174 protein-coding genes, 2 tRNA genes and 1 pseudogene (1 of these 177 only partly in view) are annotated in these 174,487 nt (G+C 66.9%); 70 read left to right on the top strand and 107 right to left on the bottom strand.

Annotated elements, in window-relative coordinates:
• The 15 genes from ACFQE9_RS01140 to ACFQE9_RS01070 form a co-directional block, all read right to left on the bottom strand.
• Window positions 1–333 (bottom strand): Glu/Leu/Phe/Val dehydrogenase dimerization domain-containing protein (locus ACFQE9_RS01140; RefSeq protein WP_379739216.1); only part of this gene is annotated, 333 nt, incomplete at its 3' end.
• Between the two features lie 2 nt (window positions 334–335).
• The gene (locus tag ACFQE9_RS01135; protein ID WP_379739213.1) at window positions 336–479 is read right to left on the bottom strand and encodes a rubrerythrin-like domain-containing protein; all 144 of its coding nucleotides are present in this window, start codon (window positions 477–479) and stop codon (window positions 336–338) included.
• Window positions 480–1,660: 1,181 nt separating this feature from the next.
• Window positions 1,661–1,733 (bottom strand) — tRNA-Arg (locus ACFQE9_RS01130).
• Window positions 1,734–1,830: 97 nt separating this feature from the next.
• Window positions 1,831–2,415 carry a 2Fe-2S iron-sulfur cluster-binding protein gene (locus ACFQE9_RS01125; protein WP_379739211.1) on the bottom strand — a complete coding sequence of 195 codons (585 nt, stop codon included), beginning with the start codon at window positions 2,413–2,415 and terminating at the stop codon, window positions 1,831–1,833.
• A 259-nt stretch (window positions 2,416–2,674) separates the two neighbouring features.
• On the bottom strand, window positions 2,675–4,339 hold the full coding sequence (thsA, locus tag ACFQE9_RS01120; protein ID WP_379739229.1) for a thermosome subunit alpha: 1,665 nt from the start codon (window positions 4,337–4,339) through the stop codon (window positions 2,675–2,677).
• 214 nt (window positions 4,340–4,553) lie between these two features.
• The gene (locus tag ACFQE9_RS01115; protein WP_379739208.1) at window positions 4,554–5,096 is read right to left on the bottom strand and encodes a KH domain-containing protein; all 543 of its coding nucleotides are present in this window, start codon (window positions 5,094–5,096) and stop codon (window positions 4,554–4,556) included.
• A gap of 171 nt (window positions 5,097–5,267) precedes the next feature.
• Window positions 5,268–7,004, bottom strand: a complete 1,737-nt coding sequence (gene flaJ / locus ACFQE9_RS01110) for an archaellar assembly protein FlaJ (RefSeq protein ID WP_379739205.1) — start codon at window positions 7,002–7,004, stop codon at window positions 5,268–5,270.
• A gap of 112 nt (window positions 7,005–7,116) precedes the next feature.
• The gene (locus ACFQE9_RS01105; protein WP_379739202.1) at window positions 7,117–8,781 is read right to left on the bottom strand and encodes a type II/IV secretion system ATPase subunit; all 1,665 of its coding nucleotides are present in this window, start codon (window positions 8,779–8,781) and stop codon (window positions 7,117–7,119) included.
• Between the two features lie 42 nt (window positions 8,782–8,823).
• A complete protein-coding gene (gene arlH, locus ACFQE9_RS01100; RefSeq protein WP_379739198.1) occupies window positions 8,824–9,573 on the bottom strand; it encodes an archaellum protein ArlH in 750 nt (249 codons plus the stop codon).
• A gap of 3 nt (window positions 9,574–9,576) precedes the next feature.
• On the bottom strand, window positions 9,577–10,047 hold the full coding sequence (gene arlG, locus ACFQE9_RS01095) for an archaellum stator protein ArlG (protein ID WP_379739195.1): 471 nt from the start codon (window positions 10,045–10,047) through the stop codon (window positions 9,577–9,579).
• Window positions 10,048–10,509, bottom strand: a complete 462-nt coding sequence (gene arlF, locus ACFQE9_RS01090) for an archaellum stator protein ArlF (protein ID WP_379739192.1) — start codon at window positions 10,507–10,509, stop codon at window positions 10,048–10,050.
• Window positions 10,499–12,307, bottom strand: coding sequence for a FlaD/FlaE family flagellar protein (locus ACFQE9_RS01085; RefSeq protein ID WP_379739189.1), 1,809 nt, complete (start codon window positions 12,305–12,307; stop codon window positions 10,499–10,501). The genes arlF and ACFQE9_RS01085 overlap by 11 nt, the downstream gene beginning before the upstream one ends.
• Window positions 12,308–12,443: 136 nt before the next feature.
• On the bottom strand, window positions 12,444–13,457 hold the full coding sequence (locus tag ACFQE9_RS01080) for a DUF7500 family protein (protein ID WP_379739186.1): 1,014 nt from the start codon (window positions 13,455–13,457) through the stop codon (window positions 12,444–12,446).
• A 72-nt stretch (window positions 13,458–13,529) separates the two neighbouring features.
• Window positions 13,530–14,120, bottom strand: a complete 591-nt coding sequence (locus tag ACFQE9_RS01075; RefSeq protein WP_379739182.1) for an archaellin/type IV pilin N-terminal domain-containing protein — start codon at window positions 14,118–14,120, stop codon at window positions 13,530–13,532.
• Between the two features lie 363 nt (window positions 14,121–14,483).
• Window positions 14,484–14,765, bottom strand: a complete 282-nt coding sequence (locus ACFQE9_RS01070; protein ID WP_379739179.1) for a DUF7521 family protein — start codon at window positions 14,763–14,765, stop codon at window positions 14,484–14,486.
• A 194-nt stretch (window positions 14,766–14,959) separates the two neighbouring features.
• Between ACFQE9_RS01070 and ACFQE9_RS01065 the strand changes: the two genes are divergently transcribed.
• A complete protein-coding gene (locus ACFQE9_RS01065; protein ID WP_379739176.1) occupies window positions 14,960–15,295 on the top strand; it encodes a winged helix-turn-helix domain-containing protein in 336 nt (111 codons plus the stop codon).
• A 57-nt stretch (window positions 15,296–15,352) separates the two neighbouring features.
• Here the strand turns inward: ACFQE9_RS01065 and ACFQE9_RS01060 are convergent, their stop codons facing one another.
• Window positions 15,353–16,078 (bottom strand): RAD55 family ATPase, encoded by a 726-nt coding sequence (locus ACFQE9_RS01060; RefSeq protein ID WP_379739173.1) that lies wholly within the window; start codon window positions 16,076–16,078, stop codon window positions 15,353–15,355.
• A gap of 129 nt (window positions 16,079–16,207) precedes the next feature.
• Between ACFQE9_RS01060 and rio1 the strand changes: the two genes are divergently transcribed.
• Both rio1 and ACFQE9_RS01050 read left to right on the top strand, forming a co-directional pair.
• Entirely contained in the window at window positions 16,208–17,083 is an 876-nt protein-coding gene (gene rio1 / locus ACFQE9_RS01055; RefSeq protein WP_379739170.1) for a serine/threonine-protein kinase Rio1, read from the top strand.
• Between the two features lie 79 nt (window positions 17,084–17,162).
• Window positions 17,163–17,477, top strand: coding sequence for a hypothetical protein (locus ACFQE9_RS01050; protein ID WP_379739166.1), 315 nt, complete (start codon window positions 17,163–17,165; stop codon window positions 17,475–17,477).
• 40 nt (window positions 17,478–17,517) lie between these two features.
• On the opposite strand, the gene larE is transcribed toward ACFQE9_RS01050, so the two are convergent.
• Window positions 17,518–18,501: an ATP-dependent sacrificial sulfur transferase LarE gene (larE, locus tag ACFQE9_RS01045; RefSeq protein WP_379739163.1), complete on the bottom strand. Its 984-nt coding sequence runs from the start codon at window positions 18,499–18,501 to the stop codon at window positions 17,518–17,520.
• Window positions 18,502–18,648: 147 nt separating this feature from the next.
• On the opposite strand from larE, the gene ACFQE9_RS01040 reads away from it, so the two are divergent.
• Together ACFQE9_RS01040 and ACFQE9_RS01035 are read left to right on the top strand one after the other, a co-directional pair.
• Window positions 18,649–20,625, top strand: coding sequence for a MutS-related protein (locus tag ACFQE9_RS01040; RefSeq protein WP_379739160.1), 1,977 nt, complete (start codon window positions 18,649–18,651; stop codon window positions 20,623–20,625).
• Window positions 20,626–21,318, top strand: coding sequence for a peptidase (locus tag ACFQE9_RS01035; RefSeq protein ID WP_379739156.1), 693 nt, complete (start codon window positions 20,626–20,628; stop codon window positions 21,316–21,318).
• A gap of 28 nt (window positions 21,319–21,346) precedes the next feature.
• Here ACFQE9_RS01035 and ACFQE9_RS01030 read toward each other — a convergent pair whose 3' ends face one another.
• From ACFQE9_RS01030 to ACFQE9_RS01020, 3 genes are all read right to left on the bottom strand, one after another.
• Complete coding sequence (locus ACFQE9_RS01030) at window positions 21,347–22,303, bottom strand: electron transfer flavoprotein subunit alpha/FixB family protein (protein WP_379739153.1); 957 nt, start codon at window positions 22,301–22,303, stop codon at window positions 21,347–21,349.
• Window positions 22,303–23,091 carry an electron transfer flavoprotein subunit beta/FixA family protein gene (locus ACFQE9_RS01025; RefSeq protein WP_379739150.1) on the bottom strand — a complete coding sequence of 263 codons (789 nt, stop codon included), beginning with the start codon at window positions 23,089–23,091 and terminating at the stop codon, window positions 22,303–22,305. Before ACFQE9_RS01025 ends, ACFQE9_RS01030 begins: the two co-directional genes overlap by 1 nt.
• Before the next feature lie 69 nt (window positions 23,092–23,160).
• The gene (locus ACFQE9_RS01020) at window positions 23,161–24,720 is read right to left on the bottom strand and encodes a DUF7345 domain-containing protein (protein ID WP_379739147.1); all 1,560 of its coding nucleotides are present in this window, start codon (window positions 24,718–24,720) and stop codon (window positions 23,161–23,163) included.
• 114 nt (window positions 24,721–24,834) lie between these two features.
• Between ACFQE9_RS01020 and ACFQE9_RS01015 the strand changes: the two genes are divergently transcribed.
• Both ACFQE9_RS01015 and ACFQE9_RS01010 read left to right on the top strand, forming a co-directional pair.
• Window positions 24,835–26,253 (top strand): DUF7094 domain-containing protein, encoded by a 1,419-nt coding sequence (locus ACFQE9_RS01015; RefSeq protein WP_379739144.1) that lies wholly within the window; start codon window positions 24,835–24,837, stop codon window positions 26,251–26,253.
• A gap of 135 nt (window positions 26,254–26,388) precedes the next feature.
• A complete protein-coding gene (locus tag ACFQE9_RS01010) occupies window positions 26,389–26,904 on the top strand; it encodes a type IV pilin N-terminal domain-containing protein (protein ID WP_379739141.1) in 516 nt (171 codons plus the stop codon).
• A gap of 70 nt (window positions 26,905–26,974) precedes the next feature.
• Here the strand turns inward: ACFQE9_RS01010 and ACFQE9_RS01005 are convergent, their stop codons facing one another.
• Window positions 26,975–27,595: a methyltransferase domain-containing protein gene (locus ACFQE9_RS01005; protein WP_379739136.1), complete on the bottom strand. Its 621-nt coding sequence runs from the start codon at window positions 27,593–27,595 to the stop codon at window positions 26,975–26,977.
• Window positions 27,596–27,694: 99 nt separating this feature from the next.
• On the opposite strand from ACFQE9_RS01005, the gene ACFQE9_RS01000 reads away from it, so the two are divergent.
• A complete protein-coding gene (locus ACFQE9_RS01000; protein WP_379739132.1) occupies window positions 27,695–28,414 on the top strand; it encodes a DUF6663 family protein in 720 nt (239 codons plus the stop codon).
• A 67-nt stretch (window positions 28,415–28,481) separates the two neighbouring features.
• Here the strand turns inward: ACFQE9_RS01000 and ACFQE9_RS00995 are convergent, their stop codons facing one another.
• Window positions 28,482–29,642 (bottom strand): PfkB family carbohydrate kinase, encoded by a 1,161-nt coding sequence (locus ACFQE9_RS00995; RefSeq protein WP_379739129.1) that lies wholly within the window; start codon window positions 29,640–29,642, stop codon window positions 28,482–28,484.
• Between the two features lie 80 nt (window positions 29,643–29,722).
• Here ACFQE9_RS00995 and ACFQE9_RS00990 point away from each other — a divergent pair, with 80 nt between their 5' ends.
• Window positions 29,723–30,052 (top strand): DUF7536 family protein, encoded by a 330-nt coding sequence (locus ACFQE9_RS00990; protein WP_379739126.1) that lies wholly within the window; start codon window positions 29,723–29,725, stop codon window positions 30,050–30,052.
• Window positions 30,053–30,081: 29 nt separating this feature from the next.
• Here ACFQE9_RS00990 and ACFQE9_RS00985 read toward each other — a convergent pair whose 3' ends face one another.
• A complete protein-coding gene (locus tag ACFQE9_RS00985) occupies window positions 30,082–30,378 on the bottom strand; it encodes a winged helix-turn-helix transcriptional regulator (protein ID WP_379739123.1) in 297 nt (98 codons plus the stop codon).
• A gap of 343 nt (window positions 30,379–30,721) precedes the next feature.
• On the opposite strand from ACFQE9_RS00985, the gene ACFQE9_RS00980 reads away from it, so the two are divergent.
• From ACFQE9_RS00980 to ACFQE9_RS00970, 3 genes are all read left to right on the top strand, one after another.
• Entirely contained in the window at window positions 30,722–31,030 is a 309-nt protein-coding gene (locus ACFQE9_RS00980) for an EMC6-like membrane protein (RefSeq protein ID WP_379739120.1), read from the top strand.
• Between the two features lie 2 nt (window positions 31,031–31,032).
• Entirely contained in the window at window positions 31,033–32,856 is a 1,824-nt protein-coding gene (locus tag ACFQE9_RS00975) for a ribosome biogenesis/translation initiation ATPase RLI (protein WP_379739117.1), read from the top strand.
• Between the two features lie 138 nt (window positions 32,857–32,994).
• Window positions 32,995–34,251: a hemolysin family protein gene (locus ACFQE9_RS00970; RefSeq protein WP_379739115.1), complete on the top strand. Its 1,257-nt coding sequence runs from the start codon at window positions 32,995–32,997 to the stop codon at window positions 34,249–34,251.
• A 21-nt stretch (window positions 34,252–34,272) separates the two neighbouring features.
• On the opposite strand, the gene ACFQE9_RS00965 is transcribed toward ACFQE9_RS00970, so the two are convergent.
• The 7 genes from ACFQE9_RS00965 to mutL form a co-directional block, all read right to left on the bottom strand.
• The gene (locus ACFQE9_RS00965; RefSeq protein ID WP_379739112.1) at window positions 34,273–35,703 is read right to left on the bottom strand and encodes a dihydrolipoyl dehydrogenase family protein; all 1,431 of its coding nucleotides are present in this window, start codon (window positions 35,701–35,703) and stop codon (window positions 34,273–34,275) included.
• Between the two features lie 86 nt (window positions 35,704–35,789).
• Complete coding sequence (kdgK1, locus tag ACFQE9_RS00960) at window positions 35,790–36,755, bottom strand: bifunctional 2-dehydro-3-deoxygluconokinase/2-dehydro-3-deoxygalactonokinase (protein ID WP_379739109.1); 966 nt, start codon at window positions 36,753–36,755, stop codon at window positions 35,790–35,792.
• Between the two features lie 109 nt (window positions 36,756–36,864).
• The gene (locus ACFQE9_RS00955; protein WP_379739106.1) at window positions 36,865–37,965 is read right to left on the bottom strand and encodes an ABC transporter ATP-binding protein; all 1,101 of its coding nucleotides are present in this window, start codon (window positions 37,963–37,965) and stop codon (window positions 36,865–36,867) included.
• A gap of 3 nt (window positions 37,966–37,968) precedes the next feature.
• Window positions 37,969–38,799 carry a carbohydrate ABC transporter permease gene (locus ACFQE9_RS00950; protein ID WP_379739103.1) on the bottom strand — a complete coding sequence of 277 codons (831 nt, stop codon included), beginning with the start codon at window positions 38,797–38,799 and terminating at the stop codon, window positions 37,969–37,971.
• Window positions 38,799–39,716: a carbohydrate ABC transporter permease gene (locus ACFQE9_RS00945; RefSeq protein ID WP_379739100.1), complete on the bottom strand. Its 918-nt coding sequence runs from the start codon at window positions 39,714–39,716 to the stop codon at window positions 38,799–38,801. The genes ACFQE9_RS00950 and ACFQE9_RS00945 overlap by 1 nt, the downstream gene beginning before the upstream one ends.
• A 3-nt stretch (window positions 39,717–39,719) precedes the next feature.
• Window positions 39,720–41,111, bottom strand: a complete 1,392-nt coding sequence (locus tag ACFQE9_RS00940; RefSeq protein WP_379739097.1) for an extracellular solute-binding protein — start codon at window positions 41,109–41,111, stop codon at window positions 39,720–39,722.
• A 142-nt stretch (window positions 41,112–41,253) separates the two neighbouring features.
• Window positions 41,254–43,707: a DNA mismatch repair endonuclease MutL gene (gene mutL / locus ACFQE9_RS00935; RefSeq protein ID WP_379739094.1), complete on the bottom strand. Its 2,454-nt coding sequence runs from the start codon at window positions 43,705–43,707 to the stop codon at window positions 41,254–41,256.
• A gap of 116 nt (window positions 43,708–43,823) precedes the next feature.
• Between mutL and ACFQE9_RS00930 the strand changes: the two genes are divergently transcribed.
• From ACFQE9_RS00930 to ACFQE9_RS00920, 3 genes are all read left to right on the top strand, one after another.
• A complete protein-coding gene (locus ACFQE9_RS00930) occupies window positions 43,824–44,204 on the top strand; it encodes a DUF7475 family protein (protein WP_379739091.1) in 381 nt (126 codons plus the stop codon).
• A 203-nt stretch (window positions 44,205–44,407) separates the two neighbouring features.
• On the top strand, window positions 44,408–46,054 hold the full coding sequence (locus ACFQE9_RS00925; protein ID WP_379739088.1) for a COG1361 S-layer family protein: 1,647 nt from the start codon (window positions 44,408–44,410) through the stop codon (window positions 46,052–46,054).
• 74 nt (window positions 46,055–46,128) lie between these two features.
• A complete protein-coding gene (locus tag ACFQE9_RS00920) occupies window positions 46,129–48,615 on the top strand; it encodes an efflux RND transporter permease subunit (RefSeq protein WP_379739085.1) in 2,487 nt (828 codons plus the stop codon).
• Window positions 48,616–48,685: 70 nt separating this feature from the next.
• Here ACFQE9_RS00920 and ACFQE9_RS00915 read toward each other — a convergent pair whose 3' ends face one another.
• A complete protein-coding gene (locus ACFQE9_RS00915) occupies window positions 48,686–49,117 on the bottom strand; it encodes an HVO_A0114 family putative DNA-binding protein (RefSeq protein ID WP_379739082.1) in 432 nt (143 codons plus the stop codon).
• 25 nt (window positions 49,118–49,142) lie between these two features.
• Window positions 49,143–49,424, bottom strand: coding sequence for a toxin-antitoxin system TumE family protein (locus tag ACFQE9_RS00910; protein WP_379739079.1), 282 nt, complete (start codon window positions 49,422–49,424; stop codon window positions 49,143–49,145).
• Between the two features lie 296 nt (window positions 49,425–49,720).
• On the opposite strand from ACFQE9_RS00910, the gene ACFQE9_RS00905 reads away from it, so the two are divergent.
• From ACFQE9_RS00905 to ACFQE9_RS00895, 3 genes are all read left to right on the top strand, one after another.
• Window positions 49,721–51,907, top strand: a complete 2,187-nt coding sequence (locus tag ACFQE9_RS00905; RefSeq protein ID WP_379739076.1) for a BGTF surface domain-containing protein — start codon at window positions 49,721–49,723, stop codon at window positions 51,905–51,907.
• A gap of 128 nt (window positions 51,908–52,035) precedes the next feature.
• On the top strand, window positions 52,036–52,284 hold the full coding sequence (locus ACFQE9_RS00900) for an antitoxin VapB family protein (RefSeq protein WP_379739073.1): 249 nt from the start codon (window positions 52,036–52,038) through the stop codon (window positions 52,282–52,284).
• A complete protein-coding gene (locus ACFQE9_RS00895; RefSeq protein WP_379739070.1) occupies window positions 52,274–52,666 on the top strand; it encodes a type II toxin-antitoxin system VapC family toxin in 393 nt (130 codons plus the stop codon). Before ACFQE9_RS00900 ends, ACFQE9_RS00895 begins: the two co-directional genes overlap by 11 nt.
• A gap of 183 nt (window positions 52,667–52,849) precedes the next feature.
• Here the strand turns inward: ACFQE9_RS00895 and ACFQE9_RS00890 are convergent.
• The 5 genes and pseudogenes from ACFQE9_RS00890 to ACFQE9_RS00870 form a co-directional block, all read right to left on the bottom strand.
• A pseudogene (locus ACFQE9_RS00890) lies at window positions 52,850–53,098 on the bottom strand (AbrB/MazE/SpoVT family DNA-binding domain-containing protein).
• 63 nt (window positions 53,099–53,161) lie between these two features.
• Window positions 53,162–53,518: a type II toxin-antitoxin system PemK/MazF family toxin gene (locus ACFQE9_RS00885; protein WP_379739067.1), complete on the bottom strand. Its 357-nt coding sequence runs from the start codon at window positions 53,516–53,518 to the stop codon at window positions 53,162–53,164.
• Complete coding sequence (locus ACFQE9_RS00880) at window positions 53,511–53,885, bottom strand: MarR family transcriptional regulator (RefSeq protein ID WP_379739064.1); 375 nt, start codon at window positions 53,883–53,885, stop codon at window positions 53,511–53,513. Before ACFQE9_RS00880 ends, ACFQE9_RS00885 begins: the two co-directional genes overlap by 8 nt.
• A gap of 181 nt (window positions 53,886–54,066) precedes the next feature.
• Complete coding sequence (locus tag ACFQE9_RS00875; protein ID WP_379739062.1) at window positions 54,067–54,363, bottom strand: hypothetical protein; 297 nt, start codon at window positions 54,361–54,363, stop codon at window positions 54,067–54,069.
• A 261-nt stretch (window positions 54,364–54,624) separates the two neighbouring features.
• Window positions 54,625–54,978, bottom strand: coding sequence for a hypothetical protein (locus tag ACFQE9_RS00870; protein WP_379739059.1), 354 nt, complete (start codon window positions 54,976–54,978; stop codon window positions 54,625–54,627).
• A 316-nt stretch (window positions 54,979–55,294) separates the two neighbouring features.
• On the opposite strand from ACFQE9_RS00870, the gene ACFQE9_RS00865 reads away from it, so the two are divergent.
• The 4 genes from ACFQE9_RS00865 to csg all read left to right on the top strand — a co-directional run bounded on the left by ACFQE9_RS00865 (window position 55,295) and on the right by csg (window position 60,105).
• The gene (locus ACFQE9_RS00865; RefSeq protein WP_379739056.1) at window positions 55,295–55,678 is read left to right on the top strand and encodes an HVO_A0114 family putative DNA-binding protein; all 384 of its coding nucleotides are present in this window, start codon (window positions 55,295–55,297) and stop codon (window positions 55,676–55,678) included.
• A 769-nt stretch (window positions 55,679–56,447) separates the two neighbouring features.
• On the top strand, window positions 56,448–56,729 hold the full coding sequence (locus ACFQE9_RS00860) for a winged helix-turn-helix domain-containing protein (RefSeq protein WP_379739054.1): 282 nt from the start codon (window positions 56,448–56,450) through the stop codon (window positions 56,727–56,729).
• A gap of 18 nt (window positions 56,730–56,747) precedes the next feature.
• Entirely contained in the window at window positions 56,748–56,981 is a 234-nt protein-coding gene (locus ACFQE9_RS00855; protein WP_379739051.1) for a hypothetical protein, read from the top strand.
• A 616-nt stretch (window positions 56,982–57,597) separates the two neighbouring features.
• Window positions 57,598–60,105 (top strand): HVO_2072 family ArtA-dependent S-layer glycoprotein, encoded by a 2,508-nt coding sequence (gene csg / locus ACFQE9_RS00850; protein ID WP_379739048.1) that lies wholly within the window; start codon window positions 57,598–57,600, stop codon window positions 60,103–60,105.
• A 539-nt stretch (window positions 60,106–60,644) separates the two neighbouring features.
• Here the strand turns inward: csg and ACFQE9_RS00845 are convergent.
• The 4 genes from ACFQE9_RS00845 to ACFQE9_RS00830 all read right to left on the bottom strand — a co-directional run bounded on the left by ACFQE9_RS00845 (window position 60,645) and on the right by ACFQE9_RS00830 (window position 63,088).
• Entirely contained in the window at window positions 60,645–61,451 is an 807-nt protein-coding gene (locus tag ACFQE9_RS00845; RefSeq protein WP_379739045.1) for a helix-turn-helix transcriptional regulator, read from the bottom strand.
• 141 nt (window positions 61,452–61,592) lie between these two features.
• The gene (locus tag ACFQE9_RS00840; RefSeq protein WP_379739042.1) at window positions 61,593–61,883 is read right to left on the bottom strand and encodes a type II toxin-antitoxin system RelE family toxin; all 291 of its coding nucleotides are present in this window, start codon (window positions 61,881–61,883) and stop codon (window positions 61,593–61,595) included.
• The gene (locus ACFQE9_RS00835; protein ID WP_379739039.1) at window positions 61,870–62,166 is read right to left on the bottom strand and encodes a ribbon-helix-helix domain-containing protein; all 297 of its coding nucleotides are present in this window, start codon (window positions 62,164–62,166) and stop codon (window positions 61,870–61,872) included. Before ACFQE9_RS00835 ends, ACFQE9_RS00840 begins: the two co-directional genes overlap by 14 nt.
• 85 nt (window positions 62,167–62,251) lie before the next feature.
• Window positions 62,252–63,088: a type IV toxin-antitoxin system AbiEi family antitoxin domain-containing protein gene (locus tag ACFQE9_RS00830; protein WP_379739036.1), complete on the bottom strand. Its 837-nt coding sequence runs from the start codon at window positions 63,086–63,088 to the stop codon at window positions 62,252–62,254.
• A gap of 219 nt (window positions 63,089–63,307) precedes the next feature.
• On the opposite strand from ACFQE9_RS00830, the gene ACFQE9_RS00825 reads away from it, so the two are divergent.
• Complete coding sequence (locus ACFQE9_RS00825) at window positions 63,308–63,451, top strand: hypothetical protein (RefSeq protein WP_379739034.1); 144 nt, start codon at window positions 63,308–63,310, stop codon at window positions 63,449–63,451.
• Between the two features lie 5 nt (window positions 63,452–63,456).
• Window positions 63,457–63,906 (top strand): HVO_A0114 family putative DNA-binding protein, encoded by a 450-nt coding sequence (locus ACFQE9_RS00820; RefSeq protein ID WP_379739031.1) that lies wholly within the window; start codon window positions 63,457–63,459, stop codon window positions 63,904–63,906.
• Between the two features lie 103 nt (window positions 63,907–64,009).
• Here the strand turns inward: ACFQE9_RS00820 and ACFQE9_RS00815 are convergent, their stop codons facing one another.
• The 9 genes from ACFQE9_RS00815 to ACFQE9_RS00775 form a co-directional block, all read right to left on the bottom strand.
• Complete coding sequence (locus ACFQE9_RS00815) at window positions 64,010–64,582, bottom strand: DUF7261 family protein (protein WP_379739029.1); 573 nt, start codon at window positions 64,580–64,582, stop codon at window positions 64,010–64,012.
• On the bottom strand, window positions 64,570–65,010 hold the full coding sequence (locus ACFQE9_RS00810; RefSeq protein WP_379739026.1) for a DUF7262 family protein: 441 nt from the start codon (window positions 65,008–65,010) through the stop codon (window positions 64,570–64,572). Before ACFQE9_RS00810 ends, ACFQE9_RS00815 begins: the two co-directional genes overlap by 13 nt.
• A 1-nt stretch (window position 65,011) precedes the next feature.
• The gene (locus tag ACFQE9_RS00805) at window positions 65,012–65,845 is read right to left on the bottom strand and encodes a DUF7263 family protein (protein ID WP_379739023.1); all 834 of its coding nucleotides are present in this window, start codon (window positions 65,843–65,845) and stop codon (window positions 65,012–65,014) included.
• Window positions 65,842–66,345: a DUF7266 family protein gene (locus ACFQE9_RS00800; RefSeq protein ID WP_379739020.1), complete on the bottom strand. Its 504-nt coding sequence runs from the start codon at window positions 66,343–66,345 to the stop codon at window positions 65,842–65,844. The genes ACFQE9_RS00805 and ACFQE9_RS00800 overlap by 4 nt, the downstream gene beginning before the upstream one ends.
• On the bottom strand, window positions 66,338–67,222 hold the full coding sequence (locus ACFQE9_RS00795; RefSeq protein ID WP_379739018.1) for a DUF7289 family protein: 885 nt from the start codon (window positions 67,220–67,222) through the stop codon (window positions 66,338–66,340). Before ACFQE9_RS00795 ends, ACFQE9_RS00800 begins: the two co-directional genes overlap by 8 nt.
• Window positions 67,219–69,282: a type II secretion system F family protein gene (locus ACFQE9_RS00790; protein WP_379739015.1), complete on the bottom strand. Its 2,064-nt coding sequence runs from the start codon at window positions 69,280–69,282 to the stop codon at window positions 67,219–67,221. Before ACFQE9_RS00790 ends, ACFQE9_RS00795 begins: the two co-directional genes overlap by 4 nt.
• Entirely contained in the window at window positions 69,279–71,588 is a 2,310-nt protein-coding gene (locus ACFQE9_RS00785) for a type II/IV secretion system ATPase subunit (protein WP_379739012.1), read from the bottom strand. Before ACFQE9_RS00785 ends, ACFQE9_RS00790 begins: the two co-directional genes overlap by 4 nt.
• A 121-nt stretch (window positions 71,589–71,709) precedes the next feature.
• Window positions 71,710–72,669, bottom strand: a complete 960-nt coding sequence (locus tag ACFQE9_RS00780) for a DUF7260 family protein (RefSeq protein ID WP_379739009.1) — start codon at window positions 72,667–72,669, stop codon at window positions 71,710–71,712.
• A gap of 106 nt (window positions 72,670–72,775) precedes the next feature.
• Window positions 72,776–73,405, bottom strand: coding sequence for a DUF4013 domain-containing protein (locus ACFQE9_RS00775; RefSeq protein WP_379739006.1), 630 nt, complete (start codon window positions 73,403–73,405; stop codon window positions 72,776–72,778).
• A gap of 141 nt (window positions 73,406–73,546) precedes the next feature.
• Between ACFQE9_RS00775 and ACFQE9_RS00770 the strand changes: the two genes are divergently transcribed.
• The 3 genes from ACFQE9_RS00770 to ACFQE9_RS00760 are packed head-to-tail and all read left to right on the top strand — an operon-like array spanning window position 73,547 to window position 76,174.
• On the top strand, window positions 73,547–73,972 hold the full coding sequence (locus ACFQE9_RS00770; protein WP_379739003.1) for a cobalamin B12-binding domain-containing protein: 426 nt from the start codon (window positions 73,547–73,549) through the stop codon (window positions 73,970–73,972).
• Entirely contained in the window at window positions 73,969–75,165 is a 1,197-nt protein-coding gene (gene meaB, locus ACFQE9_RS00765; RefSeq protein ID WP_379739000.1) for a methylmalonyl Co-A mutase-associated GTPase MeaB, read from the top strand. Before ACFQE9_RS00770 ends, meaB begins: the two co-directional genes overlap by 4 nt.
• A 55-nt stretch (window positions 75,166–75,220) precedes the next feature.
• On the top strand, window positions 75,221–76,174 hold the full coding sequence (locus ACFQE9_RS00760; RefSeq protein ID WP_379738997.1) for an alpha/beta fold hydrolase: 954 nt from the start codon (window positions 75,221–75,223) through the stop codon (window positions 76,172–76,174).
• 55 nt (window positions 76,175–76,229) lie between these two features.
• Here the strand turns inward: ACFQE9_RS00760 and ACFQE9_RS00755 are convergent, their stop codons facing one another.
• The 10 genes from ACFQE9_RS00755 to ACFQE9_RS00710 all read right to left on the bottom strand — a co-directional run bounded on the left by ACFQE9_RS00755 (window position 76,230) and on the right by ACFQE9_RS00710 (window position 84,816).
• The gene (locus tag ACFQE9_RS00755) at window positions 76,230–76,628 is read right to left on the bottom strand and encodes a Zn-ribbon domain-containing OB-fold protein (protein ID WP_379739225.1); all 399 of its coding nucleotides are present in this window, start codon (window positions 76,626–76,628) and stop codon (window positions 76,230–76,232) included.
• A 77-nt stretch (window positions 76,629–76,705) separates the two neighbouring features.
• Complete coding sequence (locus ACFQE9_RS00750) at window positions 76,706–77,872, bottom strand: thiolase C-terminal domain-containing protein (RefSeq protein ID WP_379738994.1); 1,167 nt, start codon at window positions 77,870–77,872, stop codon at window positions 76,706–76,708.
• A gap of 186 nt (window positions 77,873–78,058) precedes the next feature.
• Window positions 78,059–78,811, bottom strand: a complete 753-nt coding sequence (locus tag ACFQE9_RS00745) for a proteasome assembly chaperone family protein (RefSeq protein ID WP_379738991.1) — start codon at window positions 78,809–78,811, stop codon at window positions 78,059–78,061.
• A 122-nt stretch (window positions 78,812–78,933) separates the two neighbouring features.
• Entirely contained in the window at window positions 78,934–79,131 is a 198-nt protein-coding gene (locus ACFQE9_RS00740; protein ID WP_379738988.1) for an RNA-protein complex protein Nop10, read from the bottom strand.
• Window positions 79,132–79,146: 15 nt separating this feature from the next.
• Entirely contained in the window at window positions 79,147–79,947 is an 801-nt protein-coding gene (locus ACFQE9_RS00735; protein WP_379738985.1) for a translation initiation factor IF-2 subunit alpha, read from the bottom strand.
• Window positions 79,948–79,964: 17 nt separating this feature from the next.
• Window positions 79,965–80,138: a 30S ribosomal protein S27e gene (locus tag ACFQE9_RS00730; RefSeq protein ID WP_379738983.1), complete on the bottom strand. Its 174-nt coding sequence runs from the start codon at window positions 80,136–80,138 to the stop codon at window positions 79,965–79,967.
• A gap of 1 nt (window position 80,139) precedes the next feature.
• Window positions 80,140–80,421: a 50S ribosomal protein L44e gene (locus ACFQE9_RS00725; protein ID WP_039400251.1), complete on the bottom strand. Its 282-nt coding sequence runs from the start codon at window positions 80,419–80,421 to the stop codon at window positions 80,140–80,142.
• A gap of 276 nt (window positions 80,422–80,697) precedes the next feature.
• Entirely contained in the window at window positions 80,698–81,768 is a 1,071-nt protein-coding gene (mfnA, locus tag ACFQE9_RS00720; RefSeq protein ID WP_379738980.1) for a tyrosine decarboxylase MfnA, read from the bottom strand.
• A gap of 45 nt (window positions 81,769–81,813) precedes the next feature.
• Complete coding sequence (ppsA, locus tag ACFQE9_RS00715; RefSeq protein WP_379738977.1) at window positions 81,814–84,129, bottom strand: phosphoenolpyruvate synthase; 2,316 nt, start codon at window positions 84,127–84,129, stop codon at window positions 81,814–81,816.
• Window positions 84,130–84,282: 153 nt separating this feature from the next.
• Window positions 84,283–84,816, bottom strand: a complete 534-nt coding sequence (locus tag ACFQE9_RS00710; RefSeq protein ID WP_379738974.1) for an inorganic diphosphatase — start codon at window positions 84,814–84,816, stop codon at window positions 84,283–84,285.
• Window positions 84,817–85,002: 186 nt separating this feature from the next.
• Here ACFQE9_RS00710 and ACFQE9_RS00705 point away from each other — a divergent pair, with 186 nt between their 5' ends.
• Window positions 85,003–85,362: a PadR family transcriptional regulator gene (locus tag ACFQE9_RS00705; protein WP_379738971.1), complete on the top strand. Its 360-nt coding sequence runs from the start codon at window positions 85,003–85,005 to the stop codon at window positions 85,360–85,362.
• 51 nt (window positions 85,363–85,413) lie between these two features.
• Here ACFQE9_RS00705 and ACFQE9_RS00700 read toward each other — a convergent pair whose 3' ends face one another.
• The gene (locus tag ACFQE9_RS00700; protein WP_379738968.1) at window positions 85,414–86,049 is read right to left on the bottom strand and encodes a DUF7108 domain-containing protein; all 636 of its coding nucleotides are present in this window, start codon (window positions 86,047–86,049) and stop codon (window positions 85,414–85,416) included.
• A gap of 82 nt (window positions 86,050–86,131) precedes the next feature.
• Complete coding sequence (gene rnhA / locus ACFQE9_RS00695; protein WP_379738965.1) at window positions 86,132–86,722, bottom strand: ribonuclease HI; 591 nt, start codon at window positions 86,720–86,722, stop codon at window positions 86,132–86,134.
• Window positions 86,723–86,851: 129 nt separating this feature from the next.
• Between rnhA and ACFQE9_RS00690 the strand changes: the two genes are divergently transcribed.
• Window positions 86,852–87,844, top strand: coding sequence for a transcription initiation factor IIB (locus tag ACFQE9_RS00690; RefSeq protein WP_379738962.1), 993 nt, complete (start codon window positions 86,852–86,854; stop codon window positions 87,842–87,844).
• A gap of 175 nt (window positions 87,845–88,019) precedes the next feature.
• On the top strand, window positions 88,020–89,288 hold the full coding sequence (gene nreA / locus ACFQE9_RS00685; RefSeq protein WP_379738959.1) for a DNA repair protein NreA: 1,269 nt from the start codon (window positions 88,020–88,022) through the stop codon (window positions 89,286–89,288).
• 66 nt (window positions 89,289–89,354) lie between these two features.
• Here the strand turns inward: nreA and ACFQE9_RS00680 are convergent, their stop codons facing one another.
• Together ACFQE9_RS00680 and ACFQE9_RS00675 are read right to left on the bottom strand one after the other, a co-directional pair.
• Entirely contained in the window at window positions 89,355–89,828 is a 474-nt protein-coding gene (locus ACFQE9_RS00680; RefSeq protein ID WP_379738956.1) for a DUF302 domain-containing protein, read from the bottom strand.
• A gap of 43 nt (window positions 89,829–89,871) precedes the next feature.
• On the bottom strand, window positions 89,872–90,165 hold the full coding sequence (locus ACFQE9_RS00675; RefSeq protein ID WP_379738953.1) for a DUF5789 family protein: 294 nt from the start codon (window positions 90,163–90,165) through the stop codon (window positions 89,872–89,874).
• 272 nt (window positions 90,166–90,437) lie between these two features.
• Between ACFQE9_RS00675 and ACFQE9_RS00670 the strand changes: the two genes are divergently transcribed.
• Window positions 90,438–91,523: a cell division protein CdpA domain-containing protein gene (locus tag ACFQE9_RS00670; protein WP_379738951.1), complete on the top strand. Its 1,086-nt coding sequence runs from the start codon at window positions 90,438–90,440 to the stop codon at window positions 91,521–91,523.
• A gap of 12 nt (window positions 91,524–91,535) precedes the next feature.
• Here the strand turns inward: ACFQE9_RS00670 and ACFQE9_RS00665 are convergent, their stop codons facing one another.
• Together ACFQE9_RS00665 and polX are read right to left on the bottom strand one after the other, a co-directional pair.
• The gene (locus tag ACFQE9_RS00665) at window positions 91,536–92,147 is read right to left on the bottom strand and encodes a Mut7-C RNAse domain-containing protein (RefSeq protein WP_379738948.1); all 612 of its coding nucleotides are present in this window, start codon (window positions 92,145–92,147) and stop codon (window positions 91,536–91,538) included.
• A complete protein-coding gene (gene polX / locus ACFQE9_RS00660) occupies window positions 92,144–93,892 on the bottom strand; it encodes a DNA polymerase/3'-5' exonuclease PolX (protein WP_379738945.1) in 1,749 nt (582 codons plus the stop codon). Before polX ends, ACFQE9_RS00665 begins: the two co-directional genes overlap by 4 nt.
• 110 nt (window positions 93,893–94,002) lie before the next feature.
• On the opposite strand from polX, the gene pth2 reads away from it, so the two are divergent.
• The 3 genes from pth2 to ACFQE9_RS00645 all read left to right on the top strand — a co-directional run bounded on the left by pth2 (window position 94,003) and on the right by ACFQE9_RS00645 (window position 96,438).
• Window positions 94,003–94,341: a peptidyl-tRNA hydrolase Pth2 gene (gene pth2, locus ACFQE9_RS00655; protein ID WP_379738942.1), complete on the top strand. Its 339-nt coding sequence runs from the start codon at window positions 94,003–94,005 to the stop codon at window positions 94,339–94,341.
• 3 nt (window positions 94,342–94,344) lie between these two features.
• Window positions 94,345–95,877 (top strand): tRNA pseudouridine(13) synthase TruD, encoded by a 1,533-nt coding sequence (truD, locus tag ACFQE9_RS00650; protein WP_379738939.1) that lies wholly within the window; start codon window positions 94,345–94,347, stop codon window positions 95,875–95,877.
• Between the two features lie 102 nt (window positions 95,878–95,979).
• Window positions 95,980–96,438 (top strand): transporter, encoded by a 459-nt coding sequence (locus tag ACFQE9_RS00645; RefSeq protein WP_379738936.1) that lies wholly within the window; start codon window positions 95,980–95,982, stop codon window positions 96,436–96,438.
• Window positions 96,439–96,460: 22 nt separating this feature from the next.
• On the opposite strand, the gene ACFQE9_RS00640 is transcribed toward ACFQE9_RS00645, so the two are convergent.
• Window positions 96,461–97,387 (bottom strand): sulfide-dependent adenosine diphosphate thiazole synthase, encoded by a 927-nt coding sequence (locus ACFQE9_RS00640; RefSeq protein ID WP_379738933.1) that lies wholly within the window; start codon window positions 97,385–97,387, stop codon window positions 96,461–96,463.
• Between the two features lie 147 nt (window positions 97,388–97,534).
• Entirely contained in the window at window positions 97,535–97,825 is a 291-nt protein-coding gene (locus tag ACFQE9_RS00635) for a DUF7565 family protein (protein ID WP_379738930.1), read from the bottom strand.
• Window positions 97,826–98,035: 210 nt separating this feature from the next.
• Here ACFQE9_RS00635 and ACFQE9_RS00630 point away from each other — a divergent pair, with 210 nt between their 5' ends.
• Window positions 98,036–98,797: a PHP domain-containing protein gene (locus tag ACFQE9_RS00630; RefSeq protein ID WP_379738927.1), complete on the top strand. Its 762-nt coding sequence runs from the start codon at window positions 98,036–98,038 to the stop codon at window positions 98,795–98,797.
• A gap of 28 nt (window positions 98,798–98,825) precedes the next feature.
• Here ACFQE9_RS00630 and ACFQE9_RS00625 read toward each other — a convergent pair whose 3' ends face one another.
• On the bottom strand, window positions 98,826–99,317 hold the full coding sequence (locus ACFQE9_RS00625; RefSeq protein WP_379738924.1) for a metal-dependent hydrolase: 492 nt from the start codon (window positions 99,315–99,317) through the stop codon (window positions 98,826–98,828).
• Between the two features lie 112 nt (window positions 99,318–99,429).
• Here ACFQE9_RS00625 and ACFQE9_RS00620 point away from each other — a divergent pair, with 112 nt between their 5' ends.
• A complete protein-coding gene (locus tag ACFQE9_RS00620) occupies window positions 99,430–100,161 on the top strand; it encodes a DUF2103 domain-containing protein (RefSeq protein ID WP_379738921.1) in 732 nt (243 codons plus the stop codon).
• Between the two features lie 35 nt (window positions 100,162–100,196).
• Here the strand turns inward: ACFQE9_RS00620 and ACFQE9_RS00615 are convergent, their stop codons facing one another.
• The 4 genes from ACFQE9_RS00615 to ACFQE9_RS00600 form a co-directional block, all read right to left on the bottom strand.
• The gene (locus ACFQE9_RS00615) at window positions 100,197–101,297 is read right to left on the bottom strand and encodes a pyridoxal phosphate-dependent aminotransferase (RefSeq protein ID WP_379738918.1); all 1,101 of its coding nucleotides are present in this window, start codon (window positions 101,295–101,297) and stop codon (window positions 100,197–100,199) included.
• A 7-nt stretch (window positions 101,298–101,304) separates the two neighbouring features.
• On the bottom strand, window positions 101,305–102,792 hold the full coding sequence (gene gatB, locus ACFQE9_RS00610; protein WP_379738915.1) for an Asp-tRNA(Asn)/Glu-tRNA(Gln) amidotransferase subunit GatB: 1,488 nt from the start codon (window positions 102,790–102,792) through the stop codon (window positions 101,305–101,307).
• Window positions 102,793–102,884: 92 nt separating this feature from the next.
• Entirely contained in the window at window positions 102,885–104,006 is a 1,122-nt protein-coding gene (locus ACFQE9_RS00605; RefSeq protein WP_379738912.1) for a Brp/Blh family beta-carotene 15,15'-dioxygenase, read from the bottom strand.
• Window positions 104,003–104,806: a lycopene cyclase domain-containing protein gene (locus tag ACFQE9_RS00600; RefSeq protein WP_379738909.1), complete on the bottom strand. Its 804-nt coding sequence runs from the start codon at window positions 104,804–104,806 to the stop codon at window positions 104,003–104,005. The genes ACFQE9_RS00605 and ACFQE9_RS00600 overlap by 4 nt, the downstream gene beginning before the upstream one ends.
• A gap of 317 nt (window positions 104,807–105,123) precedes the next feature.
• On the opposite strand from ACFQE9_RS00600, the gene ACFQE9_RS00595 reads away from it, so the two are divergent.
• Together ACFQE9_RS00595 and ACFQE9_RS00590 are read left to right on the top strand one after the other, a co-directional pair.
• On the top strand, window positions 105,124–105,258 hold the full coding sequence (locus tag ACFQE9_RS00595; RefSeq protein ID WP_379738906.1) for a hypothetical protein: 135 nt from the start codon (window positions 105,124–105,126) through the stop codon (window positions 105,256–105,258).
• Window positions 105,259–105,403: 145 nt separating this feature from the next.
• Window positions 105,404–106,000, top strand: coding sequence for a DUF7097 family protein (locus ACFQE9_RS00590; RefSeq protein WP_379738903.1), 597 nt, complete (start codon window positions 105,404–105,406; stop codon window positions 105,998–106,000).
• 21 nt (window positions 106,001–106,021) lie between these two features.
• Here ACFQE9_RS00590 and ACFQE9_RS00585 read toward each other — a convergent pair whose 3' ends face one another.
• The 4 genes from ACFQE9_RS00585 to ACFQE9_RS00570 form a co-directional block, all read right to left on the bottom strand.
• Window positions 106,022–106,759, bottom strand: a complete 738-nt coding sequence (locus tag ACFQE9_RS00585; RefSeq protein ID WP_379738900.1) for a hypothetical protein — start codon at window positions 106,757–106,759, stop codon at window positions 106,022–106,024.
• Window positions 106,760–106,867: 108 nt separating this feature from the next.
• The gene (locus tag ACFQE9_RS00580; RefSeq protein WP_379738897.1) at window positions 106,868–108,124 is read right to left on the bottom strand and encodes a digeranylgeranylglycerophospholipid reductase; all 1,257 of its coding nucleotides are present in this window, start codon (window positions 108,122–108,124) and stop codon (window positions 106,868–106,870) included.
• Between the two features lie 132 nt (window positions 108,125–108,256).
• Window positions 108,257–109,120: a 2-oxoacid:ferredoxin oxidoreductase subunit beta gene (locus ACFQE9_RS00575; RefSeq protein WP_379738894.1), complete on the bottom strand. Its 864-nt coding sequence runs from the start codon at window positions 109,118–109,120 to the stop codon at window positions 108,257–108,259.
• Window positions 109,121–109,123: 3 nt separating this feature from the next.
• Window positions 109,124–110,869: a 2-oxoacid:acceptor oxidoreductase subunit alpha gene (locus tag ACFQE9_RS00570; protein WP_379738891.1), complete on the bottom strand. Its 1,746-nt coding sequence runs from the start codon at window positions 110,867–110,869 to the stop codon at window positions 109,124–109,126.
• Window positions 110,870–111,260: 391 nt separating this feature from the next.
• Between ACFQE9_RS00570 and ACFQE9_RS00565 the strand changes: the two genes are divergently transcribed.
• The gene (locus ACFQE9_RS00565; protein ID WP_379738888.1) at window positions 111,261–111,908 is read left to right on the top strand and encodes an FAD-dependent oxidoreductase; all 648 of its coding nucleotides are present in this window, start codon (window positions 111,261–111,263) and stop codon (window positions 111,906–111,908) included.
• 100 nt (window positions 111,909–112,008) lie between these two features.
• Window positions 112,009–114,009, top strand: coding sequence for an acetate--CoA ligase (gene acs, locus ACFQE9_RS00560; RefSeq protein ID WP_379738885.1), 2,001 nt, complete (start codon window positions 112,009–112,011; stop codon window positions 114,007–114,009).
• Window positions 114,010–114,178: 169 nt separating this feature from the next.
• On the opposite strand, the gene ACFQE9_RS00555 is transcribed toward acs, so the two are convergent.
• From ACFQE9_RS00555 to ACFQE9_RS00520, 8 genes are all read right to left on the bottom strand, one after another.
• Complete coding sequence (locus ACFQE9_RS00555; protein ID WP_379738882.1) at window positions 114,179–114,598, bottom strand: VOC family protein; 420 nt, start codon at window positions 114,596–114,598, stop codon at window positions 114,179–114,181.
• Between the two features lie 134 nt (window positions 114,599–114,732).
• A tRNA-Gln gene (locus tag ACFQE9_RS00550) sits at window positions 114,733–114,806 on the bottom strand.
• A gap of 100 nt (window positions 114,807–114,906) precedes the next feature.
• Entirely contained in the window at window positions 114,907–115,338 is a 432-nt protein-coding gene (locus tag ACFQE9_RS00545; protein WP_379738879.1) for a metal-dependent transcriptional regulator, read from the bottom strand.
• 46 nt (window positions 115,339–115,384) lie between these two features.
• Window positions 115,385–115,870 (bottom strand): ferritin-like domain-containing protein, encoded by a 486-nt coding sequence (locus ACFQE9_RS00540; protein WP_379738877.1) that lies wholly within the window; start codon window positions 115,868–115,870, stop codon window positions 115,385–115,387.
• Between the two features lie 166 nt (window positions 115,871–116,036).
• Window positions 116,037–117,245 (bottom strand): Fe-S cluster assembly protein SufD, encoded by a 1,209-nt coding sequence (gene sufD, locus ACFQE9_RS00535; protein WP_379738874.1) that lies wholly within the window; start codon window positions 117,243–117,245, stop codon window positions 116,037–116,039.
• Window positions 117,245–118,669, bottom strand: coding sequence for a Fe-S cluster assembly protein SufB (gene sufB / locus ACFQE9_RS00530; protein WP_379738871.1), 1,425 nt, complete (start codon window positions 118,667–118,669; stop codon window positions 117,245–117,247). The genes sufD and sufB overlap by 1 nt, the downstream gene beginning before the upstream one ends.
• 52 nt (window positions 118,670–118,721) lie before the next feature.
• Complete coding sequence (locus ACFQE9_RS00525; RefSeq protein ID WP_379738868.1) at window positions 118,722–119,642, bottom strand: ABC transporter ATP-binding protein; 921 nt, start codon at window positions 119,640–119,642, stop codon at window positions 118,722–118,724.
• A 147-nt stretch (window positions 119,643–119,789) separates the two neighbouring features.
• Entirely contained in the window at window positions 119,790–123,818 is a 4,029-nt protein-coding gene (locus tag ACFQE9_RS00520; protein ID WP_379738865.1) for a DNA polymerase domain-containing protein, read from the bottom strand.
• Between the two features lie 130 nt (window positions 123,819–123,948).
• Here ACFQE9_RS00520 and ACFQE9_RS00515 point away from each other — a divergent pair, with 130 nt between their 5' ends.
• The 3 genes from ACFQE9_RS00515 (at window position 123,949) to ACFQE9_RS00505 (ending at window position 125,073) form a co-directional block, all read left to right on the top strand.
• The gene (locus ACFQE9_RS00515; RefSeq protein WP_379738862.1) at window positions 123,949–124,125 is read left to right on the top strand and encodes a DUF7331 family protein; all 177 of its coding nucleotides are present in this window, start codon (window positions 123,949–123,951) and stop codon (window positions 124,123–124,125) included.
• Between the two features lie 124 nt (window positions 124,126–124,249).
• Entirely contained in the window at window positions 124,250–124,642 is a 393-nt protein-coding gene (locus ACFQE9_RS00510) for a DUF7322 domain-containing protein (protein ID WP_379738859.1), read from the top strand.
• Window positions 124,639–125,073 (top strand): DUF7346 family protein, encoded by a 435-nt coding sequence (locus tag ACFQE9_RS00505; RefSeq protein WP_379738856.1) that lies wholly within the window; start codon window positions 124,639–124,641, stop codon window positions 125,071–125,073. Before ACFQE9_RS00510 ends, ACFQE9_RS00505 begins: the two co-directional genes overlap by 4 nt.
• A 93-nt stretch (window positions 125,074–125,166) precedes the next feature.
• Here the strand turns inward: ACFQE9_RS00505 and rad50 are convergent, their stop codons facing one another.
• The 4 genes from rad50 to ACFQE9_RS00485 all read right to left on the bottom strand — a co-directional run bounded on the left by rad50 (window position 125,167) and on the right by ACFQE9_RS00485 (window position 130,086).
• The gene (rad50, locus tag ACFQE9_RS00500; protein ID WP_379738853.1) at window positions 125,167–127,872 is read right to left on the bottom strand and encodes a DNA double-strand break repair ATPase Rad50; all 2,706 of its coding nucleotides are present in this window, start codon (window positions 127,870–127,872) and stop codon (window positions 125,167–125,169) included.
• Window positions 127,869–129,185: a DNA double-strand break repair protein Mre11 gene (gene mre11 / locus ACFQE9_RS00495; RefSeq protein ID WP_379738849.1), complete on the bottom strand. Its 1,317-nt coding sequence runs from the start codon at window positions 129,183–129,185 to the stop codon at window positions 127,869–127,871. The genes rad50 and mre11 overlap by 4 nt, the downstream gene beginning before the upstream one ends.
• The gene (locus ACFQE9_RS00490; RefSeq protein ID WP_379738846.1) at window positions 129,185–129,592 is read right to left on the bottom strand and encodes a hypothetical protein; all 408 of its coding nucleotides are present in this window, start codon (window positions 129,590–129,592) and stop codon (window positions 129,185–129,187) included. The genes mre11 and ACFQE9_RS00490 overlap by 1 nt, the downstream gene beginning before the upstream one ends.
• Before the next feature lie 194 nt (window positions 129,593–129,786).
• Entirely contained in the window at window positions 129,787–130,086 is a 300-nt protein-coding gene (locus ACFQE9_RS00485) for a MarR family transcriptional regulator (RefSeq protein WP_379738843.1), read from the bottom strand.
• 233 nt (window positions 130,087–130,319) lie between these two features.
• Here ACFQE9_RS00485 and pan1 point away from each other — a divergent pair, with 233 nt between their 5' ends.
• Window positions 130,320–131,537: a proteasome-activating nucleotidase Pan1 gene (pan1, locus tag ACFQE9_RS00480; RefSeq protein WP_379738840.1), complete on the top strand. Its 1,218-nt coding sequence runs from the start codon at window positions 130,320–130,322 to the stop codon at window positions 131,535–131,537.
• A 105-nt stretch (window positions 131,538–131,642) separates the two neighbouring features.
• Here pan1 and ACFQE9_RS00475 read toward each other — a convergent pair whose 3' ends face one another.
• Entirely contained in the window at window positions 131,643–131,789 is a 147-nt protein-coding gene (locus ACFQE9_RS00475; RefSeq protein ID WP_379738837.1) for a hypothetical protein, read from the bottom strand.
• Entirely contained in the window at window positions 131,786–133,132 is a 1,347-nt protein-coding gene (locus tag ACFQE9_RS00470) for an alkaline phosphatase family protein (RefSeq protein WP_379738834.1), read from the bottom strand. Before ACFQE9_RS00470 ends, ACFQE9_RS00475 begins: the two co-directional genes overlap by 4 nt.
• Before the next feature lie 130 nt (window positions 133,133–133,262).
• Here ACFQE9_RS00470 and ACFQE9_RS00465 point away from each other — a divergent pair, with 130 nt between their 5' ends.
• Entirely contained in the window at window positions 133,263–134,192 is a 930-nt protein-coding gene (locus ACFQE9_RS00465; RefSeq protein ID WP_379738831.1) for a PhzF family phenazine biosynthesis protein, read from the top strand.
• A 107-nt stretch (window positions 134,193–134,299) separates the two neighbouring features.
• On the opposite strand, the gene ACFQE9_RS00460 is transcribed toward ACFQE9_RS00465, so the two are convergent.
• Window positions 134,300–135,436 carry a DUF373 family protein gene (locus ACFQE9_RS00460; RefSeq protein ID WP_379738828.1) on the bottom strand — a complete coding sequence of 379 codons (1,137 nt, stop codon included), beginning with the start codon at window positions 135,434–135,436 and terminating at the stop codon, window positions 134,300–134,302.
• A gap of 123 nt (window positions 135,437–135,559) precedes the next feature.
• Between ACFQE9_RS00460 and rtcA the strand changes: the two genes are divergently transcribed.
• Window positions 135,560–136,681: an RNA 3'-terminal phosphate cyclase gene (rtcA, locus tag ACFQE9_RS00455; RefSeq protein ID WP_379738825.1), complete on the top strand. Its 1,122-nt coding sequence runs from the start codon at window positions 135,560–135,562 to the stop codon at window positions 136,679–136,681.
• Window positions 136,682–136,736: 55 nt separating this feature from the next.
• Here the strand turns inward: rtcA and sppA are convergent, their stop codons facing one another.
• Both sppA and ACFQE9_RS00445 read right to left on the bottom strand, forming a co-directional pair.
• On the bottom strand, window positions 136,737–137,753 hold the full coding sequence (sppA, locus tag ACFQE9_RS00450) for a signal peptide peptidase SppA (RefSeq protein WP_379738822.1): 1,017 nt from the start codon (window positions 137,751–137,753) through the stop codon (window positions 136,737–136,739).
• Window positions 137,754–137,987: 234 nt separating this feature from the next.
• A complete protein-coding gene (locus ACFQE9_RS00445) occupies window positions 137,988–138,911 on the bottom strand; it encodes a coiled-coil protein (RefSeq protein ID WP_379738819.1) in 924 nt (307 codons plus the stop codon).
• Window positions 138,912–139,257: 346 nt separating this feature from the next.
• Between ACFQE9_RS00445 and ACFQE9_RS00440 the strand changes: the two genes are divergently transcribed.
• The 3 genes from ACFQE9_RS00440 (at window position 139,258) to ACFQE9_RS00430 (ending at window position 141,659) form a co-directional block, all read left to right on the top strand.
• The gene (locus tag ACFQE9_RS00440) at window positions 139,258–139,695 is read left to right on the top strand and encodes a DUF371 domain-containing protein (RefSeq protein WP_379738816.1); all 438 of its coding nucleotides are present in this window, start codon (window positions 139,258–139,260) and stop codon (window positions 139,693–139,695) included.
• A 139-nt stretch (window positions 139,696–139,834) separates the two neighbouring features.
• Window positions 139,835–140,200 carry a zinc-ribbon domain-containing protein gene (locus tag ACFQE9_RS00435; RefSeq protein ID WP_379738813.1) on the top strand — a complete coding sequence of 122 codons (366 nt, stop codon included), beginning with the start codon at window positions 139,835–139,837 and terminating at the stop codon, window positions 140,198–140,200.
• 661 nt (window positions 140,201–140,861) lie between these two features.
• Entirely contained in the window at window positions 140,862–141,659 is a 798-nt protein-coding gene (locus tag ACFQE9_RS00430) for an endonuclease III domain-containing protein (RefSeq protein ID WP_379738810.1), read from the top strand.
• Between the two features lie 91 nt (window positions 141,660–141,750).
• On the opposite strand, the gene ACFQE9_RS00425 is transcribed toward ACFQE9_RS00430, so the two are convergent.
• Genes ACFQE9_RS00425 through ACFQE9_RS00415 form a run of 3 tightly spaced genes read right to left on the bottom strand, consistent with a single transcriptional unit; the run spans window position 141,751 to window position 144,105 of the window.
• Complete coding sequence (locus tag ACFQE9_RS00425; protein ID WP_379738808.1) at window positions 141,751–142,350, bottom strand: NUDIX hydrolase; 600 nt, start codon at window positions 142,348–142,350, stop codon at window positions 141,751–141,753.
• A gap of 31 nt (window positions 142,351–142,381) precedes the next feature.
• Complete coding sequence (locus ACFQE9_RS00420; RefSeq protein WP_379738805.1) at window positions 142,382–143,014, bottom strand: DUF7109 family protein; 633 nt, start codon at window positions 143,012–143,014, stop codon at window positions 142,382–142,384.
• Window positions 143,011–144,105 carry a glycosyltransferase family protein gene (locus ACFQE9_RS00415; protein WP_379738802.1) on the bottom strand — a complete coding sequence of 365 codons (1,095 nt, stop codon included), beginning with the start codon at window positions 144,103–144,105 and terminating at the stop codon, window positions 143,011–143,013. Before ACFQE9_RS00415 ends, ACFQE9_RS00420 begins: the two co-directional genes overlap by 4 nt.
• Window positions 144,106–144,340: 235 nt before the next feature.
• On the opposite strand from ACFQE9_RS00415, the gene ACFQE9_RS00410 reads away from it, so the two are divergent.
• Window positions 144,341–144,511: an HVO_0758 family zinc finger protein gene (locus ACFQE9_RS00410; RefSeq protein WP_379738799.1), complete on the top strand. Its 171-nt coding sequence runs from the start codon at window positions 144,341–144,343 to the stop codon at window positions 144,509–144,511.
• Between the two features lie 24 nt (window positions 144,512–144,535).
• On the opposite strand, the gene ACFQE9_RS00405 is transcribed toward ACFQE9_RS00410, so the two are convergent.
• On the bottom strand, window positions 144,536–145,681 hold the full coding sequence (locus tag ACFQE9_RS00405; protein WP_379738797.1) for an aldo/keto reductase: 1,146 nt from the start codon (window positions 145,679–145,681) through the stop codon (window positions 144,536–144,538).
• 75 nt (window positions 145,682–145,756) lie between these two features.
• Here ACFQE9_RS00405 and ACFQE9_RS00400 point away from each other — a divergent pair, with 75 nt between their 5' ends.
• The 3 genes from ACFQE9_RS00400 to ACFQE9_RS00390 all read left to right on the top strand — a co-directional run bounded on the left by ACFQE9_RS00400 (window position 145,757) and on the right by ACFQE9_RS00390 (window position 148,169).
• Entirely contained in the window at window positions 145,757–146,533 is a 777-nt protein-coding gene (locus tag ACFQE9_RS00400; protein WP_379738794.1) for a Yip1 family protein, read from the top strand.
• Window positions 146,534–146,651: 118 nt separating this feature from the next.
• A complete protein-coding gene (dcd, locus tag ACFQE9_RS00395) occupies window positions 146,652–147,266 on the top strand; it encodes a dCTP deaminase (protein WP_379738791.1) in 615 nt (204 codons plus the stop codon).
• Window positions 147,267–147,269: 3 nt separating this feature from the next.
• Complete coding sequence (locus ACFQE9_RS00390) at window positions 147,270–148,169, top strand: thiamine-phosphate synthase family protein (protein WP_379738788.1); 900 nt, start codon at window positions 147,270–147,272, stop codon at window positions 148,167–148,169.
• A 57-nt stretch (window positions 148,170–148,226) separates the two neighbouring features.
• Here ACFQE9_RS00390 and ACFQE9_RS00385 read toward each other — a convergent pair whose 3' ends face one another.
• Together ACFQE9_RS00385 and ACFQE9_RS00380 are read right to left on the bottom strand one after the other, a co-directional pair.
• A complete protein-coding gene (locus ACFQE9_RS00385; RefSeq protein ID WP_379738785.1) occupies window positions 148,227–149,090 on the bottom strand; it encodes a shikimate dehydrogenase family protein in 864 nt (287 codons plus the stop codon).
• A gap of 67 nt (window positions 149,091–149,157) precedes the next feature.
• On the bottom strand, window positions 149,158–150,051 hold the full coding sequence (locus tag ACFQE9_RS00380; RefSeq protein WP_379738782.1) for a universal stress protein: 894 nt from the start codon (window positions 150,049–150,051) through the stop codon (window positions 149,158–149,160).
• A 171-nt stretch (window positions 150,052–150,222) separates the two neighbouring features.
• Between ACFQE9_RS00380 and ACFQE9_RS00375 the strand changes: the two genes are divergently transcribed.
• The 12 genes from ACFQE9_RS00375 to ACFQE9_RS00320 all read left to right on the top strand — a co-directional run bounded on the left by ACFQE9_RS00375 (window position 150,223) and on the right by ACFQE9_RS00320 (window position 161,098).
• Complete coding sequence (locus tag ACFQE9_RS00375) at window positions 150,223–150,417, top strand: HVO_2922 family protein (RefSeq protein WP_379738779.1); 195 nt, start codon at window positions 150,223–150,225, stop codon at window positions 150,415–150,417.
• 330 nt (window positions 150,418–150,747) lie between these two features.
• On the top strand, window positions 150,748–152,115 hold the full coding sequence (locus ACFQE9_RS00370; protein WP_379738777.1) for a sodium:calcium antiporter: 1,368 nt from the start codon (window positions 150,748–150,750) through the stop codon (window positions 152,113–152,115).
• 60 nt (window positions 152,116–152,175) lie between these two features.
• A complete protein-coding gene (locus ACFQE9_RS00365; protein WP_379739222.1) occupies window positions 152,176–153,636 on the top strand; it encodes a D-aminoacyl-tRNA deacylase in 1,461 nt (486 codons plus the stop codon).
• A 174-nt stretch (window positions 153,637–153,810) separates the two neighbouring features.
• A complete protein-coding gene (gene ftsZ, locus ACFQE9_RS00360) occupies window positions 153,811–155,001 on the top strand; it encodes a cell division protein FtsZ (protein WP_379738774.1) in 1,191 nt (396 codons plus the stop codon).
• Window positions 155,002–155,193: 192 nt separating this feature from the next.
• A complete protein-coding gene (locus ACFQE9_RS00355) occupies window positions 155,194–155,370 on the top strand; it encodes a protein translocase SEC61 complex subunit gamma (RefSeq protein ID WP_379738771.1) in 177 nt (58 codons plus the stop codon).
• Window positions 155,370–155,825, top strand: a complete 456-nt coding sequence (locus ACFQE9_RS00350; protein ID WP_379738768.1) for a transcription elongation factor Spt5 — start codon at window positions 155,370–155,372, stop codon at window positions 155,823–155,825. The genes ACFQE9_RS00355 and ACFQE9_RS00350 overlap by 1 nt, the downstream gene beginning before the upstream one ends.
• 84 nt (window positions 155,826–155,909) lie before the next feature.
• Window positions 155,910–156,527, top strand: a complete 618-nt coding sequence (locus tag ACFQE9_RS00345) for a helix-hairpin-helix domain-containing protein (protein WP_379738765.1) — start codon at window positions 155,910–155,912, stop codon at window positions 156,525–156,527.
• A gap of 103 nt (window positions 156,528–156,630) precedes the next feature.
• Window positions 156,631–157,107, top strand: a complete 477-nt coding sequence (locus ACFQE9_RS00340) for a Rieske (2Fe-2S) protein (protein WP_379738762.1) — start codon at window positions 156,631–156,633, stop codon at window positions 157,105–157,107.
• 84 nt (window positions 157,108–157,191) lie between these two features.
• A complete protein-coding gene (locus tag ACFQE9_RS00335) occupies window positions 157,192–157,485 on the top strand; it encodes a DUF7385 family protein (RefSeq protein ID WP_379738759.1) in 294 nt (97 codons plus the stop codon).
• A 4-nt stretch (window positions 157,486–157,489) separates the two neighbouring features.
• Window positions 157,490–158,227, top strand: a complete 738-nt coding sequence (locus tag ACFQE9_RS00330) for a cob(I)yrinic acid a,c-diamide adenosyltransferase (RefSeq protein ID WP_379738757.1) — start codon at window positions 157,490–157,492, stop codon at window positions 158,225–158,227.
• A 6-nt stretch (window positions 158,228–158,233) separates the two neighbouring features.
• Window positions 158,234–159,958: a cobyric acid synthase gene (locus ACFQE9_RS00325; protein WP_379738754.1), complete on the top strand. Its 1,725-nt coding sequence runs from the start codon at window positions 158,234–158,236 to the stop codon at window positions 159,956–159,958.
• Between the two features lie 81 nt (window positions 159,959–160,039).
• A complete protein-coding gene (locus ACFQE9_RS00320) occupies window positions 160,040–161,098 on the top strand; it encodes a glycosyltransferase family 4 protein (RefSeq protein ID WP_379738751.1) in 1,059 nt (352 codons plus the stop codon).
• 151 nt (window positions 161,099–161,249) lie between these two features.
• On the opposite strand, the gene ACFQE9_RS00315 is transcribed toward ACFQE9_RS00320, so the two are convergent.
• A complete protein-coding gene (locus ACFQE9_RS00315) occupies window positions 161,250–161,870 on the bottom strand; it encodes a halocyanin domain-containing protein (protein WP_379738748.1) in 621 nt (206 codons plus the stop codon).
• 245 nt (window positions 161,871–162,115) lie between these two features.
• Between ACFQE9_RS00315 and ACFQE9_RS00310 the strand changes: the two genes are divergently transcribed.
• The 3 genes from ACFQE9_RS00310 to ACFQE9_RS00300 all read left to right on the top strand — a co-directional run bounded on the left by ACFQE9_RS00310 (window position 162,116) and on the right by ACFQE9_RS00300 (window position 164,402).
• Window positions 162,116–162,373, top strand: coding sequence for an MTH865 family protein (locus ACFQE9_RS00310; protein ID WP_379738745.1), 258 nt, complete (start codon window positions 162,116–162,118; stop codon window positions 162,371–162,373).
• A gap of 95 nt (window positions 162,374–162,468) precedes the next feature.
• The gene (locus ACFQE9_RS00305) at window positions 162,469–163,107 is read left to right on the top strand and encodes a J domain-containing protein (protein ID WP_379738742.1); all 639 of its coding nucleotides are present in this window, start codon (window positions 162,469–162,471) and stop codon (window positions 163,105–163,107) included.
• A gap of 194 nt (window positions 163,108–163,301) precedes the next feature.
• On the top strand, window positions 163,302–164,402 hold the full coding sequence (locus ACFQE9_RS00300; protein WP_379738739.1) for a thiamine pyrophosphate-dependent dehydrogenase E1 component subunit alpha: 1,101 nt from the start codon (window positions 163,302–163,304) through the stop codon (window positions 164,400–164,402).
• 41 nt (window positions 164,403–164,443) lie between these two features.
• Here the strand turns inward: ACFQE9_RS00300 and ACFQE9_RS00295 are convergent, their stop codons facing one another.
• The 3 genes from ACFQE9_RS00295 to ACFQE9_RS00285 form a co-directional block, all read right to left on the bottom strand.
• A complete protein-coding gene (locus tag ACFQE9_RS00295; RefSeq protein WP_379738735.1) occupies window positions 164,444–165,736 on the bottom strand; it encodes an NAD(P)/FAD-dependent oxidoreductase in 1,293 nt (430 codons plus the stop codon).
• 104 nt (window positions 165,737–165,840) lie between these two features.
• Window positions 165,841–166,830: an archaeosortase A gene (artA, locus tag ACFQE9_RS00290; RefSeq protein ID WP_379738732.1), complete on the bottom strand. Its 990-nt coding sequence runs from the start codon at window positions 166,828–166,830 to the stop codon at window positions 165,841–165,843.
• Between the two features lie 60 nt (window positions 166,831–166,890).
• On the bottom strand, window positions 166,891–169,470 hold the full coding sequence (locus tag ACFQE9_RS00285; protein ID WP_379738729.1) for a BGTF surface domain-containing protein: 2,580 nt from the start codon (window positions 169,468–169,470) through the stop codon (window positions 166,891–166,893).
• 1,406 nt (window positions 169,471–170,876) lie between these two features.
• On the opposite strand from ACFQE9_RS00285, the gene ACFQE9_RS00280 reads away from it, so the two are divergent.
• Window positions 170,877–172,319, top strand: a complete 1,443-nt coding sequence (locus ACFQE9_RS00280) for an MATE family efflux transporter (RefSeq protein WP_379738726.1) — start codon at window positions 170,877–170,879, stop codon at window positions 172,317–172,319.
• 29 nt (window positions 172,320–172,348) lie between these two features.
• On the opposite strand, the gene ACFQE9_RS00275 is transcribed toward ACFQE9_RS00280, so the two are convergent.
• Window positions 172,349–172,828 carry a TIGR04206 family protein gene (locus ACFQE9_RS00275; RefSeq protein WP_379738723.1) on the bottom strand — a complete coding sequence of 160 codons (480 nt, stop codon included), beginning with the start codon at window positions 172,826–172,828 and terminating at the stop codon, window positions 172,349–172,351.
• Window positions 172,829–172,835: 7 nt separating this feature from the next.
• Window positions 172,836–173,945: an OBG GTPase family GTP-binding protein gene (locus ACFQE9_RS00270; RefSeq protein ID WP_379738720.1), complete on the bottom strand. Its 1,110-nt coding sequence runs from the start codon at window positions 173,943–173,945 to the stop codon at window positions 172,836–172,838.
• Between the two features lie 152 nt (window positions 173,946–174,097).
• Between ACFQE9_RS00270 and ACFQE9_RS00265 the strand changes: the two genes are divergently transcribed.
• Window positions 174,098–174,298 (top strand): VNG_1110C family protein, encoded by a 201-nt coding sequence (locus tag ACFQE9_RS00265; protein WP_379738717.1) that lies wholly within the window; start codon window positions 174,098–174,100, stop codon window positions 174,296–174,298.
• Between the two features lie 129 nt (window positions 174,299–174,427).
• Here ACFQE9_RS00265 and ACFQE9_RS00260 read toward each other — a convergent pair whose 3' ends face one another.
• Window positions 174,428–174,487 carry the 3' portion of a hypothetical protein gene (locus tag ACFQE9_RS00260; RefSeq protein WP_379738714.1) on the bottom strand. It continues 360 nt past the right edge of the window, so only the last 60 of its 420 coding nucleotides appear in the window; its start codon lies off the right edge, out of view — the gene reads right to left on this strand; its stop codon occupies window positions 174,428–174,430.

Here is a 174,487-nt window from a genome sequence, read left to right as displayed (position 1 = left end):
AGTCATCCACATCCCGAGGCCCACACATTCGTCTCTGGTAACCTCGGGATGATACCGCAGCCCGCCCTTGTACGGACCGCGGACACTATCGTGTTGAGCCCGATAGCCGGTGAAAACCTCTACTGTTCCGTCATCACGTTCGATCGGGACCGTAACTTCGTGAACCTTCTTTGGATGTTTGAGGCGGTCAACCACATTCGAATCGATATCGAGGTGATCAGCAGCATGTTGCAATTGGCGACGAGCGGTCTCCAAGGCTGATTCAATCTCCGTCTCAGTGGATTTTGCTACTGCTCCCTCTTCGCTTTGTGAGTAGTTGGATTGTGACACCATCGTTATTCAACAGAAACCTGTCGATTTCGCATTTTACCAGCACAGTCAGGACATTGACTGGGGCGATTTTCAGCGAACACGATTTTGCCACACGAAAAGCACTCGTATTCCGATTTTTCGTTTGAGTCAATTTCGATGTCTTTCATGGTGCATCTATGAGTGCCGAAATCAGAGTGGACACTCCGCTATGTAATAATAGGTGTATAAGGATATATTTATGCATGTGATATCACACGTGTGAGCCGATCTCGGGTGTGGTATCAAACATACAACCACCGCGAGTACGAGTCTATTCGAACTTCTACAACCTCGTCGGCAGCACTCGGGGGTCACCGAAACGATCGGATATCGATCCAGCGGTAAAAGCAGGATATCAATCGATGTGACGAATTCCTAACAGAACGCCAACCCGGGGGGAAGAACACGCTCGCCAAAATTGTAAACGAACACGCAACGGATTGCCATCGGGCGCACAGAACCATCCGGTTCTATTGGAATTCTCGTCTAATGATAGATTCTGATCCGGTGGTGATCAGTACATCTGATGTACTGAACGAGTGAGCGTAGAACACTCTCAACTACTGAGGATTGCAACAGAGCCAACTGACCGAGACTATCATCAGAACTAACCGGACATCCGGGTTGGCATGATCCGTGGAGACCAGTAGCGGCCTTCGGCATAATCAGTCCGTAACGGGCCCGTTGGAAGTGACGATCCGCGACGTCGGTAACACTCTGTAACGTCTTTCGATAGCCCGCCTCCGGTGCCGGAAATCCCTGACGGGCGCCGAGCACCTCATCGTTTACCGCCGCGATCTCGTAGAGACGTCCATTGCGGCGGAGCTCCATGTCTCGTTCAATTACTGGCTGATAGAACGGTACCGGGTATATATTCGGGGATCACTAATCCCGGGCGGATTCGAATTGCTTCCATCAGCAGTCCGGGGATTGCCGATTCCCGGATAGCCGGATCCCCCTTTGGCTGCGATCGCCGGATGGCCAATATGCTCCCTCTCGTGGTCGATTTTCGCCCCGATTCCACGCCACTGTCGATACTGATCAGCGGTTCGGTTATTACGGCGTTCTCGAGATCGTCCGCGAAACGCTCACTACGGATTTTCCTTTCTGCTCGTCAAGACCGGACCGACATGGAAAAGCTACCAACCACCCACAGAACTTCACCTCGACTCCGTTTCGTGTATCCCACGAACCACACGAAGGCGACGATCCCCGTTACGCTACGTAACGAACTCAAAATCGCGTCTGGGGATTCACCTTATATACACCCGCCCGCAGTCGTGCCAATCTGCCCCGTCAGGAAACGTGACGGGCGCGACGGGATTTGAACCCGCGGCATCTTGGTCCGGAACCAAGTGCTCTGTCCGCTGAGCTACGCGCCCTCACCTTCGAGTATCCCGCTCGATCGCTTAAACGGTTCGAAAAATGGACCCGGAACCGATCGTGGAGTGAACGTCCGACGCGGCGGATCGCGTCGGCCTACGGCGACTCGCCGGTCTCGATGCTGAAGGAGTCGCGCGGGTAGGCGACGCAGGTGAGCGTGTAGCCGTCGTCGATCTCGGCCTCGCCGAGCATCTGTTGGTCGTCGTGGACGACGTAGTCCTCGGAGGGGCCGTCGGTGATGTGGGCCGAACACGAGACGCACTGGCCCTGCCGGCACGCGTAGGGCATGTCCCAACCCTGCTCTTCGCCCTGGTCGAGGATCGGTTCGTTGTTGGCGAGTTCGACCGTCTCGCCCTCCTTTATGAACTCGACCTCGTAGTACTCGATCTCGTCGTCGGGAATGTCGCCGGGGCCGGCGGACTCCTCGGCGCCGCCCTCCTCGAGCTCGCCGCCCTCGCCGCCTTCACCGCCGCCGCCGACGGCGACGGCGCCGCCACCGCCGCCGATGGAACGGTTCATCGGCTCGGGGAAGTCGGTCTCGGGTACGGTGGACGCACGCCGTTCGAGCACCTCCTCGGAGATGTCCTCGGCCGGGCTCCAGCCGGTCCCCTTCAACGAGGAAAAGAACACGACGACCAACACGATGGACGCCGCCACTCCGATCGCCAGTGGATCAGCCATGTTCGCGAGTACGAAGAGGTCCCATAAGGGGGTTTTGATCGGTTCGAGCGGATCTCGGATCGATCCGAAACGTCCCGTGGCCGGTCGGCGTCGACGCTCCGATCCAAGTGCTGTCGCTCTTTAGGGTGCTGTTGCTCTCCCGGATGCTGTCGCTCGTCAGAGCGTGGACGCCTCGAAAGAAATCGGAACTCGGTTCGCGATCGACGCGGTCGGTGCGGCGAAACGGTCAGGTGGGTGTGGCTGGGCTATCGGCCGACGCTCACATTGCGCCGCCCATGCCGCCCATGCCGCCGCCCATGCCGCCGCCCATGCCGCCCATGCCGCCGGCACCGCCGGGCGCGCCGCCGTCGTCGCCGCCGTCGTCGGAGCCGCCGCCCTTGAGGTCGCCGGCCGCGATGACGTCGTCGATACGGAGGATCATGACGGCCGCCTCGGTGGCGGACTCGATGGCCTGCGTCTTCACGCCGAGGGGCTCGACGACGCCCTCGGCCTCCATGTCGATTACGTCGCCGGTGTAGGCGTCGAGGCCGGCGCCGAGCTCGCCGCCGTCGTGGCGGGCACGGAGGTCCACGAGCGAGTCGATGGGATCGAGACCGGCGTTCTCCGCGAGGGTGCGCGGAATGACCTCGAGCGCGTCCGCGAAGGCCTCGACGGCCAGCTGCTCGCGGCCGCCGACGGAGTCGGCGAAGTCACGAAGCTGGAGCGCCAGCTCGGTCTCGGGCGCGCCGCCGCCGGGCAGCACGGCACCCTCGAGCAGCGTCGTCCGCACGACGCCGAGCGAGTCGTCGACCGCGCGCTCGACCTCGTCGACGACGTGCTCGGTGCCGCCGCGGAGGATGAGCGTGACGGAGCGGGCCTGTTCGACGTCCTCGACGAAGATGCGCTCGTCGCCACCGATGTCCTTCTGGGAGACGGAGCCGGCGAAGCCGAGGTCGTCCTCCTCGATGTCGTCGAGGTTGGCCACGATGTTGCCGCCCGTCGCGCGGGCGAGCCGGTTGAGGTCGTCCGACTTCGCGCGTCGGACCGCGAGGATGCCCTCCTGGGCCAGGTAGTGTTGGGCCATGTCGTCGATTCCGTCGCCCACGAAGACGACGTCGGCGCCGACGTCGACGAGCTCGTCGACGAGCTCGCGAAGCTGGGCCTCCTCCTGGTCGAGGAACTGCTGGAGCTGGTCGGGGTCGGTGACGTTGACCTCGGCGTCGATCTCCGTCTCCTTGACCTCGATGGCGCCGTCGAAGAGCGCCACGTTGGCGTCCTCGACCGCGTAGGGCATGTTCTCGTTGACGCGCTCCTTGTCGACGATGACGCCCTCGACGAGTTCGGACTCGTCGATGGAGCCGCCGACGACCTTCTCGACCGAGACGTTCTCGGTGTCGATGCCGTCGTCGTCGGCCACCGCGAGGACCGCGTCGACGACGAGGTCCGCGAGCTGGTCCTTTGCGGACTCCGCGCCCTTGCCGGTCATCGCCGTGGCGGCGATCTCGGTGAGGGTCTCACGGTCGTCCTCGCTGACCTCGATGGACTCCTCCTCGAGGATCTCCTTGGCCTTCGAGGCGGCCTGGCGGAAGCCCTGTGCGAGCGTCGTCGCGTGGATGTCCTGGTCGAGGAGCTCCTCGGCCTGGTCGAGGAGTTCACCGGCAACGACGACGGCCGTCGTCGTCCCGTCGCCGACCTCGTCCTCCTGGGTCTCGGAGACCTCGACGATCATGTTGGCCGCCGGGTGGTCGATGTCCATCTCCTTGAGGATGGTCACGCCGTCGTTCGTGACGACGACGCCGCCCGTCGAGTCGACGAGCATCTTGTCCATCCCCTTCGGTCCGAGCGTGGTTCGAACCGACTCCGCGACGGCCTTGCCGGCCGTGATGTTCATCGTCTGTGCGTCCTTTCCGGAGGTCCGCTGCGATTCCTCGGAAAGTACGATCATCGGCTGGTTGCCCATTCGCTGTCGCTGACTCATAGTACAGCGTGTGATTGTCTGTAGTTCTATAAAAGGATTACGCTACCGGTCGACGAAAGCGCCTCACGTGACGGCGCAACTGGATGTGTCACTCGATGTCATAGGGTGTGTTTATAAACTAATTCGACGTCGTATCTCCGGGTTCGGCGCCGCATATTCGGATTTCGCGTCCCCGGGCGAGTCACTTCGGGGCGGAGAACCCGACGTCGTCGCCAAGCTCGTTCGACTTCCGCTCCAGGAAGGAGTAGACCGCGCCGTGGGGTGCGCCGTCGAGCAACATTCCGACCGCCCGTCGAACGGCCGAGACCTCCTCGGGACCGCCGATCACGCCGACGGTCGTTCCGTAGACGACGACTTCGGCGCCCGTCAGTTCCTCCATCAGCTCGCGCGTTCGGCCGTTTTCGCCGATGATCCGTCCCTTCTGTCGCTGCAGGTCGTTGTCGTTTCGGGTGTGGTCGGCCAGATCGACTAACTCGAAGCGTCGGAGGTCGTGATCGAGAAGCGAGAGGGCGACGTCGGGGGTGAATCCCCGACCGATCGCGCGGACGATGTCCGGCGCGATCATCGCGGAGACCGGATCGCCCGTCGAGTCGATCGCCACGGAGCCCGTCTCCGAGTCGACGTCGAGTCGGACGTCCGCCCGGTCTTCCACCTCGCGCAACGTCTCGCCGCCCTCGCCGATGAGGACGCCGATCCGGTCCTGCGGAATCGTTACGTGTCGCATACGTCCCGTTGTCCGTGGATCCGTTTAAGGGTGTTCTCGTGTAGTCGCCGTGTGCGTCCCTCTCGTGGGCGATTCCGAACCTGACGGCCGGCGGATCGGTTTGCCGTTTCGAGCGCTCCGTTCGTGAGGAGCACTCCGTTCGTGGAGGAGCACTCCGTTCGTGAGGAACACTCAGATCGCGAGGATGTCGTTTACGAGCGTGCGCGTGATGATGGCGGTCAGACAGCCGACCCACGTCAACGTCACGAAGTGGATGTACCCGTTCGCGGGGTTGCCGCCGTCGATCGTCCGGATCATGAGCGAGGAGACGACCGCGTTGAACAGGACGATCGTCAAAAGCAGGAACTCGATGACCGGGATGTCGTAGACGCCCGCGTAGATGATCTGTCCGAAGTCCATCTCGTCGACGTCGAGATCGGCGGAGAGGTCCGCGAGGATCGAAACGACCTCCAGGCCGATGAAGAAGGCGAACGTGGAGGCCGCCGTGATCCCGTAGACGAGACCGATGAGGGTCACGGCCGACTGGCGGCGCTGCTCGCGAAGCTGGATCACGGCGTTCATGTTCGCGGAGATCAACTCGCCGAGCTGTTTGGGATCGCCGCCCATCCGGCGGCCGATCAGGTACATCTCCGAGAACTTCTGGATCAGATACGACCGCGTGTCGATCGCGAACCGCCTCCAGGCGCCCTCCGGCTCGATGCGAACGCTGAGGCGCCGATAGAGGCGCTCGATGGCCGGCGAAAGCGCCCCGAAGTCCTTCTCGCGCAGCGACTCCAACACCTTCGTCGTCGTCGACTGCTTCGCGCTCTCGGTCGCGCCGAGCGCCCTGATGAACGAGGGGAACTCCTCGTCTCGAGCGCTTATCGCGGTCTCCTCGCGACGCAAGATCACGCCGGTGAACAAAAGCGGCGTGAGCGGAACACAGACGTACAACGGCAGCGGAACTGGGTTCAAAAACCACAGCAGTCCCGGAAGCCCCGGCCCGACGCCGACGATTCCGCCGCCGGTCACGGCGATGAGCAAAAGCGATCCGACCCCGCCGAGCGCCAGGGCGCCGTAGAGCCGTACGTCTCCGGGCGCGCCGTTCTCCGGATGGTACCAGATCGGATCGTAGGGCGTCATCGACCGGATGACCACGTAGAACCCGGACTGTACGAGCACGAACAGGACGATCACGGCCACCACGGTCATCGTCGGATCCGTTCCCGTCAGGATCGGGAGGACGACGGCGAAGACGAGCGCGAACGTCATCGAGAGGATCATCGACATGTACAGATCCTTCATCACCTCCAGGTTCGCAAGCGCGGACTCGTACAGGGTCTCGTAGTTCGTCAACATCACGTCCTGTTCGGACAGCAGGAACTCCTCGAGCGGCTGTCCGGCGCCGATCGTGTAGCCCAGTCGCTCGAAGAAGTCGGCGAGCATCTTCGAGGGCACGCGCTTGGCGCGGCGGCGACACGCGTCGTCGAGGCTCTGGTTCCACGTGTCGACGAGGTGGACCACGCGGCCGATCTCCTCGGCGGCGACGCCGTACTCCTCCTCGCGCGCGAGCGTCCGGAACACCTCCATCCGGTCGATGTTCGTGGTCGAAAGCACCGTCATGTGGGTCATGACCAGATGGAGCTGGTTGTCGATGTGTGACCTGCGGCTGTTGAGGTACAGCTTCGGGTATCCCACCGCCGACGCGAACACGAGCAGACCGATCCCGACGATCGGAAGCTTGACCGAAAGCGGAAGAGAGACGACGAGCGCGACGCCGACGGTGACCGCCAGGAACGTCGACGCCGGAAGCAGGACGTAGCCCACGTACTGCCGTTTGCTGATGTCCAGCCTGTCGAACGACTCCAGCAGCTCGGAGACGAGCGAGATGAGCCCCGCGATCCCGGTTTCGGTTCCCTTGATCGACATGGTGTGTCTCCTTCGTGTTTCGCGTTCGTTCGCGTCCGGTCGTCCCCGTTCCCGCCTCCGTCGTCCTCATCTCCTCCTTCGTCGACCTCGTCTACGGCGAGTCGACGGACCGCTATCGACTCATCTCGAAGGGAAGCCCCTCGATCCCGTCGCGTTGGAACGCCGTGATCGTCTCGTTGACCTCGTGGTATCCCACGATCCCCTCATCGATCATCCGCTCCGTCAGGTTCGCACGAAACTGCAGGTCGTCGTAGATACGACGGGTGTCGGCGTAGCCGAGAAGCGTCGCGATTTGCTCTTCGAGGACGTAGGAGTTGTTCATTCCCTGGAAGACGATCCGGTCCTCGACGGGGTCCCAGTTGAACACCTCCCGGGTGATGACCCCGTCCATCTCCTTGGAGTAGCCCTCGATCTCCTGGACGCTCGTCACGCGGCGTAACACCTCGTCGCCCTGTTTCACCCGGTTCTGGAAGAGCGCGACGTCGGCGTTGTCCATGAACGTCTCCGGGACGTTGATCGGATCGGAGGTGAACCGCTGGATCATCGAGACGATGTCGCTCGCGTGGAAGGTCAACATCACGGGGTGGCCCGTCTGGGCCGCCTGGAACGCCATCCGTCCCTCCGCGCCCCGAACCTCGCCGACGATGATGTAGTCCGGTCGCGACCGAAGCGCCGCCGCGACCAGATCGAACATGTCGACGTCGACGGAGCCCTCCCCGCCGCCTTCCCGCGTCAACAGCTGTTGCCAGGTGTTGTGCGGCGGGATCACCTCCGCCGTGTCCTCGGCGGTGTATATCTTCGAGTCGCGAGGGATGTACGAGAGGACGGCGTTGAGCGTCGTCGTCTTTCCGGAGGCCGTCTCGCCGACGACGAAGACGGTCTGTTCGTTCTCGAGACACAGCCACAGGTAGGCGGCCAGCTCCGGCGAGAGCGTCCCCCAGTCGGTGATCTGATTCACCGAAAGCGGCGTCTCCTGGCCCTGACGGATCGTCAACGAGGACCCCTTGATCGAGACGTCGTCGGAGTAGATGATGTTGATCCGCGAGCCGTCCGGCAGCGTCGAGTCGACGATCGGGTCGGCATCGGAGACCGGATCGCCGATCCGCTCGCCCATGTTTCGAAGCCAGTTGTCGAACTCCGCCCTGGTGCCGAAGTCGACCGTCGTCTCCAGCATCCCGAAGACGCCGTGGTCGACGTGACACTCGTGGGGGCCGATGACGTGGATGTCCTCGTTCGCCGGATCGCGCATCACGGGTTCGAGCGGCCCGTAGCCGACGATGTCGCGGGTGAGCCGGTACCGGATGCTCTCGTAGGTCTCGGGCGTGACGGACAGCTTTCCCCAGTTCAACGCGCGCCGGACGGACCCGAGGCGGCCCCCGTTCCCGTCGTCGATCGTCGTCACGTCGTCCAACAGCGTGTCGATGAGCTTCGTGTACTCCTCGGTCGTCTCCGGCGTTCGGTACTCCCCGGAGGCGGTGAGCAGCTCGTCCCTGACGGACTGCAGCGTCTCCGCCTCCGCGCCGGACAGCTCCGGCTCGATCGCGTAGTACTTCGTCTCCTGGCCGAGGTCGCCGTAGATGTGACAGAAGATCGGCCCGCCGACCGGGTAGAGGACGTTCGGCCGCTCCGACTCGTACTCGTCTTTCGCCTCCTCGATCAGCTGTGGAAACTCGCCGGTGATCTGTCTGAACTGCCGGAGGTGTCGGTGGAGGTGCGGTCGTCGATTTGCCACCTCCACGAGTTCCGACGACGGGCGAGCGGTTCCCTGTTCGGTCACGTCGATCCCACTCTCCCGCCCGACTCGTTTTCGTTCATGTGTTCATGCGACGCTCCGGCTCTCGACCACCACGCCGATCCCCGACCGAACGGAGTAGCCGATCGTGTCGCCGACCTGTTCGCCCATCCCCGCAAAGCGCTTTACGCTTATCTGTCTGCGGACCTCGCTTCCGACCTCGATCATCTCGAGTTGCAGGTAGACGTCCGCGATCGCCCGAAACGGTCCGATCGCGTCCTCGTCGATCGCCGAGGGATCGATCGTCAACACGATCACCTTTCCTCGCGAGATGACGTCGCGGAAAAACGAGATGATCTCCAGGGCCGCCTGTCGCTCCTCGTTCTTCCGAATGAGCGACTCGAAGGTCGGGTCGTTGCGGAGGATCGAATCGAACGTGTCGATGAATATCACGTCCGTGTTCCACATCACCTCCGCGTTCATCAGCCGGCTCAGAAGCTGCATCCGCTCGCCGGAGCCCTCCGAGAACGCGCCGCCGGAGTTGAAGTCCGCGTGCAAGAACAGCAGCTCCTCGTTCAAAAGCGGGCGGACGACGTCGTAGGACAGCGAGTGCATCTGGTCGATGAACCCGCGGATGGTCAGTTCCGTCGAGAGCATCGTCACGCTCGCACCCTCCGAGAGCAGCCCGTGGCAGAACCGCTGGGAGAGCGCCGACTTCCCGGCGCCGTAATCGCCTTCCATCAACACGATGCTTCCCCGCGGGATCCCCCCGCCGAGCTCCATGTTCACCCGGTCGTGATCGTCGAGCCCGAGCGAGAGCAGGTTGTCGCGCGACATCGTTCAGCTCCCCCCGTCGTACCGGAACTCGAAGACTTCCTCGTCACCGTTCACGGTCATCGCGATCCGGTGATCCCCTGCATCGAGATCGACGTCGATCGCGAAGGCCATCACGTCGCCGCGGGCCCAGGTCGTTCCCGATCCCGAGTACAACGTCGTCTCGATCGAATCGTGCGTGATGAACCGTCCGTCGACGACGATCACCACGCCCGACCCGTCGGGAGCGAGCCGGTGTGTCCCCGTGTTCTTCACGAGCAGCGAGAGGGTTCCCTCGCTCGAGTCGTAGACGGCGTCGCTGCCCGCGTCGGAGACGATCGTCACGTCGGTCCGCATGTCCGTCGCGACGTCGGCGCTGCCGTCCTCGATCGCGGCGTTGACCTGGTCGACGCCGGAGGTCACCGTCCCGACGACTCCCGCGGCGATCACCAAACTCGCGATGAAGATGATCATGTGGGAAATGGAGACGCTCGCCATCTATGCGGCCACCACCGTTCCACGGACCTGCAGCCCCTCCTCGGTGGCGACGAGCGCGGTCTCGGGGTCGTCGGCCGGGACCGAAAACCGCAGTCGCTCCTCGGGTAGCCACAGCTCGGTCGACGTCGATCCGTTCGCCGGATCGGTGGTCTCGGGATCGTAGACGATGGTCTCCTCGTCGCTCGTGGTGACGTACTCGTTGTCGACGACGAGCGACGTCCTCGGCACCGAGACGGTTCGTGCCCCCCCGTTCTCGACGGTGACGTTCAGCGTCGACCCGTCGTATGTCGCGTTCACGAACTCAACGTCGGTGTTCTCCCGCTCGAGGGCGCGTTCGTTGACCTCCGATCCAGCGTCGCTCACGCGGTCGAAACCGTTCGAGGCGACCGGATACAGCGTCCCGAACGCCACGAAGAGCCCGGCGACGATGATCGCCGTGGACGCCGAGACGCTAACGCCCATCCGGGAACCTCCCCGAGAACGGCCGTCCGGTCTCCCGGTCGGCCACGCCGTCGGTTCGCTCCTCGTTCCGTGTTCCCCTCACGTCTTCTCCCGCGTTCGTTCCCCGTCCCCCCGAACGCGGAGACAGCGAACGCGTGTCCGATCGGCCCGTCCGACCGTCGTGTCGGTTCTCGCGGCCTCGAGCGTTCCGGTCGCCGCTTCGATCCGGATTTCGACGCTCGGGCCGGCCTCGAGATCCATCGCCGGATCGCCCGCGACGGTCGCCGTTTTGTCCTCCCTCAGACGATCCCCCCCGGGAGCGCGGCCGTGATTGCGCGTTTCGCCCCCCCTCGCGTCCGGGTTCAGGTCCCGTTTCCGATCGGGTCCCCGTCCCGTTCTCCCCCTCCTCGGCGGTCGGGATACGCGAATTCCCCAGGTCGAGCAGCTGTCGCTCCGTCAGATCCTCCCACCGGTCCAACAGCACGTCCCGGGAGTCCGTGTCGGCGAGTCGGAGGACGTACTGCAGGCTCCGCGTGTGGTGGCTCCTCTCGAGGACCGCCGTACCGGGTCGGATCACCTCGTTTCTGTCGACCTGGCCGAATCCCGAGAGGAACGCGCGAAGCTGTTCCGCGACGGACTCCGAGATCCAGTCGATCCGCTCGTAATAACGGATCGCGCGCGCCGCGTCCGTCACGTCCGCGGTCTCGACGAGGTACTCCAACCACTCCATCACCAGGAGGTCACACACGTGCTCGGCGGGCAGCGACCGGAGATACGGCTCGCGACGTCCGGGCTGGAGCTCGTCGGCGTCGACGTACTCGAACCCGTCGTCGAACCCTTCCGTCCCCCTTCGATCGGGACCGTACCCCGCGGCACGCTCCGCGTTCTCACCTCGACCGGTCGGGCTCTCGTCGGCCGGCTCGTGGGAACCCTCGTGCTCCCTCTCGGGAACGTCCCCCGGTTCCGACGCGGAGACCGACCCGGTACTCATATGCACCGACTCGCCGCTCGAGGCCGGGGTGTGGTCGTCCTCGGCGTCGAACTCCTCTTTCAGGTCGCTGAAGTCACGTCCCCCCTTCGGCGGATCGTTGGACTCGGATGCGCCCTCTCGACGTTCGTCGGCCTCGTCGATCGTGCTTTCGAGGATCGGATCGACCGGCTCCTCGTCGGCGTCGGGCTCGGTGTTCAGCATTGAATCCGCATCCGGATCGTCGAAGGCCCCTTCGGAATCGCCGGAATCCTCCCCTGTGTCCCGATCGAACAGGCCGAGTGCCGCGTCGCTCCCGCCGCCGTCGAAGCCGCCTCCGCCGCCGAAGGCGTCAGTCTCGTCGACGAACGGGTTCACGCCCTGGGTGACCATCTCGTAGATCCCCAGCAGGTTGCGGATGTCCTCCTCGATCTCCCCCACCGTCTCGTCGATCTCGTCGTTCTCCGATCGAACGGTCGAGACGGTCGAGGAGAGCGACTCGAGATCCTCCTCGATCTCCTCGACGCGACGTTCGAGTTCCCTGGCACCGCCGCCGCTTCCCTCGAGTGATCCCCCCATTCCCCCCTCGGCGGCGTCCCCCTCCAAGCCGCCGAGCGCGTCCGATTCTCCCCCCATCCCCCCGGCCCCATCGCCACCGCCGAACCCCCCGCTACCGCCGAGTTCGTCTTCGAGGCCACCGCCGGCGAACCCGCCGTCGTCGGCCAGCGGATCGCTACTGTCGTCGTCGCTGGGCTCGTCGTCGCGGAACCTGTCCAGAAGCCCCGCCCCGATCAGCCCCACGACGGTGCCTCCGACCGTCGAGAGGGTCCAGATCGATGTTTCGAGCGCCATTATCCTGGCGAACTACCGAGTCGCACTTTAATGTATCCACTTCAGTATCATCGCTGATAACTATCGTGATGGCTGAATGATCAATCCCCGGCGGCAGCCGGATCGACGTGTCACTGAAACAGATATTTACCGAACGTCATCCATCCGGATCCTCGCCGATCCAGTTCCACGCTCCGGCGTCTCCGCCCTCGTCGTCCCTCGAGCTTTTTGGTGACGTCCCTCGCGAGTCCGTCCCTCGCGAGTCCGTCCCTCGCGGCGCGCGATCCCGATCGGATCGACGGTTCCTCTCGTTTCCTCGGCCCTCTCGCGTGGGTTGCCCGCTTTCGTCCGTCCGCCTTCTCGGGTTCCCGGTTCGGGCGTCCGCCCCGTCGTCACTTTCATCGGATTCTCCGTCGCTCGACGTCTCGATCCGGAGGCCGCCGTGGGCCTCCGCGACCGCCAGGAGGTCGCCGATCGAGTCCTCGCGCGTCAGCCCGTGGCGTTCCACGTATCGATCAAGGGTCCCGCGCGGGAACTGGACGGGGGTCTCCGAGGCCGCGATGAGGATGCCGAGCGCCTCGTCGATCGGCGCCTCGCCGGCCGCGTTTCGGGTGAACCAGGTCAAAAGCGTCTCGAAGGTCGCGGAGACGTCCCCGGAGACCATCCGGTGGCGTACCACCTCGTCGCCGACCGAAAGCGTCGCGTCGAAGCCGAACTCGAAGCCGTCGTCCTCGAAGGAGGCCGCCAGCCAGCGGCTCACGTCCCGAGAGGAGATCGGTCTCCGCTCGCTCCGTGATCTGGACCGTTTGGGAGTCCCGCTCTCCGGCTCCTGTGGGCTCGAGGTTCCGGCGTCGGATGATCGGGTGCCGATTCGCGACGTCGGCCCGCGCCCTCGTCCCGTATCCGTTCGCGAATCCGCCGATCCCCCCGTATCCGTGTCGGTTTCCGTCGTTCGATCGGCCTGTTCGGATTCGGTTTCCGCCGTTCGCTCGGCCTGTTCGGATTCGGTCGATTCCCCCAGCAGCTCCGCCAGCCGCTCCGCATCGCTCGGCACTCGCGGGGGGCCACTTCCCGCGGAGACCACGTACCGTCCGTCGTCGATCTCCTCGACCCGCTCGTCGTCGGTGAAGTCGAGGTCGTCGGGATCGAAGGCGGGGCCGTCGTCGCTCATGTGTTGTGTACGCTCATGCTCATCATCGGCGAGTTAGTATAAAAAACGAGCGACGAAGGATTTGGACGGACGCTACAGCGAGACGGCGCTCTTGCCCGATAACGAGTCGGGCGCGCGTATCTCGACGGTGGTCGTCGCGCCGGAGGCGGTCGTTATCCGGAGTTCGAGGGTGCCACCCTCCGCGAGGCCGGTGGAGCCGTCACCACCGACCTCCGAGATCGCTTGCAGATCGAGGGTGACCTTGTGGAGGTCGTTTTCGTCGGTGACGATGTTTCCGCTCCCGTCCACGGCTTGTGTGGTGAACTCCGTGCTGCTCGTACTGTCGCTGTGAGTCAGAGTGATCGACCCGCTGTCGGCGATGAGGTCGATCGTGACCTCCGTGAGGTCGATGTCGTTCGAGCCGGGGCTCTTCGTCGAGCTCATGTCGATCGTGGTGATCTCGTCGTTTCCGATCGCGCCGATCGTGCTCACGACCTGCAGGCGATCGGTGACTTGACTGGTACTCTCCTCGCCCGTGTTTTCGGACTGCGTCTGGAGGAAGCCGGCGGTGTTGATGAGCACGCCCGCGGCGATCGCCGCCACGAGCACCATCGCGATGAACACGATGAGGGTGCCGATCCCCACCTGACCCCTTTCGTCGTCCTCTGTGATTCGTTCGAACATGGTTTCGTGTGGTGCGCCCGTGGGGTCGCCACGGACATACTCCGGCAGACGAAAACACCGTACATAAAAACTCGTCTCAAAATATTTGTTCTGATAATGGACTTGCGTCCTGCGTTTTTGACCCCGATCGCTCGGCATATGGTGTCATCAAAACAACTATTTCCTCGGGCGGAGTTATCGACTCTGATATCTGCCTCTCACTCTTCGAACTCCATCGAGGATACCCGCCTTCGACGCCCCCTCGATCGGCTCGCGAGCGTACGCTCTACAGCAACGCCCTAATGCGCGGCATGAGGCCTCGAGAACTCGGAGATCTCAAACGCAGCGGGTTCCGGCGGGACGCGGTCGAATCCGATCGACGAGTCACCGGTAGGTGATGAGGCTGTAGACCACGAAGCTGAACCCGACGCCGGTGAGTCCGCTGTTGACCGTCAAAAGCGACCTCGTGCCGGTGAAGTCGGTCACGAACGCGCTCACGGAGGTGGCGATCGCCGCCGCGACGATGAGCGCGAACCCGATCGACAGGTGGATCATCGCACGCCGCTCGGTCTCCTGGTAGGCCCGAAGCGCGAGGGCCACCATCGTCAGCCCCGCGACGACGAGCCCCGCGGTGGCCAACAGGTATAGACCCTCCATCGGTTGCATACGGGACGTGACTCGATCGGACACATAAAACTACGGATCAAAATATCACCGATAATAACGTCGCTTTCCGACGAATCACCCGTTCTCGTCGCCGATCGACCCGTCGTGGCGTGGATCGGCTCGCCCCCGACGTGACCGCCTACGTTTCGAAGTGCGTACCTTTACAAGGGCGGAATCAATATTGAGACCGTTGAATGTCGGGGGACGACCTGATCGAGGTGCTCGGGAACAAGTACAACACGGATATCCTCGCTGCGGCCGACGATCCCAAGTCTGCCCAGGAGCTGAGCGACGAGCTCGACGTCCCGATCGCGACGTGCTACCGGCGGATCGACGAGCTGCAGGAGGCCGACCTCCTCGAGTTACACGACCGGCCGCTCTCGGAGGATCGTCGCCGAATAAACGTCTACCGGCGCCGCGTCGAGCGCGTTTCCGTCGAGTTCGCCGACGGAGTCGACGTCGACCTCGAGGAGCGGTCGGCGGTCACGAACCGCCTCGACGAGGTGTGGCGCAACCTCTCGAACGCGTGACCTCGGTAGTTTCGTCCCCTCCCTGCGCGTTCGACCCTTCAACGCGTTCGCTCCCGCTCAAAACGGCGTCTCCGAGTTATCCATCATCGTGAACCCGCCGGCCTGGTCGTGGACGACGAGTCCTCCCTCGTCGATCTCCAGGGGATAGATGTCCGTGTCGATGTCCTGTTTGCGCATCTTCGCCACCCAGAGGTACCTGTTGACGCCCGAATCCGTCGGCGTCTGGATGAGGTAGACGTTGCCGTCGGTGAGGAAGTTCTCCAAGCCGATCTCGGTGTCCGGAAAGACGGCGCCCTGCTCGTTTATCAGAAGCGACGTGAGGCCGTTCTCCTTGAGGATGTCCGAGAACTTCAACAGGTAGGTCCGCTCCTCGCGTTCGTTCTCGAAGAAGAGTTTGAACATCGACAGGGAGTCGAGCACCAGTCGGTCGAATCCGCCGTCGCCGACCGTCTCCAGGATCCGATCGATCGTCTCCGAGAGGTCGCCGTCGCCGAGCAGCTGCCGCTTGTCGAGGACGACGATCCGGCCGTCGTCGACGTACTCGTCGAACGACTCGAAGCCGATCGACTCCGCCGCGGCGCGGATGTCCTCCGCGTCCTCCTCGAAGGAGATGTAGACGCCCCGCTCGTCGAACTCCCGGACGCCGGTGTAGAGATACTGGATCCCGAGGAGGCTCTTTCCGGTTCCCGGGTTCCCGGAGACGAGAACTGTCGACTGTGGGGTGATTCCACCGCCGAGGATCGCGTCCAAACCGTCGACGCCCGTGGAGACGAGTCGGGACATGTTGGCGACACCTCCGACGGCGAGCGATAAAGTCCTCCCGGTCGACCAGGCCGACGCCCTCGAGAACGCGAGGATCGCCGGACGGACCAACAGCCGGGCTTTTACGCCTCGGTCTCGAAGTTCCGAGGAATGACAGAGGAGTTCGACCTGCTCGAGCCCGCCGACGATCCGGGCGACGAGTGGGAGGAGCTCGACGTCTCCGATACCGAGGCGGACCGGATCGCCCGCCGCCAGGATCGGGAGTTCAGCGAGTTCCGCAAGCGGCTCAAGGACGCCGACCAGTTCAAACTCGACGGGTCGGTCTTCGACGACGCCACGCTCGCCGCGATCTACAAGCTCGTCCAGGACGGCTACATAACCGCCTTCGGCGGACCCGTCTCGACGGGCAAGGAGGCCAACGTCTTCGAGGCGTTCGGCGAGGACGAAAGCCAGGAGGTCGCGGTGAAGATCTACCGGATCAACTCCTCGAACTTCACCCAGATGCGCGAGTATCTCGAGGGCGATCCGCGGTTCGAGGGGATCGCCTCCGACAAGAAGGCGACCGTGCTCGCCTGGACCCGAAAGGAGTTCGCCAACCTCCGGCGCGCGTACGACGCCGGCGTCCGCGTCCCCGAACCGATCGCCGTCCAGCGAAACGCGCTCGTGATGGAGCTCGTCGGCCACGCCGACGACCGCGCGCGCCGGCTCTCGGAGGTGACCGTCGAGAACCCCGAGACCGCCTTCGAGGTCGTCCGCGAGTACATGCGTCGGCTCTATCGGGTCGGGCTGATCCACGGCGACCTCTCCGAGTACAACCTGATCGTTCACGACGGCGAGCTGGTGGTCATCGACCTCGGACAGGCCGTGACGGTTCACCACCCGAACGCCCGGACGTTCCTCGAGCGCGACTGCCGGAACGTGGCCGCCTTCTTCTCCCGGCAGGGACTGGAGGTCTCCGCTGACGATCTGGCGGCCGCCGTCACCGAGCCGGAGCCGGAGCCCGGCGGCAACTCCGACGAGGAGTAGCCCTGATCGGCCGATCGTCTCCTTCGGCGTCGCCCGGTCGTCACGGAACGCTTTTCGCCCGCCGGATCGACCCTCCGATATGGCTCTCGCTCCGATCGTCGCCGGTTCCGGAGTCCTCCTCGCCGCGGCGGCCGCGATCGCGGTCTACTGGGACGCCGACCGCCTCGGGATCGCGCGGGCACCGCTTTGGGCCGGATTCGTCTTCGTCACCGTGGCCGTGGGGCTCACGCTCCCGGTCTTCGTCCCGACCATCCCGATCCCGGGCACCCTGATCATCCTCGTGATGGGGCCGGCGCTGTACGCCTTCGAGCGCGACGACTCCCGCTACGGCTCCGACGCCGATCCCGGGTCGCTCCCGAACGAGGCACGCGACGACGGCGAAAAAGAGGAATAGCGACCGGACGTCGCCAAATAGCGACCGGGTCGCCACTTCGTCAGCTTCCCCGCGGGTACTCCTTGCCGAGATCGAGCCCGCCTGCGACGTCACGATCCGCGTCCCCGTCGTCGTCTGAGTTCCCGCCTTCGGGCTCCTCCTCGTCGCCGGGACTCACGCTGCCGGTCCGGTAGCCGGCGAGATCGAGGGTAACGTGGTCGAAACCGACGTCCTCGAGGTGTTCGGTGGCGGCGCGGGCGAACTCCGGATCGAGGGCGTCCTCGAGCTCCTCAGTCGCGATCTCGATGCGCGCGAGCCCGTCGTGATCGCGGACGCGGAACTGCGAGAAGCCCCACTCCCGCAGCAGGCGCTCGGCCTTCTCGACGCGCGAGAGACGCTCCTCCGTGACCTCCAGTCCGGTGGGGATCCGCGAGGAGAGACAGGCCATCGACGGCTTGTCCGCCACGGAGAGGCCGTAGGCCTCGGCTATCTGCCGCACCTCGGATTTATCGACGTCGTGTGTCAGGAGGGGAGACCGGACCGAAAGCTCCTCGACCGCGCGCAGGCCGGGGCGATGCCCCTCGCCCGGATCCGAGGCGTTCGTCCCGTCACAGACCGTGTCGATCCCCATCTCGGTCGCCTTCTCGTACATCCGGCCCAGCCGCATCGTTCGGCAGTGGTAACACCGATCGCCGTCGTTGGCCACGAACTCCGGATCGTCCAGTTCGGAGAACTCGACGATCTCGTGGCGGATCCCGATCTCGGTAGCCACCTCGACGGAGTCCTCCAGCTCCGCGGCCGGAAGCGTCTCGCTTTTGGCGGTGCAGGCGACGGCGTCCTCCCCGAGGGCGTCACGCGCGAGCGCCGCGACCACGGACGAGTCGACGCCGCCGGAGAAGGCGATCAACACTTCACCGCACTCCGAGAGGGACTCCCGGAGGAGGTCGACCTTCCGTTCCAGCGACGCCGAAAGCGCCTCGCGGTCGAGTTCGACCGACGCGTCCGGCGTTCCCGCCGACCGCCCGGCGTCCGTAACCGTGTCCATGACCGTCCGTTACACCCGAGGGAGAAAAAGGGCGTCGTCGTGTTCGTCGATCGGAGGTGGTCGCGTTCTCTACTCATGGTCGACTTCGGGTTGGCCCCCGCCCCGCGACCCGCACCCTTTTGACCGTTCCCGAAAGAACCCGGGGTGATGGAACTGGAGGCGATCCCCGGCGTCGGCGCCAAGACGGCCGACGCCCTCCACGAGCTGGACGATCCGGAGGCCGCGCTTCGCCGCGGCGACGTCGCCGCGATCGCGAGCGCGTCCGGGATCACCCACGGCCGGGCCGTCCAGATCGCCCGCGGGGCGGTTCGCGACCGCCACGGCGACGACGGGCGCGTGCTCGCGACCGATCGCGCACGCGAACTCTATCGCGACGTGATCGGCCTGCTCAAGGACCGGGCGGTCACCGACTACGCCGAGACGCGCCTCGAGACGTTCTACCCCTCCGCGTCCCGGTCGCGGATCGAGGAGGTCCGCTCGTTCGTCGCGGACGCGATGGAGCGCGAACCGGACCCGGCGGTCCTCGAGGCGCTCTCCGGCGTCGAGCCGATGGAGTCGCCGGGAACGGTCCGCGTCCGCGAGCGATGTCTGGCGACCGCCGACGCCGAACGCTACGCCGAGGCCGAGGCGGCGATGCCCGAACTCTCCGTCGAAACCGCCGAGGACGTCCGCGACCTCTCCGAGCTCGCGCGGTCGTACGCCACCGTGATCGTCCTCGACGAGTCCTTCGCGGGCCTCGACGTCCACGGCGACGTCCGGGTCCGTCCGGACGCCCTCGAGACGCCCGCCGAGACCGTTCCCGAGCGCCTCCTCGCCCGATTCGCGACGAACCGGGACCGGCTCCTCGCGGCCGCGGCGGTCCACGAGGCCGCCGACGTCGACCCGCCGTGTGACCTCGAGGCGCTCCGGGACGCGCTCTCGCGGGTCGACGACGACGGAACCGTGATCGGCGACGACGAGTTCGACCGGCTCGCGACCGCGGTCGACGACCTCGATGCGGCCGTGGGCACCGCCGAGTCGGTCGCGAACGACCACCTCCGTCAGGCGATCCGCGAGCGGGACGTCACCATCGAGGGACAGGACTTCCTCTCGCTCGTCGAACAGGGCGCCCGCGTCGACTCGCTGCTCTCGCGCGAACTCGCCGACGAGTACGACGCCGCCCTCGAGCGGGCACGCGATCACGTCGTCTCCGCGTTGCGGCTCGACCCCGGCGAGGCGGAGATCGCAAAGCGCGTCTTCCCCGAGGGGGATCCCACGTTTCCGGTCGAACACGACGAGGAGACGGTCTCCCGCCTTCGAAACGAACTCTCGACGGCTCGCGACCAGCGTGCGGCGACGCTCAAAGCCGATCTGGCCGAGGACCTCTCGGAGCTTTCCGATCCGGCCGACGATCTCGTCCGCGACGCGCTCGAACTCGACGTCGAACTCGCAGTCTCCCGATTCGCCCGCGATTTCGACTGCACGCTTCCGACGTTCGATCGCGATCGCGGCTTTCGGATCGTCGAGGGGCGATCGCCGCTCCTCGACGTCTCCTACGCGGATGCGGAGCCGGTCGATTACGCGGTGAGTGGCGCGACGCTGCTTTCGGGGGTCAACTCCGGCGGCAAGACGTCGACGCTCGATCTCGTCGCGCTCGTTGCGATCCTCGCCCAGATGGGTATGCCCGTTCCGGCCGCCGAGGCCCGCCTCGAGCGCTTCGAGGAGATCCACTACTACGCGAAGTCCCAGGGGACCCTCGACGCCGGCGCCTTCGAGGCGACGCTTCGGGAGTTCGGCGACCTCGTCGAGGGCGCGGACGGCCGGCTCGTGCTGGTCGACGAGCTGGAGTCGATCACGGAACCCGGCGCCTCCGCGAAGATCATCGCCGGCATCCTCGAGGCGCTCGAGGACCAGGCGGCGACCGCGGTCTTCGTCTCCCACCTCGCCCGGGAGATCCGCGAGGCGGCCGACTTCCCGGTCGCCGTCGACGGTATCGAGGCCACCGGACTCGAGGACGGCGAACTGCGGGTGAATCGGTCGCCACAGAAGGACCACCTCGCCCGGTCCACCCCGGAGCTCATCGTCGAGAAGCTCTCCGGCGAGCGCGGCGGCGCGTTCTACGAGGACCTCCTGGAGAAGTTCTGAATGCTCCGGATCGCGCTCGTCCCCCTCGTCGCCGTCCTCGCGATGCTCGCGGCAACCGTCGGCCCGCTCATCGCGGCCGATCGCTTCCTCGCGACCCGCGAGCCGACGCCCGCGGAGCGCGATCGCCTCGCGGAGCTTCGCGAGGCGGTCGGACTCGACGTGTCGGCCGTCGCCGTCATCGAGGAGACGACCCGAAGCCCGGAGATCACGGTCCGCGGCCCGCCCGGACGACGCGTGTTGTTCGTGACGCCGGACGTGCTCGGCGTCGACGGAGAAAGCGATCGAGACGCGACTGACATCGATGGACACACCCTCGATGAAATCACCGTCGAGGCGTTGTTCGCGGCCGAGGTCGCCCGCCTCGATACGTATTACGGCGAATTTCGGGCCGTCTCGGTGGCCGGAGTGGTGTCGATCCTCGCCGCGATCGTCCTCACGCTCGTCCCCTTCGACGACGGGTTCACCGCGCTCCTCGCGGTCGGGCTCGTCTCGCTTTGGGCCGGACGGCGGATCCAGTACGCCGCCGACGCCCGCGCGGCCGATCGCGTCGGCGCCGACCGGCTGGCAGACGCCTTCGAGCGCGCGGCCGACCGCCGCGGCGTGGAGCCGGAACGCGGCGGGTGGCGGACGGCCTTCGAGGTGCAGCCGCCGCTCGGGGATCGGATCGATCGGCTGCGCGAACGCGGCGGGTAGGAACCGTTCCCACCCCGGGCGATCGGGCCTACTCGAACCCCTCGATCAGCGCCGGAACCACCTCGAAGAGGTCGCCGACGATCCCGTAGTCCGCGACGTCGAAGATCGGCGCGTTCGGGTCGGTGTTGATCGCGACGATCGTCTCCGCGCCCTTCATGCCGGCGACGTGCTGGACGGCCCCGGAGATGCCGATCGCGACGTACACATCGGGCGTGACGACCGCCCCGGACTGGCCGACCTGGCGGTTCTTCGGGAGCCAGCCGTTGTCGACGATCGGCCGCGAGGCCGAGACCGTGGCGCCGAGCGCGTCCGCCAGATCCCGTATCAACTCCAGGTTCTCCTCCTCGCCGATCCCCCGGCCCACGGAGACGAGCACGTCGGCCTCCGTGATGTCGACGTCGCCGGCGGCGATCTCCTCGTAGCCCCGGACGCGAACGCCGGAGTCGCCCGCCTCGGCGTCGACGGTGGTCGTCTCGACCCTCGCGTCGCCGGTCCCTCCCGCGGCCGGCCACTCGCCGCCGCGGACGGTGACGGCGAACCGATCGCCTGTCACCTCGACGGTCGTCTCGACCTTCGAGCCGTACATCTCGCGGGTGACGGTGAGTCCGTCGTCGTAGGCGAAGTCGATCGCGTCGGTCACGAGCGGGAGGTCGAGACGCTCGGCGACCGCGGGCGCGTAATCGAGCCCGTTGACGGAGTTGGGAACGAGAAGCGCCGTCGGGTCGAGTTCCCCGTGGAGGGTCTCGACCGCCCGCGCGTAGACGCCGTGGTCGAACTCCTCGCCGTTCTCCACGGCGTGGATCGCGTCGACGCCCTCGCGATCGAGCGCCTCGGCGAACTCCTCCGTCGCCCCCGAGATGACCGCGACGTGGAGCTCGCCGCCGATCGCGTCGGCCAGTTCGCGTCCTGCAGTCACGAGCTCGTAGGAGACGTCGCGAAGATCGCCGCGGCGATGTTCCGCGATGGCGAGGACGGCGGCGGTCATCAGGCGTCCACCCCCCGATCACGGAGGACCTCGGCAAGCCGAGTCGCGGCCTCGCCGGAGTCGCCCTCGATGAGTTCCGCCTCGGAGTCGCTTTCCGGCTCGTACATGCTCGAGAGCGTCAACGCCCCCTCGACGTCGGCCTCGGAGAGGCCCAGATCGTCGAGCGTTCGGACGTCGATCTCCTTGCGTTGCGCCTGTCGAATCCCGCGCAGGCTGGCGTATCTCGGCTCGTTCAGCCCCGTCTGCACGGTCAGGACGGCCGGAAGATCGACCGTCGCGACCTCCTCGATCCCGCCCTCGAGTTCCCGTCGAACGTTCGCCGTTCCGGCGTCAGCGTCCACCTCGAGGTCGTTCACGACCGCCGCGTGCCGATAGCCGATCCGCTCTGCGAGCGCGACGCCGGTCGCCCCGAAGGCCGTATCGCTCGCTTGAACGCCGGAGAGGATCAGGTCCGGCTCCTCGCTCTCGACGACCGCCTCGAGGAGATCGACGCGGGTCTCGACGTCGAGGAAGGCGTCGCGGAGCGCGTCGTCGAAGACGCGAACCGCGCGGTCGGCGCCCTTCGCCAGCGCGGTGCGGATCGTCTCCTCGGCGCGTTCCGGCCCGATCGTGGCCGTGACGACCTCCTCCGCGACGTCCTCCTCGGCCAGTCGCGCGCCGGCCTCGAGCGCGTACTCGTCCCACTCGTTGATCCCGTACTCGAGGTCGCCCTCGGCGATCCGGGTCCCCTCGATCGCGAAGTCGTCGCCGACCTCGCCGACCTCCTTTACGGTCACGAGAACCTTCATCGTGGATCGCTACCACCGACCGCGAGTAAGGGTTTTCGAAAGCCGTCCGCGTCCTTTGGCGATGCCCCGTCAGTCTCCATCCTCTCCGCTCGGACTACCCTCTTCGTTCGGATCGTTCTCTCCGTTCGGATCATCCTCCCCCTTCGGACCACCCTCTCCGCCTTCATCGGGCGTGTGATCCGGAAGCGAGATGAGGTTCTCGCGCCCGAGCCGGAGCTTCTCGACGCGTTCCGCCTCGGCCATCGCCGAGAGGAGCTGGGAGACCTTCGCGTCGGACCAGCCGGTCTCCTCGACGATGGCCGCCTGTCGCATCCGTCCGCCGCTGTCCTCGAGCAGCCGCTCGACCCGTTCCTCATCCGACAGCAGCGAGGGGTCCGGCTCGGCGGTCCCCTCGGAGTCGTCCGGTTCGTCCCCTGCCGTTTCCTCGCCGTCCCCGACGTCCGATTCACCGTCAACTCCCGAATCGCCGGTTGTCCTCTCCCGTTCGGCCGAGGCGCCAACCCCTTCGGGTGCGCTCTCCGTTCCCGTGCCGTCCGTTCCGGGACTCGGCTCCGACGTCCCCGTCCGCTCCGTCGACGCAGCGTCCTCCGTCCCGGAGCCGTTTCCGGACCCTGTTTCGCTCCCGGCTTGGGTCCCCGATCCGCCCCGAGTCTCCGAGGCGTCGTTTCCGTCGGTCGAGGCGTTCGATCCCGAGTTCCCGATCGGGACGTCGATCGACGGCCCCGACTCGTCGGTTCGCCGATAGGCCCACAGCCCGCCCGCGATGGCGATCGATCCGACGATCACCGCCGCCGCGAGGGCGAACCACGGCGGCCCCGTGACGGGCTGTGTCGTCGGCGTGTAGACGACCACGATGTCGTCGTCCGGCTCGAACGTTCGCGGCCCCTCGATCACCACGGCCCGGTCGTCGAGCGAGAGGCCGATGCCCGGAAACGAGTCGACCTGATAGCCCTCGGGCGGCTGGATCACCATCCGCTGGTTCGTTCCGAGCGACTGGAGCCACGTCTCGCCGTCGGCGGTTCGGAAGGCATCGTCGAGGACGAGCTGGTCGCCCTCCTCGCGGAGGAACTCGGTCCAGGTGAACGAGAGGCGGAGCTCGCCGACCGCGCCCTCCTCGCCGGCGATCTCGATCCCGCGATCGATGGCGGCCTCGCGTTCGACGTCCATGATCTCCATCTCGCGTCCCGACGCCTCGGCGGCGCCCGCGGCGAGGTTGACGTACAGATCCGCGGACGGTCCGACCTCCCCGGACTCGAAGCGCGCCGCCACGCGTTCGAACGCCGTCGTCTCGTTGTCGTTCGTCAGCTCGTACCGAACGACGACGGTCCAGTCCGCCTCGCGCGTCGACTGGAGGTCGATCCGGAACTCCGTCTCGGGGGTCACGTTCGTCGTCGACAGCTGGCTCGGGTCCGCACCCGGATCCACGGCGCTCGCGCCCGAACCAATCGCGTTCGCGCCTGAACCGACGGTGTTTACGCTCGGATCGACGGGTTCGGACGCGAGTGCACCCGCGCTCGCGACGGACCCCGGCCGCGCGTCGACCGGCGCGGCTCCGGCGAGGACGCCCCCGGCGACGCCGGTTACCAGGAGCAGAGTGGCGAGAACGACACGGAGGGCGGGTCGCCGCATACAGCCGTTCCCTCTCGTGCGCTCGGCAAAATCCTTTTCATCGCCCGATTCTCCGCCACCGATCGCCCGATCGATGGGTGTATTTTTTAACCGATGCCGCCGGATCTCCCCCCGATGAGGGTCCTCCCCGTTCTGCTGGCGGTCGCCCTCCTGATCGCGCCGGCGACGGCCGGGTTCGCCGTTGCGGGGGCCTCACCCGCGACCGGGGCCGACGATCGACCGGCGATCCTGACGGAGCGATCGCCGGACGCCGTCGACCCGCTCCGCGAAGAGGGGCCAAATCGCGGAGCGGATGCCGTCCTCGTGGATGCCTCGACCGTCCGACAGACCGGGACCGAGGACGGAACGGATGGCAACGGGACGACGGAGAACGGATCGGACGCCCCCGCGACCGACACGTGGATCAACGTGCTTTCCGCGCCGTCCGACTCCGCGACGTCGGTCTCCATCGGTCACCATCGCGCCGACCTCGGTCCCGCGAGCCGGATCGAAACGGCCCGTACGACCGCCTCGATGCGCACGGAGGCCGCGATCGCCCACGTCCGGGCCGCGAACTCCTCCGGCGAGCGTCAGCGGCGGCTCGTGGCCGCCGAGGCCGAGGTCAGGGACGCCGAGGCCCGCCTCTACGAGCGCCAGCGGGCCGCGATCGACGCCCACGCGCGCGGCGAGCTGTCCGACCGGGAGCTGTTCATCGAGCTCGCGGAGATCTCCGCCACGGCGGACGCGCTTCGCACGCGACTCGACGTGCTCGCCGCGCTCGCCGCCGAGACCTCCGGAACCTCGCTCGAGACCGATTCGCTCGCCTTCCGGTTGAGCGTCTACGACGGGCCGGTTCGATCCTACGCGCTTGAGACGCTTCGCGCGGGCGAATCGCCCGATCGGATATACGTGGAGACCCGGGAGGACGTCGCCGTGTTGGCCGCCATCGACGCCGACGACGGCGAGTACCTCAGAGAGGTCTATCGCGGCGACCGGTGGGACCGGGACGCCGCCGGCGACGCGGACGAGAGCGAGCGCGCGCTCGAGCGAACGCTCGCCGCGTACCCCCGCGTCGACGACCGGAGCCTCTCCGCGGACACGCTCGGGACCGACGGGCTCACCCGCGTCAACGTCCCCTTTGAGGGAGGGCGTCTTCGGACGTTCGTAAGCGGCGGCGACGGCGACGTCTTCATCGAACACCAGCGCCGCGATCTGGCGTCCTTCTCGGACTCCCACCGCCGATCGACGACCCAGGACGGCATCGAGGTGACCGTCGATGCGACCTACCCGGGCGGCCCGGTCCGCGTGACGGCCATGGACGTCGAAAGCGGCGAACCCGTCTCGAACGCCACGATAACCGTCGCCGCCGGCGACGACGACAGCGTCGAGGTCGGGTCCACGAACGCCGAGGGCCGCCTGTGGATCCTCTCACCCGATCGACCCTACCGAACCACCGTCGTCGACGATCCCCGCGTCGCGTGGGTTTCGGAGGTTACCCCCGTCACGCCGCCGCGGATACCCCCTCCCGAATCGGGGAACGAAGACGAAAGCTGAAGGGCTCCCGACCGCGCGTTCGATCCCCGTACCGGGCGTCTCCGGATGACTTTCGGTACGGGGCGTCTCCGGACTCCTCCTCCCGTGTTCCGTCCCGGGACGAGGGTTTTAGAGGGATACCGACGCAGACGGCGTGTGTTTCCGCCCGTCCCCCGCCCACGTTCGCCCCGAAGGATCGATCGGCCCCGCTTCGACCGGGCGTTCGCTCCCATCGCGGCCGTCTGTCTGCTCCTTCTCGTCGTGGTCCTCGGCGGCGGATTCGCCGCGATCGTCACGAGCGCCGCCGACCCGATCGACCCTGCGCCGACCGCCAGCCTCTCCGTGACCGTAGAGGAATCGACGGTGACCCTCTCACACGAGGGGGGCGATCCGATCGACGTCTCCGACGTCCGTATCAGCGTTCGCGTCGACGGCGAGGCGCTCTCCGAGCAGCCGCCGGTGCCGTTCTTCTCCGCGAGCGGGTTCGAGCCCGGCCCGACCGGCGCGTTCAACAGCGCGGGGACGACGACGCTTTCGGCCGGCGACCGGGCGTCGTTTTCGATCGCGGGAACGAACGACCCGGTACCGACGCCGGGAGCGACCGTCGAGGTGCGGATCGACGCCGGGTCGACGCCGGTCGCGCGACTCTCGACCACGGCAACGGAAGCGTGAGAGATGAGGAGAAACGGGGAGGGACGCGAGACCGGTCAACGACGGACGAGGGATCGCGGCGGCGCGCCGCCTACTCCGGGACGGTCGCGACGGTCGTGATGGCGCGTGGACTTCCGGGGCTGGCCTGCTGGATGTGGTGTTCGAACTCCTCGTACCCGGCCTGCCGGAACATCCGGTCGGCCTCGTCGGCGTCGTAGAACAGCATGATCGCGTCGGCGATCCGTCGTGCGATCCGCGAGTTCGGGTGGTCGGGACCGACGACGAGGACGGTGGCTCCCGGCTTTGCGACCCGACGCATCTCCTGGAGCCCGGCGACCGGGTGGGGCCAGTACTCGATCGACCCCGACGACCAGACGGCGTCGAACGTGTCGTCGGCGAACGGGAGCCGCTCGGCGTCCCCGCGGTAGAAGTTCACCCGGTCGTGTTTCCCGAACTTCTCGAAGGCCCGCTCCATCTGGTGGACGCTCTGGTCGAGGCCGTGGACGTCGTCCGTGTACTGGAGGATCCCCTCCGTTCCGAACCCGGTTCCACAGCCGACGTCGAGAACGCGGTCGCCCGCCTCGAGATCCATCCACGAGAGCGCCTCGTCGCGCATCCGCTCGTTCCAGATGAACGGGTTGATCCGGTCGTAGATCTTCGAGAGGTACCTGTAGAACGTCCGTGCCCTGGCCTTGTCCTCGAGAAGTCCCATTCGTGGGGCGATCTACGGCTCGGCTCCCCATAACGGTGCGGATCCGTCGACGCAATGCGGATCACCTCGCTTATTGGCGCTCGCCCGTTTCGATGTTCCATGCAGCCGACGACCGTCGGCCGGTTTCGGGTCCAGCGCCGCGAGGGCGACGCGTTCACGCTGGTCGAGGTTCCGGACGAACCCGTTCATCCCGACGACCCCGACGCCGACGAGGCGTACGCTCCGCTCCGGGCGGACGGCGATCACTCGGCGGACGTCGAGCCGCTGGAGCCCGGATGGGTCGTCGACGCCACGCTCGCCTGGTCGGACGCGACCGCCCGCATCGAGGAGTACACGGTCGTCCGCGAGACCCGGATCCACGTCGCCGACGAGGTCACGGGTATGTTCGAGGCGGCCAGGGAGGCCTGGCGGAACGCGCGCGCCGCCGGCGACGCGATGGTCTCGACGACGACCCGCGGACGCGACGGAACGCCGAACGGCGCGTTGTACCTGTTCGCGGATCCGCCCGGCCGCGACACGCTCTCCGCGCTCGCCGACGGATCGCTTCCGCTGGAACCCCTCGTCGCTCGAGTGAACGAGCGGCTCGACGACGGGGAGCCCCGTTCGGTCTTCCTGTTGCGTCCCGATTCGGACGACTACGTCGCCGTTCTGGTCGCCTTCCGACGTGACGGGATCCTCGCGCGGACGGTCCGGGACACCTACGACCTCGGGTCGGCGCTCGCCGACCGACTCGATGACCTCGAGGACGACGCCGGCATCTACGGGGAACTCGAGGAGAACGCGACGTCCTCGGACGGCGCTGATCCGTCGGCCCATTGATCGGCCGAGCCGTCGACCGTCGACCGACCGTCGACGGGCCGACGCTCGGCTGCCGTGACCCGCCGGTTCACTCGCCACCGTCGTCGTTCGACGGTGAGCGCTCCCGAACGAAGGCGCGGAGGTCCTCGGCGTCGCCGGTCCGGTCGTGGGTCAGGTAGTACGCCGCCGCGGCGTTTCCACACGCGAGGGCGGTCTCGACGGGCCACCCGGCGGCGAGCCCGACGGCGAATCCCGATCCGAACCGATCTCCGCCTCCGATCCGTCGGTCGGGATCCTCGAGCCGGAAGTTCTGAACGGAGACGACGTGATCGTCCCCGACCGCCATCCCGGCTCGCGGCTCGGCGTGCATGACGACCCCGGCGATTCCCGCGTGATCGCGGATCGCACGAAGCCGTTCGTCATCGTCACGGAGACGCTCGTCCTCGCGCTCGTGTGCTTGAGGATCGCTCGTGGACGGATCCGCGTCGATCGCCGCCGCGATCTCGCGGATCTCCGCGCGGTTCGCGTTCACGATCACCGCCTCCGGATCCTGTAGTTCTCCGAGCGCGTCCAGCAGCTCCGAGATCGCGTCCGGGTCGCTGCCGACGAGATCGCCCGGATCCACGAGGTGGATCTGCGGCGACCCGTTTCGAATCGTGTCGTCCTCATGGGTGGACGCGATCCGGATCGCCTCCGTCGTCCGGGGGAACGAGACCCAGTTGCACCAACAGACCACGTCGGCGTCGAGCGGGTCGACGGGCGACTCGAGGGCCGCCTCGAGGTCCGCGGCCCCCCACGACCGGACGTCACCGGATTCCTCGGCCAACATCACGGCGTCGTCCTCGAGGTCGAGTACCCTGACGGTCGCGGGCTCTCCGAACGAATAGGTCTCGAAGGGAAACGCGGGCATCTCGGGCGCGTCGAGGTGGCCACAAAGTGCGACCTTCGCTCCCAGTTCGTGGGCACCGATCGCCAGGTTCACCGCCTGTCCGCCGGGTTCCGTGCGCTCGGGAACGAGTTGCAGGGACTTCCGGCCGTCCTCGATCGCGGTCGCGAGCGCTGCTCGCGTGGTGAGTCCCCCTCCGACCCCGGTTTGGATCCGATAGCGCCGATCGATCGATCCGTCCGGGAGGGCCGAAACCCGCAGATCGCTGGGGATCTCCGCGAGGCGGTTTTGTAGGTCCACGTAGGGCGATTCGACGGGGGAACGCCCCTCCCCCGTGGCCGATGTCCCCGGTTCGGATCGCACGGCCGTGGTTCGGACCGGGTTCACTTGAGTGGTTCGCGTGCTCGAGTCCGATCGATCGACCGCGCCGCTCCGATGCGTCTATGTCGCGGCGGATCGAACGTCCCCACGTGAGTGAAAAGCGACCGGACCGGCCGCCGCTCGTGTCGTTTCTCGCCGCGCTCGACGTCCGGCGACACGCCGTCGTCGGAGGGATCGCTGGGGCCTGCGTGGCGCTTTCTGCCTACCTGTTTCGGGTCCTCGAGCTGTGGGGTCCCTTCCAGGGAACTCGCGAGTATCCCGTGATGGGTCCCGAGGGGTGGTTTCTCCTGCTCGCGTTCGTCCTGGCGGTCGCCTCCGGGACGCTCGTGGCGATCGCGCTCACGGTCCGTTCGGCCGTCCGCCGAAGCCGTGAGATCGCCGCCGAGGAGTAGTTCGAACGGTGGGCGGTCGTCGTTGCGCCTCAGTCCGCACAGCAGGCTTCCTTGTCGTCGGTCGAGGGATCCCGTGCCGGCTCCGTGAGCTCGTAGAGGTTCTGTCTCGCGTCCGCGAAGTAGACGTCCTCGTCGACGACGCCGATCCGCTCGAGCCGCTCGAGCGCGTATCGAACCGTCCGTGCGGAGAGCATCGACTCCTCGACGATCCCCTTCTGTGTCAACGCCCCGTTGTACTCCAATACCTTGAACACGAGCTTCGCGCTCGGAGGGAGGTCCTCGAGCGTCTCGGTCCCGTCGGTGCTCCCCTGTTCGGTTCCAGCCATCGTTACGACTCGAAATAGCACACCGTGATAAAGGTTCATGCAGATCCTCCCGATCCGGGCCGTTTGGGCGCGCTCCGACGTGCGTCCTCCGCGAATTGCGGAAGTATTTGCCTCTATAAACCGACGGATCACCGTCCTGGCTGACCGATCGGTCAGGCAACCGGCTCGCGCGCGCTCTCACGGCGCGACCAATGTGGCTGGTCGGCTCGTCGACGTGTTCTCGACGTTCCCGCGTGTTCCATCCGGGGTTCGTTTCGTGCTCGTTGTCGCCCGCCTCGCCCGGGTCGACCCGGGTCGGCTTCGGAACGAACGCCTTTTCACCGGCGCCAGCGGACCCGTTGGTATGAGCGACGACTCGGGACTCACCGGCCACGCCCGCGGCGTGGTCGTCACGACCATCGCCTGTCTGGCCGGCATCGGCGCAGCGCTCGCGTCCGCCTGGTACGTCGGCACCTCTCCCGCCAACGGCGGATCCACGATGGCCGTCGTGGTGATGGGCGCGTTCGTCGTCGTCCAGTTTCCCATTCTGAAGCTGGCCGGCGTCGACGTTGCGGACTTCGGCGTGAAGGACAACCTCTACGTGGTGTTCATGACCTTCACGCTGTGGTTCATCACCTACACGGTCCTTTTGACCTCGGGTGTTCGGCTGTAGCCATGGCCGACGACAGCATCGCGGTCGTCGACCTCGACCGGTGTCAGCCCGACCGGTGCAACTACGAGTGCATGAACTACTGTCCGCCCAACCGGACGGGCAAGGAGTGCATCACGATGCGCGGCGAGGACGCCGAGGACGGCGACCCCGACCAGATCCGCATCTCCGAGGAGATCTGTCTGGGCGAGACCTGCGGCATCTGCGTCGAGAAGTGCCCCTTCGACGCCATCGAGATCATCAACCTTCCCTCCGAGCTCGAGGAGGACCCCGTCCACCGCTACGGCGAGAACGCCTTCTCGCTGTACGGCCTGCCCGTCCCCGAGCCCGGCTCCGTGACCGGCATCCTCGGACCGAACGGCATCGGGAAGTCGACCGCGGTCCACGCGCTCGCGGGCGAGCTCGTCCCGAACCTCGGCGACCACGAGGGAGCCGACGAGGGGGCCGACTGGGAGCCGGTCGTCGACCGCTTCCGCGGTACCGAGCTGCAGACCTACCTCGATCGACTTCGGGAGGGATCGATATCGATCGCCAGAAAGCCTCAGTACGTCGACCAGATCCCCAAGCAGTTCGATGGGAACACGCGCGACCTGCTCGAACACACCGACGAGCGCGGCGCGCTCTCCGAGCTCATCGACCGGCTGAACATCGCTCCGGTGATGGACCAGGACATCGACTCCATCTCCGGCGGCGAGCTCCAGCGCGTGGCGATCGCCGCGTGTCTGGCCCGCGACGCCGACTTCTACTTCCTCGATGAGATCACCCCGTATCTCGACATCGGCCAGCGGATGACCGCCGCCCGGCTCATTCGCGAGCTGGCGGCCGACTCCGACCGGTCGATGCTCGTCGTCGAACACGACCTGGCCATCCTCGACCTCCTCGCGGACACCCTCCACGTCGCCTACGGCGAACCCGGCGCCTACGGCGTCATCACCGACCCGAAGTCCGTCAGAAACGGGATCAACGAGTACCTGAAGGGCTACCTCGACAACGAGAACATGCGGATCCGTCCGGACTCGATCACCTTCGAGGAGCACGCCCCACGCGTCTCCTCGAAGGAGAACGAGCTCGTCGAGTACCCGGACCTCCGGAAGTCCTACGGCGAAGGGGAGTTCGACCTCGACGTCGAGGGCGGCACCATCTACGAGTCCGAGGTGCTCGGCATCGTGGGTCCCAACGGGATCGGCAAATCCACCCTCGCGAAGCTGTTCGCCGGCTCCCTCGAGCCCGACGATGGCGAGTTGGACTTCGCGCTCGACATCGCCTACAAGCCGCAGTACATCGAGATCGACCGCCACATGCGCGTCGACGCCTTCCTCTCGTCCATCACGGACCGCGTCGGAAGCTCCTACTGGAACACGGAGATCGCGGACCCGCTCCAGCTCGATCGAATCATGGAGCAGAACCTCACGGACCTCTCGGGCGGCGAGCGCCAGCGCGTGGCGATCGCGGCGTGCCTCTCCGAGGACGCCGACCTCTACCTGCTCGACGAGCCGTCGGCCCACCTCGACGTCGAACAGCGCGTGCGCGCCACGACCGCGATCCGCCGGTACGCGGAGAACCACGACGCGACCGTGCTCGTCATCGACCACGACATCTACATGATCGACCTGCTCGCCGACCGGCTCATGGTCTTCGACGGCGAGCCGGCCCACCACGGCCACGCCAAGCCGCCCCAGGAGATGCGCGCGGGGATGAACGACTTCCTCTCGGACCTCGACATCACCTTCCGGCGCGACGAGCGCACCGGCCGCCCGCGGATCAACAAACCCGACTCCCAGAAGGACCGCGAGCAGAAGCGGACCGGCGAGTACTACTACTCCGTCTAGTCGCCACGTCCACCCCGTCTCGTCGCGTTCGTCGCCGCTCCGCCGTGGCTCGCGGACGCGGTTCGAAGCCGGTTCCGTCGGACCATACACCGACCCGCTGCCGAACCGTATAACCGACCCGCCGCCGAACAGTGGGCCATGATCACGGACTCGATCGGCGTCGCGGCGGGCATCATCGCGATCCTGTTGTGTGTGAGCGCATTCTTCTCCGCCAGCGAGATCGCGATCTTCTCGCTGGAGCGCCACCGGGTCGCGGCGCTCTCCGCCGGCACGGATCCGGACGGTCCGGTTCTCGCGCGACTGCGGGACGACCCCCACCGGCTGCTCGTGACGATCCTCGTCGGCAACAACGTGGTCAACATCACGATGGCCAGCCTCGCGACGGCCACGCTCGCGGCCGCCTACGGTCCGGGTGCGGGGGTCACGATCGCCACCGCGGTGATGTCCGTGTTGATCCTCGTCGTCGGCGAGATCGCCCCGAAGTCCTACGGCGTGGCCAACGCCGAGCGGATCGCGCTCGCCGTCGCCCGCCCGATCGCATTCGTCGAACGCGTCCTCTCGCCGGTCGTCACGGTCTTCGAGGGCGTCGTTTCGGTCGTCGAACGGGTGACCGGCTCGCCCACGGCGACTCCGCCCGGGCTTACCCGGGCCGAACTCGAGCGGCTCGTCGCCACCGGCGAGCGCGTCGGGGCCATAGACGAACGCGAGCGGCGCATGGTCGAGGGCGTCTTCGACCTCGACGAGACGAGCGTCCGGGAGATCCTCGTCCCTCGCCCGAACGTCGTCGCGGTCGACCGCGAAACCCCTCTCGAGGAGATCGTCGGACTCTGCGCGAGCGAACGGCTCACGCGCGTCCCCGTCTACGAGGGGTCCCTCGATCACGTCGTCGGGTTCGTCGACGTCCGCGACGCCGAACGCGCGATCCGCGAGGGGCTCGATCTGGACGACGTGCTCCGGGAGGTCGTGGTCGTCCCCGACTCCCAGCGCGTGGACGTGCTCCTCGCCGAACTGCAGACGCGGCGGATCCCCCTCGCGGTCGTCGTCGACGAGTACGGCGAGACCGAGGGGATCGCCACGATCGAGGACGTCCTAGAGGAGATCGTCGGGGACATCGCGGAGGTCGGCGAGAAGCGCTCGCTTCGCCACACCGACGACGGCCTGCTCGTGAACGGCGAGGTCACGGTCGGGGAGGTGACGGACGTCCTCGAACTCGACGTCGCGCTGCCGCGTGACGGGGAGTACGAGACCGTCGCGGGGCTGGTCAACGCCCGTCTCGGGCGCGTCGGCGAGCCCGGCGACCGCGTCGAGTTTCCCGATTCCGGCGTCTCGATCGCCGTGGAGACGACCGACGGAAACCGGGTTCGAACGGTTCGCGTCCGTCGAACGGACCCGTGACGACCGGCCGGCGTGGAGTGATCACTCCGCGTCCGTGTCGACTTGCGCCGCACACTCACGAAGCAGCCCGTCGAGGATCTCCGGCGTCGTCGGATGGTAGGCCCGATCGGGGATCTCGCGCACGTCGAGTTCCATCTCGACGGCCATCTGGAGCGTCTTGGCCATCACGTCGGCGTGGTAGTGGAGTCCCTGCCAGCCGAGGACGGTCCCGTCCTCGGCGTCGACGACCAGCCGCGCCAGGCCGTGGGGGACGTCCTTCGATTTGAACACGCCGTCGTCGCTCGCCCGCCTGGTCGCGGTCGCGATCGCGTGGCCGGCCTCGACCGCCGATCGGGGCGTGTGGCCGACGCGCGCGAAGGGGTAGATCGCCGCGCCCGAGAAGATCACGTGGTGGTGGACGTTCGAGTACGGCTCGACCGGCTCGCCCTTGGCGTGTGCGAGCACGTTCTCGGCCGTCTTGTACCCCTGTTCCTTCGCGACGTGGAGGATCGGCTCGCGGCCGTTCGCGTCGCCGACGACGAAGGTCCGCTCCGCGTTCGGCGGTCGCATCGTCGCGTCGATCCAATCGTCGGCGGGAGAGAGCGTGGTGTTCTCGAGTCCCAGCCCGTTCAGGTTCGGCTCCCGGCCGGTGAAACAGAAGATCGATTCGGCCTCGACCGGCTCCGGATCGGCTGCGGCTTCGGCGCCGTCCTCGCGTCGGAGGTGGAGGCGAACCCCCTCCGCCGTGGTTTCGACCCGGTCCTCGCGGACCTCGGTTCGGATCTCGACGTCGAACTGCTCGCGGTAGATCTCGAGGAGCGCGTCGCCGAACTCGGGGTCCGCCTCGTCGATCGGCCGCTCGTCGTGTTCGATCACGGTGAGATCGACGCCCGCCTCCGCGAGGTAGGGGACCATCTCCAGGCCGACGTATCCGAAGCCGAGAACGACCGCTGAATCCGGGAGTTCCGTCGCGTGTAACGTGTCCTTGCTGGTGTAGTAGCCGGCCTCCTCGAGCCCCGGCACGTCCGGGACGTTCGGGACCGACCCGGTCGCGATCACGACGTAGTCCGCCTCGATCGTGTCCCCGTCCACCTCGATCGTGTGGTCGTCGAGAAACCGCGCCCGCTCGTGGAGGAACTCGACGTCCTCGTCCTCGGCCATCTCGTGGATCGATTCGCGGCGGTGGCCGGCCCACCCGCGCGTTCGGTCGTTCTTCTCCGCGACGACCCGCTCGAGGTCGAGTTCGTGCGGCTCGCCCGTCAGCCGGTCGTCGACGCGACCCTGGTGACGGTGTGTCGCCGCCGAGATGAGCTCCTTGGAGGGCATACACCCCTCGAGGATGCAGAGTCCTCCCCCCGGCTCCCCGTCGTCGACGAGCGTCAGCCGGTCGATCCGGCCGCCGACGTGCGGGTACAGTCCCTCCGCGACCGCGGCACCGGCGCTTCCGTACGCGCCGATAACGGCTACGTGCATGGTTCACCTCGCGCTCGCGCGATAGTAAGCGTTGTCCACCGCGGACGGCGTGATCGTCGCCCGCCGCGGACGGCGTGGTTCGCCGGCTATCGATCGATCCCCGACTCCCCCTCGAGGACGGACTCGACCTCCTCGCGGGAGATCACGGCGATGTCCCCGCCGATCGTGCGCTTGAGCGCGGCCGTGGCCGCGCCCCACTGCAACGCGTCGGGAACGGCGCCGCCGTCGATGCGCCGCGTGAGGAACCCGGCGACGAAGGCGTCCCCAGTTCCGATCGCGTCGTGGGTGTCGGCCTCGAAGGTCCCCTGCTCGTGGACCGAGCCGTCGGAGACCGCGAGCGCGCCCTTCTCGCCGCGGGTGAGCACGACCGTCTCGAGGTCGTGGTCGGTCAACAGACCGTGAGCGATGTCGACCGCGTCGCCCTCGCACTCGAGGATCTCGATCGCGTCCCGACGCGGCACGAAGAGGGTGTCGACGTGTTCGAAGAGCGATTCGTAGGTCTTCCTCGCCTCCGCCGGCGACCAGAGCTTCCCGCGGTAGTTCAGATCGAACGTTCGCGTCACCCCGGCCTCGCCCGCAGCCTCGAGGAGGTCGACCGTCGTCCGCTCGGCCGCCTCGGAGAGCGCGGGGGTGATCCCCGTCGTGTGAAACGTCGTCGTGTTCTCGAAGATCCCCTCGGGAAGTTCCGACGCCTCGATCGTGGTGAACGCCGAGTCCGAACGGTCGTAGACGACGTTCGTGCCGCGCGGATCCCCGCCGTGTTCGATGTAGTAGGTCCCGGTACGCGAGCCCGCGGGGTCCGCCCAGGCGATCCCGGTTCGCACGCCGTGGCTTCGAAGCTCCGAGACGATCCGTCGCCCGAGCGGCGAGTCCGGCAGCTTCGAGAGCCACACCGCGTTCACGTCGAGCCGTGCCGCGCCCGCGGCGACGTTGCTTTCGGCCCCGCCCGTCTGCACCTCGAGGTTCCGGGTCGTCTCGAGCCGCTCGCCGCGCGGCGGCGACAGCCGCAACATCGTTTCGCCGAAGGTCACGAGGTCGGTCACGCGTCCCACTCCATGTCCGCAACTTACGGTCCCGGTATATAGAACGCGTGGTCCGCTCGCGGCCGAGGGTCGAACGGCGGGGACTCGAGGAGATCGGGTTTCGAGGGGCAACCCTTCGCTACTCGGCGTTCGCGGAGACGGGCTCGTCCTCGACGTCGGTGTGGCGGACCAGCTCCCCGTCGCCGTCGAAAAGCGAGACGTCGTCGAACTCGAAGCGCAACGCCACCTCGTCGCCCTCCTCGAAGCGCTCGTCCTCCGGCTGGAGGACCGTGAGTTCCTCGCCGTCGTGGTCGACGATGAGGTACGTCGTCGAGCCGCGCATCTCCACGAGCTCGACCGTCGCGTGGAGACCTCCGCCGTTGTCGGGCGCCACCGGGATGACGTCCTCCGGGCGGGCGGCCATTCGACGAACCTCGGAGAGGTCCCCGTCGCCGCCGGGGAACTCGTAGGTCACGCCGTCGATCACGGCCTCCCCGCCCTCGATGGACGCCGAAAAGAAGTTCATCGTCGGGTTGCCGATGAAGTCCGCGACGAACTCGTTGGTGGGGAAGCGATACAGCGTCTCCGGGGTGTCGACCTGCTGGAGCTTCCCCTCGTCCATCACCGCGATGCGGTCGGCGAGCACCATCGCCTCCTCCTGATCGTGGGTGACGAAGACGGTGGGGACGCCGGTCTGTTCCTGGAGCCGCTTGAGCTCCTTTTGGAGCTGGATCCGGAGCTTCTGGTCGAGCTTCGAGAACGGCTCGTCGAGCAGGAACGCTCGCGGCTCGCGCACTAGCGCCCGCCCGATGGCGACGCGCTGTTGTTGGCCGCCGGAGAGCTCGCCGGGTTTCCGATCGAGCAGCTCCGAGATGTTCAACATCCCGGCGGTGTGTTCGACGCGCTCCTCGATCGTCCCGGCGTCGACGCCGCTCGCTCTGAGCGGCGAGGAGATGTTGTCCCGCACGCTCATGTGCGGGTAGAGCGCGACCTGCTGGAACACCATCGCGAAGTCCCGCCTGTTCGGTCCCATGTCGGTCACGTCCTCCCCGTCGACGGTGATCGTCCCGCTCGTCGGCTCCTCCAGCCCGGCGATCATCCGCAGCGTGGTGCTTTTCCCGCAGCCGGACGGCCCGAGCAGGACGATGAACTCGCCGTCGTGAAGCGTCAACGACACGTCATCGGCCGCCACGACGTCTCCGTACTCCTTTCGCAGTTCGTTGAGTGTGGTTTCTACCATGTGTTATTCGAGGGTGAATCCGGCGACCAGTCGTTCCTGTGCGATGAAGGCGAGGATGACGATGGGGGTTATCGCGATCATCGTCGCCGCGCCCATCCGGCCCCACAGGATGCCACGCGTCGTGACGAACCCGGCGAGGTAGATGGGGATCGTCTGTGCGTCCTGGGTGGTCGTGAGGACCAGCGCCAGCACGTACTCGTTCCACATCAGGATGGCCGTCAAGATCGCGGCACTCGAGATGCCCGGCGCCGCAAGCGGCAGGACGACCCGGCGCCACGTCTGGATCCGGGACCATCCGTCGACGCGGCTCGCCTCCTCCAGCTCCTTCGGGATCCGCTGGAAGAAGATGAGCATGATCCACGTCGAGATCGGGATCCCGATCGGGAGGTAGGCGATCATCAACACACGCCAGGTGTTGATCCACCCGATCCCGACGAACATCATGTAGATGGGGATGGCGATCGCGATGGGCGGCAGAAAGCGCATGCTGAGGATGAAGAAGCTCACCTGTCCGTCGCCGGGGTCATAGCGGGTCAACGCGTACGCCGCGAGCGCGCCGACGGCGACGGAGACGGTCGTGGAGACCGCCGTCACGATGACGCTGTTGCGGATGTAGATGGGCATCCCCTCGTCGACGATCACGTTGCGGTAGTGTTCGAAGGTGAACTCGTCGGGAAGGAGACTCGGCGGGGCCGTCTGCGGCTCCACCGACAGCCCGACGAACAGGTCCCACACGAGGGGACCCCAGATCCAGACCATCCAGAGGGCCAACAGGACCGCCACCGCCCCGCGGGTCGCGAGCCGGGAGTAGTTGAAGGTCTTCTTCAGGTCCATCAGTGGTCACCCTCCGGCGAGATGAGGTCCTCGGCCACCGACTTGAAGATGAGGTAGGCCGCGCCGAACATCAACAGCCAGTAGAGGACGCCGGCGGCGTTGGCCCGTCCCAGATCGAAAAACCGGAAGCCGTAGTTGTACGTCACCATCGCGATCGACTCCGTGTAGGAGCCCGGACCGCCCAGGGTGAGCACCTGTATCTTCGGGAACACCTTGAACGCCCGGACCACCCGAAGCAGGAGGACGATGACGATGGCCGTGCGCATCTGCGGCAGCGTGATCCACTTGAACTGCTGCCACTTGCTCATCCCGTCGATCCGGGCCGCCTCGTAGTAGACGTCCGGGATGGACTGGATCGTCGCCGTGAACACCAGGACGAAAAGCGGGGTCCACATCCACACGTCCGAGACCACGATCGCCACCGCCGACCACGGTCTGGAGGCGAGCCAGGCGATCTCGATGCCGAGGAGGTGGTTGACCATCCCGTATTCGGGCGTGAGAAGCATCCGCCAGGTCAACCCCGTGACGACGGGGCTGAGCATCATCGGCGGCAGGGTGAGGACGACCCACAGCTGTCGATGCTTCACGTACTTGCTGTAGATGACGAGCGACATGCCGAGCCCGAGCAGGAACTCCGCGGTGACGACGATGACGACGAACGCGACGGTGAAGAGCGCCCCGCTCGTGAACCGGCCGTCCGTGAGCACCTGCGCGTAGTTCGCCAGGCCGACGAAGGCCTCCATCTGCCCGGCCTGATTGAAATCGAAGAGGCTGTTGTAGATCATGAGCAGGAACGGGTAGATGGCGACCAGCATCAACATGGCGACGGCGGGCGCGACGAACAGCCACGCTATCGTCCGCTCGTCGTCGAGACGCTCGCGGAGCGCCGCTTCGGTTGAGGAGTCGAGAGCCCTCATCTATCAGTCGTCGCTCATGATGTCCTGCCACTCCTCGTGGATGTTCTGCATCGTCTCCTCGGCGCTCGAGTTGCCCGAGAGCGCCTCGCTTATCTGGACCTGCATCGTGTCGCCCAGCTCCTGGTACTGCGGGTTCCGGGGCCGCAGTGAGAGCTGTTCGATCCCGGGGTTCTCCTCGGGGTCCTGATAGCGCGCCTGCGGGTTCTGTTCCTTTATTTCGTCGGTGAAAGACGATCGACGCGTCGGCGTGACGCCGTGTTCGGTGAAGGCGTATTTGTCCATCTCCTTCGAGGTGGTCCACTGGGCGAACAGGAAGGCGGCGTCCTTGGTCTCCTGGTCCGAGTAGGTGTTCAAGAGGACGCCCCAGCCGCCGAGGTTGGGGAACCCGCCGGGGGTGAGGGAGACGCGAACGCCCTCCTCCCAGCCCCACTCGTCGATGAACTTGGCGGTCGCGGTCCCCCACTGCTCGACGGCCCACGTGTTGCCGTCGAGGAACTGGTCGCGGCTCTGGGTGTAGCCGGTCGAAAGCGGGTTGCGCGCCCACTCGACCTGGTCCATGTAGTGTTGGAGCGCCGTCGTCGCGCCCTCCATGTCGAGCCGGGAGTTCCCCTCGTCGTCCAACATCGAGGATTCGCCGGTCTCGGCGGCGAAGCGGTTCGGGTAGCTGTAGACGATGTTCCACCCGCGCTGGCCCTCCAGGCCCATGTCCCATCCCTCGTCGTGCATGAACTGGGCGACGCGGTTGAACTTCTCGTAGCTCTCGTAGCCGCCGAACATCTCGGGCATGATGGACTCGCCGTGTTCCTCCTCGTAGGCGTCGGCGTGGTCCTCGAGGACGTCCTTGCGAACTGAGAGCTTCATCACGTCGCCGTACCACGGAAGCCCGTAGCGGGTACCGTCCCACTGGCCGTAGTTCTCGGCGAAGACGTTCAGGTGATCGTCGTAGTCGTAGTCGTCGTTCGCCAGCGGGGAGTCGAAGTACGGACCCAGGTCCTCAGCGAATCCCGGCTGCATGAACGATCCCGTCCAGATGACGTCGCTGATGAACGCGTCGAAGGAGGCCTCCTGTGCCCGGAACTGGTTGAGAAGCTGGGTGAGCATCTCGCTTTGGGCGTAGGAGGTGACCGTCACCTCGATCCCCGTCTCCTCGGAGAACCCCGCGGCGAGGTCGTCCCACGCGTCGATGTAGTTCGAACTCGTCGCGAAGTTCAGCTCCACGCCCTCGTAGGAGGCGGCCGGATCGCTTTCGTCCTCGACTTGCGATCCGGGCCCGCCGCCACCGCCCCCGCCGCCGATGTTCCCGCCACAGCCCGCCAGCCCCACCATGGCACCGGTCCCCGCGATTCGCAGGTACGACCGTCGATCGACGCGGCTCGTGTTGGTTTCACGTACCATGATACATGTTTAGGATGATCTATATATAATGGTTTGTGATGGGCATTGCGTCCCCGATTCCGTCCGTTTCGGGCGACGATCGCCCTTCCGGGGCTACCGCTCGTGACGACGATCCGGATCGACGTGACGAATTGCCGAACGGTCAGTGGCCCGGATAGTCCCGCTCGAACCGGTCGTCGATCTCCGCCGCGTCGATGCGGATCACCACCGGTCGCCCGTGGGGACACGACCAGGGGTTCTCACAGTCGTCGAGCGCGTCGAGGAGCCCGACGACCGATCCCTCCGTGAGGGACGTGTTTCCGGTGATCGACGGGTAGCAGGCCAGGTCGGAAAGCAGCTCGTCGACGACGTCCTCGACCGGCTCGGCGTCGTCCGATCCCTCCTCTACGAGCGACCCGAGCACGTCCCGGAGCAGCTCCGGATCGAGGGTCGCATCGAAGACCGCCGGAACCGCGGAGACGATGACCTCCCGGTCGCCGGACCGCTCCGTTCGGAACCCGATCTCGCGGAGCGACTCCTCGAACTCCCCGAGGAGCGCGGCCTCCCGCGCCGTCAGCTCGACGGTCACCGGCTCGGCGAGCGCCTGGGCGTCCATCCCGTCGGCGAACGCCGTCTGCAGCCGCTCGTAGTTGACGCGCTCGTCGGCGGCGTGCTGGTCGATGAGGGCGAGCCCCTCGTCCGTCTCCGCGACCACGTACGTCCCGTGGAGCTGTCCGAGGACCCGAAGCCGCGGCAGCGAGTCGAACGCCCGTTCGGTCCCCGCGGTCGTCTCGCCGTCGAGCGTCTCCTGCTCGTTCGGACTGGGGAACGACCGGATCCGTTCCCAATCGCTTCCCGTAGCCGAGTCCGAACCCGGATCGTGGGATCGATCCGTCGACGCTCGGCTCGGGGCCGTCTCCGCACGTGGCGACACGTCGCTCCCGTCCGGATCCTCGCGTTGCCACGTTCGCGGGGAGGGCGACGCGTTCACGTCCGTCGCCTCCTCCCGGTTCGCGCGTGCGTGGTGAGTGGTCGTCTCGTCCCCTTCGGGCTCTCCGGCTCCCGTCTCACCGATCTCGGTCTCTCCGTCCTCGTCAACCACGTCCTCCTCGCCCACCTCTTCCTCCTCGCCCTCGCTGCTTCGTTCGGCGTCCGTTCCATCAGTCGTCCCCGTCCCGACGTCGATCGACGTCTCCGGCTCTGAGAGCCCCTCGACGAGCCAGGCGTCCTCGTCGTCCGGATCGAGTTCGATCGTCGCGTCGTCGCGAGTCGCTCCCTCGGCCGCCGTGTCAGCCCCGTCGTCCGCTCCCAGATCATCACCCGCTCCGGCGCCGCCCCGAACCTCGGTTCCGGGACGTTCCGGTTCGATCGGGGTTTCCGCGGGGGCCGACCGGCCGCGCGGGGCGCCCGAGCGGACCAGTCCGTGATCGAGCAGCGCGCGCTCGACGGCCGTCTCGACCGCGTCGCGGACGGCCGCCTCCGCGTCGAAACGGATCTCCGTCTTGCGGGGGTGGACGTTCACGTCCACGGTCTCCGCCGGCACCTCGACGAAGAGGACCGCGAAGGGATAGCGATCGGCCGACAGCTGGCCGCCGTAGGCGTCCACCACGGCGTTTCGGAGCGTGCTCGACCGGACGTACCGGCCGTTGACGAACGTGGAGAGGTACTCCCGGCTCGCGCGCGTGGTCTCGGGGTGGGAGACGAGTCCGTGGACGCGCCGAACCGGGTCCCCGTCGTCGGCTCCCGGCGCGTTCGTCTCCTCATCGATCGCACCGGACTCCGATCCCGCCTTCGTTTCGTTCTCCGTCGGTCGCCACTCCACTTGACGCATGGACGTCGCGACGTCGCGCCCGTAGACGGCGAGCACGGCGCTCTCGAGGTCGCCGTTTCCCTCGGTCGCGAACGTCTCGCGACCGTCGTGTTCGAGCGAGACCGCCACGTCGGGGTTCGCGAGCGCGTACTGGGTGAGGACCCGATTCACGTGGTCGAACTCCGTGGCGTCCGTCTTCAGGAACTTCTCGCGGGCGGGCGTGTTGTAGAAGACGTCCTCGACTTCGACCGTGGTGCCGACCGGACAGCCCGCGGGGCGGACCTCCTCGACTTCGCCGCCCTCGACCGTGATCTCGGCTCCCGAGTCGGCGTCGACGCCCACGCTCGGATCCCCGTCGCTCGGGTCCTCCTTCGAATCCCCGTACGCCTCCGGGCGCGGACGCGACCGGATCGTGAGCCTGGAGACCGCGCCGATCGTGTAGAGCGCCTCCCCGCGGAACCCGAGCGTTCCGACCCCCGACTCCAGGTCGTCGATGTCGCCGATCTTCGAGGTGGCGTGTTCGGCCACCGCCTCGGGCAGCTGGTTCGGGGGGATCCCCACCCCGTCGTCGCGGACGCGGATGCGCTCGGTTCCGCCGCCGGTCACCGCGACCGCGATCCGCGATGCGTCGGCGTCGAGGGCGTTCTCGACCAGTTCCTTGACGATCGAGGCCGGACGCTCGACGACCTCTCCTGCCGCGATCTGCTGGATCGTGCGCTCGTCCAGCCGCCGGATGGCCGCGCCCGAGCCGGACGGGGGATCTCCTCCCCCGGTCGGCGTTCCGTCGCGCCCGTCGTCCTCGTTCATATGCCACCTCTCGGCCATCGCCGCACTTCAACTGTTGGGGCGGCATACCCGGAGACGAGGTTCGGGACCGTCCCGTTCGGAGATATTTCTTTATGGCTGGCCGACATGGTTTCGCCATGGCGACGCGAACTGCGACCGACGGCGGCGCTCGTTCGACGTTTCGAAGACCCTCCTCGCCCGTCGCGTACATCGCGGTCCTCGCGGCCCTGGTCTCCGCGGGGATCCACCTGTTTCTCGCGCCGCAGGTGATCGGGTTCAGCCGCACGACCGGGATCCTGTTCTATCTGAACGGGGCGGGCTATCTCGGCGGGATCGCCCTGTTCTTCACGCGGTACTGGCGCCGGGAGCTGTACCTCGTGGCGGGCGCGTACGCGCTCGCGACGTTCGTCGCGTTCTTCGCGTTCGGCGGGCAGGTGAACCCCCTCTCGATCGCCTCCAAGGTCGCCGAGGTGATCCTGGCCGCCGCGGCGATCGGGCTCTACCGGACCGAATCGTGATCCCGTCCGCCGTTCGAACCGAAAACCAACGGATTGATATGCGACCCCTCGAGAATGTGACTAAGTAGTTAGTCAGTCGATGATCGCCGCACAGTCCTCCGACCGTTCGCCCCGGATCGCCGACGCATCGCCGTCGCCGGTCCCGACTCACGTCCCCCCCGTCACCAACGAATGAGAGACACTCCATCCTCCGGTGTTCGCCCATGAGACAGAATCGCCCGCCAACGCTCGTCGTCGCCCTCGTCGTCGTTCTCGTCGGGTCCGTCGTCGTCGGTCCCGCCCTCGCCGGCGTTCCCGGCGGCGTCGCCGCACAGACACAGCAGTCCGGGGAGGTGATCGGCCAGCCCGACATCACCTTCGCGACGGCCTCCGGCGAGGTTCCCGCCGGCTCCCTCGGTGAACTCTCCATCGCGATCACGAACCGCGGGAGGATCGACAAGGGCGGTCCCGCCCAGTACGAGGAGCGCGTCACCACCGCCCGCGGGATGACCATGGAACTCGACGACTCGAACGTCCCGATCGACGTCCGAACCGGCCAGATCGCGGTCGGGAATCTGCCGACCGGCTCCTCGGAAATGACCGTCCCGATCACGATCGCGGAAGGGGCCGAACCGGGCACCTACCGGATCCCGATCGAGTACGAGTACCAGTTCACCCGCCTCGTCGATTACGACGCCTACGGCACGGACTACGGGGAGTTCACGCGCTCGCGGACCGGATCGATCACGGTCGAAGTCACCGAGGACGCCCGCTTCGAGGTCGTCGACACGAACGCGACGGCGCAGATCGGCGACGAGAGCGACGTCTCCATGACCCTTCGCAACGTCGGCTCGGAGCCGGCCGGCGACGCGAGCGTCGTCGCCGAGTCGAGAAGCGGCGCGTTGACCTTCGAGTCCGGCGACACGAGCTCGACCGCGTTCGTCGGCGAGTGGGAGCCGGGCGAGACGCGCACGATCAACTACAGCGTGGCGCTCGCCTCCGACGCCGCCCGCCGAGGATACACGGTCGACCTCTCCGTGAACTACGAGGACACCGACGGGATCAACACGACCTCCAGACCGATGACGGCCGGGATCGCGACCGCCCCCGAGCAGTCGTTCGACCTCCAGGACGTCTCCTCGTCGCTTCGGGCCGGCGAAGATGGCGAGATCGAGGGAACCGTCACGAACGTCGGCCCCCAGAGGGCGGACAGCGTCGTCGTTCGATACGCCGACGACTCCTCGAGCGTCGTCCCCATAGAGGAGTCGGCCGCCGTGGGGTCGCTCGATCCGGGCGAGTCCGCGTCCTTCACGCTCCCGCTCGAGGTGAGCAGCGAGGCGGAGGCGGGCGCGAAGTCGCTCGAGTTCGCCGTCCGCTACCGCAACCAGGACGGGGACCGGCGCGCCTACGAGAAGCTCGACGTGCTCGCGGAGGTCGCACCCGAGCGCGACCAGTTCGACGTCGCGATCGCGAACTCGACGATCGAGTCGGGCGGCTCGCGGACCCTCTCGGTCGAGGTGACGAACAACCTCGACGAGACGGCGAGCGACGTCGAGGCGCGGCTGTTCGCCGACGACCCGCTCGATACGGGCCAGACGGACACCGGGTACGTCCAGTCGATCGAGCCGGGCGAGACGGTCACCGTGACCTTCGAGCTGACCGCGGCCGCCTCCGCGACGCCCGAGAAGACCTACCCGATCTCCTTCGACTTCCGCTACGACGACGCGGACGGAAACAGCCAGCTGTCGAACACGGTTCGGATGCCGATCGACGTGGTCGAGGGTGAGGACGGCGGACTGCCGCTCCCGCTCATCCTGGCGGCGGTCGTCCTGGTGGCGGTGGCGGGAGCGGTCTGGTACCGGAGGCAGTAGCCGATGATCGGCGGCCACTGGCCGACGAGTAACGGCTCTCGAGCGCCCGGAGACGGAGTCGGAGGTCCACGTTCATGACTCTCGGCGATCGGATCGAGGCGGCGACGAGACGGCTCAACGACACGATCGTCGACAGCCCGCGGACCGTGGTGATCGCCTTCCTCGTCCTCACCGTCGTGTTCATGGGCGGGTTCGGGCTCATCAGCACCGAGACGGACTCCACCGAGGGGTTCACCGAGGACCTCCCCGAACAGCAGGCGCTCGACGCGGTCAACGAGGAGTTCGAGGACCCATTCACCCCCGAGAGCGAGTCGACACAGCTGATCCACACGGGCGACAACGTCCTCACGAAGCGGGCGCTCGTGCGCAACCTCCGGGTCATAGAGCGCGTCGAAAAGCGCGAGGACCTCCGGATGGAGTCCGCGAGCGGCCCCGCGCCGATCGTCGCACAGGCCATCGATCCCTCCGCGACGACGGCGGCCGAACAGCGGCGCGTCGTCGAGGGGTCCACGCCGACGGAGATCCGTCGGACGGTGCGGCGACTGGCGGCGGAGAACCCCGCGTTTTCGAGAACCCTCTCGGAGGACTTCAATCCGAGCGATCCCTCCGCCTCGGCGTCGATCACCGTCGTCTCCCACGACGTTCCGAGCGGGTTCTCCTCCGGGGACCTAACCGACGTTCAGACGGACGTCCAGTCGATCGCGAGCGACGAGCCGGGCGACATCCGGGCGTTCGGTTCGGGGATCACGAACGCGGAGATGGGCAACGTCATCGGCGACTCGCTCACCATCGTGATGCCCGTCGTCGTCGTCCTGCTGTTGGGCTTCCTGACGGTCGCCTACCGCGATCCGATCGACCTCGCGCTCGGGCTGTTGGCGCTTTTGATGACGGTCGTCTGGACGTTCGGCTTCCTCGGCTACTCCGGCATCCCGTTCAACCAGCAGATGATCTCCGTGCCGGTGTTGCTGCTCGCGGTCGGGGTGGACTTCGGGATCCACATCATCAACCGCTACCGCGAGGAGACGGTCCAGGGGTTCGAGGCGACCGAGGCGATGCGCGAGGCGAACAACCAGCTCATGATCGCCTTCGTCATCGTCACGGTGACGACCGTCTTCGGGTTCGGGGCCAACGTGATCTCGGATCTCACCCCGATCCGGAACATGGGGATCGCCTCGGCGATCGGGATCGTCTTCACGTTCCTCATCTTCGGGCTCTTCCTCCCCGCCGCGAAGCTGGAGGTCGACCGGCTGCGCGCCGACTTCGGCGTTCCCGAGTTCAACTCCAAGCCGATCGCCTCCGAGGAGTCCGCGCTCGGCCGGGCGCTCGCGTTCCCCGCCGTCGTGAGCCGGTACGCGCCGGTCGTGTTCGTGATCGCGCTGCTCCTCTCCGGCGGCGTCGCGGCCGCCTACGGCAGCGGCGTCGACACCTCCTTCGAGACGGAGGACTTCCTGCCGCCGGAGGAACAGCCCGGCTACGTGACCGTCCTCCCGGAGCCGTTCGCGCCCGGCGAGTACACCGTCACGGAGACGATCAACCTCCTCGAGGACCGGTTCGCGACCAACCAGGACCAGTCGGTGAAGCTGTACGTCGAGGGCAACTTCGAGGAGGGCCACGCCCTCGAGGCGCTTTCGGCCCCGAACGAGGACCCGCCCGACTCGCTCGCGGTCGGTTCCGGCGGCGGCGCACGGCCGCAGAGCATCGTCACGGTGATCGATTCCCACGCCGAACGGGACCCGGAGTTCGCGGCGCTCGTCGCCCGAAACGACCGTGATGGGGACGGAATTCCCGACCAGAACCTCGAGCGGATCTACGACGAGCTGTTCGCATCCCCGGCGGGCGACCGGGCCGAGCGGTACCTGACGGAGGACCGCCGCAGCGCGCAGGTCGACTACGCCATCGAGTCGGACGCCTCCCAGGACGAGGCCGCCGCCGACACCCGGGAGTTCGCCGAGGAGTTCCGGTATTCGGCCACGGCGACCGGCTCCATCGTCGTCTTCGACGCCGTCACCGACCTCATCTTCACCTCCGCGATCGAGGGGATGATCCTGGCCGTCGGGCTCACGGGCGTCTTCCTCGTGATCGCCTACGGGGTTCTGGAGGGCAAGCCGATGCTCGGGATCGTCAACGTCTTCCCCATCCTGATCGCGATCGCCTACCTGATCGGGACGATGCGATATCTCGGCATGTCGCTGAACGCGCTCACGGCGACGATCCTCTCCATCTCCATCGGACTGGGGATCGCCTACTCCGTCCACACCACCCACCGGTTCATCGACGAGTACAACGCCGGCGCCGGCGCCCACGAGGCGATGGTGATCACGCTCTCGGGAACCGGCGGCGCGCTCCTGGGCAGCATGCTCACCACCTCGCTCGGGACCGGGGCGCTCGCGCTCGCCATCACGCCCGTTCTCGGCGACTTCGGGCTCCTGATGGCGCTGAGCGTGACCTACTCGTTCGTCATGTCCGTCGTCGCCCTCCCCCCCGCGGTGTTGCTGTGGGCCCGCTACGACGAGGCGGGGTCCCTTGCGGGGCTCGCCGGCACGGCGAGCGGGAGTTCATGAGGGGCCACGATCGGACGATCCCCCGTGGTCGCGTCAGGATCGCGGCACCCGGAAGAGGTGGTATGCCCAACTACGCACCGGCTCGTTCGCTCGCCGGTTCGCCGTTCACGAGCGAGTAGTGGACTTGAATGTCGTCGTACTGCGCGACGGGACGCTTCGATCGTCCCTCCGACACCAATTCGATGACGCCGAGTTCGGAGAGTTCCGTGAGGTTTTGATGGACCTGCTTGAAGTCCCGATCCACCAGATCTGCGGCCGCCCGCATGCTCTCCGGCCGGTGCTGGCGGATCGCCCGCAGGAGTTCCAAGTTCGCGGGACTCAGGAGTCGGGCGAGTTCGGCCTCGGATTCGAAGTTGAGGACGTGGACGTGTCCGATCTCCTCTCGGTCGTCGTCGGATTCGGCTGCCCGGATCATCTCTTTGGTTCGTTTTCGGAGTCGATTCTCCGCTCCCACGTAGACGTGGAGCGTTCGATCGTCGGGGGTTTGCTCGAGTTCCGTCATGGTTTGGGTGGCGTCGGTTGGTGGGTTACGACCGGCGTTCGGCGATCTCCTCCTCGAAGCGTTCCACGAGTTCGAGCATTCCGGGAAACTCGATTTCCATCACGTCCTCGGACGTGTGGCGCTCGTGTCCTTTCGTGTCCTCGTGGGAGTTGTCGTATCGGAGTATCGTCTCCCCGTCGAGCGTTCCGAAGTGGAGCGAGTACTTGTAGCCCGACGGGTACGCCGGATCGTCCGTCTCGATGATCGTCTGTCGTTCGACATGGCCCTCGAAGGTGTTCGTGAAGTCCCGGATGGTCCGAGCGTCCATCGACGTATGATGGATCGTTCCACATCACAATAACTCTATGGGGTGAACACCATCATATCGGGTCGATTCACTGCCGGTGGCACGAAGCCGGTTCCGTGGAAACCGCTCTCGGTCCATCGCCCAAAGTATTTACCCCCTCCATCGTTCTTTCCGGGTGAACGCCCCCGTACCCGAGACGGCGGTCCGTCCCGGCCCGGTGTCCGTCCCCTCGAACGTCGCGGATCTCGAGGCGTCGACGACGCCCGGATCGCCGGCCATCGCCCCGTTCCGGTCCAGGCCCTCCCACCTACCGAACGATGACACGCGATACACCCATTCGAACGACGGCGCGGGCGGCCCTCCTCGCGGCGCTTTGCGTTGCGGCCCTCTGCTCGCTCGCGACCGTCCCGGTCGCCGCGACCGGCGGGACCGCGGCGGGTGACGGTGGGATCGCGATCGGAGGTGACGCCGCGTCCGCTGGAGACGTCGCGTCCGCCGAAACCGTGGAGGTCAACGCGACCGGCGCGACCGCCGAGACCGGCCGGACCGTCGATCCGGGTTCGGGGACGGATACGGAATCGACGGAGAACGCGACGATCCGGATAGACGGCGAGGAGCGAACCGGCGGCTGGAGCGAGGCGACCTACGAGGACCCCGCCGGCGACGTCGTCACGCTGACGCTGGACCTCTCGGAGCGAGTCGACGAGGACGGGCCGGGCGACGACTCCCATTCGGACGATGGTGCCGACGCGGACGACGCCGGCGCCGGCGACGACGTTCCCGACCACGCGTACGTCCAGATCGGGAGCGCGGAGGCCGGCTTCATCGACGTGCTCTACCTCGTGGACGCCGACGACGACGGCGAGGTGACCGTCTCCGTGAACACCAGAACCCTCGGGACGAGCGACAGCGTGAGCGCCACGAACGCGGATCTGGTCTACCACTCCCCGGGCGACGAGGTCCGGAGCGCGGTCCACGGGCGGCTTCCCTCCGGCGAGAACGGGCCGACGTTCGTCGGCGCCGACGGCGAGCCACTCCCGGGTTTCGACGCCTACCTCGCGGAGCTGGGGCTGATCGTCTCCGCGGACACCGACCGCGGGATCGACCAGCTCGCCCGCCCGATCCAGCCCGGCACGTACCCGATCGCCGCCGGCACGTCCGGCGAGTTTCGCGTCCTCGAGGCGGGTTCCACCTCGCCGGGCGAGGCCGAGCCGGGAACCTCCGCGATGGCGGCGACGGAGGGCGACGCGGGCGGGACGGACGAGGCGGCCGAGGCGATCACGGAGGCCGCACCGCTCGGCCGTGCGACGATCGACCTCTCCCGGCCGGGGATCGAGGACGTCTCGATCCGGGCCGCGCCGGCCGGCCCCGCCGACGCGGCCGAAAACCGGACGGCGCTCCAGGAGTCGATGGGTCCGCGCGAGTCCGTGGCCGCCGGCGACCGACTGGTGATCGAGGCGGAGGCGACCGGGATCTACGGACACCTGGTCGCGATCGAGGGCGACTTCGCGTCGCTTGAGGAGGGCTTCTCCCCGAACACCCTCGCGGAACTCGAGACGCGCACGGGCGAGGGCGTACGCTTCGCGGTCGAGGCCGAGAGCGGGCCGGTGTTGCAGGGTCCGGGCCCGAGCGGGAGCGTGGACTCGCCCTTCGAGGTGCTCGACCTCTCCGAGGTCGACCCCGAGACGGTCGCGGTCTACGCCGACGAGGAGGCGGGCGAGCTGTACGTGGTCGTGGACACGCGCGAGGTCGACGCCTTCGATCCGGGGACGGGCGACGGCGGACGCGACTTCTCGGCGTCGATGGACTACGAGAGCGACCCGGAGGAACCGTTCCTGTTCGACCGCGAGGACCGCCACATCCAGACGTTCTACCGCGGACTGCTGGGCGGCGCCGGCGGCGATCCGGGCCAGCCCGCCTTCCCGTACCTCGATCCCGGCGAGAACGCCACCGGCGAGACGAACTTCTCCGTTGCACCCCCCCACGCGAGCTTCGAGGCGATAGGGGACGAAGCGGGCGGCGGTGACGGTACGGGAGGTGGAGACGCCGGCGAGGACGGCCAGGGGACCCTTCGGCTGCGGAGCGACCGGCCGGTCCGGGTCGCCGGGGAGACGAACCTGGCGCCGGGAACGGAGGCGACCCTGCGGGTGGCCTCCGGCGAGACCGCCTCGCTGTCGTACGTCCAACTCGCGACCGTCGAGGTGGGGACGGACGGGAGCTTCGCCGGGACGTTCAACCTCACGGAGGCGTCCCCCGGCGACACCGCCGAGGTGAGCTTCGAGACCGAGGCCGAGGGAGCCATCGCGACGGCGAACGCGACGATCGTCGGTCCCGGAGCCCCGACGACCGCCGGGACGCCCCGGAGCGACCTCCCCACGTTCACCGAGGATCCCCCATCGGACCTCGTCGAGGAGACGCCCGGGTTCGGCGTCGGCGCCGCGATCGTGGGGCTCGTGGTCTCGATCGCTGTCGCGGTCGGGATTCGACGCCACGGCGGGGCGTGAGGTCGGTTCGGGCGTTCACGCGTTCGCGCGTTCGAGCGAGTGTGGGATCGCGACTCAGCGCGTGTTCGACGAGGTCCCGATTCCCCACCCGCGTAACCTTCAAGCCGGATAGTATACGACGTATACGCATGGGTACTCGAAACGTCCGGCTCGACGAGGACGTCTACGAGCGCATCAGGAGCGAGAAGCGACCGGACGAGACGTTTTCCGAGGCGATCGACCGCCTCATCGGGGGCGCATCGCTGCTCGATCTGGTCGGGATCCTCTCGGATGAGGAGGCGGACGAGTTCCGTCGGGCCATCGAGGAGTCCGACGACGCCGGCACGCGGGAGGTCGACGAGCTGGTCGAGCGGTTCGGCGGTGACGATGATCCTTGACACCTCGTTTCTCATCGATCTGATGGACGGCGACGAGGCGGCGATCGAGGCCGCCCGTGAGATCGAGGACGCCAACGTCCCCCAGAAGATCCCCGCACAGGTCGTCTACGAGCTGTACGTCGGGGTCGGCTACGTCGAGGACACGTTTCGCGAGATCGAAGCGATCCGCTCCGTGTTGGATTCGCGGCCGATCGTCGCCGTCACCGAGGACGTCGCGAAACACGCCGGCCGGATCGACGGACGGCTTCGCCGTGACGGCAACCGTATCGGCCAGGGTGACGTCAGGATCGCCGCGACGGCGATCCGTCACGACGAACCGGTCGTCACCGGGAATCCGACGGACTTCGCTCCGATCCCGGACGTCGAGATCCGCGAGTACTGAGACGTCGAGCGTCGCGTAGAGGTCCTGCAGTCACTTCGAGGTCAGGTATTCGTCATCCTCGCTGTAACGGGCGTCGTCGGCCTCGGTCTCGTCGACCGGATCGCAAGCATCTCACCCGACTTCGAATGGTGACGGTCTCGTCCTTGACACGTCCATGCTCCTGTTCAACGATGGTTCCGGCCCTCAGGAGTCTCCGGCAATGTGGTCGTGATCCGCCGCGGCGTCGGTTGGTTCACCGACGTCGACCGGGTCCAACCGTGAAAACGCGCCGTAGCGTTGTTCGACGAGTTCGACCGAGATCGCCCCCTCCTCGTCGACGTGCCAGCGGAGTTTGTCGCCCGGTTCGACGCCCGCCTTTCAACGTATTGCTGCCGGGATCGTGACCGAGTAGCTCTCGGTCACCGTCGTTTCGTCCTCGATCTCGTGAGCCACTCTTGAACGTACGTGGAACGCACCAAAACAATTTGCCCGCAAATCCCCTACACGAACACGCGTTCACCGTCGCAATTCGTCGATGAGCACGGAGGCGGCTTCGTCGACGATTCCGTGTTCGATCCGTCCCTGCCAGCGTTCGATGTCCTCGGGGACGATGGACTGGACGCCCCAGGGAACGATACGACTTCGTCGAGGCGTACCTCCGCGGATCCAACCCGTCTCGGGGATCTCGACCACTCCCTCCATCCACGACTTCGTCGTGAGCGTACATGCGAGGTATTGGTCGCCGTGAAACGGATGGTCCTCGTGGTTCGACACGATCAGCCACGGTCTGGACGTCTCGCCGGGCTTGAACGGATCGGTTCCGTACACGACGTCTCCCCGCTCAAAGATCGGTTGCGCGTCGTCGTCACTCACTGCTCGTCTCCCGGCTCGGATGCGGATCCTCCGGCGCGTGCTCGCGCCACTCGTCCTCGTCCTCCTCGCCGAGCGTCTCGTTGAACAGCGCGGTCGCACGCTCGTAGCCACCGTACGCGTCGAGACGCGTCTCGTCGTCGGTGATGGCCCAGTAGGTCGCCTTGTGTTCGACGAGGTCCCGGTCCTTCAACCGCGTGAGGGCGGTGCTGACGGCACCCTCGTCGAGACCGGTGCGGGAGGCGATCTCCCGGGCCTTGAACGCCCGATCGTCGTGGCTCGCGAGGAACCCGAGCACTCGATCCGGGGCGGACAGCTCCGCGAGTTCGGCCTCGTCCGCGTTCCGAAACGTCTCCCTGTCGATCGACATTCTCGATCGACCATTGTGCAGCCATCGATATAGACGTTCGTACTGAAAGCTTCGTACCATCTGAAAGATCGGTCCGTTGTTCGGTTCGACTGTGACTGTGCTCCTCGACTCCTCGTTCCGCATCGATCTGATGGACGGCAGCGAGGAGGCGATCGATGTCGCCCGAGCGATCGAGGATTCGTCACTCTCGCTCGTAGAGGGTATCGTCGATCTCGGTCTCGTCGACCGGATCCTCGGGCGAGAGGAGCGGATCGCCGGTGAAGAGCGGGTCGTCTTCCGGCAGTTCAGACGCGTCCTCACCGCCGTCGGTCACGGGCTCGCCGGCACGGGCGTTCAGGTGCGCTTCGGCATCGTAGTCGCTCGGATCGCCGCCGAGATCCTCCGCGAGCGCCCCCCGGATTTCCTCACGCTGTTGGTCCATCCCCTCGCGGAGCGCGTCGATCTCGTCCTCGCTCACCGGTTTTTGATCTCGTGTCATCGTTCGACCTCCTTCCGTCGGAATTGGGGACGTGGCGATCGCCTTGGTTCTCGAGGCGGCTGAATTGCGGGATTACTCCTGGAGGTGGGCGACGGGCCGAGTTCCCGGGCGTGTTCGCTCTCGTCGATGTCGTACCGCTCTTCTATCGAGCGAAGTCGTTCCTGGAACGTCTTCATTGGGGTCTTCGATTGCTTTGGCGGATGACAACTACGGACTTTCCGAGTATAGTCCGTTCCTCGTGTCGATCCTTTGAGGGCGGGCTCAATCGTTGTAGTAACTATAGAGATCGGCGTACTGTTTCCATGTGGAGAGGAGATACTGTTTCATCCGCGAGTACGGCCACTCGTCCGTCAGCACCTCCTTTTTGTCCGGTATAGAGTTCTCCGGGAGATATTCCTTGTCGATATGGGGATCTTGACCGTGCGCCGTGTCAAGACGAACGATCTCTTGATTGCTGTGATCGATCCGCTTGCGCGCCACTGAGACTCCCCATGCACTGGCGTCAGCGTCCGGATCGTAGTTCTCACCATCGACTGGTTCCGGAACGACGAACCCACAGAGGTAGTACTCGTCACCTCGATACTCGCCGAGATCGATGAACTCCAACCTATACACCTTCGATCACCGTCGCCGCCGACCCAATCGTTCCCTTGTTCATGGTTGTGGTGTCTGCTGTCCGACCTCGCACACACGCGCACGAACTGGTGTCTGAGAATACCTCCGGGGTATCTCTCACCAATACCGTCCCGTGAGCCACGACGGGAGAGAGGCGTATACAGACTGCAGACCGATTCCATTCCCTGTTTGTCCCATGCATTACAAACGGGTTCCGATATTTGGTATCGATGGATAGCGATCTCACACCATTGGAGACTTCGTGACCGATGGAGCTTTATCGTTGCAGACTTAACAACGATTAGGTGACGATCGAATGAGCGACCATCAACAGCGGCCGCCCGAGCCGTCACCGGAACGCTTCGATCCGGACGAGGCGGAGGTCGATCCCGAGGTGGAGTTCCGGGCGGCGTTCAGCGAGGCGGTCACCCAACACGGGTTCCCCGACACGCTCGTCCTGGCTCGCGAGCACGCGGGTGCAGTGTTCACCGATCGGCGGCTGCGGATCGTCGATCATCTCGCGGAGCACGATCCCGCCTCGGTTCGTGGGTTGGCGCGCGAGTTGAACGAGGACAAGGGGGTCATCAGTCGCGATCTCGAGGCCCTCGCACGGCTCGACGTCGTCGAATACGTTGCCGACGGGCGGGCGAAAGCCCCGCGTCTCAAACACGCCCACGTCGTCGTTGAGCCCGTGGTGTGAGCACCGGAGGGCGGCCATTCACCGGTGCGTGGTGATCGCCAGGCAAACACGCGGATCACTATTCGCATTTTCGGCCCCAAGTCCACCCTCCCAATGGCTCCCTGACTGCGACGTCACTCGGCAAGCAGGTCGAGGATCTCTCGTTCCTCCTCGATGATCCGATCGACGCGTTCGAGGAACTCCTCGTCGAGTTCGTCGTCGGTGTTGCGGTTCCGGCCCATTGTGGTGTCGTCGACGTCGATCGAGTTGAATCTTTCTCAGACCTCTTGACCGCCTTAGTCTTCGATTAGATCACGGAACCCCCACGGGATCTCGCCTCCATTCCTATCGAGGTATGTCACAGCTTGCTTGACATCGGCTAGCTGGACGTTTTCACGGGCTCCTCCCTTTATTTGAATGATCGAGGCCTCGCTTTTCGGAATCATTTCGTCTTTAAGTAGACTTCTCGCTTTCCCCTGATCACTGTCACGTACTGAATGGTTGACAAGCTGATCAATAGATATGTTGTTAGAGCCGGTTACTCGCTTGTTCACCAACGTTTCAACGAGCTGATTTTTAACGTCTTATTCACCCATTATATCACATATCCTATGTTGAGATAGCTTAAGACTTACCATTTATTCTGACATATCTGTGTTGCTGGAGATTCACTTGTATATCTAATTCGGAATGTTAATGTGGATCGGCTCTGTACCCTATCGTAGCCATGGAGTCAATCGCAACCGATCCCGGTGACCGATCACTCGCTCACGAGGGTGGCTTGGCGAGGGTGTTCGACTCGCCCGCCCGGAGTCGAATCCTCGACGCCTTCGTCGAGAACTCGGATCGGCAACTCAACGTGAGTGACGTCGCGCGGTTGAGCGACACCTCCCGGAGCACGGTCTACGATCACCTCGAGGTGCTCACGGAGCTACGGATCGTCCAACCGATCGACGAGGGGACGACCCGATACACGCTCAACGAGGATGACGAGATCGCCGTCCTCCTCGACAAGCTGCAGGGCATGATGGTCAGGCGCCTCCTCGACGTCGAACAGGACGTCGAGTGGTGATCGCTCCATAGTACACACATGCCGCCGTTTCGATCCGGATCGAACGACCCGGAGACCCACACGCTGTTCGACCGAATGCGCGAATTCGTCTTCGACCATTTGTCGTCGACCGATCTCGAGGAGCTGCGCGAACGAGCCGCGACGGGAACACCGATCTCGGATCTCGTCGCGGACGACCGAGCGAACGCCCGTAGCGCGCTCGCTCGATCCTTCGGCCCTCTCGTCGATGCGGCCCTCTCGTCCGCTCAGTAATCTCGGCCTACCGACGTTCGCCGGTCCGATCCTCCCTCCATCGAGTCCGATTCGACCCGCTACCACTCCTCACCACGCACGCGCGCCCGAGCGCCGACCCACGGCGCCCGACCATCTACACCCACTCCGCCCAGTACCGACCTGCCCACCAACCTGTCCACACACCCATCCACCACGCTCGTCCGTCCACCCGAACCACCGATCGGATCGCCCGCCTGCTCGCCCGTCACCGACCATCATCCACCTGCTCGCCGGCGTCGATCGACGCTCACGCACACATCCATCACGCACACGCCCGGAGTCTGACGGTAGTCTGACACGCGTTGCGTTCGACGTTCGTCGGACGCCGTCGATCGACGTCCGTGGGCGGTCGAAACGCTCTCGATCCGAAACACGTCAAACCGCCCCGATTCGCCCGAGAAACCGGCGATTCGACGCGACGTCGATCCGGATTATGCGGCGGTTATCACCCCCTCAAACCGGCACCCGGCGTATGTGAACGTCTACCTAACAGATACACAAAGTACTTAATGGCGGTCGGTATAATTGGGCGTGTTGACCGTCCGGAAGACGAGCGGCGTCTCTCCGGAGGTCCATGCGAAGCAGAAACCTAACTATGACAAACGAAACAAACTATCGCTCAAAGGGGCGCGCGGTGTTCCTGGCGGTGATCATGGTTGTATCCATGATTGCGTCGGGTGCAGCGATCGCTGCCGCTGATGAGCGTGGTCAATACGCCAACTCTGATGCTCGAGATGATTGGAGCACCAGTGATGGCGAAGGTATTGTTGGTAACGGCGCAACTGTCTATCAGGGTGAAGATGGGATCGTCTTCAACGCGTCCACTGACGCGAACGATGAAGTTGATCCAACTAGCCTAGAACGAACGGCTGGCGCATCTGAGGGAGAGCCCCTGGAGATGCCGATCCCCGAAGATCAGCCAACTGGTTCTTATTCGAACCAGTCCACTCCCGGTTCTGATGCGTTTAATGTCTCCGTCGCGACCCCACGCGTAACCACTCTCGAAGTCCTGAATAACGGTGGTGCGGATGTCTCTGGAGGCATCCTCACTTCCGATCAGGACCAAGCGGCGGTTGACATTGAATACAACTACGAAGACGCAGAAGACATCGAACTGACCGTCGAAGATGAGGATGGTATCGATGTCACCAACGAGATCGTTGATGATTCCGGTGGTGCCACCCAAAACGGCGACGGTACGATATCCATTGACCCGTCCGCCGTCGACGAGGGAGAGTACACCTTCACCGTTGGAGGTGTCGACGACCTCGACTGGGGTGACGCGAGTGACTCGGTGACGGTTACGATCTCCTCAGATGAGACTGCTTCCCTGAGCCTCGAAAGTGACGAGGTCACCCAGGGTGAGAATCTGCAGTACACGGTCGAAAACAGTCCGGAAGGTAACTACCACGCAGTCGTGATCGAGAGTGGTGAGTTCCGTGACGGTATCTCCGGTGAAAACGCGTCGAACATCATGCGGAACGTCGGTGACACCGTAGAGACCGGTGTCTTTGCGGCTGGAGATACCAATGACACCGCAGATGGTGACATCTATAACGGCTCGCAACCCGACAATACCATTCTAGAGAATGGAAGCGACTACGATTACGCCTACGCGATCGTCGAGATCGATGGTGGCAATGGTGTTGGATCCGTCGAGACGCAGTTCCTCGATGATTCCTCGGTTGACATCGACCTGTATCAGGCGAACGGCACGGCAGCGACTCCGTACTTCGATGGTGGTCCGCTGACGCACGATGTGACCAACGATACCGTTGCCGAGACTGATGACGACCAGTCCTTCGACGTCAACGAGGGAGACGTCTCGCTTGACAGCCCGACCGGTGCCTACGTCGTCGGCTCTGAGGTCGACGTGAATGGTACCGCCGCAGAGGGAATCGATGATGTCGCGATCTACGTCCGCGACAACAACGACTTCGAACACGTCACGATCGATGGCGAGGACACGATTACCGTCGATGGTGACGACACCTTCGAGGAGGAGGACGTTGTCTTCTCCGACGGCAGCGATCTGCTTGAACTTCCGGGCACCTACCGCCTCGGAGTCATCGACGCTCAGGATGCCGACGCAAACGATGACGATTCGCTCGATGATACGCTGTCTACCTCCGACTTTAACAGCGGAGTCAGCAGTACGTCCTCGATCACGGTGACCGACACCGAGCTTGACGGGTCGTTCGTCACCTACAACGGTCAGATCGCCACGGACGATCAGGTGATCGACGTTGAGGGTACGGCACCCGGCAAGGACGAACTCGTCGTAGCCTTCGTTGACTCACGTGGTAACGCGGCAGCTTACGACATCTCTGTCGATAGCGACGGGACCTTCGACGAGGAGGAACTTAGCCTAAGTGACCTCCGTCAGGGAAGTACGTCCGCTCACATCATCTCGTCCGGTCGAGATGGTACATTCGGTGACGATGTAGCTGATTCAGCTAGCGGCTTCGTTGACGAGATTCAGACCTACGATAGTGGTTCCAGCACGGGCGATCAGGTCCGTGACCGGATCCTCGCCAACTCCGTTGACGACACGGCGAGCGACGACCTGATCGTCACTGAGACCTTCCGCTACGCGGACGGTCTCACGACGATCGAGTCCGCCACCGACCCGGCCGAAACCGGTGGCACGCTTGAGATCGAGGGTCAGACCAACCGTCGGCCCGACGACAACACGATCACCGTCGAACTCCTCGACGAGAACGACGACTCCGTGACCATCGAGAGCACGGACGAGTGGGAGACTGACGGTCAGTGGTCCGTCGAGATCGACCTCTCCGAGAACGATGTCGAGCCCGGTGACTACACGGTCGAGTCCGACGACGGCGACAACACCGATCGCATAGACATCGAGGTTGTCGACGAGATCGAGACCGAGGAACCGACCGAAGAGCCGACTGAGGAGCCCACGGAGGAGGCCACCGAGGAACCGACCGAGGAACCCACGGAGGAGCCCACCGAGGAACCGACCGAGGAGCCGACCGACACCGAGACGACTGAGGAAGAGACGCCCGGCTTCGGTGCCGTCGTCGCCCTCGTCGCCCTCGTCGCGGCCGCACTCCTCGCAGTCCGGCGTCGTCCCTAACTCGGACGACTAACCACTGACTCGAGAGAGTCAGCCCCGATTTCCACCTTCTTTATCGCGCCACCCCGACCAGCGACGGCGCTCGCGTTCGATCGTCGCCGACGCTGACTCGTGATCATTAACGTCGAGTCGTGAGCGTGGTCAAATCGCGATCGTGGTCACACCCTGATCGTCGTCGAACCCCGATCGCCACTCGTACCCGACCGAACGTAACCGAAATCGATCCCTCCGAGAAGTCTACCGCTCCGGCGATCGACGTGACGTGATCCCACCAACACGACGCAGTCTCACGGATTTCGCCAACGACGAGACAGCGTCGTCGACGCCGCCACACGAACTGTTACAACCTCTGTAACCACTTACGACATCGAACACAGGCTACCGCGGATACATATAGGACCCGTCGGCGCCATCGGTCAAACACGGGTCGCCACGACGACTCGTGTACCCCGCGACGACGGCCCTCCAGGCCGGTTCCCGTTCGCACCTCACCTCTTTCGGCGCGGTCTCCGCTCGCCAGCAGCGACGTCGCCGTACGCTTACTCCTCGACCGCGGCCTCGATCGGCTCCGACTCGTTCCAGACGCGCTCGAACCACTCGCTCGCCCACTCGGCGACCGCCGGCTCGTCCTCGCAGACCAGCATCGCCCGCAGCGCGTTCGCGTCGTCGTAGGCGACCACGCAGGTCGTCCCCTCGAAGGCCAACAGGCCGGCCGACAGCCGATCGGGGTGGACCGCCACCGTGACGTCCTCGCGCTGTAGCGCCCGCTCGAGGTCGGACGGGAACTCCTCGGCGGAGGTCTCGAGCACCCGCTCGTCGATCAGCAACTCGATCGACGTTCCGGTCTCGAGCAGGTCCATCGCCGCCTCGTTGAACGTCCGCGTGACGATGGGCGAGATGCTCCGGACGTGGCCACCCTCGGCGTCCGCGAAGCGGTCGAGGAGCGCCTCGACCGGCGCGAGCGGGTCGCTGGAGGTGGCGACGGTCAACTCGCCCGAGGCGAACGCCTCCGGCGGCGGCCCCCCAGGCAGCGACGTGAGGTGGCTCGCCAGCGGGGCGAACTCCCGGGCGCGCTCGGCCGCCCCAAGCAGCTCCTCGTAGGCGTCGACCACCTGCTCGCCGGTCGGGGTCAACCGATAGGTCGCGTTGCGCTCACAGACCCAACACCGCTCGCGAAAGCCCGCGAGCACGCGCTGGACCGTGGTCCGCGTCGAGTCCACCCGGCGGGTGATCTCCGCCGGGCGAAGCGGCTCCTCGCGCAGCGTCCGCAGGATGGCGATCCGGCCCGGCGATCCGGCGAGGTAGCGCACGTCGCCGTGTACCTCCTCCGGCGTCGAGGTGGGCATCGATGTGGTCCCATTGCGGTAGCGCCCCCAAATACGTGTCGTCCGACTCGGAACGTGACCGGGACGTGGTCGGGACGTGGCCGGGAGGCGATCGACGATCGAGAGGGTCGTTGGCGGGGGTTTTGGTGCTCGGCAGGCCGATCAGTCGTCTCCCGGTTTGTAGGCACCTGACCGCTTCTCGATGGTGTGGACCCACAGAATCCGATCGGCGTGGACCGCCTTGCAGCCCAGACGAAACGCACCGATTCGGAGCTTCGAATGCGGGGCGCCGGTGAGCGGTTCCAGATAGTCGCTTGGCTCTCGCCACTGATCCGTGACGATCTCGTCCAGCTTTGAGACGATGCGCTCCTGATCGTGCGGCTGAAGCTTACCGTATTCCCGTTCTGCTGGATCGGTGAACTTCCAGTCCCAGTTCTCGTCACTCGTTCCCATCCGTGTCCTCGTTCAGGCGCGCTCGGATCTCCTCGCTGCTATAGGTCTGCCCCTCGCCGGTCGCCAGCTGGTGCTCACTGGCGGCGATGTCCTTCCAGCCCTTTCGCGAGAATGTCGGGTGTTTCACGGCGTCGCGAAGGGCCCAGCGGATGAACTCGCTTCGAGACGGGAAGTCCTCGGCACGCCAGGTCGCATCGAGGTCGTCGAGGAACGCCTGCGGCACCTTCACCGTGATCGTGGTCATGTCGGGGTCGTCAGTGGCCCCAGCGTCGGCGTCGGACATACGTCGGTATTACCCTCGTGTTACTATAAGCATTGCCGATTTACGCCGTCTCGCCGTGCCAACGTCCGTACTCGTGTATCCGTGATCATGATTCTTCACGCGCTCCTGCCACGCTCCGGATCGTGTTCGCCTCGACGTTCACGAGTAGCCGGTACTCGCTCGAGTGGGTCCCCTCGTCGCCCCGGGTCGGATCGAGCTTCGAGTAGCCCGTCGTGAACGCCTCCACCAGCCTCTCGCGTCCCGGAAGTTCGACGTCGAGGACGTCGGCGAGGTAGACGACGCGTTTGATCGCCGCACCGTTTCCAAGCCGCAGCAACTGCGTTGCCAGCGCCTCGTCGTCCCGGACGGGCGCGTTGGCGAGGCCCTTCGCCAACTCGAGGATTCCGCCGCAGTGTTCCGGATGGTCCGCACAGTCGGCCAGGGTCTTTTCCACGGTGGCGACGTTCACGGTGTGGGCGTCGATGGCGGTCGGCTCGAACCCGAAGAACTTGGCCTCGGTCACCGTCACGAAGGTATACGTCACCCCGTGGATCTCCCGATCCGGAACCTGCTCCGTCGTCGCGGCGAAGACGGTGGTCGGAACCTGCTCCGTCAGCCCGTGATGGTTGAGCGCGCTCCAGTAGGAGATGTACGTCGGGTCGGCGAGATGGGACGCGATCACGAACTCGTGTTCGGTGTACTCGCCACGTTCGCCCGCGGCCAACGGCACGATGAGGTAGGTTCCGCTGGCCAACCGGTCCAGCCATTTCTTGTGCACCAGATCGTTCGTGATCTGCTTCGCCTCGTCGTACGAGACGTCGATCGCGTCCTGCACGTCCTCGATCGTGATGATCGCCCGGTTTCGTCCCGCCAATCGCGTCAGGGCGAGGCTCTCGCGCTTCGACAACCCCTGTTTTATACTTTTTATTGAATTCGTATCCATATTCGGCACTAAATCAATACAAAGTATACTCGTGTGACGGATAAAAGGATACCGCCGCTGGCGGGAGCGACGGAAAATGGGCCGGTGTGAGGAGATGGAGTGAGTTCTTCGAAGTCTGACGGTCGTATTGGTCTTTTCACCAATAGCCCTATGGTACTGGTTTGTGTACCAATGGATGAGGGTGGTCCCAATGATCGACGATGATCCCACTGTTCAGCGATGGTCCCACTATTCGAGAATGATCTCGATGGCGTGATCGAGGGGAGGAAGTACCCCGACGGGATCGTCGTCCGCGTGTTCCGTCTGCGGTCGGACCGGGACGCCTACCCGCCCAGGTGGACCGACGAGACCCACTCACGGTGATACCCATGAACGACACCACGCCGCCGCTACACCCGATGGAGCGCGAACGGCTTCGGGACGAATCGACCCTCGTCGTGACCGTGAAGTCGTCCGATCAGTTCCACGACGACGTCACTGACGGGATCGAGGCGCTCAAACGCGATGGCGCGGTTGATTCCCCGCCGACGCTCTCGTTCACCAGCTACGACGACCTCATGGGGACGCTGACGCCGCGCGTCCTCGATCTCATCGAAGCCGTCCGACGGGAGGAGCCATCCAGCATCAACGAGACCGCACGGGTCGTCGATCGGGACGTGAAGAACGTCCACGAGGAACTCACCCGGCTCGCCCAGCTGGGCATCGTCCTCTTCGAGGAGGAGGGACAGCGGAAGCGGCCGATCGTCTGGTTCGACGAGCTCGTCATCACCCTCCCGTTCGACCCGGAGGCCGGCGACGCGGCCGCTGCTGCGCCGTGAGATCGGCGGTGGAAGGCCGAACCCGCTTCCTCAGAAAACGTTCGGCCTCATTCCACGACTTGCCGGTCCTCACTCCACACTCGCCCGACCCTCACTCGGACCCTCACCCCGGCATCTCGACCACGATCAGCGACTCGCGCGTGGCGTCCTCGCTCACGATCCGCACCTCGATGGCGACCGCGGCGACCGTCGCGGTCCCCGCACGCTCCTGAATGACGACGCCGTCGTCGGCCACGCACGCCCCGAACGCGCGATTCCGGCCGGTCGGGCACGCCTCACGCGCCCACGCCGACGCGTCCGCGGGCGCGACCCGAAGGGTCACGATCACGCCCTCGTCGAGGGCAGCCGCCTCCAGCCCGTCGAGGTCCTCACGGAGCGCCGAACGGTAGATCGTGACCGCCTCGCCGCGATTCTCCCACTCGTGGTCGCCCGCGACGGCCGCGAGATTCGCGAGGGCAGCCCGCTCGATCGCGTCGTGAACCGCCCGCTCCGAGGCGGCCCCTGACGCGGCGTGGACGCCGGGGGATCCGCCGGACTCAACCCCGGGCTCGCTCTCGAGGTCGCCCACGTAGCCGAGCTGGAGGTAGGTGATCGCGAGCGGCACGAGCGCGAACGCGATCACCGCCGCCGCGAGCAACACGAGCTGGCCGCGGTCCTCGCCGCTCACCCGTGCCACACCTCCACGCGAACCGTCCCGTGTCTGGTGAGGACCGTCGCCCGGCCAACGGTCGCCCCGCGCGGCGGCGCGATCCCGAACGACCCGTGCGGCGTCCGAACCCGGTATCGGAGGTGGTCGGGAACCAGCGTCTCCGCCCGCCTCGCGAGCCCCTCGCGTTCCTCCGTGAACGTCTCCGGAGTGGCGATCGCCGCACCGATGGTCGGGACCGCTCCCCCGTCTCCCTCCCCATCGGCATCCGGGTCCCCGCGCTCGTTCGCGAGCAGCGCTCCGACGTCCGCGGCGTGGGCGTCGAGCTGTGGCGTCCGCGTGTCGGCTATCCCGGTCGCGATCCCGAACGTCATTGCGACTCCCAACACGAGGAGGACGCCGATCGTCGCCTCGACTGCCGACAGCGACAGTTGCCCCCGATCGATCTGTCGGGACACGTCACTCCCTCGCACCCACGGTCACCTCCACGATCGCGGCCGAGCGCGACTCCGTGGCGATCGCCACCTCGAGGACGCCGAGCCCCTCGAACGCGAGCGTGCTCCGGGCGCGACGGGGCAGATCCACGCTCGCGACGCCGGCGAGCCCGTCCGGATTGTGAAGGACCACCCGCGCGTTCGCGCGGACCGTGGTGACGTTTCCGGAGACGACGCGAACGGTCGCGTCCGTCGCGTTCGACGGAGTCGTCATCGACGTTCCGTTCTCGGGGACGTGTACGCGTTCGCTCGCCGCCGACCGCTCCGCGAGCGACGCGACCCGCCGGACCGTGGTCCCGCCGCGGACGTCGCCGCGTTCGACGAGCGTCCGCATCTCGCGGTTGCCGGCGTCCTCGTTGCCCGCATCCTCGTCCGTTCGAACCCGAAGCCGGATCCGGACCGCCCGATCGCGCGTCTCCGGGACCGCCTCCGTGACGGCATCGACGGTCAGCGACTCCGCCCGCTCCGGATCGAGGACGTTTCGCCGGCGCGTCGTCGGTCCGTCCGCGGCCACGAGCCGGTCCGCGATCGAGACCGCGACGCTTCGCTCGACGACGTCGCGTTCGGCCGCCTCTCGCGCGTCCGTCGCCGCCGCGAGGGCGATCCCCGTCGCCGAGACGAGAAGCACGAGCGCGACGACCACCACCGGCAGGTTCGCCTGCGCCCGCTTGCGGTCGGACTCCGAATTTCCGGCGTCGTCGTTTCGGATCTGTCTCCTCGCGTCGTCGTTTCGCTTCCACTTCGTCGCGTCGTCGATCCCCTCCCGCTTCATCGCATCGTCGGCTCCATTCCGTTTCATCTCGTCACCAGCTCCAGCGTCACCTCACCGTCCGACAGCCGCGCGCGCACGAGGAGCGTTCCGCCGCTTCGCCACTCCCCTTCTACCTCCGTCACCCGCGGCGGCAACGCCGGCACCAGGCGTCCCCCGACGGAAGGATGGGGGTGTTCGAGCCGGATCGCGTCCGTCACCGCCCGGATCCGGTATGGCCGTCCGCGGATCGTCCCCGGCAGGTCGACGCGCGTCTCCCCGGTCGAACGCCGGACGGTGGTCCGGCCCGTTCCCGACGCCGGCACGGACGCCTCGATCGCGTTCGACGCCGCGGCGAGGGTTCGGTCCTCGATCTCGACGGCGGTCGCGGTGCGGTACTCCGGGACGACGCCGCCGTAGAGGACCGCCGAAAGCGCCGCGACGAACAACACGACGATGGCGATCTCGAACAGCTTGCCCGTCACCGGCGTGACCGCCCGGTCGGTTCCGGTGCATCTGCCGTCCCGACGTTTCGGAACCTCGTTACCCACGCCGCACCTCCAGGTCGACCTCCCGAACGAGCAGGTGTCCCGCACGCTCGCCCTCGATCGTCGCCACGACGCTCGGGTGGGTGTCCCCCGGGAACGTCGTCGATTCGACGGTCCCCTCGACGCCCGCCGTCTCGATCAGTCGCTCGAACGCCCGTTCGAGCGCCGCCGGCGCGGGCGTCTCGATCGCCACGCGGAACGTATCGCCCTCGAGTTCCCGGCGCTCGTGTCGAACCGTCGTCTCGAGCACCAGCCCGCCGCCCGCTCTCGACCCAGCTCCGGAGACCGATTCCGCTCCGGCTCCGGAGACTGCGACGTGTTCCGTTCCCCTGATCACGGGCAGCGTGAAGGCGACGATCTCCTCGGAGACGAGCAGCGAGGGATCGCGCGTGACCCGTGCTGTCCGGCCGTCGCCGCGGACCACCGTGCCGGCGACGGTCTCGACGCGTCGCGTTCCCGACTCGGAGACGTACCGGATCCCGTTCGCCTCCCGTCTCGTCCAGCCGCCGTCCGTCCCGATCCGAACCGATCGCTCGACGGTCTCGACGCGCCCGGACGAAACCGGGAGTCGCGTTCGGTGGTGGCCCGGGGACGCGGTGTCCTCGATCGCCGTGGTCAGCGCCGTCTCGACCCCGTCGGCCTCGATCGTCCGCGCGTGGTCCTCGACGACGACGCCCATGCCGGCCGTGATGACGCCCATGCTCGCAACGGTGACCCCGATGAGGAGTGCGACTCCGATGACCGTCGAGACGCCGCGCTGGGCGGCGGCGTCTCGACCTCCTGTCGGGCCACGCTGGGCGGCGGCGTCTCGACCTCCTGTCGGGCCGCGTTGGGCGGCGGCGTCTCGATCCTCCGGCCCGTCCCGTCCGTCGAGAGTCACAACAACCCCATCCCGGCGAAGATCAGATAACACACGCCGACGAGCGAGCCGGAGTGCAAGAGCGCCTCGTAGTACCCGCGCGAGGCGGCGCCGGCGAACCAGCCGGAGGCGAGCATGGTCGCCTGCATCACGACGTAGAACCGATAGCGCTCGCGCGCCGGCCGGATCGACCCCGGATCGAGCGCCAGGCTGCCGGCCCCGGAGACCGCCGACAGTTGGGCGAACCCGTCGATGACGTAGACGTTGACCGCGACCACGATCCCGATCACCAACAGCGCGGCCGTCCACCCGACCGCGACGTAGACGAGCATCGCCGACCGGAGCGCGCGCTTTTGGTGATAGAGCCGTCCGATCTCCGTCTGGAGCGTCTCGAAGACGGTCTCCGTGTCGCTGCCGGCCTCGAGTGCTCCCGTGACCAGCCCGACCGTCTGTGCGGCAAGCGGCGTGCCGACCGTCTCCACGAACCGGTTCAACGCGGCCGTCCGGAGCGTCTCGTCTTCGTTCACGCCGCCGGACCCGTTCACACCTGCGCTCGCACCTCCGATTCCGATTCCGACTTCACTGCCCCCGCCGTCTCCGGTCCCGTCTCCGATCTCGGGTCCCGGACTTCCGCCCCCGGTCGTCAACGAGAGGTTGAACGCCAGGTCCGCGACGTCGGCGTTCAACGCGCCGAGATCGACCTCACGGGCCACCAGCGCGACGGCCTCCGGAAACGGACGGCCGAGCGAGACGTGGCCCGAGACCGCGTGGACGAAGTCCTTGATCTCGCGGTCCTTCGCGTCGTCGAGGCGGGCCCGACGAACCGAGACGACGCCGACCGGCAGCGCGAACGCGAGGTAGCCGAAGAGCGCCACGTTCACGGGATCGACGCCGCCGAGGGCGAACCCGGCGGCGAGCAGCACGGACGGGATCACGAGCACGGCCGCGGCCGAGGCGGGGTTGGTCGGCGCCGATCGGAGGGTCGCGATCGCCCTGCTCGGCCGATCGTAGCTCGCCCGTTGGTCGCGCGGGCGGAGCCGGTCGACCGCCGACGCCGATGCGAGCCCGACGACGAGGATGAACGCCCCGCTCCCGTAGGTCAAGAGCGCGCGCGTCGAGACCGCCCCGAGCGGCGTTTCGATCGGCTTCGCGAGCCCCGGCGCGATAACGCCGATGATGCTCAAGATGATCACGAGGAGGGCGGGCAACACGAGCAGCACGATGAACAGCTCCGAGAGCAGTTCTAAGAACCCCTCCGCGCGCTTTCTGGCGCGGTCCTCACGCAGCCCGAGCATTCGGCCCTCCATCCGGAGGTAGTTCGCGAGCGCGTCCTCCCCCTGGTTCGCGTGCTCGCGGAACTTCAACAGAAACGGCCCGAGAAGATCCTTCGAGGGGGTATCGCGCGCCGCGCGGCCGAGCGCCCGATCGAGGCTCCCCGTCAGTCGTGCGCCGTTGAGCGCCCCGCGAAACGCCGTCGCCGTCTCCCCGTAGGCCCCGTTGACCGCCGTCTTCTGCAACATGCCGCGTGCGTCGTCGCTTCCCGACGAGAGCGCGTGGAGGTACCGAACCGCGCCCGGAAGCGTTCGTTCGATGTCGTCCCGGCGGGCGGCCGCCAGCCACCGCAGGTAGCTTCCCCCGAGTCCGACGATCCCCCGTTTGGCCACACCCCCGACCAGCACCCCGGCGGCGATCGCGAGCCATGCCCGTGGAACCGACACGAGGCCGATCGTCTCCGTGGGGAGCCCGACCGCGAGCGTCTCGTTCACCCGGCGCACGAACGCCGACGAGAGCCCCGCGGTCACGAGGACGGCCGGCGCCGCGGCCAGCATCCCCCCGATCCACGAGAGCGCGTAGACGCGCGCGAGGTACACCTCGAAGCTCGCGTCGATACGGGTCCCCCGGTAGCGGTGTCTGTCCCCCGCGTGGCGTTCCGCGTCGGCGTGGCGGGCGAACAGCGCGTACAGCCCGCGATCGACGGCCGAGAGACGATCCCCGACGCTATCGTGCGATCGATCGGAACCTTCCGATCGCCCGGTCGCGCGTCGCTCGGATCTACGGCTCGTTCCCTCCAACCCCCTCATTCCTCGGCCCCGGTGGTTCGTGCGGCCCGCTCGACGGTCGCGGCCTCGTCGGTTCGGAGGTCCGAGAGGAACTCGAAGATCCCCTCGAAGTCGTCCAGTCCCTCCCCGGCGAGATACTTCACGTAGCGGTGTTTTCGGTGGAACTCCGCCTCGACCGCCTCGAGTTCACGATCGGTGCGTTCGGCCAGGCGGTGGAGGACGTAGAACCCGAGATCGCCGGCGCTTGTACCCCCGCGGTCGACCTCGCCTACTGCCGCGGTCGCCTCCGCGTTCCCGTCTCCACTCGCGAGCGCCGGGTGATCGTACTCGATGCGGAACTCGCCGTTGGTGTCCCGCCAGGCGACCGTGTTCCAGTGGATCCGCGCGTCGCCTTTGTGGATCGTTCCGCCGCCGCCGCGTCGATCGATCCCGTCCACGCCGCGCGTGGCGGCGGGGTCGAGCGCCTCGAACTCCGCCTCCGAGAGGATCTCGACCACGTGGGCGACGTACCGCTCGCCGGCGACCTTGTGGGGGAAGACGACGAGGTCCAGCTCCCGGAGCAGGTAGGCGGGCAGGCCGCGCTCGATGACGCGGTTGACGAGCGTCTCGACGTCCTCCGCGTGGGTCGTTCCCAACACTCCGTGGCCCGTGTTCAACACCTCCGCGAACGTCTCGAAGGAGGCCGGCGTGTTGATCTCCGCTATCACCTCGACGTCGGGATTGAGGTAGTTCGTCTCGGTCATCAACTCCGCCATCGTCACCCGCTTGTACTCGCTTTCGTGCTCGCGGGTCGTCAACGAGACCCCGGTCTCGTGGGGGAGGTCGACCTCCTTCGATCCCTCGTCGATCGAGATCGGCCGGTCGTCGAACGGGATGAAGGGCATGTGGGCGTTCATGAGCGTCGTCTTGCCGACGCCGGTCGGCCCCGAGAACAACACCACTCCGTGGGACTCGTACAACAGCCAAAGCAGGGTCACGAGCTCGCTCGAGATCGACCCGTACTCGAGGAGGTCGACCGGCGTCAGCGTCTCGGCCGACTGTTTGCGGATCGAGACGTGCGGGCCGCCCTCGGAGATGACCGGAAGCGCCACCGCACACCGGATCGTCTCCTCGACTCCCTCGACGTCGAGGTTGACCTTCGCCGAGGGACGCGAGGCGTTCAGCTCCCTCCCGTCGCTCGCGGCCAGCTGGGTGACCACGTTGACGAACGCCCGCTCGCTCTCGAAGGCCAGGTTCGTCGGAACGCGGTCGCCGGCGCCGTCGGTACCCTCGAAGACGGTCGTTCGCGGGACCACCTTGATGCGCTCGCCGACCCGGTTCGCCTCGATGTCCTCCAGGTTCGGATCCCGGATCGGAACGGTCAGGATACCCTCGCCGACGTAATCGCGAAGCACGTAGTAAACGAGGTCGTCGAGCCGGTCGCGGGCGTACCGCGAGTCGACCGGCGGGACCGCGAGCCCGTACCCTGCGAGCGCCGACCGGACTCGATACCGCGTCGCCTCCAGCCAGGCGCGCGTGTTTCGTGCCAACAGGCGCCGCGAGAGGAACTGCCGCGCCCGATCGGCGACGAACGCCTCGCGGTCCTCGAGGACGCGATCGACGTTCGTCTCCCAGATGCGCGCCTTACACGCCTCGATGAGTGCCTCGTCGCCGGGCAGCAGGTCGGGCTCCAACACCGCGTACTTGATCTCGAAGCGGTCCGAACCCAACAGCCGCTCGCGGTAGACGACCACGTCCACCGAAAACCCCGCGAACGGGACGGCATAGCGCCGGAGTCGCTCGCCGGCCACGCGCTCGACGTAGTCGGCATCGACGCCGATGCCGGTCTCGACCGGCGCGAACGACGCCGTGTGAACGACGAGTTCCGACGAGTCCCCCACGTCGCCCACCTCGATACGGTCGTCGACGGCGAGGGGCGTAAGCTCCCCGAGAAGTCGGAGTTCGCGCAACGCGTGGTGGTCGATCCGGCGACGGGCAGCCCGTGACGTCTCGAGGAGCCGGTCGAGCGCGCGTTCGTACTTCGGCTCGAACCCCCGATCCGCACGCTCGATCACTCCCTCGCGTGTGAGCGGTCGTCGGTGACGGATGGCCGAGAAATGTTCGCGAACCGTCCGAAGCGCCGCCTCGTCCTCCGGCGAAAGCGGCGGCGAACGGCTCCCGTAGACGAACCGCCCGTCGACCTCGCGGATCGTTGCCACCACGCCCGCGATCGGCTCGTACTGCGCCCGCACGTCGGGTGTATACCACGCGTCGGGGTGATCCGGTGCGACCGGCGTTGGAACTGTTGGGCCGGGGAGTGGTGTCCCGTCCCGTTCTTCGACACTCACGTTGACCTCTGGATGCCGTGGGTTCAGCCGGTTCGATATATAATCCTTCGTTTCACGCGATCACGTATAGAATAATTGACGTTGGCGCACCGATCGTCGCCGATCGCTCGCGTTGAATCCGCTACCCGGTCGACGCCAGCCGCTCGAGGACGCGTCGTCTGTCCGTCCGTATTCGATCGGTGAGTTCCGCGATCGCGGACAACACCGGATGTGCGGTCTCCTCGAGGGTTCCGTAGAGGTACTCGTGGAACGAGGGTTGCTCGTCGTCGGGGACGTACGGCGGGTCACGAAGCGTCTCCTGTCTGTCCGCGGCGAGGGTCCCGCAGGCCTCCTCGAGATCGCCGAGCGTCCCCCAGACGTCCTGACACGCCTCGAAGGTCGGCTTCGCGTTGCCGTCCTCGAGATGCGAGCGGAGGTTCCGTCTGGTTCGGTCGATCCGCTCGAGGCGCGCCTCGACGTCGTCGATCTCCGAGAGTTCCGCGTCCACGGCGGAGAGCAGCTCCTCGCGTGCCATCTGAGCGCCTCGACTCCGGGAGACGATCGTCGCATGAAGCGGCGCGGAGACCCGCTCTTCGGCCAAAAGCGCCGTGGTGACGTCGGGGCCGAGTTCCTCGGAGAGGCTCTCCGCGAGCGTATCGTCGTACTCCTCCGTGTAGTGCGGGACCGACATGACGGTCTCGCGGTACTGTGAACACACCCGATCCCGGAGGTCGTCCGGCGGCCGGGGGGGACCCGTCCCGTGGCGGGCGAGGGGGATCGCCCCCCCGCTCGCGGCGGCGTTCCCCCCCGTGGAGAACTCGTCGGCCTCGTGGGGCGTCAGCCCCTGGGTCCGATCGATGAACTCCTCGAGGGCGTCCCGCTCGTCGACGATCCGCCGTCGTTCCTCTCTGAGCTGTGTTCGCGCCTCCGAGATGTAGACGAAGGTCACGAGGGCCGCCACCGCGAGCAGGACCGTCCCCGTCGCGATCGCCGGATCGGAGAGGGCGCTCGACACCTCACAGGACGCCGTCGAACACTCGACGGCGGTCGGGTCCCGCGCCCCCACCCGGAAGGTCACGGAGCCGACCGTTTCTGTTGCCATGATACGTGTACACACACTCTCGGACCACAAAGCTTTTCTGCCGTTTCGGTCGCGGATCGCGACGGTTCGTTCTCACACCCCGATCGATCTCCCGACCTCAGCCGCCTCACAGGACGGCCGATCCTCCGACCGCGTTGCGATACCCGATCCCGTAGACGTGCAACGCGGCGACGTACACCGTCGCCGCGATCACGGGACCGGCGATCCAACCGAGGATCGGTACGAGCGAGACGATCGCCGCGACGATCCCGCCGATGACCATGATGCCGAGCGCGAGCAGCCACGCCATCGCGTATTCCACGGACGTGAGGACCCTCGCGAGCGTTCCCACGTCGAATCCCGCAGCCAGCGTTCCGACCGCGGCGTGGTTCGCGAGCGACGCCGGCAGCAGGTAATAAAACGTCGCGGTGACCACGAAGACGAGCAAACCCGCGAGCGCGACGGAGACGTCCCGAAGGAGGAAAAACGAGATCGCCGCGACGACGATCGGTACGAGCATGTACGCCACAGCAACCGCGACCAGTTTCAGCCCGTCGACGAACAGATCGCCCCAGTCGCTCCACTCGGGGAGTTCCGATCCGCCCTCCGCCGTCGTCTCCAGGATCCGAACGTAGTAGCCAGCCACGAGGAAGATCGGGACGATCAACCACGAAAACAGCGACAGTCCCGCGAGAATCCCGATCTTGATGGGCCAGTCGTCCCCGCTCGTCGGATAGCTGATGGCGTCGTGTATCACGTGTGTCGTCCCCCTCTCGGGACGTGATCTCTCCCCCACCCCATTTAAACCCATGCGTCGATCCTTCGGGATCCGTCGCCGACCCGTCGATCGACGGGCGGTTTCGTTAGAGTCAAACCGGCCACTCGTAAAGTGTCACCCATGCACACTCGCGAGGAGCGGACCATCCGCTGTCTCGTCGCCAAGGTCGGCCTCGACGGCCACGACCGGGGTGCCCACGTCATCGCGCGGGCGTTCCGGGACGCGGGCTTCGAGGTCATCTACTCCGGGCTCCACCGCGCGCCCGAGGAGATCGTCCAGGCCGCAGTCCAGGAGGACGTCGACGTCCTCGGCATCTCCATTCTCTCCGGCGCCCACGACACGCTCATCCCGAAGGTGCTCGAGGGGCTCGAGGAGTACGGGGCCCTGGAGGACACCCTCGTCCTCGTCGGCGGGATCGTCCCCGAGGACGACGAGCGCCACCTCAAGGAGCTCGGCGTGGCCGAGGTGTTCGGCCCGGGGACGCCGATGGAGGAGACGATCGCGTTCGTCCGCGAGCACGTCCCGGATCGCGAGCCCGACCGATGACCGACCGTTCCGACGCTGACTCGGGGCCGGATCGGGACGCGGAGGTCGCATCCGATTCCGACCGTTCCGACGAGGACTCGCCCTCGAGGGAGCTGGTCGAATCCCTCCTCGCCGGCGACCAGCGCGCGCTCGCACGCGTCATCACGAGGATCGAGAATCGAACCGCCGGCTACCGGTCGATCGTCTCGATGCTCCACCGGCACGCCGGCGACGCGGCGGTGATCGGGATCACGGGATCGCCGGGAGCCGGCAAGTCGACGCTCGTCGACCGTCTGGCGCGGGCCTATCGCGACCGCGGGCTCACCGTCGGCGTGATCGCCGTCGATCCCTCCTCGCCGTACTCCGGCGGGGCGGTCCTCGGCGACCGGATCCGGATGGCCTCGAACGTCGGCGACATGGACGTGTTCTTCCGCTCGATGAGCGCCCGCGGCCAGCTCGGCGGGCTCTCGGCCGCCACGACCGACGCGATCACGGCCCTCGACGCCTTCGGCAAGGACGTGGTCCTGATCGAGACCGTCGGCGCCGGGCAAAACGAGGTCGACGTCGTCCGCACCGCCGACACGGTCGCCGTGCTCGTCCAGCCCGGCTCCGGCGACGACGTCCAGCTGCTGAAGGCCGGCATCCTCGAGATCGGCGACGTCTTCGTCGTCAACAAGGCCGACATGGACGGTGCCACCCGAACCGTCGCCGAACTGGAGGAGATGCTCCACCGACGTGAGGGGACGGGCGCGGGCGTTCCGACCGGACATCACGGCGCGGTCGCGAGCGCGGCCGAACACGGGGGCTCCGCCGACTCGAACGGCGAGGGTCCGGACACCGGCGCTGCGGACGAAAGCGGTGATCGCTCCGCGGAGTGGAGCCCGGAGATCGTCGAGACGATCGCCACCGACGGAACCGGGATCGACGACCTCCTCGAGGTGCTGTCGGCCCACCGCGAGCACCTGGAGACGTCGGGCGGACTCTCCGCCGCCGCACGCCGTCGGTACGCCGCGGAGATCCGGACCCTCCTGCGGAACGATCTCGGCGAACTCGTCGAGACGGAGATCGAACGACGGGGCGGGATCGACGAGCTCGCGCGCCGCGTCCGCGACCGCGAGACCGATCCCTACACCCTCACCGAGGAGATCCTCGCGCCCATTCGCGATGCGGTTCGCGACAGCGACTCCGATCGAGATCCTGACCGCCACGCGTGAGGTCGCCATTGCCGGGACGCGCCAGCCATAAGCCCGAGGGGACCGACGTACCGACATGAACCGAAAGCGGCTGGCGAGCGCGGTCGCGGTGGGGATCGGGGCGGCGGTCGCGGGCAACCGAGCGCTTCGTGGGGACCTCGACTCGTTGGAGCCGCCGCTCTCCGGCGATCCGGGGACCGTCTCCTGGCGCGGGATGGACGTCGCGACCGTCGAGGCGGGCGACCCCGAGGACCCGACGGTCGTGTTAGTCCACGGCGTCAACGCCGCCGGATCCGCGGGCGAGTGGCGGGCGATCTTCGAGGACCTCGCCGAGGACCACCACGTCGTCGCCCCGGACCTTCCCGGATTCGGCCGATCGGATCGTCCGCCGCTTCGATATTCCGCGACCCTCTATCGGGAGTTCCTCCGCGAGTTCCTCGCGTCGTTCGATCGTCCGCACGTCGTCGCCTCCTCGCTGTCGGCGGCCTACGTCGCCACGGTCGCCGACCACCCGGACGTGTCGCTCCGGACGGCCACCCTCGTCGTTCCCACCGCGGTCGCCGGCCCCGATCCGCCGAAGACGTGGCTTCGCGAGCTCCTTCGGAGTCCCGTCCTCGGCGAGGGCCTGTTCAACCTGATCGCCTCGAAGCCGTCGATCCGGTACTTCAACGCCGATCACGGCTACTACGACCCCGACGCGGCCACCCCCGAGTGGATCGATTACGAGTGGCGTACCGCCCACGTCGAGGGCACGCGATACGCGCCGGCCTCGTTCGTTTCGGGACACCTCAACGCCGACGTCGACCTCGCCGCGGAAGTCGCGGCCATCGACGCGCCCGTCACGCTGGTGTGGGGGCGCGAGACCGAGATCACGCCCCTCTCGGAGGGGCGCTCGCTCGCCGAATCGACCGATAGCGCCCTCGTCGTCCTCGATCGGGCCAAGCTGCTTCCTCACGTCGAACACCCGGACGTGTTTCTCGATGTGGTCCGGGACGCCTTCGAGGGGCGGCCCGGCGAATCGGATATCTGAGCCTTCTCGACCCCCGAAGCGGGCTTTCGATCCGGAGACCGGCCCTCCGGGATCTTCAGGGCATCTCGACCGGCCGAAGGGCGACCGCTCGACCTCCGTCCTCGCGCGTTTCGACGCCCGCCTCGACCTCGAGGCCGATCGGGATCGCCTCGTCCGCCGCCTCGACGCCGCGGAGCAGCCCCGTGAGTCGGATCGGGCCGAACGCGGCGATAGCCGTGACGTACGGCACGTCGGCGGCGAACTCGGGCGCACCGACGTGGACCACGGTGAACGTCTTCACCGTCCCCGTCGGGGGGAGCCGTTCCTTCGACAGATCGCTCGAGCCGCAGTCCGGACAGACGACACGCGGGGGCAACGCGGCGTGGCCGTTCGGACATCGCATCGCGTATCCCTCGCCGTCCGCGAGCGCGTCGAGCCACTCGTCGTGGCTCGTGTTCGCGATCCGTGACTCGATCGGCGCGTCGCCCTCGCCTCGGTCGACGGAACCCGCGTCGTCCTCGCTTCGATCGAGGTCGTCCCCACCGTCGTCGCTCACGCGACCACCTCCAGGACGTGCACCACGGCGCTCGCGACGCTGCCGCCGGCGTTGTGTGCGACTCCGACGTCGGCGTCGGGGACGTGTTCCGCGTTCGGGTGATCCCCCCGAAGCAGCCGGGTCACCTCCACGATCTGCGAGCCGCCGGTCGCGCCCACCGGGTGACCCTTCGCCTTCAGCCCGCCGGAGAGGTTGACCGGCAGGTCGCCGTCGGCCGTCGTGAGCCCCTCGCGTGCCGCGGCGATCCCCTCCCCGTTCGGAGCGAAGCCGAGCGACTCGATCGCGAGCACCTCCGCGATCGTGAAACAGTCGTGCACCTCCGCGACGTCGACGTCCTCCGGACCGATTCCGGCCTCCCCATAGGCTGACTCCGCGGCACGGGTCGCGGCCGGCGTCCGCGCCAGGAACTCGCGGTCCGCGAGCACCATCCGATCCGTTCCCTGGCCCGACCCGGTCACGGCGACCGGCGCGTCGACGTCCTCCGAGTCCGCGTAGCGCTCCGAGACGAACACCACGGCGCTGGCGCCGTCGGTGATCGGACAGGCGTCGAACAGGTGTAAGGGGGACGCCACCGTCGGGGACTCGAGCGCGCGATCGACGCTCACCCGATTGCGGTACTGTGCGTACTCGTTCGGGACCGCATTCTCGTGGTTCTTGCTCGCGATGTGTGCGAGATCGCGGCGCGTTCCGCCGTAGGTCTCGAAGTACGACCGCGCCATGAGCGCGTAGGCGCCGGGGAAGGTCATCCCCGCCTTCACCTCGAGGAGGTCGTCCGCCGCCGTCGCCAGCCCCGCGGTCACGGCGTCCGTCTCGAGGTGACTCATCCGCTCCATGCCGCCGGCGATCGCGACGTCGACGTCGCCGGCCCGGACTGCTCGGACTGCCTCGCGAACCGCCACTCCCGCGGACGCACACGCCTCCTCGTAGCGCGTCGCCGGACACGAGACCCCGGCGGCCTCGGCCATCAGGGGGGCCTGGTGGCCCTGGTTCTCCGCGATCGATCCCATGTAGTTGCCGTAGTTGAGCGTCTCGACGTCCGATCGCGGGACGCCCGCGTCCTCCATCGCCTCCGCGGCCGCCCGCGCGAACAGCTCGCGCCCGGTCCGCTCCGGATGGCTCCCGAACCGGGTGAGCCCGACGCCGGCGATGCGTGCGCTTCCCATAATGAGGGATTCGCCCCGCGCGGTATAGGCCTGCCGGCCCCGCTGGCGATCGGCCGACTCGTTCGGGTCGCCGATCGATCGAACCGTCCGGATCGGTGATCACCCGTCCCGTCCCGATCGGCGCTCGCTCGAGCCGTCCGATTCGACTCCGATCGCTTCGTTTCTCCGCCGATGTACCGCAGCTCCTCAGCCGATGTATCGAAGCTCGTCGTCGCCCATCGAGGGGCCCTCCTGCATCTCCTGGATCTTCCCCGTGACCTCCTCCATCTCCTCGGCGCGCTCCTCGAGCGATTCGAAGTCGACCTCGAAGCCGAGGTGCTCCTCGAGTACCTCGAGCACCGCGCGGGCGCTTTTGGGGTCCACCAGATATCCGCTCGTCTCGCCCATCAGGCAGGCGGCCGACAGTCCGCGACGCCCTCCGAGGCCGAGAACCAGTCCGGAGACACCGACGATCCCGCCGGCCGGCTCGTCGGACCGGAACTCGACGCCGACCGCCTCGAGTTCCTCGCGCATCCCGCCGTCGCTCACCGCGGCGAGCACCGAGTACTCCTCGACGAGTTCGCCGGTCGGCACGCCGCCCAGCGCGAACGCCCGCTCGACGCCGAACGACTCCGCGACGTCGAGGAAGGCGTCCGTGAGCCGGTAGTGTCCGGCGTTCGTCGCCGCCTGGTGGTCGCCGGTCAACACGAGCAGGTCGACGCCGTTCGTCCGGACCGCGTGGAACTCGGCGCATGTCAGCTCCGAGACGCCCTCGTCGTCGACGGTCACCTGCGGGGGGAACTCCGTGGCGTACACCCGGCGAACCAGCGTGCTCTCACACTCCTCGAGGAGGTGTTCGGCGGCCAGCTTCCCGACGTGTCCGACCCCCGGGAGCCCCTCGATCAAAACCGGGTCCTCGAGCTCCGGAGTCTCGACCTCGTCGATCTCGATGTCGTCCATGGCGTACACTCCGGTTCGCGGGGCATAAGTGCGTGCTCATTCGTCCGGAATTCTCCCCTCCGAGTCGTCTCCCCGTTCCGTTGGGAGCCTCGATCGTCAGGCTCGTCTGCCCGTCCACGAACTCACTCGTCCGGAACGGGACCGTCCCGCTCGCCGCGAGCGCGTCGACGATACTCCCCGTATCGATCCTCGGGAGAAAACGGCGGCGGGGCGCTGTTCTCGGTTTCGGCACCACAGTTCGGACACCGATCGCCGAAGGTGTATACCGGGCGATCGTGGGCCTCCCGCCAGGAGCCACAGACGCGGATCGGGGATTTCACGGGCGTCCGACCCCGTTACTCGTCGTCCTCGTGACGGTCGCGGTGGAAATTGCCGGTTCCGCCGACCGACTCGATCGAGGTCCGTGCTCGCTTTGCGGCCGCCTCGAGTTCGTCCTCCGCGGTCTTGTAGTCGGGCGCTCGTACCCGGATGCGGTACTCGGGCGAGCCGACGTAGGAGACCTCGAGTTCGACCTCCTCGGGCACCTCGCCGTTCCCCTCCGCGGCCTCCAGGGCGGCCTTCAGGTGGTCGATCCCGTCGGGTTCGGCACACTCGAGGTCGACGTAGCCGGTGACGTCGACGTAGGGAACGGAGACGTTCTCGCGTGCCGTCTCCACGATGCGCTCTGCCACGTCGTCGTCGAGGTCGATCGCGTCCAGCGCCTCGGAACCGTGGATCGCCGCGCTCTCGAAGGCGTCGTACAGCGACTCGTGCTCCGAAAGCAGCGCGTTCGCGACCGTCCCGTAGCGGTCGTCGGAGACGTCCTCGCCGAGCGCCAGCAGCATCCAGTTGTCGGCCTTCTGCTCGTTTTTCCACTCCTGGATCTTCTCCTTGCGCTGGTGCTCGTTGACGTCCTTGATCGAGAGATCGATCTGCTGGGACGACTCGTCCACCTCGAGCACCTTCGCGACGACCGTCTGTCCCTCGCGGACGTGATCGCGAACGTTCTTGATCCAGCCGGACGCGACCTCGCTTATGTGACAGAGGCCGCGTTTGTCCTCGTACTCATCGAGGTCGACGAAGACGCCGAAGTCGGCGATCTCGTCGATCTCGCCGACCACGAGCTCGCCGGGTTCGGGCCATCCGCTGTACTTCATGAGTCGTGGTGAGGCGGTTACCGTGCCTCGACGGTCTCTACGATCTCGCCTTCGATGTCGGCCTTGCCGCCGGTCGGCGTCGCGAGCGTCGTGCCGCAGACGGCACAGGCGACGCTCGTGGACGCCTTCTCGAAGACGGTCTGTTCGTTCTCACAGTCGCCGCATGCGACGCGGATGAAGTCTCCCGCCATGTTACTCCTGGAAGGTGAGACGGCCGGCGCGCCATCCCTCTCGCATGTGGGCCTTTCCGCAGTCGGAACACCGGTACTTCAGATGCGTCTTCTTCGTCGGCTTGTCGCCACCGGGAACCTTCGAGTACCCGCCGGCGTTGCCGATCGTCGCCAGCGCGCGTCGCTGCTGGCGTGCGTCGCGTTTCAGACCCGTCTGTCGTCCCGATCGGACCTTCTCGACCTCGTGTTCCTGGTGGGAATCGCAATGCGGACAGTACGTGTTAAAGCGGCGTGGCATCTCCATGGTATCTACCTTACAGTCCGCTTGGATGTGGTTTCTTAAAACCTGTTTGGTCTCGCGTCGTCACGGCCACCGTCGATCGACGGACGGTGTCCCCGATTCAGGCGGACGTTCATTACCGGTCGAGAGCCAGACGCCCCGTGAGTTGACTGACGCCTTCGACGGTCGAGGCGGGTGTGCGACGAGCCGTCGAAGGAACCGAACCGTGTCGCCTGGTCGCCATCGGATCCATCCCGACGATCCCGGACCCGTCCGTCCCGCCTCCGTCCGCTCCCTAGCCTAGATCCGATCGAGGTCCCGAAGGAACGCCTCGAGCTGTTCGCGGGTGACGTGTGGCATGCAGACGACCCGGACCTCGCCGCGTGCGGTCCGCGAGATCTTCCAGCCGGCCGCACGAAGCTCCTCGATGGTCGACTCCGGGATCGACGATGCGACGAGCGGCAGCGTCGGCGCGACGACTTCGTACCCCCGGCTCGCCAGCTCGCTCGCCAGCCAGTCGGCGTTCCGCTGACACCGTCTCGCGGTCTCGCGATAGCCGTCGGGCCACAGCTCCTCCATGACGGCGACGGCGCTCGCGACGCCCGCACCGCTTCGCGTTCCCGTCAGCGTCGCCTGCGAGTACGTCTCGAGGTACGGCGTCTCGACTGCCAGGGCGTCGAGCGTCGTCGAGTCCCGGGCGATCAGTCCCCCGGCGGGAACCACGGCGCGCCCGAACTTGTGGGGATCCACGGTCAACGTGTCGATCGGAGCATCCGCGAAGCTCCAGTCGTGTTCGGTGAAGGGGAGAACGAACCCGCCCCACGCGGCATCGACGTGCATCCGAGCTCCGGCGTCGTCGGCGATCGCCGATAGCTCCGGTATCGGGTCCACGCGTCCGTACTCCGTCGATCCCGCCACCCCGACCACGAGCGCCGTGTCCGCGTCGACGGCGGCCGAGACGGCGTCGGTATCCGCCCGCAGATTCGAATCGAGCGGGACCGTCCGAAGCTCCACGTCCAGCAGCTCCGCCGCCTTGGTGAACGAGAAGTGTGCGCTCTCGGGAGCGACCACGTTCGGATCGTCCGAGTCGGAGCGGTTCCTGGCCGCTCTGACCGCCTGTACGTTCGCCTCCGTGCCGCCCGAGGTGATGTAGCCGTCCGCCGTCCTCGGATCGGGATGGTCGACGATCCCGGCCAGCAGGTCGATCGCCCGCGTCTCGAGTTCGGCGATCTCCTCGTAGGTCGCGGGATCGCCGGGGTTCGACGCGAGAAACCGCTCCGCGGCCTCGCGAGCCGCCGGATGGGGCTCCGTACACATCGACGAGAGGATGCGATCGAACGATTCGGCGTCGACGACGGGTGATCGGTGCATGGATCGGTTCGTGTCCGGACTATCGCGGCCGATCGGTCCGTATCGCTATCGGACCGAGTCGAGCAACAGCCGCTGTTCCTTGCGCTTGACCTCGTGTTGGACGTCCCTAACGGCATCGATGTTCGCCGAGATCGACGAGACGCCGGCCTCGACGAGGAAATCGACCATCTCGGTCCGGGATCCGGCTTGCCCGCAGATGCTCGTGTCGACGTCGAGTTCGCGACACGTCTCGATCGTCCGCTCGATGAGCTCGAGGACGGCGGGGTGAAGCTCGTCGAACCGGTCGGCGACGTGTTCGTTGTTCCGGTCGACCGCGAGCGTGTACTGCGTCAGGTCGTTGGTCCCGAAGGAGGCGAAGTCGATCCCGGCCTCGGCGAGCTCCCGGATCATGAGCGCGCTCGCGGGCGTCTCGATCATCACGCCCCAGCTGCGCGCCTCGGGATCGATGCCCGCCGAGCGCATGTGCTCTCTCGCCTTCCTCACGTCCGTGGCGTCGTTGACGAGGGGAAACATCACCTCGACGTTGTCGTAGCCCATCTCGTAGAGCCGAGCGAACGCCGCCAGTTCGTGTTCGAAGACGTCCGGCTTGTCGAGGCTTCGGCGGAGCCCGCGCCAGCCGAGCATTGGGTTGTGCTCGTTCGGCTCGTCGTCGCCCCCCTCGAGTTCGCGAAACTCGTCCGTCGGCGCGTCCATCGTTCGAACCCGAACGGGTCGGGGGTAGAACTCGTCGGCGACGGTCCGGATCCCATCGATCAGTTCGTCCTGATAGGCGCGTGCGCCGTGTTCCGCGATGTAGCGCTCCGGCGTTTTCCCGAGCGTGAGCACCATGTGTTCGATGCGGAGCAGTCCGACCCCGTCGGCCCCCGTCGCGGCCGCTCGTTCCGCAGCTTCCGGGATGGAGACGTTCACCTTCACCTCCGTGGCGGTCATCGGCTTGACCGGCGTCTCCGGGCGTGCAGCCTCGACCGGCTCGCGTTCCTCCGCCGTCTCGGCTTGCTCGCCCGCGCCGGCGCGAACCGTCCCCTTGTCCCCGTCGATCGTGACCTGCTGGCCGTTCTCGAGCGCCTTCGTCCCCGATCCCGTTCCGACCACCGCCGGAACGCCGAGCTCCCGGGAGACGATCGCGGCGTGGCTCGTCATCCCGCCCTCGTCGGTGATGATCCCGGCCGCCCGTTTCATCGCGGGAACCATGTCCGGCATCGTCATCTCGGTTACCAGGACGTCGCCGTCCTGTACCTGGTCGAGGTGGTCGAGCTTGGTGACGATCCGGACGGCTCCCGAGACGATCCCCGGACTCGAGCCGATCCCCTGGATGAGGACGTCGTCCTCCTCGTTCGACGAGAGGCCGGTTCCACCCTCCTCGACCTCCATGCCCTCGTCGACGGTCGTTCCGTTCTCGCGTCCGTCCGACTCGTTTATCGTCGTTATGGGGCGCGACTGAAGCATGAACACCTCGTCGCCGACGATGGCCCACTCGACGTCCTGTGGCGTTCCGTAATGGTCCTCGACGAGTTCGCCAAGCGCGACGAGCTCCTCGATCTCCGCCTCCGTCAGCACTCTCGCGTCCCGCCGGTCCTCCGGAACCTCGCGTTCCGTGGTCTCGCCGGTCTCCGGGTCCTTTTCCATCATCACCTTCTTGTCGGCGATCGTGGCCTCGATCACCTCCTCGCTCGGCCGGTCGTAGACGTAGTTGTCGGGGGAGACGGAGCCGGAGACGACCGCCTCGCCGAGCCCCCAGGCCGCCTCGATGATGATCTGTGGATCCCCGCTCGATGGATGGCTCGTGAACATCACGCCGGACTTCTCGGCGTCGACCATCCGCTGTACCACGACGGCGATATCGACGTCCTCGTGGGGAAAGCCCTTCCGTTGGCGGTAGTAGATCGCCCGCTGGGTGAAGAGGGACGCCCAACAGTCCTTCACCCGTTCGAGCAGCTCCGCCTCGCGAACGTTGAGATAGGTGTCCTGTTGCCCGGCGAAGGACGCGTCCGGGAGATCCTCGGCCGTGGCCGAGGACCGAACCGCGACGAACGCCTCCGTTTGTCCCTCCCCGAGCTGGCGATAGTTCTCGAGGATCTCCTCGCGTACGTCGGCCGGGAGTTCGGTTCCGAGGATCAGCTCCCTCGCGCGCTCCTCCGCTTCGCGGAGCGCCGCGGAGTCCTCGGGATCGACGTCGACGGCCGCGAACAGCTCCTCGTCGATCCCCGCCTCCTCTATGAAGGTTCGGTACGTTTCGGCGGTCACGGTAAACCCCGGCGGGACCGGGAGCCCGGCGCCGGTGAGTTCACCGAGTGAGGCCGCCTTGCCGCCGACGGTATCGACGTCGTCGGCGTCCACGTCGTCCAGCCAGAGTACAGCCATTGCCTGTACCTTCGAATCCCCGAGACCACCAAAGAAACTTCCGAAGCGGATGTCCAGCAGTAATTATCACTCGAACGCGAGTAGTCATTTTCGCCAGGAGTCGACCCGATCGCCGTTTTGGTTGGGGGAGGGACCGTTATCGCGTCCTCGCGATCAAGCGACGTGTTCCTCGTAGAGCTCCTGTGCGTGTTCGATCGCGTCCTTGGCCGCGTCGGCGTCCTCCCAGCCGAGCGTTTCGACCTCCTTGCCCTCCTCGAGGTTCTTGTAGGTCGCGAAGAACTCGTCTATCTCGTCTCTGGTCTGTTTCGGAATGTCCTCGATATCTTCCATGTGGTCGTACCGCGGGTCCTCGCTCGGAACCGCGATCACCTTGTCGTCCTGCTCGCCGTCGTCGTCCATCCGCATCAACGCGATGGGGCGGGCCTCGATGACGCAACCGGGGAAGGTCGCGTCCTCGACGAGGACCAACACGTCGAAGGGGTCCTCGTCGTCGTAGTACGACCGGGGGATGAACCCGTAGTCGGAGGGGTAATGCACGTTCGAGTGCAGGACGCGATCGAGCACGACGCCGGGCACGTCCTTGTCGTACTCGTATTTGTTCCGTTCGCCCTTCAGACACTCGACGACCGCGTAGATGGTTTCCGGCGGATTCGGTCCCGTCTCGAGTTCCGTCCAGAGGTTCGTCATACGTCCCCTCGTGCGGCCAACGGCTCCAAAGCCCTTTCGGGTTCGGTCGCCGGAAACGTCACACGTCCGGAGCCTGAAATCCCGGTGTACGGCGGAATCCGGCCGCTCGTAGTACGTCGGCAATTCGCCAGCCCGGAGTCGATCCGCTTGCGAAGCGTTATATATACGGGTGTCATGCCTCGAACCATGTCAGAGGCACAATCCGTTCGTGCCAGGGGAAGCGTCATCAGCGAGTTGACCGCGTTTCAACAGAACATCCTCGTCATCCTCTCGCGGGAGACGATGTACGGACTCGCGATCAAACGCGAGCTCGAGGAGTACTACGGCGAGGACGTCAACCACGGGCGGCTCTACCCGAACCTGGACGACCTCGTCGAACTCGGGCTGATCGAAAAGAGCGAGCTGGACAAACGGACGAACCAGTACGAGCTGACCGAGGAGGGACACGACGCCGTCCTCGATCGCCTCGATTGGATCCTCTCGAAGTTCCTCACCGACGCGGAACGTGCCGGCCAGATCCGCGATCTCGTCGAGGACCGTCGGTAGCTCCGAGGTTCCGCCGGGACCCACGCGGATCCTGATCCGTTCTCTCGGCCGCTATTCGTTTCGCTTCTCGAGGTGCTCCTCGAGAAGCTCGAGGGACCGATCGACGATCGCCCGCTGGTCCTCGTTCGGCCAGGCGTTCCGCGGGTAGTACTCCTCGAGGAACTCCTTGCGGTCGTCGATCGTCGCCTCCTCGAGGCTCCGCACGTGGTGGTTCTCGAGGAACGTCGCGTACGCGCGCGCGTTCTCGGCGTGGTCGATGCCGTACTCGGCCTCGAACCGGTCGAGGATGGTCGCGTTCTCCTCCGTAACTCCCTCGTAGCGGTCCGGATCGCCGGCTCCCGAAAGCGGCCGCTCCACGGCCCGCTCCGTCTCCTCGATCCGGTCGAGCTGTACCGTTCCGTCGGCCATCCACTCGCTCGGGTACAGGACGAGCGTGTCGTCGTCCTCCCGTACTCGCGGCGTGTATCCGTGTTCGTCCGCGAGTTCCGACCGGTGGTCACGATAGGCGTCCGCGGCGTCCGGATCGCTCGCGTTTCGTGCAAGCCGGGTGAGTCGCTCCGCCTCCTCCACCGCGTCCTCGGGGATGTCCGGAGCGCGCTCGCCCTCGTTCGCTGCGCTCTCGAACGCGTGGTCCCCACCGTCGCTCCCGGCGGTTTCGGCTTCCGACTCCTCGAACCGTTCGGTCATCACGTGTTCGATGTCGTCGCGGGCGTTTCACTCGTTCGCTTCGGGACGCTCGTTCGTTTCTGGACGTCCCTTCGATTCGGGTCTATCCGTCGAGCGCCTCGTTCGCGAGGTCGTCCGCACGGCCGTTCACCGACCGGGGAACGTGGGCGATCGAGAACCGATCGAACTCCTCCAGCAGCGACCGCGCCTCGACCCGGTATTCGCGGAGCGTGGGATCGTTCGTGTTCCACTCCCCGCGGACCTGCTTTACGATCAGCTCGGAGTCCCCCCGGACGTCGACCTCGTCGAACCCGTACTCGCCGGCGGCCCGCAGTGCCGCCAGTAGCGCCTCGTATTCCGCCTGGTTGTTGGTCATCTTCCCGATCCGCCGTCCTCCCTCGGCGACGATCCCGTCGCTCGTCACGAGACACCACCCGACCGCCGCCGGCCCCGGGTTGCCGCGGGAGGCCCCGTCGAAGTAGACGTGGGCCCGACCGCTCTCCTCGGAAAGCAGCCCCGTGATCGCGGTCGGGTTCCGCCCCTGTACGACCACGGAATCGTCGTAGGCCACCGCGACCGCCCCGTCACGTTCGGCCCGCCAGCGTTCGTGGTCGGTGTTTCCCGCCTCGATCTCGACGCCCGCCTCCGCGAGTCGCTCGCGGGCGGCGTCGGGATCGCAGTCGATGGTCGGCATCGTTCCGGTCCTCACGCTCCCTCGCCAAAGGGCCCTCGATCGGCCGTGGAGCGAACCGTGACGTCGGGAAAATCGCCCGAACTTCGGCCGAACTTTTAACACCGTCGGCTGGACTACTATATAAATGCGATGACACGGCCAACCCGTCAGCGGGAGCATGATCGCCGGCGCACGCGTCAAGACGAGGAGCAAACGGCCGAGGAGGGTGAAGACGAGGCGGCCGCCGACGAGATCGACGTCGACGACCTCGATCCCGAGGAACTGACGCGGACGGCCGACGGGGAACTCATTCACGAGGAGACCGGCCTCATCATCGAGGAGGAGCGGATCGACCCCGGCCCCGAGTGGCGGGCGTTCAACCACTCCGAGCGCCAGGAGAAGTCCCGTGTCGGTGCCCCGACCACGAAGACGATGCACGACAAGGGGTTGACGACGACGATCGACTGGAAGGACAAGGACGCCTACGGCCGGTCGCTCTCCTCGGAGAAGCGCTCGCAGATGCACCGGCTGCGCAAGTGGCAAGAGCGCATCCGCACGAAGGACGCGGGCGAGCGAAACCTCCAGTTCGCGCTCTCGGAGATCGACCGCATGGCCTCCGCGCTCGGCGTGCCCCGGTCGGTCCGGGAGGTCGCGTCCGTGATCTATCGACGGGCGCTCGACGAGGACCTCATCCGCGGCCGGTCGATCGAGGGCGTCTCCACCTCCGCGCTCTATGCCGCCTGTCGCAAGGAGGGGATCCCCCGCTCGCTCGAGGAGATCTCGGAGGTCTCGAGGGTCGAACGCAAGGAGATCGGCCGGACGTATCGGTACATCTCCCAGGAGCTCGGACTCGAGATGCGGCCCGTCGACCCGAAGAAGTACGTTCCCCGCTTCTGTTCGGAGCTGGAGCTCTCCGAGGAGGTCCAATCGAAGGCCAACGAGATCATCGAGACGACGGCCGAACAGGGTCTCCTCTCGGGCAAATCCCCGACGGGCTACGCCGCGGCGGCGATCTACGCCGCCTCGCTTCTGTGCAACGAGAAGAAGACCCAACGCGAGGTCGCAAGCGTCGCGCAGGTGACCGAGGTCACCATCCGCAACCGGTATCAAGAGCAGATCGAGGCGATGGGCATCCCGAGTTAGCCGAACTGCGATCCTAACCCGCGGTCGGACCGCCCCGAACGGATCGCCGATCGAACCGGCCCGAACGGATCGCCGATCGAACCGGCCCGAACGGATCGCCGATCGAACCGGCCCGAACGGATCGCCGATCGAACCGGACAAGCTTCAAGCCGGTCGGTCACGAAGCCATGATCGAATGCGGCTCGACGAGTTCGTGGAGTTCGAGCGGAACGAGCGGGCCGAGCGGCGACGCCTCGCCGAGCAGAAGGACTACGCGATCCTCGACCACGTCGAGACCTTTCAGGACCGCTTCGAGGAGTCGCTTTCGGGCGATTCGCTCGTCGGCTCCGTCTCGCCGTCGATCTTCGTCGGACGATCGAACTACCCGAACGTCTCGACCGGAATCCTCTCTCCGGTCGGTCGCGAGGACCGGGCCGATCAGTTCCGGACCTCCGGCGCCTGGTACGACGAGGGCGTCTCCATCGCGGACGTCTTCGAGCGACGGACCAGCCTGCTCAACTCCAACCGTCCCACCGACGTCGACTCCGTCCACGACGCCTGGGACGGCTGGCTCGGGACCCAACGCGAGGTCGCGATCGCCGACCGGCCGGTGGACGTCGAGATCGGCCTCGGGTCGAAGCCCGACCTCGATCTCGACGTCGACGCGACCGACATGGGCGCCCCGGTCGGACCGAGCGCCCGCGCCCGGGATGCGACCCTCGGCGAGAATCCACACGTGCCGCGACCCGTCGAGAAGACCCTGGAGGACGACGACTGGCGCGCCCAGGGGGCGATGACCTACCTCTATCGCCGCGGGTTCGACGTCTACGACATCAACTCGATCCTCTCGGCCGGCGCGCTCGGCCGCGGCGAGAACCGCCGGCTCGTGCCGACCCGCTGGTCGATCACGGCCGTCGACGACACGATCGGCCAGTACCTCCGCGGGACGATCCGCGACGCGCCGAGCGTCGACGGCGTCGAGATCCACCGCAACGAGTACCTCGGGAACGCCTTCTGGGTGATCCTCGCGCCCGGCCGGTGGGAATACGAGCTGATGGAGATGAAGGCGCCCGGCAGCGTGTGGAACCCGGATCCGGAGGCCGGAACCTACCTCGCCGCGGCCCACGAGAACCGCGAGGGCCGGACGAGCTACGTCGACGAGACCGCGGGCGCCTACTACGCCGCCCGCCTCGGCGTGCTCGAACACCTCTCCGATCGCGACCGGCAGGCCAAGGCCATCGTCCTCCGGCACGTCTCCGACGAGTACTGGGGACCCGTCGGCGTCTGGCAGGTCCGCGAGTCCGTCAGAAACGCCTTCGAGGGCGAACACGGCACCGCCGAGAGCTTCGGCGAGGCGGTCCGCGGCGTCGCCGAGCATCTGCCGGTCTCGCTTTCGGACCTTCGACGAAAGTCCACGATGGCCGCCGGGTTGCAGACCGACCTCCGGTCGTTCGTCGACGGGTGAGCCGGTCGACATCGACGGGTGACTCCACCGGTTCCGGTCGTCGTCGGCTCGGGCGTCTCGTTGCCGCTACCCCTCGAGTGCGACGTCGAGGTCCGCGAGCCGGTCGAACGTCTCCGTAACCATCTCGCCGGTCTCCGAGATGATGGCCTCCATCTCCTCGGTCTCGGCCTCCTCGACCATCCCGAGCAGTCGGGCGATCCGCATGATCGAGACGTGATAGACACGCTGTCTCCCCGGTTCGATCTGGGCGATCACCATGTTACACGGGAACAGCGCGCCGATGTCCCCGCCGGTCGCATCGAGCGCGCGGTCGGCCACCGCCGGGTTGCACGCGCCGAGCACGTAGTAGGGATCCCGGTCGGCGTCGACCTTCTCGTTCAACAGGTCGGACGGGGAGAACTCGACGGGGAAGCCGAACCCGACCGCGGAACACGTCCGACGAACGTGTTCGATCGCCGATTCGTGATCCGTCTCGAGGACCAGCTCCTCCTCGCCGAAATCCTCGCCATCGATCGCCGCGGGATCGAACGGAAGCGTCATGCCCGGTTATCCGTTCCGAGGGGAGAAAAGCGGTGGTGGTCGGTCACTCGGTCGCGACCGGTCCGCGGCCGACCACGTCCTCGACGGCCTCGATGAACGCCCGACGGGTCTCGAAGAAGGTCTCGTCGGTCTCCTCGAGCACCGCGGACAGCTCGCGCGGGCCCTCCGGCGTCCGGATCGTCGAGGAGCCCTCCTGGGCCGCGACGTCGCCGTTCGACTTCGGCCAGACGAGCCGCGAGGCCACGCGCGCCACGGGCTGTCCCTCGATCGTCCGTTCCTCGCCGAGTTCGACCGCCGGTTCCGTCTCCTCCGTTTCCTCCTCGGCGTCCTCGCTCATACCCGGAGATACCCGAGCGTCCGTGTAATTCTTTCGAAGCGATCGCTTTCGCCCCGCGCCACACCGCATTACACTGCGCCGCCCCCACCGCACCACACCGCATTACACTGCGCCGCCCACACCGCACCACACCGCTTCCCCATACCGCATCACATCGCGCCGCCCCACACCGCGCCGCCCCACACCGCGCCGCTCCGTTCCGCCTCCTCGATCCTCCTTCGTCACGCGCCCGTCTGACGTAGTGTTTTGGGGATGGACCACGAACGACGCGTATGACCAGTCTCTCGGAGGTGTACGGGGACGGGGGACGTTCGACGACGAGCCTCCGGCGGCTGTACCTCGGGGTCGGGCTCTTCGTCGTCGGCATCCTGCTCATCGTGGCCGGGATCGTCGCCGCGGGAACCGACCTCATCCCGTCGATGGAGGCCTACAGCCTCGCCGACGCGCGGTGGATCGGCGGGATCCTCGGCGGGATCGGGCTGCCGCTTTCGATGCTCGGCGTCATGAGCGTCCTTCCGGCCGGTCGAACCACTCGCGCGGCGTCGATCGTCGGCGCCTCGGTGATGGGGCTCGGGGTCGCGCTGTTCTCCTACGCGTATCCCTACCACTGGATCAACAGCCCGCGCCCGGAACTCGTCGACCTCACGCTGCCGACCGCCGGCGTCTACTTCCTCGGCGCCGCGACCACCTTCTGGTGTTTGTTCGTCGGCGTCGCCAACTTCAAGACCCGAAACGATCCCGGCGGCACCGTCACGCTGGAGGTCACCCACGAGGGCGAAACCCGCTACGTCGAGGTCGAACGCAGCCAGCTCGACGGCGTCGGCGGCGTCGGCCTGCTCGGCGGCACGCCCGACGGGTCGGTCGAGACGCAGACCAACGACCCCGACGCCAACCGGATCGGCGAGGAGGACGTCTCGGTGACCACCGGTTCGGGGTCCTCCCTCGCGTCGGGCTCGTCGACCGGCTCCCGGTCCGGATCCTCGCCGACCGGCGGCCTCGGAACCCCGAGCGTCAGCGACGGCGGCTCCGAGCCGGAACGGATCTCCACGCCGACCGGCTCCGGACGCTCGGACTCGTCCGGGTCACGAACCTCCTCGACCACTTCCGGACACTCCGGAAAGGCCGGAGACCCCGATCGGCGCGGACGCAAGGAGTGGCCCGATCCCTGCCCGGGGGGAACCGCTCCCGATCGGAGCTCCGATCGTGGGTCGGACGAACCCGAACGGCGCTCCAAGGATCGACGTTCGGAGGATCGACGCTCGAAGGGTCGGAACGGGATCGACCGGAACTCCACCGTCGAGAACGCGGGTCCGGAAACCGACGGTGGCGAGGACGAGGACGTCGAGTTCATCGAGTGAATCGCGGCCTCGCTACTTCTCGCGGTCCGAATCGTTCCCGACGTTCGCGAGTTCCTCCGCGACGCGCTCCCAGTGGCTTCCGCGCCAGAACCGGTGTCCACAGTCGCGACACCGCCAGATCGGACGGTCGTCGGGAACGTGGTCCGGACGATCGCCGGAGACGTGCGACGACCGCTCACCGTCCGCTGGGGCGTTCTCCGATCGTTCGAGCCGACCGTTGCAGCGGCCACATCGCCGCGGCTCGTCCGCGATGGTCGCGTCCACGCCCTCCTCGGCGAGCTCCGCGAGCTGGTCGGTCACCGCCCGTTCGGTCACGAGGATCGCGTCCGTGGCGCGCTCGGCGAGTTCCACGTCCCGGGTGATCAGGGTTCGGTTCTCCTCGCGCACGATCGACAGGATCCGGTCGTCATCCTCGACGCCCCGATCGAGCGCGTAGGCGGCGTCGTAGCCGCAAAACCGGAGGTATCTCGCGAGCCGGCCGCACATTACGTCGAGGAGAAACCGGGCGTTCTCGCGGCTTCGACACGCCTCGTCGTCGCGTCTTCGTTCTGTATCGTCGCCACGATCCCGATCCGTGTCCCCGTCGCGCTCCTCGCCGGTCCCGGTCTCGGAGTCGCCAGTCACGCCTCGAGGAAGGCCCGCAGCTCCTCGGCGGAGCGCGTGTTGATCACGTCCGCGCGCTCGGCCCACCCCCGCCTGGCGGTGTGGACGCCGTAGCGGACGTGCTCGAGCTCCCGCGGCGAGTGCGCGTCGGTGTCGATCGCGATCGTGGCGCCGGCCTCGATCACCGCCCGAACCGCCTCGCCGTTCGCGTCGAGGCGCGCCGGGTTCGCGTTCACCTCGACGGCCACACCCTCTCGGGCGGCCGCCTCGCCGATCCGGTCGAAATCGAGGCTCAGCCCCGGCCGCCCGTTGATGATCCGGCCGGTCGGGTGCCCGAGGACGTCGACCGCCGGGTGCTCGATCGCCCGAACGAGCCGCTCCGTCGCGCCCTCGTCGCTTCCCAGCCCGGAGTGCGGCGAGGCGATGACGATATCGAGGTCGGCGAGCACGTCCGCGTCCGTCGAGAGTCCGCCGTCGGCGTCGACGTTCGCCTCGACGCCGTGAAGAACGTCGATCGATGCCTCCTCGCGGACCGCCGAGACCGCCTCGGCCTGTTCGGCGAGTTCGTCCGCGTCCAGCCCGACGCCGCCGACGATCCCGGGACCGCTCGCGTGGTCCGTGACGGCGTGGTAGTCGTAGCCCCGCTCCGCCGCGGCCTCGACCATCTCCGCGATCGTGTAGTCCCCGTCCGACCAGTCGGTGTGGGTGTGGAGGTCGCCGCGGACGTCGCCCTCCTCGAGGAGGTCCGGAAGCCGGTCCTCGGCCGCGGCCGCCACCTCGCCCGTGTTCTCGCGGAGCTCCGGCGGGATCCACGCCATCTCCAGCGCGTCGTAGACGCCCGTCTCGGTCTCGCCGGCGACTCGATCCCCCACGCGCTGGCCGGCGTCCGGGTCGTCGACGTCGCTCACGTCGAAGACCCCGTACTCGTTCACCTTCAGCCCGCGGTCGATCGCGCGGTTGCGGACCGCGATGTTGTGGTCCCGCGACCCGGTGAAGTACTGGAGTGCGGCGCCGAACTCCTCGATCGCGACCACGCGGAGGTCGACCCGGAGCCCGTTCGCACGGACGCTCGCCTTGTTCGTGCCGGCCTCGATCGTCGCGTCCGCCTCCGGCCAGTCGACGAGCGCCTCGACGACCGCCTCCCGGTCGTCGCTGGCGACGAGCACGTCGACGTCCCCGATCGTGTCGCGCCACCGCCGGATCGACCCGCAGACCTCGAGTTTGGTCACCGCCTCCCGATCGGCGAGGTACGACAGCGCGGCGTCGGCCACCGGCCGGGCGTCGCCGAGCCGGTCGCGCTCTTGGGCCTTCCGTGCGAACGGAACGTTCTCGAGGACGTTCTCCTCGGTCTTCGCGCCGAACCCCTTGATCTCGCGGATCTCGCCCGCCTCCGCGGCCGCCTCCAGCTCGTCGAGCGTCGTGATCCCGAGCTCCTCGTACAGCGTTCCGACCGTCTTCGGGCCGACCCCCTCGACGCGGGTGAGCGCGGTCATGTCGACCGGCAGCTCCTCGCGCAGCTCCTCGAGTTCGGCGATCGAGCCGGTCCGGACGTACTCGACGATCTTCGAGGCGATCGCCTCGCCGACGCGGTCGATCTCCTCGAGCGCCGCCTCCCCCTCGCCGGCGAGCCCCTCGACCGGCGCCGGGTGATCGCGGACGTTCTCGGCCGCCCGACGGTACGCCGTGGGCTTGTACTCGACCCCCTTCGCCTCCAGGAGGTCCGCGAACTCCTCGAGGACGCTCGCGATCTCGTCGTTGCGGCTCATTCGTCCGGGTGGTTCGATCCCGACCCCCTTAAGCGAGCCGTCGAACGGGAGCGACCCCGTCGACGGGGACGCCTGAAAACAGCTAAACCCGTGGACGCGGAAGCGAGGCCATGAAACAGGCCATCGTCGCCAGGGCCGATCTCGGTATGGGCGAGGGGAAACTCGCCGCCCAGGTCGCACACGCCTCGCTTTCGGCCTACGAGGACGCCTCCTCGTCCGTCCGAAAGCGCTGGAAGGGGGACGGACAGAAGAAGGTCGTCCTCCGGGGCGACTCCGAGAGCCAGCTGTTCGAGCTCGCCGACCGGGCCGACCGCGAGGGGCTTCCCTACGCGATCGTCCGCGACGCGGGCCACACACAGCTCGAGCCCGGAACCGTGAGCGCGCTCGCGGTCGGCCCCGGATCGGAGGACCTCGTCGATCGGGTCACCGGGGACCTCCCGCTCTACTGACCGATGCGTCCCGCACACCCCCTCGAGCGCGCGGTCGGGATCGAGTGGTACGTCTCCGACGTCGAGGGGATCGGCGGTCGGCTGCGCGCGTCCCCAGAGGACTTCCGGGTCCGCGAGCTGGAGGCGTTCGAGGCCGTTCCCCTCGAGGAGCACCGCGGCGACCGCGGCGCGTACCCGGAGCTCGTCGTCCGCGTGCGGCTCTCGAACTGGGACACGAACGACTTCGCGCGACGGCTCACGAACGCGCTCGGGATCAGCCGCGAGCGCGTCTCCTGGGCCGGAACGAAGGACAAACGCGCCGTGACAACCCAGCTCATGACCGTCAGGGACGCAGATCCCGAGGCGGTCCGCGAGGTCGCGGACGCCATCGACGGGGCGACGATCGAGGTCGTCGGACTGGCCGGGCGACCGATCTCCTTCGGGGATCTCGCGGGAAACGCCTTCGAGATCCGGATCCGGGGAACCGACGTCGGCTCCGACGACCCCGATGGAAGCGCGGCCGTCGAGGACGATCCGGTCTCCCGCGCCCGCGAGATCGCCGACGAACTTCGAGCGTTCGGTCGCGGGGTGGACGCGATCGAAAGCGACGCCGGGAACGACGCTTCGGCCCCGGATCCGGGCGATCCGGTCGCGGTTCCGAACTACTTCGGCCAACAGCGGTTCGGCAGCATTCGGCCGGTCACCCACGAGGTCGGCCTCGCGATCGTTCGCGGCGAGTGGCGCGAGGCCGTCCGAACCTACGTCGGCAACCCCGCCGAGGCGGAACCCGATGACACGCGGGAGGCCCGGGCGTTCGTCGACGAGCAGTTCGCAAGCGGGGACCCGGACTGGGCGGCCTGCCTCGAGCGGGTCCCCCGCCGGCTTCGGTTCGAACGGGCGATGCTCCACCGGCTCGAGGAGTGGGACGGTGACCGTTCCGCCGGCGCGACCGACGGTGACACGGACGACGACGTGGCCGCGGACCGCGATATCGACGACCCGGGGGAGACCGACGGCGGCCGCTGGCGACACGCGCTCGAGGCCGTCCCCTCGAACCTCCAACGGCTGTTCGTCAACGCCGCCCAGTCGTACCTGTTCAACCGGATCGTGAGCGAACGGCTCGATCGGGGACTTCCGTTCCACGAGCCGGTCGCCGGCGACGTCGTCTGTTTCGCGGACGCCGACGCCCCCGAGGATCTGTCGCTTCCGGACGTCGATCGACTCCAGCGCGTGGACGAGGACCGCGTCTCGGTGATGCGACGCCACTGTGAGCGAAACCGGGCGTTCGTCACCGCGCCGCTCGTCGGGACCGACACCGAGCTGGCCGGCGGCGAGCCGGGGGAGATCGAACGCGAAGTCCTCTCCGCCGCCGGCGTCGTCCCCGACGACTTCTCGCTTCCCGACGAGTTCGACTCGAGCGGCACGCGCCGGGCGATCCTCCTTCGAACCGACCTCTCCGTCGACGACGACCTCCGGTTCGCGTTCACGCTGCCGAGCGGGAGCTACGCGACGGTCCTCCTGCGGGAGTTCACGAAGAACGGGCCCCTCGATCGGTGAGCGACCCTCGGTCGCTGGATCGCTCCCGCTCGACGCGCCCGCTTCGAGTCCGATCGCGGCGTCATCACCGAATTATAAGGATCCGGCGTACCAACCGATCGCATGGACATCGTACCCGCCTCGGTGTGGACGCTCCACGTCGCCTTCGCGGCGCTTTGGACCGGCAGCGTGCTGTTCGTGACCGCGACGGTGATACCGGCGGGCGCCGCCGGCGACGTCGGCGCCGAGGCGCTTTCGGCCATCGTCGGTCGGCTCCGCACGTTCACCCGCGTGTCCGCGCTCGTGTTGTTCCTCACCGGCGGCCACATGGCCGGGACGACCTACACCGTCGAGCGGCTGACCGGGACCGGCCGCGGTCACCTCGTCTTGAGCATGCTCGTCCTCTGGTTGGTTCTCGCGGGGATCGTCGAGGCCGGATCCGGAAAACTCCTCTCGGGGCTCGATGCGGGCAAGCTGCGCGAGCCGGTTCGCGAGTCGCGAACCCTCTTTCGTGCCGCCGCGGCGGTCTCCGTCCTCCTCTTGATAACGGGCGGCGTGCTCGCGAGCAACGTCGTCGCCTAGGCGTTCGCCGCCCGCGGACGCCTCAGTCGTCGGCCGGCGCCGGCGAGGAGAACCCGACGTCGGTGGCGTCGATGCCTAGCTCGTCGATCGCGGTCTGTGCGGCCTGCTTGCCCGAGACGAGCATCGCGCCGAAGGTCGGGCCCATTCGCGGGAGGCCGTAGGCGGTCGCCACCGACATGCCCGTGGCGATCAGTCCGTCGTGGACGACGCCCGTGTGTTCGACGACGGCGTCCTCGCTCTGGGAGACCCACATCGAGTCGTGGCCGGGCGAGTCGTGGCCGGGCGCGCCGTACTGCTCGTCGCCGGTCTCGTCCATGCCGGTGTTGTGTTCCTTCGCGTGTTGGATGCCGGGCGCCTCGAAGACGCCGCGCTCGTCGAGCTTGCTGATCGCGACGGCCTCGTGGCCGGTCGCGTCGATGACGAGTTCGGACTCGACCGCGATCGGGTCGACGCAGGTGATCTCGCGGGGCAGCGCGTGCACCGGCGTCCAGTTCATCACGATCCCCCCGACGCGGTGGTCGTCGCGGACCACGATGTCGGTGAACTCCGTCATGTTCTGGACCTTCGCGCCGGCGTCGCAGGCGGCCTTGATCAGTCCCGAACAGGCTTCCGGACCGTTCGCGACGTAGAGGTCCTCCGAGTCGGCCGCCTCGGTGTAGTCGACGTCGAGCTCGTCGAGGACGTTCTGGGCCGGGTCACGGACGGTGACCTTGTTCATCAGGAAGCCGCCGAGCCAGAAGCCCCCGCCGAGGTAGTTGTTCTTCTCCACGATCATCACCTTCACGCCGCGTTCCGCGAGTTCCTTGGCCGCCATCAGTCCCGAGGGACCGCCGCCGACGACGATCACCTCGGACTCCGAGAACTCGAGGAACTCCTCGGACCACTGTTCGCCGATCGCACGCGTGACTTCCGTCTCGCTCACGTCGCTGAACGTGTTGAACTCGGGCATACAACTGAATAATATTCCTCGGTTGTATTATCGGTTGTGGTTCTCTCCGCTCGGGAGTTCCTGAAACGATCGAGGAGCCGTCTCGCGCGGCTACCCGTTCGATGCGAATCGTCCCCGCTGTTCGGTAGAAGCGAAGCGTTCCGTCCCCTACTCGTTCAACCGCTCGACGACCGCCTGGAGGTCGGCGGTCGCCTCGACGTCCGATTTGATCCGCTCGCGTCTGCGTACCTCCTCGGCGTCGGCGTCGTAGGCGCGGACGTACTCCGCGCGCGTGTGCTCGTTGAACGCGTGGCGGATCGCGAAGTAGCCGTCGGGGACGACCGTCCCACACACCTTGCACTCGTGGCGTCGATGATCGGTCGTCTGGTGGATGATCGCGGGCTCGACGGACTCGAAGGTCTCGTGACATCCGCCGATGCCGCACGTCCAGGGGGACATGACCGGGGAAACGCTCCCGCTCGCATTAATCGTTTTCCTCGTCTTCCGACCGCTCGGTTCTCGACCCTCGATCGACCGGTCATCCTCCCGATCGACCGGCTCTCGTCTCCCGGTCGTTTCCTCCTCATCGCCCGATCGCGGTGGCCTCGCTTCCCCGCCGTTCCGCCGCGGAGCGACACGCCTTTGCTCTACGAGACAGACCCCTCGAACGTGCCAGACCGCGGGACTCGAATCGACGCGCACGTGAAGGTGCTCGACGATCGCGTCGTCGCGCGCGCGAAGGCGCGCGGACTCGACGGGATCGTCTACGCCCCTCACTTCCGCCGGCTGCCGGACGTCCGCGAGCGGGCGGAGCAGTTCTCGGACGACGACCTGCTCGTCGTCCCCGCCCGCGAGGTGTTCACCGGCGACTGGCGGAACCGTCGACACCTCCTCGCGCTCGGCCTCTCGGATCCGATCCCCGACTTCATCACCTTCGAGGGCGCGATGGCGGAGCTCGACCGCCAGGACGCCGCGATCCTCGTTCCCCATCCGGCCTTCGCCACCGTGTCGCTCACGCGTCCCGAGATCGACGCCCACGGCGCCCGCATCGACGCGATCGAGACCTACAACGCGAAGCTGCTCGCCCACCAGAACCGACGGGCCGGGGACATCGCGGACGACCTCGATCTCCCCGCGTTCGGGTCCTCCTACGCCCACCTGCCGTGGACGACCGGGGAGGCTTGGACGGACTTCGAGGGGGACCTCACAACCGAGGCGGACGTCGTCGAGGCGTTCAAGACGGCCACGCCCCGCCGAGTGGTCCACCGATCGGACGCGGGCCACCACCTCGCCGGCGCGGTCGAGTTCGCCCACCTCGCCTACGAGAACACCTGGAAGCGACTCGACCGGATGCTGCTCTCCGGCGAGGACCCCACGAACCCCCACGGGGTCTTCTACGAGGGTCGGTTCGACGACGTCGCGGTGTACTGACGCCCGGCCGTCGCCACGGTCGACGACCTCAGATCCCGATCGCCTGCGAGACCGTCGCCACGTCGACGTCGAGGTCGACGACGTAGGTGTGGACGGCCCAGAAGGCGGCGATCTCGAGGGCGGTGATGATCACGGTCACGAGGTCCGCGTACTTGCTGGAGGTGGTCACCCCGAACGGCAGCGAGAACTCGCTGTCGGAAAGGGGGTGAAACAGCGCGATCCCTCGCCTGCTGCCGATCAGATCGAGCAGGTAGTGGGTGAGGACGCCGACCCAGACGAACTGGAGGTTGTCGAAGACGATCGGATAGGCCATCACGACCGCGAGCACCGGCAGGCTGTGGAGCGTCTTCCGGTGTTTGCCGAAGGCCGTATCCACGTCCGGGAACAGCGCCCCGAGGACGATGGGGACCGTGATCTGGGCGATCTTCCGTCCCGTGGCGACGTCGACGGCGGGCTCGAGCACGAATCCGAGTCCGACGGCGAGCAACAGCGCGTTCAGCACGTGGCCGCGTTTGTTCATCGAGCGGGTATCGGACGCCCCCCGACTCAAGCGTTTCCCACTCGAGCGCGCTCCCCGCGAGCGGTCCGCCCCATCACAACGCGTTTTTACCGCTCGCAGCCCTCCATCCGACATGGACTGCAGGCGGTGTGGAACGCCCCTCGATCGCCCGGGGGACTACTGTCTCACCTGCAACACCGCCAACTGCGACGGCGTCGTCGTCGAGTTTCGCGCCGACCGTGCCGAGTTGACGATGATCGAGGAGTCGACGGTCGTCGGCCGGACCACGATCACGACGATCCCCGAACGCGACGGCGAGGAGCTGGAGACGGTCCAGACGCGGAACTTCGCCGGCCGCGTCGCCGACGAGATACGTCGCAAACGCCCCGAGACCGTCTACGCCGCGGGCGAGCGCGACCCGCTCCGGGAGGCGCGCGCACAGCTCCACTACGAGTTCTACCGGGTTCCCGACGAGGAGGACCTCGTGGGCTGGGTGCTCGATCGCCGCGGCGAGCGCAGCCTCGAGGTCGTCGAGGCGGCCCCCGCCGAGAAGATCGGCGGCACCCACTCGACGCTCATCGGCGGTCGACCCGGTCGGACGGCGATCCGAACGGTCGCCGAGCATCCCCACGTGAAGAAGATCGTTCCCGGCCCCATCGACGCCGGCGGAACGGGCTCGCGAACCGGCCTCCGTGCGAAGGCGACGAGAGCCGACACGAACGGCAACGTCAGACTCCTGTTGCGGGACGGATCGAGCGTCCAGGAGAACCGCGTCGTCACCACCGCGATGGACCCCGAGACCGGCGAGCGCGTTCGAAGCGACCTCAACGAGGCGCTTCGGGACGCCGAGCTACAGGACGCCTGAGCGATCGAGGCGTTCGCGACGATCTCTCCCGTCGATCAGACGAATCGCTCGGCCAGCCGCTCGGCCGCCTCCTCGACGCGCGGCGTCACCAGCGCGAACCGGATCCAGTCCGTCCGGGTGGTCCCGAAGGTGTCGCCCGGCATGCCCGCGACGCCGATCTCGTCGATCAGCCGCTCGACGTTGGCTGTCGTCCCGGGATACCCCTCGAAGCGCGCGAGCACGTAGAAGCCGCCCTCCGGGGTCGTGTACTCCGCGCCCGCCGCCTCCAGCGCGTCGGTGAACGCTGCGATCCGCTTCTGCATCCGTTCCCGTGCGGCCTCCTGGTAGGCGGGGTCCATCCCCTCGAGCGCGTGGAGGACCGCGTACTGGGAGGGCCGCGGGCTCGCAACGTTGACGAGCATGTGTCTGGTCCGGGCGGCGTCGGCGTGTTCGGCCGGGAATACCCCGTACCCGACCCGGAATCCGGTGATCGCGAGCGACTTCGAGAAGCCGTCGGTCACGATCCGGTTGGGCGAGTCGACCGCGAGCGCGCTCTCGAACTCGCCGGCGTAGTCGAACTCGCGGTACACCTCGTCGGCCACGACGAGCGCGTCGTGGCGCTCGGCGGCCTCGATCACGGCCTCGACCGCCGCCGGATCGTAGACCGCGCCGGTGGGGTTGTTCGGCGTGTTCAACACGACGAGGGCGGTCTCGTCGCTCATCGCCGACCGGATCGCGTCGAGGTCGATCCCGCCGTCACGCTCGGTGGGAACGATTCGGGGGGTTCCGCCGAGCAGCTCCACCTTCCCCGGGTAATACGGGTAGACGGGATCGAGGAGGATCGCCTCGTCGCCGGCGTCGCGTTCGAACGCCCGCGCCATCGCGAGGTAGTTCGCCTCGCCGGTCCCGACGGTGATCACGACCTGATTCGCGTCGACCCCGCGGCGCCGGGCGATCGTCTCGCGTAGCTCGCGGAGGCCGTCGCTCGGGGGATACTGGAACGCGTCGGACTCGAGGTCGGCGTACGCCGAGAGCGCCTCCCGGAGCGCGGCCGGCGGCCCCCAGTCGGGGTTGCCGCTCACCATGTCGATGACGTCGCCGTCGGCCTCCGCGGCGTACTGCATCACCTGGAAGAACTTCGGCTCCTCGTAGTCCATGGCCGCCTCAGCCCTCCAGGCGGTCGCGAAGCAGGGCGTTGACCTCGCCGGGGTCCGCGGAGCCGCCCGTCCGCTGCATGACCTGGCCGACGAGGAAGTTGATCGCCCCGTCGTCGCCGTCGTGGTAGTCGGCGACCGCCTCCGGGTTCTCCTCTATCGCCCCCTCGACGGCGGCCTCCACCTCGCCCGTGTCGGCCGTGCCGAGCCCCTCGCGTTCGACGATCGTCTCCGGGTCCTCGCCGGCGTCGAGCATCTCGCGCAGGACGACCTCCTCCGCGTTCTTCGCCGTGAGCTCGTCCTCGTCGACCAGCTCGATCAGCCGCTCGAACTCGTCCAGGCGGTCGTCGACCTCGAGTATCCCCATGTCGCGGTAGTGCAACTCGCCGAGCAGGTTGTCCGCGACCCACGTCGCGGCCAGGTCGGGATCGAAGGTCTCGGCGATCTCCTCGAAGAAGTCGGCTATCTCGCGGCTGGAGGTGAGCTTCGAGGCCGACTCCTCCTCGAGGCCGTACTCCTCCCGGAAGCGCTCGCGTCTCGCGTCCGGCAGCTCGGGGATCGCGATCGACTCACGCCAGTCGGACACCTCGAGGGCGGGGAGATCGCCCTCGCGGAAGTAGCGGTAGTCCTTCTCCTCCTCCTTCGAGCGCATCGAGACGGTGATTCCCCGCGATTCGTCCCAGTGGCGCGTCTCCTGTTCGACCTCGCGGCCGCGACGGACGGCGTTCCGCTGGCGGGTGACCTCGTAGGCGAGCGCCTTCTCCGCGCCCCTGTGGCTCGAGATGTTCTTCACCTCGGTGCGGTTCGCCTCCGCGAGCGCGTCCGCGGGGATCGACCCGTCCGACTCGACCGCCGACTCGGGCACGAGCGAGATGTTGGCGTCGACGCGCAGGCTGCCGTCGCGGTTCGCATCGAAGACGCCGAGGTACTCGAGGACCTCCTCGAGCTTCGCGAGGAACGCCCGCGTCTCCGCCGGCGACCGGAAGTCGGGCTCCGTGACGATCTCGACGAGCGGCGTGCCGGCCCGGTTGTAGTCGATCAGGGTGTACTCCGCCGTCTCGATCGACCCGCCCTCGTGTCGCAGGGAGCCCGGGTCCTCCTCGAGGTGTGCGCGGGTGATCCCGATCGACCGGCGCGTTCCCTCGACGGATATCTCCAGCTCGCCGTCCGCGCAGATCGGCGCGTCGTACTGGGTGATCTGGAAGTTCTTCGGCAGGTCGGGGTAGTAGTAGTTCTTCCGGTGGAACGTCGTCCGCTCGGGCACGTCGGCGTCGAGGGCCTTGCCGATCTTCACGGCCGCCTCGACGGCCCCCTCGTTGAGGACCGGAAGCGCCCCCGGCAGGCCGAGACAGGTCGGACAGGTTCGGGCGTTCGGACCTTCGTCCTCGGTCGGCTCCGTCGAACAGCCGCAGAAGATCTTCGTGTCGGTTTCGAGCTGAACGTGGACCTCCAGCCCGATGACGACCGCCAGCTCCTCCCGTGCGGTCTGGGTGCTCATTGGAACACCGTTGTGAGTGCGCTGTGTAAAGCGTGTCGGGTCGCTGTGTAGCGCGTATCGGGTCGCTGTGGACGTGTCGGGTCGTTTCGTTCTCAGAGGAGCCCCTGCTCGCGGTCGAGTCCGGCCACGATCGCGGCGTGCGGGAGCGTCAAGGTCGCGACCGTCACCAGATAGACGCCGATCAGCTCGACCGGCGTCCCCGGTGAGCGCGGGACGGCGACGACGATCCCGCCGAGGAGAAGGAGCCCGCCCGCCGAAAGCGGCGCCGCGTCGCGAGCGAACCGCCGCAGAGCCGGGGCGATCCGCCCCGCCGAAAGCGACGGCGTCGACCGGGCGTCGAGCGCCGTCGCCCGCACGACGTGTCGAAGCGAGTGCCAGACGCAGAAGTAGGTCCCGACCGCGAGCACCGGCGGGACGAGCCCGAAGAAGGCGACGAGCAGCGCCGTCTCGCCCGCGTCGAGCACCCACCCGCGAACGGCATCCATCCGGCGTGCCCGAACGCCGCCGACGGCGAGCGTCCAGGCGGCGAGCCCGCAGATGCAGACGAGGATCGCCACCCGCACGTCAGCACGGAGGAACGGCTCCAGGGCCGCCGCGGCCGCTTCGCCCGCCGCGGCCGCTTCGCCCGCCCCGGCCGCTTCGCCCGCGAACGGACGAACGAGCAGCTCCGCGACGGCCGAAAATCGGTCGGGAAACGCGACGAGCGGGAGCCCCATCGGGATCGCGCCCCGAACCGCCGCGGTCGCGGTCCGCATCCCCCGCGTCTCGAGGTGTTCGGCGCCGGCGAGCGACGCCAGCGGATACAGCTCGCCGGTCCCCCAGTGGAACCACGTCAACGCGATGAAGCCCCCGAAGGCCGCCATCGGTCTCGTGAACCACGCGATCGCGTACAGTCCGCCGAGGACCGCGTAGACGACCCCGACGCTCGCGAACCAGCGCCGACCGGGGCGCTCGTCCCTCGCTCGCGGGAGCAGCAGGTGGTCGACCGCGCCGTGGGGCAACCCGAGCACGACGACGCTCGCCGCGAGCGGGATCCACCGGTACCGCGGCGGCACGGACGCTCCGAGCGCGAACGCGGCCGTCATCCCGGCGAGTATCGCCCACCCGGGCAGGAACGCGACGCGCGCGAGGGTCTCCCGGGTCGCTTTCGGTTCCCGGGTCGCTTTCGGTTCCCGGGTCGCTTTCGACTTCTCCCTTGCGCCCGGATCAGTCATCGATCCCCTCCCCGTTCCGTCGTGGCGGTCCCGTTGCCAGCTGCCGTTCCCGTTCCCGACTCGACCAGTCGGACGTACGCGAGGAGTCCCTGAACGAGAAACACGTTCGTGGCGAGGAAGAACGCCCCCTCCTCGATCGGCAGCCCGAGGGGCGTGATCCCCGTCGTGTGGTCGCTCGAGATCCGCCAGAGCCCGAGTCCGATGGCGATCCGGTCCGCGAGACAGAGGTAGAGCGTCGGCACGCACACGCCGAGCGCCAGCGTTCGCCGTCGCCGGACGAGGGCACGCCAGTCGTAGGCCCACTGCACCGCGAGGACCGGCCCCGCCCACAGGAGGACCGCGCCGAGGTACGCTGCCGATCCGTCGAGCCATGCCGATCCCTCGAGCGGTGACGACCCGCCGAGCAGCGTCCACCCGACGGCGCCGACGAAGATTCCGGCGAGGGCGCCGACGAGACGGTCCCACGGGGACATCGACGGCGACCCGACCGCCGAAAGCTGGAACTGCGCGGTCCACGCCAGCGTCAACACGGGCTGTAACAGGAAGAACGCGTACTCGCCGAGCGGGACCCCGAGGATCCGTCCCGCCACCACGCCCTCGCCGTACCACCATACGCCGGCTTCGATCAGCCACGCGTCCCACGGCGTCGTGTACGCGACCGCCGCGATCGAGAGGATCGCCGTGGCCTCGAGCAGTCGTCGGTCGAGACGCGAGCGGCGCCACGAGACGGCGACCAGCGCGAGGATGGGCGGCGCGAGAAACAGCGCGTGAAACTCGAAATAGGTGAGCGGTGGGATCATGTGGTGGTGGGAGGCTCGCGCGGTCGGCCGATTCGATCCGGATCGACGTCTCCTCCCGAGGACGCCCCGGGGACGCCCCGACGACGACCCTCGGCCCGTAGATTCTTAACACAGTGGGCGGAAGACGATCCTGCGCACTCGACGTGCGCAACGGAGGGGAAGCGCGCCTGCAAGCACAGCTTCCCCTCCGCGGCCCCCAAACGGGAGCGTTCGCCGGTTCGCGCCGATGCGATAAAGATGTGACGTGTTCTCACGCCACTCTACGGCGTCGATCGCCGTCGTCGCGCCCGATTGCGGGTCGAGCCGAAGGAGCCACGATGAAGATCGGATTGACCTGCACGAGGTGTGGTGCGCGTCTCGAGCGCGCGAGCGAGAACCGCGAGTTGACCGAGACGATCGACTGTGAGTGTGGTGCGATGTACGCGGTGACGGTCTCGACGCTGCGGGGCTAGCATCGGCCCGGTCGGCGACGTCGGTTCGGCCGGGACTGCCTTCCCGCCGATATCGACCGGGACTGTCTCCCCGCCGATACCGGCCGGGACTGCCTCCCCGTCGATCGACGGAGCGCTTTTCCGATCGTCCAACGGAAACTCGGACATGGAGCGGACGCCGTCCGGGACGCCTGTCGGCGTCGACGACCCCTACGCGGTCGCCGGCGTCTGTGATCACCTCACCGACGACGGTCGGTGCCGATACGCCCTCGAGAACGCCGGCGACGATCGTGGATTCATCGCCGACCGACGTCGTGACGGGTACGCCTGCCACGTCGGCGAGGCCGATCGCTGGCGCGCGTGTCCCCACTATCGATCGACGACGGACGGTCGAAGCTGTCGCCGCTGTGGACTCGAGGAGGTTCGGATCGCCCACGAGGACGCCCGTCCGCTGCTGGAGGAGCATCACCTCGCGTACGCCGACGCGCCGTCCTCGGTGCAGTTCGACGAGGAGGACGACCCCGGTGGCGGGGGCGAAACCGATCGCCGGAGCGGGGACGACGAGGGGAACGCCGGCCCCCACGAGATCACCGTCTCGCTGTGTCGGTGGTGTCACGCGAAGGTGCACGGCTCGTTCGCCCGGATCGACGACGACGCGAGTCCCGATCCGGAGGCGATCGCCGAACGCGAGCGTCGGCGAAGCGCGGAGCTGTCCGAACTCGAGTTCGAAACCGCACGCGATCGATACGACGGCGAGGAGTGAGTTCCCTTTCGGTCCGCCCCGTCAGTCGTTCCCCTTCGGGCGCACGACGTCGGCGAGCGCGACGAGGAGGCCGAGCAACCAGCCGGTCGGGATCGCGAGCGCGAACCACATCAGGACGTAGCCGGTCCCCTCGAGCGTGAAGTTCGCCCGGATCCACGCGTTGAGTCCGCCGAACGCGAGCAGGGTGTCGAGGATCCACACGGCGAGTTCGGTGCTGTTCGGAAAGATCACGTTCCCGAGCGACGGCGTAAAGAGGGCGGCGACGACCGGCGGGAGGAAAAGCGCCGTCATCGCGAAGGGATACGCGAGCGCGACGCTCGTCCCCCTGCCGCCGACCTTCGCGAAGAGCGCCGCGAGGCCCGCGGAGACGACGGCGACCACGCTGGCCGCGGCGACGGCGAGGAACGCCTCCGCCGAGAGCTGGATGCGCGTGATTATCGTCAATAGCCCCCACACGAGCGTCGCGACGCCGACCGCGCCGACGATCCCGAGGCGGGTCGCAGCGGAGTCCAGCCGCGCGGCGTAATACCGCGTCGCGAACCCGACGAGCAGGAGGGGATAGCCGATCACGACGAGCGGGATCCCGATCGCGGCCCAGAGGTTGTAGGCGGCCTTTTGTGGTGTCGTCTCGGGCTTCCAGCGGCCGAGGACGCTGCCCGCGTCCAGCTGGCGTGGGAACACGAGCTCCATCCACGTCGCGTGAAGTCGCGCGACGTCGATGCGGATCGCGCCGAGCAGACCCGGTGTCCGTGGTTCCATTGTGCACCACTCACTCGCGGGGTAACGTGAACTTTGTGTCTTTCCGGATTCCGTCTGACGTTCCCCGACCTGCTTCGAGCCCGTCGTCCTCGGGCGTATCGATCAGGACTAGTCCCCGCCCCAGCGGCTGGATCCCTCGAGGAACCGCTCCTTGGCGAAGCGTCCGAGCAGCGAGACGTCGCTCGCGTGCAACAGCTTCCGGAAGGCGCCCCGGTCGCCGGCGTTGATCCGTGCCAGCGTATCGTTTCCCGTGCTCCGAAGGTCGCGCATGAGCCGATCGTAGCGGTCGTTCGAGGCGAGGTAGAGGAGCTCCGTCATCAACAGCCGGCTTCGGACCCGCGGGGCGACGCGATCGTGCCAGAGGTCGTCGTAGATCGACATGTTCGCCGCCGAGGTGTCCGGCTCCGCGGGCGTGAGACAGCGGTCGGCGGTTGCGGCGGCTGCGCGCCCCGACTTCATCCCCTTGTGGATCCCCTCGCCCCAGAGCGGGTCGATCGTCGGCACCGTGTCGCCGATCGCCATGAACCCGTCCGTGCTCAACTCGTCGGGCAGTTGAATGTGGGCGGACCCGCGGTGGACCTTCCCCTCGATCCGGGTCGCATCGGCGAACCGCGGGTCGGACTCGAGCCAGCGGTCGAGATAGCCGTCGATCGTCATCCCCTCCTCGGCGTGTTCGCGATGGCGGTCGTTCTGGATGTAACAGAGCCCGACCTTCGCCGTGTCGCCGCCGGTGTGGAAGATCCACGAGTAGCCGCCGGGAGCGACGTCGTGATCCAGCCGCAACATCATCGCGCCGTGGAGGTCGGCGTAGCCGGGCGCGTCGACGTCGATCCCCTCGAGTTCCCACTCGATGCCGATCGCCTGGTTCTCCCGTTTGAGGTCACAGACGTCGAGCGCCTTCGCCAGCGGCGCCGCGGGGCCGGTCGCGTCGATCACGACGTCGGCGTACACCTCCTCGCTGCCGTCGTAGCGGACGCCGACGACCGATCCGTCCTCCTCGATCGGCGCGGTCGCGCGCGAGTCGAAGCGGTATTCGGCGCCCCTCTCGCGGCCGTCGGCGACGAGCCAGCGTTTGAACTCGGCGAACTCGAGGACCGCCCCGGGCTGGTCGCGCACGTAGAAGTCGTTCGGCGACTCGAGGACGACGGAGTCGGTGAACTGCATGACGACGTCGTCGGGCACGCCGAAGGCGGCCATCATGGAGGGGAAGGTTCCCGCGGTCGATTTGTTGCTTTGACGCGGGAACTCCGCTTCCGGCTCCGTCTCGAGCACGAGGACGTCGTAGTCCCGCGCCGCGAGGTCGCGGGCACACTGGGCGCCCGCGGGGCCGGCACCGGCGATGACGACGTCGAAACGATCGCTCATACCCGAACGTGTCCCGTATCGCTAATGAGTGTTGTTGATACGCCTCGTTCCTCCGGCGAATTCCGTCCCTTCGAGGCGGTCGAAACGAGGGATGAAGCGGTCGTTTTCGAACCGGGCTGAACCGGCCGCGCTTCAGTAGAACTCGCGGACGAGGTCCATCGCGTCCTCGGGGGCCCCGTCCGGAATGTCTGACATGTCGGCGTCGACGCCGTGACGCTCGCCGTAGGGGACCGACTCGTCGTCGCGGTAGAGGACGCCCTGATACTCCTTTTCGGAGTCGAGGATGACGTCCTTTGCCGCCTCGCGGTCGGTCGGGTCGTGGTCGGTCTCCGCGAGATCGACGAGCGAGTCGCGGAAGTAGTCGTAGGTGTCGACGTCGTTGAAGGTGACACACGGCGAGTAGACGTTCACGAAGCCGAACCCGTCGTGTTCGATCGCCTCCTGAACGATCTCCTGGTGGCGCATCGCGTCCGAGGAGAACGACTGGGCGATGAACGACGCCCCGGAGGCCAGCGCGAGCGCGTGCGGGTTGACCGGCGGCTGCTGGGGACCCTCCGGCGTCGTCGAGGTCTCGAAGTCCGACCGCGAGGTCGGCGAGGCTTGCCCCTTCGTGAGCCCGTAGATCCGGTTGTCCATCACCACGTAGGTCATATCGACGTTCCGCCGCACCGCGTGGACGAAGTGGCCGGCGCCGATGGAGTAGCCGTCGCCGTCGCCGCCGGCCACCATGACCTCGATGTCGGGTCGCGCGAGTTTGACTCCCGTCCCGACCGGAAGCGCGCGCCCGTGGACGCCGTGGAGCGCGTAGCTCCGCATGTAGGTGCCGATCTTGCCCGAGCAGCCGATGCCGGCGACCACGAAGGTGTTGTCGGGATCGTTGCCCGTCTCCGCGAGGGCCTTCATCATCCCGTTCATCGTCCCGAAGTCGCCACAGCCCGGACACCACGTCGGCTGTTTGTCCGTCTTGAAGTCGGTGAATCGAACGTCTGAGCTCATGAATTACGCCTCCAGCGTCTCCGTTATCTCACGTGCGAGCTCGTCGGCCTTGAACCGCACGCCGGTGTATTTGTTGATGCGTTCGACCCGCTCGAGCACGTCGTGTTCGATCAGGTCGGCGAACTGTCCGGTCGCGTTACACTCCACGACGATGACGTTCTCGGCCGCGCGAACGTCCTCCGTCAGATCCGGCCGGGGGAAGACGTAGGGCACCGAGACGACGCGGACGTCGATCCCGTCCTCCTCGAGGAGCTCGAGCGCCTCGACGAGCGCGCCCTCGTTCGAGCCCCACGTGATGACGAGGGTGTCCGCGTTCTCCTCCCCGAACTCACGGGGTTCCCAGTCCTCCCGTTCGCGTGCGGTGTCGACCTTCCGGGACCGCTTGTCGACCTGCTCGACGCGCATCTCCTGGTCCTCGGTCCGACGACCGAGTTCGTCGTGTTCGAGCCCCGTCGACATGTGTGCACCGCCGTCGGTGCCCGGGAAGGCTCGCGGCGAGATACCGTCCTCGGTCACCTCGTGGGGTTTGAACTGTTCCTTTTCGGTCTGGTGTGCCTCGATCGAGTCGTCGTCGACCACGAAGCCGCGGTCGATCTCGACGTCGTCCATGTCGAACCGCTCCGGCTCGAAGGTCTGTTCGGTCACGGCCAGCGACAGGTCGGCGGTGAGGTAGACCGGCGTCTGGTACTTCTCGGCGAGGTTGAACGCCTCCACCGTCTTCCAAAAGCACTCGTCGATCGTGGTCGGGGCGACGACGAACCGCGGGATCTCCCCGTGTCCGCCGTACAACATCCCGTTCAGGTCGCCCTGCTCCTGTTTCGTCGGCATCCCCGTCGAGGGTCCCGACCGCATCACGTTACAGATGACGAGCGGGGTCTCCGAGGTGGCGACCAGCCCGAACGTCTCCGTCATCAGGTCGATCCCGGGACCGGAGGTCGCCGTCATCGATCGCGCGCCGCCGCGGGCCGCGCCCAGCGCCATGTTGATCGCGGACAGCTCGTCCTCCGCCTGCACGACGTGGCCGCCGTATCGCTCGATCCGTCCCGTCAGATACTCCATCACGTCCGTCGCGGGCGTGATCGGGTAACCGGAGTAGAACCGACAGCCGGCGGCGATCGCGCCCATGCCGATGGCCTGGTCGCCGTTCAACAGGACGTAATCGTTGTCGGTGGTCTCAAGCTCGTAGTCGAACTCGTGGTCGAACTCCTCGTCGACGTACGACTGGCCCGCGCGGGCGGCCTCCTTGTTGTTCTCGACGAGCTTTTTCCCCTTGTTCCCGAACCGCTTTTCGAGCGCGGAATCGAGGTTCTCGATCGGGAAGTCGGTGACCTCACAGGCGGCCCCGAGCGCGACGACGTTCCGCATGATCGCGCCGCCAGCCTCCTCGGCGAGCCGCTTGAGCGGGACGTCGAGCCCGATCATCCCCTCCGGGATCTCGATGTCGGCCATCGTGGTTCGTTCGCCGTCGTAGATGATGACCGACCCCTCGTGGAGTTCCGGGCGGTTCTCCTCGATCGTTCGGGGCGTCAACGCGATCAGGACGTCGAGCCGGTCGACGACGCTCTGTACACGATCGACCGACGTCCGCACCTTGTAGGCGGTGTAGCCGCCGCGGATCCGGGACGCGAAGTCCTTCGAGGTGAAGACGTGCCGACCCGAGCGTGAAAGCGCCTGGGCGAAGATCTTGCCCGTCGAGTCGATGCCATCGCCGGCCTCCCCGCCGATGGCCCAGTTGAAGTCCGCAGGCATTCTGTTTCGGTGGTTCTCTTGCACCAATCAAAAGACTTCTGAAAGCCCACCCACAACTAATCCTCACGATCGTCTACTTATAACCCGAATTTCGGTGTGTAATCTCCCGAAAGCGAATTAGCATGGGTATTCATCCCGGAATGTCAATCACATCTCGACGATCCGGGGACGGCGATCGGGCGAGGGTTTCGACGGGCGTCGAATGGCCTCGTCCCACGAGCCTCACCTGCTCCGTCGACCCCACCCGCTTCGTTCGAACTGGTGGACCCACTGGTCCGGTCGTCGAAGTCGTCCGTGACGGGACCCGTCGCCGAAGTCATCCGTAACGGACTCCCCAGTCATGGTCATCCGCGACGGGAACTGGTTTGTGTGTGAGCGATCAACCGTTCGTATGGACGCGACCGTCACCGTGGCCGCCGTCGAGGAGGTCGGACCCGACACCGTTTCGATCACCTTCGAATCCCCGGCGGGGTTCGAGGCCGAACCCGGACAGTTCCTCAAGCTCACCGGCGTCGTCGACGGCGAGGAGTACTCGCGGTTCTACACGCTCTCCTCGCCGGACGTCGAGTCGACCTTCGAGACGACCGTCGCCATCGATCCCGATGAGGGCGGTCCCTTCTCCGAACACCTCGCGTCCCTCTCGCCGGGTGACGAACTCGAGATCGAGGGTCCCTTCGGGAGCGACTACTACGAGGACGAACCGCGGGTCGTCGTTCTCGCCGGCGGTCCGGGGATCGGCCCCGCGGTCGGCATCGCCGAGCGCGCGACGGCGGACGGCAACGAGGTCGCCATCGTCTACCGCGACGCGACGCCGGCCCACCGCGATCGGCTTGATGCACTTCGCGAGCGCGGCGCGACCGTTCACCTCCTCGAGGACGACGCGGCCGAACTGGCCCCGAGCGTCGCCGACGTCGTGACCGGCGCCGACGGCGAACAGGTGTTCGTTTACGGGTTCGCGGACTTCCTCGAGGAGGCGACCGCCGCCCTCGAGGCGGCCGGAGCGGACCGCGACGCCGCGAAGATCGAGAACTTCGGGTAGGGTGTCGGCTCCCTAACCCCCCGACGCAGTCGTCGGATTTCGACGGCGATCGCGGGAAGTACCATACGTTTATAGCCGGCGATGTTAATCATCGATCGTAATGTCTGGTACGGACGAGGAAGCCGAACTTGAAGCACGACTCGCGGACCAGGACGTCTTCGAGCCCCCGGAGGCGTTCTCACGGCAGGCGAACGTGACCGATTCGGACATCTACGAGGAGTTCGAGGAGAACTGGCCGGACTGTTGGGAGGCGGCGGCCGACCTCCTCGAGTGGGAGTCCTCCTACGACCGCGTGCTCGACGACGACGACCCGCCCTTTTTCGAGTGGTTCACCGGCGGCGAGTTGAACGCGTCCGCGAACTGCCTCGACCGTCACCTCGCCGACCGCGGCGATGAGGCCGCCATCGAGTGGGTCGGCGAACCGGTCGACGAGGAGAACAGGACCTACACCTACGCGGAACTCCACCGCGAGGTGAACGAGGCGGCGGCGGCCCTGCGCGATCTCGGCGTCGAGGAGGACGACGTCGTCACGATGTACATGCCGATGATCCCGGAGCTGCCGGTCATGATGCTCGCGTGCGCGCGAATCGGCGCGCCCCACAGCGTCGTCTTCGCCGGCTTCTCCGCGGACGCGCTCGCGACGCGCATGAACTCCGCCGACTCCGAGTACCTGATCACCTGCGACGGCTACTACCGCCGCGGCGATCCCCTCGACCACCTCTCGAAGGCCAACGAGGGCCTGGCTGGCGTCGACTCGGAGACGACCACCGTGGTCGTCGACCGCCTCGGGCCCAACGGTGACGACTTCGGCCACGACCTCGGCAACGATCAGGTCGACTACGGCGACCTCCTGGCCGACCACGAGGGCGCCGAGGTGGACCCGGTCACCCGGGACGCCGAGGACATGCTGTTTTTGATGTACACCTCCGGCACCACGGGCAAGCCCAAGGGCGTCAAACACACCACCGGCGGCTACCTCGCGTGGGCGAGCTGGACCTCCCAGGCCGTCCTCGACGTCAAGCCCGAGGACACCTACTTCTGTTCTGCCGACATCGGCTGGATCACCGGCCACTCCTACATCGTCTACGGCCCCCTCGCGCTCGGCACGACGACCATGATGTACGAGGGGACCCCGGACCACCCCGACCGCGACCGGCTCTGGGAGATCATCGAGGAGCACGAGGCCACCCAGCTGTACACCGCGCCGACGGCGATCCGCGCGTTCATGAAGTGGGGCGCGGAGTACCCCGACGCACACGACCTCTCGAGCCTCCGACTGCTCGGGACCGTCGGCGAGCCCATCAACCCGCGCGCGTGGAAGTGGTACTACAAGCACATCGGCGACGAGGACTGTCCCATCGTCGACACCTGGTGGCAGACCGAGACCGGCGGCATGATGATCACGACCCTGCCCGGGATCGCCGACATGAAGCCCGGATCCGCCGGCCCGCCGCTGCCCGGCGTCGACGTCCGGATCGTGGACACGGCCGGCGAGGAGATCGGCGCCGGCGAGGCCGGCTACCTCACGGTCCAGAAGCCGTGGCCCGGCATGCTTCGCACCCTCTACAACAACGACGAGCGCTACATCGAGGAGTACTGGGCGGAGTACTCCGACGTCGACAGCGACGACCCCGACGACTGGGTCTACTTCCCCGAGGACGGCGCCAAGATCGACGACGACGGCTACATCACCGTGCTCGGCCGCGTCGACGACGTGATCAACGTCTCCGGCCACCGGCTCGGAACGATGGAGATCGAGTCCGCGATCGTCGGCGTCGAGGGCGTCGCGGAGGCCGCCGTCGTCGGCGGCGACCACGAGATCAAAGGCGAGGCGGTCTACGCCTACGTCATCACCGAGGAGGGCTACGAGGAGACCGACGAGCTTCGCGACCGGATCGTCGCCGGCGTCGAGGACGCCATCGGCCCGATCGCGCGACCCGAGCAGGTCGTCTTCACGCCCGAGCTCCCGAAGACGCGCTCCGGAAAGATCATGCGCCGCCTCCTCGAGAACATCGCGAACGAGGAGGAACTCGGCAACACGAGCACGCTCCGCAACCCCGAAGTCGTCGCCGACATCCAGGAATCCGTTCAGGGCGACTGACTCGGCGGCTCGACCGCTCTTCCGATCCGTCGACCGCTCTTCCGATCCGTCGACCGCTCTTCCGATCCGTCGACCGCTCTTCCGATCCGTCGACCGCTCTTCCGATCCGTCGACCGCTCTTCCGATCCGTCGACCGAATTTTGACTGTTCGAGACGCTACCCTGCCGCTCTACGTGCTCACCACTTCGAGGAGGTTCCCGTCGGGGTCCTCGAAGAAGATGATCCGCGATCCGCTCTGGGTCCGTTGCGGCTCCGCGATCGGCGCGGCCGACTCCGGAAGCGACTCGTAGAAGGCGTCGATGTCGTCGACCTCGAAGCCGGCGTGTTTCGATCCGAGCTGGTTGACCGTCTCGGCTCGCACGGCCTCGCCGGCCGGCTCGTACTCGACCAGCTCGATGCGCGCCCCGCCCGCATCCAGGTGGGCGAACTTCGCCGTCACGTCCTCGACGCCGATCGCGGTCGCGATCCCCTCTCCGTCGAGGGTGAACTCCGCGGCCACCTCCAGCCCGAGCGTGTCCCGGTAGAAGGCGAGCGATTCCTTGAGGTCCTCGACGATCAGTCCGAAGTGGTGGGCCTGTAGTTCGACCATGTCGGTGGTCTCGTCGGACGGGAGTTAAACCCCGTCGATGGGATGTCGACGTCGGACGGCGATGGTGGTGACGTTTCCTCCGAGCGGATCGGCTACGACGATCGTTGCAACTCACGGATGGTTCGCCAGAGTAGTAGTCCCGGGCGGATTCGAACCGCCGTCCTGGGCTCCAAAGGCCCAGATGATTGGCCAGCTACACCACGGGACTTCCAGTTCGTAGCGAGGCACGTGCCCCTTGTGAGTATTTCGTTTCGATCGGAATCCCTGGGACGTCGTCGCTCCGTGGTCGACGGCTCGTGGCGCCGTCGTCAGTCCGCGCCCTCGAAGGCCGCCTCCAGACAGCTGCAGGCGTCGGCCTCCGGGTCGAAGCAGTCGGGACACTCCGGCTTGCGGTCGATGATCGTATCGAGGCGGTCGGCGACGGTGTCGTCGATCACGGCCTCAAGTTCGCGGGCCTCCGCGCGGAAGTCCTCGACGGCGAGGACGTTCGCGAGGAACCGCTCGATGATGCAGTAGGTCTGTAACGCGTCCCTGGCGCGGACGATCCCGTCCTCGGAGAGCTGTACGCCCTTGTACTTCTCGTGGTCGGCGAGCCCCCGGGACTCGAGTTTGCCGATCATCTCGTTGGCGCTCGCGGGGCTCACGTCGAGCGCGTCCGCGATCGACCCCGTCGAGGCCGGTCCGTCCTCCTGTCTCTGGATCAGGTAGATCGTCTTGAGGTACTGGTCTGCGGTGTTCACGGCTGGTCCTCCTCGATCGTCTCCGTCGGTCGGTCGTGGGCTCCCCTCATCGTTCCTCCATGATCTCGGTTACGGCCTCGACGCCCTCGGCCTCCTCCTCGCGGATCGCCGACAGCGTCTCTACAAGCTCCTCGCGGTCGATGGCGAACGTCGCGTCCGACGCCTCGATCGCCTCGATGAGGTCGTCGTAGAACTTGTAGGCCGTCTCCTCGTTGCACAACGCGTCGTACAACACGCCGTCGAAGTCCTCGGGCTGGGTCCGGCCGTACCGGGCCTCGACGAGCCCCTCGATCTCCTCGAAGGGCACGCTCTCGACGTCGAGCCCCTCGATGAGCGCCTCGAGACGCTCGCGGTGTTCGGCCGACTCCTCGGCGGCGTGCTCGAGCAGCTCCTCGATCTCCTCGTCGAGTTCAGCGTCGAGGCTGCGGTAGTGGTGGTACGCGCGCGCCTCGACGACCTCCTCCAGAACGATTCCGATCTGTAGGAGGCGAGCGAGCTGGTCGTCGGAGGCGATTCGACTTCCGACGCTCATCGAACACCCCCGATCGGCGATACCGGTCGCATACACGGTTCTCCGTGGGTGATCGACTTAAGGAGTTCCCCTCGAAGACGGACCGGCCGTCGAGAAAACGTCCCGCCCGCGATCGTGGGCGGTCTCCGATGGCCGGCCTCGGGTCGCCGGCCAGTTCGATCGTCGGCTACTCCAGTCGCGCCTGGACGAGTTCCTCGAGGTCGTCGCGGAACTCGTCGACCGCGATCTCCTCGAGGACCGGCACGAAGAAGCCCTCGACGAGCATGTTCCGGGCAGTGTTCGGGCCGATGGAGCGGCTCTCCATGTAGAACAGCTCCTCGGCGTCGACCTGTCCGACGGTGGCGGAATGGGACGCCTCCGTGTCGTGGTTGTGGATGATCAGCTTCGGCGACGCGTCGGCCTCGGCGTCGTCCGAGAGCATCAGCGTGTTCTCACGCTGGTAGCTCGAGGTGTTCCAGGCGTCCTCGCCGACGTCCTGGACGCCCTCGTAGACGGACCGTGCGACGTCGTCGAGCACGCCGCGGGTGACGAGGTCGGCGGTCGTGTTCTCGGCCTGGTGCCACACGCGGGCGTTGATGTCGAAGTGCTGGTCGTCGTGGCCGAAGAACGCGCCGACGATCTGGCTCTCGGACCCGTCGCCCGAGAGGTCGGTCTCGATGTCCGAGCGCGTGAGCCGGGAGCCGAGGTTCCCCTCGATCCAGTTGATCGTGGCGTAGGTGTCGGCGTCCCCGCGTTTGAGCGAGTAGGTATAGGTCTCCTCGTCGAGGTTCTGCAGCGAGCCGAACTGGACGTGGGAGTTCTCGCCGGCCGCGACCTCCACGAGGTTCGAGAAGTACCGCTCGCCCTCGAGGGAGTCGCCCGTCTCGATGCTCTCGAGGATCGTGACGGAGGACGACTCCTCCGTGACGACGAGCGTCTGGCTGAACAGCGAGCGGGAGTTCATCTCCGCGCGCACCGTCACGTCCTCGGCGGCGACGCCCTCGGGCACGTAGACGAACGTTCCCGTGGTGAAGAGCGCGACCGAGAGGGCCGTGAGGTAGTTCTCCTGCGGGTCGAGCACGGATCCGAAGTTCGCCTCGATGACGTCTCCGTACTCCTCGAACGCCTCCGTGAACGGCAGTACGACGGCGCCCTCGTCGCCCTCGCGCTCCGTCACGTCGGCCTGATCGAGGGGGTCGACGAGCGACTCGAACTCGAGCGCCTCCAGGTTCGTCCAGCGACGGCCGGGCGTCTGGATGACGTCGGGGAGATCGAGTCCCTCGAGCGCCGCGAGCGCCTCGAGGCGGATCTCGAGGAGCCACTCCGGCTCGTCGCGCTCCTCGGCGATCCGTCGAACCGTGTCCTCCGAGAGGGAGGCGGGAAGCTGCGCGCTCATTATCCCAGGCTCCCCTCCATCTCCAGTTCGACGAGTCGATTCAACTCGACGGCGTACTCGATGGGCAACTCCTCCGTGATCGGCTCGATGAAGCCCGAGACGATCATCTGCTTGGCGTCGTCGTCGTCGAGGCCGCGCGACTGGAGGTAGAAGATGTCCTCGTCGCCGATCTTCCCGACGGTCGCCTCGTGGGCGACGTCGACCTTCGATTCGTTGATCTCCATGTACGGCATGGTGTCGGAGGTCGACTCGTTGTCGAACATCAACGCGTCACACTCGACGGCGGTCGAGGAGTTCTCGGCGCCGTCGGCGATGTGGACGAGCCCGCGGTAGTTCGTGCGGCCGCCGTCCTTGGCGATCGACTTCGACTCGATGGTCGACTTCGTGTTCGGCGCGTTGTGGTACACCTTCGCGCCGGTGTCGATGTCCTGGCCCTCGCCCGCGAAGGCGATGGTGATGTGGTTGTCGGAGGCGCCGCGACCCTTGAGGATCGTCGACGGGTACAGCATGGTGGCCTTCGAGCCCATCGAGCCCGAGATCCACTCCATGCGGCCGTTCTCCTCGACGATTGCGCGCTTCGTGTTGAGGTTGTACGTGTTCTTCGACCAGTTCTGGACGGTCGAGTACTGGACGTGGGCGTCCTCGCCGACGAACACCTCGACGCCGCCGGAGTGGAGGTTGAACGCCGAGTACTTCGGCGCCGAACAGCCCTCGATGTAGTGGACCTCCGAGCCCTCCTCGGCGATGATGAGCGTGTGCTCGAACTGGCCCATCCCCTCGGAGTTCATCCGGAAGTACGCCTGGACGGGCATGTCGACGGTCGTGTCCTCGGGCACGTAGACGAACGAGCCGCCCGACCAGATCGCGCCGTGGAGCGCGGCGAACTTGTTGTCGCTCGGGGGGACACACTTCGTCATGAAGTAGTCGCGAACGAGGTCCTCGTGCTCCTGGACGGCCTCGTCCATGTTGCAGAAGATGACCCCCTTGTCCTCCCACTTCTCGCGCATGTTCTGGTAGACGACCTCCGATTCGTACTGCGCGCCGACGCCGGAGAGCGCGTTCTTTTCGGCCTCCGGAATGCCGAGCTTGTCGAAGGTGTCCTTGATCTCGTCCGGGAGCTCCGTCCAGTCGTCGACGCCCGCCCGCGTCTCCACGTCCGGGCGGATGTACGGGACGATCTCGTCGACGTCGACCTCCGAGAGGTCGGGCTGGCCGGGCCAGTCAGTCGGCATCGGCATCTCCTGGAACTGCTCGAGCGCGCGGAGGCGCCGCTGCAGCATCCACTCCGGTTCGTCCTTGTCCTCCGAGATGAGGCGGATGGTCTCCTCGGTGAGGCCCTTGTCCGCCTGGAACGCCGACTTCTGTTCCTTCTTGAACTCGAAGCGGGCTTCGGTGTCCGTGTCTTGTAGATCTTCTGAACTCATTGTTCGTTGGTTACGTCTCCGAACGTATATGTGTGCGTGTAATCACGGATCGTTACGCGGTCTCGTAGACTTCCTCGCGGACCCAGTCGTACCCCTCGTCCTCGAGCTCGTTCGCGAGCTCGGGACCGCCGCTTTTGGCGATCTCGCCGTCGAGCATCACGTGGACGTGATCGGGCTCGACGTACTCGAGGATGCGCTGGTAGTGCGTGATCTGGAGGACGCCCGTTCCCTGCTCGTCCCGGAGGGCGTTGATTCCCTCGGAGACGTCCTGGAGCCGGTCGATGTCCAGTCCCGAGTCGATCTCGTCGAGAACCGCGATCGCGGGCTCGAGCAGGGCGGCCTGAAGCACCTCGTTTTGCTTCTTCTCGCCGCCGGAGAAGCCGGCGTTGAGGTACCGCTGCATGAACTTCTCGTCCATGTCGAGGAGATCCATCTTCTCTTTGAGAAGCTGCTGGAACTCGGCGACGCCGATCTCGCCCTCGTCGGTCGGGCCCTCCATCGGGGAGCTGTCGTAGCCCGACTCATCGTCGTCGTCGGCCTCTGCCTCCTCGTCTTCGTCCTCGAAGAGCTCCTCGCGCTCGTCGTGTTTCGCGTTGAGCGCCTGCCGCAGGAAGCTCGTCATCGTGACGCCCTCGATCTCCGCCGGGTACTGGAACCCGAGGAAGATGCCGAGCGCGGCGCGTTCGTTCGGCTCCAGATCGAGGAGGTTCCAGCTGTAGTCCTCCTCCTCGAGGTCGGCGTCGACGTCGGCGAGGTCCTCCTCCTCGAGGTGGAGGAGGATCTCGCCTTGGGTCACCTCGTAGGCCGGGTGACCGGCGATGACCTTCGCGGTCGTCGACTTTCCGGATCCGTTCGGTCCCATCAGCGCGTGGATCTCCCCGGAGGAGACCTCCAGGTCGACGCCACGGAGGATGTGTTCTCCGTCCTCTTCGGCCACTTCGGCGTGGAGGTCGTTGATCTCGAGAGTTGCCATGAGTGTGATTCCTCGTGTGCGGATAGTGGTCGCTACCGCGGTTAATGGTTACGGATTCACCCGTGCAAACGACTCTCAACGGAAAAATTTCTTTCCGAAACGGAAAACGAGGGCGATGGGGGAGGGAAAGCGGTCCCGCTCCGCCGGTTACATGTACTGGCCGAGTCCGCTCTGTTCCTGGCCGGTCTTGACCTCGTCCCAGCTCATCCCGAGCGCCTCGATCACTCGCGAGATGGGCCCCTTCAGCGTCTTCTCGAGCATCTTCTCCCAGTCGATCCGGAACTCCTCCGGAATCTCGTCGGCGTACTCATAGCAGATCACGTCCGGGTCCCGCTTGAACTCGCCGTAGAGGGGATCGGTGTGGGGATCGAGTCCGCGCTCCTCCTCCATGCGCCGCCAGAAGTCGGGGTGGACCTTCTCGAGGTAGAGCCGCTTCGGCTTCGATCCCCGATCGAAGTTGGTCCCCAACATGAGGTTGGCGTACTTCGCGCCGCGGACCTGTGCCGTGTCCGTCTCGTAGGCGTCGAGGCGCTTTCCGATCCCCCCCGGAATGCCGATCTCCTCGAGGTCGACCTCGCCGGAGAGGAAGTCGTCGATGACGTCCGAGAGGTACGACTTCACCTCCTCCATGTCGTCGTCGATGTCGTCCCCCGTCACGATCGTCTCGATGACGCGCTTTTGGACCTCCTTCGTGATCGGCGCGATGTCCGACCGCTTGTACTCGAAGCCGGTGATGTCGATGTCGTCGACGTCCTTGCCCTCCTTCCAGACGATGTGGCCCGCATAGCGCTTCTTGCGGCCCGCCTGGAAGAAGCGACGGTACAGCTTCTCGAACTCGATCTGGAAGCGGTGCATCTCGGCGTTCAGCTCCTGGCGCGCGAAGTCGTCGTACCGCCCGTTGATGTGGTCCTCGATCGAGAACGACTGCTCGATGGCGGACTCGACTCCCGTGTCTTGTCCAAGTTCCAACATGACGGAATCCGTATCTCCATATACCACTTCATTGTCAATTTCGGCCGCCGCCTGCTCGGTAAACGAGATCACCTCGCGTCCCGTCGCCGTGACGGCGGCTGCGCCTTCCTTGTCGTAGAGCCGGAATCGATCCCACCCCGTCACGCCGTACAGCGACTGGCCGACGAACTGGAACGTCCCGTTTCGCCCGGCGAGAAGCGTGTGGTTGTCCGCGACGGTGACGCAGTACACGCCCTCCTCGGCACGGCTCGTCGATCCGCTCCGGTGCATTCGAAGCGTGTTTTTGCCGTTCTCGGTCGCGTAGATGCGCCACGAACCGCTGTCGTGTCCGTAGTTCGCCGTGATTCCCAGGTGGGCACAGAGCCTGAGCACGTCGTCTCGAAGCCGTTCGCTCGAGGTCGTATAGCGCCACGAGCCGGGTTGGCGATCGCCGTCGCCGTCGATGAGCGTCTCGAGGAACCGTCTCTTCTGCTCCGCGCTCGCCCCGAAGATGAACTCGGGGATCCGCTTTTCGAAGCTTCCCGCACCACACGCGTCCTCCAGGTACCTTCCGAGCAGTTTCGAGGTGAACTGATAGCTCCGGTCGTCGACGTAGTAGTCGAATCCGAGATCGTCGAGGGTCCCCCCGATCGTGGCGTGCGTGTCACAGCCACCGCCGTCAGTGATCGGGGCAACTGTCGGATCGTCGCGTGCTGTCTGTGCGATCTGGATCGACGTCGCGACCCCGCGAACGGCGTCGCCGAATCGCTTCTCCTCCGACGTGTACACGCTGCCCTCCGTGATGTACCAGGCGAGCAGCGCGAGGAAGTCGTCTCCGTCGTAGGTTCGTGGGATCCACTTTCGGCCGGATTCGCGGTGAATGAAGCTCGTCTCACAGACCGACTCGACGTACTCGCGGTGTTCCTCGAACTCCTCGGCGGTGAACACGTAGCCGGTTTGCCCGACGTCCGCGTTCGGGACGCGCCGCGGCGTCCAGCCGAGCTCGGCGGTGAACGTGTGGCCGTGGACCTCGGGGCGAACCCACACCTCGTATTCCCCGTCGACGAGTCTCGTGAGATCGACCTCCTCGATCGGCTCGCCGTCCGGCCCGTCCCAGCCGTGGGGGAGCTCGTAGTTCGTCGCGCCATCGAGATCGCCGGCCTCGATGAACCGATACTCCTCCTCGGTGATCCCGTTCGTCTCGTTCTTGCGAACGAGCATTCGGTGGTTCGGCGTCACGCTTAGGTCGATCTTCGAGGTCTCCATGTTCACGAGCTGGCCGCGGTACTCGGGGTACGCGTGCGTCTCCGTGACCGGCTTGACCTCCATCCGCATCGTGTCCGGATCGAGGGAGTAGACGTCGTCACCGATCTCGAGGTCCGTGATCGGCCGGACGCCATCCGGCGTGAGGACGTCGGTGTCCGGCGTGAAGCAGTTCATGATAACCTTGACAGCTGCCTGCTGTCGGTCGTACTGCTGGTACGGTTGGGTCCCCGGATCGTGGTCGTTGCGCAGCTCCTTTTTCCGTTCGCGCTCGGTGAGCAGTTCGTCCACCATCTCGCGCATGATGCCGTCCGGCTCCTTGCGGAAGTGGGTCCCGTTCGGCGCGACGTACGTCTCCTCGTCGTACTCGTCTGGATCCACCTTCGTCTCCGGGCCGGCGTTGATCGTCACCATGCACATCGGATAGAGCGATTTCAAGTCCAGGACGGTCACCATCTCCTTCACGCCGGAGATCGGATCGAAGACGGCCCCGCCCTCGAACTCCTCGGACTCCTGTTGGCCCTTCGTCGGGAGCGCGAACTTCCCGTGGGCCTTCTGGAGGACGTAGACGTCGACCGCGTCGCCGGGCGTCGGCGCGTCCTCGAGCTTGCAGCCGACGAACTTCTTCACCTCGTTCCAGAAGTCGATCAGGTTCTGCTTGCGGTCGATCTCCACGCACAACTCGACGTCGCGCAGGTTGTACTCGAGCAGGCGTTCGGGGTCCTGTTCCCACAGATCCCCGATGTCGCCGGCGTAGCGCTCCTTGCCGACGTCGAGTTCCGTCTCGCCGACGGCGTCGAGCCGGTAGGACTCGAGCTCGGTGAACTGCGTGCGCTTGTAGGCGTAAAGCAGGTCGAAGACGACCCGCCCCTTGACGTCCGGACCGCCCCATCCCGACCGCCACACCTCGCCGATCCGCGAGAGGCGATCGACGGAGAGGTCGCGATCGGTCCGCGAGTCGAGCCGCTCGAGGCGATCCAGGAGGTAGGGCGCATCGAAGTCCTCGAAGTTCCACCCGCAGGTGACGTCGGGATCGGTATCGACGATGTAGTCGATGAACGCCTCCAGCATCGCCTCCTCGGTCTCGAAGGACTCGACGCGGACGGCGAGGTCCCCGTCGTCGATCCCCTCGTACCCCGGCAGGTCCTCCGGCGGCGATACTTCGCCTTCGGGCGCATCGTAGAGCCAGACGACGTACTCGTCGTCGTAGGAGTCGTGGCTCGTCAGACAGACGATCGGCTCCTCGCCGTCCTCGGGAAACCCGCGTCGGTCGTCGACCTCGATGTCGAAGGTGTTCACCCGGATGTCGGCCTCGACGTCGGCCGGCTCGAGGTGCTCCTCGCCGACCTGCAGCCGCTCGTCGTCGAGCCGCCGTTCCTCGATGCGGATCCCGCCGGCGATGCCGTTGTCGATCAGGAAGCGATTGGGAAACAGGATGTCGGCCTCGAAGGTGGTCTCGAAGTCGTCGCGGATGTTCCCGACGTCCCGCGGCGTTCGGGCGACGATCCGCGTGAGCGGCTCCCCGCGGATGCTCTCGTAGGGTTCGCCCTCGGCGTCGGTCTCGCGTGTCCCGATCACCACGTCGTACTCGTCGGCCGGATCGCGGTCCAGGTCGGCCGTCGGCACGTAGAAGTACGGCTCGACGCCCAACACCCGAACGTGCTCGGCGACGTCCTCGCCGTTCGGGTTCGGTCGGCGTCCGAAGACGTGCACCACCGGGTACTCGTCCGTTCCCCGCCCCTCGACCGCGTAGTCCACCTGCGTCACGGCCAGTTCGATCGTCCCCTCCGAGTCCGGGAACCGCGTCTCGTCGACGTCTATCACGTCGTGGACGTGGCCGCCGCTGCCGCCGGCGACCGCGCGCGCCTCCTCCCGGACGACGTCCGCGGACCGCCCGTCCGTCGATGGATCGGCCGCGGAATCGTCCTCGGCGGAGAACTCGGAGAGCCCGGTCTGCGTCATGGGCTCCCTTCGGGTTACCCCCTAAAAAGAGCGCCCATTCGCCGGGTGCGACCGGGCGTCGAACCGTCCGGGGCCGGCGGATATCGTCCCGACGGAAAGACATTTACCGTGGTACGACATACCACGGTTCATGACGTCTGATGCCCACGCGAACGGTACGCAGCGTTCGGACGCCCGAACCGCTCGAGCGGCCGCGATCGACGTCGAAGCCTACGAGGACGGCGACAGCGTCGTCCTCTTCGATGCCGACAATCCGCTCGCGTGGGTCGAGGCCAGCCGGTCGGTCCGGCTCAGCGACGCCGCCTAATCGGCCGTTTTCGATTCGATCGGTCGTCGTCGCGGTCTCGCGGTCGTCGCGTCGACTTTACGGGACTCGACATCACGCCGACCACACCGGAACCCATTTTTCGCGCGCGCTCCAACGACGAGCCGTGATTCCCCTCGAGGACGCCGACCGCGACGACGGCGACGAGGGGAGCGGCGAGTTCGCCTTCGACGAACCCAGCCCGACGGAAGTCGATCTCGCCCCCAAAGCGCCCTCCGTTTCGAACCCGGCCGACCGGTTCTCGGAGCCGACCGGTGATCTGGGCGATCCCGGCGATCTGGACCCGCGAACCCACCGGACGTTCGTGATCTGCGTGCTCTACTCGAACGCCGCCCTGTTCGGGGTCAGCCTCGGAGTCATGATCTGGTACTTCCGGGGCCGTCTCCGCGTCGGGGCGGCCGTCGCCGTTCTCGGTCTCCTCGCCGGGATCCGAACGTATCAACACTACCGGTCCTGGCAGCAGTACCGCCGCGAGCGCGACGCGGAGGAGAGCCCATGAGGACCGTTCGCGACGAATCCGGACGCCGGTACCTCCTCGTGAAGCGTTCGAGCGACTCGAGTCTCGTCCGCGACCCACACACCGGCGAGCAGCGGTACCTCCCGACCGCGGAGCTGGAACCGGTCGACGGGGCGTCGCTCCTCGAGACGGCCGCGACCGCCGTCGATCCGGACGTTCGCCGGCTGATCACCGCGGTTCACGGCGAGCGTGGGCTGGGCGTGCTCGTCGAACTCGTCGATCGGGGTCCGATGTCGGTCCTCGAGCTGCTCGACGTCGACACGCTTTGTGAGTCGGACCTACACGGACTCCTCGCCGAGTTCCGCGCGGCCGGACTGATCGCGGAGGTCGAAGTCGACGGACAGCGGGGATACGACGCCACCGACGCCTGCGAGCGTGCCGTTTCGCGCCTGCGGGAATCCGGCTCGGAGTGAGCGGTGAGATCGCTCCCCGTCCTCTGAGCGAGCGGTGACGTTGCGCTCCGTCGTCCGACGACGTTCGGGAGACGTCCCCGCTCCCGTCGGCGGTCAGTCTCCGGACTCGATCGGGGTCGCTCCGGCGACGCCCGGTTCCGCTCTCGTGACCGTCGATCGGTTCGTCCGCGGGTCCTTCTCGACCGACAGGAGGTCGTCGGCCGCGCCGATCAGCTCCTCGTCGTGGCTCACGATCACGATCTGTCTGACGCCGAACTTGCGCATCTCCTCGACCAGGTCGACGAGCCTGGCGACGTGGCCGGTGTCCAGAAACACCGTCGGCTCGTCCAGGATGAGCGGCGGGGTCGGGGCCGCTCCCTCGATCCCCTCCGCGAGCAGCCGATAGATCCCACACCGCAACGAGAGGTTGAAGAGCGCCCGCTCGCCGCCGGAGAGCTGCTCGGGCTCGAGCGCCTCCCCGTCCTTTTGGTACACGGTGAGATCGTAGTCGCCGTCGAGTTCGATGTGCGAGTAGGCGTCGTTCCCGTAGACCAGATCGAACGTCTCGTTGACCATCCGCTCGAGCGTCCGAACGTTCCGCTGGCGCAGCTCCGTGCGCAACTCGCCGTACATCGACTCGAGGTCGCTCGTCTCCTCGTGAACCGACTCGAGAGCGGCGACAGTCTCCGCGAGGTCCTCCCGCTCCGAGCGAAGCGTCTCGAGCGTCCGGATCTCCCCCTTCACGCCGCCGATCCGGCTCTGCAACTCGTCTCGCCGCTCGCCCAATCGATCGAGTTCCTCGGCGACGTTCTCGAGGTACTCCGCCGCGTTCCGCTTGCGCTCCCGGGCCGACTCGATCGCGTCCTCGTCGACCGCCTCGCGCAACTCGTCGCGGCGCTCGCGTTTTTCGGCCAGCCGCTCGCGTCGTTCGTCGTTGAGTTCCGCCAGCGTCTCGCGGCGCTCGCGGAGACGTTCGATCTCCGTCTCGAGGTCGTCGATCCGGTCGAGGCGGTCGTCGATCGCGTTCAACCCCTCGCGAATCTCGTCGATCTCCGCCAGTTGCTCCTCGAGCGTCTCGACGCGCGCGTTCGCCTCCGCGGCCGCCTCCCGCTTTTCGGCGGCGATCTCCCGGGTCGATTCCGCCTCCGAACGGAGCTCCGCTGCCCTCTCACGCCGTTTCTCCGCCTCCTCGCGTTTCCGATCCGCCTCCTCGCGCGTCTCCGCGATCCGCTCTTCGAGCAGCTCCCGCGTCGTCTCGATCTCCGCCAATCGCTCCTCCGCCTCGACGAGATCCTCGACCGCCCCGATCTCCTCGTCCAGCGAGCCGACGCTCTCTTTCGCCTCCTCGAGCGACGACTCGAGTTCGTCCACCCGCTCGCGGCGATCGTCGATCGCGTCCACGTGCGGCGACTCCTCGACCGGCTGTCCACACTCCGGACACTTGCCCGCCTCGAGCAGGTCCTCGGCCTCCTCCAGACGTTCCCGTGCGTTCCGCAGCTCCGTCTCGAGTTCGGCGACCCGCTCGCGGACGTCGCCTCGCCGCTCCCGCAACTCCTCGAGCCGCGTCGCCGCATCCCCCCGATCGAGATCGCTCGTCTCGAACGCGTCGGCCAGATTCCCCGCCTCCTCGTCCAACTCCGCGAGACGCGACTCGCGTTCTTCCACCTCGGCGCCCGCCTCCTCGGCGCGCTCGCTCGCGCGTTCCGCCTCGGATTCGGCCTCGCTCGCTCGCTCGGCCAGGTCCTCGGCCTTCGTCTCGAGGTTGTTCGCCTGGTTCTCGAAGCCCGTCGCGGCGGTGACCGCCTCCTCGCGTTCCCCGCGAAGCGTCGATTCGCGCTCCTCGAGCTCCTCCCGCCGTGCCTCCACCGCCTCGGCGTCGACTCCGATGGCCCCCGTGTCGGCTCCTTCGATATCCGCGTCCGCCGCTCGTTCGTCGATCTCGTCCTCGAGCGTCTCGATCCGTTCTCGCGCCTCGGCGATCTCCTCGCGGCGCGTCTCCCGTTCGGATTCGGCCTCCCGGATGGTCCCCTCGAGCTCCTCGAGGTCACCCTCGATCTCCGCCAGCCGATCGCGCTTCTCCTCGTGTTCCTCGAGGAGCCGTTCGGCCTCCTCGCGGGTCGTCTCCGCCTGCTCGCGCTGGGTCTCGTAGTGGTCGATCTCCTCGTCGACGTCGCCGAGTTCACTTTCGAGTTCGTTGAGCGTCGCGTGGAGATCCTTCCCCTCGAGTCGCTCGATCCGCTCCTCACGTTCATCGAGGATCGCCCGTTTGGCGTTCAACACGTCCTCGACGCCGAGGCGTGCATCCCCGGCCCGCTCGCGGTACTCCTCGAGCACGCCGAGCTGGAGGAGGTCGTCGATCGTGTCCTGGCGCTCGCTCGGGCTGGCGTTGATCAGCTTGTTCACCTCGCCCTGGCGGACGTACGCGCAGTTGAGGAACGCCTCGGCGTCCATCCGCAACAGCTCGGTGACGAACCGACGGACCGCCCGCGCACCGTCGCGCGTCGTCCCGTCGTCGCCCTCGAGGGTACACTGGTGGTCGGTTCGGTCCCCGTACTCGCGCAGTCGGCGTTCGATCCGGTAGCTCACGCCCTCGTGGACGAATCCCAGCTCGACGAGCGTCTCCTCCTCCCCGTTCGTGACCACGTCCTCCAGGGTCCCCTCGAGCGCGCGCGACCCGTACAGCGCGAAGAAACACGCCTCGAGCAGCGACGACTTCCCGCTGCCGTTGACGCCGTGGATGACGGTGACGCCGTCCGAAAGCGACACCGCCGCGTCCCCGTAGGGCTTGAAGTTCTCGAGGCGAACCTCCTCGAACCTCATCGGAAGTCCTCCATCGAGACCTGGCCGTCGGTTTCAGCGACCGTCTCCTCCGCCGTGTCGTCGTCCGCGGCGTCGGGATCGTTTGACGTCGCGCCGTCAACATCGCTGGGGGCCGCGTCGCCGGGATCGCTGGAGTCGTTCCCTCCTCCTGCATCACCGGAGCCGTTCGATCGCTGCGTCTCCTCGACATCGGTCTGCAGATCCCCCTCCTCCAGACGTTTCTCGAGGCGATCCTTCACGGTCTCGCGGACGTTGCTGTCGGCGATCTTGCTCGCCCGTATCGTCTCGTCGACGTCGAGTGCGGCCGTCGAGAGCCCCATCGACTCGATCCGCTCTCTGACCGCCTCGTCGGGGTCCGCGAAGCTCACCTCCAGATCGGCCTCCGCGTCGATCTCGCGTCGGTCCGTGACGCGGGCGATGAGCGCGCCCCGGTTGCTCGCGACCTCCTCGACGGCGGCGGGCGTGACCGGCTCGCCGTCGCCGTCTATCTCGATGATCGCCACCGCGTCCTCGAGGTCGTGTTCGCGGACGCGCTCTTCGACCCTGGCCGTTCCCTCGTCCTCCCGGAGATCGATCTCGATGAACTCGAACGGGCGCGTCTCGATGGACCGACGCCGGATGTCCACGTCCGAGTCCTTCCCGTCGACCGCCTCGCCGAAGGCGATCAGATTGTATCCGCGCCCCTCCCGTTCGCTCGTGCTCGCCCGCTCCGTCGAGCCGGGGTAGGTCACCCACGTCTCACGGACCCGCGTGCGTCCCGGCTCGTGGTTGTCGCCGAGCAGCAGCGCGTCGAAGCGAACTGAGCTCTCCTCGATGACCGTCTCCGTCTCCCAGTTCGCGTACGCGAACGGTTCGAACAGCCCGTGGGCGACGAGCGCGGCGTGAGAGGCGTCGTGCGGCGAGAAGTCGTATTCGAGTTCCGATCGTCTCGAGACCGGAACGTGATCGAGCCCGTAGAAGGCGACGTCGCCGACGACCGTCGGCGAGTCGTCGAGCCGCGTCGCGAGCCCCATCCGCTCGAAGAGGTCGAGCCACTGGCCGCCCCGCGTGGCCTCGTGGTTTCCGACGATCGCCAGGAAGGGAACGCCCGCCTCCTCGAGGCGACGAAGCACGGAGAGCGTCCCGAGGAGGTCCGGAAGCTCCGGGCGGCGGTCGTGAAACAGGTCACCGGCGTGGATCACGGCGTCGACGTCGCCGTCCACCGCGTCGTCGATCACGGCCTCGAACGCCTCGAGGAAATCGTTCCGACGCTCCGGCGAGTTGTACTGCCGGTACCCGATGTGGGTGTCGCCGGTGTGTATCACCCGCGTCATTACGACGAGGGTTGGCCCGTTCGCCTTTTAGCCGTTCCGCCACCGGAGTGAAGGTGATCGGTCCCGTCTCGGGGTTCTCGTTCGTTCTCCCGCGGTTCATTCTCCTCGTTCTGCGGCTCCCGCTTGCCGGCCCCGTCGGATGCGGCGCGTCGGTACGTTCGAAACGCACGGGCGGCCCGTCGTCCCCGTTCGGCGGTCTCGAGCGCCCCGTCCGTTTCGGCCGCCTCGATCGCCGCCTCCAACCGATCGATCCCCACGGTCTCGACGAAGGCGGCCGCGCGTTCGAGATCACCACGGACCGCACACGCCTCGTCGACGATCGCGGTGTACGGCTCCCGTTCGGTGTCGGTTCTCTTCGAGAGAAAGGTCAGCGTTCGCTTGACTCGACCCACGCGTGTTTCGTCCATCGGCGACGCTGGGTCGGCTTCGATGATAAACCAACGGGACGAATCGGCGGAGGCAATGACGAACCGGTAGCGACGAAGGCGAATCAGATGAGGCGAGGACGAACCGGTAGCGGCGAGGGCGAATCGGCGGAGCCCAAACACGACCGACGGTGGCGAGGACGGATCGACAGCACCGGGGTCGAATCGACGGCGACCTAGATCCCGAGCGAGTAGAGGCGCTTTCTGGCGTCCGCAAAGGAGAACCGCGAGTCGACGACGCCCTCCTCCTCGAGACGGGAGAGCGCGTATCGAACCGTGCGCGGCGGCAGCAGCGTCTCCTCGGCGAGCTCGCTTTGGGTCAGCGTGTCGTTGTAATCGAGGACCTTCGCGACGAGCTTCGCGCTCGGCGGCAGATCGCGAACCGGTTCCCACCGGTCGCCGACGTCGTCGTCGGCCTGAACGTCCTCGTCCGCCTGAACCTCCTCTTCGGGGTGGATGGCCTCTGGTGCACTCATTCGTGTCCGTACCTGTGAGATGCTGGTAAATAATATTTACTATCCATGGTGATTACCTTGGGGCATATCCATCGGGGACGATCGTCGATTTCCGGCCGTGGCCACGCCGGACGCATCGACCGCTCCGTCCACGAAACGTGGTGTCCGTCCACGAAGCGTCGTGGGATACTTTAGCGTGTCCGGGAGGTGCCCGACCCGAAGCCTCTTAGTACTGACCGACCTACCATGGTCCGATGACCGACACTGTGGACGACGTCGATCTGCCCTACGACGAGGACGCGACGTCCCAACAGGAGCAGATCGAGGTCCTCCAGGAGCGCCTCGAGGTGCTCGAGTCCCAAAACGAGGAGATGCGGGACCGGCTGCTCGACGCCAACGCCGAGAACAACAAGTACCAACAGAAACTCGAGCGGCTCACCCACGAGAACAAGAAGCTGAAACAGTCGCCGCTTTTCGTCGCGACCGTCCAGGAGCTCACCGACGAGGGCGTGGTGATCAAACAGCACGGAAACAACCAGGAGGCGCTCACCGAGGTCACCCCGGAGATGCGTGAGGACCTCGCGCCCGACGACCGCGTCGCGGTCAACAACTCCCTCTCGATCGTCAAACGCCTCGAGAAGGAGACCGACGTCCGCGCCCGCGTGATGCAGGTCGAACACTCCCCGGACGTCACCTACGAGGACATCGGCGGCCTCGACGACCAGATGCAGGAGGTCCGCGAGACGGTCGAGATGCCCCTCGAGCGCCCGGAGATGTTCGAGGAGGTCGGCATCCAGCCGCCGAGCGGCGTGCTGTTGCACGGCCCGCCGGGCACCGGCAAGACGATGCTCGCCAAGGCCGTCGCCAACCAGACGGACGCGACGTTCATCAAGATGGCCGGCTCCGAGCTCGTCCACAAGTTCATCGGCGAGGGCGCGAAGCTCGTCCGCGACCTCTTCGAGGTCGCCCGCGAGAACGAGCCCGCCGTGCTCTTCATCGACGAGATCGACGCCATCGCCTCCAAGCGGACCGACTCGAAGACCTCCGGGGACGCCGAGGTCCAGCGGACGATGATGCAGCTGCTCTCGGAGATGGACGGCTTCGACGAGCGCGGGGAGGTCCGCATCATCGCGGCCACGAACCGCTTCGACATGCTCGATCCCGCGATCCTCCGTCCCGGCCGCTTCGACCGGCTCATCGAGGTGCCGAAGCCCGACTACGCGGGCCGCGAGATCATCTTCCGCATCCACACGCGCAAGATGAACGTCTCCGATTCGGTCGACTTCGAGACGCTCGCCGAGCTCGCCGACGACGCCTCCGGCGCCGACATCAAGGCGATCTGTACCGAGGCGGGGATGTTCGCCATCCGCGAGGACCGTACCGAGGTCACGATGGACGACTTCGAGGAGGCCTACGACAAGCTTCAACGGACCGACGAGACGGACGTCGGCGACTCGCTCGCGTTCGCGTAGTCGACCCCGTCACGCGGGTTTCGTTCCCGGTTTCGGATGCATCTCCGGTTCTTCGAAGTTCTCCCCTTTCACCACGCTCGAGCCGACCCGATCACGGCGTTCCGATCACGGCGACCCGAACGCCAGATACGGGAGCACAAAGACGACGAGGAGGATCCCCGCGAGAAGCAACAGATACCCCGTTCCGACGGCCGCGAGCGTGCGGAACGCGGGTCGGTGCCCGTCGTCGTCGGCCGTCGATTCCTCGGTCATACGAGGCTCGCGCCGTCGAAGTCCGTTCGCTCGAACTTGATGTCGAGGAGCTGCATGATCGTGGGAGCGATGTCCAGAATGTCCGCGTCGTCGACCGCGATCCCGGGCTCGTCGATCAACACGGCGGCGTCGTCGAAGCTGTGCATTCCCGTTCGCGGCCCCGTCTCATCGAAGACCGTCTCGTGGCCGGAGAAGTCGGCCTTCAGGTCGAAGCCGTCGCGGGGCAGCGCGACCAGGTCCGGGGCGATCTCGTCGTGGTCGCCCCGGAAGACGTCCTCCTTTTCGACGACGCGGCGGATGACGGGTCGACCGTCCGGCGTCTCGAGCGCCTCGAGTTCCCGTCGCAACTCCTCGCGCGTGGCTGCGTACTCCGACTCGGGAACCGACCCGCGCGGCTCGCGGCCCTCCAGGTTGAGGTAGAACCGTCCGGGACCGAGCGAGTAGGCGCGCGTGTCGTCGTCGACGTCCGAGAGCGCGGCGTGGTCGTCGGTCTCGAAGGAGAGCCATCCCTCCCGTTCGAGCCACTCGTTGCAGTGGACTGACGACTCGAGGGGGCGGAACCCGTGATCGGAGGCCACGACCAGGGTCGTATCCCGGCCGAGCGCGGATCGGATCTCGCCGATGCACTCGTCGAGGCGTTCGTAGAACGCGAGGAATCCCTCGCGGTCGGCTCCCCCGGAGACGTACTGGTCGAAAAGGAAGTGGTTGACCCGGTCGGGGGCGAGATAGACCCCGAAAAAGAGGTCCCAGTCGTCGCCCTCGACGTAGCGACGGAACGCCCGCTGGCGCCGATCGAGCGTCTCGTGGGCGTGCTCGAGGAAGTCGGATTTGTCCGAGCGGTGCCCGAGCTTCGCGTTGACGTCGATCCGGTAGTCGATCTCCTGGAGGAACGCGCGAAGCTCCTCGGGCGCCGCGGCCGAGTCGATCTCCGGCGAGAGGAACCCGGAGACCATCCGCTGGACGTTCCGCTGTGGCGGGAACGTGACGGGGACGTTGAACACGCTCGCGTTTCGTCCCTCGGCCGTCACCCGATCCCACACGCGTTCGCGCTGCACGTCGCGCCCCATCGGAACGTAGGTGTCGTAGGATCCCACTTCCCGGTCCTGGTACCCGTAGACCCCGGTCTCTCCGGGGTTCGTTCCCGTGGTGATCGCCGGCCAGCACGCGGTGGTCTCCGGGGGATAGATGCTCTCGATCGACCCGGCGGACCCCTCGTTCATCACCGCCGTGAGGTTCTCGAAGACGTCCGGGTTCTCCGCGATGAGCCGGTACGGAACCCCGTCGATCCCCAGGAACGCCACGCGGGGATCGTCCCTCCCGCGCAACCGGTCGATCAGGCCCATGTGTTCCCTATCGCCGACCGTGATTAAAAGCCTGGAGGTTTCTACCCCCTCCGTGCGGAGAGATGTCCGAGGGTGCGGACCCCCTTCTCCGGAGGGGAGTCCTTTTGAGGATCCCCGGCGACCACCGGGTATGGAGACGCGACGGACCCTTCTCGTCGACGCGTTCACGACCGATCCCCTCGCGGGCAACGCCGCCGGCGTGGTTCCGAACGCGGACGGCCTCTCCCCGGATCAAATGCGTGCGATCGCCGCCGAGATCGGCGCCAGCGAGACGGCGTTCGTCCGGGAGAACCGGCCTTCGGACGACGGGGACGATCCGGGCCTTCAGCTCCGATATTTCACTCCCGACCGGGAAATCGACCTCTGTGGTCACGCCACGGTCGCCTCCGTCGCCCACCTGTTCGACGACGACGTCCTCGGGTCCGGCACGCACGCGGTCGCCACCGACGCGGGGACGGTGGACGTCGAGATCGACCCCGACGGAACCGTTCGACTGTTCCGTCCCGTCGAGGCCGTAGAACCCGTCGAGGTCGACTACGGCCGGCTCGAGGAGGCGCTCGGAATTCCCTCGGCCGCCTTCGCCGACGTCGGGGCCGACCTTCCGGCCGCGTGCGCCTCGATCGGCCTCCCGTTTCTCGTCGTCCCGGTGAACTTCCTCGAGCGGCTCGCCGAGGCGGACCCGGATCTCGACGCCGTCGAGGCCCTCTCGGAGTCGTTCGATGTCGCCGGTGTCTACGCGTTCACCTTCGACACGCTCGAGGCGGACTCGACCGTCCACGCCCGCGCGTGGGCGCCGGGAATCGGCGTTCCGGAGGATCCGGTCACCGGAACCGCCGCGGGTGCCCTGGGTGCCCACCTTCGAGGATCGGACGTCTTCGATGGCGATCCGCCCGCGGAGCTCCGCCTCGAGCAGGGACACTTCGTCGATCGGCCGGGGACCGTCCGGATCGGCATCGAGAACGCCGACGATCGGATCTCCGTGGGCGGATCCGCGGTCACGAGTCTCGACGGCGATCTCGCGATACCCGCACCGGAGACGGACGAGATCATCGAGGCGTGACGGTCGGACGCTCTTCGGTTCGGGTCACGACGGCGTTACTCCTCGGTGTAGTCCGGCTCCCGCTGATTCCTGCCCGTGACACCCTGGCCCCGCTGACGCCCCGGCTCTCAGGTCTCGCGTCCGCGGTCGTCCTCCTCGTGTTCGATCACGTCCTCGATCCGGTCGCTCTCGACGTCCGAGGCCACGGCGACGCCGAAAAGCGAGACGACGATCCCCGCGAGGATGAAAAGCGCCAGCCGCTGTGTGGGCGAGACGACGACGTCGGCGACCACGAGCGGCCCGAGGACCGACTCCTGTTCGAGGAAGTAGCCGGCGAACCCACGCACGACGAGGCCGACCGCGACCGCCAGAAACGGGAGGTTCAACACGTGCGAGCGGATCCCCTCGTCGCGGATGATCTCATCGAGCAGCCGTCCGGTCGCGGCCGTGAGGGCGGCGACGGCCAGCCACGGGACGGCCGCGTAGACGAGCTGCATCGATCGGACGACGAGCGGCCTGTTTTCCGCGATCTCCGAGACCGACAGCGCGCCCAAAAATAGACCGACGAGCGTGAGCCCGGCGGCGACCACGTAGGTGACGATCGACACCTGTCCCGCATAGAGCGCCTCGCGGACGCGATCCGGGATCGAAGCGAGGTGTTCGTCGATCGCGAGCCCCTTGTAGAGCAGCGCCGCCCCGATCAAGGCCGTGACTCCGGCGAAGGCGATCTCCGTCGAGAACCACAACAGAAGCGACGGCAGCACCAGCAGGCCGATGCCGAGCGGAACGAGGACGGTCGAGCGGAGCTCCTCGTCCGCGAGAAACTGCTTCAACAGGTAGTAGGACGACTCGAGGTCGTGGGCCTGTCTGACAACCACGCGATCGACGGAATCGACCGCGAGTCGCGACTCCACGATCGGGAGCACCCGCTCGTCCTCCGCCGAGTCGACCACGACGATGGCGGTATCGGGGTCGAACCGATCGACGAGCTCGTCGAGCTGGGCGGCGATCGATCGGTCGGCGCCGACCCGCGAGTCGTGGCTTCCCGATACCACCCCGACCACCGCCTCCTCGCGGTCGTCCCGGAGGTCGCGAGCGACCCGCAGCGCCTCCAGCAGACAGTTGACGCTCGCGTCCTCGGGATCGGCCAACCCGACCTCGGTCACGAGCGAGCGCACGGCCTCCCACCCGGAGACGGGCATCGGGACGCTCGTGGCGCGTCCGACGTCCCCCGACCGGTCGACGCAGATCACGAGCGTCGTCACGATCGATGACACGTCCGGCCGGGGTAAAAATCCACACGGTCGTTCGCGGGCCGGATCGGTGAATACGTCGGAACCATTCCGACGCGGCGACAGGGACTTGTCGCCCGCGACCGGACGCGAGGTATGCTCGAGATCGACGGGAGCGCGGGCGGCGGCCAGCTGCTGCGGTCGGCGATCGCCCTCTCCGTCATCACCGACATGCCGGTCCGGATCGAGGACGTCCGCGGCGCCCGTGAACAGCCGGGGCTGAAGGTCCAACACGCGACCGCCGTCCGCGCCGCCGCGGCGATCGCGAACGCGACGGTCGAGGGCGCGACGTCCGGATCGCGGACCGTCGAGTTCGAACCCGGTCGTCCCTCCGGCGGACGCCACGCGGTCGACATCGGCACTGCCGGCAGTCTCACGCTCCTCTTCGAGACCCTGATCCCGATGGCGGTCGTCGCCGACGCTCCGCTCCGGCTCCGGGCCACCGGCGGTACCGACGTGACGTGGTCGCCGCCGTTCGCGTTTCTCTCCCGCGTGAAGCTTCCCCTGCTTCGGCGGTTCGGTCTCGGTGCGGCCGTCGACCTGGAGCGTCGGGGGTTCTACCCCGAGGGTGGCGGCGCCGCGACGCTGTCGCTGTTCCCGAGCCGAGTCGATCCCGTTCGACTGCCCAAACCGGACGCGACCGACGACGTCGCGACGGTTCACGTATACGCCGTCGCGTCGGAGTCCCTCGCGGACGCCGAGGTGGCGGAGCGAATGGCCGCCACCGTCGACGAGGAACTCACACGGGAGGGACACGACGTTCGAGAGCGTGTGATCGAGTACGCCTCGACGGCAAGCCCCGGCGCGGTCGTCACCGTCCGCGGTGACCTCCCCGGAACCGTTCGCGAGCCAGCCGATGCCGTTCGACCGACGGACGGCGTTTCGGAACCGGGGGAAGGCGTTTTCGAAAGCCGGCCCGCGGTCGGCGTCTCCGCGCTCGGCGAGCCCGGAAAACCCTCCGAGGAAGTCGCTCGCGAGGCCGTCGATCGGTTTCGTGAGTTCGCGGACTCCTTCGGCGCGGTCGATCGACACCTCGGTGACCAGCTGGTGGTACCGCTCGCGCTCGCCGGCGGCGAGGTGGCGGTCCCGACCGTCACCGAACACGTGGCCTCGAGCGTCGATCTGATCGAGCGATTCGGGCTCGAGATCGAGATCGAGAGCCGGGAGGGCGGGACGGACGGGGCGATCCTTCGATCGCCGGGGATCGACTCGGTTTAGCCGTGTGCGTCGACGCCCACACCAGGTTCGAACCTCTCCTCGAACACGAACTGCCTCACCGAACGCGGACGTCGATCTCGGCGTCGGTCTCCTCCGTGACCACGCTTGCGATCCCGGCTCCCAGCCCGTAGGCGACCGATCGGGCCCCGACTTGGAGGCGATCGACGAGACCCCGCTCCGGGGCGAACTCCCGAACCTCGACCGGGCGGTCGAGACGCTCCCCGAGTCGGTCCTCGACGTCCTCGTCGGTCCCGATCGCGTCCACGAGACCCCACTCCTTGGCCTCCTCGCCGAGGAACACACGCGCTTCCGTCTCGCGGACCGTCTCGGGGTCGAGGCCGCGTCCCTCGCTTACGGTCTCGACGAACTGCGCGTACAGGTCGTCGACGATCCCCTGGAGGTACGCGCGCTCCTCGTCGGTCATCTCCGAGAGGGGATTGCCCGCCTCCTTGAACTCCCCGGCGGCGAACTGTTCGTACCGGACCCCGAGCTTCTCCGCCAACTCGGCCGCGTTCGGGCGCGATCCGCGGACGCCGATCGACCCGACGAGGCTCGCCTCGTGGGCCCATATCTCCTCACAGCCCGCGGCGATCCAGTAGCCCCCCGAGGCGCAGACGTCGCCCGCGTGGGCGATCGTGGGACCCTCGAACCGGTCGACCGCTCGTCTGATGTCCTCGCTCGGTAACACCTCCCCGCCCGGCGTGTCGAGCCGGACGAGCAGCGCCTCGACGTTCGGGTCCTCGTCGGCCCGTTCGATCTGCGCTACGATCTCGTCGGCGGTCGCTCCGATCGGCGCGGAAAGCGGTCCCGGACCGCCGCCCTTGCGTACGATCGGACCGTCGACCGCCACCTCGGCGACGTCGTAGTCGTCGAACATCCCCGAGAGAAACGAGCCGCCGATCTTGGCGGTCGCCAGTCCGACGAGGAGCACGAGCAGGACGCCCGCGAGCTCCGTCCCGCCGTCGGGCACCGTGACGAAGAGGAGCCACGCCGCGCCCGCGGCGAACGCCGCGATCGCGAGGGTGCCCGCGACGACGGCGAGGCCACGAAGCCGGTCGATTCGGTCGGTCATACGCCACGGTTCGTCGCCATCGGGTAAAAACCCGCGTCCGCCGTCGCCGCTCGACTCATCGTCTTCGTTCGATCCATCGTCGCCACTCGCCGTGATCGAGCGGGCCGGAGCGCTCGGACCGAACGGATCGAAGAGCCGGGATCGAACGGGTCGAAAAACCGGTAGAACTGGAAGAATCGGAAGAACCGGAAGAATCAGCAGAATCGCGAACTTCGGGGATCCGACGGTCGCGCTCTAGAGAAGCCCCGTCTTCTGGAGCTTCATCAGGTCCTCGGTGTCGAGGGTCTCGCCCTCCTTGAACTTCTGGTAGATCTCCTCGGCCTCCTCCTTCTCCTCCTCGCGCTTCTCGGCGCGCTCGTCCTTGCGCTCCTCCTCCTCCTTCTTGTCGAGTTCACGGAGTCGCTTCTGGACGCGGACGAAGTCCTCGTGGTGTCGGTCGGCCGCCTCCTGGGCCTCGACGAAGAGCTCGTGGACCTCGTCGGCCTCGTCGCGGATGTCGTCGGCCTCGCGGTAGGCCTCGATCATCTGGTTGTGGTGTTCCTGGGCCTTGTCGGCGAGCTCCGTCACCTTCTTGTGGTGTTTCGACGCCTCCGAGCGGACCTCCTCGGCCTCCTCGATGAGGTCCTCCAGCTCGCCGGTGTCCTCCACCTTGTCCTTCTTCTCCGCGAGCTTCTCGCGTTTCTCCTCGATCTCCTCGATGAGCTCGCGCTCGTCCTCCGCGGAGAGCACCTCCGTCTGCTGGCGGAACTCGAGGTCCTCGATCTCCTCTTCGAGCTCCTCGATCGACTTGCCCTCGTTCAACTCGAGGTCCTGTTTCAGTTCCTCGACCTGATCGAAGAGCTCGTTCGCCTCCGCGTTGAGCTCGTTGCGGCTCTCCTTGTGCTCTTGGACCTGCTCGTTGAGCTCGTCGCGCTTCTCGCGGTGTTCCTGTGCCTCGTCGACCTTCTCGCGTGTCTTCGCGTTGAGGTCGTCGCGTTTCGATGCCCGCTCGGAGGCCATCTGGTTCAGCTCATTTCGTCGATCACGGAGCTGGCCCGCGCGTTTGATGAGCTGTCCCTTCGACCCGTTTTCGAGATCGTCCTCCGAAAGGTCGATGTTGTCCGTTTCTTCAAGTGCTTCGATGTCGTACTGCTTGATGACTTCCTGTTTCGTTACCATTTTTTATCACTCCATCACCGCTCCGGATATGGCAGACGCTCGTACCGGTGCGTCCGACCGTGGATAAGAACTCCCGATCATTCGTCGTGCGGTTCCACCAGCGCCGGAGGCGTTCTGGTACTAGCCAATTGTCCCTTACCACATATAAATACTTCGGTGGCTAATCGTGTGAAAATGGCTACCACACCGCCCATATCCTGCGTTTCGGGATATCTCGGTGAAACCACCTGACGGTATAAATGGTTCCCTCTCACATGGGTGCCCTTCACACGCCGAGCGAGGGTTGCTTCTCCGGAGGCAGTACGCGATCCGAACCGCTTTCGGGGGTCGCCACGGAGGCGACGATATGACCGATCTCGTCGAGACGATCGACGCGCACGGACACGAACACGTCCGCGCCGAGCACGCGAGCACCTTCGAGGTGACGAGCGACGACTGGCTCACGCCCGCGGGCGACTGCATCCTCGCGATCGAGGCGACGACGACGCCGGCGGAGTTCGATCCGGCGTTCAAGCGGGCCTGCCGGTGCCACGAGGCGACCATCACGGCGACTATCGTCGTCGAGGACGAGGATCATGTCTACGAGGAGACGATCGTCGGCTCCGGTCATCCCGACCTCACGTTCGCCGGCGATCGCTCGGCCGTCGCGCGCACGAGCACGTACGTGGACGATCGGACGGTGATGGTGGAGGCGGACGCGGCCGCCGCCGACCTCGATCGGGACCTCGTCGCGGCGCTCGCCGACGGCGCCGACTGCACCCTCCGGCTCGCAGTAGACGCGTAGGCTGGCTCAGATATGCTGGTTCATTGATGAAGAGGGATCTGGACCAGCCGCCGACAGCGTCCGTTCGGCGTTTCTAACTCGGAAACGAGAATTACATGAGTCCAAAATGATATTATGGGGGACCATCAATTCGCCGGACATGGTCGTCTGTCCGGACTGTGGCAACCAGGTGGATAGTTCACAGGACTTTTGTAGAAACTGTGGCGAGTCCGTCGGAGACGTAGAGGAGGTTCAGAAAGCTCGGATTCATCTCCGTGATGCCGAGAAATCGATAACCTGTAACAAGATCTCGTATCCCTCCATGGGGGGCAACTGGATTCGTGCATACATGGAAGACAACTCTGTGAGGGTGTATCCCATGGATCGGATCGCGTACGTCGAAGCAAGTCCCGGTTTAGGAAATGCATTTGCCGAGGCTGAACCGGGGAACGTCCAAGTGAAGGAGGTCGATTCGTTCGATAGCCTCAGCCAGATGCTTGGTGGTCTCAAGGACGCACTCTCATAACAATGGGATTTTGTCCAAACTGCGGCAGTGAAATAGAATCCGGTCGGAAGTGCCCGGAATGTGGTCATGTTGATGAAGACTGTCGTAATTGTGGCTCGACGTTCTCCGACGACAGCTGGCTGTGCTCGTCCTGTCAGGTGATTCGCTCATTCTGTCCGGAATGTGGATCCCGACTCGGTGAGGACGGATGTCCGAACTGTGGTGTCAAAAAACCGGCAACCTGCACCCAATGTCGGGCGAAGATCAGTCCGGACGTCACCGAATGTCCGGAGTGTGGGTATGCCCCTGGTGAACGGAAACGAAAGATCGGGACTGGCATCCAAGCGGTTGGGGGGATCGTACTTCTCTATGGCGGTTATGAAGTGGCGACTCTGTTTTCGCAAGTGTCCCAATACGACTCTGCCGGGGCGACGACGTTTGTCGTCATGATCGCTGTCACGTTCCTCGTCTTCGCGGGCGTACTGATCGGAGGGGGAACGTTAGCAAAGAGATCCGCCGGCGATGAAAGTCCGGTCAGCTGATCGTCTTGACATCCTCCCCGCGCTAAAGCGCGAGCATACCTCCGTTCAAAACCCCGCCGCCCCATGCGTGTATCCGTATCCAAACACCGTCAGTCGGCGGACGCGAACCCATTTTTACGAGGCCGACGAACGATCCCCCGATGACCGAGGAACCCGCGGAGAACATAAGCGGCGGTCCCGGCGGCGGCGCCATGCCGGCGTCCTTCGAGCCGGGTGACGGCGACTCGCGTCCGGAGGCGATCGTCGACGAGCTGGGCGAGTTGTACTGGCAGACCGCCTACGGCGGCCGCGACGGGTTCGAGTGTCTCGTCCGGACGATCCTCTCACAGAACACCTCCGACGTCGCGAGCCAGCCCGCCCACGACTCCCTGATGAGCCGGTACGGCCCCGCAGACGAGCTGGCGGAGGCTCTCTCCGAGGCCGACCGCGACGAGCTGGCGGAGACGATCTCCTCGGCCGGCCTCTACAACCGGAAGTCGGAGGTCCTCATCGCGGCCGCCGAGTGGGCGTGCTCGGAGTTCGGATCCACGGCAGACTTCGACGCGTTCGTCGCCGAGGAGGACCCGGAGACGGTCCGCGAGACGCTGCTCTCTCTCGACGGCGTCGGGCCAAAGACCGCGGACTGCGTTCTCCTCTTCGCCGGCGGCCGCGACGGGGTCTTCCCCGTCGACACCCACGTTCACCGCATCGCGAGACGAATGGGGATCGCGCCCCCCGACGCCGACCACGAGGGCGTTCGGGAGGCGCTGGAGGCCGAGATCCCCGAGGAGAAATGTGGGTTCGGCCACACCGCGATGATCCAGTTCGGTCGCGAGTACTGCGGCGCACGAAAGCCGGCGTGTCTCGACGGCCCGGAGGCGTGCCCGCTCTACGATCTGTGTGATCGCGTCGGGATCGACGAGATCGACGGCGAGGTCGTCGATCCGGCCGACGCCTGATGGGGCTGGCGATGAGGTCGTCGATCTCCCGTTCGGATCATCGACCTTCGTTCGAGTCGTCGATCCCTCGTTCGGCTCGTCGATCCCTCGTTCACACCGGAAGGTCGGCGTCCGGATCGACGACCCGATCGACCTCGGGCGGAACCCGCCAGTCCGTCGTCAACTCCAGCAGCTGTGCGAGCATCCTGCCGGTCGCCCCCCAGACGGTGTAGCCCTCGACCGAGAAGAAGTGGATCCGTATGTCCCCGTGTTCGGGATGATCGCGTCGTTCCGACTCGTAGTTCGAGCGGTCCGTGAGTTCCGAGACCGGGAGGAAGACGATCTCCGCGACCTCCCGCTCGTCGGGGACGTACTCGCGGTCCGGAACCTCCGCCACGAACGGCCGGATCGCGTAGCCGGTCACGGTGGTGATGTCGTCGAGTCGTCCCCGGATGCCGGCCTCCGCGGCCGCCAACCCGATCTCCTCGTCGGCCTCCCGAAGCGCGGTATCCCGGAGCGTCTCGTCGCGGGGCTCCCGTCCGCCGCCGGGAAAGCTCATCTGTCCGGGATGCTCGCCGAGGTGGTCCGCACGCTTGGTGAAAAGCAGGTGCGGATCGCCCTCGCGGTGGAGCACGGGAGCGAGGACCGCGGCCTCGCGTTCGCCCTCCGCGGCCGTCACCGGCGTGTGACGTCGTACCCCGGACAGGTCCATGTCGGTCGAAGGGCACCCGGACGCCTTAGTCTTACTCCTCGTCCGTCGCCGCGTCGCTCGTCCCCTCCATCGCGTCCGCGATCCGATCGCGGACGTCGCCGACCTCGACCGGGGCCCAGCTCTCCAGGTCGTAGGTCACCTCGAGGAGGGCCTCCAAGCGCGCGCGGTCGCCGTCCCCGATCGCGGCGTCGACGTCATCGATCACCCGTCGCTCGACGTGCTCGCCCGCCACCTTCCGGTCGATCTCGCGGTCCGGAACGTCGAGGATGTACGGAAGGTCGTCGGCCTTCGGCGGCAACACCGGAAACACGGCCGGACCCGCGATCAGGAGCGTTTCGTCCCCGGTGCCCGGCCCACTCTCGTCGCGGTCGGTGCTTCGGTCCTCGTCGCGGTCAGCGCGTCCGCCCCCGTTGCGATCGGCGTCCTCGATTCCGCCGGCGACGACGTTCCCGTCCGCCTCGAGAGGGACGAGTGCGTACTCGCGAACCGCGTCGTCGATCACGTCCTCGACCGCCGACTCGTCGACCTCGCTCCCGCGTTTGAACGCGAGTTCCGAGAGCGCTCGACGCAGCTCCTCGCGCGTCAGCGCGCCGAACAGGTCGACGATTCCGACGACCTCCTCGCGTGCGGCCCGACTCTCCCCGTCTGCCGGGTCCGAGGTCATTCGGCGACCTCCCGGAGGTCGGCCTCCGCGGCCTCCAGCACCGCCTCCGCGGAGACGGGCGAGTTCCGCCACGGCGGCAGCCGGTCGTCGGGACCGACCGGTCCGATCGCCTCGGCGTACGCCTCGATCTGGTCGCGTTCCGACTCCCGGTCGTAGTCGAACCCGTTGAACGCCGCGTCCGTCGAGTAGGCACGAACGAGCTCGTCCGCGGCCTCGCGATATCGGTCCGGCAGGGTCGTCTCGTCCGGCTCGATCCCCCGATCGAGGAGCGTTCGAAGCGTCGCGTCCACGACGGCCTCGCTCATCTCGGCCAGTCCGGTCGGGCCGCGAACCGACCGGTGGTCGTGCTCGTACCGACCGAGGTCCACCTGCGCGCTCCCGTCGAACCCGCCGTACGCGAAGGCGTCGCCGAGGGTCCCGATCTCGAGGCCCCACCCGCGCTGGATACGGAGCGTCGAAACGAGATCCGCCGTCGCCGCGAACTCCCCGGCGAGCGCGTACCGGAACGATTCGAGGTACTCGACGATCGGATCGGCGTGTTCCTCGGCGAGCGCGCGGACGAGCGGACGGTAGAGGAGCCGAAAGAGCCGCCCGTAGAGTTGCCCGTCCTCGATGCGGGCGTAGTACCCCTTCGAGAAGTCGTACCCCCGCGCGAGCGGAAACAGGAGTCGATTCACGTACGCGGGCGAGTACGTGCGCGTGTCCGCGTCGTGGACCACCACGAACTCCTCCGAGAGCGCGCGGCCCAGGCCGACCCACACGTCCCGCCCCTTGCCGCGGTCGCCGTCGAGACCGTAGTCGGCGAGCAGCCGCTCGAGCCGCGGGCCGTCACACCACACGGTCTCGACGGTGAGATCGAAACCCTGGAGCCACTCGTCGAAGGACCCGGCACGCTCGGCCGGTGCGCGAAGCGGCACGACCACGCGACCGGGATCGACCGACTCGAGGGCCGACAGAACGCGCTCGGCCGCCAGCCCGCCGTACTCCCGTTCGGTCATCGGGACAACCACCGCCGCCCGGTCGGTCGGGGCTTCGGGAGATCCCTCCCCGAGCGCGTGCAGCGTGGTGACGCGCTCTTGTACGTACTCCATCGTTGCATCCCTGGCGGGCGCGGCGGAAAAGCATCCGGATCCGATCGATCGGGTGTTCGATCCCAGTCGATCAGGTGTTCGCTCCCGGTCGATCGGGTGTTCGCTCCCGGTCGATCGGGTGTTCGGATCCAACCGCTCCCGTTCGTCGCCATCCCCGATCTGGTCCCGATCGTGTCAACCGTCGATGACGACCCAGGGCACGGTATTTAACACGTCCGGCGTCCAACGGCGAGGTATGAAGTCGACTCGCAAGGGACTCCGCGACGGCGACCTGCTAAAGGACACGTACGAACGACTCACCTGCGCGAGCTGTGAGAAGACCCTGAAAAAGGAGAACGACCCCGACGAGGTGTTCGCCGTTCGCGTCTGTCCCGAGTGCGGAGCCACCTACAAGGAACTCCGTTAGGACCGTCCTCAAAACCGGAATCGGTCACTCGAAGACCGAGTCGAACGCCGTCGCGCCGAGCGGGTCGAAGGTGCCTGCCGCGACGTTCTCGCGGACGTGATTCGGATCGCTGCTCCCGACGAGCGCGCTCGTTACCCCGGGCGCGCTCCGGGAGAAGTTGATGGCCCGCTGGGCGGGCACGTCCCCTGCGAGCTCCGCGTCGATCGACTCCGGGATCGACTCCGAGAGCGCCCCCTGTCCGATGCTCGCGCTGGTGAAGACGCCCATCCCCGCCCGTCTCGCGCACTCGAGCGTCGACATCCGCGTCTCTCCTGACCCGTCCGGGTCGTCGGGAAGCGGTTGGTTCTTCCGGGTGAACGCGTCCGCCATCGCGACGTTGAAGGGGAGCTGTATCGCCCGTAGCCCGTGGTCGGGCTCCGTCTCGGAGTCGGACGCTTCGCCCATCTCCCCTCCGGAGACCGACGCGACCGCCCTCCGTGCACGCCCCAAGATCGCGGGCAACGAGAGGTACGACTCGTCGCCCTCCGGCACGCGGAAGGCCTCCCAGGAGGCGATCCCGTAGCAGCCGATCTCCCCCGCCAGCCGGCGACGCTCGAGCCGCTCGAAGGCTGCCTCGAGGCGGTCGTAGACGGCCTCCCGAGATCGGACGGCCAGCTGCGTCTCCGGGTTGTGGACGTAGTAGACGTCGATCGTCCCGAGGTCGAGCGCACGCAGCGACCGATCCACCATCGCGTCGATGAACGACGGGCTGATCGCGTGGCTTCCGCGTGCGAGCTCGTCGGCCGAGACCACCCCGGGTTCGACGAACGTCCCGCGGACGTATCCCGCGGGGTCGTCGGGACGGTCTCCGTCGAACGGGACGAACCCGCCCTTGGTCGCCACGAGCACTGACTCCCGGTCGATCCCGCTCTCGCGGATCGCGTCCCCAACCACGCGCTCGGACCGTCCACAGCGGTAGTTCACGGCCGTGTCGACCACGTTGACGCCCGATTCCAGCGCGAGCCGGATCGATCGCCTGTAGCGCTCGTCGACGGCGGCGGTCGGCTCGCCGAGGTACGTGCCGATGCCGACGCTCGAGACCACGCCCGGCCCGAACCGGCGAAAGTACGTCCGCCCGAAGGAGTCGCCGAACCGGTTCCGGTAGCGCCAGGTCCCCTCGCGTGTCGCCATACGTGGGATACGGCTCCCTCGAGGTATAACCGCCACGACCGATCGCTTATGCTTCGCGCCGTGGGATCGCCGATCGTGTCCCTCCACGACGACGTTCGCGCCCTCCTTCGAGGCGGCCGCTCCCTCCTTCGAGCGATCGAAACCGCCCTCCTTGCACCCCGTCGGTTCTTCGCCGAGTCCCCGCATCGCGACTCCCTCGGCGCGGCCGTCGCGATCGTCGTGTTCGTCGCGGCCGCCGTGACCCTCGGGATCGTGCTGCTCGGCGGCATTCTCGAGGCGACGGTCGACGCGACCGTGACGATCGACAATCCCGACCGCCCTGACGGCTGGGTTTGTGAGCGACTCGGGAACGACACGGACGCGCCGATGTACGACGCCTGCCAGGAACCGGCGCGGATCGACCGGGACCTCGGAACGATGCTCCGGGAGGCCACCGGCGAGTTCCTCCACTACGGCTTCCTCGGGGTCGGCATCTGGTGGCTCGTGGCCGGCGGCATCGTCCACGTCGGCGCCCGTCTCGCCGGCGGACGGGGGTCGATCGGCGAGTCGCTCTCGGTCGCGGCCTGGGCCCTCCTCCCGGAGCTGTTCCGGCTTGCCGTCGGCCTCGTCGGAATCTACTACGCGCTCTCCGAAACGACGGTCCGAGCGACCTCGCCCGAGGGGTTCCGGGAGGAACTGCTCTCGGCCTTCGCCGCGATCGAGGGTCCCCTCCTCGTCGCGTCGCTTCTCACCATCGCCTGGCAGTGGTGGATCCTCCGGGGCGGGATCGCCGAACGGCACGATCTCTCGACGGCGGCCGCCGGGGGCGTGGCGGGGGTATTCGCCGTGATCACCGTCCTGCTTGTGTCCTGACCGGCGTTCGATCCCGATCACGTCCGAACGCCGTCCGATCTTGCTCACGGCTCGACCGGAGTTCGCCCCCGATCGTCGATCGGCGAGAATTTACTACCCCGGTGTCTCTCGTCGGGATATGATACTCTCAGACGTCGACATCCTCCGCCGTCTCGAGGACGGCGATCTCGCGATCGACCCGATCGACGACGTCGACCAGCAGGTACAGCCGGCGAGCGTCGACCTCCGGCTCGGCGAGCGGTTCCTCGAGTTCCAGCGGGCGAACATTCCGTGCATCCACCCGACCCGCGCGGACGAGGTGGGCGACTACGTCACGGAGACGTTCGTCGAGGAGGGCGAGGAGTTCGTCCTCCACCCCGGCGACTTCGTGCTCGGGACGACGAAGGAGCGCGTGGCGATCCCCGACGACCTCGTCGCCCACGTCGAGGGACGGTCCTCGCTCGGCCGGCTCGCGATCGTCGTTCACGCGACCGCGGGGCTCGCGGACCCCGGCTACGAGGGACAGATCACCCTCGAGCTGTCGAATCTGGGCACGGCGCCGGTGGCGCTTTCCCCCGGAATGCGCGTCTCCCAGCTCACCTTCACCGAACTCACCTCGCCCGCCGACCGCCCCTACGGCGAGGAGCGCGGATCGAAGTATCAAGGCCAGGACGGCCCGCAGGCGTCCCGGATCGGCGACGATCCGGAGTTCGACGACGAGCCGTCGGAGTCGGAGGGGGAGGAGGACCGATAGCCGATGAAGTTCATCGAGGAGATCGTCGTCGAGGAGTTCCTTCCCACGATCCGTGCGATGCTCGCCGAGGACCTCCGCGACCGCGGCTTCACCCAACACGAGGTCGCGGAGGCGCTCGGCATCTCCCAGTCGGCGGTCTCGAAGTACGCCCACGGCGACGTCGCTCGCCACGACCGCATCGTCGCGGACGAGCGCGTCCGCGAACTCGTCGACCGGATCGGGGAGGGGCTCGCCGCCGGCGACGTGAGCCGTGTCGCCGCCCTCGTCGAGATCGAGATCCTGATCCGGCAACTCGAGGAGGACGACCTCCTCGCCGACCTCCACGAGGAGGCGATGCCGAAGCTGGCCGACGCGAACGTCGAGTTCGCCGTCCACGACCCGGACAACGCGCTCCGCGAGCGCGAACGCGTGCTCGCGTCGGTCCGGCGCGGACTCCGGACTCTGCGGAACGCCTCCGGCTTCGCGGCGCTCATCCCGAACGTCGGCGCCAACGTCGTCGAGGCGCTCCCGGACGCGGAGACGATCGACGACGTGGCCGGCGTCCCGGGGCGACTAGTGGACGTGAAGGGGCGGGCGATGGTCCCCGGCGAGCCCGAGTTCGGCGTGAGCGAGCACGTCGCCTCCGTTCTCCTCGCCGCGCGCGCGGCCGGCGTTCCGGCGCGCGGTGCGGTCAACGTGCGATACGATCCGGACCTCCTCGAGGCGATGGGCACGGAGTACGAGACGATCGAGTTCGACGCCGAGGAGCACTCCCCGACCGCGGTGCGCGCCGCCCTGGAGGGCCGGGACGTCGACGTCCCGGTCGTGTTGTACCAAACCGGCGCGGTCGGCGTCGAGCCGATCGTCTACGTGCTCGCGGGCGACGCCGTCGAGGCCGCCCGGATCGTTCGCGAGTATCTCTAACCCCGTTCGCGAGCACCGCCACCCTCCGGTACCTCCCGCCCCTCCGCTGGTGTCCGGCTATTCGTCCTCGGCCAACTCTGCGCGAAGCGCCCGGTTCATCGCCTCGACCGGCGCGTCCTCGCCGGTCCAGATCTCGAGCGCCTCGACGCCCTGAAACAGCAGCATCCACGCGCCGTCGATCGTCCTCGCGCCCGCCGCGTCCGCCTCGCGGAGGAGCCGCGTCTCGATCGGCGAGTAGACGGCGTCAAGCACGGCGAGGTCTTCGGAGAGCAGCTCCGCGTCGACGGGCGTCTCGTCCGACTCCATCCCGACGCTCGTCGCGTTCACGAGCACGTCCGCCTCGGGGACGCGGGCCGCGAGCGTCTCCAGCCCGCCGCCGGTGGCTCCCGGAACCTCCTCGGCCAGCGCCTCCGCCCGCTCCGCGGTGCGGTTCGCGACGTGGACGCTCGCTCCGGCGTCCGCGAGCGCGAAGGCGACCGCCCGTCCCGCGCCCCCCGCACCGACCACGACCGCCTCGGCCTCCGAAAGCGTCACGTCGTGGTGGGCGAACGCACGCCGAACGCCGGCCGCGTCCGTGTTGTACCCGCGCGGACGCGGCGCTTCCGGGTTCGGTCCGCTCCCGCCGTCGTCACCCGGTTCCCCTTCCGCCGAGGCGAAGTCGATCGTGTTCACGGCGCCGATACGGGCGGCGAGGTCGTCCGTCTCGACGTGTTCGAGGACGTCGCGTTTGAACGGGATCGTCACGTTGAGGCCGCGAACGCCGAGCGCGCTCGCGCCGGTGATCGCCTCTCCGGCCGCGTCCGGGGCCGGCTCGAAGGTCACGTACCGCGCGTCGAGTCCCAACTCCTCGTAGGCCGCCTCGTGCATCGGGGGCGAAAGCGAGTGTTCGACCGGGTTGCCGATCAGGCCGTAAACGTCCATACGAATCGGGTCGGCTCCCGGAGCAAAAATCCGCCGGGTCGGAGCCGATCGGTCGTCTCGACTGATTCTACTGACGCCCCGCGTTGACCGCGACCACCGGAACCGCACAGCGTCTGATCAGCCGCTCGGCCGTGCTCCCGATGAGGTAGCGGTCGAGGCCGGTTCGCCCGTGGGTTCCCATCGCGACGAGATCCACGTCGTGTTCGTCGACGTACTCCAGCAGGATCGAGCCGGGCGAGCCGTTCGGAACCGACCCCACGGCGTCGATTCCGCGCTCCTCGGCTCGCGCCAGGATGTCGTCGACCGCCTCCTTCGCGTTCCCGGTGAGGTGTTCCCGGAGTTCCGCGATCCGGGTGTACTCCGGATTGGTCTCGAGACCACGGACGCTCACGACGCTGACGGCGTGCACGCGAGCGCCCGTTCGCTCCGCGATCGCCAGCCCGTGCTCGACGGCGACCTCGGCGGCCTCGCTCCCGTCCGTCGGCACGAGGACGTCGTCGTATCCTCGCTCCGGATCGCTCTCGACGGTTGCGCGGGTCGTCAACACCGGCGTCTCCGAGAGGCGGACGACGCGTTCGGTCACGCTTCCGGCGATGTAGCGGTTCACGCCCGTGCGACCGTGGGTCCCCATCGCGAGGAGGTCGGCACCGACCTCCTCGGCGTGTTCGAGTATCGTCTCGGAGGGCTCGCCGCGGACGACCGCCGTCGAGATCTCGGCGTCGTACCGCCCCTCGATCGCGTCAGCGGCCGCCTCGAGCACGTTCCGTCCCTCCTCCTCGATGCGGCGGACGAACTCCCCGTCGACGCCGCCCGCGTTGAACAGCCCGCCCGCGGACTGGACGTCAGCCACGTTGAGCAGGTGGAGGTCCGCGTCGAACGCCCCGGCGAGGCGGCTCCCGTGTTCCGCGGCTCTGATCGCGTGTTCGCTCCCGTCGACCGGGATCAGGATGGTCTCGTACATGGCCTGTATGAAGCAGTTCCACGTTCGATGATAAATAACCGGACGGCGGTTCACGGGAGACCGGGTCCTCGATGGGACCAGCGTTCCCGATCCGCTCCGGACTCTGCGTGGGAGAACACGCACGACCGCCTGACCCGGGTTTAATGTCCCGGGCGGGTGTAGTTGCCGGCAATGACCCGAACGGGTACCTTTGAGGTGTACCGGGACAACGCCGGCGAGTGGCGCTGGCGGCTCGTCGCGTCGAACGGCAACATCGTCGCCGACAGCGGCGAGGGATACCGATCCAAGCAGGGAGCCAAACGCGGGATCGAGAGCGTCAAGCGAATCTCCCCGGACGCCGCGGTCGAGATCCTCGACGAGGGGTGAGGAAGTCCTCGATTTTGGAACGCGGGATGGACCCGAAACGGCTCGATCCTTCCGCTTTGAGCCGTCTGCGTGGAAGATCATCCGAAAGCCGGTGAGGGCCGTGATCGGGTCGTTCGGCCACGGAAACGTCCGGATGCGGTCGATCACGGCACATCTTGTGTATTATATGTGGGGACGTTGTGGGTCGAGGTGATTCGATGACATCGGGACGCACTACCAAGCACGCGAACCGTCTCCCGGGCCGGCGTGGTGTTCAGCCTCGATCGAAACGAGGTGACGAACCCTCGTCGATCCGAGGAGACGATCGCCGATGAAGGGAGACGATCGCCGATGAGACGGCAGGCCCTGCAGGCGCTCGCGGGGGCGGCCGCCTTGACCGTTCCGTGGGTCGCGGTCTGGATCGCGACGACGGTGCTCCCGGCGTTGGGTTATGCGGCACCCGCGGCGCTCGCGGGGCTCTCCACGCTCGCGATCGTCGCGATAAGCGGGATCTCGGTCCTGGGTGCGGCCTTCCTGCTCGCGTGGGCCGCGGAGACCGCGGAGAAGGACGTCCCGAGAGCCTTCGCCATCGCGGTCCTTGCCGTGCTCGCGGTCGCTCCCGAGTACGCCGTCGACGCGCTGTACGCCTGGAACGCCGGCATCTACGCGGGGACCGAACGCGGCATCGAGGCCGGCAACCTCGCGGTGGCGAACATGACCGGCGCGAACCGGATCCTGATCGGGATCGGGTGGGCCGGGATCGCCCTGTTTACCATCTATCGGCGGGGATCCGATGCCGATCCGGCCGTCGAACGGCGAAGCGGTTTCCTCGCCGATGCCGTCTCGATCGACCGCGACATCGGGCTCGACATCGTCTTCCTCCTGCTCGCGACGTGCTGGGCGTTCCTCATTCCGCTGAACGGCGGCATCGACGTTCTCGACATGCTGATTCTCGTCGGTATCTACGTCGCCTACATCGCGATCATTCTCCGCGGCGAGATCGATCCCGCGGAGGAACACGTCGGCGTCCCGGCGTACCTCCAGACGTTCTCGAAACCCGGCCGGGTCGCGACCGTCGTTCTGCTTTTCGCCTACTCCGGATTGATGATCTTCACCGCCGTCGAGCCCTTCGCCCACGGACTCGAGGAGATCGGCCAGGACATCGGCGTCCCCTCCTTCTTCATGATCCAGTGGGTCGCGCCGCTGGCCTCCGAGTCGCCGGAGCTCATCGTCGTCCTCTACCTCGTGAACAAGGCCCGATCGACGGCGGGGTTCAACGCGCTCATCTCCTCGAAGCTCAACCAGTGGACGCTGCTCATCGGAACCCTCGTCGTCGTCCACTCGCTCGCGCTCGGTCGGTACGGCGTCCTCGCCTTCGACGCGCGACAGGCCGCCGAGATCTGGCTCACGGCCGCCCAGTCCTTCTTCGCGATCACGATACTGCTCAACTTCGAGATCTCCGCACGGGAGGGCGTGATGCTGTTGGTGCTTTTCCTCTCGCAGGTCGTCTCGGAGTTCCTGATCATCCGCGACGTGCTCGTGTTGCCGGTCACGAGCCACGAGCTGCTGCTCGTCTACAGCGGGGTGTACGTCCTGCTCGGCACCGTGCTCCTCGTCTCGCGGCGACGGGAGTTCAGCCGGCTCCTCTCGAGGACCGGCGGAACGATACGCGAGGCCGTGTCGGCCGGCGGATCCGGGACTCCGAGGGGCGACGACTGACGCTCCTGGATGACGAGCCGGATCGACGACTATTCGGCCGTGACCCTCCGACGTCCGATCGTGATCGCGATCGTCGTCAGTCGAGCCGACCGCGCCTCCGAACACGTCGGCGACCGGCTGTTGGAGATCGGCGAGTGGGAACAGACGACGGACGAGTCCGTTCCGGACGCGGCGGGCGGCGGGACGGTCCATCGCCGTCCGGGCGCCGAGATGCGGACCTTCGAGGACCTCCACATCCACCTCGAGGATCCCGCGGCCCCCTTCGAGGCGACCGGCCGCGACCTCGACCTCCTCGTCTTCGTCTCGAGACACGCCGGCGAGACCGGACCACTCTTGACCGCCCACTTCACGGGGAACTTCGGGCCGGCCGAGTACGGCGGGACGGAGGGCGGGCTCGCCCGCGCCGCCCCGGCTGCGCAAAAGCACCTGTTCCACTCGTTCCGCGAACACGCCCCGCCGGAGTACGACGTCGGTATCGAGTGTACCCACCACGGGCCGAGCGACGTCGGCGTCCCGTCGCTGTTCGCGGAGCTCGGGTCGGGGGACGATCAGTGGGACGACCCGGACGGCGCCCGCGCCGTGGCCCGTTCCGTCCTCGATCTGATCGAGGACCACGATCGATCGGGCGACGTCTCTCCGGCCGATGTCTCTCCGGCCGACGTCTCTCCGACCGACGCACCTTCGACCGACCTCCGCGGTGACGACGGGGCCTCCCGACACGTCGTCGGGTTCGGCGGCGGCCATTACGCGCCGAAGTTCACGCGGATCGTGGCGGAGACCGACTGGGGCGTCGGACACGTCGGCTCCGACTGGCAGCTCACCGAGATGGGGTCGCCGGAGCGAAACCGCGACGTCGTCTCGCGCGCGTTCGAGGCGAGCGACGCCGACCACGCCGTGATCGAGGGCGAGAAACCCGACCTCGAGGCGACCGTCGAGGACCTCGGGCACCGCGTCATCTCCGAGACGTGGGTTCGCGAGGTCGGCGATCGTCCCCTCCGGCTGGTCGAGGCGCTCGAGGACGCGATCGCGTCGGTCGAGGAGGGGCTTCGATTCGGCGAGGTGGTTCCGGACGGTCCCCCGGGGAACGCGGAGCGAACGGGCGCCGTAGGCGACCGCCCGTTCATCGTCCACGAGCTTCCCGGCGACCTCCTCACGCGGGCGCAGGGGATCGACCACGATGCGGCGCGCGCGGCGATCGAGGAACACGCGATCGCCTTCGAGACGGCGGAGGGCGGGACGCGGGCGGCGGGAGCGCTCGCCGTCACCGATCGCGATGCTCTCGACGCGCTCGTCGAATCGCTCGCCGAGATCCTCAGGGAACGGTTCGAGGAGGTCGACGTCCGATCGGACGCGGTCGTCGCGCGCGAGACGGGCTTCGATCCCGAACTCGCGGCCGACCGGGGCGTTCCCGAGGGACCCAAGTTCGGCGCCCTGGCCGCGGGAAATCCGGTCGAGATCGACGGCCGGACGATCGAACCCGATGCGGTCTCTCGCGAGCACGAGGAGCGCTTCCCGATCTGAACTCCGCCCTTCGATCTGAGCTCCGATCGCCGATCTGAATTCCGATCCGGGCTGGCTCCGTCCTCCCGATTCGCTCGATCCCCCGCAATTCGGTCGAAACGCCCCCTCAGCGTCAGACGAAGGTCCGACGAATGGGGAAAGGTAATTAACCTCGCTGTATAACCCTTCGCCAATATGGACTCCATCGTTGAGGACGCGATCGACGAGGCCGAGGAATCCGGATCCGGCGGCTCCGGGGACTCCGCCGGACAGGACACAGCCGACGCCGGAGGAACCGGCGCTTCGGGCGCCGCCTCCCGAACCGGAACCATGACCGACGACGAGCTGCAGGACGTCCTTCAGGACCTGCAGACGAACATCACGGTCGTCGGCTGCGGCGGCGCCGGCGGCAACACCGTCAACCGAATGAAGGAGGAGGGGATCCACGGCGCGAAGCTCGTCGCGGCGAACACCGACGTCCAGCACCTCGTCAACATCGAGGCCGACACGAAGATCCTGATGGGCCAACAGAAGACGCAGGGTCGCGGCGCCGGCTCGCTGCCGCAGGTCGGCGAGGAGGCCGCCATCGAGTCCCAAGAGGAGATCTACGACTCCATCGAGGGCTCGGACATGGTCTTCGTCACCGCCGGACTCGGCGGCGGGACCGGAACCGGCTCCGCGCCGGTGGTCGCGAAGGCCGCCCGCGAGTCCGGCGCGCTCACGATCGCGATCGTCACGACCCCGTTCACCGCCGAGGGCGAGGTCCGGCGCACGAACGCCGAGGCCGGCCTCGAGCGCCTCCGTGACGTCGCCGACACCGTCATCGTCGTCCCCAACGATCGCCTCCTCGACGCCGTCGGCAAGCTCCCCGTCCGCCAGGCCTTCAAGGTCTCCGATGAGGTCCTCATGCGCTCGGTCAAGGGCATCACCGAACTGATCACCAAACCCGGCCTCGTCAACCTCGACTTCGCCGACGTCCGCACCGTGATGGAGAAGGGCGGCGTCGCGATGATCGGCCTCGGCGAGTCCGACTCCGACTCGAAGGCGCAGGACTCCGTGAAGTCGGCGCTTCGGTCGCCGCTCCTCGACGTCGACATCTCCGGGGCGAACTCCGCGCTCGTCAACGTCACCGGCGGCAGCGACATGAGCATCGAGGAGGCCGAGGGCGTCGTCGAGGAGATCTACGACCGCATCGACCCCGACGCGCGCATCATCTGGGGCACCTCCGTCGACGAGGAGATCGAGGGACAGATGCGAACCATGATCGTCGTCACGGGCGTCGAATCGCCCCAGATATACGGCCGCAACGGCGAGGAGGCTCCCCAACCCGAGATGGCGGACGAGCCGGTCGACCAGCAGGTCGACGACATCGACTACGTCGAGTAGCCGCGATCGTTGCGACCGGTCCCTCGACGGCCGGCTTCGATCGGTCGTGTTCTCCTTTCGACCGCAACCACGCTCGGTCGCGACCATACTCGATCGCGACTACTCTCGGTCGCGACTACGCTCGAACGCGACCACACGCGGTGGCGCAACATCACAAGGTAAAAAACCGCGCGTCGCCTACTCACGCTCAATATGGACGTCCCCTACGACCTCAACAGCTACATTCGGGTGTTAAAGCTGGCGAGCACCCCGAGCACCGAGGAGTTCACCCAGGTCTCGAAGGTCGCCGGCGCCGGCATCATCCTCGTCGGCTTCATCGGCTTTCTGATCTACGCGATCATGAGCCTGCTCCCGGGGGTCGGCGTCTGATGTCGTCGATCTTCGCGGTCAAGACGACCGCGAGCCAGGAGCGGACGGTCGCGGACATGCTCGCCGAAAAGGAGATGCCGGAGATCCACGCCGTGTTGGCGCCCGACCAGCTCACGAGCTACGTGATGGTCGAGGCCGACGACGGCAGCGTCTTCGCGCGCGTCCTCGACGAGATTCCGCACGCACGCGGCGTCATCTCCGGTTCCGACGGACCCGCGGCGAGCGGCTTCTCCGAGGTCGAGCACTTCCTCTCGCCGACCCCCGACGTCGAGGGGATCGCCGAGGGCGACATCGTCGAGCTCATCGCCGGGCCGTTCAAGGGCGAGAAGGCCCGCGTCCAGCGCATCGACGAGGGGAAAGACCAGGTCACCGTCGAGCTCTACGAGGCGACCGTTCCCATTCCGGTCACGGTCCGCGGCGACCAGATCCGCGTCCTCGACAGCGACGAGCGGTAGCCCCTCCATCGATCCGCCCTTTCGTTTTGCGTTCCTCGCCTCCGCCGGCGGCTTTTAAATGCCCCCCGTTCGTACTGTGCGCCGATGGCGCTCCTGCAGACACTGAAACGGATGCTCGGGTTCGGCGACGCCGACGACGGCGACGCCGATCGAACGGACACCCGAGTGACCGTCGAGCACGAATCGAGCGAGGAGGGAGGGGATAGCGGATCCGACGCGGGAGGGTCGGCGGACGACCCCGCCGCGGCGGGAACCGACGCCACGGCCTCGACCGAGTCCCTCGTCGACGAAAGCGCGGCCGAGGATCCCGGCGAGGCCGCCGAACCGGCCGAGGCGGCGGCCACCCCGGACTCCGACGAGGCTGAACCGGCCGAAGACGACGACGCGGACGAGGAGGCCGCGACGGACTCGGTGGACGGAAGTCCGGACTCCACGGAGGAGACGGACGTCGCTGGTTCCGACGCTGCTGCTGCGGATTCCGAGGATTCCGACGCCGCTGATGCGGACTCCGGCGACGCCGACTCCCCGTCGGTCGACACGATAAAGGGCATCGGCCCGGCCTACGCGGAGCGACTCTCCGACATCGGCATCGAGACGGTCGCGGATCTGGCCGCCGCGGACCCCGCGGACGTCGCCGAGGGGGCGAACGTCGGCGAGAAGCGCGCGGCCACGTGGATCGAACGGGCCGGCGAGACGGCCTAACCGTCGAATCTCGAACGTCCCCGGAATCTCGAACGTCCCCGCCTCGGCGTGTCTCCGCTCCGCCTCTCCAAACCTTCAAACGCGATCCGTTCCTCGCTCCCGCATGGACGATGCGCGAGGAGCAGTCGACGAGCGACGAATGATCGACCTCGAGGCGGTTCCCGCCGACGGGACGCTGCTCGTGACCCTCTCGCCGGTCGACGGCGTGGACCTTGGCGACGCCGGCGACGTCGGGGAGGACGGCGAGACGGTCGAGGCGTTCCTCATCGCCCTCGAGGACGGCGTCGCCTGCTACCGCAACCACTGTCAACACTGGACGGACGTGCGTCTCGATTCGGGCGATGGCGCGTTCGTTCGAAACGGCGATATCTTCTGTCAAAAACACGGCGCGACCTTCCAGCGTGAGACCGGCTACTGTGATTTCGGCCCGTGCGAGGGCGCGGTCCTCGATTCGGTCGCCGTCGAGACGCGGGACGGCGGCGTCCACCTGACCGATCCGGACTACGTCTTCGTCGGCGTCGGCCCGGTCGAACGCGGTGACGCCGAGGGAGGCTCACGGATCGACTTCACCGGATCGTGATCGCGGTTCCCGGGCGCGAGCACGCTCGGGTTTCACGCTCCATCCGGGGTAACATTCAGGTAGCACTGCCCGAAACACGTTGGCATGAGCGAGGAGACGATCGACGACGACATCGATGACGTCACCGGCGGACTCACCGACCAGGACCTCAGACAGCTCACCGACGGGCTGGTCAAACACAGCTCCGGTGGCGGGACGACGGTCTACAAGAACGCCGCCGGGGTCGGGTGTCCGAACCCCGACTGCGACCGCGGCATCTTCCGGACGCTGTTCGTCAGCGACAGCGACTGGCAGGAGCTCGGCGCGACCCGCGAGGGGATCGATCTCTGTCTCACCTCGACGGGGGACAAACGACTCGTGTTCATCCACGAGGAGTGAAGCCGTGGACGACTCCGACGGCGGGGACGGCGAGCCGGATAGCTCCGCCCGCGAGGAGGGTGACCGTCGGGACCGGGCCCGAACCCACGGCACGCCCGGCGCCGGCATCACCCCCGAGGACCGCGAGATCGTCGCCGACGCCCCCGAGGAGTTCGGGCTCGTCCAGGTCTGGTGGGGCGACGGCAAGGGCAAGACGACCGCGGCGCTCGGGATGGGGATGCGCGCGGCCGGCCACGGCTATCGGGTCCACCTCCTGCAGTTCATGAAGGGCGGCGCGGACTCCGTCGCGCCGGTCCGCGGCGAGTACAACGCGATCGCCGCGCTTCCGGGAATGACCTACGAGAACACGGGCCACTACGGTTGGCACGGCTTCCGAGACGGTTCGGACGACGACGATCACGCGGCCAAGGCGCGCGCCGGGCTCGACCGCGCCGGCGAGCTGATCGAGGCCGCCGGGGACGCGGACCTCGCGTCGCCCCTCCTCCTCGACGGCGATCCGGAGGCCGGCGTCCACATGCTCGTCCTCGACGAGATCCTGTACGCGGTCGATCGCGGGCTGCTCGATCCGGACGACGTCCTCGCGTTGATCGAGGACAAGCCCGCCGATCTGGAGCTCGTGTTGACGGGAAGCCACGAGGAACCCGAATACCTCGCCGACGCCGCGGACCTCATCACCCGAGTCGAAAAGTCGAAACACCCGATCGACGCCGGCCAGCGGGCGCGTCAGGGGACCGAGTTCTGAGACGCCATGGCGGAGTCCACGCCGACGATCCTGGTCGCGGGGACCGCGAGCCACGTCGGAAAGAGCACGGTCGCCGCCGGCCTGTGTCGGCTGCTCGCCGACCGCGGGCTCGAGGTGGCTCCGTTCAAAGCCCAGAACATGTCGAACAACGCCCGGGCGGTCCCGATCGCTGACGATGCCGGAGGGCATGCGGACGTTGACGATCACGATGACGCCGGGACCCCCGGCTCCGGAACGGCCGGCGATGCCGGAAACGCCGATACCGGCCGCGACGCGTTCGGCGAGATAGGCGTCTCGCAGTACGTCCAGGCGCGTGCCGCCCGCGTTCCCCCGACGACCGACCACAATCCCGTCCTGCTCAAACCCCGCGGGAACGGCGAGTCGCAGCTCGTGATCGATGGCGAGGCGATCGACCACTTCCCCGCCCGCGAGTACTACGACGAACGCTGGAGCGACGCCCGCGGGGCGGCGATCGCGGCACACCGACGGTTGTCCGCCGACGCGGACGTCGTGGTCGCGGAGGGTGCCGGCTCCATCGCGGAGATCAACCTCCACGACCGCGATCTGGCGAACGTCGAGACGGCGCGGTTCGCCGACGCGGAGGTCGTCCTCGTCGCGGACATCGAGCGCGGCGGCGTCTTCGCCTCCCTCGTCGGAACGCTCGAGCTGCTTCCGGACGACCTCGAAGCGCAGGTCGCCGGAGCGGTCATCACCAAGTTCCGCGGCGACCCGTCGCTCCTCGAGTCCGGGATCGACGCGTTCGTCGATCGGACCGGCGTCCCGGTCCTCGGCGTGATCCCACACGAGGACCCGGGGCTGCCGGCCGAGGATAGCGTCGACCTTCCCGCGGCCGATTCGGCGGCCGGCGAGGCCGCGATCCGCGGAGGAGACGACGGCGTTCCCGCGGACCGCGCGGTCACGGTCGCCGTTCCCAGGTTGCCCCGGATCTCCAACTTCACCGACCTGGAACCCCTCGCCGCCGAGCCCGGGGTTCGGGTCGCGTACCTTCCCGTGCCGGATCGCGGGGCGAACGGTGATGGAAACGGCGCCCCGCCGCGGCTCCGTGAGTCCCTTCGGGAGGCGGACGCGGTCGTGATACCCGGCACCAAGAACACCGTCGACGACCTGCTCACGCTGCGCCGATCGGGATTCGAATCGGCGCTTTCGGCCTTCGAGGGGCCGATCGTCGGCCTGTGTGGCGGCTATCAGATCCTCGGTGAACGGATTCGGAACGCCGGGATCGAGGGAACCGAAGGAGAATCGATCGTCGAGGGGCTCGGTCTGCTTCCGGTCGAGACGACGTTCTCAAAGAGAAAGCGGGTCGTCTCGACGGAGCTGACGCTTCGCGGATCGGGCCCGCTCTCGGGCGCGGACGGCTCGGTGCGGGGCTATGAGATCCACATGGGCGAGACCCGATCCCTCGAGGACGTCGACCGGGAGCGGTCGATCCGATTTCCGTTCGCCCGCGGTGAATCCGGTGGCGATGGCTCCCCCGATCGCGCGTCGCTCGGCGTCTCCGTCGGTGATTCCGCGGGAGTCCTCGGGACCTACCTCCACGGGCTCTTCGAGAACCGCGCGGCTCGCTCGGCGTTCGTTCGGAACGTCCGATCGGCGTCCGGGCGGGCGCCGTCCGGACCGAGGGGCGAACCGGCTCCCCGATCCCCGTACGACGCCGCCGCGGATCTGCTCCGCGAACACGTCAACCTCCAGGGCCTTCCCCTTCCCGAGTGAGCCGGCGGGCCGGCGGCGACCCGTTCTCGTCCTGCTCGGAATCGCGTGGATTTTTAACGGACGGCGGCGACGCGTTCAGACATGCGCGTCGCGTTCGTCTCGCTTTTCACTCCGCATCACGGCGAGACGCCGGCGCGGTCGCGGACCCACCGCATCGCTCGACAGCTCGCCGACCGCGGTCACGAGGTCCGCTGGCTGTGCGCCCAGTGGTGGGGCGGCGATCACGACTCCTTCGAGGACGAGGGGATCGGCTACCGGCGGGTGGTCGCCGACCCGGACCCGGCGCGGTTCGCGGCCCGTCTCCCGGCCGCGCTTCGGCGGGCCTCCCCCGACGTGGTCCACGCGACCAACAGCCCGCCGGGCGGCGCCCTCGCCGCGACGGCGACGCGGCTTTTCCACCGCGCTCCGGTGCTCGTCGACTGGTGGCGCGATCACCCCGCCGATTCCCCGATCTCCTACCGGCTTCTCGCCCGCGGCGCCGACGGAATCGTCGTTCCCTCCGAGACCGCCAGAACCCGTCTGCTCGAGTACGGAACCGACGCCGAGGCGACCACGATCATCCCCGAGAGCATCGACTTCGGGCTCGTGGAGTCGGCCGACGTCGACGACCGGTTCGACGTCGTCTACTCGCGCCGGCTCGATCGCGACGCGAACGTCGAGTCGTTCCTGCTCGCGCTCGCCGAGCTTCGAACCCGCGAGTGGCGCGCAGCCGTGATCGGGGACGGACCGGAACGGCGCGCCGCCGAGGAGACCGCCTCGGACCTCCGGATCGACGACCGGGTAACGTTCCTCGGCGAGACGCCGATCGACGAGCGCGTGTCGGTGTTCAAGGGTGCTCACGTCGCCGTTCAGACCGCGACCCGGGAGGCGTTCGCGAGCGACCTCCTGTGGGCGCTCGCGTGCGGTTGTGTCGGGCTCGTCGAGTACCAGGCCGGCTCGAGCGCTCACGAGATCGCGGAGGCGCGCGAGCGCGCCCGTCTCGTCACGAGTCCCCAGGAGATCGCCGACGCGTTCCTCGAGGCCGGCTCGATGTCGAGACGCGCCGTCGACGACCGGTTCGAGTCCTACGACCGCCGGCCGATCCTGGAACGGTACCTCGAGCGCTACCGCTCGCTGCTCGATGCACGCGGCAAGCTTTGAGCGGGATGTGGGACGTCTCGGTTCATGTCGATCCACTAGCGCCCGGACCTGATCGAGGAGATGTCACGGCGATCCGGACCTGATCGAGGAGACGTCACGGCGATCCGAGCGCCCGCGCGTCGGCGCGATCGAGGGGATCGAGACGATCCCGCTACTCGTCGCGGTTCGACCCGCCGTAGCGGATGAAGAAGAACGCGATCCCGAGCGTCGCGACCATCGCGATGAACGTGGCGACGCTGAGCGCCTTGGCCGCCTCCGGCACGAAGACGACCCCCGTGGCGGCGTCGTCTCCGCCGGTGTCCTCGGTTTCGATGTCCTCGCCGATGGCGAGACCGCCGTGCATGCCGACCTGCGAGTGGGGGCCACACTGGTAGTGGGTGATGCCGGCGTCCTCCTCGGACGTCTCGTACTCGAAGGTGAACCCCTCCTCGGCCGTGATCTGGCTTTCGAACTCGGCGGGTCCCTCGACCGTCTCGACGTTGTGGTCGCCGCCGTTGCCCGTCCACTCCCAGATCACGGTCGTTCCGGGGTCGATCCACACCATCGTCGGGTCGAAGGCCAACCCGTCGCCGGCACCAACCGAGATCGTCACCTCGTCCTGCCCGCGGGCGTCCGTGTAGCTCCCGACGTTCGCGCCCTCGACCGCCGACGGCCAGACCGGCGCTTCCTGTGCGGCCGCGGTCCCGCTCGCCCCGGCAGCGACGCCCGCCGCCGCGGTGGTTCCGCCCGCGGTCCGAAGAAACGCCCGTCTGGAGACGTCCTCTGTGCTCATGCCCGGCGATTGGTGATGCCCCGTAGTGAATACTTTGGTTCGCGTTCGATGGACGGGGACGACATCGCGTGCGGTACCTCCGTGACCGGACTTCCACCGGTGTGGACGGATCTCCGATCGGTGTTGGTGGACCTCCGATCGGGGTGGGTGGATCTCCGATCGGTGCTGGAGCCGATCACCGCGGCCGGCCGTCGCCTCGAACGGGGTTTCACAACCCTTTTTGTCCGTCTGGCGGTGGAGTCTGTATGACCGACGTCGAATCCGAGCTTCGCGCGCAGTTCACCGAGGCGTTTCGGGACGCCGAGTTCCCGGTCGAGACACAGATGGACCTGCTGCCGGCGCTGCCGGACGGGCCGTCGACGACCTTCGAGGCGGGCGACGTGCGCTTTTCGGCGATGGAGCTCGCGGCGAAGCTCGGCGACGAACAGGACTTCCCCTACGAGTCGCTCGATGAACTCGTCGATGACGTCATGGCGGCGCTCGAGGCGAACGACATGCTCTGAGCGAGTTCCGAGCCACGTCATCCGCCGGTGCGTGTTCGAACCGGCTGGTGGGGGCCCGACGAGGGGTTCTTGAGGATCCACGTCCAAGGTGGCGTGTGGTCGTAGACGTCCTCTCGGTCCTCCCCGTCTGGCTGCTCGTCGGGATCACGCTGGGGTTCGCCGCGGCGATTCTCGTCGTGGCGACGTTCTATCTCGGCGATCGCCTCTTTCCGGAGGCCGTCGCCGCGAACTCGGTCGGCGAGTCGGGGGATTCCCGGCGTCGCGTGGAGATCCGCGAGTATCTGTCGGCGATCGACGAGCGCTTCCTCGAGGACTACTCGATCGCCGGCTCCACCGTCGCCTTCTACCTTCCGGAGCGGGAGGTCGCCATCACCTTCGACGCACACCTCCACTTCCGGCTCGAGAACGCCGGGACGCGATCGGTCCTCTGTGAACACGAGATGCCGGGACGCGGGCTCGGCAGGCGGCTTCCCTTCGAGGTTTCGGATCCGACGTTCGGCGCTTCCTCGGTCGAGGACCCGATCGCGGCGGCCTTCGAGGAGCTCGGACTTCCCCGCTCGGCGGACGACGAGGCGGTCGAACACGCCTACCGCGACCGGATCAAGGAGGCCCACCCCGACCACGGCGGCGACGAGGAGTCGTTCCGCCGGGTTCGGGAGGCCTACGCGACCGTTCGCGACCACCGCGGTTCGGACGGCGACTCCCCGACCGTTCGCGATCGTGGCACGGCGTAGTCCAACCGGATCGGACCAGGCCAGATCGGACCAGATCGGATCAGACCGGACCAGACCGGATCGGATCGGACCGGACCGAACTCCCGGCTGTGGATTCGTCGAACTTCGAACCACCGATACACCCTTTTGCATGCGGACGATCCATCGACGTATGCAGAGTCGGACGGTACCATCCACCGAGGAGGCGTGCGATCGTGAGTGATCCGCTCGCGGAGACCGACGTGCGTCGCGTTCTCGACGCCGACGGTCGACCGTTGCCCGACGCGGAGATCCCGGACCTCTCGGACGAGCGTCTCGTCTCCATCTACCGGGACATGCGGATCACGCGCCGCTTCGACGAGCGCGCGGTGAGCCTCCAACGGCAGGGTCGGATCGGGACCTATGCGCCCTGTGCCGGCCAGGAGGGGTCGGCGGTGGGATCGACGCACGCGCTCGCGGACCGCGATCTGATAAGCTACCAGTACCGTGAACACGGCTCCATCGTCGCCAGGGACCTCCTCGCCGAGTACCTCCCCTACTGGATGGGCCACGAGTCCGGCACGGCGGCCATTCTCGAGGGGAACGTCTACCCGCTTCAGATCGGCGTCGGAGCACATCTCCCACACGCCGTCGGCGCCGCGTGGGCCTTCGAGTACCGCGGGGACGACCGGATCGTCGCCTGCCACTTCGGCGACGGCGCCACCTCAGAGGGCGACTTCCACGAGGCGCTCAACGTCGCCGGCGTCTTCGATCTCCCGGTCGTCTTCTGTTGTCACAACAACGGGTGGGCGATCTCCGTTCCCCGGTCGCGCCAGACCGCGACAGACACCTTCGCCGAGAAGGCGAGCGCCTACGGCTTCGAGGGAGTCCGCGTCGACGGCATGGACCCGCTCGCGAGCTACGCCGTCACGCGCGAGGTCGCGGAACGCGCTCGCGATCCGGACGCCTCCGCCCGCCCGACGCTCGTCGAGTTCGTGGAGTACCGCTACGGCGCACACACGACCGCCGACGACCCGACGGTCTATCGCGACGACGAGGAGCTCGAACGCTGGCGATCCATCGACCCCATCGACCGCATGGAGACGTTCCTCCGCGAGACCGGCCGGATCGACGACGAGGGCGTCGAGACCGTCGCCGCCGAGGCGGAAGCCATCGTCAAGGAGGCCGTCGAGGCGAGCGCGGACCTGGAGGCAGATCCCGGCGAGATGTTCGATCACGTCTACGCGGAACGGCCCGCGGAACTGGATCGGCAACGCGAGGAGCTGTTGGAGCTGATCGAGACGCACGGCCGCGAGGCGTTCGGCTACGAGGAGTGAGGCCGGTTCCGGTCCCCGAGCCCGTCGCGCCGATCGCCTTCCTACAGGTGCCGGACCACGAGTTCGCTCGCCCGCCTTCCGCTTTCGACCGCCCCCTGCAGCGAGGACCACCGCGTGTAGTCCCCGGCGAGCACGACGGGACCCTCCGGATCGTCCGGATCGGGTAGACCCTCGCGGAATCCGGGGGGTTGTGCGAACTGTGCGAACGGCGTCCTGTCCGTCGCGATCGGCCGTAGCCCATCGGCCGATCGTTCCGGATACCACGAGGCGAGCGCCTCCCGCGTCTCCGTCGCGAGCGCCTCGTCCTCGAGTTCGAACGCGCCGTCGTCGACGAAGGTCGCCACCAGCAGGGTTCTCCCGTCGTCCGGCACGTAGCTCGAGGCAACCTCGCCCATCGGGACCACGACGTTCGGACGCTGCGACCCGGCGTTCAACAGGATCCGCCGTCCGAGTTCGAGACGCCGACCGGGAGGCAGGGTGTACCACTGCGTGATGCATCCGACCCCTTCGGTCGGGATCGATTCGACGCCCGTGAGTCGCCGCGACTCGGGCGGCGTCGTCGCGACGACCGCGGCGCTCGCCGTCTCCACCGTCCCGTTGGAGCAGATCACCTCCACGTCGCCGTCCGCCATGGTGTCGATCCGGGCGACCTCCGTCCCGGTCCGGATCTCGCCGCCCGCGGCCGACACGCGGTCCGCCAGCTGGCTCGGAATCGCGCCCATTCCCGCCGCCGGGACCGCGATCCGACCGCGGCTCATCGCGCGGAACGTGTACTCGAAGACGTGCTTGGAGCTCGAGAGCGATCGATCGAGGGTGATCCCGCCGTAGAACGGCTCGACGAACCGGTCGACGTACCGCTTCGAGAAGCCCCGCTCGCGGAGGTACGTCCGGATCGTCGCGTCCGTGCCCGCGAAGAACTCGGACTCCGAGCGGCCGGTCAGCTCCCGTCTGAGCGCGAGCGTTCGGAGCTTGTCGCGAAACGGGATCTCGGGATCTAACACGGATCCGAGCGCCGCGATCGGGTCCCGAAACGGGTCCGCGAGTGTCGATCGCGACCCTGGGCGACAGATCACCGCCCCCGGCGAGAAGGGACGGAGGTCGAGCGCGTCCAGGTCGAGTTCCGCGCGCAGCGCCGGATACGCCTCGAAGAGCACCTGGAACCCGCGGTCGACCGTGAACCCGTCGACGTCCCTACTCTCGACGCGCCCGCCCACCGCGTCCTCGCGTTCGAACACCGTCACGTCGACGCCGGCTTCCGCGAGCCGCGCGGCCGTGGTCAGCCCCGCGACGCCGGCGCCGATGACGATGACGTCTCCGTTCTCGGTCGCGTCCATGCACGTGGTTCGTAGTCGACCCACAAAAGCGTCCGCGGGATGCTATCCGATCGCCGAGATCGGATCCGAAGCGTTCTCGACGTCACGAATCCGGTTCTCGTCCGTCACCGGGTTCGGTTCGTCGGCTCCCTCGGGAGGTCCAACGCGGCGAGCAGGTCGTGTTCCTCCCCGGTCAACACGTACAGGACGTCCTCTAAGACGACCACGAGCTCCGGAATCTGTCGCGCGACCAGATAGGTGATCGCGACGAGCGCGACGACGGCAAGTAGCTGGCTAATTATCCGATCGGAGACGAGAAACGAGACGCGATAGGGATCGCTCGCGCCGAACATCGCCAACACCAGCTCGGGCTGCCAGTGCATGTACTGGTTGCCCGTGACGACGGTGATGAACGTCGTCCGCGCGATGTTCAACACGTAGATGAGCGGGATCGAGACCGCGAGCCCGCGGATCTTCCGTTCGATCGGGGCGTCGACGGCCGCGATGAGTCCCGCGAAGATCGCCATGCTGCCGATCCCCGTACACGCGAGGACGACCGAGACCAGCACGACGTGTTCCTCCGGGCCGTACACCCACCGGAACGTCGAGAGGTATCCCTGGGAGTTCTCGATCAGCGCCGGCGAGTAACCCAGAAGCGACATCGCCGTCGCGGTCTGGGACGCCACGATCTCGATGAGGACTCGCTTCGGCTCCGGGATCGTGACTCCGCCGACGGACACGGCGGGGATCGTCTCGAAGGGGAGGTAGATGATCAACATCGCCGCCACCGCCCGGGTCAACACGAACAGGGACTCGCGGCCCCGATACAGGAGGTATCCGGCGTAGACGCAGGCGGGCACCGCGACGAGCGAGAGGGCGCTCTCGACGTAACTGAGGTGCTCGAGGGCGAAGTACGGGACCATCGTCAACCAGAAGGCGCCGAAGAGGACCCACGTGCCGGCCGCCAGCGACCGGCCCTCCTCGCGTCCGTACCGATCGAGTACCGCGGCGACGACGAAAAGCGCCGCCACGATCCACGCGAACGTGAACGTGTCCGGAAGCGAGGCGAGCACCGAAAGCGTCTGCGGCGTCGACTCGCCGATCACGCCGATCATGTCCGGATCACGGTTGCGCGATGTAAAGCGTTTGTCGTTGTGGACGACGCTCGCCTCCGTTCACATGGTTCGCCCGCGGTAGATCCCCACGAAGAAGAGCAGAATCACGAGCATCGACAGGAGGATCTCCGGGTCGATCCGTCCGCGAACCGCCTCGGTTCCGGCGGCGATCGGGCCCGTCGGATCGGCTCCCACGTTCGGGGTCGTGCCCGGATCGGTCGTCGTCGATCGCTCCCGCGACCCCTCGGAGCCGGATCCTCCGGGTATCGGTTCGGCCGTCGTCTCCTGCTCGATGCCGAGGATCGTCCCCGGTACGCTCGCTCGTTCCTTCCGGATTCCGGCGCGTCTCACGTGTACCCGGTAGCGATCGCCGGGCGACCCCGTCGAGAGGTCGACCTCGGCAGACCAGGATCCGTCGCCGGCGACCACTCCGTCCGAAGCCACCCGTTCGAGGGTCGCTTCGGTTCGGCTCTCCGGTCGTACGTCGACGGTTATCGGGGTCCCGGGCGCGATCGAGGTCTCGCCCTCGAAGGTCCGGTCGGACGTCGGCGCCGCGTCGTAGGGGTCCTCACGGAACTCGACGTCCCGCTCGACGACGCTGAACGTGGTCGTCGCGGATCGTCGATCGATCGCGAAGGCCGGAGTCGAGGTTTCTCCCGTCCCGTATTCGGTCCCGGAACCGATCCCCGTCTCGGCCCGCTTCGAGGCCGTTCGCATCGCGCCCGCGGGTCGCTCGAACCGTTCGTTTCCGCGGCCCAAACTGCCTCCGGGTCTGGCGACCCCGCCGATCGTTCCCGGAACGACCATCGTCTCCTCGCCCGACGATCGGGCGTCGGGGACACGGACGTCCAGCCGGAACGTCGTCGAGTCGGTCGGATCGACGCTCGTACCGTCCTCGAAGGCGAACCGAGCCGTGTCCACGAGGAGGTACACGCGATCGCGATCCCCGGCCGTGGCGACCGAGACCCCGTCCGATTCGATGTCGACGGTGCGACGGTCACCTCGTGTGCCCGCACTCGTCGGCGTTTCCCCGATGTCCAGCTCCACCGCGGCGCGGGAGCCGTCCCCACCGGAGGACTTCCCTCCCACTCCCGCTCCGGACCAGCCCGGGTCGGTCGCCGTTCGGAGGCGTTTCGTCGCGTTTCTCGTTCCGCGTTCGCGTCCGGCGAGCGCCAGCAGCCCGGAGAGGCCGGTCGCCCGCACCTCGAGAATTGCGACGTCCCCGTGGGCGATCCGGTCGCGGCGTGTGACGGTCCCGTCCCTGGAGCCCGCGGCCATCGCTACCGCCGGATCGTCGGCTTCACGGATCGCCTTTGCGGTCCGTCTCGATGTGGTCCAGGTCGTGGCTTCGGCGTTCCCCCGTGGTTCGATCACGAGCACTCCCACGTCGCCGGGGTTCCGCTCCGCGGTTTCCGGGTGGGGCGCCGTCGAGGCGACGAGCGAATACTCGCCGGTCCCGATCCGTCCGATCGGTCCCGTCTGGTCGCGTTCCGGATCGAAGCCGATCGACGCGCCCGCCTCGAGCGAGGCCGCGTCGAGTTCGACGACCGGGCCGGCCGTCGTTCCCGCCGTGTAGGTGTTGAAAAGCACCGTTATCGACTCCGCCTCGCCGAAGGTCTCGACGTGGATCGCCGCCCCGTACTCCATCGCGGAGTCGTTTCCGATCAGCAACGCGCCGCCCGCCGCGACGTCGTCCCGGTTCACGGTGATCGGAGCGACGTCGCCGCGCCCGACCGTGAGGATCGGCTCCGCGAGTGCGACGTCGCCATCCCCGACGTATCCGCGAACCGGAGGCGGGACCGTCTCGTTCGGTTCGGGTACTGGTTCCGCTCCCATCGCGCTGCCGCTTCCGAGCGTTCCGCCGCCTCCACCCGAGGTGGATCCTCCGCCACCGGAGGTCGATCCCGTACTCGAACCGGAGTCGAGATCCTCGGTCCCGTCGGTCACGGTCTCGGTTTCAGTATCGTCTCCCGATTCCGTGGGCTCCTGGGTAGTGACGGAGTCCTCCTCCTTGTCCCCCTCCTCTTCGGTTTCGGTGTCCTCGACGATCTCCCCCTCGGACTCGTTCTCCGTGATCGTAAGAGAGCCCTTCGCGACGTCGTCCGTGAACGACTCGGTCACGGTGATCGGGTGGGTACCGACGTCGAGGGTCGACAGGTTCTCCCCGTTCAGATCGAAGCTGAAGCTCGACGACTCGCCCGCATCGAGTCCCGGTCGGTCCGACCGCTTCGTCCGGACCGACCCGTTTGCGACGTCGAGAGCCAGATCGTACGTCTCCGTCGCGTTCGCGCCGCCTTCGTTGGTCACGGTCCCGGCGATCGTCGGCGTGTCCGTGGATCCGGACTCGTAGCTCACCGTCTCGTTGTCCAGCCGAACGCGGTTTTCCGGCGGTTCGACGATCTCGACCGTCCCGTGTTCGGAATCGTGATCCCCGCGAACGGTGACCGAGAGGTCCTCCCCGGGAGACTCGTCGATCGTGTCGTAGGATAGCGTCACCGCCGCCGTCTCGTCCGGTTCGACCGTCACCGACTGCGTGTCAACGACGCTTCCGTTGACGATCAGCTCGAGAGTATCGGTGTAGGTAGTCGATCCGGTGTTTGTTTCGTTTATTTGAATGTCCAGTTTGTCTGTATCTTCCACACCTGGAATTGTTGTATTTAGTTTTATCCCTTGAATCTCATATGAGGTTGGTAATATTTGTGTATCATTTACCAGATCAACAGATTGACTTAAATTATCCTTTCCACTCGCTGCGTATATTTCATGTCTTGTTTGTGGTATTAAATCAACCACATCCTTATCCAGAATATAGTCTGCTGAACTATTCACTCCCCCAATCGAAAAATGAGTTTTAGTACCATCTTGAGCTGGGCTGAGGTTATAGTCCTGGTCTGCTGTGTTATCCAATTCACTATCAACCGCAATTGATATTTGTTGAGTGACATCCTCCCCGTGATGTAATGTGACGTTAACTTTTTGTTCAGATTTTGTTCGATCTAGTGCAGAAGTAGCATCAATTGTTTTGATACGCTTATCAACAATGTCAAACTCATCACTTTCAATAGAATTCGCTAAATCACCATCTGGTGCCGTGTTTTCGCCATTAAGATCTGGACTCTGATATGAGGGGTCTGACTGAAACTCCGCACTAATATCGTATGTTATATTTGATCTTCGGCTTCCTTGTTGCGAATCAATACCTGTCGTATTGAATGTGAAATCAAACCCATCTGAATCACTATATTCATTCGGCGGATCTGTAAGTTCAAATACTAAACTTAGTACGTCGTCCCCTTCGTGATTTATATCCCATTCTCCAGTATATTTCACATCTCCCTTCGAATTATCGAAGTTATACACTTCAACCTGTTTAACAGTTGAATTTTGGAGATCAACCCCATCTTCAGTTAAACTTGTTATATTATAATAAACACGAACATACTTCTCGTCTGAATTTCCTAATTTTATTTTAGTTAGCCCATATGATTGTTTTGTACTATCCTTTATCTTAACGTTACCAACACTATCTGAGTTTGCAACTTCGGCAGACGTTTGTCCCGTTGTATTTTCAATAATCCCACCCGGAGATATACATGCAATAACCACGAGCACGATCACGCCGACGGTTCGAACCGCGTATCGAACTGAAATTTCGTCTCTCTTCATATGTCTGTGAACTCTACCAGAGAAGCAGCAATACGGCCACACGGTCCGCAGACCACGACTACGAACCCTCCGCGACTACGTATTCCACATCACCGACTGAGTTCGACTCAATGTCGTCTGAGAATGGTAATGTATTTGTTTTCATCTTCAGTTTTTACCAATATTGACCCGTGACTATTCGATCGAATGTCAAAATACAATATAATCTCGTAAACTTGTCTGTCGTCTTTGGATTTTCATATCGCTCTCTCGCTCCCACGGACCGCCGACGCCGCTCCCGTGGTACTCGCTTTCCGTTTGGAGTGATTCGTCCCGATCCGGAGGCGACTGCCGCGTGGCGAAACGTCTTAGGTAACTCCGTGAAATGACCGACACCTCCAGTGACCCGCTTTCCGAACCCCGTCCGGCTCGCCATCCTCTGGATCGGACTCGGCCTCGCCCGGGCGGGGGTGATCGATCGCGAGCGGGCGATCCGGACCACGGATCTCGCCTGGCCGCGGGTCCTCACGGGGATCGCCCGGATGTCGAAGAACGCGGTCGACGTCGCCATGGTCGGCGTCGCGATCGGGTCGGCGGCGATCGCGGGCGTCGGGTTCGCGGGACCCTTCTGGGGTGTCGCCTTCGCGACCGGCGGCGGAGTCGCCGGCGGGACGATCGCGCTCGTCTCCCAGCGATACGGCGCTGACGCCGGCGAGCAACTCGGGCTCGCGGTGCGGTCGAGCACCCTCCTCGTCGTGCTGGTCAGCCTCCCGATCGTCGCGTTGTTCTTCTCGTTTCCCGAGGAGCTGATCTCGCTGCTCTCCAGCGACGACCGTGCCATCGCCTACGGCGCCGCATACCTCGAGATCGTCGGATTCGGGGTCCCCTTCGCCGGGCTCAACCTCGTCGGCAGCCGCGTCCTCGTCGGCGCCGACGACGCCTACTCCGCAATGCAGCTCCGCGGGGGCGGCGCGGTCGCAAACGTCGTGATCAACGCGGTACTCATCTTCGGGCTCGGCCTCGGCGTGGTCGGTGCGGCGCTCGGGACGGTCCTTTCGAACGTCATCGTCACCGCGGCGTTCGCGGCCGGACTCTCCCGCGGATCGCTACCCATCGTCGGGGCATTTCCGGTTCGGATCGATCCGCGTGGGACCTACCTGGACCGGGAAACGATCGTCGACCTCCTCGAGATCGGGATCCCTGTCGGCGCGCGCAACCTGGTGTGGACCGCCGCCGAGTTCCCGATGCTCGCCATCCTCGACGTCTTCGGGCAGGACGTCGTCGCCGCGTTCGTCATCACCCGGCGCATCTGGGGTCTCATGAACACGCCGGGATGGGGGTTCGGGCTCGCCTCATCGAGCCTCGTCGGACAGGAGCTCGGGACCGGCGAGGAGGACGAGGCCGAGCGGTACGGCCGTGAGATCGTCCGGTTCGCGGTGGCGACCTACGTGGTCTCCGCCGTCATCGTTTTCACCTTCGCCGAGCCGATCGTCGGACTGTTCGTCGATGACCCCGGTGATCCCGCGATCCCGATCGCCGTTCGGTTCGTCTACGCGGCCTGTCTCGCCATCGTGTTGAAGGGTGTCGCGGGCGCCGCGGCCGGAGTTCTGGACGCCAGCGGGGATACGACGGTCCCGTTCGTCAGCCAGGTTCTCGGAATGTTCTGTCTCGCCATTCCGTTGGCCTACCTCGGCGCGGTGACGCCGCTCGGATTGTGGGGCGTCTATCTGGCCTTCCTCGCGGAGACGACGGTCCCGGCGGCGATCAACTACTGGCGGTTCCAAAGCGGCGCGTGGAAGACGGTCAGTCGGGGCTATCGTCCCGACACGCCGAAATCCGGGTGACGGGTGGATATGGATCGTCGACTTCCACCCTATCGTCCGAGGAGGCCGCGAAGGTCGCTCCCGTACAGGGCGACTGCGGCCCCCCACGTGAGGACGGCTCCGACGGGGAGGAGCACCGTCGACGACCCGCCGAATCCCCCGGTGCGCGTCGCGATCCCGAACGTGACCGAAAACGACGCGAGCCCGGCGAGGACCAGGAGGCCGCCCGTGACACGTCGATCCTCCCTGTCGATCGTCGCTCCGAGCGTCGCGCTCGCGAGCGCGAGCACGTGGAAGCCCAGCCCCACCGGCCAGGCCCGGATCGAGGCCGGCAACGCCTCGAATCCGATCGGATGCTCCGCGAGGTACCTCCAGATCGGATAGACGTGGACGCCGCCGGGTCCCGTCGACCCCAGATCGACGAGCCCCCAGACCATCACCAACGCGTAGTCGCCGTCGGCACCCGAGACCGTCACCGGGATCGCAAACAGCGCGGCGACGGCCCCCACCGCGATCCACCGCCGCGTCATGTCGCGTTCATCGACGGGTGATGATCCGGAGGACGTCCTCGTCCGCGAGTTCGTGGTCGCGTCCGACCTGCTGTTCGTCGTGTTTCGCGCTCGGCCCCGACACGCGCGCGAACTTGAACCGTTCGTCGATGTCCCCGCCCAGCTTTTTGCACGCGTCGCCGACCGTCTCGCCCGAAAAGAGGATCAACGGCTCCTCGTAGTCGACGCCGCGACCGGGTTTGTCCATGTAGACGCGAACGAGCCCGAGTTCCTCCCAGACCCGCTCTTTGAGCCCGTCAAGTCCGCGCTCCTCCTCCGCGGAGATGAACGTCACCTCCTCGGGATCCAGTCCATGATCGCGGAGCTGTTCGTGTACCGTCGGCACGTACTCCTTGTCGATGAGGTCGGCCTTGTTCACCGTCACGATGGAGGGGAGGTACTCGCGGTTGTCCATGATCCCGTCGATCAGTTCGTCGATCGTCAGGTCGTGCGGGATCGTCACGGCGGCGTTCACGTAGCCGTGTTCCCTGAGGACGCTTTTGATCGTCGTCTCGTCGAGGTCGACGTCGTCGCCGGTCGTCACCCGGATCCCGTCTTTGTGCGTCTTCCGGATGGAGATGTTCGGCGGATCGGTATCGAGGCGGATCTTGTTCGCGTACAGCTCGCGTTTCAGCCGTTCGTACTGGTCGATCTCGAAGACGGAGAGCATGAAACAGACGAGGTCCGCGGTCCGAACGACCGAGAGGACCTCCTTGCCGCCGCCGCGTCCCCCCGCGGCGCCCTCGATCAGCCCGGGGACGTCGAGGATCTGGACGTTCGCGCCCCGGTACTGTAACATGCCGGGATTGACGTCGAGCGTCGTGAACTCGTAGGACCCCGTTTCGCTGTCGGCGTTGGTGAGGGCGTTGATGAGGGTCGATTTGCCGACGCTCGGAAAGCCGACGAGCGCGACGGTCGCATCCCCGTGCTTCTCGACGGCGTATCCGTGGCCGCCGCCGGCGGAGGACTGGTTCTCCAGCTTCTCCTTTTTTTCCGCCAGCTTGGCCTTGAGACGACCGATGTGCTCCTCGGTCGATTTGTTGTAGGGTGTTTCGGCGATCTCCTCGCGGAGATCCTCGATCTCCTCTTCGAGTCCCATCACCGGACACTCCGCCGTTCAGTTCGTTAAACCTGTTCTTTCACCCCCGTCGGCGACTCCGTGACCGTCGGCGTTACCGTCCCGACGACCGCTGGTGGCCCAGGCGTTTTCGTCACGGTTATACGCCACCTGTTTCACGTTCCGAACGTCGAATGCCGGATCCGGCTCGCCTCCGAGACAGCACGCAGATCGTGGTTCCCTGCCGGGTCCTCGATGAGATCCGGGACCGACTCGAGGCCGAATACACCGTCACGGTCTTCGAGGCCGACGGCCGGTGTCGGATCATCGGCAGTCCGATCGAGATCAAGGCCGTCAGCGACTTTCTGACCCGACACGGAATCACCGTCGCGTAGGCGGCTGACTGACACGGTTCCGTGGGGAACGTGAGCACGCAGCAAAAGATGTGACACGGCAAAAAACGACGTGTGCGCCCCCGACGAAAGCGGCGAACGGGAACTCCCCGTAGCGACGATCGCTTCCTCTCAGCCGGCGATTCCGACGACGAGCTGGAGTGCGATGACGAGCATCAGCACCATCCCGAG

It is taken from the genome of Halopenitus salinus, from assembly GCF_042662125.1.
GTDB lineage: Archaea > Halobacteriota > Halobacteria > Halobacteriales > Haloferacaceae > Halopenitus > Halopenitus salinus.
This window is presented reverse-complemented; position numbering and strand designations above follow the sequence as displayed.

Bases quoted from the DNA above. Each gene is read 5' to 3' on its own strand.
- acs (WP_379738885.1), top strand. From the start codon at position 112,009: ATGTCTGGTACGGACGAGGAAGCCGAACTTGAAGCACGACTCGCGGAC.
- ACFQE9_RS01015 (WP_379739144.1), top strand. From the start codon at position 24,835: ATGAGGGTCCTCCCCGTTCTGCTGGCGGTCGCCCTCCTGATCGCGCCG.
- ACFQE9_RS00825 (WP_379739034.1), top strand. From the start codon at position 63,308: ATGGTCCCACTATTCGAGAATGATCTCGATGGCGTGATCGAGGGGAGG.
- ACFQE9_RS00965 (WP_379739112.1), bottom strand. From the start codon at position 35,703: ATGCACGTAGCCGTTATCGGCGCGTACGGAAGCGCCGGTGCCGCGGTC.
- ACFQE9_RS00445 (WP_379738819.1), bottom strand. From the start codon at position 138,911: ATGGTAACGAAACAGGAAGTCATCAAGCAGTACGACATCGAAGCACTT.
- larE (WP_379739163.1), bottom strand. From the start codon at position 18,501: ATGGACACGGTTACGGACGCCGGGCGGTCGGCGGGAACGCCGGACGCG.
- artA (WP_379738732.1), bottom strand. From the start codon at position 166,830: ATGATCGGCGTGATCGGCGAGTCGACGCCGCAGACGCTTTCGGTGCTC.
- ACFQE9_RS00735 (WP_379738985.1), bottom strand. From the start codon at position 79,947: ATGAAGTACAGCGGATGGCCCGAACCCGGCGAGCTCGTGGTCGGCGAG.
- ACFQE9_RS00640 (WP_379738933.1), bottom strand. From the start codon at position 97,387: ATGCCCGAGTTCAACACGTTCAGCGACGTGAGCGAGACGGAAGTCACG.
- ACFQE9_RS01085 (WP_379739189.1), bottom strand. From the start codon at position 12,307: ATGGCGCTCGAAACATCGATCTGGACCCTCTCGACGGTCGGAGGCACC.
- ACFQE9_RS00590 (WP_379738903.1), top strand. From the start codon at position 105,404: ATGGAGCGGACGCCGTCCGGGACGCCTGTCGGCGTCGACGACCCCTAC.
- ACFQE9_RS01035 (WP_379739156.1), top strand. From the start codon at position 20,626: ATGCTCCGGATCGCGCTCGTCCCCCTCGTCGCCGTCCTCGCGATGCTC.
- ACFQE9_RS00390 (WP_379738788.1), top strand. From the start codon at position 147,270: ATGAAGTTCATCGAGGAGATCGTCGTCGAGGAGTTCCTTCCCACGATC.
- ACFQE9_RS00980 (WP_379739120.1), top strand. From the start codon at position 30,722: ATGAGCGACGACTCGGGACTCACCGGCCACGCCCGCGGCGTGGTCGTC.
- csg (WP_379739048.1), top strand. From the start codon at position 57,598: ATGACAAACGAAACAAACTATCGCTCAAAGGGGCGCGCGGTGTTCCTG.
- ACFQE9_RS00845 (WP_379739045.1), bottom strand. From the start codon at position 61,451: ATGCCCACCTCGACGCCGGAGGAGGTACACGGCGACGTGCGCTACCTC.
- ACFQE9_RS00880 (WP_379739064.1), bottom strand. From the start codon at position 53,885: ATGTCGATCGACAGGGAGACGTTTCGGAACGCGGACGAGGCCGAACTC.
- ACFQE9_RS01005 (WP_379739136.1), bottom strand. From the start codon at position 27,595: ATGGGACTTCTCGAGGACAAGGCCAGGGCACGGACGTTCTACAGGTAC.
- ACFQE9_RS00585 (WP_379738900.1), bottom strand. From the start codon at position 106,759: ATGGAACCACGGACACCGGGTCTGCTCGGCGCGATCCGCATCGACGTC.
- ACFQE9_RS01070 (WP_379739179.1), bottom strand. From the start codon at position 14,765: ATGCAACCGATGGAGGGTCTATACCTGTTGGCCACCGCGGGGCTCGTC.
- ACFQE9_RS00470 (WP_379738834.1), bottom strand. From the start codon at position 133,132: ATGGGCCTGATCGACCGGTTGCGCGGGAGGGACGATCCCCGCGTGGCG.
- ACFQE9_RS00410 (WP_379738799.1), top strand. From the start codon at position 144,341: ATGAAGTCGACTCGCAAGGGACTCCGCGACGGCGACCTGCTAAAGGAC.
- ACFQE9_RS00945 (WP_379739100.1), bottom strand. From the start codon at position 39,716: ATGAGGGCTCTCGACTCCTCAACCGAAGCGGCGCTCCGCGAGCGTCTC.
- ACFQE9_RS01050 (WP_379739166.1), top strand. From the start codon at position 17,163: ATGGCTCTCGCTCCGATCGTCGCCGGTTCCGGAGTCCTCCTCGCCGCG.
- ACFQE9_RS00875 (WP_379739062.1), bottom strand. From the start codon at position 54,363: ATGACACGAGATCAAAAACCGGTGAGCGAGGACGAGATCGACGCGCTC.
- ACFQE9_RS00840 (WP_379739042.1), bottom strand. From the start codon at position 61,883: ATGGGAACGAGTGACGAGAACTGGGACTGGAAGTTCACCGATCCAGCA.
- sppA (WP_379738822.1), bottom strand. From the start codon at position 137,753: ATGACCGACCGAATCGACCGGCTTCGTGGCCTCGCCGTCGTCGCGGGC.
- ACFQE9_RS00855 (WP_379739051.1), top strand. From the start codon at position 56,748: ATGCCGCCGTTTCGATCCGGATCGAACGACCCGGAGACCCACACGCTG.
- ACFQE9_RS00750 (WP_379738994.1), bottom strand. From the start codon at position 77,872: ATGGGAAGCGCACGCATCGCCGGCGTCGGGCTCACCCGGTTCGGGAGC.
- ACFQE9_RS00465 (WP_379738831.1), top strand. From the start codon at position 133,263: ATGGAGACGCGACGGACCCTTCTCGTCGACGCGTTCACGACCGATCCC.
- ACFQE9_RS00385 (WP_379738785.1), bottom strand. From the start codon at position 149,090: ATGGACGTTTACGGCCTGATCGGCAACCCGGTCGAACACTCGCTTTCG.
- ACFQE9_RS00565 (WP_379738888.1), top strand. From the start codon at position 111,261: ATGGACGCGACCGTCACCGTGGCCGCCGTCGAGGAGGTCGGACCCGAC.
- ACFQE9_RS00370 (WP_379738777.1), top strand. From the start codon at position 150,748: ATGAGACGGCAGGCCCTGCAGGCGCTCGCGGGGGCGGCCGCCTTGACC.
- ACFQE9_RS00675 (WP_379738953.1), bottom strand. From the start codon at position 90,165: ATGAGCGAGGACGCCGAGGAGGAAACGGAGGAGACGGAACCGGCGGTC.
- ACFQE9_RS00780 (WP_379739009.1), bottom strand. From the start codon at position 72,669: ATGGCAACAGAAACGGTCGGCTCCGTGACCTTCCGGGTGGGGGCGCGG.
- ACFQE9_RS00275 (WP_379738723.1), bottom strand. From the start codon at position 172,828: ATGACGCGGCGGTGGATCGCGGTGGGGGCCGTCGCCGCGCTGTTTGCG.
- ACFQE9_RS01065 (WP_379739176.1), top strand. From the start codon at position 14,960: ATGTCGGGGGACGACCTGATCGAGGTGCTCGGGAACAAGTACAACACG.
- ACFQE9_RS00790 (WP_379739015.1), bottom strand. From the start codon at position 69,282: ATGAGGGGGTTGGAGGGAACGAGCCGTAGATCCGAGCGACGCGCGACC.
- ACFQE9_RS00690 (WP_379738962.1), top strand. From the start codon at position 86,852: ATGACACGGCCAACCCGTCAGCGGGAGCATGATCGCCGGCGCACGCGT.
- ACFQE9_RS00430 (WP_379738810.1), top strand. From the start codon at position 140,862: ATGACCGAGGAACCCGCGGAGAACATAAGCGGCGGTCCCGGCGGCGGC.
- ACFQE9_RS00540 (WP_379738877.1), bottom strand. From the start codon at position 115,870: ATGAGCGTCGGAAGTCGAATCGCCTCCGACGACCAGCTCGCTCGCCTC.
- ACFQE9_RS00320 (WP_379738751.1), top strand. From the start codon at position 160,040: ATGCGCGTCGCGTTCGTCTCGCTTTTCACTCCGCATCACGGCGAGACG.
- ACFQE9_RS00570 (WP_379738891.1), bottom strand. From the start codon at position 110,869: ATGCCTGCGGACTTCAACTGGGCCATCGGCGGGGAGGCCGGCGATGGC.
- ACFQE9_RS00950 (WP_379739103.1), bottom strand. From the start codon at position 38,799: ATGGACCTGAAGAAGACCTTCAACTACTCCCGGCTCGCGACCCGCGGG.
- ACFQE9_RS00910 (WP_379739079.1), bottom strand. From the start codon at position 49,424: ATGGACGCTCGGACCATCCGGGACTTCACGAACACCTTCGAGGGCCAT.
- ACFQE9_RS00440 (WP_379738816.1), top strand. From the start codon at position 139,258: ATGACCGATCTCGTCGAGACGATCGACGCGCACGGACACGAACACGTC.
- ACFQE9_RS00700 (WP_379738968.1), bottom strand. From the start codon at position 86,049: ATGACCGAACGGTTCGAGGAGTCGGAAGCCGAAACCGCCGGGAGCGAC.
- ACFQE9_RS00295 (WP_379738735.1), bottom strand. From the start codon at position 165,736: ATGGACGCGACCGAGAACGGAGACGTCATCGTCATCGGCGCCGGCGTC.
- ACFQE9_RS00485 (WP_379738843.1), bottom strand. From the start codon at position 130,086: ATGAGTGCACCAGAGGCCATCCACCCCGAAGAGGAGGTTCAGGCGGAC.
- ACFQE9_RS01115 (WP_379739208.1), bottom strand. From the start codon at position 5,096: ATGCGACACGTAACGATTCCGCAGGACCGGATCGGCGTCCTCATCGGC.
- ACFQE9_RS00375 (WP_379738779.1), top strand. From the start codon at position 150,223: ATGACCCGAACGGGTACCTTTGAGGTGTACCGGGACAACGCCGGCGAG.
- dcd (WP_379738791.1), top strand. From the start codon at position 146,652: ATGATACTCTCAGACGTCGACATCCTCCGCCGTCTCGAGGACGGCGAT.
- meaB (WP_379739000.1), top strand. From the start codon at position 73,969: ATGACCGACCGTTCCGACGCTGACTCGGGGCCGGATCGGGACGCGGAG.
- truD (WP_379738939.1), top strand. From the start codon at position 94,345: ATGCGTCCCGCACACCCCCTCGAGCGCGCGGTCGGGATCGAGTGGTAC.
- ACFQE9_RS00705 (WP_379738971.1), top strand. From the start codon at position 85,003: ATGTCAGAGGCACAATCCGTTCGTGCCAGGGGAAGCGTCATCAGCGAG.
- ftsZ (WP_379738774.1), top strand. From the start codon at position 153,811: ATGGACTCCATCGTTGAGGACGCGATCGACGAGGCCGAGGAATCCGGA.
- mutL (WP_379739094.1), bottom strand. From the start codon at position 43,707: ATGAACGAGGACGACGGGCGCGACGGAACGCCGACCGGGGGAGGAGAT.
- rio1 (WP_379739170.1), top strand. From the start codon at position 16,208: ATGACAGAGGAGTTCGACCTGCTCGAGCCCGCCGACGATCCGGGCGAC.
- ACFQE9_RS00435 (WP_379738813.1), top strand. From the start codon at position 139,835: ATGGTCGTCTGTCCGGACTGTGGCAACCAGGTGGATAGTTCACAGGAC.
- ACFQE9_RS00900 (WP_379739073.1), top strand. From the start codon at position 52,036: ATGGGTACTCGAAACGTCCGGCTCGACGAGGACGTCTACGAGCGCATC.
- ACFQE9_RS00730 (WP_379738983.1), bottom strand. From the start codon at position 80,138: ATGGCGGGAGACTTCATCCGCGTCGCATGCGGCGACTGTGAGAACGAA.
- ACFQE9_RS00600 (WP_379738909.1), bottom strand. From the start codon at position 104,806: ATGATCCCACCGCTCACCTATTTCGAGTTTCACGCGCTGTTTCTCGCG.
- ACFQE9_RS00710 (WP_379738974.1), bottom strand. From the start codon at position 84,816: ATGACGAACCTCTGGACGGAACTCGAGACGGGACCGAATCCGCCGGAA.
- pan1 (WP_379738840.1), top strand. From the start codon at position 130,320: ATGACCGACACTGTGGACGACGTCGATCTGCCCTACGACGAGGACGCG.
- ACFQE9_RS00415 (WP_379738802.1), bottom strand. From the start codon at position 144,105: ATGGAGTACGTACAAGAGCGCGTCACCACGCTGCACGCGCTCGGGGAG.
- ACFQE9_RS01025 (WP_379739150.1), bottom strand. From the start codon at position 23,091: ATGAAGGTTCTCGTGACCGTAAAGGAGGTCGGCGAGGTCGGCGACGAC.
- ACFQE9_RS00340 (WP_379738762.1), top strand. From the start codon at position 156,631: ATGGACGATGCGCGAGGAGCAGTCGACGAGCGACGAATGATCGACCTC.
- ACFQE9_RS00625 (WP_379738924.1), bottom strand. From the start codon at position 99,317: ATGAACAAACGCGGCCACGTGCTGAACGCGCTGTTGCTCGCCGTCGGA.
- nreA (WP_379738959.1), top strand. From the start codon at position 88,020: ATGCGGCTCGACGAGTTCGTGGAGTTCGAGCGGAACGAGCGGGCCGAG.
- ACFQE9_RS00930 (WP_379739091.1), top strand. From the start codon at position 43,824: ATGGCGACGCGAACTGCGACCGACGGCGGCGCTCGTTCGACGTTTCGA.
- rtcA (WP_379738825.1), top strand. From the start codon at position 135,560: ATGCTCGAGATCGACGGGAGCGCGGGCGGCGGCCAGCTGCTGCGGTCG.
- ACFQE9_RS00725 (WP_039400251.1), bottom strand. From the start codon at position 80,421: ATGGAGATGCCACGCCGCTTTAACACGTACTGTCCGCATTGCGATTCC.
- ACFQE9_RS00985 (WP_379739123.1), bottom strand. From the start codon at position 30,378: ATGGCTGGAACCGAACAGGGGAGCACCGACGGGACCGAGACGCTCGAG.
- ACFQE9_RS01125 (WP_379739211.1), bottom strand. From the start codon at position 2,415: ATGGCTGATCCACTGGCGATCGGAGTGGCGGCGTCCATCGTGTTGGTC.
- ACFQE9_RS00265 (WP_379738717.1), top strand. From the start codon at position 174,098: ATGCCGGATCCGGCTCGCCTCCGAGACAGCACGCAGATCGTGGTTCCC.
- thsA (WP_379739229.1), bottom strand. From the start codon at position 4,339: ATGATCGTACTTTCCGAGGAATCGCAGCGGACCTCCGGAAAGGACGCA.
- ACFQE9_RS00520 (WP_379738865.1), bottom strand. From the start codon at position 123,818: ATGACGCAGACCGGGCTCTCCGAGTTCTCCGCCGAGGACGATTCCGCG.
- ACFQE9_RS00670 (WP_379738951.1), top strand. From the start codon at position 90,438: ATGACCAGTCTCTCGGAGGTGTACGGGGACGGGGGACGTTCGACGACG.
- ACFQE9_RS00830 (WP_379739036.1), bottom strand. From the start codon at position 63,088: ATGGATACGAATTCAATAAAAAGTATAAAACAGGGGTTGTCGAAGCGC.
- sufB (WP_379738871.1), bottom strand. From the start codon at position 118,669: ATGAGTTCAGAAGATCTACAAGACACGGACACCGAAGCCCGCTTCGAG.
- ACFQE9_RS00380 (WP_379738782.1), bottom strand. From the start codon at position 150,051: ATGTACGAGACCATCCTGATCCCGGTCGACGGGAGCGAACACGCGATC.
- sufD (WP_379738874.1), bottom strand. From the start codon at position 117,245: ATGAGCGCGCAGCTTCCCGCCTCCCTCTCGGAGGACACGGTTCGACGG.
- ACFQE9_RS00525 (WP_379738868.1), bottom strand. From the start codon at position 119,642: ATGGCAACTCTCGAGATCAACGACCTCCACGCCGAAGTGGCCGAAGAG.
- ACFQE9_RS00575 (WP_379738894.1), bottom strand. From the start codon at position 109,120: ATGAGCTCAGACGTTCGATTCACCGACTTCAAGACGGACAAACAGCCG.
- ACFQE9_RS00505 (WP_379738856.1), top strand. From the start codon at position 124,639: ATGAGGACCGTTCGCGACGAATCCGGACGCCGGTACCTCCTCGTGAAG.
- ACFQE9_RS00970 (WP_379739115.1), top strand. From the start codon at position 32,995: ATGATCACGGACTCGATCGGCGTCGCGGCGGGCATCATCGCGATCCTG.
- ACFQE9_RS00605 (WP_379738912.1), bottom strand. From the start codon at position 104,006: ATGACTGATCCGGGCGCAAGGGAGAAGTCGAAAGCGACCCGGGAACCG.
- ACFQE9_RS00490 (WP_379738846.1), bottom strand. From the start codon at position 129,592: ATGGACGAAACACGCGTGGGTCGAGTCAAGCGAACGCTGACCTTTCTC.
- ACFQE9_RS01080 (WP_379739186.1), bottom strand. From the start codon at position 13,457: ATGAGCGACGACGGCCCCGCCTTCGATCCCGACGACCTCGACTTCACC.
- ACFQE9_RS00475 (WP_379738837.1), bottom strand. From the start codon at position 131,789: ATGACCGAGGAATCGACGGCCGACGACGACGGGCACCGACCCGCGTTC.
- ACFQE9_RS00425 (WP_379738808.1), bottom strand. From the start codon at position 142,350: ATGGACCTGTCCGGGGTACGACGTCACACGCCGGTGACGGCCGCGGAG.
- ACFQE9_RS00270 (WP_379738720.1), bottom strand. From the start codon at position 173,945: ATGGGACTCGAAGAGGAGATCGAGGATCTCCGCGAGGAGATCGCCGAA.
- polX (WP_379738945.1), bottom strand. From the start codon at position 93,892: ATGAGCCGCAACGACGAGATCGCGAGCGTCCTCGAGGAGTTCGCGGAC.
- ACFQE9_RS00895 (WP_379739070.1), top strand. From the start codon at position 52,274: ATGATCCTTGACACCTCGTTTCTCATCGATCTGATGGACGGCGACGAG.
- ACFQE9_RS00865 (WP_379739056.1), top strand. From the start codon at position 55,295: ATGAGCGACCATCAACAGCGGCCGCCCGAGCCGTCACCGGAACGCTTC.
- ACFQE9_RS00835 (WP_379739039.1), bottom strand. From the start codon at position 62,166: ATGTCCGACGCCGACGCTGGGGCCACTGACGACCCCGACATGACCACG.
- ACFQE9_RS00915 (WP_379739082.1), bottom strand. From the start codon at position 49,117: ATGACGGAACTCGAGCAAACCCCCGACGATCGAACGCTCCACGTCTAC.
- pth2 (WP_379738942.1), top strand. From the start codon at position 94,003: ATGAAACAGGCCATCGTCGCCAGGGCCGATCTCGGTATGGGCGAGGGG.
- ACFQE9_RS01040 (WP_379739160.1), top strand. From the start codon at position 18,649: ATGGAACTGGAGGCGATCCCCGGCGTCGGCGCCAAGACGGCCGACGCC.
- ACFQE9_RS00555 (WP_379738882.1), bottom strand. From the start codon at position 114,598: ATGGTCGAACTACAGGCCCACCACTTCGGACTGATCGTCGAGGACCTC.
- ACFQE9_RS00355 (WP_379738771.1), top strand. From the start codon at position 155,194: ATGGACGTCCCCTACGACCTCAACAGCTACATTCGGGTGTTAAAGCTG.
- ACFQE9_RS00645 (WP_379738936.1), top strand. From the start codon at position 95,980: ATGGACATCGTACCCGCCTCGGTGTGGACGCTCCACGTCGCCTTCGCG.
- ACFQE9_RS00680 (WP_379738956.1), bottom strand. From the start codon at position 89,828: ATGACGCTTCCGTTCGATCCCGCGGCGATCGATGGCGAGGATTTCGGC.
- ACFQE9_RS00975 (WP_379739117.1), top strand. From the start codon at position 31,033: ATGGCCGACGACAGCATCGCGGTCGTCGACCTCGACCGGTGTCAGCCC.
- ACFQE9_RS00345 (WP_379738765.1), top strand. From the start codon at position 155,910: ATGGCGCTCCTGCAGACACTGAAACGGATGCTCGGGTTCGGCGACGCC.
- ACFQE9_RS00820 (WP_379739031.1), top strand. From the start codon at position 63,457: ATGAACGACACCACGCCGCCGCTACACCCGATGGAGCGCGAACGGCTT.
- ACFQE9_RS00760 (WP_379738997.1), top strand. From the start codon at position 75,221: ATGAACCGAAAGCGGCTGGCGAGCGCGGTCGCGGTGGGGATCGGGGCG.
- ACFQE9_RS01060 (WP_379739173.1), bottom strand. From the start codon at position 16,078: ATGTCCCGACTCGTCTCCACGGGCGTCGACGGTTTGGACGCGATCCTC.
- ACFQE9_RS00990 (WP_379739126.1), top strand. From the start codon at position 29,723: ATGTCGCGGCGGATCGAACGTCCCCACGTGAGTGAAAAGCGACCGGAC.
- ACFQE9_RS00635 (WP_379738930.1), bottom strand. From the start codon at position 97,825: ATGTCCCCCTGGACGTGCGGCATCGGCGGATGTCACGAGACCTTCGAG.
- ppsA (WP_379738977.1), bottom strand. From the start codon at position 84,129: ATGGCTGTACTCTGGCTGGACGACGTGGACGCCGACGACGTCGATACC.
- ACFQE9_RS00940 (WP_379739097.1), bottom strand. From the start codon at position 41,111: ATGGTACGTGAAACCAACACGAGCCGCGTCGATCGACGGTCGTACCTG.
- ACFQE9_RS00955 (WP_379739106.1), bottom strand. From the start codon at position 37,965: ATGGTAGAAACCACACTCAACGAACTGCGAAAGGAGTACGGAGACGTC.
- ACFQE9_RS00805 (WP_379739023.1), bottom strand. From the start codon at position 65,845: ATGAAACGGAATGGAGCCGACGATGCGATGAAGCGGGAGGGGATCGAC.
- ACFQE9_RS00350 (WP_379738768.1), top strand. From the start codon at position 155,370: ATGTCGTCGATCTTCGCGGTCAAGACGACCGCGAGCCAGGAGCGGACG.
- ACFQE9_RS00595 (WP_379738906.1), top strand. From the start codon at position 105,124: ATGAAGATCGGATTGACCTGCACGAGGTGTGGTGCGCGTCTCGAGCGC.
- ACFQE9_RS00420 (WP_379738805.1), bottom strand. From the start codon at position 143,014: ATGACCTCGGACCCGGCAGACGGGGAGAGTCGGGCCGCACGCGAGGAG.
- ACFQE9_RS00325 (WP_379738754.1), top strand. From the start codon at position 158,234: ATGGCGGAGTCCACGCCGACGATCCTGGTCGCGGGGACCGCGAGCCAC.
- ACFQE9_RS00615 (WP_379738918.1), bottom strand. From the start codon at position 101,297: ATGGACTACGAGGAGCCGAAGTTCTTCCAGGTGATGCAGTACGCCGCG.
- ACFQE9_RS00310 (WP_379738745.1), top strand. From the start codon at position 162,116: ATGACCGACGTCGAATCCGAGCTTCGCGCGCAGTTCACCGAGGCGTTT.
- ACFQE9_RS00620 (WP_379738921.1), top strand. From the start codon at position 99,430: ATGGACTGCAGGCGGTGTGGAACGCCCCTCGATCGCCCGGGGGACTAC.
- ACFQE9_RS01020 (WP_379739147.1), bottom strand. From the start codon at position 24,720: ATGCGGCGACCCGCCCTCCGTGTCGTTCTCGCCACTCTGCTCCTGGTA.
- ACFQE9_RS01000 (WP_379739132.1), top strand. From the start codon at position 27,695: ATGCAGCCGACGACCGTCGGCCGGTTTCGGGTCCAGCGCCGCGAGGGC.
- ACFQE9_RS00315 (WP_379738748.1), bottom strand. From the start codon at position 161,870: ATGAGCACAGAGGACGTCTCCAGACGGGCGTTTCTTCGGACCGCGGGC.
- rad50 (WP_379738853.1), bottom strand. From the start codon at position 127,872: ATGAGGTTCGAGGAGGTTCGCCTCGAGAACTTCAAGCCCTACGGGGAC.
- ACFQE9_RS00405 (WP_379738797.1), bottom strand. From the start codon at position 145,681: ATGGCGACACGCGAGGGGACCTGGCGCTACCGGAACCGGTTCGGCGAC.
- ACFQE9_RS00745 (WP_379738991.1), bottom strand. From the start codon at position 78,811: ATGGACGACATCGAGATCGACGAGGTCGAGACTCCGGAGCTCGAGGAC.
- gatB (WP_379738915.1), bottom strand. From the start codon at position 102,792: ATGAGCACCCAGACCGCACGGGAGGAGCTGGCGGTCGTCATCGGGCTG.
- ACFQE9_RS00515 (WP_379738862.1), top strand. From the start codon at position 123,949: ATGACGTCTGATGCCCACGCGAACGGTACGCAGCGTTCGGACGCCCGA.
- flaJ (WP_379739205.1), bottom strand. From the start codon at position 7,004: ATGTCGATCAAGGGAACCGAAACCGGGATCGCGGGGCTCATCTCGCTC.
- arlG (WP_379739195.1), bottom strand. From the start codon at position 10,047: ATGGCGAGCGTCTCCATTTCCCACATGATCATCTTCATCGCGAGTTTG.
- ACFQE9_RS00770 (WP_379739003.1), top strand. From the start codon at position 73,547: ATGCACACTCGCGAGGAGCGGACCATCCGCTGTCTCGTCGCCAAGGTC.
- rnhA (WP_379738965.1), bottom strand. From the start codon at position 86,722: ATGCCGACCATCGACTGCGATCCCGACGCCGCCCGCGAGCGACTCGCG.
- ACFQE9_RS00905 (WP_379739076.1), top strand. From the start codon at position 49,721: ATGACACGCGATACACCCATTCGAACGACGGCGCGGGCGGCCCTCCTC.
- ACFQE9_RS00335 (WP_379738759.1), top strand. From the start codon at position 157,192: ATGAGCGAGGAGACGATCGACGACGACATCGATGACGTCACCGGCGGA.
- ACFQE9_RS01075 (WP_379739182.1), bottom strand. From the start codon at position 14,120: ATGTTCGAACGAATCACAGAGGACGACGAAAGGGGTCAGGTGGGGATC.
- ACFQE9_RS01030 (WP_379739153.1), bottom strand. From the start codon at position 22,303: ATGACCGCCGCCGTCCTCGCCATCGCGGAACATCGCCGCGGCGATCTT.
- ACFQE9_RS00920 (WP_379739085.1), top strand. From the start codon at position 46,129: ATGACTCTCGGCGATCGGATCGAGGCGGCGACGAGACGGCTCAACGAC.
- ACFQE9_RS00925 (WP_379739088.1), top strand. From the start codon at position 44,408: ATGAGACAGAATCGCCCGCCAACGCTCGTCGTCGCCCTCGTCGTCGTT.
- mfnA (WP_379738980.1), bottom strand. From the start codon at position 81,768: ATGCACCGATCACCCGTCGTCGACGCCGAATCGTTCGATCGCATCCTC.
- ACFQE9_RS01135 (WP_379739213.1), bottom strand. From the start codon at position 479: ATGAAAGACATCGAAATTGACTCAAACGAAAAATCGGAATACGAGTGC.
- ACFQE9_RS00580 (WP_379738897.1), bottom strand. From the start codon at position 108,124: ATGAGCGATCGTTTCGACGTCGTCATCGCCGGTGCCGGCCCCGCGGGC.
- arlH (WP_379739198.1), bottom strand. From the start codon at position 9,573: ATGTCGCGCGACAACCTGCTCTCGCTCGGGCTCGACGATCACGACCGG.
- mre11 (WP_379738849.1), bottom strand. From the start codon at position 129,185: ATGACGCGGGTGATACACACCGGCGACACCCACATCGGGTACCGGCAG.
- arlF (WP_379739192.1), bottom strand. From the start codon at position 10,509: ATGGGCGTTAGCGTCTCGGCGTCCACGGCGATCATCGTCGCCGGGCTC.